This is a genomic window from Bacillus sp. N3378-2at (assembly GCF_033412715.1).
GTDB lineage: Bacteria > Bacillota > Bacilli > Bacillales > Bacillaceae > Bacillus > Bacillus subtilis.
On sequence record NZ_CP117986.1, the window covers coordinates 344138 to 569144 of the forward strand.

258 protein-coding genes, 1 tRNA gene, 6 pseudogenes and 3 riboswitches (1 of these 268 only partly in view) are annotated in these 225007 nt (G+C 43.0%); of the genes and pseudogenes, 207 read left to right on the plus strand and 58 right to left on the minus strand.

Going from position 1 to position 225007, the window contains the following annotated elements; translation table 11 throughout:
- The 5 genes from dnaG to PUN35_RS01850 all read left to right on the plus strand — a co-directional run.
- A protein-coding gene (gene dnaG, locus PUN35_RS01830; protein WP_014480290.1) for a DNA primase crosses the window boundary here: on the plus strand, positions 1 to 936 show its 3' portion. The gene continues 876 nt to the left of window position 1, outside the view; only the last 936 of its 1812 coding nucleotides appear in the window; its start codon lies beyond the left edge, outside the window; its stop codon occupies positions 934 to 936.
- Positions 937 to 1134: 198 nt separating this feature from the next.
- On the plus strand, positions 1135 to 2250 hold the full coding sequence (gene rpoD / locus PUN35_RS01835; protein ID WP_014480289.1) for an RNA polymerase sigma factor RpoD: 1116 nt from the start codon (positions 1135 to 1137) through the stop codon (positions 2248 to 2250).
- 328 nt (positions 2251 to 2578) lie between these two features.
- On the plus strand, positions 2579 to 2941 hold the full coding sequence (gene cccA, locus PUN35_RS01840; RefSeq protein ID WP_014480287.1) for a cytochrome c550: 363 nt from the start codon (positions 2579 to 2581) through the stop codon (positions 2939 to 2941).
- 256 nt (positions 2942 to 3197) lie between these two features.
- The gene (trmK, locus tag PUN35_RS01845) at positions 3198 to 3848 is read left to right on the plus strand and encodes a tRNA (adenine(22)-N(1))-methyltransferase TrmK (RefSeq protein ID WP_014480286.1); all 651 of its coding nucleotides are present in this window, start codon (positions 3198 to 3200) and stop codon (positions 3846 to 3848) included.
- Entirely contained in the window at positions 3841 to 4962 is a 1122-nt protein-coding gene (locus PUN35_RS01850; protein WP_014480285.1) for a Nif3-like dinuclear metal center hexameric protein, read from the plus strand. The genes trmK and PUN35_RS01850 overlap by 8 nt, the downstream gene beginning before the upstream one ends.
- Positions 4963 to 4984: 22 nt before the next feature.
- Here the strand turns inward: PUN35_RS01850 and PUN35_RS01855 are convergent, their stop codons facing one another.
- Together PUN35_RS01855 and PUN35_RS01860 are read right to left on the minus strand one after the other, a co-directional pair.
- A complete protein-coding gene (locus PUN35_RS01855; RefSeq protein ID WP_014477361.1) occupies positions 4985 to 5929 on the minus strand; it encodes a 4-hydroxy-3-methylbut-2-enyl diphosphate reductase in 945 nt (314 codons plus the stop codon).
- Positions 5930 to 6051: 122 nt separating this feature from the next.
- Positions 6052 to 6795, minus strand: a complete 744-nt coding sequence (locus tag PUN35_RS01860) for a YqfQ family protein (protein ID WP_014480284.1) — start codon at positions 6793 to 6795, stop codon at positions 6052 to 6054.
- 168 nt (positions 6796 to 6963) lie between these two features.
- Between PUN35_RS01860 and cshB the strand changes: the two genes are divergently transcribed.
- On the plus strand, positions 6964 to 8280 hold the full coding sequence (gene cshB, locus PUN35_RS01865) for a DEAD-box ATP-dependent RNA helicase CshB (RefSeq protein WP_015483443.1): 1317 nt from the start codon (positions 6964 to 6966) through the stop codon (positions 8278 to 8280).
- Positions 8281 to 8289: 9 nt separating this feature from the next.
- Positions 8290 to 9183, plus strand: a complete 894-nt coding sequence (locus PUN35_RS01870; protein ID WP_009967756.1) for a deoxyribonuclease IV — start codon at positions 8290 to 8292, stop codon at positions 9181 to 9183.
- A 26-nt stretch (positions 9184 to 9209) separates the two neighbouring features.
- On the opposite strand, the gene PUN35_RS01875 is transcribed toward PUN35_RS01870, so the two are convergent.
- A complete protein-coding gene (locus PUN35_RS01875) occupies positions 9210 to 9464 on the minus strand; it encodes a DUF2624 domain-containing protein (protein WP_003230076.1) in 255 nt (84 codons plus the stop codon).
- Between the two features lie 115 nt (positions 9465 to 9579).
- Between PUN35_RS01875 and PUN35_RS01880 the strand changes: the two genes are divergently transcribed.
- On the plus strand, positions 9580 to 10461 hold the full coding sequence (locus PUN35_RS01880; protein ID WP_014480282.1) for a YitT family protein: 882 nt from the start codon (positions 9580 to 9582) through the stop codon (positions 10459 to 10461).
- Between the two features lie 137 nt (positions 10462 to 10598).
- Positions 10599 to 11036, plus strand: a complete 438-nt coding sequence (zur, locus tag PUN35_RS01885) for a zinc uptake transcriptional repressor Zur (RefSeq protein ID WP_004398578.1) — start codon at positions 10599 to 10601, stop codon at positions 11034 to 11036.
- A gap of 42 nt (positions 11037 to 11078) precedes the next feature.
- Here the strand turns inward: zur and PUN35_RS01890 are convergent, their stop codons facing one another.
- A complete protein-coding gene (locus tag PUN35_RS01890) occupies positions 11079 to 11660 on the minus strand; it encodes a nucleotidase (protein ID WP_003246215.1) in 582 nt (193 codons plus the stop codon).
- Between the two features lie 132 nt (positions 11661 to 11792).
- Here PUN35_RS01890 and PUN35_RS01895 point away from each other — a divergent pair, with 132 nt between their 5' ends.
- The gene (locus PUN35_RS01895; RefSeq protein ID WP_072557054.1) at positions 11793 to 12182 is read left to right on the plus strand and encodes a DUF308 domain-containing protein; all 390 of its coding nucleotides are present in this window, start codon (positions 11793 to 11795) and stop codon (positions 12180 to 12182) included.
- 25 nt (positions 12183 to 12207) lie between these two features.
- Here the strand turns inward: PUN35_RS01895 and ispG are convergent, their stop codons facing one another.
- From ispG to PUN35_RS01910, 3 genes are all read right to left on the minus strand, one after another.
- Positions 12208 to 13341 (minus strand): flavodoxin-dependent (E)-4-hydroxy-3-methylbut-2-enyl-diphosphate synthase, encoded by a 1134-nt coding sequence (gene ispG / locus PUN35_RS01900; RefSeq protein WP_010886567.1) that lies wholly within the window; start codon positions 13339 to 13341, stop codon positions 12208 to 12210.
- A 122-nt stretch (positions 13342 to 13463) separates the two neighbouring features.
- Positions 13464 to 13763 carry a LysM peptidoglycan-binding domain-containing protein gene (locus tag PUN35_RS01905; RefSeq protein ID WP_014480280.1) on the minus strand — a complete coding sequence of 100 codons (300 nt, stop codon included), beginning with the start codon at positions 13761 to 13763 and terminating at the stop codon, positions 13464 to 13466.
- 94 nt (positions 13764 to 13857) lie between these two features.
- The gene (locus PUN35_RS01910) at positions 13858 to 14619 is read right to left on the minus strand and encodes a DUF1189 domain-containing protein (RefSeq protein ID WP_014480279.1); all 762 of its coding nucleotides are present in this window, start codon (positions 14617 to 14619) and stop codon (positions 13858 to 13860) included.
- A gap of 109 nt (positions 14620 to 14728) precedes the next feature.
- Between PUN35_RS01910 and PUN35_RS01915 the strand changes: the two genes are divergently transcribed.
- From PUN35_RS01915 to pstB (PUN35_RS01955), 9 genes are all read left to right on the plus strand, one after another.
- A complete protein-coding gene (locus tag PUN35_RS01915) occupies positions 14729 to 15211 on the plus strand; it encodes a DUF456 domain-containing protein (protein WP_004398518.1) in 483 nt (160 codons plus the stop codon).
- A 178-nt stretch (positions 15212 to 15389) separates the two neighbouring features.
- On the plus strand, positions 15390 to 15998 hold the full coding sequence (sodA, locus tag PUN35_RS01920; protein WP_014480278.1) for a superoxide dismutase SodA: 609 nt from the start codon (positions 15390 to 15392) through the stop codon (positions 15996 to 15998).
- A 106-nt stretch (positions 15999 to 16104) separates the two neighbouring features.
- A complete protein-coding gene (locus tag PUN35_RS01925; RefSeq protein ID WP_014480277.1) occupies positions 16105 to 17397 on the plus strand; it encodes an MFS transporter in 1293 nt (430 codons plus the stop codon).
- Positions 17398 to 17510: 113 nt separating this feature from the next.
- A complete protein-coding gene (gene pbpA / locus PUN35_RS01930; protein WP_014480276.1) occupies positions 17511 to 19661 on the plus strand; it encodes a penicillin-binding protein 2A in 2151 nt (716 codons plus the stop codon).
- Between the two features lie 155 nt (positions 19662 to 19816).
- Positions 19817 to 20719, plus strand: coding sequence for a phosphate ABC transporter substrate-binding protein (locus PUN35_RS01935; protein WP_014480275.1), 903 nt, complete (start codon positions 19817 to 19819; stop codon positions 20717 to 20719).
- A 68-nt stretch (positions 20720 to 20787) separates the two neighbouring features.
- Positions 20788 to 21717 carry a phosphate ABC transporter permease subunit PstC gene (gene pstC, locus PUN35_RS01940; RefSeq protein WP_014477352.1) on the plus strand — a complete coding sequence of 310 codons (930 nt, stop codon included), beginning with the start codon at positions 20788 to 20790 and terminating at the stop codon, positions 21715 to 21717.
- Positions 21717 to 22601: a phosphate ABC transporter permease PstA gene (gene pstA, locus PUN35_RS01945; protein ID WP_003230103.1), complete on the plus strand. Its 885-nt coding sequence runs from the start codon at positions 21717 to 21719 to the stop codon at positions 22599 to 22601. Before pstC ends, pstA begins: the two co-directional genes overlap by 1 nt.
- Positions 22602 to 22621: 20 nt before the next feature.
- On the plus strand, positions 22622 to 23431 hold the full coding sequence (gene pstB / locus PUN35_RS01950; protein WP_033881038.1) for a phosphate ABC transporter ATP-binding protein PstB: 810 nt from the start codon (positions 22622 to 22624) through the stop codon (positions 23429 to 23431).
- A gap of 10 nt (positions 23432 to 23441) precedes the next feature.
- Complete coding sequence (gene pstB, locus PUN35_RS01955; protein WP_014480273.1) at positions 23442 to 24224, plus strand: phosphate ABC transporter ATP-binding protein PstB; 783 nt, start codon at positions 23442 to 23444, stop codon at positions 24222 to 24224.
- A gap of 27 nt (positions 24225 to 24251) precedes the next feature.
- Here pstB (PUN35_RS01955) and PUN35_RS01960 read toward each other — a convergent pair whose 3' ends face one another.
- Both PUN35_RS01960 and PUN35_RS01965 read right to left on the minus strand, forming a co-directional pair.
- The gene (locus tag PUN35_RS01960) at positions 24252 to 24716 is read right to left on the minus strand and encodes an endolytic transglycosylase MltG (RefSeq protein WP_014480272.1); all 465 of its coding nucleotides are present in this window, start codon (positions 24714 to 24716) and stop codon (positions 24252 to 24254) included.
- The gene (locus PUN35_RS01965) at positions 24713 to 25066 is read right to left on the minus strand and encodes a hypothetical protein (RefSeq protein WP_014477348.1); all 354 of its coding nucleotides are present in this window, start codon (positions 25064 to 25066) and stop codon (positions 24713 to 24715) included. Before PUN35_RS01965 ends, PUN35_RS01960 begins: the two co-directional genes overlap by 4 nt.
- Before the next feature lie 179 nt (positions 25067 to 25245).
- On the opposite strand from PUN35_RS01965, the gene PUN35_RS01970 reads away from it, so the two are divergent.
- The 12 genes from PUN35_RS01970 to PUN35_RS02025 all read left to right on the plus strand — a co-directional run bounded on the left by PUN35_RS01970 (position 25246) and on the right by PUN35_RS02025 (position 35513).
- A complete protein-coding gene (locus PUN35_RS01970) occupies positions 25246 to 25716 on the plus strand; it encodes a hypothetical protein (RefSeq protein WP_033881036.1) in 471 nt (156 codons plus the stop codon).
- Positions 25713 to 26792: a glycosyltransferase family 4 protein gene (locus PUN35_RS01975; RefSeq protein ID WP_033881035.1), complete on the plus strand. Its 1080-nt coding sequence runs from the start codon at positions 25713 to 25715 to the stop codon at positions 26790 to 26792. The genes PUN35_RS01970 and PUN35_RS01975 overlap by 4 nt, the downstream gene beginning before the upstream one ends.
- 83 nt (positions 26793 to 26875) lie before the next feature.
- Positions 26876 to 27025 (plus strand): 50S ribosomal protein L33, encoded by a 150-nt coding sequence (gene rpmG / locus PUN35_RS01980; protein WP_003153056.1) that lies wholly within the window; start codon positions 26876 to 26878, stop codon positions 27023 to 27025.
- A gap of 84 nt (positions 27026 to 27109) precedes the next feature.
- Positions 27110 to 27673 (plus strand): 5-formyltetrahydrofolate cyclo-ligase, encoded by a 564-nt coding sequence (locus tag PUN35_RS01985; RefSeq protein ID WP_014480269.1) that lies wholly within the window; start codon positions 27110 to 27112, stop codon positions 27671 to 27673.
- Positions 27674 to 27739: 66 nt separating this feature from the next.
- A complete protein-coding gene (locus tag PUN35_RS01990) occupies positions 27740 to 27913 on the plus strand; it encodes a hypothetical protein (protein ID WP_003230126.1) in 174 nt (57 codons plus the stop codon).
- A gap of 89 nt (positions 27914 to 28002) precedes the next feature.
- Entirely contained in the window at positions 28003 to 29526 is a 1524-nt protein-coding gene (gene yqgP / locus PUN35_RS01995; protein ID WP_014480268.1) for a rhomboid protease YqgP, read from the plus strand.
- 109 nt (positions 29527 to 29635) lie between these two features.
- Entirely contained in the window at positions 29636 to 29851 is a 216-nt protein-coding gene (locus PUN35_RS02000; protein WP_004399107.1) for a YqgQ family protein, read from the plus strand.
- Positions 29852 to 29861: 10 nt separating this feature from the next.
- Positions 29862 to 30827: a glucose kinase GlcK gene (glcK, locus tag PUN35_RS02005; RefSeq protein WP_014480267.1), complete on the plus strand. Its 966-nt coding sequence runs from the start codon at positions 29862 to 29864 to the stop codon at positions 30825 to 30827.
- A 116-nt stretch (positions 30828 to 30943) separates the two neighbouring features.
- Positions 30944 to 32860, plus strand: a complete 1917-nt coding sequence (locus tag PUN35_RS02010) for an LTA synthase family protein (RefSeq protein WP_014480266.1) — start codon at positions 30944 to 30946, stop codon at positions 32858 to 32860.
- 82 nt (positions 32861 to 32942) lie between these two features.
- Complete coding sequence (locus PUN35_RS02015; protein ID WP_072592548.1) at positions 32943 to 34073, plus strand: M14 family metallopeptidase; 1131 nt, start codon at positions 32943 to 32945, stop codon at positions 34071 to 34073.
- Between the two features lie 61 nt (positions 34074 to 34134).
- Positions 34135 to 35196 carry a YqgU-like beta propeller domain-containing protein gene (locus tag PUN35_RS02020; protein ID WP_014480264.1) on the plus strand — a complete coding sequence of 354 codons (1062 nt, stop codon included), beginning with the start codon at positions 34135 to 34137 and terminating at the stop codon, positions 35194 to 35196.
- Between the two features lie 2 nt (positions 35197 to 35198).
- On the plus strand, positions 35199 to 35513 hold the full coding sequence (locus tag PUN35_RS02025; RefSeq protein ID WP_003230139.1) for an MTH1187 family thiamine-binding protein: 315 nt from the start codon (positions 35199 to 35201) through the stop codon (positions 35511 to 35513).
- A 31-nt stretch (positions 35514 to 35544) separates the two neighbouring features.
- Here the strand turns inward: PUN35_RS02025 and PUN35_RS02030 are convergent, their stop codons facing one another.
- Positions 35545 to 35718, minus strand: coding sequence for a DUF2759 domain-containing protein (locus PUN35_RS02030; RefSeq protein ID WP_003230141.1), 174 nt, complete (start codon positions 35716 to 35718; stop codon positions 35545 to 35547).
- Between the two features lie 156 nt (positions 35719 to 35874).
- On the opposite strand from PUN35_RS02030, the gene PUN35_RS02035 reads away from it, so the two are divergent.
- Positions 35875 to 36510, plus strand: coding sequence for an MBL fold metallo-hydrolase (locus tag PUN35_RS02035; protein WP_014480263.1), 636 nt, complete (start codon positions 35875 to 35877; stop codon positions 36508 to 36510).
- Between the two features lie 39 nt (positions 36511 to 36549).
- On the opposite strand, the gene PUN35_RS02040 is transcribed toward PUN35_RS02035, so the two are convergent.
- Positions 36550 to 36795, minus strand: coding sequence for a DUF2626 domain-containing protein (locus PUN35_RS02040; RefSeq protein ID WP_003226300.1), 246 nt, complete (start codon positions 36793 to 36795; stop codon positions 36550 to 36552).
- A gap of 231 nt (positions 36796 to 37026) precedes the next feature.
- On the opposite strand from PUN35_RS02040, the gene mgsR reads away from it, so the two are divergent.
- A complete protein-coding gene (gene mgsR, locus PUN35_RS02045; RefSeq protein WP_003230147.1) occupies positions 37027 to 37407 on the plus strand; it encodes a transcriptional regulator MgsR in 381 nt (126 codons plus the stop codon).
- A gap of 66 nt (positions 37408 to 37473) precedes the next feature.
- On the opposite strand, the gene PUN35_RS02050 is transcribed toward mgsR, so the two are convergent.
- Positions 37474 to 37544, minus strand: a tRNA-Gln gene (locus tag PUN35_RS02050).
- 86 nt (positions 37545 to 37630) lie between these two features.
- Here PUN35_RS02050 and rsbRD point away from each other — a divergent pair.
- Positions 37631 to 38467: an RsbT co-antagonist protein RsbRD gene (gene rsbRD, locus PUN35_RS02055; RefSeq protein ID WP_014480262.1), complete on the plus strand. Its 837-nt coding sequence runs from the start codon at positions 37631 to 37633 to the stop codon at positions 38465 to 38467.
- 52 nt (positions 38468 to 38519) lie between these two features.
- On the opposite strand, the gene PUN35_RS02060 is transcribed toward rsbRD, so the two are convergent.
- Complete coding sequence (locus PUN35_RS02060; RefSeq protein ID WP_014480261.1) at positions 38520 to 39848, minus strand: hemolysin family protein; 1329 nt, start codon at positions 39846 to 39848, stop codon at positions 38520 to 38522.
- A gap of 141 nt (positions 39849 to 39989) precedes the next feature.
- Here PUN35_RS02060 and corA point away from each other — a divergent pair, with 141 nt between their 5' ends.
- The 10 genes from corA to PUN35_RS02110 all read left to right on the plus strand — a co-directional run bounded on the left by corA (position 39990) and on the right by PUN35_RS02110 (position 45544).
- Entirely contained in the window at positions 39990 to 40943 is a 954-nt protein-coding gene (corA, locus tag PUN35_RS02065) for a magnesium transporter CorA (protein ID WP_014480260.1), read from the plus strand.
- Position 40944: 1 nt separating this feature from the next.
- Positions 40945 to 41142: a CBS domain-containing protein gene (locus PUN35_RS02070; protein ID WP_014480259.1), complete on the plus strand. Its 198-nt coding sequence runs from the start codon at positions 40945 to 40947 to the stop codon at positions 41140 to 41142.
- Positions 41143 to 41353: 211 nt separating this feature from the next.
- Positions 41354 to 42424 (plus strand): competence protein ComGA, encoded by a 1071-nt coding sequence (comGA, locus tag PUN35_RS02075; protein WP_004399124.1) that lies wholly within the window; start codon positions 41354 to 41356, stop codon positions 42422 to 42424.
- Positions 42411 to 43448, plus strand: coding sequence for a comG operon protein ComGB (comGB, locus tag PUN35_RS02080; protein ID WP_031600685.1), 1038 nt, complete (start codon positions 42411 to 42413; stop codon positions 43446 to 43448). Before comGA ends, comGB begins: the two co-directional genes overlap by 14 nt.
- A 13-nt stretch (positions 43449 to 43461) precedes the next feature.
- Positions 43462 to 43758, plus strand: coding sequence for a comG operon protein ComGC (gene comGC, locus PUN35_RS02085; RefSeq protein WP_003230162.1), 297 nt, complete (start codon positions 43462 to 43464; stop codon positions 43756 to 43758).
- A complete protein-coding gene (comGD, locus tag PUN35_RS02090; protein WP_014480256.1) occupies positions 43748 to 44179 on the plus strand; it encodes a comG operon protein ComGD in 432 nt (143 codons plus the stop codon). The genes comGC and comGD overlap by 11 nt, the downstream gene beginning before the upstream one ends.
- Positions 44163 to 44510 carry a ComG operon protein 5 gene (gene comGE / locus PUN35_RS02095; protein ID WP_014480255.1) on the plus strand — a complete coding sequence of 116 codons (348 nt, stop codon included), beginning with the start codon at positions 44163 to 44165 and terminating at the stop codon, positions 44508 to 44510. The genes comGD and comGE overlap by 17 nt, the downstream gene beginning before the upstream one ends.
- 25 nt (positions 44511 to 44535) lie before the next feature.
- Positions 44536 to 44919 carry a competence type IV pilus minor pilin ComGF gene (gene comGF, locus PUN35_RS02100; RefSeq protein ID WP_014480254.1) on the plus strand — a complete coding sequence of 128 codons (384 nt, stop codon included), beginning with the start codon at positions 44536 to 44538 and terminating at the stop codon, positions 44917 to 44919.
- Positions 44920 to 45294, plus strand: coding sequence for a competence type IV pilus minor pilin ComGG (gene comGG, locus PUN35_RS02105; protein WP_014480253.1), 375 nt, complete (start codon positions 44920 to 44922; stop codon positions 45292 to 45294).
- 70 nt (positions 45295 to 45364) lie between these two features.
- Complete coding sequence (locus PUN35_RS02110) at positions 45365 to 45544, plus strand: YqzE family protein (protein WP_014480252.1); 180 nt, start codon at positions 45365 to 45367, stop codon at positions 45542 to 45544.
- 41 nt (positions 45545 to 45585) lie between these two features.
- On the opposite strand, the gene PUN35_RS02115 is transcribed toward PUN35_RS02110, so the two are convergent.
- A complete protein-coding gene (locus tag PUN35_RS02115) occupies positions 45586 to 45912 on the minus strand; it encodes a YqzG/YhdC family protein (RefSeq protein ID WP_003246051.1) in 327 nt (108 codons plus the stop codon).
- A gap of 271 nt (positions 45913 to 46183) precedes the next feature.
- Here PUN35_RS02115 and tapA point away from each other — a divergent pair, with 271 nt between their 5' ends.
- From tapA to tasA, 3 genes are all read left to right on the plus strand, one after another.
- Positions 46184 to 46945, plus strand: a complete 762-nt coding sequence (gene tapA, locus PUN35_RS02120; RefSeq protein ID WP_014480251.1) for an amyloid fiber anchoring/assembly protein TapA — start codon at positions 46184 to 46186, stop codon at positions 46943 to 46945.
- Positions 46929 to 47501, plus strand: coding sequence for a signal peptidase I SipW (gene sipW, locus PUN35_RS02125; RefSeq protein ID WP_003230181.1), 573 nt, complete (start codon positions 46929 to 46931; stop codon positions 47499 to 47501). Before tapA ends, sipW begins: the two co-directional genes overlap by 17 nt.
- 63 nt (positions 47502 to 47564) lie before the next feature.
- Positions 47565 to 48350, plus strand: a complete 786-nt coding sequence (gene tasA, locus PUN35_RS02130; protein WP_014480250.1) for a biofilm matrix protein TasA — start codon at positions 47565 to 47567, stop codon at positions 48348 to 48350.
- A 92-nt stretch (positions 48351 to 48442) separates the two neighbouring features.
- Here tasA and sinR read toward each other — a convergent pair whose 3' ends face one another.
- The 4 genes from sinR to PUN35_RS02150 all read right to left on the minus strand — a co-directional run bounded on the left by sinR (position 48443) and on the right by PUN35_RS02150 (position 51656).
- Positions 48443 to 48778 (minus strand): transcriptional regulator SinR, encoded by a 336-nt coding sequence (sinR, locus tag PUN35_RS02135; RefSeq protein ID WP_003226345.1) that lies wholly within the window; start codon positions 48776 to 48778, stop codon positions 48443 to 48445.
- Between the two features lie 33 nt (positions 48779 to 48811).
- The gene (sinI, locus tag PUN35_RS02140) at positions 48812 to 48985 is read right to left on the minus strand and encodes an anti-repressor SinI (RefSeq protein ID WP_003230187.1); all 174 of its coding nucleotides are present in this window, start codon (positions 48983 to 48985) and stop codon (positions 48812 to 48814) included.
- A 182-nt stretch (positions 48986 to 49167) separates the two neighbouring features.
- Positions 49168 to 49962 carry a YqhG family protein gene (locus tag PUN35_RS02145; RefSeq protein WP_014480249.1) on the minus strand — a complete coding sequence of 265 codons (795 nt, stop codon included), beginning with the start codon at positions 49960 to 49962 and terminating at the stop codon, positions 49168 to 49170.
- A 20-nt stretch (positions 49963 to 49982) separates the two neighbouring features.
- Positions 49983 to 51656 (minus strand): DEAD/DEAH box helicase, encoded by a 1674-nt coding sequence (locus tag PUN35_RS02150; protein WP_014480248.1) that lies wholly within the window; start codon positions 51654 to 51656, stop codon positions 49983 to 49985.
- A 168-nt stretch (positions 51657 to 51824) separates the two neighbouring features.
- A riboswitch (glycine riboswitch) is annotated at positions 51825 to 51926 on the plus strand.
- Positions 51927 to 52097: 171 nt separating this feature from the next.
- Here PUN35_RS02150 and gcvT point away from each other — a divergent pair.
- From gcvT to gcvPB, 3 genes are read left to right on the plus strand one after another with little or no spacing between them, the layout of a single operon-like run.
- Positions 52098 to 53186 carry a glycine cleavage system aminomethyltransferase GcvT gene (gcvT, locus tag PUN35_RS02155; protein ID WP_014480247.1) on the plus strand — a complete coding sequence of 363 codons (1089 nt, stop codon included), beginning with the start codon at positions 52098 to 52100 and terminating at the stop codon, positions 53184 to 53186.
- Between the two features lie 29 nt (positions 53187 to 53215).
- Positions 53216 to 54562 carry an aminomethyl-transferring glycine dehydrogenase subunit GcvPA gene (gene gcvPA, locus PUN35_RS02160; protein WP_014480246.1) on the plus strand — a complete coding sequence of 449 codons (1347 nt, stop codon included), beginning with the start codon at positions 53216 to 53218 and terminating at the stop codon, positions 54560 to 54562.
- Positions 54555 to 56021, plus strand: coding sequence for an aminomethyl-transferring glycine dehydrogenase subunit GcvPB (gcvPB, locus tag PUN35_RS02165; protein WP_014480245.1), 1467 nt, complete (start codon positions 54555 to 54557; stop codon positions 56019 to 56021). The genes gcvPA and gcvPB overlap by 8 nt, the downstream gene beginning before the upstream one ends.
- A 34-nt stretch (positions 56022 to 56055) precedes the next feature.
- Here gcvPB and PUN35_RS02170 read toward each other — a convergent pair whose 3' ends face one another.
- A complete protein-coding gene (locus tag PUN35_RS02170) occupies positions 56056 to 56436 on the minus strand; it encodes a rhodanese-like domain-containing protein (RefSeq protein WP_004398485.1) in 381 nt (126 codons plus the stop codon).
- Between the two features lie 190 nt (positions 56437 to 56626).
- Between PUN35_RS02170 and lipM the strand changes: the two genes are divergently transcribed.
- The 3 genes from lipM (at position 56627) to PUN35_RS02185 (ending at position 58992) form a co-directional block, all read left to right on the plus strand.
- The gene (gene lipM / locus PUN35_RS02175) at positions 56627 to 57463 is read left to right on the plus strand and encodes an octanoyltransferase LipM (RefSeq protein WP_014480244.1); all 837 of its coding nucleotides are present in this window, start codon (positions 56627 to 56629) and stop codon (positions 57461 to 57463) included.
- A 99-nt stretch (positions 57464 to 57562) separates the two neighbouring features.
- On the plus strand, positions 57563 to 57991 hold the full coding sequence (gene mntR / locus PUN35_RS02180; RefSeq protein ID WP_003236923.1) for a transcriptional regulator MntR: 429 nt from the start codon (positions 57563 to 57565) through the stop codon (positions 57989 to 57991).
- Positions 57992 to 58116: 125 nt separating this feature from the next.
- Positions 58117 to 58992, plus strand: coding sequence for a patatin-like phospholipase family protein (locus PUN35_RS02185; protein WP_014480243.1), 876 nt, complete (start codon positions 58117 to 58119; stop codon positions 58990 to 58992).
- Here PUN35_RS02185 and PUN35_RS02190 read toward each other — a convergent pair.
- Both PUN35_RS02190 and PUN35_RS02195 read right to left on the minus strand, forming a co-directional pair.
- On the minus strand, positions 58989 to 59384 hold the full coding sequence (locus PUN35_RS02190; protein WP_003226367.1) for an SA1362 family protein: 396 nt from the start codon (positions 59382 to 59384) through the stop codon (positions 58989 to 58991). The genes PUN35_RS02185 and PUN35_RS02190 overlap by 4 nt on opposite strands.
- Before the next feature lie 39 nt (positions 59385 to 59423).
- The gene (locus PUN35_RS02195) at positions 59424 to 60380 is read right to left on the minus strand and encodes a DUF1385 domain-containing protein (RefSeq protein ID WP_014480242.1); all 957 of its coding nucleotides are present in this window, start codon (positions 60378 to 60380) and stop codon (positions 59424 to 59426) included.
- Between the two features lie 226 nt (positions 60381 to 60606).
- Between PUN35_RS02195 and PUN35_RS02200 the strand changes: the two genes are divergently transcribed.
- The 28 genes from PUN35_RS02200 to spo0A all read left to right on the plus strand — a co-directional run bounded on the left by PUN35_RS02200 (position 60607) and on the right by spo0A (position 84987).
- Positions 60607 to 61143, plus strand: coding sequence for a YqhR family membrane protein (locus PUN35_RS02200; RefSeq protein ID WP_003230222.1), 537 nt, complete (start codon positions 60607 to 60609; stop codon positions 61141 to 61143).
- 86 nt (positions 61144 to 61229) lie between these two features.
- The gene (gene aroQ / locus PUN35_RS02205) at positions 61230 to 61676 is read left to right on the plus strand and encodes a type II 3-dehydroquinate dehydratase (RefSeq protein ID WP_014480241.1); all 447 of its coding nucleotides are present in this window, start codon (positions 61230 to 61232) and stop codon (positions 61674 to 61676) included.
- Positions 61673 to 62734, plus strand: a complete 1062-nt coding sequence (papA, locus tag PUN35_RS02210) for an aminopeptidase PapA (protein WP_014480240.1) — start codon at positions 61673 to 61675, stop codon at positions 62732 to 62734. Before aroQ ends, papA begins: the two co-directional genes overlap by 4 nt.
- Positions 62735 to 62758: 24 nt before the next feature.
- The gene (gene efp / locus PUN35_RS02215) at positions 62759 to 63316 is read left to right on the plus strand and encodes an elongation factor P (protein ID WP_003226377.1); all 558 of its coding nucleotides are present in this window, start codon (positions 62759 to 62761) and stop codon (positions 63314 to 63316) included.
- A gap of 144 nt (positions 63317 to 63460) precedes the next feature.
- On the plus strand, positions 63461 to 63742 hold the full coding sequence (locus tag PUN35_RS02220) for a YqhV family protein (RefSeq protein WP_004398639.1): 282 nt from the start codon (positions 63461 to 63463) through the stop codon (positions 63740 to 63742).
- A 75-nt stretch (positions 63743 to 63817) separates the two neighbouring features.
- On the plus strand, positions 63818 to 64741 hold the full coding sequence (spoIIIAA, locus tag PUN35_RS02225; RefSeq protein WP_014480239.1) for a stage III sporulation protein AA: 924 nt from the start codon (positions 63818 to 63820) through the stop codon (positions 64739 to 64741).
- Positions 64735 to 65250: a stage III sporulation protein SpoIIIAB gene (spoIIIAB, locus tag PUN35_RS02230; protein ID WP_014480238.1), complete on the plus strand. Its 516-nt coding sequence runs from the start codon at positions 64735 to 64737 to the stop codon at positions 65248 to 65250. Before spoIIIAA ends, spoIIIAB begins: the two co-directional genes overlap by 7 nt.
- A 22-nt stretch (positions 65251 to 65272) precedes the next feature.
- The gene (spoIIIAC, locus tag PUN35_RS02235; protein WP_003153142.1) at positions 65273 to 65479 is read left to right on the plus strand and encodes a stage III sporulation protein AC; all 207 of its coding nucleotides are present in this window, start codon (positions 65273 to 65275) and stop codon (positions 65477 to 65479) included.
- 6 nt (positions 65480 to 65485) lie between these two features.
- Positions 65486 to 65887, plus strand: a complete 402-nt coding sequence (gene spoIIIAD, locus PUN35_RS02240) for a stage III sporulation protein AD (RefSeq protein ID WP_003230228.1) — start codon at positions 65486 to 65488, stop codon at positions 65885 to 65887.
- 18 nt (positions 65888 to 65905) lie between these two features.
- Positions 65906 to 67105: a stage III sporulation protein AE gene (gene spoIIIAE / locus PUN35_RS02245; RefSeq protein ID WP_003230230.1), complete on the plus strand. Its 1200-nt coding sequence runs from the start codon at positions 65906 to 65908 to the stop codon at positions 67103 to 67105.
- Between the two features lie 13 nt (positions 67106 to 67118).
- Positions 67119 to 67739 carry a stage III sporulation protein AF gene (gene spoIIIAF, locus PUN35_RS02250; protein ID WP_003230233.1) on the plus strand — a complete coding sequence of 207 codons (621 nt, stop codon included), beginning with the start codon at positions 67119 to 67121 and terminating at the stop codon, positions 67737 to 67739.
- On the plus strand, positions 67732 to 68421 hold the full coding sequence (spoIIIAG, locus tag PUN35_RS02255; RefSeq protein ID WP_014477307.1) for a stage III sporulation protein AG: 690 nt from the start codon (positions 67732 to 67734) through the stop codon (positions 68419 to 68421). Before spoIIIAF ends, spoIIIAG begins: the two co-directional genes overlap by 8 nt.
- A complete protein-coding gene (gene spoIIIAH / locus PUN35_RS02260; RefSeq protein WP_003230250.1) occupies positions 68422 to 69078 on the plus strand; it encodes a stage III sporulation ratchet engulfment protein SpoIIIAH in 657 nt (218 codons plus the stop codon).
- A 137-nt stretch (positions 69079 to 69215) separates the two neighbouring features.
- Positions 69216 to 70568, plus strand: a complete 1353-nt coding sequence (locus tag PUN35_RS02265) for an IS1182 family transposase (RefSeq protein ID WP_014478984.1) — start codon at positions 69216 to 69218, stop codon at positions 70566 to 70568.
- A 245-nt stretch (positions 70569 to 70813) separates the two neighbouring features.
- Positions 70814 to 71293, plus strand: a complete 480-nt coding sequence (accB, locus tag PUN35_RS02270) for an acetyl-CoA carboxylase biotin carboxyl carrier protein (RefSeq protein ID WP_003230252.1) — start codon at positions 70814 to 70816, stop codon at positions 71291 to 71293.
- Between the two features lie 11 nt (positions 71294 to 71304).
- Entirely contained in the window at positions 71305 to 72657 is a 1353-nt protein-coding gene (gene accC / locus PUN35_RS02275) for an acetyl-CoA carboxylase biotin carboxylase subunit (RefSeq protein ID WP_003230253.1), read from the plus strand.
- Between the two features lie 20 nt (positions 72658 to 72677).
- Positions 72678 to 73085: a fatty acid biosynthesis protein YqhY gene (yqhY, locus tag PUN35_RS02280; RefSeq protein ID WP_014480235.1), complete on the plus strand. Its 408-nt coding sequence runs from the start codon at positions 72678 to 72680 to the stop codon at positions 73083 to 73085.
- A gap of 262 nt (positions 73086 to 73347) precedes the next feature.
- Entirely contained in the window at positions 73348 to 73743 is a 396-nt protein-coding gene (nusB, locus tag PUN35_RS02285; protein WP_003230256.1) for a transcription antitermination factor NusB, read from the plus strand.
- An 11-nt stretch (positions 73744 to 73754) separates the two neighbouring features.
- Positions 73755 to 74606, plus strand: a complete 852-nt coding sequence (gene folD, locus PUN35_RS02290) for a bifunctional methylenetetrahydrofolate dehydrogenase/methenyltetrahydrofolate cyclohydrolase FolD (protein WP_014480234.1) — start codon at positions 73755 to 73757, stop codon at positions 74604 to 74606.
- Between the two features lie 137 nt (positions 74607 to 74743).
- A complete protein-coding gene (xseA, locus tag PUN35_RS02295) occupies positions 74744 to 76090 on the plus strand; it encodes an exodeoxyribonuclease VII large subunit (RefSeq protein ID WP_033881196.1) in 1347 nt (448 codons plus the stop codon).
- Positions 76087 to 76341 (plus strand): exodeoxyribonuclease VII small subunit, encoded by a 255-nt coding sequence (locus PUN35_RS02300; RefSeq protein WP_003226409.1) that lies wholly within the window; start codon positions 76087 to 76089, stop codon positions 76339 to 76341. Before xseA ends, PUN35_RS02300 begins: the two co-directional genes overlap by 4 nt.
- Entirely contained in the window at positions 76331 to 77221 is an 891-nt protein-coding gene (locus tag PUN35_RS02305) for a polyprenyl synthetase family protein (protein WP_003230262.1), read from the plus strand. The genes PUN35_RS02300 and PUN35_RS02305 overlap by 11 nt, the downstream gene beginning before the upstream one ends.
- Before the next feature lie 174 nt (positions 77222 to 77395).
- A complete protein-coding gene (gene dxs, locus PUN35_RS02310; RefSeq protein WP_014480232.1) occupies positions 77396 to 79297 on the plus strand; it encodes a 1-deoxy-D-xylulose-5-phosphate synthase in 1902 nt (633 codons plus the stop codon).
- Positions 79294 to 80139, plus strand: a complete 846-nt coding sequence (locus PUN35_RS02315; RefSeq protein WP_031600677.1) for a TlyA family RNA methyltransferase — start codon at positions 79294 to 79296, stop codon at positions 80137 to 80139. Before dxs ends, PUN35_RS02315 begins: the two co-directional genes overlap by 4 nt.
- Positions 80140 to 80236: 97 nt before the next feature.
- The gene (argR, locus tag PUN35_RS02320; RefSeq protein ID WP_003230265.1) at positions 80237 to 80686 is read left to right on the plus strand and encodes an arginine repressor ArgR; all 450 of its coding nucleotides are present in this window, start codon (positions 80237 to 80239) and stop codon (positions 80684 to 80686) included.
- Positions 80687 to 80722: 36 nt separating this feature from the next.
- Positions 80723 to 82453 carry a DNA repair protein RecN gene (gene recN / locus PUN35_RS02325; protein ID WP_014480229.1) on the plus strand — a complete coding sequence of 577 codons (1731 nt, stop codon included), beginning with the start codon at positions 80723 to 80725 and terminating at the stop codon, positions 82451 to 82453.
- 174 nt (positions 82454 to 82627) lie between these two features.
- On the plus strand, positions 82628 to 83908 hold the full coding sequence (gene spoIVB / locus PUN35_RS02330) for a SpoIVB peptidase (protein ID WP_014480228.1): 1281 nt from the start codon (positions 82628 to 82630) through the stop codon (positions 83906 to 83908).
- 275 nt (positions 83909 to 84183) lie between these two features.
- Positions 84184 to 84987, plus strand: a complete 804-nt coding sequence (spo0A, locus tag PUN35_RS02335; protein ID WP_003226427.1) for a sporulation transcription factor Spo0A — start codon at positions 84184 to 84186, stop codon at positions 84985 to 84987.
- Positions 84988 to 85451: 464 nt separating this feature from the next.
- Here spo0A and PUN35_RS02340 read toward each other — a convergent pair whose 3' ends face one another.
- Positions 85452 to 86570 carry an NADH-dependent flavin oxidoreductase gene (locus PUN35_RS02340; RefSeq protein ID WP_017696437.1) on the minus strand — a complete coding sequence of 373 codons (1119 nt, stop codon included), beginning with the start codon at positions 86568 to 86570 and terminating at the stop codon, positions 85452 to 85454.
- A 72-nt stretch (positions 86571 to 86642) separates the two neighbouring features.
- The gene (locus PUN35_RS02345; protein ID WP_014480226.1) at positions 86643 to 86795 is read right to left on the minus strand and encodes a hypothetical protein; all 153 of its coding nucleotides are present in this window, start codon (positions 86793 to 86795) and stop codon (positions 86643 to 86645) included.
- Between the two features lie 307 nt (positions 86796 to 87102).
- Between PUN35_RS02345 and PUN35_RS02350 the strand changes: the two genes are divergently transcribed.
- The 9 genes from PUN35_RS02350 to prpB all read left to right on the plus strand — a co-directional run bounded on the left by PUN35_RS02350 (position 87103) and on the right by prpB (position 95731).
- Positions 87103 to 87399: a hypothetical protein gene (locus tag PUN35_RS02350; RefSeq protein WP_014480225.1), complete on the plus strand. Its 297-nt coding sequence runs from the start codon at positions 87103 to 87105 to the stop codon at positions 87397 to 87399.
- 19 nt (positions 87400 to 87418) lie between these two features.
- Entirely contained in the window at positions 87419 to 88039 is a 621-nt protein-coding gene (locus PUN35_RS02355) for an N-acetylmuramoyl-L-alanine amidase family protein (protein ID WP_010886565.1), read from the plus strand.
- Positions 88040 to 88117: 78 nt separating this feature from the next.
- Positions 88118 to 88849, plus strand: coding sequence for a glycerophosphodiester phosphodiesterase (locus tag PUN35_RS02360; RefSeq protein ID WP_014480224.1), 732 nt, complete (start codon positions 88118 to 88120; stop codon positions 88847 to 88849).
- 138 nt (positions 88850 to 88987) lie between these two features.
- On the plus strand, positions 88988 to 90169 hold the full coding sequence (locus tag PUN35_RS02365) for an acetyl-CoA C-acetyltransferase (protein WP_014480223.1): 1182 nt from the start codon (positions 88988 to 88990) through the stop codon (positions 90167 to 90169).
- Between the two features lie 24 nt (positions 90170 to 90193).
- On the plus strand, positions 90194 to 91057 hold the full coding sequence (locus tag PUN35_RS02370; protein WP_014480222.1) for a 3-hydroxybutyryl-CoA dehydrogenase: 864 nt from the start codon (positions 90194 to 90196) through the stop codon (positions 91055 to 91057).
- Between the two features lie 27 nt (positions 91058 to 91084).
- Positions 91085 to 92224 carry an acyl-CoA dehydrogenase gene (locus PUN35_RS02375; RefSeq protein WP_014480221.1) on the plus strand — a complete coding sequence of 380 codons (1140 nt, stop codon included), beginning with the start codon at positions 91085 to 91087 and terminating at the stop codon, positions 92222 to 92224.
- Positions 92225 to 92257: 33 nt separating this feature from the next.
- Positions 92258 to 93376, plus strand: coding sequence for a citrate synthase (mmgD, locus tag PUN35_RS02380; protein WP_014480220.1), 1119 nt, complete (start codon positions 92258 to 92260; stop codon positions 93374 to 93376).
- A 14-nt stretch (positions 93377 to 93390) separates the two neighbouring features.
- The gene (locus PUN35_RS02385; protein WP_014480219.1) at positions 93391 to 94809 is read left to right on the plus strand and encodes a bifunctional 2-methylcitrate dehydratase/aconitate hydratase; all 1419 of its coding nucleotides are present in this window, start codon (positions 93391 to 93393) and stop codon (positions 94807 to 94809) included.
- A gap of 16 nt (positions 94810 to 94825) precedes the next feature.
- A complete protein-coding gene (prpB, locus tag PUN35_RS02390) occupies positions 94826 to 95731 on the plus strand; it encodes a methylisocitrate lyase (protein WP_014480218.1) in 906 nt (301 codons plus the stop codon).
- 41 nt (positions 95732 to 95772) lie between these two features.
- Here prpB and PUN35_RS02395 read toward each other — a convergent pair whose 3' ends face one another.
- Positions 95773 to 96009, minus strand: coding sequence for a DUF2627 domain-containing protein (locus tag PUN35_RS02395; RefSeq protein WP_003230304.1), 237 nt, complete (start codon positions 96007 to 96009; stop codon positions 95773 to 95775).
- Positions 96010 to 96161: 152 nt separating this feature from the next.
- Here PUN35_RS02395 and PUN35_RS02400 point away from each other — a divergent pair, with 152 nt between their 5' ends.
- The 8 genes from PUN35_RS02400 (at position 96162) to bfmBB (ending at position 106233) form a co-directional block, all read left to right on the plus strand.
- A complete protein-coding gene (locus PUN35_RS02400) occupies positions 96162 to 98240 on the plus strand; it encodes a sigma-54 interaction domain-containing protein (RefSeq protein WP_014480217.1) in 2079 nt (692 codons plus the stop codon).
- A gap of 124 nt (positions 98241 to 98364) precedes the next feature.
- Positions 98365 to 99264: a phosphate butyryltransferase gene (gene yqiS, locus PUN35_RS02405; protein ID WP_014480216.1), complete on the plus strand. Its 900-nt coding sequence runs from the start codon at positions 98365 to 98367 to the stop codon at positions 99262 to 99264.
- 11 nt (positions 99265 to 99275) lie between these two features.
- On the plus strand, positions 99276 to 100370 hold the full coding sequence (bcd, locus tag PUN35_RS02410) for a branched-chain amino acid dehydrogenase (protein WP_014480215.1): 1095 nt from the start codon (positions 99276 to 99278) through the stop codon (positions 100368 to 100370).
- An 18-nt stretch (positions 100371 to 100388) separates the two neighbouring features.
- Positions 100389 to 101480 (plus strand): butyrate kinase, encoded by a 1092-nt coding sequence (buk, locus tag PUN35_RS02415; RefSeq protein WP_003230311.1) that lies wholly within the window; start codon positions 100389 to 100391, stop codon positions 101478 to 101480.
- A gap of 20 nt (positions 101481 to 101500) precedes the next feature.
- A complete protein-coding gene (gene lpdA, locus PUN35_RS02420; RefSeq protein WP_014480214.1) occupies positions 101501 to 102925 on the plus strand; it encodes a dihydrolipoyl dehydrogenase in 1425 nt (474 codons plus the stop codon).
- 21 nt (positions 102926 to 102946) lie between these two features.
- Complete coding sequence (gene bfmBAA, locus PUN35_RS02425; RefSeq protein WP_014480213.1) at positions 102947 to 103939, plus strand: 3-methyl-2-oxobutanoate dehydrogenase subunit alpha; 993 nt, start codon at positions 102947 to 102949, stop codon at positions 103937 to 103939.
- A 13-nt stretch (positions 103940 to 103952) separates the two neighbouring features.
- The gene (gene bfmBAB / locus PUN35_RS02430; RefSeq protein WP_014480212.1) at positions 103953 to 104936 is read left to right on the plus strand and encodes a 3-methyl-2-oxobutanoate dehydrogenase subunit beta; all 984 of its coding nucleotides are present in this window, start codon (positions 103953 to 103955) and stop codon (positions 104934 to 104936) included.
- 22 nt (positions 104937 to 104958) lie between these two features.
- On the plus strand, positions 104959 to 106233 hold the full coding sequence (gene bfmBB / locus PUN35_RS02435; RefSeq protein ID WP_014480211.1) for a branched-chain alpha-keto dehydrogenase complex dihydrolipoyllysine-residue (2-methylpropanoyl)transferase: 1275 nt from the start codon (positions 104959 to 104961) through the stop codon (positions 106231 to 106233).
- A gap of 54 nt (positions 106234 to 106287) precedes the next feature.
- Here the strand turns inward: bfmBB and bmrR are convergent, their stop codons facing one another.
- The 3 genes and pseudogenes from bmrR to PUN35_RS02450 all read right to left on the minus strand — a co-directional run bounded on the left by bmrR (position 106288) and on the right by PUN35_RS02450 (position 109353).
- On the minus strand, positions 106288 to 107124 hold the full coding sequence (gene bmrR / locus PUN35_RS02440) for a multidrug efflux transcriptional regulator BmrR (RefSeq protein ID WP_003230325.1): 837 nt from the start codon (positions 107122 to 107124) through the stop codon (positions 106288 to 106290).
- Between the two features lie 72 nt (positions 107125 to 107196).
- A pseudogene (bmr, locus tag PUN35_RS02445) lies at positions 107197 to 108359 on the minus strand (multidrug efflux MFS transporter Bmr).
- A 100-nt stretch (positions 108360 to 108459) separates the two neighbouring features.
- Entirely contained in the window at positions 108460 to 109353 is an 894-nt protein-coding gene (locus PUN35_RS02450) for a diacylglycerol kinase family lipid kinase (RefSeq protein ID WP_014480209.1), read from the minus strand.
- A 160-nt stretch (positions 109354 to 109513) separates the two neighbouring features.
- On the opposite strand from PUN35_RS02450, the gene brxB reads away from it, so the two are divergent.
- From brxB to PUN35_RS02480, 6 genes are all read left to right on the plus strand, one after another.
- Entirely contained in the window at positions 109514 to 109951 is a 438-nt protein-coding gene (gene brxB / locus PUN35_RS02455; RefSeq protein ID WP_003226477.1) for a bacilliredoxin BrxB, read from the plus strand.
- Positions 109952 to 110218: 267 nt separating this feature from the next.
- Entirely contained in the window at positions 110219 to 110986 is a 768-nt protein-coding gene (gene artP, locus PUN35_RS02460) for an arginine ABC transporter substrate-binding protein ArtP (RefSeq protein ID WP_003230337.1), read from the plus strand.
- A 79-nt stretch (positions 110987 to 111065) separates the two neighbouring features.
- Positions 111066 to 111725: an arginine ABC transporter permease ArtQ gene (artQ, locus tag PUN35_RS02465; protein ID WP_003230340.1), complete on the plus strand. Its 660-nt coding sequence runs from the start codon at positions 111066 to 111068 to the stop codon at positions 111723 to 111725.
- The gene (gene artR, locus PUN35_RS02470; protein WP_014480208.1) at positions 111718 to 112440 is read left to right on the plus strand and encodes an arginine ABC transporter ATP-binding protein ArtM; all 723 of its coding nucleotides are present in this window, start codon (positions 111718 to 111720) and stop codon (positions 112438 to 112440) included. Before artQ ends, artR begins: the two co-directional genes overlap by 8 nt.
- A 70-nt stretch (positions 112441 to 112510) precedes the next feature.
- Positions 112511 to 113479, plus strand: coding sequence for an aromatic acid exporter family protein (locus PUN35_RS02475; RefSeq protein ID WP_014480207.1), 969 nt, complete (start codon positions 112511 to 112513; stop codon positions 113477 to 113479).
- A 51-nt stretch (positions 113480 to 113530) separates the two neighbouring features.
- Positions 113531 to 114061 carry a L,D-transpeptidase gene (locus PUN35_RS02480; protein ID WP_014480206.1) on the plus strand — a complete coding sequence of 177 codons (531 nt, stop codon included), beginning with the start codon at positions 113531 to 113533 and terminating at the stop codon, positions 114059 to 114061.
- Positions 114062 to 114080: 19 nt separating this feature from the next.
- Here the strand turns inward: PUN35_RS02480 and prli42 are convergent, their stop codons facing one another.
- Complete coding sequence (gene prli42 / locus PUN35_RS02485; RefSeq protein WP_003226489.1) at positions 114081 to 114173, minus strand: stressosome-associated protein Prli42; 93 nt, start codon at positions 114171 to 114173, stop codon at positions 114081 to 114083.
- An 89-nt stretch (positions 114174 to 114262) separates the two neighbouring features.
- On the opposite strand from prli42, the gene mce reads away from it, so the two are divergent.
- The 3 genes and pseudogenes from mce (at position 114263) to PUN35_RS02500 (ending at position 117334) form a co-directional block, all read left to right on the plus strand.
- Entirely contained in the window at positions 114263 to 114685 is a 423-nt protein-coding gene (mce, locus tag PUN35_RS02490; protein WP_014480205.1) for a methylmalonyl-CoA epimerase, read from the plus strand.
- Positions 114678 to 116201, plus strand: a pseudogene (locus PUN35_RS02495) (acyl-CoA carboxylase subunit beta). The gene mce and the pseudogene PUN35_RS02495 overlap by 8 nt, the downstream one beginning before the upstream one ends.
- A 17-nt stretch (positions 116202 to 116218) precedes the next feature.
- Complete coding sequence (locus PUN35_RS02500) at positions 116219 to 117334, plus strand: tripeptidase T (protein WP_014480202.1); 1116 nt, start codon at positions 116219 to 116221, stop codon at positions 117332 to 117334.
- A 41-nt stretch (positions 117335 to 117375) separates the two neighbouring features.
- Here PUN35_RS02500 and PUN35_RS02505 read toward each other — a convergent pair whose 3' ends face one another.
- The 3 genes from PUN35_RS02505 to mifM form a co-directional block, all read right to left on the minus strand.
- Positions 117376 to 118104, minus strand: a complete 729-nt coding sequence (locus PUN35_RS02505) for a YqjF family protein (RefSeq protein WP_014480201.1) — start codon at positions 118102 to 118104, stop codon at positions 117376 to 117378.
- Positions 118105 to 118292: 188 nt separating this feature from the next.
- Entirely contained in the window at positions 118293 to 119120 is an 828-nt protein-coding gene (locus tag PUN35_RS02510; RefSeq protein WP_014480200.1) for a membrane protein insertase YidC, read from the minus strand.
- A gap of 30 nt (positions 119121 to 119150) precedes the next feature.
- A complete protein-coding gene (gene mifM / locus PUN35_RS02515; RefSeq protein ID WP_072592604.1) occupies positions 119151 to 119438 on the minus strand; it encodes a membrane protein insertion/folding monitor MifM in 288 nt (95 codons plus the stop codon).
- A 72-nt stretch (positions 119439 to 119510) separates the two neighbouring features.
- Here mifM and PUN35_RS02520 point away from each other — a divergent pair, with 72 nt between their 5' ends.
- A complete protein-coding gene (locus PUN35_RS02520) occupies positions 119511 to 120755 on the plus strand; it encodes a DNA polymerase IV (protein WP_014480198.1) in 1245 nt (414 codons plus the stop codon).
- 109 nt (positions 120756 to 120864) lie between these two features.
- Positions 120865 to 122274: an NADP-dependent phosphogluconate dehydrogenase gene (gene gndA, locus PUN35_RS02525; protein ID WP_014480197.1), complete on the plus strand. Its 1410-nt coding sequence runs from the start codon at positions 120865 to 120867 to the stop codon at positions 122272 to 122274.
- A gap of 124 nt (positions 122275 to 122398) precedes the next feature.
- Here gndA and zwf read toward each other — a convergent pair whose 3' ends face one another.
- On the minus strand, positions 122399 to 123868 hold the full coding sequence (zwf, locus tag PUN35_RS02530; RefSeq protein WP_014480196.1) for a glucose-6-phosphate dehydrogenase: 1470 nt from the start codon (positions 123866 to 123868) through the stop codon (positions 122399 to 122401).
- Between the two features lie 226 nt (positions 123869 to 124094).
- On the opposite strand from zwf, the gene rnz reads away from it, so the two are divergent.
- Complete coding sequence (gene rnz, locus PUN35_RS02535; protein ID WP_004398681.1) at positions 124095 to 125018, plus strand: ribonuclease Z; 924 nt, start codon at positions 124095 to 124097, stop codon at positions 125016 to 125018.
- 81 nt (positions 125019 to 125099) lie between these two features.
- Positions 125100 to 125249 (plus strand): 50S ribosomal protein L33, encoded by a 150-nt coding sequence (rpmG, locus tag PUN35_RS02540; protein WP_003226511.1) that lies wholly within the window; start codon positions 125100 to 125102, stop codon positions 125247 to 125249.
- 43 nt (positions 125250 to 125292) lie between these two features.
- On the opposite strand, the gene PUN35_RS02545 is transcribed toward rpmG (PUN35_RS02540), so the two are convergent.
- On the minus strand, positions 125293 to 126054 hold the full coding sequence (locus PUN35_RS02545; RefSeq protein WP_014480195.1) for an alpha/beta fold hydrolase: 762 nt from the start codon (positions 126052 to 126054) through the stop codon (positions 125293 to 125295).
- A 201-nt stretch (positions 126055 to 126255) separates the two neighbouring features.
- Here PUN35_RS02545 and PUN35_RS02550 point away from each other — a divergent pair, with 201 nt between their 5' ends.
- Both PUN35_RS02550 and PUN35_RS02555 read left to right on the plus strand, forming a co-directional pair.
- The gene (locus tag PUN35_RS02550) at positions 126256 to 127608 is read left to right on the plus strand and encodes an IS1182 family transposase (protein ID WP_014478984.1); all 1353 of its coding nucleotides are present in this window, start codon (positions 126256 to 126258) and stop codon (positions 127606 to 127608) included.
- A gap of 4 nt (positions 127609 to 127612) precedes the next feature.
- Complete coding sequence (locus PUN35_RS02555) at positions 127613 to 127792, plus strand: hypothetical protein (protein WP_014480194.1); 180 nt, start codon at positions 127613 to 127615, stop codon at positions 127790 to 127792.
- Here PUN35_RS02555 and namA read toward each other — a convergent pair.
- Positions 127746 to 128762 (minus strand): NADPH dehydrogenase NamA, encoded by a 1017-nt coding sequence (gene namA / locus PUN35_RS02560; RefSeq protein ID WP_003230377.1) that lies wholly within the window; start codon positions 128760 to 128762, stop codon positions 127746 to 127748. The genes PUN35_RS02555 and namA overlap by 47 nt on opposite strands.
- Positions 128763 to 128933: 171 nt before the next feature.
- On the opposite strand from namA, the gene PUN35_RS02565 reads away from it, so the two are divergent.
- On the plus strand, positions 128934 to 130577 hold the full coding sequence (locus PUN35_RS02565; RefSeq protein WP_014480193.1) for a M20/M25/M40 family metallo-hydrolase: 1644 nt from the start codon (positions 128934 to 128936) through the stop codon (positions 130575 to 130577).
- A gap of 40 nt (positions 130578 to 130617) precedes the next feature.
- Here the strand turns inward: PUN35_RS02565 and proC are convergent, their stop codons facing one another.
- Complete coding sequence (proC, locus tag PUN35_RS02570; protein ID WP_014477264.1) at positions 130618 to 131454, minus strand: pyrroline-5-carboxylate reductase; 837 nt, start codon at positions 131452 to 131454, stop codon at positions 130618 to 130620.
- Between the two features lie 403 nt (positions 131455 to 131857).
- Here proC and PUN35_RS02575 point away from each other — a divergent pair, with 403 nt between their 5' ends.
- From PUN35_RS02575 to PUN35_RS02595, 5 genes are all read left to right on the plus strand, one after another.
- Positions 131858 to 132817 (plus strand): MBL fold metallo-hydrolase, encoded by a 960-nt coding sequence (locus PUN35_RS02575; protein WP_014480192.1) that lies wholly within the window; start codon positions 131858 to 131860, stop codon positions 132815 to 132817.
- Between the two features lie 5 nt (positions 132818 to 132822).
- Entirely contained in the window at positions 132823 to 133602 is a 780-nt protein-coding gene (locus PUN35_RS02580) for an SDR family oxidoreductase (protein WP_014480191.1), read from the plus strand.
- A 75-nt stretch (positions 133603 to 133677) separates the two neighbouring features.
- Positions 133678 to 135024, plus strand: coding sequence for a D-serine ammonia-lyase (gene dsdA / locus PUN35_RS02585; RefSeq protein WP_014480190.1), 1347 nt, complete (start codon positions 133678 to 133680; stop codon positions 135022 to 135024).
- 71 nt (positions 135025 to 135095) lie between these two features.
- Positions 135096 to 136055 carry a type I pantothenate kinase gene (gene coaA / locus PUN35_RS02590; RefSeq protein ID WP_014480189.1) on the plus strand — a complete coding sequence of 320 codons (960 nt, stop codon included), beginning with the start codon at positions 135096 to 135098 and terminating at the stop codon, positions 136053 to 136055.
- A gap of 4 nt (positions 136056 to 136059) precedes the next feature.
- On the plus strand, positions 136060 to 136446 hold the full coding sequence (locus PUN35_RS02595) for a VOC family protein (protein WP_014480188.1): 387 nt from the start codon (positions 136060 to 136062) through the stop codon (positions 136444 to 136446).
- Here the strand turns inward: PUN35_RS02595 and PUN35_RS02600 are convergent.
- From PUN35_RS02600 to PUN35_RS02610, 3 genes are all read right to left on the minus strand, one after another.
- A complete protein-coding gene (locus tag PUN35_RS02600; protein ID WP_014477259.1) occupies positions 136443 to 136601 on the minus strand; it encodes a hypothetical protein in 159 nt (52 codons plus the stop codon). The genes PUN35_RS02595 and PUN35_RS02600 overlap by 4 nt on opposite strands.
- Positions 136602 to 136651: 50 nt before the next feature.
- Entirely contained in the window at positions 136652 to 137884 is a 1233-nt protein-coding gene (locus PUN35_RS02605; RefSeq protein ID WP_014480187.1) for an MDR family MFS transporter, read from the minus strand.
- 502 nt (positions 137885 to 138386) lie between these two features.
- A complete protein-coding gene (locus PUN35_RS02610; RefSeq protein WP_004398642.1) occupies positions 138387 to 138593 on the minus strand; it encodes a YqzH family protein in 207 nt (68 codons plus the stop codon).
- 165 nt (positions 138594 to 138758) lie between these two features.
- Here PUN35_RS02610 and PUN35_RS02615 point away from each other — a divergent pair, with 165 nt between their 5' ends.
- From PUN35_RS02615 to PUN35_RS02645, 7 genes are all read left to right on the plus strand, one after another.
- Positions 138759 to 139997, plus strand: a complete 1239-nt coding sequence (locus PUN35_RS02615) for a DNA polymerase IV (protein ID WP_010886562.1) — start codon at positions 138759 to 138761, stop codon at positions 139995 to 139997.
- Positions 139994 to 140332 (plus strand): YolD-like family protein, encoded by a 339-nt coding sequence (locus tag PUN35_RS02620; protein WP_014480186.1) that lies wholly within the window; start codon positions 139994 to 139996, stop codon positions 140330 to 140332. Before PUN35_RS02615 ends, PUN35_RS02620 begins: the two co-directional genes overlap by 4 nt.
- 185 nt (positions 140333 to 140517) lie before the next feature.
- Complete coding sequence (locus tag PUN35_RS02625) at positions 140518 to 140988, plus strand: GNAT family N-acetyltransferase (RefSeq protein ID WP_014477254.1); 471 nt, start codon at positions 140518 to 140520, stop codon at positions 140986 to 140988.
- A 9-nt stretch (positions 140989 to 140997) separates the two neighbouring features.
- Positions 140998 to 141342 (plus strand): antibiotic biosynthesis monooxygenase family protein, encoded by a 345-nt coding sequence (locus PUN35_RS02630; RefSeq protein WP_072557091.1) that lies wholly within the window; start codon positions 140998 to 141000, stop codon positions 141340 to 141342.
- Positions 141335 to 142366, plus strand: a complete 1032-nt coding sequence (locus PUN35_RS02635) for a bifunctional GNAT family N-acetyltransferase/GrpB family protein (RefSeq protein ID WP_014480184.1) — start codon at positions 141335 to 141337, stop codon at positions 142364 to 142366. Before PUN35_RS02630 ends, PUN35_RS02635 begins: the two co-directional genes overlap by 8 nt.
- Complete coding sequence (locus PUN35_RS02640) at positions 142363 to 142686, plus strand: iron-sulfur cluster biosynthesis family protein (RefSeq protein WP_003226552.1); 324 nt, start codon at positions 142363 to 142365, stop codon at positions 142684 to 142686. The genes PUN35_RS02635 and PUN35_RS02640 overlap by 4 nt, the downstream gene beginning before the upstream one ends.
- A gap of 12 nt (positions 142687 to 142698) precedes the next feature.
- The gene (locus PUN35_RS02645) at positions 142699 to 142938 is read left to right on the plus strand and encodes a YqkC family protein (protein WP_003230411.1); all 240 of its coding nucleotides are present in this window, start codon (positions 142699 to 142701) and stop codon (positions 142936 to 142938) included.
- Positions 142939 to 142977: 39 nt separating this feature from the next.
- On the opposite strand, the gene PUN35_RS02650 is transcribed toward PUN35_RS02645, so the two are convergent.
- On the minus strand, positions 142978 to 143895 hold the full coding sequence (locus PUN35_RS02650; protein ID WP_014480183.1) for an alpha/beta hydrolase: 918 nt from the start codon (positions 143893 to 143895) through the stop codon (positions 142978 to 142980).
- A gap of 159 nt (positions 143896 to 144054) precedes the next feature.
- Between PUN35_RS02650 and PUN35_RS02655 the strand changes: the two genes are divergently transcribed.
- Positions 144055 to 144279, plus strand: a complete 225-nt coding sequence (locus PUN35_RS02655; RefSeq protein WP_014480182.1) for a YqkE family protein — start codon at positions 144055 to 144057, stop codon at positions 144277 to 144279.
- A 31-nt stretch (positions 144280 to 144310) separates the two neighbouring features.
- On the opposite strand, the gene PUN35_RS02660 is transcribed toward PUN35_RS02655, so the two are convergent.
- Entirely contained in the window at positions 144311 to 145231 is a 921-nt protein-coding gene (locus PUN35_RS02660; RefSeq protein ID WP_014480181.1) for an aldo/keto reductase, read from the minus strand.
- Between the two features lie 62 nt (positions 145232 to 145293).
- Positions 145294 to 145416 (minus strand): Z-ring formation inhibitor MciZ, encoded by a 123-nt coding sequence (mciZ, locus tag PUN35_RS02665; protein WP_003230420.1) that lies wholly within the window; start codon positions 145414 to 145416, stop codon positions 145294 to 145296.
- A 74-nt stretch (positions 145417 to 145490) separates the two neighbouring features.
- Here mciZ and nudF point away from each other — a divergent pair, with 74 nt between their 5' ends.
- Together nudF and PUN35_RS02675 are read left to right on the plus strand one after the other, a co-directional pair.
- Positions 145491 to 146048, plus strand: coding sequence for an ADP-ribose pyrophosphatase (nudF, locus tag PUN35_RS02670; RefSeq protein WP_004398600.1), 558 nt, complete (start codon positions 145491 to 145493; stop codon positions 146046 to 146048).
- Positions 146045 to 147208: a TIGR00375 family protein gene (locus PUN35_RS02675; RefSeq protein ID WP_014480180.1), complete on the plus strand. Its 1164-nt coding sequence runs from the start codon at positions 146045 to 146047 to the stop codon at positions 147206 to 147208. Before nudF ends, PUN35_RS02675 begins: the two co-directional genes overlap by 4 nt.
- 8 nt (positions 147209 to 147216) lie before the next feature.
- Here the strand turns inward: PUN35_RS02675 and ansR are convergent, their stop codons facing one another.
- Complete coding sequence (ansR, locus tag PUN35_RS02680; RefSeq protein WP_004399024.1) at positions 147217 to 147567, minus strand: HTH-type transcriptional regulator AnsR; 351 nt, start codon at positions 147565 to 147567, stop codon at positions 147217 to 147219.
- 181 nt (positions 147568 to 147748) lie between these two features.
- Here ansR and ansA point away from each other — a divergent pair, with 181 nt between their 5' ends.
- From ansA to lysA, 23 genes are all read left to right on the plus strand, one after another.
- A complete protein-coding gene (gene ansA, locus PUN35_RS02685) occupies positions 147749 to 148738 on the plus strand; it encodes an asparaginase (protein WP_004399032.1) in 990 nt (329 codons plus the stop codon).
- Between the two features lie 44 nt (positions 148739 to 148782).
- Positions 148783 to 150210, plus strand: coding sequence for an aspartate ammonia-lyase (gene aspA, locus PUN35_RS02690; protein WP_014480179.1), 1428 nt, complete (start codon positions 148783 to 148785; stop codon positions 150208 to 150210).
- A 140-nt stretch (positions 150211 to 150350) separates the two neighbouring features.
- Positions 150351 to 151757: a malate-H+/Na+-lactate antiporter MleN gene (mleN, locus tag PUN35_RS02695; RefSeq protein WP_014480178.1), complete on the plus strand. Its 1407-nt coding sequence runs from the start codon at positions 150351 to 150353 to the stop codon at positions 151755 to 151757.
- Positions 151758 to 151774: 17 nt separating this feature from the next.
- Complete coding sequence (locus tag PUN35_RS02700; protein WP_004398731.1) at positions 151775 to 153094, plus strand: NAD-dependent malic enzyme; 1320 nt, start codon at positions 151775 to 151777, stop codon at positions 153092 to 153094.
- Positions 153095 to 153190: 96 nt separating this feature from the next.
- Entirely contained in the window at positions 153191 to 153406 is a 216-nt protein-coding gene (locus PUN35_RS02705; protein WP_014480177.1) for a hypothetical protein, read from the plus strand.
- Between the two features lie 100 nt (positions 153407 to 153506).
- On the plus strand, positions 153507 to 154151 hold the full coding sequence (gene spoIIM, locus PUN35_RS02710; RefSeq protein ID WP_004398593.1) for a stage II sporulation protein M: 645 nt from the start codon (positions 153507 to 153509) through the stop codon (positions 154149 to 154151).
- 112 nt (positions 154152 to 154263) lie between these two features.
- A complete protein-coding gene (fur, locus tag PUN35_RS02715; protein ID WP_003223972.1) occupies positions 154264 to 154713 on the plus strand; it encodes a ferric iron uptake transcriptional regulator in 450 nt (149 codons plus the stop codon).
- A 124-nt stretch (positions 154714 to 154837) separates the two neighbouring features.
- A complete protein-coding gene (locus PUN35_RS02720) occupies positions 154838 to 155065 on the plus strand; it encodes a YqzK family protein (RefSeq protein ID WP_003230440.1) in 228 nt (75 codons plus the stop codon).
- A gap of 7 nt (positions 155066 to 155072) precedes the next feature.
- Positions 155073 to 155963, plus strand: coding sequence for a site-specific tyrosine recombinase XerD (gene xerD / locus PUN35_RS02725; protein ID WP_014480176.1), 891 nt, complete (start codon positions 155073 to 155075; stop codon positions 155961 to 155963).
- Between the two features lie 160 nt (positions 155964 to 156123).
- On the plus strand, positions 156124 to 157308 hold the full coding sequence (gene deoB, locus PUN35_RS02730) for a phosphopentomutase (RefSeq protein WP_014480175.1): 1185 nt from the start codon (positions 156124 to 156126) through the stop codon (positions 157306 to 157308).
- Positions 157309 to 157320: 12 nt separating this feature from the next.
- Entirely contained in the window at positions 157321 to 158136 is an 816-nt protein-coding gene (locus PUN35_RS02735) for a purine nucleoside phosphorylase I, inosine and guanosine-specific (protein ID WP_003230447.1), read from the plus strand.
- Positions 158137 to 158289: 153 nt separating this feature from the next.
- Positions 158290 to 159459 (plus strand): D-alanyl-D-alanine carboxypeptidase DacF, encoded by a 1170-nt coding sequence (gene dacF, locus PUN35_RS02740; RefSeq protein WP_014480174.1) that lies wholly within the window; start codon positions 158290 to 158292, stop codon positions 159457 to 159459.
- A gap of 95 nt (positions 159460 to 159554) precedes the next feature.
- Complete coding sequence (gene spoIIAA / locus PUN35_RS02745) at positions 159555 to 159908, plus strand: anti-sigma F factor antagonist (RefSeq protein ID WP_004398633.1); 354 nt, start codon at positions 159555 to 159557, stop codon at positions 159906 to 159908.
- On the plus strand, positions 159905 to 160345 hold the full coding sequence (gene spoIIAB / locus PUN35_RS02750) for an anti-sigma F factor (protein ID WP_003230452.1): 441 nt from the start codon (positions 159905 to 159907) through the stop codon (positions 160343 to 160345). Before spoIIAA ends, spoIIAB begins: the two co-directional genes overlap by 4 nt.
- Positions 160346 to 160356: 11 nt before the next feature.
- Positions 160357 to 161124 (plus strand): RNA polymerase sporulation sigma factor SigF, encoded by a 768-nt coding sequence (sigF, locus tag PUN35_RS02755; protein ID WP_003230458.1) that lies wholly within the window; start codon positions 160357 to 160359, stop codon positions 161122 to 161124.
- 126 nt (positions 161125 to 161250) lie between these two features.
- Positions 161251 to 161871 carry a stage V sporulation protein SpoVAA gene (gene spoVAA, locus PUN35_RS02760; protein ID WP_015714205.1) on the plus strand — a complete coding sequence of 207 codons (621 nt, stop codon included), beginning with the start codon at positions 161251 to 161253 and terminating at the stop codon, positions 161869 to 161871.
- The gene (gene spoVAB / locus PUN35_RS02765; RefSeq protein WP_003230463.1) at positions 161861 to 162286 is read left to right on the plus strand and encodes a stage V sporulation protein SpoVAB; all 426 of its coding nucleotides are present in this window, start codon (positions 161861 to 161863) and stop codon (positions 162284 to 162286) included. The genes spoVAA and spoVAB overlap by 11 nt, the downstream gene beginning before the upstream one ends.
- 12 nt (positions 162287 to 162298) lie before the next feature.
- Complete coding sequence (gene spoVAC / locus PUN35_RS02770; RefSeq protein ID WP_003223947.1) at positions 162299 to 162751, plus strand: stage V sporulation protein AC; 453 nt, start codon at positions 162299 to 162301, stop codon at positions 162749 to 162751.
- A gap of 12 nt (positions 162752 to 162763) precedes the next feature.
- Positions 162764 to 163780 carry a stage V sporulation protein AD gene (spoVAD, locus tag PUN35_RS02775; protein WP_014480172.1) on the plus strand — a complete coding sequence of 339 codons (1017 nt, stop codon included), beginning with the start codon at positions 162764 to 162766 and terminating at the stop codon, positions 163778 to 163780.
- A 1-nt stretch (position 163781) separates the two neighbouring features.
- Positions 163782 to 164132 carry a stage V sporulation protein AE gene (spoVAE, locus tag PUN35_RS02780; RefSeq protein ID WP_003230467.1) on the plus strand — a complete coding sequence of 117 codons (351 nt, stop codon included), beginning with the start codon at positions 163782 to 163784 and terminating at the stop codon, positions 164130 to 164132.
- A 7-nt stretch (positions 164133 to 164139) separates the two neighbouring features.
- On the plus strand, positions 164140 to 164751 hold the full coding sequence (spoVAEA, locus tag PUN35_RS02785) for a stage V sporulation protein SpoVABEA (RefSeq protein ID WP_003230469.1): 612 nt from the start codon (positions 164140 to 164142) through the stop codon (positions 164749 to 164751).
- On the plus strand, positions 164702 to 166183 hold the full coding sequence (gene spoVAF, locus PUN35_RS02790; protein WP_014480171.1) for a spore germination protein SpoVAF: 1482 nt from the start codon (positions 164702 to 164704) through the stop codon (positions 166181 to 166183). The genes spoVAEA and spoVAF overlap by 50 nt, the downstream gene beginning before the upstream one ends.
- 105 nt (positions 166184 to 166288) lie before the next feature.
- Positions 166289 to 167608: a diaminopimelate decarboxylase gene (gene lysA, locus PUN35_RS02795; RefSeq protein WP_033882074.1), complete on the plus strand. Its 1320-nt coding sequence runs from the start codon at positions 166289 to 166291 to the stop codon at positions 167606 to 167608.
- A gap of 29 nt (positions 167609 to 167637) precedes the next feature.
- Here the strand turns inward: lysA and PUN35_RS02800 are convergent, their stop codons facing one another.
- On the minus strand, positions 167638 to 168510 hold the full coding sequence (locus PUN35_RS02800; RefSeq protein WP_014480169.1) for a DUF1002 domain-containing protein: 873 nt from the start codon (positions 168508 to 168510) through the stop codon (positions 167638 to 167640).
- A gap of 256 nt (positions 168511 to 168766) precedes the next feature.
- Here PUN35_RS02800 and PUN35_RS02805 point away from each other — a divergent pair, with 256 nt between their 5' ends.
- From PUN35_RS02805 to PUN35_RS02815, 3 genes are all read left to right on the plus strand, one after another.
- Positions 168767 to 168961, plus strand: a complete 195-nt coding sequence (locus tag PUN35_RS02805) for a peptidylprolyl isomerase (RefSeq protein WP_374755749.1) — start codon at positions 168767 to 168769, stop codon at positions 168959 to 168961.
- A gap of 91 nt (positions 168962 to 169052) precedes the next feature.
- Positions 169053 to 169484, plus strand: coding sequence for a peptidylprolyl isomerase (locus PUN35_RS02810; protein ID WP_014480166.1), 432 nt, complete (start codon positions 169053 to 169055; stop codon positions 169482 to 169484).
- 127 nt (positions 169485 to 169611) lie between these two features.
- Positions 169612 to 169866, plus strand: coding sequence for a hypothetical protein (locus PUN35_RS02815; protein WP_033882071.1), 255 nt, complete (start codon positions 169612 to 169614; stop codon positions 169864 to 169866).
- Positions 169867 to 170571: 705 nt separating this feature from the next.
- Here PUN35_RS02815 and PUN35_RS02820 read toward each other — a convergent pair.
- The 3 genes from PUN35_RS02820 to PUN35_RS02830 all read right to left on the minus strand — a co-directional run bounded on the left by PUN35_RS02820 (position 170572) and on the right by PUN35_RS02830 (position 171732).
- Positions 170572 to 170820 carry a hypothetical protein gene (locus PUN35_RS02820; RefSeq protein ID WP_033882070.1) on the minus strand — a complete coding sequence of 83 codons (249 nt, stop codon included), beginning with the start codon at positions 170818 to 170820 and terminating at the stop codon, positions 170572 to 170574.
- A gap of 193 nt (positions 170821 to 171013) precedes the next feature.
- A complete protein-coding gene (locus PUN35_RS02825; protein WP_033882069.1) occupies positions 171014 to 171406 on the minus strand; it encodes a hypothetical protein in 393 nt (130 codons plus the stop codon).
- A 14-nt stretch (positions 171407 to 171420) separates the two neighbouring features.
- The gene (locus PUN35_RS02830) at positions 171421 to 171732 is read right to left on the minus strand and encodes a hypothetical protein (RefSeq protein WP_041516485.1); all 312 of its coding nucleotides are present in this window, start codon (positions 171730 to 171732) and stop codon (positions 171421 to 171423) included.
- A 191-nt stretch (positions 171733 to 171923) separates the two neighbouring features.
- On the opposite strand from PUN35_RS02830, the gene PUN35_RS02835 reads away from it, so the two are divergent.
- Positions 171924 to 172121 carry a helix-turn-helix domain-containing protein gene (locus PUN35_RS02835; protein ID WP_033882066.1) on the plus strand — a complete coding sequence of 66 codons (198 nt, stop codon included), beginning with the start codon at positions 171924 to 171926 and terminating at the stop codon, positions 172119 to 172121.
- A gap of 122 nt (positions 172122 to 172243) precedes the next feature.
- Positions 172244 to 172483 carry a hypothetical protein gene (locus tag PUN35_RS02840; RefSeq protein ID WP_049832642.1) on the plus strand — a complete coding sequence of 80 codons (240 nt, stop codon included), beginning with the start codon at positions 172244 to 172246 and terminating at the stop codon, positions 172481 to 172483.
- 109 nt (positions 172484 to 172592) lie between these two features.
- On the opposite strand, the gene PUN35_RS02845 is transcribed toward PUN35_RS02840, so the two are convergent.
- Both PUN35_RS02845 and PUN35_RS02850 read right to left on the minus strand, forming a co-directional pair.
- Positions 172593 to 172898, minus strand: coding sequence for a hypothetical protein (locus PUN35_RS02845; RefSeq protein WP_033882064.1), 306 nt, complete (start codon positions 172896 to 172898; stop codon positions 172593 to 172595).
- Between the two features lie 12 nt (positions 172899 to 172910).
- Positions 172911 to 174326: a hypothetical protein gene (locus PUN35_RS02850; protein WP_033882065.1), complete on the minus strand. Its 1416-nt coding sequence runs from the start codon at positions 174324 to 174326 to the stop codon at positions 172911 to 172913.
- Between the two features lie 49 nt (positions 174327 to 174375).
- Here PUN35_RS02850 and PUN35_RS02855 point away from each other — a divergent pair, with 49 nt between their 5' ends.
- On the plus strand, positions 174376 to 174741 hold the full coding sequence (locus PUN35_RS02855) for a DUF1433 domain-containing protein (RefSeq protein ID WP_031600651.1): 366 nt from the start codon (positions 174376 to 174378) through the stop codon (positions 174739 to 174741).
- A 125-nt stretch (positions 174742 to 174866) separates the two neighbouring features.
- Positions 174867 to 176114, plus strand: coding sequence for an IS256-like element ISBsu2 family transposase (locus PUN35_RS02860; RefSeq protein ID WP_031600262.1), 1248 nt, complete (start codon positions 174867 to 174869; stop codon positions 176112 to 176114).
- Positions 176115 to 176335: 221 nt separating this feature from the next.
- Here PUN35_RS02860 and PUN35_RS02865 read toward each other — a convergent pair whose 3' ends face one another.
- Positions 176336 to 177058, minus strand: a complete 723-nt coding sequence (locus tag PUN35_RS02865; protein ID WP_031600650.1) for a hypothetical protein — start codon at positions 177056 to 177058, stop codon at positions 176336 to 176338.
- Between the two features lie 283 nt (positions 177059 to 177341).
- On the opposite strand from PUN35_RS02865, the gene PUN35_RS02870 reads away from it, so the two are divergent.
- The 3 genes from PUN35_RS02870 to PUN35_RS02880 all read left to right on the plus strand — a co-directional run bounded on the left by PUN35_RS02870 (position 177342) and on the right by PUN35_RS02880 (position 179579).
- The gene (locus PUN35_RS02870) at positions 177342 to 178196 is read left to right on the plus strand and encodes a C1 family peptidase (RefSeq protein WP_031600649.1); all 855 of its coding nucleotides are present in this window, start codon (positions 177342 to 177344) and stop codon (positions 178194 to 178196) included.
- Between the two features lie 23 nt (positions 178197 to 178219).
- Positions 178220 to 178540: a protease inhibitor I42 family protein gene (locus tag PUN35_RS02875; RefSeq protein WP_033881339.1), complete on the plus strand. Its 321-nt coding sequence runs from the start codon at positions 178220 to 178222 to the stop codon at positions 178538 to 178540.
- 106 nt (positions 178541 to 178646) lie between these two features.
- On the plus strand, positions 178647 to 179579 hold the full coding sequence (locus PUN35_RS02880) for a DNA/RNA non-specific endonuclease (RefSeq protein WP_033881337.1): 933 nt from the start codon (positions 178647 to 178649) through the stop codon (positions 179577 to 179579).
- A gap of 384 nt (positions 179580 to 179963) precedes the next feature.
- Here PUN35_RS02880 and PUN35_RS02885 read toward each other — a convergent pair whose 3' ends face one another.
- The 3 genes and pseudogenes from PUN35_RS02885 to PUN35_RS22460 all read right to left on the minus strand — a co-directional run.
- Positions 179964 to 180683 carry a hypothetical protein gene (locus PUN35_RS02885; RefSeq protein ID WP_031600647.1) on the minus strand — a complete coding sequence of 240 codons (720 nt, stop codon included), beginning with the start codon at positions 180681 to 180683 and terminating at the stop codon, positions 179964 to 179966.
- A 115-nt stretch (positions 180684 to 180798) separates the two neighbouring features.
- A pseudogene (locus PUN35_RS02890) lies at positions 180799 to 181547 on the minus strand (hypothetical protein); the annotation flags it as partial.
- A gap of 14 nt (positions 181548 to 181561) precedes the next feature.
- Positions 181562 to 181690, minus strand: a pseudogene (locus tag PUN35_RS22460) (M23 family metallopeptidase); the annotation flags it as partial.
- 647 nt (positions 181691 to 182337) lie between these two features.
- Between PUN35_RS22460 and PUN35_RS02895 the strand changes: the two are divergent.
- Positions 182338 to 182598, plus strand: a pseudogene (locus PUN35_RS02895) (peptidylprolyl isomerase); the annotation flags it as partial.
- A gap of 143 nt (positions 182599 to 182741) precedes the next feature.
- On the opposite strand, the gene PUN35_RS02900 reads toward PUN35_RS02895, so the two are convergent.
- Positions 182742 to 182954, minus strand: a complete 213-nt coding sequence (locus PUN35_RS02900) for a spore germination protein (RefSeq protein ID WP_003230479.1) — start codon at positions 182952 to 182954, stop codon at positions 182742 to 182744.
- Between the two features lie 163 nt (positions 182955 to 183117).
- Between PUN35_RS02900 and PUN35_RS02905 the strand changes: the two genes are divergently transcribed.
- On the plus strand, positions 183118 to 183324 hold the full coding sequence (locus tag PUN35_RS02905; RefSeq protein WP_014480165.1) for a zinc ribbon domain-containing protein: 207 nt from the start codon (positions 183118 to 183120) through the stop codon (positions 183322 to 183324).
- Here the strand turns inward: PUN35_RS02905 and PUN35_RS02910 are convergent.
- Positions 183267 to 183501, minus strand: a pseudogene (locus PUN35_RS02910) (hypothetical protein). The gene PUN35_RS02905 and the pseudogene PUN35_RS02910 overlap by 58 nt on opposite strands.
- Positions 183502 to 183766: 265 nt before the next feature.
- On the opposite strand from PUN35_RS02910, the gene sipS reads away from it, so the two are divergent.
- From sipS to ribT, 7 genes are all read left to right on the plus strand, one after another.
- Positions 183767 to 184318, plus strand: a complete 552-nt coding sequence (sipS, locus tag PUN35_RS02915) for a signal peptidase I sipS (protein ID WP_014480163.1) — start codon at positions 183767 to 183769, stop codon at positions 184316 to 184318.
- Positions 184319 to 184552: 234 nt separating this feature from the next.
- Complete coding sequence (locus tag PUN35_RS02920; protein WP_003230488.1) at positions 184553 to 184897, plus strand: hypothetical protein; 345 nt, start codon at positions 184553 to 184555, stop codon at positions 184895 to 184897.
- A gap of 120 nt (positions 184898 to 185017) precedes the next feature.
- Positions 185018 to 185162: riboswitch (FMN riboswitch) on the plus strand.
- A gap of 128 nt (positions 185163 to 185290) precedes the next feature.
- The gene (gene ribD / locus PUN35_RS02925) at positions 185291 to 186376 is read left to right on the plus strand and encodes a bifunctional diaminohydroxyphosphoribosylaminopyrimidine deaminase/5-amino-6-(5-phosphoribosylamino)uracil reductase RibD (protein ID WP_014480162.1); all 1086 of its coding nucleotides are present in this window, start codon (positions 185291 to 185293) and stop codon (positions 186374 to 186376) included.
- Between the two features lie 10 nt (positions 186377 to 186386).
- Entirely contained in the window at positions 186387 to 187034 is a 648-nt protein-coding gene (gene ribE / locus PUN35_RS02930; RefSeq protein WP_014480161.1) for a riboflavin synthase subunit alpha, read from the plus strand.
- Positions 187035 to 187048: 14 nt separating this feature from the next.
- A complete protein-coding gene (locus tag PUN35_RS02935; protein WP_014480160.1) occupies positions 187049 to 188245 on the plus strand; it encodes a bifunctional 3,4-dihydroxy-2-butanone-4-phosphate synthase/GTP cyclohydrolase II in 1197 nt (398 codons plus the stop codon).
- Between the two features lie 32 nt (positions 188246 to 188277).
- Positions 188278 to 188742 (plus strand): 6,7-dimethyl-8-ribityllumazine synthase, encoded by a 465-nt coding sequence (ribH, locus tag PUN35_RS02940; RefSeq protein ID WP_003223915.1) that lies wholly within the window; start codon positions 188278 to 188280, stop codon positions 188740 to 188742.
- A 112-nt stretch (positions 188743 to 188854) separates the two neighbouring features.
- Complete coding sequence (gene ribT, locus PUN35_RS02945; protein ID WP_003223910.1) at positions 188855 to 189229, plus strand: GNAT family N-acetyltransferase RibT; 375 nt, start codon at positions 188855 to 188857, stop codon at positions 189227 to 189229.
- A 13-nt stretch (positions 189230 to 189242) separates the two neighbouring features.
- Here the strand turns inward: ribT and PUN35_RS02950 are convergent, their stop codons facing one another.
- Positions 189243 to 189767: a DUF309 domain-containing protein gene (locus tag PUN35_RS02950; protein WP_014480159.1), complete on the minus strand. Its 525-nt coding sequence runs from the start codon at positions 189765 to 189767 to the stop codon at positions 189243 to 189245.
- Between the two features lie 279 nt (positions 189768 to 190046).
- Between PUN35_RS02950 and scpA the strand changes: the two genes are divergently transcribed.
- The 15 genes from scpA (at position 190047) to aroD (ending at position 203924) form a co-directional block, all read left to right on the plus strand.
- A complete protein-coding gene (scpA, locus tag PUN35_RS02955; RefSeq protein WP_014477220.1) occupies positions 190047 to 190802 on the plus strand; it encodes a segregation/condensation protein A in 756 nt (251 codons plus the stop codon).
- The gene (scpB, locus tag PUN35_RS02960) at positions 190792 to 191385 is read left to right on the plus strand and encodes an SMC-Scp complex subunit ScpB (RefSeq protein ID WP_014480158.1); all 594 of its coding nucleotides are present in this window, start codon (positions 190792 to 190794) and stop codon (positions 191383 to 191385) included. Before scpA ends, scpB begins: the two co-directional genes overlap by 11 nt.
- A gap of 54 nt (positions 191386 to 191439) precedes the next feature.
- Positions 191440 to 191979 carry a YpuI family protein gene (locus PUN35_RS02965; protein ID WP_014477219.1) on the plus strand — a complete coding sequence of 180 codons (540 nt, stop codon included), beginning with the start codon at positions 191440 to 191442 and terminating at the stop codon, positions 191977 to 191979.
- 122 nt (positions 191980 to 192101) lie between these two features.
- The gene (gene dacB / locus PUN35_RS02970; RefSeq protein ID WP_014480157.1) at positions 192102 to 193250 is read left to right on the plus strand and encodes a D-alanyl-D-alanine carboxypeptidase DacB; all 1149 of its coding nucleotides are present in this window, start codon (positions 192102 to 192104) and stop codon (positions 193248 to 193250) included.
- Positions 193238 to 193828: a spore maturation protein SpmA gene (gene spmA / locus PUN35_RS02975; RefSeq protein WP_004398980.1), complete on the plus strand. Its 591-nt coding sequence runs from the start codon at positions 193238 to 193240 to the stop codon at positions 193826 to 193828. The genes dacB and spmA overlap by 13 nt, the downstream gene beginning before the upstream one ends.
- 4 nt (positions 193829 to 193832) lie before the next feature.
- Entirely contained in the window at positions 193833 to 194369 is a 537-nt protein-coding gene (spmB, locus tag PUN35_RS02980; protein WP_003230509.1) for a spore maturation protein SpmB, read from the plus strand.
- A 91-nt stretch (positions 194370 to 194460) separates the two neighbouring features.
- Complete coding sequence (gene rluB / locus PUN35_RS02985) at positions 194461 to 195195, plus strand: 23S rRNA pseudouridine(2605) synthase RluB (protein ID WP_004398815.1); 735 nt, start codon at positions 194461 to 194463, stop codon at positions 195193 to 195195.
- Positions 195196 to 195289: 94 nt separating this feature from the next.
- On the plus strand, positions 195290 to 195829 hold the full coding sequence (gene resA / locus PUN35_RS02990) for a thiol-disulfide oxidoreductase ResA (RefSeq protein WP_014480156.1): 540 nt from the start codon (positions 195290 to 195292) through the stop codon (positions 195827 to 195829).
- The gene (gene resB / locus PUN35_RS02995) at positions 195826 to 197454 is read left to right on the plus strand and encodes a cytochrome c biogenesis protein ResB (RefSeq protein WP_014480155.1); all 1629 of its coding nucleotides are present in this window, start codon (positions 195826 to 195828) and stop codon (positions 197452 to 197454) included. Before resA ends, resB begins: the two co-directional genes overlap by 4 nt.
- A gap of 19 nt (positions 197455 to 197473) precedes the next feature.
- Positions 197474 to 198649, plus strand: coding sequence for a cytochrome c biogenesis protein ResC (resC, locus tag PUN35_RS03000; RefSeq protein WP_014480154.1), 1176 nt, complete (start codon positions 197474 to 197476; stop codon positions 198647 to 198649).
- A gap of 80 nt (positions 198650 to 198729) precedes the next feature.
- The gene (resD, locus tag PUN35_RS03005; protein WP_003246107.1) at positions 198730 to 199452 is read left to right on the plus strand and encodes a DNA-binding response regulator ResD; all 723 of its coding nucleotides are present in this window, start codon (positions 198730 to 198732) and stop codon (positions 199450 to 199452) included.
- Complete coding sequence (resE, locus tag PUN35_RS03010) at positions 199449 to 201218, plus strand: sensor histidine kinase ResE (RefSeq protein ID WP_014480153.1); 1770 nt, start codon at positions 199449 to 199451, stop codon at positions 201216 to 201218. The genes resD and resE overlap by 4 nt, the downstream gene beginning before the upstream one ends.
- Before the next feature lie 203 nt (positions 201219 to 201421).
- Entirely contained in the window at positions 201422 to 202006 is a 585-nt protein-coding gene (sigX, locus tag PUN35_RS03015; RefSeq protein ID WP_003230521.1) for an RNA polymerase sigma factor SigX, read from the plus strand.
- Entirely contained in the window at positions 201942 to 203045 is a 1104-nt protein-coding gene (gene rsiX / locus PUN35_RS03020; protein ID WP_033881334.1) for an anti-sigma-X factor RsiX, read from the plus strand. Before sigX ends, rsiX begins: the two co-directional genes overlap by 65 nt.
- 111 nt (positions 203046 to 203156) lie before the next feature.
- Positions 203157 to 203924 carry a type I 3-dehydroquinate dehydratase gene (gene aroD, locus PUN35_RS03025; protein ID WP_014480151.1) on the plus strand — a complete coding sequence of 256 codons (768 nt, stop codon included), beginning with the start codon at positions 203157 to 203159 and terminating at the stop codon, positions 203922 to 203924.
- Positions 203925 to 203965: 41 nt separating this feature from the next.
- Here the strand turns inward: aroD and serA are convergent, their stop codons facing one another.
- A complete protein-coding gene (serA, locus tag PUN35_RS03030; RefSeq protein ID WP_004398713.1) occupies positions 203966 to 205543 on the minus strand; it encodes a phosphoglycerate dehydrogenase in 1578 nt (525 codons plus the stop codon).
- 208 nt (positions 205544 to 205751) lie between these two features.
- Positions 205752 to 205886, plus strand: a riboswitch (FMN riboswitch).
- 153 nt (positions 205887 to 206039) lie between these two features.
- Between serA and fmnP the strand changes: the two genes are divergently transcribed.
- Positions 206040 to 206612, plus strand: a complete 573-nt coding sequence (gene fmnP / locus PUN35_RS03035) for a riboflavin transporter FmnP (protein WP_014480150.1) — start codon at positions 206040 to 206042, stop codon at positions 206610 to 206612.
- Between the two features lie 39 nt (positions 206613 to 206651).
- On the opposite strand, the gene PUN35_RS03040 is transcribed toward fmnP, so the two are convergent.
- Positions 206652 to 206900 (minus strand): ferredoxin, encoded by a 249-nt coding sequence (locus PUN35_RS03040; protein WP_003225461.1) that lies wholly within the window; start codon positions 206898 to 206900, stop codon positions 206652 to 206654.
- 265 nt (positions 206901 to 207165) lie between these two features.
- On the opposite strand from PUN35_RS03040, the gene PUN35_RS03045 reads away from it, so the two are divergent.
- The 17 genes from PUN35_RS03045 to fni all read left to right on the plus strand — a co-directional run bounded on the left by PUN35_RS03045 (position 207166) and on the right by fni (position 223032).
- Complete coding sequence (locus PUN35_RS03045; protein WP_014480149.1) at positions 207166 to 208224, plus strand: YpbB family protein; 1059 nt, start codon at positions 207166 to 207168, stop codon at positions 208222 to 208224.
- Positions 208217 to 209707, plus strand: a complete 1491-nt coding sequence (locus PUN35_RS03050; protein WP_014480148.1) for a RecQ family ATP-dependent DNA helicase — start codon at positions 208217 to 208219, stop codon at positions 209705 to 209707. The genes PUN35_RS03045 and PUN35_RS03050 overlap by 8 nt, the downstream gene beginning before the upstream one ends.
- A gap of 26 nt (positions 209708 to 209733) precedes the next feature.
- Positions 209734 to 210336, plus strand: a complete 603-nt coding sequence (locus tag PUN35_RS03055; protein ID WP_014477208.1) for a CPBP family intramembrane glutamic endopeptidase — start codon at positions 209734 to 209736, stop codon at positions 210334 to 210336.
- A complete protein-coding gene (locus PUN35_RS03060; RefSeq protein WP_004398603.1) occupies positions 210287 to 211009 on the plus strand; it encodes a LysM peptidoglycan-binding domain-containing protein in 723 nt (240 codons plus the stop codon). Before PUN35_RS03055 ends, PUN35_RS03060 begins: the two co-directional genes overlap by 50 nt.
- Positions 211010 to 211071: 62 nt before the next feature.
- On the plus strand, positions 211072 to 211515 hold the full coding sequence (locus PUN35_RS03065; RefSeq protein WP_014480147.1) for a YpbF family protein: 444 nt from the start codon (positions 211072 to 211074) through the stop codon (positions 211513 to 211515).
- An 85-nt stretch (positions 211516 to 211600) separates the two neighbouring features.
- On the plus strand, positions 211601 to 212380 hold the full coding sequence (locus PUN35_RS03070; protein WP_014480146.1) for a metallophosphoesterase: 780 nt from the start codon (positions 211601 to 211603) through the stop codon (positions 212378 to 212380).
- Positions 212381 to 212538: 158 nt separating this feature from the next.
- On the plus strand, positions 212539 to 213123 hold the full coding sequence (locus tag PUN35_RS03075) for a genetic competence negative regulator (RefSeq protein ID WP_003230533.1): 585 nt from the start codon (positions 212539 to 212541) through the stop codon (positions 213121 to 213123).
- Between the two features lie 155 nt (positions 213124 to 213278).
- On the plus strand, positions 213279 to 214553 hold the full coding sequence (gudB, locus tag PUN35_RS03080) for an NAD-specific glutamate dehydrogenase (RefSeq protein ID WP_003230536.1): 1275 nt from the start codon (positions 213279 to 213281) through the stop codon (positions 214551 to 214553).
- Between the two features lie 107 nt (positions 214554 to 214660).
- The gene (locus PUN35_RS03085) at positions 214661 to 215635 is read left to right on the plus strand and encodes a YpdA family putative bacillithiol disulfide reductase (protein WP_014480145.1); all 975 of its coding nucleotides are present in this window, start codon (positions 214661 to 214663) and stop codon (positions 215633 to 215635) included.
- Between the two features lie 119 nt (positions 215636 to 215754).
- Entirely contained in the window at positions 215755 to 216411 is a 657-nt protein-coding gene (gene prsW / locus PUN35_RS03090; protein WP_014480144.1) for a glutamic-type intramembrane protease PrsW, read from the plus strand.
- Between the two features lie 152 nt (positions 216412 to 216563).
- Positions 216564 to 217481, plus strand: coding sequence for a spore cortex-lytic enzyme (gene sleB / locus PUN35_RS03095; RefSeq protein WP_014480142.1), 918 nt, complete (start codon positions 216564 to 216566; stop codon positions 217479 to 217481).
- Between the two features lie 34 nt (positions 217482 to 217515).
- Positions 217516 to 218868 (plus strand): germination protein YpeB, encoded by a 1353-nt coding sequence (gene ypeB, locus PUN35_RS03100; protein WP_014480141.1) that lies wholly within the window; start codon positions 217516 to 217518, stop codon positions 218866 to 218868.
- A gap of 93 nt (positions 218869 to 218961) precedes the next feature.
- Positions 218962 to 219615 carry a cyclic di-GMP receptor DgrA gene (gene dgrA, locus PUN35_RS03105; RefSeq protein ID WP_014480140.1) on the plus strand — a complete coding sequence of 218 codons (654 nt, stop codon included), beginning with the start codon at positions 218962 to 218964 and terminating at the stop codon, positions 219613 to 219615.
- A gap of 44 nt (positions 219616 to 219659) precedes the next feature.
- A complete protein-coding gene (locus PUN35_RS03110; protein ID WP_014480139.1) occupies positions 219660 to 219836 on the plus strand; it encodes a YpfB family protein in 177 nt (58 codons plus the stop codon).
- A 78-nt stretch (positions 219837 to 219914) separates the two neighbouring features.
- Positions 219915 to 220589, plus strand: coding sequence for a (d)CMP kinase (gene cmk / locus PUN35_RS03115; protein ID WP_014480138.1), 675 nt, complete (start codon positions 219915 to 219917; stop codon positions 220587 to 220589).
- A 232-nt stretch (positions 220590 to 220821) separates the two neighbouring features.
- Complete coding sequence (gene rpsA, locus PUN35_RS03120) at positions 220822 to 221970, plus strand: 30S ribosomal protein S1 (RefSeq protein ID WP_014477197.1); 1149 nt, start codon at positions 220822 to 220824, stop codon at positions 221968 to 221970.
- Positions 221971 to 221982: 12 nt separating this feature from the next.
- Complete coding sequence (fni, locus tag PUN35_RS03125) at positions 221983 to 223032, plus strand: type 2 isopentenyl-diphosphate Delta-isomerase (RefSeq protein ID WP_014480137.1); 1050 nt, start codon at positions 221983 to 221985, stop codon at positions 223030 to 223032.
- A 42-nt stretch (positions 223033 to 223074) separates the two neighbouring features.
- Here the strand turns inward: fni and PUN35_RS03130 are convergent, their stop codons facing one another.
- Positions 223075 to 223206 (minus strand): YpzI family protein, encoded by a 132-nt coding sequence (locus PUN35_RS03130; protein WP_003225499.1) that lies wholly within the window; start codon positions 223204 to 223206, stop codon positions 223075 to 223077.
- 76 nt (positions 223207 to 223282) lie between these two features.
- Between PUN35_RS03130 and PUN35_RS03135 the strand changes: the two genes are divergently transcribed.
- From PUN35_RS03135 to PUN35_RS03145, 3 genes are read left to right on the plus strand one after another with little or no spacing between them, the layout of a single operon-like run.
- Positions 223283 to 223882, plus strand: a complete 600-nt coding sequence (locus PUN35_RS03135; RefSeq protein ID WP_014480136.1) for a YphA family membrane protein — start codon at positions 223283 to 223285, stop codon at positions 223880 to 223882.
- Positions 223879 to 224772 (plus strand): YIEGIA family protein, encoded by an 894-nt coding sequence (locus tag PUN35_RS03140; RefSeq protein ID WP_003230562.1) that lies wholly within the window; start codon positions 223879 to 223881, stop codon positions 224770 to 224772. Before PUN35_RS03135 ends, PUN35_RS03140 begins: the two co-directional genes overlap by 4 nt.
- Positions 224769 to 224963: a capping complex subunit for YIEGIA gene (locus tag PUN35_RS03145; protein WP_014480135.1), complete on the plus strand. Its 195-nt coding sequence runs from the start codon at positions 224769 to 224771 to the stop codon at positions 224961 to 224963. Before PUN35_RS03140 ends, PUN35_RS03145 begins: the two co-directional genes overlap by 4 nt.
- The last annotated feature ends 44 nt before the right edge of the window (positions 224964 to 225007 follow it).

The following is a 225007-nucleotide window of genomic DNA, read 5'->3' on the forward strand; positions in this document are numbered from 1 at the left end:
ACAGATGATCATGTCAAGATCTTGAGAAGAAACGTCGAAGAAATCATTCTTTGCTATGACTCTGATAAAGCCGGTTATGAAGCCACCTTAAAAGCTTCGGAGCTTCTGCAAAAAAAAGGCTGCAAAGTCAGAGTTGCAATGATTCCTGACGGATTGGACCCTGATGATTACATCAAAAAATTCGGCGGGGAAAAATTTAAAAACGACATTATTGACGCCAGTGTCACCGTAATGGCGTTCAAAATGCAATATTTCCGAAAAGGAAAGAACCTGTCCGATGAAGGCGACCGACTAGCTTACATTAAAGACGTACTGAAAGAAATCAGCACGCTTTCAGGGTCTCTAGAGCAGGAAGTCTATGTAAAGCAGCTTGCTTCAGAGTTTTCGCTTTCACAGGAGTCTTTAACTGAGCAGCTGTCTGTTTTCAGCAAGCAAAACAAACCTGCTGACAATAGCGGTGAAACAAAAACGCGGCGAGCGCATCTGACAACAAAAGCAAGGCAAAAACGTTTGCGTCCGGCGTATGAAAATGCAGAAAGGCTGCTACTCGCTCACATGCTTCGAGATCGGAGCGTCATCAAAAAAGTGATTGACCGGGTAGGGTTTCAATTTAATATTGATGAGCACCGGGCATTAGCCGCCTATCTTTATGCTTTTTATGAAGAGGGAGCCGAGCTGACGCCTCAGCATCTGATGGCCAGGGTGACGGATGATCATATAAGCCAGCTCTTGTCTGATATATTAATGCTTCAGGTTAATCAAGAGCTTAGTGAAGCCGAGTTATCAGATTATGTAAAAAAAGTGTTGAATCAAAGAAATTGGTCAATGATAAAAGAAAAAGAGGCGGAAAGAGCCGAAGCCGAAAGGCAAAAAGATTTTTTAAGAGCTGCTTCTCTGGCTCAAGAAATCGTTACATTGAACCGATCTTTAAAATAACTGGAGAAATGATGAGGAGCATTTATTGGCAATGATTCCTTGCGGAGGAGCAAATAGATCGCTTAACCTCATCATGAATTGTCATTTCATTATTCGCACATTGTTAAAGGCAGTTCACATAGAAAACGCCTGAATGGACCGAATAAGAATCATACCGCTTATAGAATTCGTTGCAAGCTTTGGAAGGAGGGATCCATAATGGCTGATAAACAAACCCACGAGACAGAATTAACATTCGACCAAGTAAAAGAGCAATTAACAGAGTCTGGTAAAAAACGTGGCGTTTTGACATATGAAGAAATTGCTGAGCGTATGTCCAGCTTTGAAATTGAATCAGACCAAATGGATGAGTATTATGAATTTTTAGGTGAACAAGGTGTTGAATTAATTAGTGAGAATGAAGAAACAGAAGATCCTAATATTCAGCAGCTTGCCAAAGCCGAAGAAGAATTTGACCTTAATGACCTAAGTGTACCGCCTGGCGTTAAAATCAATGACCCAGTTCGTATGTATTTAAAGGAAATTGGTCGGGTTAACCTTCTTTCTGCAAAAGAAGAAATCGCCTACGCTAAAAAGATTGAAGAAGGTGACGAAGAATCTAAACGCAGATTGGCTGAAGCGAACCTGCGGCTTGTTGTCAGTATCGCAAAACGGTATGTCGGACGCGGTATGCTGTTCCTTGATCTGATCCAGGAAGGAAACATGGGTCTGATGAAAGCCGTTGAAAAATTTGATTATCGCAAAGGTTATAAATTCAGTACGTATGCTACGTGGTGGATCAGACAGGCGATTACACGTGCCATTGCCGATCAGGCGAGAACGATCCGGATTCCCGTTCATATGGTTGAAACCATTAATAAATTAATCCGTGTGCAGCGTCAATTACTGCAAGACTTAGGCAGAGAACCAACACCTGAAGAAATTGCGGAAGATATGGATTTAACGCCTGAAAAAGTACGCGAAATCTTAAAGATTGCTCAAGAGCCGGTATCTCTGGAAACACCGATCGGTGAAGAGGATGACTCGCACCTTGGTGATTTCATTGAAGACCAAGAAGCAACTTCACCTTCTGACCACGCCGCATACGAGCTATTGAAAGAGCAGCTGGAAGATGTGCTTGATACGTTAACTGATCGTGAAGAAAATGTATTGCGTCTTCGATTCGGTCTTGATGACGGCCGTACAAGAACATTAGAAGAGGTCGGCAAAGTATTTGGAGTAACGAGAGAGCGTATTCGACAAATCGAAGCCAAAGCGTTGCGGAAACTAAGACATCCTAGCAGAAGTAAACGTTTGAAAGATTTCCTCGAATAAGATGGAACGGGTCTTGAAGATCCGTTCTTCTTTTTTTAAAAAGATATATGGATAATATGCCTTTATTTTACTGAAAAATGATGTCATTTGCAAATGAACATTGTGGTGAAAAATTTCAAAATCTAATTCCATATTTTTTATTGTAAGCGTATACAATACATTATACAATAGAATAAAAAGGATATTAGAGATTTAGGCATGTTTCTATTCAATTTTGTATAAAGTGTGAATAAAAAACTTTTGTATAGCAATCCATTTACTTTTTGTGAAAATAAGTTAGAATTAGAAGTGTTTACATAGGGGGAAGGATCAAAAAGGGGGAAGGGAAATGAAATGGAACCCGCTTATTCCATTTTTGATGATCGCTGTTTTAGGAATTGGTCTAACTTTCTTTTTATCAGTAAAAGGACTTGATGACTCTCGGGAGATTGCAAGCGGAGGAGAAAGCAAATCTGCTGAAAAGAAAGATGCAAACGCTTCACCAGAAGAAATTTACAAGGCAAACTGCATCGCATGCCACGGTGAAAATTATGAAGGCGTTTCGGGTCCGAGCTTAAAGGGTGTAGGGGATAAGAAAGATGTCGCTGAAATTAAAACAAAGATCGAAAAAGGCGGTAATGGAATGCCTTCCGGTCTTGTTCCGGCCGATAAGCTGGATGATATGGCAGAGTGGGTATCAAAAATTAAATAAAAAAACCATTTTTCTCTTTATACATTCACAGGCCGCCGAGATGTTCTCGACAGCCTTTTATTTTTGACTGCCGCGTGTAGACCCGCATCAAAAGAAATAATCTCAAAATCATTTGCTTCAGCTTGGATTCCGGGCTGATTTTTTATATGATAGTAAAGGAAAAAATGATTGAGAAAAGTTGTGATGACAAGTGAACGAATTAAAATTATCTAAACGATTGCAAACAGTAGCGGAGTACATACCGAATGGAGCGGTGATGGCCGATATCGGCTCTGATCACGCATACCTTCCTTGTTATGCGGTGCTGAATCATAAAGCCAGCGGGGCGATTGCCGGAGAAATAACAGACGGCCCATTTTTGTCTGCAAAGCGGCAGGTTGAAAAATCAGGCTTAAACTCGCACATTTCTGTAAGGCAGGGAGACGGACTGGAAGTGATTAAAAAAGGTGAAGCTGATGCCATTACGATTGCCGGAATGGGCGGGGCTTTGATCGCTCACATTTTAGAAGCGGGCAAAGACAAATTAACGGGGAAGGAACGGCTCATTTTACAGCCGAATATTCATGCTGTTCATATCAGGGAATGGCTTTATAAAGAAGGATATGCGCTGATAGATGAGGTAATCCTTGAAGAGGACGGAAAGTGCTATGAGGTGCTGGTAGCAGAAGCGGGAGACAGGGATGCGGCTTATGACGGTATTTCTTTATCAGCCGGGATGCTCGTCGGCCCTTTCTTGGCAAAAGAAAAAAATGCTGTCTTTTTGAAAAAGTGGACACAAGAGCTTCAGCACACTCAAAGCATTTATGAACAGATCAGCCAAGCGGCGGATACAGAGCAAAACAAACAAAAATTAAAGGAGCTCTCCGATCGAATGGAGCTGTTAAAGGAGGTAATCGATCATGGATAAAAGTGTAAATGGGCAGCAGATCATCCAGCTGTTTGAACAATTTTCTCCGAAAGCCTATGCGGTTGAAGGAGATAAAATCGGCCTGCAAATCGGCACTTTAAACAAACCAATTAAAAATGTGATGGTTACACTTGATGTGTTAGAGAGCGTTATCGATGAAGCGATTGAAAAAGAGGTTGACTTGATTATTGCACACCATCCTCCTATTTTCCGGCCGCTAAAGCATATTTCAACAGATCAGCCTGCCGGAAGGTTAATTGAAAAGTGTTTGAAGCATGATATTGCTGTTTATGCAGCTCATACAAATTTAGACGTTGCGGACGGCGGCGTGAATGATTTGCTTGCTGAAGCATTAGAGCTGAGTGAGACGGAAGTGCTGGCACCTACTTATACGGATCCTCTGAAAAAGCTGGCAGTTTACGTGCCGAAGGAATATGAAGAGCAGGTCAGAGCCGCGGTTGGAAATGCGGGGGCCGGCCATATCGGTGAATACAGCCATTGCGCGTTTTCATCTGAAGGAATCGGCAGCTTTAAGCCATTGGACGGAGCTAAGCCTTTTATCGGTGAAGTGGGAGAGCTTGAGCTTGTTCATGAAGTAAGACTTGAGACTGTATTTCCTAAAAGCATCGAAAAAGCTGTTATCAACGCAATGATAAAAAGCCATCCATATGAAGAAGTCGCTTACGATATCTATCCTGTCGAACAGACTCCCGCCGAAAAAGGGCTCGGCCGTGTCGGAACCCTTAAAACTGAGATGACGCTCAAGGAATTCGCTTTATTTGTGAAAGACAAGCTTGACGTCAATGGTGTCAGAATGGTGGGGGATGCTGACAGCATGGTGAAAAAGGTAGCTGTTCTTGGCGGAGATGGAAACAAGTATATTCATCATGCAAAACGAAAGGGAGCCGATGTTTACGTCACAGGAGATTTATACTTCCATGTGGCCCATGATGCGATGATGCTTGGCCTAAATGTGGTTGATCCGGGCCATTACGCAGAAAAAATCATGAAAGAAGGCGTCACGAGAAAACTGACATCAATGTGTAACGATAAAAAGTTTGACGTGAATATCTTTGTTTCTGAAACAGATACAAATCCATTTACATTTCTATAAAAAAACTGAGGCTTTTACAGCCTCAGTTTTTTGCTTTTACTTTTGGAAGTATTTTTTTGAGCGGTATATTATGTTCAGTTGTCCAAGTTGATGGATCTTCGTGATCAAACTGCTCTAAAAAGCGAATGACTTCTTTTGTGATCGGCGTCGGTGTTGAAGCTCCCGCTGTAACTGCAACGGTATTAACGCCTTTCAGCCATTCGAGCTTCAATTCGCTTAAGTCGCCGATCCGGTATGCTTTTGTCCCGGCTATTTCCTCTGACACTTGAGCAAGCCTATTTGAATTGTTGCTTTTCGGGTCTCCGACAACGATTGTTAAGTCCGCTTTTTTTGCCTGCTCTGATACAGCTTCCTGCCGCACTTGAGTAGCGAGGCAAATCTCTTGGTGATATTCGACATGAGGATATTTTTCTTTGACAAGCTCCATAATGTCGTGAACATCCCATTGAGACATTGTTGTTTGATTCGTCACGATTAACTTCTCTGCTTGGATATCAAGGTTCTTTACATCTTCTTCTGTTTCGACTAAGTGAACGATCTCCGGCGCTACGCCAACGGCTCCCTCAGGCTCTGGATGCCCTTTTTTGCCGATATAGATCACGTGATATCCTTTTTCTTTCATCTCTAAGATTAGATTATGAGTTTTCGTCACATCCGGACATGTAGCATCAATTGCGACTAACCCTTTTTCTTCTGCGATTCTTCTGACTTCGGGAGAAACACCGTGCGCAGTGAAAATGACAGTTCCTTTGTCAACCTGCTTTAAGATGTCCAGACGGTTAGAGCCGTCCAATGTAAAAATCCCTTCCTCTTCAAACGCATCAGTGACGTGTTTATTATGAACAATCATCCCGAGTATATAGATGGGTCTTGGCAAGCTTTTATCTAGTGACGCATTTTTGGCAATGACCATAGCATCAACAACACCATAGCAATAGCCGCGCGGTGAAATTTTAATTACGTCCATTTTCGGTTGTCCTCCAATACTGAAGTGAGTAAAGGCAATATAAAAAGCCGTAATCAAACGGCTCTATTCTTGCATTCTTCTGATCTCATTATAGCCAATCTCACTTCAGATATCAAAGAATGTTAAATATATAATCTCGGTTTTGAACTGCCTGATGTTCTTTTCGGAGCAGGAGAGGCAGCTTCCTTTTTCTTCGGGGCAGATGTTTTTGATTCTTGTTCTTTATTGTCAGTTGTTTTAGATTTATTTGGGAGAGAAGAACGTTTTGGTTTTGATTTTTTGTTCCCATCTGAGGTTTTTGTTTCAGTCTCTTTCTCTTTTTCTGATGATTCTTCTGAAACGGATTGTTTTTCACTTTCCTCATTGGTCTCTGTCTCAGTATCATCACTTTTACTTAATTGGCTGTACAGCTTCATCATTGCTGGCAGATTGCGGACTAATGGGCCGTACTGCTGGATCATAGGGGTGACTTGCTGCGCCATGCCGAGTACTTTTTGCACATTTCCAAGCATACTGGATAATGATGCAGGATTGGCGATATTTTGAATGCCTTGCAGGCCAGCACCTCCGCTCGCTGCTGCACCTGCTCCTGGAATTCCGGGAACTCCGGCGCTGCCAGCGCCTCCTCCGCCGGGTAGGAACCTTGACAGCATTCCTTTTAAGCCTCCGCCTCCGCCTGCGCCATTTCTCGCTCCGGCATTTGCCTGGGGAAGAAATTGTCCGGCTTGCTGAAAACCTTGCTGCTGTGCTCCAAATGAAGGTCCTCGCATATTAGGCGGTCTTCTGCCCATCATTCGCTGATTTGGCATGGGGCGGGGCGGTCCGGGCTGTGGGTAATTTCTCATTGGCTGCTGCGGTGAAAACATACTTGTACCTCCTTTCAGCTCTCTCTGCTATTAGAATATGCATGGGCTGCGGTATTTGCTTTACATAACTGAATAAAACAAACGCCTTGCAAACGTGGTGTTTTTAAGCGAAATCGGGTATAATGTGATGATGGACACATAATGTGCCGCTTTAAGGAGCTGGGAAAAATGAAAGAAACGAAATTTGAACTTTATGAATTGAAACCATTTATTATAGATGCAGTACATCGCCTTGGTTTTTACGAACCAACTGATATCCAGAAAAGGCTGATTCCTGCAGTGTTAAAAAAAGAAAGCGTCATCGGCCAGTCTCAGACGGGTACTGGAAAGACTCACGCTTATTTACTGCCTTTATTAAACAAAATCGATCCTGCTAAGGATGTCGTTCAGGTAGTCATTACGGCTCCGACAAGAGAGCTAGCCAACCAGATTTATCAGGAAGCGCTTAAAATCACGCAGGGTGAGGAAGGCAGTCAGATTCGCTCGAAATGTTTTATCGGAGGCACTGATAAACAAAAATCAATTGATAAATTGAAAATACAGCCGCATCTGGTTGTCGGTACACCCGGACGGATTGCTGACTTAATCAAAGAACAGGCGTTAAGTGTTCATAAAGCGGAATCTCTTGTTATTGATGAAGCGGATCTAATGCTGGACATGGGATTCCTTGCAGATGTAGATTACATCGGTTCCCGCATGCCTGAGGATCTGCAAATGCTTGTGTTCTCAGCGACCATACCGGAAAAGCTGAAACCATTTTTGAAGAAATACATGGAAAATCCGAAATACGCCCATGTGGAGCCAAAACAGGTGACTGCTGCGAAAATCGAGCATATCCTCATTCCTTCGAAACATCGTGACAAGGACAAGCTCCTTTTTGACATCATGTCGCATCTGAATCCATACTTGGGGATTGTGTTTGCCAACACGAAAAATACGGCTGACCATATTGCCCAGTATCTGACTGGCAAAGGCATGAAAATCGGCTTGCTGCACGGCGGATTAACACCACGTGAGCGGAAAAAAGTCATGAAGCAGATCAATGATTTGGAATTCACTTATGTCATTGCAACTGACCTTGCCGCAAGAGGTATTGATATTAAAGGTGTCAGCCATGTTATCAACTATGAGCTGCCGGATGATCTCGATTTCTATGTTCACCGTGTGGGCAGAACGGCTCGTGCCGGCTCATCAGGACAAGCGATGACCATTTATGAGCTTACTGATGAGGATGCATTAGTAAGACTTGAAAAAATGGGCATCGAATTTGATTACTTAGAGCTTGAAAAGGGCGAATGGAAAAAAGGCGATGACCGTCAGCGCCGCAAAAAGCGTAAAAAAACGCCGAATGAAGCGGATGAAATTGCTCATCGTCTCGTGAAAAAGCCGAAGAAGGTTAAGCCTGGGTATAAAAAGAAAATGAGCTATGAGATGGAGAAAATCAAGAAAAAACAGAGAAGAAACCAATCTAAGAAAAGAAAGTAGGGGAACCTGTTGCTGAGAATAGGCTCACACGTCTCTATGAGCGGAAAACATATGCTTCTGGCTGCAAGCCAGGAAGCAGTCTCTTATGGGGCGAATACGTTTATGATCTATACAGGCGCACCGCAAAATACGCGCCGAAAGAAAATTGAAGACTTAAATATAGAAGCAGGCCGGGCACATATGCAAGAAAACGGCATTGACGAGATTATCGTACACGCGCCTTATATTATTAATATTGGCAACACGACAAATCCGTCCACTTTTGAGCTGGGTGTTGATTTTCTTCGTTCAGAAATTGAACGGACAGCGGCCATCGGAGCGAAGCAAATTGTCCTTCATCCTGGTGCTCACGTAGGGGCAGGAGCTGAAGCCGGCATCAAAAAAATTATTGAAGGCTTAAATGAAGTGATTGATCCGAATCAAAATGTCCAGATTGCATTAGAAACAATGGCTGGAAAAGGATCGGAATGCGGCAGAAGCTTTGAGGAGCTTGCACAGATTATCGAAGGCGTTACACACAATGAGCAGCTGTCAGTGTGCTTTGACACGTGCCATACACATGATGCCGGGTATAACATTGTCGAAGACTTTGACGGAGTGCTGAACGAGTTCGATAAAATCATTGGCATTGACCGTATTAAAGTGCTTCATATCAATGACAGCAAAAATGTCAAAGGTGCGAGAAAAGACCGCCATGAAAATATTGGCTTTGGTGAAATAGGTTTTGACGCACTGCAATATGTTGTTCACCATGAGCAGTTAAAAGACATTCCAAAAATTCTTGAAACACCATACGTCGGTGAAGATAAAAAGAACAAAAAACCGCCATACCGTTTTGAGATTGAAATGCTGAAAGAAAAACAATTTGATGATACATTGCTCGAAAAGATTTTACAGCAATAAAAAATGGGGGATAACACCCCCATTTTTTAGCTTGTAAATTGTTTGAATAGTTCATTAACTGTTTGAGCTGTTTCTTTCGATGTAATCGTCTCTACTTGTTTCAGCAGCCGCATTCGTTCACTCTCATTAAAGATGTTTACATTTTTCCCGTATAACAGGTTCGCTACTTCAACTGCCTGCGATCTTGTTAAGCTGATTCCGTATTGTTTTGAGTACTTCAGCAAATCATCAGCAGTAGCCTGATTAAGCCGCTGTAAAATAATTCTTTGAAATAAAATCATCGGTCATTCCACCTCCAGACTTAATGTATGGGCAAATCAGTAAAATGTGTCAGTGTTTAATGGTAAAATAGATTTATAATGTATTTAAAATAGTTATTGCAGGAAAGGAGATTTTATGACCCCAACAAAACAACATAAGAAAGAAACATTTACCCATTTTATTTTCAGGGTCTTTATGATTCTGGTAGGAGCTGCATCTGCGGCTGTAAGTATTGAATTATTTTTAATCCCCAATGATTTTATTGATGGCGGGATTATCGGTGTATCACTTATTTTAGACCACCTCTTTATGTCAAACCCCTTTCTCAATTTCGCTTTATTCGTTGTCATATTAAATATTCCTTTTATGATCTTCGGATATAAATATATCGGTAAGACCTTTCTAGTCTCTACGTTTATAGGGATTGTCGGACTTGCCGTTATTGAATCCTCACTTCACCATGTAGAAGCCATTACAACCCAGCCTATTTTGGCTACTGTGTTCGGAGGTCTTTTACTCGGCTTTGGCGTCGGGCTTGTTATTCGAAACGGAGGTTCAATGGATGGTACAGAAATTCTCGGTATTTTGCTGACCAAAAAACTCCCGTTTTCTGTAGGTGAGTTCGTTATGTTCATCAATGTGTTCATTTTCATTTGGGCAGTTTTTGTGTTCGGTCCTGAGCAAGCGATGTACTCATTCATGACTTATTATATTGCGATGAAAACGATTGATGCTGTGATCCAAGGGCTTGATGAAACAAAAGCTGTCATTATTGTGTCTGAGCAGTATGATGAGATTTCCGACGCGATTTTGCACCGTCTCGGTCGGGGCACAACGAAGCTGAAGGGGAAAGGCGGATATACGGACGAAGAAAAAGACGTAATTTACGCGGTTGTCACAAGGCTGGAAGTGACAAAGCTCAAATCGATCGTGTTTGAAGTTGATCAAAATGCATTCATAACAATTATGAATACTCATGAAACGAGAGGCGGAAAATTCAAAAACGCAATCCACTAGGCTTTCATTTACTTTTATTCATTTTATGGGTATAATTTTATCTGCAGTAAAGAAAATGGCTTGCTGGACAGACAGCTGCCATTTTCTTTTTCATACATGTGATACGTTCTTAAGCAAAGCGAAAAGGGGGACCCTTCATGAACGTACAAGAAGCGCTGAACCTACTAAAAGAAAACGGATATAAATATACAAACAAACGGGAGGATATGCTGCAGCTTTTTGCTGATTCAGACAGATATCTTACCGCTAAAAACGTACTGTCTGCACTGAATGATGATTATCCAGGCTTAAGCTTTGATACAATCTACAGAAATCTTTCTTTATATGAAGAACTTGGGATTTTGGAAACAACTGAGCTGTCCGGTGAAAAGCTCTTCCGATTTAAGTGTTCATTCACCCATCACCACCATCATTTTATTTGTCTTGCCTGCGGCAAAACAAAGGAAATTGAATCATGTCCGATGGACAAGCTTTGTGATGATTTGGATGGCTATCAGGTCAGCGGGCATAAATTTGAGATTTATGGCACATGCCCTGATTGTACAGCGGAAAACCAAGAAAACACTACTGCGTAAAATGCGTATATATGAAAAAGGGGCCCGGTTTGGGCTCCTTTTTCAGTTATTGACGCGTATTAAGTGATGCTTGTTGTTGTTCATCCATTGAACGGCTTCTAGCCAGTTGTTTACTCTGATGATGTTTGAATCAATCGGAAGCTGATTATAAGGGGAATTGAACAAAATCACCGGTATCCCGGCTTCTTTCGCAATCATCATGGCGTTCCCGTGATGATCCTCAAAAAACAGGTCGATGTTATGATTCTTGACCGCTTCAACTTTGTGATGACCGCCAACGAGTTCGATGTGGTCATAATGAATGTTTTGTCTGTCAAACCATTCATAGGTAATATCAGTTAAATGAGTCCGTCTCGCTGTAATATAAATAAGCTTGTGCTCCTCTTTGAGAAGATCAAGTGACTGTTTCGCATGCTGTGCAAGCAATGCTTCCTTATATATGATCGCTTCATTTTGATTCATCCAATCCCAAAATTCTTCCTGGGTAATGTTTAACAGCTTTGTTAAATCATAATCCGTCATATCGTTTAATGAAATGGAAAGATTAAACGAACGGTTCAAATAAGGGACGAATGTATCCTGAGCCGTGATTGTGCCGTCAATATCTATTCCTAAGCGTAACATGCCCACACTCCTTCAGTTTCATCCCTTCAAGTGTAACATAAACAATTGACATTAACAGAAAAGTTTAGCAAACATGAATCAGGCAAAATGGATCAAACTATAAAAGCTCCTTTAATAAAACAGAAGGGGGAATTGAAGGTGGCAAACGATTACGAAAAGCGTGATAACAACAGTTACTATGTTGATCATGGATCTGAAGGGACAAATATTACCCGCGACAATGACGGTTTTTTTGAGGAAACAGCTGCTGAAATCGCAGAGCCTTATCGTGCTGCTGACCGCAGCAATGACCAAGACAATGATCGCAGCGACGGCAATGTCAATGAAGGACGGGGAATAGGATATATCGCTTTAGCCTTGTCCATCATTTCATTGTTTGTACTGCCTGTTTTATTGGGAGCTGCCGGTATTATTGTCGGCTATATCGCAAGAAGAAGAGGTGCTCAAGGCCTTGGAGCCTGGGCAATGGGTATCGGTGTCGTTTCATTAGTGCTTGGAATATTTATTATTCCATTTTTCTAACACAAAAAAGCTTGACGGGTTCCCGTCAAGCTTTTTGTGTTTCTTCTTTTAATTTTGCTTTTTCAGCTTCAAGTTTTGCGTAGTGTTCCTCAGCAAGAATGTCAATTTCTTTTTTGAGTTCTTCTACCATCGTTTCCTCTGGAACCTTACGGACAATTTTCCCTTTCCGGAACAGCAGACCTTCACCGCGTGCACCGGCGATTCCGATATCAGCTTCTCTCGCTTCACCAGGTCCGTTTACAGCGCAGCCGAGAACAGCAACTTTAATCGGCGCTTTTATCTTAGAAATATACTCTTCCACTTCATTGGCAATGCTGATTAGATCAATCTCAATACGGCCGCAAGTCGGACATGAGATGAGCGTGGCAGCATTGGAGGCTAAGCCGAAAGATTTCAGAAGCTCCCTTGCTACTTTTACCTCTTCTACAGGGTCTGCGCTTAGTGAAATGCGCATGGTGTTCCCGATGCCTTTGCTTAAAATGGCGCCGAGTCCTGCTGCGCTCTTTACTGTGCCGGCAAACAGCGTTCCTGACTCGGTGATCCCGAGGTGAAGCGGGTAGTCAAACGCTTTCGCCGCTTTTTCATAAGCCTCGATTGCAAGGTTCACGTCAGAGGCCTTCATGCTGACAATAATATCGTGAAAATCAAGATCCTCAAGAATTTTAATGTGATGAAGTGCGCTTTCTACCATTCCATCGGCAGTCGGATAACCGTATTTTTCTAAAATGCGTTTTTCCAATGAACCGGCGTTTACTCCGATCCTGATCGGAATGCCTTTGTCTTTGGCCGCTTTAACAACCGCTTCAACTTTTTCACGTCGACCGATGTTGCCGGGGTTGATGCGGATTTTATCTGCGCCGCCTTCAATGGCTTTCAACGCAAGTTTATAATCGAAATGTATGTCAACAACAAGAGGAATGGAAATGCGCTTTTTAATATCCGCAATGGCGTTTGCTGCCCGTTCATCCGGACATGCTACCCGAACGATTTGGCAACCGGCTTCAGCCAAACGGTTAATTTCCGCAACCGTTGCTTCTACATCATGTGTTTTTGTTGTTGTCATGCTTTGGATGACAACTTCATTGTTGCCGCCTATTGTTAAAGGTCCCACTTTGACGGGACGCGTTTTTGTACGATGTGTGATTTCACTCACTTGCAATCGCTCCTTAATTGTAGTTGCCGCTTCTAGATATAACAATTCTAGTATGGTTTATGTGAATTTATTTTACAAATTACATTGTAACAGTGTCTTCGCCGAACTGACAAGAAATTAACGTTAAATTAAGGGTAGACCGGGAATTTATACGCTGTTCCCGCTTGAATGGCATTGGCTTTCACATTTGGATTCAGTGCTTCAAAATCCTTTACAATGTCATCCGGAGAACCTGCTGATCCGACTATCGACATAACCGTATCACCCGGCTTTACCTTCACCGTTTTATAAGCCGGTTCTTGTACAGCCGTTTTTGCTGATGCTTCATAGACAGGGAGGTCCTGAATGGGGATGGTTCCAATTTTAAGGTCATAAACAAGAATAAAAAGTATAAAAACAATGCTGCATACTAAGGTGAGACGCTTCATCGCTTTTCCTCCCGCATACGAAATTTTATACCATAGTATGCTTGTCCATTTCGATTCATGACAAAAGAAAAGAGACTGCGAATGCAGCCTCGGTTTATACAGCAGCTTTTTTGGACGGAATCTCTTTTAAAACGAGAAACAGGATGACAAAATTGACAAACCAGTTCAGCAAAAATTCACTTGGTACGGTTGCTTCTAGTGCCCGCATGATTGTAAAGAATACAGTTGAAAGGGTGATGGAATAAGCAGAAAGCTTCCAGAGCTGATGATAGGATAAATGTTTTTTCTGAGAATTCTTAATGATTAACCCGATAAGCGCTAAAAACGATACTTCAATAAATTTTCCCGCTGCTGTTACGAGAAAAATAAGATCTGAGAGAACAGTTACAATCATCGCTTTATTTTGGTTTAAACCTGCAATGACATCTTTTTTCTGTAACTCTGATGGCATCATTGAGTAAGACATTTCTTGGGCTTGTCCGTCAATGGCCAAAACAAATTTGTTCTGAAGGATGCCGATCGCGTTTTGCTTTGCTTCAATTTGTTCAGTGCCATAGGAGTCTGTCGGATCGAACACGATAACGAAACCATTTGCTTGAGATTCCGTGGCTTTTTTCTCATCCGTTTGAAGTTTGCCGTTTGAAATTGTGAAATCAGGGAAATCTTTGTTTAAAACAGTTTTAAAGCCGTTCATTGATTTTACGGTCCCTGTACTTACATAATAAGCGGTAGGGATTGCAAACAGGACAGAGAGCAAAAATACATAAAGAATCGCTTTTCCGATTCCTTGAAATCTTGTTTTTGCAATATCACGGGGAGAGTATGTACTTTTAATGAAAAGCTGAAACACATTCACTATCTTCACTTCCTAGCTAAACTAATATATGTTGCTTATTGTATCGTTGCATGCGTGTGAATACAAGGAAGACATGAAGAAGACAGAGTAAAATGGGAGGATGGAAGCTATGGATATGTTGTATTGGCTGTTGATTGCAGCGGTTTTTATCATTGCCTTTATCGGGCTGGTGTATCCTGTTATTCCGAGCGTAGTATTTATTGTTGCCGGATTTGTATTGTACGGATTTTTATTTTCATTCAGTCCGTATTCTTATATGTTCTGGCTTGTTGAGGCAGTTTTTGCCGCAGTATTATTTGCAGCAGATTACGTGTCGAATCTGCTTGGAGTAAAAAGGTTCGGAGGAAGCAAAGCTGCCATATGGGGAAGCACGATCGGTTTATTAATCGGGCCTTTTGTCATTCCGGTTGCAGGGATCATATTGGGGCCGTTTATCGGGGCTGTTTGCGCAGAACTTATCGTCCATCAGAAGGACTTAAAGTCAGCGTTTAAAATTGGCCTCGGCTCACTCATTGGTTTTTTAACAGGGGTTATTGCAAAGGGCATCATACAGCTTTTGATGATCGGATACTTTTTATGGACGGTCCTATAAGAAATGCTGGCGGCAGGTTTAATGGGGCAGATTATCGGTTAAAGTGAAATATGTCCGCTGAAATGAGCCAAATCGTGAGCTTTTTCATTGATTACAAAGCATTCTTTTGTTACATTGAATGAAGAAAGGCTCGCTGTGAAGCGGCATTTCAGTACATATATACTAAGGAGGAATTATCATGGCTTACGAACTTCCAGAATTACCTTATGCGTACGATGCTTTAGAACCGCATATCGACAAGGAAACTATGACTATTCACCATACGAAACACCACAACACATACGTGACAAATTTAAACAAAGCGGTTGAAGGAAACACTGCTCTTGCCAACAAATCAGTTGAAGAGCTTGTTGCAGATCTTGATTCTGTTCCTGAAAACATCCGCACTGCGGTCCGCAACAACGGCGGCGGACACGCGAACCACAAATTATTCTGGACACTTTTATCTCCAAACGGCGGAGGCGAACCGACTGGCGCGCTTGCTGAAGAGATCAGCAGTGTATTTGGAAGCTTTGACAAATTCAAAGAGCAATTCGCAGCAGCAGCAGCTGGACGCTTCGGTTCTGGCTGGGCATGGCTTGTTGTGAACAACGGGAAACTTGAAATCACAAGCACGCCAAACCAAGATTCTCCGCTTTCAGAAGGCAAAACGCCTATCTTAGGTCTTGACGTTTGGGAGCATGCTTACTACCTTAACTATCAAAACCGCCGTCCTGATTACATTTCAGCTTTCTGGAATGTTGTAAACTGGGACGAAGTGGCTCGTCTATACAGCGAAGCAAAATAATGGCACAAACAAGGTCCTCATTATGGGGCCTTGTTTTTTTATGTCTTCTTTTTACATATCTCGGTTTGAGTGAGACAGACTAAGGGATAGTAAAGGGGAGTCAGTAATGAGCAAACTAAAAAAAGTGATAGGCGATGTAGACGTAAACAAAGGGTTACTCTTTCTGCTGACCATTGGCGGGCTTTACTCGCTGGGAATTGCACTGTCCAATACTTTTGTTAATGTGTATCTTTGGAAGCAGTCAGGGAAATTTATTGATTTGGCGATATATAATTTATCCATTGTGACAATGCAGCCGATAACCTTTTATTTGGCTGGACGGTTAGCCAAAAAAATAGACAGGGTATTCATTTTAAGGTTCGGCGTCATTTTTTTAGCTGCCTTTTATTTAAGTGTGCTTTTAGCCGGAGAAACGGCGGCCAGCCGCCTCGTGCTAATCGGCGCGGTGCTCGGAGTGGGCTATGGCTTTTATTGGCTAGCGTTTAACGTACTGACCTTTGAAATAACAGAGCCGGATACACGAGACTTTTTCAACGGGTTTATGGGCATTCTTTCTTCCTCTGCAGGAATGATCGGCCCGATTGTAGCCGGATTCGTGATCTCAAGGCTTGAAAATAATACGGGTTATACAGTGATTTTCAGTCTCTCCCTCAGTTTATTTGCCCTGGCTGTCGTGATGAGCTTTTTCTTAAAACGGAGAGAATCAAAGGGCCGTTTTATGCTGAGCAAAGTATTTGGAGAGCGCCATAGCAATATGAATTGGCGGAGAATCACGAATGCGCATTTTTTTCAGGGTTTGAGAGAAGGGATTTTTGTCTTTTTAATCAGTGTGTTTGTATTTATTGAGACAAACAGTGAACTTGCTCTCGGTACATTCGGTCTTGTCAATTCAGCTGTTTCCTTCTTTGCCTACTACTTTGCATCCAGGCTGATTAAGAAAAAGGCGAGAAAAAAATCGATTTTGCTGGGCGGACTTATTTTGTATGGCGCGCTGTTTTTGATTCTGTTCCATATGAGCTTTTCGACATTATTAACGTACGGCGTTTTTATTGCCATCGGCTATCCTCTGTTGCTTGTGCCATATGTATCACTTACATATGATGTGATAGGGAACGCGAGGCATGCCAGAAAAGCAAGAATTGAATATATCGTGCTTAGAGAAATGTTCTTGAATGCCGGCAGAATTGTTTCCATTTTGTGCTTTCTCCTGATCATGGCCCTTCTGAAAGAGGATGTGGGAATTCCTTTGTCACTTGCGATATTGGGTATAGGACATCCTTTGATTTATTACTTTGTCAAGGATATCCGTTTTAAGGAGAAAGAAGGGGAAAATGAAACCAAGGAAGAAGACGGCCAAAAACGGGTAACAGAACCGACCCTGTTAAAAGGCGAGAGATAATTTTTTTGCCAAAAAGGGGTTATCTGTAGAAAAAAGTCGAAAAAACCTTTAAAATGAAAACTGGCACTCTTACTTGAGTGTCTTTTCTTTCTGTAAATAGAAAAGGTGATGTTATGAGGAGAAATAAACCAAAAAAGCAAAATCATAAAGAGAAAAAGAAGTCGCTTCCGATCCGGCTGAATATTTTATTTTTAGCTGCCTTTGTTATATTCACCTGGATTATTGTGGAACTGGGCATCAAGCAGATCGTGCAAGGCGATGATTACAAAAACCAAGCGAATAAGCAGGAACAAAGTGAAGTCAGCTCAGCGGTACCACGCGGGAAAATTTATGATCGAAACTTTAATGCCATTGTGACAAATAAGGCTTTAAATGCAATCACATACACGAGATCTAAATCGACCACGCAAGAACAGCGCTTAAAGATCGCAAAAAAGCTGTCTGACATGATCAAAGTCGATACAAAAAAAGTAACAGAACGGGATAAAAAAGATTATTGGATTTTGACTAGACCGAAAGAAGCGAAAAAGCTCATTAGCTCTAAAGAAAGACAGCAGGTTGAAGACAAAAAAATATCCGATGACGATTTATACCAGCTTCAGCTAAAACGGATTACTGATAAGCAGCTGAATGAATTGACGGATAAAGATATGCAGATCCTCGCTATCAAAAGGCGTATGGATTCAGGCTATGCTTTGACCCCTCAATATATTAAAAATGAGGATGTATCAGCGAAGGAAATGGCAGTGGTAAGTGAACATTTAGACGAACTGCCAGGTGTTGATGTCACGTCCGATTGGGAACGTGAATATCCGTATAAAAACCTTCTTCGCTCAGTGCTCGGAAGTGTGTCCAGCTCTAATGAAGGATTGCCGTCCAACTTGCTCGACCATTATCTGTCGCTTGGCTACAGCCGAAATGACAGGGTCGGAAAAAGCTATCTGGAATACCAATATGAAAGCCTTCTGCAGGGCCAAAAAGCAAAAGTCGAAAATATCACAGATTCAAAAGGCAATGTCACGGGAACAAAAACGGTATCTGAAGGCAAAGCCGGGAAAGATCTTGTACTAACAATTGATATTGATTTGCAAAAATCAGTGGAAAAAATTATTGAGAAAAAACTTAAAGCTGCTAAAGCAAGACCTAGTACCGAATTGTTGGATCGTGCATTCGTTGTCATGATGGACCCTAGAAACGGCGAAGTGCTGACAATGGCAGGGAAGCAGATTAAACGAGAAAATGGAGCCTATAAGTTTGATGATTATGCATTAGGAGCCATGACTTCATCCTACGCTATGGGATCAGCTGTAAAAGGTGCAACCGTTTTGACCGGTCTTCAAACTGGAGCGATTAATTTGAATACTGTATTTAAGGATGAACCATTGTATATCGGCCAGGATAAAAGAGGGAAAAAATCTTGGCAAAACTTAGGGCCGGTTGGTATTCAAACTGCATTAGAGAAGTCATCAAACGTTTTTATGTTTAAAACAGCTATTGCAGTTGGTAAAGGTGAATATAAACCTCACCAAGCATTGCCTTTGGATACTTCTGCATTTGATACCTTCAGAAATTATTTCAGTCAATTTGGATTAGGAGTAAAAACAGGAATTGATCTACCAAATGAAATGACGGGATATAAAGGTACAAGCAGATTATCTGGTTTCTTGCTTGATTTCGCCATTGGACAGTATGATACTTATACACCGCTGGAATTGGCTCAATATGTCTCCACCATAGCAAATGGTGGCTACCGCATGAAGCCTCAGCTTGTAAAGGAAGTCAGAGATTCAAATGCGAAAAAAGGGATCGGCGCAGTCGTTGATTCTGTTCAGCCTGAAGTATTGAATAAAGTCGATATGAAGAGTAGCTATATTGAAGAGGTCCAAGCCGGTTTTAGACGGGTTGCCACTAAAGGGACAGCTGCAGGTCAACTGGCTTCAGCATCGTATAAACCAGCTGCAAAAACAGGAACAGCCCAATCATTTTACGACGGACCGGATAAATCAAAAACAGGAACAGACACTTATAATACGACGCTTGTGGCTTATGCACCAGCTGACAATCCTGAGATTGCTATTTCTGTCGTAGTTCCTTGGACTTACATTGATTACAATCAAAGATACTCAATTACAAACGAAATCGGCAGGGAAGTAATGGATAAATATTTTGAGCTGAAATCGAAGCAGGACAAAGAAGATACTCAGCAAAAGAATAAAGACAAAATTGAAGAAAATGCAGAAAACACAACGTCTTCTGATAACTAAAAAGAAACGCTCACATGATGTGGGCGTTTTTTTTTATACAAAAAAACGCACTGATTTACAAAACCTTAACATTCGGTTCAAACCCTTTTTACATAGAACCTTTACTCTATACGTGTAGGACAAATTACACATTATACGCAGGGGGAATTCAGGAAATGAAAAAAAACAAATTGGTGCTTATGCTTCTGATGGCTGCATTTATGATGATTGCAGCTGCATGCGGAAATGCAGGAGAAAGTAAAAAATCGAATAGCGATTCTGCAAAAGGAGAAGAAAAGGCATCAGGTTCTTTAACCATTTCTGGTTCATCGGCAATGCAGCCACTAGTACTTGCAGCCGCGGAAAAATTTATGGAAGAAAACCCTGATGCTGATATACAGGTACAAGCTGGCGGTTCTGGAACAGGGCTTTCTCAAGTCTCTGAAGGAGCTGTTCAGATCGGGAATTCAGACGTTTTTGCAGAAGAAAAAGAAGGCATCGATGCAAAAGCGCTTGTCGATCATCAAGTCGCTGTAGTTGGTATGGCAGCAGCTGTAAACCCTGATGCTGGTGTGAAGGATATTTCAAAAGATGAATTGAAAAAAATCTTCACTGGCAAAATTAAAAACTGGAAAGAGCTCGGCGGCAAAGACCAAAAGATTACACTTGTAAACCGTCCTGATTCTTCTGGCACACGTGCTACATTTGTGAAATATGCGCTTGACGGAGAAGAACCTGCAGAAGGCATTACTGAAGATTCCTCCAACACGGTGAAAAAAATCATTGCTGATACTCCGGGAGCGATTGGATATCTTGCATTCTCATATTTAACAGATGACAAAGTAACTGCTCTATCTATTGACGGTGTTAAACCTGAAGCGAAAAATGTAGCAACTGGCGAGTATCCGATCTGGGCTTATCAGCATTCTTATACAAAAGGTGAAGCGACAGGTTTAGCTAAAGAATTTCTTGATTATCTAAAGAGTGAAGACATTCAAAAAAGCATTGTTACTGACCAAGGCTACATTCCGGTTACTGATATGAAAGTGACACGCGATGCCAACGGGAAGCAAAGCTGATCTTAATAAAAAGAGGAGTGCGGGGACAACCGTTTCTCCTCTTAACACATTCATAGGAGTGTAAAACAATGATAAACAATAGAGAAAATATGTCTGTGAGCGAGCGTTTAATCAGCTCAAGGCAAAATCGGCAATTGGATGAAGTTCGGGGAAGAATGATTGTGACAGCATGTGCGCTGATTATGATTGCGGCATCTGTTGCAATCACCATTTTCCTCGGCGTGAAGGGGCTGCAATCTTTTCTTGTAAATGGTGTAAGCCCAATTGAATTCTTAACGAGCTTAAATTGGAATCCTACAGATAGTGATCCGAAATACGGAGTGCTGCCATTTATTTTTGGCTCATTTGCAGTAACGATTCTTTCTGCTCTAATCGCTGCGCCGCTTGGCATTGCAGGTGCGATTTTTATGACAGAGATTGCCCCGAATTGGGGAAAGAAAGTGCTGCAGCCGGTGATTGAGCTTTTAGTCGGTATTCCATCTGTTGTTTATGGATTCATAGGTCTTACAGTATTGGTGCCGTTTATCGCCCAGTTCAAATCGAGCGGAACAGGGCACAGTTTATTGGCGGGAACGATTGTCCTTTCCGTCATGATTCTCCCGACGATCACATCGATTTCTGCTGATGCAATGGCTTCTCTTCCGAAGAGTTTACGAGAGGGTTCTTACGCGCTTGGTGCGACAAGATGGCAGACGATCAGAAAAGTACTTGTGCCTGCAGCTTTTCCAACATTGATGACAGCTGTTGTGTTAGGCATGGCTCGGGCGTTCGGTGAAGCTTTGGCTGTTCAGATGGTCATTGGAAATACAAGAGTATTGCCGGAAAGCCTGTTTGACACTGCGGGAACGCTGACAACGATCATCACGCTGAATATGGGCCACACCACATACGGAAGTGTTGAAAACAATACGCTGTGGTCAATGGGGCTTGTGCTTCTGGTGATGTCATTCCTGTTCATCCTGCTTATTCGCTACTTGTCATCTAGGAGGAAAGTGTAATGAACCGCAAAATAACAGATAAACTGGCGACCGGAATGTTTGGTTTGTGTGCAGCCATTATCGCTGCCATTTTAGTAGGTTTGTTTTCCTATATTATTATAAACGGTGTTTCTCAGCTCAGTTTTCAATTTATTACAACAAAATCGAGCGCCATTGCAGCTGGAGGAGGCATACGAGATCAGCTGTTTAACTCCTTTTATATTTTGTTTATTACAATGCTGATTACAATCCCGCTCGGTGTGGGCGGCGGAGTCTTCATGGCTGAATACGCGCCTAATAACAAAGTAACTGACTTCATCAGAACATGTATAGAGGTGCTTTCATCTCTTCCGTCTATTGTCATTGGGATGTTTGGATTATTGATGTTTGTCAACTTAACAGGCTGGGGATATACGATCATAGGCGGGGCGCTTGCGTTAACTGTTTTTAACCTTCCTGTCATGGTGCGTGTGACAGAAGACGCGATCCGTTCAGTCCCTAAAGATCTGAAGGAAGCCTCTCTCGCTTTAGGTGTATCACGCTGGCATACCGTAAAAACGGTTTTAATTCCAAGTGCGATTCCTTCTATTATCACAGGAGCAATTTTAGCGTCAGGAAGGGTGTTCGGGGAAGCGGCCGCATTATTATTTACGGCAGGCCTGACAACACCGCGTCTTAATTTTACGGAGTGGAACCCGTTTTCGGAAACATCACCGCTTAATATTTTCAGGCCCGCTGAAACACTTGCGGTCCACATTTGGAACGTCAATACACAAGGAATGATTCCGGATGCTGAAGCGATTGCCAACGGTGGTTCTGCCGTGCTGGTGATTTCTGTTCTTGTGTTTAATCTCGCAGCGAGATGGCTTGGCACGATGATCTACAAGAAGCTTACGGCAAATTAGAACGGAAAGAGGCGAAAAACATGTCTGAACAAATGGTAAAAGAAAAACCTGAGCGAGCTGTTATTGTTCCGAAGCAGAACCACGTGCTTGAGGTCAAAGATCTGTCTATTTTTTACGGAAATAAACAAGCCGTTCATCATGTAAACATGGATATTGAAAAAAATGCGGTGACTGCTTTAATTGGGCCGTCGGGATGCGGAAAATCTACTTTTTTGAGAAATATTAACCGAATGAACGATTTAATTCCATCTGCAAGAGCGGAAGGTGAAATCCTTTATGAAGGATTAAATATATTGGGCGGCAATATTAACGTTGTCAGCTTGAGAAGAGAAATCGGAATGGTTTTCCAAAAACCAAATCCATTTCCGAAATCGATCTATGCGAATATCACACATGCATTGAAATATGCCGGAGAGCGGAATAAAGCTGTTTTAGATGGAATTGTGGAAGAAAGTTTAACAAAAGCGGCTCTCTGGGATGAGGTGAAGGATCGTTTACATTCATCCGCACTCTCGTTATCCGGCGGCCAGCAGCAGCGTTTATGCATCGCGAGAACGCTTGCGATGAAGCCGGCTGTTCTTCTGCTTGATGAACCAGCTTCAGCGCTTGATCCGATTTCAAATGCGAAAATAGAGGAATTAATTACAGGATTGAAAAGAGAATACTCAATTATTATTGTCACGCACAATATGCAGCAGGCTCTGCGGGTTTCTGACCGGACGGCATTCTTTTTAAACGGCGAGCTTGTAGAATACGGACAGACCGAACAGATTTTCACGAGTCCGAAAAAGCAAAAGACAGAGGATTATATTAATGGGAAATTCGGATAGGAGGGCGGCAATGAGTATTGCTACCGAAGCCGTAATGAAACAGGAAGTCTATCAAGTCAATGGAATGAACTTATGGTATGGACAGCATCATGCTTTAAAAAATATCAATTTGAGCATTTATGAAAATGAGGTTACGGCGATTATCGGTCCATCCGGATGCGGGAAATCGACCTTTATCAAGACATTGAATTTAATGATTCAAATGACGCCAAATGTAAAGCTTGCAGGTGAGCTGAACTATAATGGCAGCAACATTTTAAAGGATAAAGTGGACATCGTGGATTTACGGAAAAATATCGGCATGGTATTCCAAAAAGGGAACCCGTTTCCGCAATCTATTTTTGATAATGTGGCTTACGGACCGAGAGTCCACGGCACCAAAAATAAGAAGAAGCTTCAGGAAATTGTGGAAAAGTCATTAAAAGACGTGGCGTTATGGGATGAGGTGAAGGATCGATTGCATACGTCCGCTCTTTCGCTGTCAGGGGGCCAGCAGCAGCGTCTTTGCATCGCCAGAGCACTTGCGACCAATCCTGATATTTTGCTGATGGATGAACCGACATCTGCACTAGATCCAATCTCAACGAGAAAAATTGAAGAACTCATTCTAGAGCTAAAAAATAAATATACAATTGTCATTGTCACGCATAACATGCAGCAGGCAGCAAGGGTTTCTGATCAAACCGCCTTTTTCTACATGGGCGAGCTTGTTGAATGCGACAATACGAATAAAATGTTCTCTAACCCGAAGGACCAAAGAACGCTCGATTACATTTCAGGAAAGTTTGGATGAAAAAAACAGGCTGAGTCAGCCTGTTTTTTATCGTGTTAACGTTTTTACGATCTTTTTGAAACTCATGTCTGATTTTACTTTAAACTCGCCGGCACGAATTTCTTTGTGATAGCCGGCATCAATGACATAGTCATTAAAGTCTTGAGCCGAAGAGATAATGCCCTCTTTTTCAAGAATAGCAGATACATCCGCAGTGCTCATGCCATCTTTAATTTTGAGCTTGTACGTTTTGACTTTGTCTGTTTTCGTGTCTGAGCTGCTGTCATCGGTCAACGATTTCTCTTTTGAATCAAGAAGTTTTTGATATTCATCACGGTTCACAGAAACCATTTTTTTAGAATCAAGGTAATTGTTCACGTCTTGTTCAGTTACTGTTTTATTATCTTTTACAGCAGCGGCCTGGTCTTCGTCAGTCAGATAAAAAACAGCTGCAAGAACGGCTGTCGCTAAAATGATGCCGCCAGCAAATGCCTGAATGCCCCGTTTTGTCATACGAGCACCTTCTCATTATCCTTGATAATCGTATTCACGTCTTCCACTGATACATGCTCAGCTTTAGCAATCGCTTCAGCTGACATACCGTTATTATATTTAGAAAGTATTTGTTTAGCGATTTTTTGATTGATGTCGCTCTGCTTTGATTTGCGAATGACAAGGTTTGTTTCCAGTAATTCTTCCTCAAGCACTGTCATTTTCTTTTTGAGCTTGTAAATTTCCTGCATCGCAGAAAGCTGCAGTGTTTCGAGTTCCTGTTCTACATCTTTCATCGGGTCTCTTTGAGAATATGAGAATGCAATTAGCGCTATACTGACGATAAACAACGCAATAATAGCAATTTCCACGTTTCATCACCTTCTATTCTTTTTTTATCCTTCTTTTTTATACCATAAAACCAATAGTTTCTAAAGGAATTCGCGAAAAAAACGAGATTTTGTCGAGAAATCTTTCTTTGCTTCTTCTTTATGTAATGGTTTAATAGGAACACGAAGTGAACGATTGGAAAGGAGAATGTTAGGAGTCCATGGATAAACACCCATTTCCCTATAATATACGACATAAGCTTTTCTTTTTTAGGGACACATTCGACATGATCATTCAAAACGCTCACACCCTGACCGTAAGCTGGGAAATCTCAGAAGAAACAATGCGGCTGGCTGAAGCGGTCCTTTTCGAAAAGACGCAGGATATGATAAAAGAATTGCGCATTGTCATCAAAAGAAAAGACATTGAAGCTGTCAGTACAAAACGCACAACGTATGATAAAGGCGAATGGACGATTAGACAGGCGGCTGGTGATGCTGTATATCGGGCTGAATACAGAATTGTGAATTCAATGAATGTCTCTCTCAAGCTTGCCGGTACAGATGACATCTATCTTGATGAAAATGGGATTCGTCATATAAACAGCTTTCAGATTGAAGAAGCGCACACCAGGTGGGAAGAGCAATTTTCTGCATACACCTGTTATGGGAGAGGGGAAAAAGAACGGTGAACATTCTCATGCTTTCACCCGAACATCCCGATGAGCCGAAAAGCGGGCTCGGTGACCATTTAAACCGCCTCATTTCCTATTTAAAGCCTCATATCAACATTACGGTTTGTACTCCGAGCGGGCAGTTGTTTTCGTATGCGAAGTTTGAAGATTACATAGCTGATGCTAACTTTACAATGGTTCGCCATGTGTTATCACACAATGAACGCTTTGATCTGATTCATGCTCATGATGACACAACAGCCCCTGCCGCCCAGTATTTGAAACAACGGCTTGGCCTTCCGCTTGCTGCGACAATCCACGGCCTGGAAAGCGAAAGGAAGAAGGTGTGCCGAGAAGCCCCACACCCATACAGGCTCATGACCGAACGGCTCCTTATAGAATCGGCTGATGCTTTGGTCGTATTAAGCACGTTTATGAAGCGGTCTCTTAATAAGGCAGCACATAAAAAAATAACCGTTATCCCAAGCCCTGCATCTATGGAGGAAGAGAAGGGGAAAATCCAAAGAAGCATAAATAGAAGATTCCTCTTTTCATATGGAAGGTTCGTTCCGGAAAAAGGATTTTCGCAGCTGTTAAAGGTATTTGCCATCTTGAAGCAGCGTCAGCCTGACCTCTATCTAGTGCTGGCTGGGGAGGGGCCGTCTCTGTCCTCCTATGAGAAATTGGCTGCGGCATATAACCTGAAGGATCGTGTCATGTTCCTGCCGTTTCTCAATAGGAAAGACATCAGAACGTTACTGTCTCAATGTGAAATGGCTGTTTTCCCTAGTTCTTATGAACCGTTTGGGCTAGCCGCGCAAGAAAGCATGGAACAAGGTGTGCTGACTGTCGTTTCTCAGTCGGGTGGTTTTTGTGATTATGCCGTTCATGACAAAACGGCAATCATCGCTAATTTTACGCTCGTACAGGAAGCGGCTGATCTGCTGGACAGTTTTTTAAAAGACCGGGAAAAAGCCCGCCGGATAAAAGAAGCTGGCAGACAACAAGTGTTCAAGCTCCACCACCCCCGACTCATTACGTCATCATATTTGCAGCTTTATGAGCGTATCTTCAATAATTCAGCAATTCATTGAAAAACAGCCTAGCATTCCGTCCATTATAGTGGTATTATATATAAGTCTGAATAAGTAAATGATTTTAGTTTGGAGGGAAAATAATGCGCGTTAATATTACTTTGGCTTGCACTGAATGTGGTGAGCGTAACTATATTTCTAAAAAGAACAAACGCAACAATCCAGACCGCGTTGAATTTAAAAAATATTGCCCACGTGATAAAAAATCTACGTTACACCGTGAAACAAAATAACAGCCTTGCTGTTTGAGGTGTAAGAAAAAAGCCAGAGCTTTGAAAAAGGTTCTGGCTTTTTTTCTATTCCGAGGGGGATGAGAGATGAAATCACAATTAAGAAAAAAGACGCTGGAGGCACTATCTGCTTTATCAAATGAAGATATTCTTCAAAAAACGGAACGTATGTATAAGTACTTGTTTTCTCTGCCGGAGTGGCAAAATGCCGGCACCATTGCCGTCACTATTTCCAGAGGATTAGAGATACCGACGCGTCCTGTCATTGAGCAGGCTTGGGAAGAAGGGAAACAAGTTTGCATCCCAAAATGCCATCCGGACACGAAGAAAATGCAATTTCGCACATATCAGACTGATGATCAGCTCGAAACCGTGTATGCCGGACTGCTCGAGCCGGTAATTGAAAAAACAAAAGAAGTAAACCCATCACAAATTGACTTGATGATCGTTCCAGGTGTTTGTTTTGATGTTAACGGGTTTAGGGTCGGCTTTGGAGGCGGCTATTATGATCGCTATTTAAGTGAATATGAAGGGAAGACAGTCTCATTGCTTTTGGAGTGCCAGTTGTATGCGCACGTACCCAGTCTGCCGCATGACATCCCGGTACATAAGCTTGTAACAGAGGATCGGATTATTTCTTGTTTTTCATAACTTTCCTGTCCCTTATTCGAGAATAAATAAGGTAGAATAACAAACCCTATTGGCAGGAGGGATATAATGAAAAAACTTTTGATATATGCCATTTTCGCGGTTTCTGCCGTCATGTTTTATCAAAATCGCTACCGTCTTATGAATACTGTACTCAGCCAGCCAGGAATCAGGCGGTCTTTTATCCATTTGTTTTTAAGAATTCCATTTATCCGCAATAAGTTTATACAGCAAGCTTTCTAAAATCCCGTGAAAAACGGGATTTTTTGCTTTCAGTAGGCGTTTCGGAGCGCCAGCTGTTATAATGAAAAAAAACTATTGGAGCGGTAAACATGTTTTTGCTGGAGTATACATATTGGAAAATTGCGGCGCACCTGGTGAATAGCGGGTATGGCGTCATACAAGCCGGTGAGTCAGATGAAATATGGCTGGAAGCGCCGGACAAGTCCTCTCATGATCTAGTTCGTCTTTATAAGCACGATCTTGATTTCCGTCAAGAAATGGTTAGAGACATCGAAGAGCAGGCCGAACGAGTAGAACGAGTCAGACATCAATTGGGCAGACGAAGGATGAAGCTGCTGAATGTGTTTTTTTCAACGGAAGCCCCTGTTGATGACTGGGAAGAGATTGCAAAAAAAATGTTTGAGAAGGGAACTGTGTCAGTTGAGCCGGCGATCGTTAGAGGAACGATGCTTCGAGATGATCTTCAAGCGGTTTTTCCATCATTTCGTCCAGAAGATTGTACAGAGGAACACGCTTCGTTTGAAGACGCGCAAATGGCGCGAGAACGTTTCCTTTCGCTAGTGCTGAAACAAGAAGAACAGAGAAAAACTGAAGCGGCGGTTTTTCAAAACGGAAAACCGTTTTTTGCATATTTATTTATTGCGCTTCAGATCCTGATGTTTTTCTTGCTCGAAATAAACGGGGGCAGCACAAATACGGAGACGCTGGTCGCTTTTGGAGCAAAAGAAAACAGCCTAATTGCACAAGGAGAATGGTGGCGGCTTCTGACACCGATCGTGCTTCACATCGGCATAGCGCATTTAGCTTTTAATACGCTGGCTTTATGGTCGGTTGGTACAGCGGTTGAGCGGATGTATGGATCGGGGAGATTTTTGCTGATTTATCTGGCTGCTGGCATTACGGGTTCGATTGCGAGTTTTGTGTTCAGCCCGTATCCTTCGGCAGGGGCATCAGGAGCCATATTCGGATGCTTAGGTGCATTACTGTATGTTGCTTTGTCTAATCGAAAAATGTTTTTAAGAACCATAGGAACCAATATTATTGTCATTATTATCATCAATCTGGGCTTTGGTTTTGCAGTTTCAAATATTGATAATTCAGGACATATCGGCGGCTTGATTGGCGGCTTTTTCGCTGCAGCAGCATTGGGGTTGCCCAAAGCCGGAGCCTTTGGAAAAAGATTGTTGTCAGCGGTTTTGCTGATTGCTTTGGCTGCCGGATTTTTATATTACGGATTGCATTCGCCTTCACACCAGGAATCAGCGCTGATTCAGCAGGCAAGCGAGCTGTATCAGGAAGGAAAGTATGAAGAAGTAACAGAATTGCTGAACGAAGAAGCAGCGCAAAAAGATGCCTCTGCCGATCTTTTGAAAATTCTTGCTGTTTCTGATATTAAAATCGGCGAATATGATCAGGCGGTTTCCCTTTTGGAACGAGCAGTGAAAAAAGAACCTAAAGACCATGCCTCATATTACTATTTAGCCTTATTGTATGCGGAAAAAAATGAGCTTGCACAAGCAGAAAAGGCCATCAGGTTGGCTGTGAAACTTAAGCCGAAGGAGCAGCGCTACAAGGAGCTTCAGCAACAAATTGAAAACAATAAAGAATCATAAAGGTGGAATATGGAAAGGAGGCTGGCTTTTTTGTCAGCGTTTTCTTCTTGACTGACCGCTTCCTTATGAATACGCTTATGATAGTTAAGTTCAAGAAATGGTGAGGAAAATGAATACATTTTATGATGTGCAGCAGCTGTTAAAAACGTTTGGCCACATTGTTTATTTTGGAGACAGAGAGCTTGAAATTGAGTTTATGCTGGATGAATTAAAGGAATTATACATGAACCACATGATTGAAAAGGAGCAGTGGGCCAGAGCGGCAGCTGTCCTTCGAAAAGAATTGGAACAAACAAAAAACGGAAGAGATTTCTATAAAGGCTAAGGTGATAAAAATGGACGAGATATGGTTTGCGGGCATTGACCTGGGAGGAACGACGATTAAACTCGCTTTTATAAATCAATATGGCGAAATTCAGCATAAGTGGGAAGTTCCGACTGATAAAACCGGCGACACGATTACTGTCACAATTGCAAAAACAATCGACAGCAAGCTGGATGAGCTGCAAAAACCGAAGCACATCATCAAATACATCGGAATGGGTGCGCCAGGCCCTGTAGATATGGCGGCAGGAGTTGTTTATGAAACAGTAAATCTAGGGTGGAAAAATTATGCTTTAAAAAACCATCTGGAGACAGAAACCGGCATCCCAGCTGTTATAGAAAATGACGCGAATATTGCTGCGCTCGGGGAAATGTGGAAGGGAGCGGGTGATGGCGCAAAAGACGTCATTCTCGTGACGCTTGGCACAGGAGTTGGCGGCGGCATCATTGCAAATGGTGAAATTGTACATGGCATAAATGGCGCCGGCGGAGAAATCGGCCATATTTGCAGCATCCCTGAAGGCGGAGCGCCCTGCAACTGCGGAAAAACGGGCTGTATCGAAACAATTGCGTCAGCAACCGGAATTGTAAGAATTGCAAAAGAAAAAATAGCAAATGTTAAAAAGATGACACGTTTAAAAGCAACCGAACAATTGTCAGCGCGGGATGTGTTTGAAGCGGCGGGTGAAAATGATGAAATTGCCCTTGAGGTGGTTGATTATGTAGCCAAGCATCTTGGTTTGGTGCTCGGAAATTTGGCAAGCTCGCTTAATCCGTCCAAAATCGTTCTTGGCGGCGGCGTATCGAGAGCCGGAGAACTGCTGAGATCAAAAGTCGAGAAAACATTCCGCAAATGCGCGTTTCCGCGGGCAGCCCAAGCTGCTGATATTTCAATCGCAGCACTTGGAAATGATGCCGGCGTTATCGGAGGCGCTTGGATCGCTAAAAATGAATGGCTGAAACATCAAAATTGTTAAAATTGTGTAAATGAAATTGATTTTTTGTTGTGCTCAGGTTAAGATTTAGTTTGATGTGTTAATGAGAATGTTGGGAATAGACTGATTTTTTTGAGCGTGCTGCATAGGAGGTTGAAATGCGAAAAACGTTTTTTTCGAAGATTTCATTTATGCTGATTGCCATTTTATTGATGTGGCTGAAAACGTATGCTGTTTACAAAACCAGTTTTCATATTAAAATCGACAATCTAACACAGGAATTTATTCTGTTTATCAACCCATTGAGTTTTTTGTTGCTTATTTTCGGCCTCAGCCTGTTTTTAAAAGGCAAAAACAGAAATCGCTACATTATCGCGATGAGCTGTCTTGTCACGTTTGTATTGCTGGCAAATATGGTTTTTTACCGTTTTTACAATGATTTCTTAACAATCCCTGTTCTTTTTCAAACGAGCAATATGGGTGATCTCGGAAGCAGCATCGGAACACTTCTTGAGCCGACAGACCTCCTATTAGCTGTAGATATTGCGGTTTTAATATGGCTTCACATCCGGCAAAAAGCTTTTCAATCGGACATTCCCTCAACGAAAAATGAACGGGCGGCTTATTTTTTGTTCGTTGCTTCTGTTTATTTCTTCAACCTGGGCTTGTCTGAGGCGGAGAGACCTCAGCTATTGACACGCTCTTTTGACAGAGAAATGCTTGTTAAAAACATTAGCCTGTTTAATTTTCATATTTACGATGGCGTTCTTCAGTCAAAGCAATCCGCACAGAGAGCGTTGGCAGACAGCAACAGCCTGACGGAAATTGAAAACTACGTAACCGCTAATGCGAAGGATGCCAACAAACGCTTATTCGGCGCTGCAAAAAGAAGGAACGTCATTCTCGTATCCTTAGAGTCGACGCAAAGCTTCGTGATTAATGAAAAATTGAATGGAGAAGAAATCACGCCTTTTCTGAATGACTTTATAAAACAGAGCTACAACTTTAATAATGTTTACCACCAAACAGGCCAGGGGAAAACCTCGGATTCTGAATTTATCGTGGACAATTCACTGTATCCGCTTGGACGAGGTGCCGTGTTTTTTACGAATGCGGGCAATCAATATATGGCCGCTCCTGAAATTTTGAAAAACAGCGGATACTATTCAGCGGTGCTCCACGCTAATAATAAGAGCTTTTGGAATCGTGATTTAATGTACGACTCATTTGGATATGATTCGTTTTTTGATATTAACTCGTATGATGTAACTGACGAAAATTCAGTCGGCTGGGGACTGAAGGATAAAGAATTTTTTGAGCAGTCTTCAGAGCTGATGAAAAATCTGCCTCAGCCGTTTTACTCGAGGCTGATTACACTGACGAACCACTTCCCGTTTGATCTTGATGAAGAGGATCAATTGATTGATGAATATGATTCAAGCAGCCAGACGCTAAATAAATATTTTCCGACAGTGCGTTATCAGGATGAGGCGCTGAAACGGTTTATCGAAAAGCTGAAGGAAGACGGGTTATACGACAACTCTGTTATTGTATTATATGGTGACCATTATGGTATATCAGAAAACCATAATGAAGCGATGGGGGAGTTTTTAGGAAAAGAAATAACCCCATTTGAAGAGGTGCAGCTCCAAAAAGTGCCGCTGGTCATTCATATTCCGGGTATTACTGATAAAAAGCCGCAAACCATTGAAACAGTAGGCGGGCAGATTGATATCAGGCCGACGCTGATGAATCTTTTAGGGATTGATACGAAAGATCAAATTCAATTCGGCAACGATCTGCTTTCAGACGAAAAACTGGACTTCACGGTGCTCCGGGACGGGAGCTTTATCACAGATCAGGTTGTTTATACAGACGGTGCGTGTTATGACAAAGAGACGGGAAAACCGTTAGAAGAGACAAAACAATGTGAAGCATTTGCTGATAAAGCAAAACAGGAGCTATCACTTTCTGATGAAATCATTTATGGGGATTTGTTGCGATTTTATGACCAGAAAAGGCTGGACAATTCGTCAAAACGGAAAGAAAAACAAATGCTTGATCAGGCATCATAATTACAATGTCTCCCGCATCAAAGTGAGCGGGAGGCTTTCTTTTTTTAAATACGCTGTCATATAGTAACAAAAAAGGGGGATGATGATGGCGTTTATTACGGTGAAACCTGAGATCAAGAACAATTTGGCCAATGTGGCGAAAGAACTGAAGATAGACGAGGAATTGCTTAAAAGTGCAAATCGCTCCGCACAAAAACATCAATTGTATTGCCCTGGTTATGTGATAGAGGAGCATAGCGGCAAAGAGCTTCAAACCATTCAGGACATAAAGCGCTTTTTACAGCCTCGGCAGCTGAAACTTTCAGATAGCTGGATTGAGCAAGAGAAAATCTATGATGATTCAGCTGTTGAAAAGGAAATAAAGAAGATTATTGATGTTTTTCCGTTTGTCTCATGCCGGGAAATTGGCCGTTCTGTACTCGGCAGGCCTATCTGGGAGCTGAAGGCTGGTGGGGAGCATGCCGTAAAAAAGGTCCATATGAACGCGTCATTTCATGCGAATGAGTGGATTACAACGTCTGTCCTGCTAAAATGGTTGAAGGAATACTGTATGTCATTATGCTGCAATTCGCCTTTCTTTGGCTTTTCTCCCATAAAGCTGTTTAACAGCACATCCTTATCCCTCGTTCCTCTTGTCAATCCGGATGGCGTTGATCTTGTTTTAAACGGATCAGAAGTCATGGGAGCCAGAAGAGATGAGCTCGAAAGGCTAAATGAACATCGTCCGAATTTTAATGAATGGAAGGCGAATATAAACGGGGTTGATTTAAATAAACAATTTCCATCATTATGGGAAATTGAAAAATACCGAAAACCGACAGCACCCAGCTACCGCGATTTTCCGGGAATCTCTCCGCTTACGGAGCCGGAATCTATTGCGATGTACCGGCTGATCACGGAGAATCCGCCTGACAGACTGCTGGCTCTTCATACTCAAGGAGAAGAAATTTATTGGGGCTATAAAGGCCTTGAGCCTGAGGAATCTGCTGCCGTCATAAAGGATTTTGAGGAGTTAAGCGGGAACATTTATAAGGGAGTAAGGGATATAGACAGCTATGCTGGATTTCGTGATTGGTTTATTCACCATTATTTTAAGGAAGGGTATACGGTGGAACTTGGAAAAGGCCAAAATCCTTTGCCGTTTCAGCAGTTTTCACACATATATAACGCCACAAACGGCATCTTGTGGAGGGCGTTATTTTTTCATGAGTAACTGAAACTTTTTCTTTTTTCTGCTGAAGCAAATATGAGAGAATAAAGATGATCGGAGGGGAATGCTGATGAGATCAGTTTGTTTTATTCTGCTGGCGGTATTGCTGTTTAGTTTATCGGCATGCGAACCATCTCATCAGCAGCAAAAACAGGCATCGGCGGCAAAAGATGAGAAAAAAGACATCATACCGCTTTCCTCGGAAAAAGCGGATGGGGCGGAAGGCTGGCTGAATAACAGCACAATATTATATACTGCGTCTAATCCGACGAAAACAGAGCTTTTTGCGTACCGCATCTTTACAGGCAAAGCGAAAAAGCTCTATCAAACGGATGGTCAAATCGTTGATGTTCAAATCAATGCGAGGGAGCAGATGATTCTGCTGCAAATCACACATAGCCAAAAGACAGCAGTGGTTTTGCTTAATGCAGAAGGAGAGACGCTTTACGAAAAAGATTACGAAACGTATGAGCTTGAGGCTGCTTGGAATCAGTATGATCCTTATCAAATGATGGTGACGGAATTCAATGAAAACTGGGATTTCCATACATATCAGGTGAATGCTAAAAAAGACGAATCTTTCTTAAGCCCAGTACAGGTTCCGTTCATTCATTGGACATCCAAAAATACATTTGATTATGTAAAAGAGGGAAGAGACGATAAAACAGGGCCTTTATATACGTTCGATACAGCTTCTAAGACGGAACAGAAGCTTGAGGATGACGTTCTATTCTTCGATTCTTTCCATCAAATGAGTTTTACTGTCAAATCAGCTTCCGGAGGAAAAGGGACGTATCAGTTTAAAACGCCGCAATCAACATCACCTGTTACAGCGAAATGGCCGCTCCAAGCGAAATATACAAATTTGGCTCCAATGGAGTATGACTATGATGAAGCAGGAGGCCTGTTTTATACATTCAAACAAAGCGGCGATGCATATAAGCTCGCAGCAATCAATGTAGCATCGGGAGAGACAAAAGATCTTGTGTCTCTGCGGGAAATGGAGCCGATTCAAATATCTCCGAACGGGAAATATGCGTTATACGGCTTTCATTTTGAGCAAATTATTTTATTGAAATCACATGAAACGAAGCAACTCATCATTGATCAAAAGGAGATGGAATAACGATGGCTATCGCAGATGTAACCATTATCCCAATCGGTACGGAAACACCCAGTGTCAGTGCTTACGTAGCCGATGTGCAAAAGATATTAGAAGGATATCAAGCAGAAGGGAAAATCAAATATCAGCTGACACCGATGAATACGCTGATCGAGGGAGAACTCAGTGACCTTTTTGCAGTCATTCAGGCAATTCACGAAGCGCCATTTCAAAAAGGATTGCACAGAGTGGCAACGAATATCCGTATCGATGACAGGCGTGACAAAAAAACGACGCTTGAGAGCAAAATAGAAAGTGTCAATAAACATTTACAGCCATAAAAATAAACCTGTATCCGATCGGATACAGGTTTTAATGTGCGGTTGGATACCCGCTGTTTATTACGGTCATCACGGTAAACCATCCAAAGACAAATAAGGTGGCACCGGCTAATAAAAACCCGAGTATATTTTTATTTCTAACAGAACGCAAGACTCCCCATAAAGCGAAAAGAGCGACAAGGCCGAAAATCACGACAAGTAACATAACACAGCCCCCTTTACATTGAAAAACCTGCAATTCTTTCCAGTTTTATTCTACCTGTTTTTTATAGGTTTGTCGATAGCGTTTTCATTGCGATTGTTTGAATCTTTTTTAAAAAACCCTCATAATAAGAGCATAAAAAAGAAAGAGGTGATAATAGTGAAATGGAGACGAATGCCAGTAGGGCCGATTCAAGCGAACGCATATTTTCTCATCAGTGATGATCAATGCCTGATTTTTGATCCGGGCGGCGAGGGACATAAAATCAATCAATACATAAAAGAAAAAGGGCTGACGCCTTTAGCCATTTTGCTTACACATGCCCATTTTGACCATATTGGGGCGCTTGATGAAGTGAGAGAAAAATGGGATATCCCTGTTTACCTGCATCAAAATGAAAAAAATTGGCTTACGGACGCTTCTTTAAACGGCTCCGGCATGCTGCGAGGGATAGAAGTCACAGCTAAGCCTGCAGATCATCTAATTGAAGGCGACGGTGAGTTGAATATCGGGCCGTTTCATTTGGAAACATTATTTACGCCGGGACATTCACCAGGCAGTGTATCTTACTACGTGAAAGATGCAGACTTGGTTATCTCCGGAGATGTCTTGTTCCAAGGCGGTATAGGACGTACGGATTTAATAGGCGGCGATCAAGAGACGCTGCTGACGTCCATTCATGAAAAACTGCTTACGCTTCCGGAACACACGCTGGTGTTAAGCGGCCATGGACCTGAAACAGACGTACTGACTGAGCAGGATCAAAATCCGTTTTTAAATGGGTTTTCATTGTAAAAAAAGAGACAAACCGATAAGGTTTGTCTCTTTTTGCATTTAATGGCCTCCGCCGCCGGGCACCATAATAAAAATTGAGTAATATGTAAAGCCGGCGAAGAAAATTGTTAAATAAGCGCCAAAAATATAAATATACATGCGTTCGGTTAAGTTCAAATACGATAGAAACACAAATAAGATCGTCTGTCCAAAAAATAAAAGGGAAGCATCTTTCATATCACCTAAATAAAACATGACTGCAAAAATTCCCGTCCAAAATCCTAACACCCGGAACATGCGATTCATTTTTATCCCCTCCCGAGAGTCCCTCTGACTGTTATTATAATAGATCACACCTAGAAATGTAAACATTTTCATTATTAATATACAAATGGAATTTGTCCCTTTGATTGTGTTTTCTATTGTATGAATGTTTTTTAAAAAATAATCCGAAAAAAGTTCTGTAAATGGTTTAAATGAAAAATGATCCGGGTAGTTATTCTACAAAGAGATGGTTAACTGAGGAGGAAAAAACGAATGGAACAACAATTAACTTTTTACTCATATCCAAGCTGCACGTCATGCCGAAAAACAAAACATTGGCTTAAAGCACATCAAATTGAATTTAACGAACGGCATTTATTCAGAGAAACCCCGACAAGAGAAGAATTAAAGTACATTTTATCGTTAACGACAGAAGGAATTGATGAAATTTTGGCGACAAGAAGCCAGACTTTCAAAAATTTAAATTTAAACATTGAAGAAATGACGGTAAATGAGGTGCTGGAACTTTTAATCGAGAAGCCGAAGCTTTTGCGACGCCCGATTCTAGTAGACAACAAAAAGCTGGTGATTGGTTATAACCCGGGAGAACTGTTGAAGTTATCGAAGAAGAAAACGGTTCATCAATCTGCATGATGAAAAACCGAAGATCCGCTGATTTATTCGAATCAGCTTATCTTCGGTTTTTCACCTGTTCAGAAACTGGGCTAGCTGGATTCGAACCAACGATCACGGAGTCAAAGTCCATTGCCTTACCGCTTGGCTATAGCCCATTGAATCTAAACATAGTATGTGTAAAGGCAGACGCGTTATACATATATAGCGTACATTTTTCAAAAACAGGAGGGAGCTCATTAAGATGATAGCTCTTGATCAGCACTTAACAGAGCACAAAGAAGATATCACGCAACAATGGCTGGAAGTTTGTACGTCAAAAGGCAGCTGGCTGTATTCAGCGAAAGATCAGCAAAAACTAGAACAAAAGTTAAAAGACCAGCATGAATTATTGGTGACCATCGTAGCAAAATCCCTTAGAAAAGAAGACGTAGAGGATGAGCTCAACCGGTGGTCTCTTCAATGCGCCAGAGACCGTGCCGTTCATGAAGTGACGGTTACACAAAGTGTCGGCCATTTTAACACCTTCAGGCACATCATGTTTGAATGGATTCAGAAATTCAGCGAAGCTTCTTCTCAAGACATCAGCATTCAGGAATTTTATGAGTGGAGCCGGATCTTGAATCAAAACATTGATGAGATCATCGAAGTGTTTACGGAAGAATATCACCAGGTGACCATGATACAATTAAACGCGCAAAAAGAAATGATTAATGAATTGAGTGCGCCGATTATGCCGATTACTGATGGAATTGGGATTCTTCCGCTTGTCGGTGAAATTGATACGCACAGAGCGAGGACGATTTTGGAGTCTGTGCTGGAGCAGTGCTCAGCGTTAAAGCTCTCGTATTTATTTTTAGATATTTCGGGCGTTCCTATCGTTGATACCATGGTAGCCTATCAAATTTTTAAAGTGATTGACAGCACCAAATTGCTCGGCATTGAGACGATTATTTCAGGAATCAGGCCGGAAATTGCCCAAACTGTCGTGAAGCTGGGTCTGGATTTTTCGAATGTGAAAACCGAGCAAAGTCTTGCTAAAGCCCTGGCCAATAAAGGGTTTAAAATAAAAGAGTGTTGATGCCTTTGCCATGTTAATCTTGAAAGATAGCAGCTGAACAGCCTTTCACGGGCTATTCAGCTTTTTTAACTTCTATAAATAAAATGTGATGGCTGTTGATGTCTTTTACCTTAAAAGAGTAGCCATCATATTCTATGGTACTTTCAGGCTCAGCATCTATGTTTTGTGTCAAAAACCAGCCGCCCAAGGTGTCTACTTCAGCCTCTGATAAATCGGTTCCAAGCAGGCTGTTAACATCGCTGATTAATAATTTTGCATTTAACAAGTAATGATCCTTTCCAAGTTCGCGGATATGAGGCACTTCATCCGCATCAAATTCATCACGGATTTCTCCTACAATTTCTTCGATAATATCCTCGACAGTGACCAAACCGGACGTCCCGCCATATTCATCTATGAGGATCGCCATATGAGTGCGTTCCTTTTGCATTTTCAGCAGTAGTTTATAAATAGGAATCGTCTCAATGACATGGATAACGGGCTGTACGAAAGGTTCAATTTGATGCTTCTTGATTGAAAAATCTTTCGTCAGCATGGAAAACAGCACTTCTTTCATATTAATCACGCCAATAACGTTATCTTTATCCTCCCTTACAACTGGGTACCGTGTATATTTTGTTTGCTTGACTGTTTCCTGAAGATTTGAAATGGAGTCTTCATCTAGTGACAAACTGACCATTTCATTTCGCGGCACCATAATTTCCTTTGCCATTCGTTTATCAAAGGTAAAGATATTATTCATGTACTTTAATTCACTTTTTCTGATCTCGCCGCTTTTATAGCTTTCAGCCAATAGGACCCGAAGTTCTTCCTCTGTATATGCCAGCTCGTGCTCTGATGCCGGCTTCAGCCCAAACACTCCTGTAATCAATCGGGCAGAGTGGTTCAACAGCCAAATGAATGGAAACATGATCTTATAAAACCAAATAAGCGGTTTAGCGAACAACAAGGTAATGCTTTCTGCTTTTTGAATGGCGAAACTCTTTGGCGCCAGCTCCCCGATAACGACATTTAAATACGTAACCGCTAAAAATGCGATGACGAGTGAAAGCAGGTGGGTAAGCGATTCATTTAAGCCTGCTTTATGAAAAAGCGGTCGAAGCAGAGTTTGCACAGTCGGTTCCCCAAGCCATCCCAGTCCTAAGGCTGCGACTGTGATGCCCAGCTGACAGGCTGATAAATATTCATCAAGGTGAGTGATGACATGCTTTGCCGCTTTAGCACCTTTCTTTCCTTTTGCGACAAGCTGATCAATTTTGGATCGCCGCACTTTTACGATTGAAAATTCTACGGCAACAAAAAATCCTGTTAACAAAATAAGAATAGCGACTGCTAGTAAATTGACAAATTCCAAAACAACTGCCTTCTCCAAGGAAGGCATGCACCTCCCTTTTCCGATGTCTTTCTACATTCCATACCACCTGAAAATGCTCATAAAACATGTGTTGAAGCGCAGACTGGTTTAGTGACGCGGTTATTGGGCAATTAAAGAATAAAGAACAAAAGTTTGGAGGAGCTTGACATGAAGGCACATACGGGAAAGGATTGGTTTTGGTACCAAATGGGGCCTCAAGAAAGAAGTAAGGCAAGGGATCTAATCCATTTTTCTCACTGGCCTCAGTGTGAAAAGTGGTTTGAAAATAACCATCACGTTAATTTTTTGCGAGTAGATACAACTGAAACGGAAAATGAAGCGGTATTTGGGTCGATTGTTTATGATCAGGGGCTTGGTGAAGAAAAAGACCATACTGTTTTTCACTTTTATATCACCAGACAATATTTTTTCACAATCAATTTTGACTTTTCGATTTTGAGAGAGATTAAAGGCAAAGAAGTTGTCCGGCAAATGGAAAGAGCGGACAATGCGATAGAGGGGTTTTTAATTCTTCTCGGCGAACTAATGAATGCGTATTTAATCGGTGTTGATGAATTTGAAGTAAAGCTGAGAAAGCTCAGATGGCAAATTAAAGACGACAATAGCAAAAGCATTCTAAACCGCGTCCATCTCCTGCGCCATGAACTGATGATTTGGAAAAATTTAATATTAAGCGCCAAAAAAATTGAAATGGCGTTGAAAGAAACCTTTTTACCTCAAAATGAAGGGAAAAAGGATTATCAGCGGACACAACTGAAAATTGACAGGGGATTTTCATACATCAGCGAATTTGAAGGGGAGCTTAACAATCTGCTGCATTCAGAGGAAGTCATTACCTCACATAGGGGGAATGAAATTGTAAAAGCGCTGACCATTTTTACGACGCTTTTTACGCCGATAACAGCTCTGGGTGCCTTATGGGGGATGAACTTTTCAGTGATGCCGGAACTGAATTGGAAATACGGATATCTCTTTTCCCTCTTATTGATTGTCACATCTACAGTTCTGATCTATCTCTATTTGAGAAAAAAAGGCTGGACGGGAGATATGCTGCAGGAGCGGAAGAAGAAAAAGAAACCTCGAAAAAGGCGGACTCTATAGGATGTTTCATATTTTGTACAGCGTGCCCCGTTTTTTCACCAGTCATATCAGGGTGACCGGATACGATGTCAAGGCGCTTATGGCAGAGCATCAAATCCGCCGTTTACCGATTCTTGAATATGGCCAAATTGCCGGTATTGTTGCATTAGGCGACCTTTCCGTTGAGAAAGATACTGGTCAAAAAGCGAAAACAGCATAATGAAAATGGAATCTAGCAGGCATGGTGACCATGTCTGCTTTTTTATTTATAGGGAAAATTATAATGACAGGGGTACATTCAGTTGAAAGTCTTTTTCTTGCCAGAAAGAAGGGATTTTTCAGCATATAACGTCTCACAAAATCACGTTTTCCCTGTTTGATTACCGCTCCTTCTTTTTCTACAATACGCATTGAAAGGAGAGGGAATCAAATTGGATTCAATAGAAAAGGTAAGCAAAAACTTGATTGAAGAAGCATATCTAACAAAGGCTTCTGATATTCACATTGTGCCGAGGGAGCGGGACGCTATCATTCATTTTCGGGTCGATCATGCCTTGCTGAAAAAAAGGGACATGAAAAAAGAAGAGTGCGTAAGGCTGATTTCACATTTTAAATTTCTTTCAGCAATGGATATAGGTGAAAGGCGAAAGCCGCAAAACGGTTCGCTTACGTTAAAGCTGAAAGAGGGAAATGTTCATTTAAGAATGTCAACGCTGCCCACAATTAATGAAGAAAGCCTCGTGATCAGAGTGATGCCCCAATACAATATCCCTTCGATTGATAAATTGTCGCTATTTCCGAAGACAGGAGCCACATTACTCTCGTTTTTAAAACATTCCCATGGCATGCTCATTTTTACCGGGCCAACTGGTTCAGGGAAGACTACCACACTATACTCTCTCGTTCAATATGCAAAAAAACACTTTAATCGAAATATTGTCACATTAGAGGACCCTGTTGAAACAAGGGACGAAGATGTTCTTCAGGTTCAGGTGAATGAAAAAGCCGGTGTAACTTATTCCGCAGGTCTGAAAGCAATTTTGCGCCATGACCCCGATATGATTATTTTAGGTGAGATCAGAGACGCGGAAACAGCTGAAATTGCGGTGCGGGCAGCGATGACGGGACATCTGGTACTAACGAGCCTTCATACGAGAGACGCAAAGGGCGCAATTTACAGACTGCTTGAATTCGGTATCAATATGAATGAAATTGAACAGACTGTCATTGCAATAGCGGCTCAGCGCTTGGTTGATTTGGCTTGCCCGTTTTGTGAAAACGGATGTTCATCAGTGTATTGTCGCCAGTCACGAAATACCAGGAGAGCTAGCGTTTATGAGCTTCTTTACGGGAAAAATCTTCAGCAATGTATCCAGGAGGCAAAAGGAAATCATGCAAATTACCAATATCAAACGCTTCGTCAAATTATCAGGAAAGGAATTGCGCTCGGCTATTTAACGACAAACAACTATGACCGGTGGGTTTATCATGAAAAAGATTAGAAAAGTCTGGTCGTTAAAGGATCAAGCGAGGTTATTAAAGAGGCTCGGTGAAATGACTGCGGGCGGATATACGCTTCTGGATGGATTACGCCTGATGGAACTTCAGATGAATAAGAGGCAGGCGGCTGACTTGACTGGTTCGGTCACTTGTTTGAGGGAAGGGGCTCCGTTTTATCAAGTACTAAAGAGTTTGTCATTTCATAAGGAAGCCGTAGGTATTTGTTATTTTGCTGAAACACATGGTGAACTGCCTGCTTCCATGATCCAGAGCGGAGAGCTGCTGGAACGAAAAATTGCACAGGCAGACCAGCTGAAAAGTGTGCTGCGCTATCCGCTTTTCCTCATCTTTACGGTCGCTGTCATGTTTTATATGTTACAGTCCATCATCATTCCTCAGTTTTCCGGTATCTATCAATCGATGAATATGGAAACCTCACGTTCAACCGATATGCTTTTTGCTTTTTTTCAGCATATTGATCTTGTGATCATTTTGCTTGTTCTTTTTACAGCAGGTATCGGGATTTATTATTGGCTTGTGTTTAAGAAAAAATCACCTGCCCGGCAAATGCTGATTTGTATCAGGATTCCTTTGGTTGGAAAGCTTGTAAAGCTGTTTAACAGCTACTTTTTTTCTTTGCAGCTAAGCAGCCTTTTAAAATCAGGCCTCTCAATTTATGACAGCCTTAATGCATTTAAACATCAAACGTTTCTCCCTTTCTACCGCTGCGAGGCTGAACAATTGATTGAACGGCTAAAAGCCGGTGAGTCAATTGAATCCGCTATTTGTGGAAGCCCTTTTTATGAAACTGATTTATCAAAAGTCATATCTCACGGCCAGCTGAGCGGCCGATTGGATCGGGAGCTTTTCACATACAGCCAATTCATATTACAGCGGCTGGAACACAAAGCGCAAAAATGGACAGGCATCCTTCAGCCAATGATTTATGGATTTGTTGCAGCGATGATCTTACTTGTGTATTTATCTATGCTTGTGCCTATGTATCAGATGATGAATCAAATGTGAAAGGAAGAGGCTGATGAATGAGAAAGGATTTACACTTGTTGAAATGTTAATCGTGCTCTTTATTATTTCGATTTTGCTTTTAATTACGATACCGAACGTCACGAAACATAATCAAACCATTCAAAAAAAGGGCTGTGAAGGCTTACAAAACATGGTTAAGGCACAAATGACTGCATTTGAGCTTGATCATGAAGGACAAACTCCGAGCCTTGCCGATTTACAGTCAGAGGGCTATGTGAAAAAGGATGCTGTCTGTCCAAATGGTAAGCGCATTATCATCACCGGCGGAGAAGTTAAGGTTGAACATTAAATTAAACGAGGAGAAGGGGTTTACCCTTTTAGAAAGTTTGCTTGTGTTAAGCCTTGCCTCTATCCTCCTGATTGCCGTCTTCACCACACTTCCTCCTGCTTATGACAATACAGCTGTCCGACAGGCAGCAAGGCAGCTGAAAAATGATATTATGCTCACACAGCAGACTGCTATTTCCCGTCAACAAAGAACAAAAATTCTCTTTCATAAAAAAGAATATCAATTAGTCATTGGTGATACGGTCATTGAACGTCCGTATGCAACGGGACTTTCTATAGAACTGCTGACATTAAAAGACCGTTTGGAATTTAATGAGAAAGGGCACCCGAATGCAGGCGGAAAAATACGAGTAAAAGGCCATGCCGTTTATGACATAACAGTTTATCTAGGGAGCGGGAGAGTCAATGTGGAGAGAAAATAAAGGTTTTTCTACAATAGAAACAATGTCTGCGCTAAGTCTGTGGCTGTTTGTGCTGCTGACAGTCGTCCCCTTGTGGGACAAGCTGATAGCTGATGAAAAAATGGCGGAATCACGAGAAATCGGCTATCAGATGATGAATGAGAGCATTAGCAAATATGTCATGAGTGGTGAAGGAGCCGCGTCAAAAACGATTACAAAGAACAATCATATCTATGCAATGAAGTGGGAGGAGGAGGGCGAATATCAAAACGTATGTATCAAAGCCACAGCTTATAAAGAGAAATCATATTGCCTCAGCATCCTGCAGACAGAATGGCTATACGCTTCTTAACGTATTATTTTCGCTCTCAGTCTTTTTGCTCATATCAGGATCGTTAGCTGCGATTTTCCATCTGTTTTTGTCTCGACAGCAGGAACATGACGGTTTCACACAGCAAGAATGGATGATTTCGATAGAACAGATGATGAATGAATGCAAGGAGTCACAGGCAGTTAAGACAGCCGAGCATGGGAGCGTGTTAATCTGCACCAATCTTTCCGGGCAGGACATCCGTTTCGAAATTTATCATTCAATGATAAGAAAAAGAGTGGATGGCAAAGGGCATGTTCCGATTTTAGATCATATTACTGCCATGAAAGCTGATATTGAAAATGGTGTTGTTTTGCTGAAAATTGAGAGTGAGGACCAAAAAGTGTATCAAACTGCTTTTCCAGTCTATTCGTATTTAGGAGGGGGGTGAATGTATCGTACAAGAGGGTTTATTTATCCAGCTGTTCTTTTTGTGTCAGCGCTTGTGCTGTTAATCGTGAACTTTGCTGCTGCTCAATATATTTCACGCTGCATGTTTGAAAAGGAAACAAAAGAGTTATACATAGGAGAGAATTTGCTTCAAAATGGGGTGCTTCTTTCGATTCGGCATGTTCTAGAGGAACGGAAAGGCCAGGAGGGTACGCAGCAATTTCCATATGGACGGGTTTCTTATTACATTCATGATACATCGATAAAAGAACAAAAAGAAATCAACTTAAGAGTGTCAACGGAGTCGGGAACAGAAAGAACTGCACAGATCGTATTTGATCAAAAACAGAAAAAACTGCTGAGATGGACAGAATAAAACAGTGTAAAGGGTATAAAAAAAGTCATGTGAGACAACACTCATAATAATTGAATGATGAGGTGATCACGTGAAAACGAATGATTATGTTAAATATATGACGCAGCAATTTGTCAAATATATAGATACTCCGAGAGATGAGCGAAAAGAACGAAAAGAGGTGCGGAAAGAAACAAAAACGCCTGCTTCCCAGCAGTGGTTCGGTATTTTACCCTATGGCTTCCGGCTTTGGCTGAAACGGAAAAAATAACCGCAAATAAACGAATAAGGTCCTTCAAAAAATGGAGGACCTTATTGATATTCTTCTAATATGGCAATTTTATTGACCTTTTGGCTATAAGGATCAAATGAAATCGTCACAAAAACGCCGAATTCTTTTGACCCTTCCCTCAGAGTTAAATGGTATTGCTTCACTGCTTCATCTTTTCTTTTACGGTCCCATACTTTTTGTTTGAACAGTACCTGTGCAAGCGGGTACCTTTTTTTTGCTTCTTTTACAGCAATCTCTTCCCATTTGGACATGTGGCGGGCGGTTACAAGCGGTGTTTCTTCTGCGTGAGCGGCTGTGGTGCCAAAGACGAGAAGAGATAGACAAATCACACATTGTTTGATCATCATGCTGTCACCCTTTCTTTGTTTATTATTACCAAATAATAATGGGATATGCATTTAAATTCTCACATAACAATCCCAAAAATTTCAAAAAAATTGAAAAAATGAGCAATACTGAGCAAGACTTTGTAATATGATGAAAACATTCTTTTAAACGAACGAAATGAGCGATTTCGGTGTTTTTAAATCTATAAATCGTTGATTATACTCTATTTGTGAAGTTCTTTAAAGAGAACGGTTGTCATATCAAGTTACAGTGTTTTACAGGAGGTAAGATATGTTTCGATTGTTTTACAATCAGCAAAAGGCGAAGACGAAACTGAAAGTTCTGCTTATCTTTCAGCTTTCAGTCATTTTCAGTCTGACTGCCGCAATATGCTTACAATTTTCCGATGATACAAGCGCTGCTTTTCATGATATTGAAACATTTGATGTCTCACTTCAAACGTGTAAAGACTTTCAGCATACAGATAAAAACTGCCATTATGATAAACGCTGGGATCAAAGTGATTTGCACATATCAGATCAAACGGATACGAAAGGCACTGTATGCTCACCTTTCGCCTTATTTGCTGTGCTCGAAAATACAGGTGAGAAACTTAAGAAATCAAAGTGGAAGTGGGAGCTTCATAAGCTTGAAAATGCCCGCAAACCGTTAAAGGATGGGAACGTGATCGAAAAAGGATTTGTCTCCAATCAAATCGGCGATTCACTTTATAAAATTGAGACCAAGAAAAAAATGAAACCCGGCATTTATGCATTTAAAGTATATAAACCGGCAGGCTACCCGGCAAACGGCAGTACATTTGAGTGGTCGGAGCCTATGACGCTTGCAAAATGCGATGAAAAACCGACTGTCCCTAAAAAAGAAACAAAGTCGGACGTCAAAAAGGAGAATGAAACAACACAAAAGGATATACAGGAAAAAACAATGAAAGAAGAAACATCTCAAGAAGCTGTAACCAAAGAAAATGAAACTCAATCAGACCAGAAGGAAAGCGGGGAAGAGGATGAAAAAAGCAATGAAGCTGATCAGTAATATTTTATACGTGATCATCTTTACTCTTATTATTGTGCTGACACTTGTCGTGATTTCAACACGTTCATCCGGGGGAGAGCCGGCTGTGTTTGGGTATACATTGAAATCAGTTCTGTCAGGTTCGATGGAGCCGGAGTTCAATACAGGTTCCTTAATATTGGTCAAAGAAATCGCTGATGTGAAAGAGCTTCAAAAAGGTGACGTTATTACATTTATGCAGGATGCAAATACGGCGGTCACCCACAGAATTGTTGACATAACAAAGCAAGGAGACCATTTGTTATTTAAAACAAAAGGTGATAATAATGCAGCAGCTGATTCAGCGCCTGTATCGGACGAAAATGTTCGCGCGCAATACACAGGTTTTCAGCTTCCATATGCAGGCTATATGCTTCATTTTGCCAGCCAGCCGATTGGAACGGCTGTATTATTGATTGTTCCCGGCGTGATGCTGTTAGTGTACGCTTTTGTGACGATCAGCAGCGCCATTAGAGAAATTGAAAGAAAGACAAAAGCCTTGGAAACAGATACAAAGGACAGCACCATGTCTACTTAACTTCAGTTGTAAACCTGGCAACAGGTTTCGATATAAAATCATTCAATAAAAGGGGAGTTTACCATGGGTATGAAAAAGAAATTGAGTTTAGGAGTTGCTTCTGCAGCACTAGGATTAGCTTTAGTTGGAGGAGGAACATGGGCAGCATTTAACGACATTAAATCAAAGGATGCTACTTTTGCATCAGGTACGCTTGATTTATCTGCTAAAGAGAATTCAGCGAGTGTGAACTTATCAAATCTAAAGCCGGGAGATAAGTTGACAAAGGATTTCCAATTTGAAAATAACGGATCACTTGCGATCAAAGAAGTTTTAATGGCGCTTAATTATGGAGATTTTAAAGCAAACGGCGGCAGCAATACATCTCCAGAAGATTTCCTCAGCCAGTTTGAAGTGACATTGTTGACAGTTGGAAAAGAGGGCGGCAATGGTTACCCGAAAAACATTATTTTAGATGATGCGAACCTTAAAGACTTGTATTTGATGTCTGCTAAAAATGATGCAGCGGCTACTGAAAAAATCAAAAAACAAATAGACCCTAAATTCTTACATGCAAGCGGTAAAGTCAATGTAGCAACAATTGACGGTAAAACCGCTCCTGAATATGATGGTGTTCCAAAAACACCAACTGACTTCGATCAGGTTCAAATGGAAATCCAATTCAAAGATGATAAAACAAAAGATGAAAACGGGCTTATGGTTCAAAATAAATATCAAGGCAACTCCATTAAGCTTCAATTCTCGTTCGAAGCTACACAGTGGAACGGCTTGACAATCAAAAAGGACCATACTGATAAAGACGGTTATGTGAAAGAAAATGAAAAAGCGCACAGCGAGGATAAAAATTAATAACAGCCATAAAAAGAGACGGCCCAGTATTCATATACTGGGCCGTCTCGATGGTTATTGACAAAAGAGGAGTTAGTGCCTCTGCTCAGGCACTACTCCTCTTTTTGGGATTTTCTCCATTTTTGATAATCTAAAAATTCACGAAATTGTTTTTTCGATACCCCGGATGTCATCGCATCGCGAACCAATTTCTCCCATTCACTATCTAATTGACCATCGTATTCGGTTTCATGTTTCTCATCGAGCAAAGTATGAACCGAGACGTCCAGAACAGCGGAGACTTTTTCGAGAAATTGAATGGAGGGGTTCGTTTGTAGATTTCGTTCTATTGAGCTTAAATAAGACTTCGCTACCCCAGCTTTTTCAGCTAGTTCTGATAGTGAGTAGCCTTTTTCTTTACGGTATTGTTTAATACGCTGGCCAATCAATGTCATCACCTTCCTTGTGATATTATAGCACATTCAGAAAGGATTTACGGTATGACTTCTGGCTGCCGGACCAGGATGAGCAGACTTTTTGTTTAAAAGTAAATATTTTCGTATTTCTTCCGGGCTGATATTTGCCTCTTTGGCTTCCACCATTAATTCAACCCATTCTTGATCCAATTCAAAGTGCTCTTGTTTTGCATTCTTCATGCAGTTTCTCCTCCTAAAATACTTGTTTATGTATTTCAGCCAGTCCGGCCATGACTTATTGTATGCTTCATTAGTCTCTGGAAGTCATTTGCCATTAAATCACCAGAATTTTTTTCCAATATACCTTTATTATAATCGTATTTTCTCAAAAAAAACGAGAATGATGTCGAATGGTAAAAAAGTTAGCTTGAAATATTATTTTGCAGATAAAACAATCCGCCATTTTCAATTTCAACTGATATCTTTGGTTGATACAAGGTTTTCAGCGCCTGTTTTTCTAGATGGTATTCTTCTGGTTTTTCTTCTATATGCTCGTAAAACTTATCAAGCAATGTCATATCATTCTTCCACCTGTTAACCGCCTGTTCCGCCCAGTCGGACGGCTCCTGCATAGCGGATTTGGAAATATAGTTTTCCATACGCTTAAGTCCGCTTTCTGGTTTGATCATAGGTGAAATGGTGAAGCAATAGTCACATATTTGTGATGTCAGTGAAAGCTGAGTCAGCTTGCTTTGAAAATCTTCAATTATCGTTCCAGAGACTAGGTGAAGACCTAGTGATAATAACTTATCCTTTTTCATGTCGGACTGGTATGAAATCGTGACATTTATACCAAGCCAAGGCTGAAGTGGGACTTTGGCTCCGGCTGATTCAATTTTCTCATACATTCTGGTAAATCTCCCATTTTGTTTAACAGCTTTAAATATTTGAAAAAGACGCGGGGCCCCAAAATATATAAATTCACCATCTAGGTCTTTTGGCGCATTTTCTTTATCTGTAATAAAAGTGATTTTCATTGGATTCGGATCACCGCCTGTCTTCTCGCGCCAATGCCAGTAGAAAGGGCGGTTCATGATTTGTTTGTCCATTTCAACTGTAAGCTGCACTGTCATATAGCCTAAGCCTTGATCGACGATTTGGCAGCTGTTTGCTTGAAAAAAACGCAGCAGAAAATCGTGAACCTCTTGCTGTCTCACTAGTAAAACCTCCTTACAGGCTAAGATCCTCTTTTTTCAGCAGGCTGCTGTTTTTTATAAGACAAAAATGAGGTTAAGTTATCCATTTTTATTTTCATTTCTTCTTCTGTTGCTGAGTGATACAAAATGTCATGAAGGTGCTCTTCAAAATTGTTCACTTGAATTTTCGTTAAAATATCATCAAGTTCGCCGACCACTTTTTCAAACAAATGAATTTTTTCATATAAAAGCTTTAGAATATGCTCTTCCACCGTATGTTTTGTTGCCATGTTATAAATGTGCACGTCACGCTCCTGCCCGAGTCTGTGAATTCTTCCGATTCTTTGCTCAAGTCGCATCGGATTCCATGGCAGGTCATAGTTGATCATGTGATTGCAAAATTGCAGGTTAATTCCCTCACCGCCTGCTTCAGTTGCAATAAGGACTTGGATTTTTCCGCGGAAAAGATCCTTCATCCAGTCTTTTTTCCCACGTTTAAATCCGCCTCTAAACGGCACAGAACTGATGCCGTTTTGCTGAAGAAACCACTGCAGATAAATCTGAGTTGCACGGTATTCTGTAAAAATGATGACCTTATCGTCGATCTTTTTGATCAAATCAACAACTTGAAGCGCTTTAGAGTTTTGTGTCACTTGATTAATTCGATCTATTAAAACTGAAATCGTATCCTCATCAATGGCAGGTGCTTGTTTCTCTTTTTGATCAAGCATCTTTTTCAGCGTCATATACACCGCTTCTCTGCTCGAACAGCATTCTCTTTGCAAGGTCATAATCGAGAACATGCTGGCTGGTTTATTGATACTTTCCTTCAAACGAGAAATTTCATCATAAAGCGCCTGCTCTGATGGAGAAAATTCAATCGGCACTGTTTCAACATGGCGCTGTTTCCAATTCAGCCCGGTATCATGCCGCCTGTTACGGATCATGACTTTATTCACAAGATCTTTTAAATGTTCATGCGCTTCTAAACTGGATTTCTTCTTGGCGAACTCCTCCTGAAAGTGATTCTGACTGCCTAAATGGCCGGGTTTTAATAAGGACACCAAATTGAAAATCTCTTCGATACGGTTCTGGATTGGCGTCGCGGTAAGAAGCAGGCAATATTTTTTTACGAGATTCCGGACAAATTCATAGTTCTTCGTTTTGCTATTTTTCAGTTTGTGTGCCTCATCAATAATGACAAGATCATATGGGATAGACAGAACGATTTCTCGATGGGGCGAGCGCTTCGCGGTGTCTATTGATGAGACGACAATATCGCATTGCTCCCACACATAGCTTTTCTTTTGTTCAACAGCCGGAATCAAAAATTTTTCCTGAAGCTCTTTGACCCACTGTGACACAAGTGAAGCGGGCACAAGGATCAAAATTTTTTTTGCTAACCCGCGAATCATATATTCTTTTAGAATCAGTCCAGCTTCAACCGTTTTCCCGAGACCAACCTCATCTGCTAAAATCGCTTTCCCGTTCATTTTTTCAACCACTTTTTGCGCCACTTCAAGCTGGTGGGGGAGCGGCGTAAAGGAAGGCAGATATAAAGGAGCCCGTAAGCCTTCAAAATCTGGAATTGCTAATGTTTTCTGGATTTCTGCAGAGAGCTTGTACAGTTCCCAGTTTGCCCAAGGGCCATCGTTTTTCAGTCTTTCAGCAAATTCTTCAGGCCATTTTGCATCGTAGATCATTTCTGTATTCATTGCTTTGAAACCGCCTTTCTTATTCTTCGATTCTTAAGATGAATAATATAAGAAAAATCTGCCCAAATTGCTGTTGCCCAGCATATAGTGATGATGGTAGGATATGAGTATGTATTTGATGTAAGATATTGCTATAGTATGTCCATAACAGCATGAAAATATGAGCGAATGACAGCAAGGGGAGAGACCTGACCGAAAACCTCGGGATACAGGCGCCGAAGGAGCAAACTGCGGAGTGAATCTCTCAGGCAAAAGAACTCTTGCTCGACGCAACTCTGGAGAGTGTTTGTGCGGATGCGCAAACCACCAAAGGGGACGTCTTTGCGTATGCAAAGTAAACTTTCAGGTGCCAGGACAGAGAACCTTCATTTTACATGAGGTGTTTCTCTGTCCTTTTTTGTATGTTTTTTAGCTGCGCCGTTGATAAAGGGGAGGAATTAGATGCTGAAAAGAACGCCGTTATTTGACCTGTATAAGGAATATGGAGGAAAAACGATTGATTTCGGAGGTTGGGAGCTTCCTGTTCAATTTTCTTCTATAAAAAAAGAACACGAGGCTGTCCGAACTGCAGCCGGTTTGTTTGATGTATCTCATATGGGAGAAGTCGAAGTGTCAGGGAACGACAGTCTGTCTTTTTTGCAAAGATTGATGACAAATGATGTTTCCGCGTTAACGCCAGGCCGTGCTCAATATACAGCGATGTGTTACCCGGATGGCGGAACCGTCGATGATTTGCTTATCTATCAAAAAGAAGAGAACCGCTATCTGCTTGTCATTAATGCTTCTAATATAGATAAAGACTTGGCTTGGATGAAAGAACATGCAGCAGGTGATGTACAGATTGACAACCAGTCAGATCAAATCGCGCTCTTGGCTGTACAGGGACCGAAAGCAGAAGCGGTCTTAAAAAATCTGACAGATGCAGATGTGTCTGCATTAAAGCCGTTTGCGTTTATTGATGAAGCCGATATCAGCGGCCGCAAAGCACTTATTTCACGCACTGGCTATACGGGAGAAGACGGGTATGAAATTTACTGCCGCAGTGATGATGCTATGCATATTTGGAAAAAAATCATCGATGCAGGGGATGCATACGGATTGATTCCATGCGGTCTCGGTGCACGTGATACACTCCGGTTTGAAGCGAAGCTCCCGCTCTACGGTCAGGAGCTGACCCGGGATATTACACCGATTGAAGCAGGTATAGGCTTTGCTGTAAAGCACAAAAAAGAGTCTGACTTTTTCGGTAAGTCAGTATTGAGTGAACAAAAAGAAAACGGAGCGAAGCGCAAACTTGTCGGTCTCGAAATGATTGAAAAAGGGATACCGCGGCACGGATATGAGGTTTTCCAAAATGGCAAGTCTGTCGGAAAGGTGACAACCGGCACGCAGTCACCGACTTTAGGGAAAAACGTCGGCCTTGCCTTAATTGATTCGGAAACAAGTGAGATCGGGACTGTTGTAGATGTAGAGATTCGCAAAAAATTAGTGAAAGCAAAGGTTGTCAAAACACCATTTTATAAACGCTAATATTTTTTCTTGGAGAGAGGAGACAACACATGAAGCACCGTTATTTGCCCGCAACAGAAAAGGATAAACAGGAGATGCTTGCTACTATCGGCGTAAGCAGCATCGATGATTTATTTGCTGATATACCGGAAAACGTCAAATATAAAAAAGAGTATCAAATCAAAAAAGCGAAATCAGAAACAGAATTAACAAGAGAACTGACAAAGCTGGCCTCTAAAAATTGTGATACCGTACAATACGCTTCTTTCTTAGGAGCGGGTGTATATGACCACTATCAGCCTGTCATTGTGGATCATGTCATTTCGCGCTCTGAGTTTTATACCGCATATACGCCTTATCAGCCAGAGATTTCACAAGGAGAGCTCCAGGCTATTTTTGAATTCCAAACGATGATCTGTGAACTGACAGGCATGGATATCGCCAACTCCTCGATGTATGACGGCGGAACAGCCTTGGCGGAAGCAGCAATGCTTGCTTCAGGCCACACGAAAAAGAAAAAAATCGTTGTGTCAAAAACCGTGCATCCTGAATCGCGAGAAGTGCTGAAAACGTACGCAAAAGGTCAGTATATTGATGTTGTTGAAGTACCCGCTGCGGATGGCGTTACGGATCTTGATGCATTGCGCCAAACCGTTTGCGAGAACACAGCCGCAGTGATCGTTCAGTACCCGAATTTTTTCGGCCGGATCGAGCCGCTAAAGGATATTGAGCCTATCGCTCATCAAGGGAAATCCATGTTTATTGTTTCAGCTAACCCGCTTGCGCTAGGTCTTCTCACTCCGCCGGGCAAGTTTCAGTCTGACATCGTCGTCGGTGATGCGCAGCCTTTCGGCATTCCTTCAGCATACGGCGGCCCGCATTGCGGCTTTTTTGCCGTTACTAAAAAATTAATGAGAAAGGTGCCGGGCCGTCTCGTCGGACAAACGGAAGACGAAAACGGAAAAAGAGGCTTTGTGCTTACCCTGCAAGCCAGGGAGCAGCATATCCGCCGAGATAAAGCAACATCAAATATATGCTCGAACCAAGCTTTAAATGCGCTGGCAGCATCAGTGGCCATGACTGCTCTCGGAAAAAACGGCGTAAAAGATATAGCCCGCCAAAATCTCTTAAAAGCCAACTATGCAAAGCAAGAAGCAAAAAAAGCAGGTCTTACCGTTATGTTTGACGGGCCGATATTTAATGAATTTGTCATCAAACTGGATGAGCCGGTGAGAGCTGTGAACAAGCGTTTGCTGGCAAAAGGCATGATTGGCGGATATGATCTTGGGTTGACGTATCCGGAGCTGGACTGCCATATGCTGATTGCTGTAACGGAGCTGAGAACAAAAGAAGAAATTGACGCACTCATTCAGGAATTGGGGGATCGCCATGAGTAATCAGGACCAGGCACTTATTTTTGAACTTTCAAGAGAAGGCCGAATCGGCTATAGTCTGCCGGAGCTCGATGTACCGGAAATCGAATTGGGGGACCTCTTGTCAGACACCTATATTCGTGACGAAGACGCAGCGCTGCCGGAGGTTTCAGAGCTGGACATCATGCGCCATTATACAGCGCTGTCCAAACGCAATCACGGGGTGGATTCCGGTTTTTATCCTCTCGGTTCTTGCACGATGAAATATAATCCGAAAATCAATGAAAAAATCGCACGTATTCCTGGTTTTGCTGCGATTCATCCTCTTCAGGATGAAGACACGGTGCAAGGCGCATTAGAGCTTTTATATGATTTAAGCAAGCACCTTGAAGAAATAACGGGAATGGATGAGGTTACGCTTCAGCCTGCTGCCGGAGCGCACGGCGAATGGACGGGGCTGATGATGATCCGTGCCTATCATGAAGCTCGCGGGGATTTCAAGCGGACGAAGGTCATTGTCCCTGATTCCGCGCACGGGACGAATCCTGCATCAGCGACAGTAGCAGGCTTTGAAACTGTTACGGTGAAATCGAATGAAAATGGGCTTGTTGATTTAGAGGATTTAAAAAGAGCAGTGAATGAAGAAACTGCAGCTCTCATGCTGACGAATCCGAACACGCTCGGCTTGTTTGAGGAGCAGATTACAGAGATGGCGGAAATTGTACACCAAGCGGGGGGGAAACTGTATTATGACGGCGCTAATTTAAATGCCGTTTTAAGCAAGGCGAGACCTGGAGATATGGGATTTGACGTGGTGCACCTCAACCTGCATAAAACATTCACAGGCCCTCATGGCGGCGGAGGCCCCGGCTCAGGCCCTGTCGGCGTAAAAAAAGATCTGATTCCTTATTTGCCAAAGCCAGTTTTAGTTAAAAAAGAAGGGCGCTTTACGTTTGATTATGACCGCCCTCATGCGATCGGCCGTGTGAAGCCGTATTACGGCAACTTTGGCATTAATGTGAGAGCGTATACGTATATTCGCTCCATGGGGCCTGACGGATTAAAGGCTGTTACTGAGAACGCAGTGTTAAACGCCAATTATATGATGAGAAAGCTCGCGCCTTATTACGATCTTCCGTTTGACCGCCATTGCAAGCATGAATTTGTATTATCAGGGAAGCGGCAGAAAAAGCTGGGAGTGCGTACGCTTGATATTGCAAAACGGCTCCTTGATTTCGGCTATCATCCGCCGACTATTTATTTCCCGCTTAATGTTGAAGAATGCATCATGATCGAGCCGACGGAGACCGAATCAAAGGAAACACTGGACGCGTTTATTGATGCTATGATTCAAATCGCAAAAGAAGCGGAGGAGAATCCGGAGCTTGTTCAGGAGGCCCCGCATACAACGATTGTAAAAAGAATGGATGAAACAAAAGCGGCGAGACACCCGGTGCTCAGATACGAGGCGGTAGAAAGATAAATAAAAACAGCTGTCTACCAGACAGCTGTTTGCTTTATTTCTTCGCTTTAATCTTTCCGCCCCATTTTTTAAAGCCGCCTTTTAGGTTGTAAATCTCAGTGCAGCCGTTTTTGCGCAGGGTTTGTGCCGCGCGTCCGCTGCGGACACTGTTTTGGCAGTACAGGTAAACAGGCTTGTCCGTACGGATCTCATTTTTTCTCTGTTTCAGCTGGGAAAGCGGGATGTTGCGGGCGCCTAAAATATGTCCGCCCTCAAACTCATTTGGCTCACGAACATCAATAAGCTGCGCTTTGCGGTAACCCGCGCGGAATTCTTCTTCGGTAAGTGTTTTCATAATTCGCTGCTGATAGACATAGGAAGCAATCATATAGATGATAAACGCAGCAAAAATAATCAAAACGATCATATTAGACAATGTGATTCTACTCCTTTAGCATATAAAATCAAAACCCTGCTTCATAAAACAAGGTCATAGAGCCGTTTTCGACAAATACTATTATAGTAAAGCACAGCGTGATTGTCATCTATAATGGAACTAAAATATTTTTCATTTTCCCGACAGTTTGATAAACTGATTCTATTAAAACGGTAAGGAAGGTCTTAAAATGCAAAAAGAAACTTGGCGGTTTATAGACTCAGGCAATGCAAGTCCTGCATTCAATATGGCGCTTGATGAAGCGCTTTTATATTGGCACAGCGAAAAGAAAATCCCCCCGGTTATCCGTTTTTACGGCTGGAATCCGGCGACACTTTCTGTAGGGTATTTTCAAAATATTAAAAAGGAAATCAATTTTGAAGCAGTACATAAATATAATCTCGGATTCGTCAGACGCCCGACCGGCGGGAGAGGTGTGCTTCACGATCAGGAACTGACATACAGCGTAATTGTTTCGGAAGAGCACCCCGAGATGCCGGCGACTGTTACTGAGGCTTACCGGGTTATTTCAGAAGGCATACTTCAAGGCTTTAGAAATCTCGGTCTGGACGCTTACTTTGCCATCCCGAGAACTGAAAAAGAAAAAGAAAGCTTAAAAAATCCGCGGTCATCTGTTTGTTTTGACGCGCCTTCGTGGTATGAGCTAGTGGTTGAGGGGCGCAAGGTGGCGGGAAGCGCGCAAACGAGACAAAAAGGCGTGATTCTTCAGCATGGCTCCATTCTTCTTGATTTAGATGAGGACAAGCTGTTCGATCTGTTCTTATATCCAAGTGAAAGAGTAAGAGAGCGGATGCAGCGCAATTTCAAAAACAAAGCGGTTGCCATTAATGAACTCACCGAAAAGCGGGTGACGATGGATGAGGCTCGTAAAGCCTTTAAAGAAGGATTTGAAACAGGTCTTAACATTCATTTGGAGCCATATGAACTTTCTCAGGAAGAGCTTGGTTTTGTTCATCACTTGGCTGAAACAAAGTACGCTTCAGATGAATGGAATTATAAGCGGTAAACAGGGCTTTTGACCCGCGGAGCATCCTTGTTTTTTCAAGTTCATTAGTGTAAACTTGTAATGGTTTATAAAGTTAAGGTGCTTTTTGGGAGGGTTTCGATGACAACACCAAGTATGGAAGATTATATTGAACAGATTTATATGCTGATTGAAGAAAAAGGATATGCACGAGTTTCCGATATCGCGGAAGCATTGGCAGTCCATCCCTCCTCTGTAACAAAAATGGTTCAAAAACTAGATAAAGACGAATATTTAATTTATGAAAAATATCGCGGTCTCGTGTTAACGTCTAAAGGGAAAAAAATAGGCAAACGGCTGGTATACAGACATGAATTGCTTGAGCAGTTTTTAAGAATCATTGGTGTTGATGAAGAGAAAATATATAACGATGTCGAAGGAATCGAACATCATTTAAGCTGGAACAGTATTGATCGCATCGGGGATCTTGTTCAATATTTTGAAGAAGATGATGCCCGTAAAAAAGATCTGAAATCAATCCAAAAGAAAACAGAACATCATAATCAGTAAAAAGGCGGTCTCGAAGGAGGCCGTCTTTTTTGATACGCTGACGCCACCCGTCATTCGTTGGTCTATTTCTTCGCGTGTTTTCTTAAAATGGTAATAAACGATCGGATGGAGGGGGAGGGAATGAGATGTATATTGACGGTGTTTTTTCCGGCGGAGGAGTAAAAGGCATTGCGCTCGCAGGCGCTTATGAAGTGCTTGAGGAAAAAGGCTTCCGCTTTAAAAGAGTTGCGGGTACAAGCGCCGGCGCCATTATTGCCGCTTTCATTGCGTCAGGTTACACCAGTAAGGAAATCCACGCTTTAATTGAAGAAGTGGACGGAGAGAAATTGCTGGATCAGAGGTACTCATTTCTCCCCTTAAAGATGCTCCAGTGGGTGTCCATCTACTGGCGTCTTGGCTTATACAAAGGCGATACGATAGAAAAATGGATTGCTGATCTGTTAAGAGCGAAAGGCATAAGGGTTTTCGGCGATTTACAGAAAGGGTCTCTGCGCCTTATTGCTTCTGATCTGACAAACGGCACCATGATTGTTTTGCCGGACGATTTGGCCCGTTACGGGTTAAATCCCGATATGTTCCCGGTTGCCAGAGCGGTCAGAATGAGCTGCAGCATTCCGTATTTTTTTGAACCGATAAAATTAAAAACGGACACAGGCACCGCCACGGTTGTCGACGGAGGTGTGTTAAGCAATTTCCCCATCTGGCTGTTTTCAAAGGAAAGAAAGCGCCCTGTGATCGGTGTGACGCTTGCGCCGCGTGAAAGAGAGCGTCCGAAAAAAAATATCCGCAACGCTTTTGAACTGTTCGGCGCCCTGTTTGAAACGATGAAGGATGCCCATGACGCAAGGCACATTGCATCACGCTATGAACAAAATATCATTTTTCTCCCGGTTGATGGCGTAATGGCAACTGATTTTCATTTAACACAACAAAAAAAACTAGCCCTGATTGAGCTAGGTAAAAGACGGACAGAGCTGTTTTTAAAGCAGTGGACCTATTAAAAAAGCGCCCTGTTTTTCTTTTTATTTTTTTTCCCTTCTATAACAGTCAGCTGAGTCTGGCTTTTTTTCTTGAGAATCATCGGCTTAGGCTTGCTGGCGCTCGGAACGCTTCGCAGGTGGCTGACACGTCCCTTATGTCCGGCGCGGTGTTTTGCTTTTTGTTCTTTCATCCGGCGCCGCGATTGTTTCGCCGCTTTTTTGAAGGCTGCTCCTTCGCTGCCCGCATTTCGATTCATTACATATTTCACAATAAAATAAATAATGATACCTGCCACGATGACGGTTACCGCCATTTTTGCCATTTCTCCGGGATTGGTTACCAGCACATAGAGGAAACCGAACGCTCCCAGCGCAATTAATACAGCAATAATAGGTTGTACACGATGATTCATAACTGTCCACCTCCGAAAGTAATAGCAGGGCAACGGATTTTAGATGACGTTGTGAGAAGGCTTCTGATTTTGCTCAGACAATGCTTCGAGTCTGAGAAGTTCGTTAAAGCTTTCGATGGCAACTTCAACCTGTTCATCCTTAGGTTCCTTTGTGGTTAACAGCTGAAGCCAAAGTCCCGGGTACCCAAGTAATTTCAGACCGGGAATGTCACGCACTTTGTTTGTCAGCTGCAGAACTTCAAAGGATATACCAAGCACGACCGGTATCAGTGCGACACGATCTATAACACGCAGCCAAAGCGGATCTGTCGGAACGAGTAAATAAACAAACATGCCGACAATAATCGTAAATAAAATAAAGCTTGATCCGCAGCGGTAATGAAGCCGAGATTGGTTTTGGACATTCTCCACAGTAATTGGCAAATTCTGTTCATAACAGTTTATGACTTTATGTTCGGCTCCATGATATTGAAACACTCTTTTAATAAGCGGTGTCATGGACAAAAAATAGATGTAACCGAGCAGCAAAATCAACTTAAACAGGCTTTCAACCGCGATTTGCGCCGTGTCCGAGGAAAAAATCGGCCTTGTCAGTTCCGCTAAGAAAACTGGAACCAATGTAAATACGAATTTACTGAACAAAAATGATAGGACGCCTATAACTGCGAGGCTGAGATACATAGACAGCCCGGAGGATTTTTTTTCTTCCTGCTCAAGTGTCTTGTCTTCAGATGGATCGAGCCCGTAACGTTCGCTTGAAAAATTCAGATGCTTTGTGCCGTTTGCACTCGCTTCGATAATGGCCGCGATCCCCCGTAAAAACGGGATCTTTTTCACGATGTTCAGTTTCGGGTTGTGTTTGCGGGGAAGCTTAAAAAAGTCAATGCTTCCATCCGTTCTTCTGATGGCTGTAACGTAATGATGCTTTCCGCCAAACATAACGCCTTCCACAACAGCCTGCCCGCCGTAAGCGGGCGGAACTTTATGTTTTGACATATTATCAACCTGCCTATTTCTTTAGGATTGCTAACCATTTCCTTTCACTCTATTGTACAGGAAACAGCGCTAAACCTCTAGATTGACAGGCTGAAAAAATTGCCATAGCCTTGCTTTTTCTACATGCATTATACCCTTTATTTTCAAATTTTACTCGCAGCTGTCAAAAAGTGTGAGCTTTTTTATTGACATTTCATTTTTTGGGCACACTTTAACTGGAGGTGCCATGATGACTAGCGAAAAAGATACAGAACAAAATGAAGAATTGAATGAGAAGCAAAAGCCGCCTGTTTCAATGGCCGGCAGGGTGGCGGCAACAGGTTTTTGCGGAGGCGTACTTTGGAGTTTCGTTGCTTATATCGCATATTTGTTTCATTTTTCCGAAATCAGCCCGAATATGATATTGCAGCCGTTTGTACTCGGAGAGTGGAAAAAACATGGGCTGGGAACGGTAATCAGCATCATTTTGATTGGAGTAATTTCAATTGGCGCAGCATTTCTTTATTTTCTTCTATTGAAACGTTTAAAAACAATGTGGCCGGGTATTTTATACGGCTTGGTGCTTTGGCTGCTCGTGTTTTTTGTTTTTAATCCGATTTTTCCAGATGTGCGCACGGTGACCGAACTGACATCAGATACAATTATTACGACCATTTGCATTTATTTGCTTTACGGGCTGTTTGTCGGGTATTCCATTTCATTTGAATACAATGAGCTGAATTCGGAAAAGCTTGCACGTGCGCTGGGAATGCATAGAGAATAGTGTATAATCCTTTTCCAGTATGATAAAATGTTCACGAGAAGTGAACATTTTTTACATGAGAAACCCTCGCGAAAAGGAGAGATTATGTGCCTCATTTTTTGATTTTGAACGGACCGAATGTTAACCGGCTTGGGAGTCGTGAGCCTGAAGTATTCGGCCGCCAGACACTGACCGATATTGAAACAGATCTTTTTCAGTTTGCTGAAGCCTTACATATCCAGCTCACTTTCTTCCAGTCTAATCACGAAGGTGATTTGATAGATGCGATACATGAGGCTGAGGAGCAATACAGCGGGATTGTTCTGAACCCCGGCGCCCTGAGTCATTATAGCTATGCGATCAGGGATGCTGTTTCAAGCATCAGTCTTCCTGTGGTAGAGGTGCATTTATCAAACTTATACGCCAGGGAAGAATTCAGGCAACAGTCGGTTATCGCTCCTGTTGCGAAAGGGCAGATTGTCGGTCTTGGAGCTGAAGGCTACAAGCTTGCTGTTCGCTACTTATTAAGCCAGCAAGGGGGAGAATCAAGATGAAGCTAGAGAAATTAAGAAACCTGTTTGGACAGCTGGGAATTGACGGCATGCTGGTTACAAGCAGCACGAATGTACGCTATATGACAGGGTTTACAGGTTCGGCGGGTTTGGCTGTTATATCGGGTGACAAAGCAGCGTTTATTACGGATTTTCGTTATACTGAGCAGGCGAAGGTTCAGGTAAAGGGTTTTGAGATCATTGAACATGGCGGCAGCTTGATTCAGACCACTGCCGACACTGTTGAATCGTTTGGCATCAAGCGTCTCGGTTTTGAACAGAACAGCATGACATATGGCACTTACGCTTCATACAGCGCCGTTATCAGTGATGCCGAATTAGTGCCTGTGGCTGAATCCGTGGAAAAGTTGCGCTTGATTAAGTCTAGTGAAGAGATTAAGATATTAGAGGAAGCTGCGAAGATTGCAGATGATGCCTTCAGACATATCTTGACGTTTATGAAACCCGGCATTTCTGAAATCGCTGTTGCCAATGAGCTGGAGTTTTATATGAGAAGCCAGGGAGCAGACAGCTCTTCTTTTGATATGATTGTCGCCTCAGGCCTTCGTTCAAGCCTTCCGCACGGTGTGGCCAGTGACAAACTGATTGAAAGCGGAGACCTTGTTACGCTTGATTTTGGCGCTTATTATAAAGGATATTGTTCTGATATTACCCGGACGGTCGCTGTAGGTCAGCCCAGTGATCAATTGAAGGAGATCTATCAGGTTGTATTTGATGCTCAGGCGCTTGGCGTCGCACATATTAAGCCGGGAATGACAGGAAAAGAGGCTGACGCCCTCACAAGGGATCATATTGCTGCAAAAGGCTACGGTGACTATTTCGGCCATTCAACCGGGCACGGGCTCGGCATGGAAGTTCATGAATCGCCGGGATTATCCGTCAGATCTTCAGCTATCCTTGAACCGGGTATGGTGGTCACAGTGGAGCCGGGCATTTACATACCAGAAACAGGCGGTGTCCGCATTGAAGATGACATCGTGATTACAGAAAACGGCAACCGGACAATCACCCATTCCCCAAAAGAACTTATTATTTTGTGATTGGAATATAGGAGGACATTAAACATGATTTCAGTTAACGATTTCCGTACAGGATTAACAATTGAAGTAGATGGCGGCATTTGGCGCGTCGTTGACTTCCAGCACGTAAAACCTGGAAAAGGTGCGGCATTTGTCCGCTCTAAACTCCGCAACCTTCGCACTGGCGCGATTCAGGAAAAAACATTCCGCGCTGGTGAAAAAGTAGCGAAAGCGCAAATCGAAACCAAAACAATGCAATATCTATATGCAAACGGAGATCAGCACGTATTTATGGATACTTCTTCTTATGAGCAGCTTGAACTGAGCGCAACTCAAATCGAAGAAGAATTAAAATACCTGCTAGAAAACATGTCTGTGCATATCATGATGTACCAGGATGAAACACTTGGTATCGAACTTCCAAACACAGTTGAGCTGAAAGTTGTTGAAACTGAACCTGGTATTAAAGGTGATACAGCGTCAGGCGGTACAAAACCTGCGAAAACTGAAACCGGGCTTGTTGTAAACGTGCCGTTCTTTGTGAATGAAGGCGACACACTTGTTGTCAATACATCAGACGGTTCTTACGTTTCAAGAGCATAGAAAGAAAAAAAGAAGTCTGTTCCCAAATGGGGGCAGGCTTTTTTTGTGCCCAAAAACAGAATCTTTCTTTTATACGAAAATGACAAGACTACTTCAGCAAGCTAGAGCATATCATATAAAAAAATGGGAGGTTGGGAGAGTGCTATGAAATTTTTACTTGGAAATATCAATTCTACTGTTTTAACAATGGCGGGATTACGAGTTTTATCCTCTATGATTGAGCTGACGGCAGCAATTGTCATGCTTGTGACCAACGATGTCCGGAAGGCGGTTGTGGTTAACAGCATTCTCGCTATTGTCGGTCCGTTGATTTTTATCATTACAATGACTGTCGGAATCTACCAAATTGCCGGGCAGCTTTCGTATGCAAAGCTGATTCTGATTTTTACGGGTGTTGTCTTGATTTTGGCGGGTGTTCATAAATAAAGAGAGGCTTGTCATAAAGTCTGCCTCACATCATACATTTTAAAGAAGCCAATCGGTAGAAAGGAGGAGGCTCTGTTGAATGAAATCGCTGAGGTTCTCCCTGATTCCATGAAAAACGCCCTTTCTGAAATACCGGAACAACAATGGCTGGAAATCGAAGAAGTCAGAATTCGGATCAACCGCCCTGTTGAATTGATTCGAAGAGGACAACCTGTTTATTTGTCCTATGCGGGCACGGCCGAGGATGCCCATCTGATCCTGAGCCGGCTCAGCAACTATAGTATGTATACACTTGAAGAAGAGCTGAAGAAAGGGTATGTCACGATCAGAGGCGGCCACAGAGTCGGACTGGCGGGCAGAGTCATTACGGAAAACGGAGGTGTGAAAGGCCTCCGTGACATCGCATCTTTTAATATACGAATTGCCCGGCAAAAGCTGGGGATTGCGGAGCCGCTGCTTCCATACTTATATCAAAACAGCTGGCTGAATACGCTGATTATCGGACCGCCCCAAACCGGCAAAACAACACTTCTCCGGGACCTTGCGAGGCTCTCAAGCACCGGCAAAAAAAACATGCTGCCCGTAAAGACAGGGATCGTCGATGAACGGTCAGAGATTGCCGGATGTCTTCGCGGTATTCCGCAGCATCAATTTGGTCAGAGAATTGACGTGTTAGACGCCTGTCCAAAAGCTGAAGGGCTGATGATGATGATTCGATCCATGAGCCCTGAGGTGATGATTGTCGATGAAATCGGGCGTATGGAAGATACAGATGCACTTCTGGAGGCGCTGCATGCCGGTGTTTCAGTAATCGTATCGGCGCATGGCTGGAGTATATCCGACCTGATGAAGCGGCCTTCATTGAAGCGTTTGTGGGAAGAAAGAGCCTTTGACCGCTATTTGGAATTATCAAGAGCAAAAGGGCCGGGCACAGTGAGCCAAATTTATGACAAAGACGGAAATGTGCTGTCTAGGACGACGGGCGTGAAAACATGCTGAAGCTGCTGGGCGCTGTATTCATTGTGGTAGCGACAACATGGACAGGTTTTGAGATGGCGAAGATTTATACAGAACGGCCGCGGCAAATCCGCCAGCTGCGTGCGGCGCTTCAATCCCTCGAGGCTGAAATCATGTACGGCCATACACCGCTTCATACTGCTTCACAGCAGATTGCCAAACAGCTCGCACAGCCTGTTTCAGCTCTTTTTTCCGCATTCAGTGATCAGCTGGACAAGGGAAGTGATTCCGCGAAAACGGCGTGGGAGCAAAGCTTAAAGAAGGTATGGGATACCCTGTCTTTGAAAAAAAGCGAATACGAAGTGCTGAAGCAGTTTGGCGAGACGCTCGGGATTCATGATCGAATCTCTCAGCAAAAGCACATCAAGCTGGCGCTGTCACATTTGGAAGCCTCTGAAGCGGATGCTGAGCAGGCGCAAGCGAAAAATGAAAAGATGATAAAAAGTTTGGGCTTTTTAGCGGGCTTGTTACTCATTCTTCTATTGATGTAAACGTGAGGGGAGCAAAAATAAAATGGGAGTAGACGTGAATGTCATATTTCAAATCGCCGGAGTGGGAATCGTGGTCGCTTTTTTACACACGATATTGGATCAGATGGGCAAGAAAGAATATGCTCAGTGGGTGACGCTGTTAGGTTTTATCTATATTTTATTTATGGTCGCCACGATTGTAGATGACCTATTTAAAAAGATAAAAGCTGTGTTTTTATTCCAAGGATAGGGGGGCTTGCAGATTGACATTGTTCAAATTGTAGGTTTAGGGCTGATCGCCACCTTCCTTTCTTTAATTGTAAAAGAACAAAAGCCGACTTTTGCGTTTTTAATCGTCGTTTTTGCCGGATGTGCCATTTTTCTTTATTTGGTAGACCAAATCTACGACATTATTCGAATGATAGAAAAAATTGCGATTAATGCAAATGTCAACATGGTCTATGTTGAAACCATTTTAAAGATTATCGGAATCGCCTATATTGCTGAATTCGGGGCACAGCTCACAAAAGATGCCGGTCAAGGAGCCATCGCCTCGAAAATAGAATTGGCGGGGAAAATTTTAATACTCGTAATGGCTGTGCCTATTTTAACCGTCATTATCGAAACGATTCTCGGACTTATACCTTCTATGTCATAACCGAAAGGAGGCGGCAGATTGAAGCGCTTTCAATGGGTTTTGCTTTTGGCCGTGCTGATCATAGCAGGCCGTGCAGAAATTGTACAAGCAGCTGGTAATGCAGAACAAACGGAAGACCATGCTGAAACAGCCGAGCAATTAGCGGAAAGGACAGCAGCCTCGCTTGAAACAGATAAGATCGGAGAATTTTGGAATGACATTATGACAGAATACGGCGGACTGCTGCCGGAAAGCCAAAAAGGCAGCTTAATGGAGTTTATCAATGGCGATAAATCATTCTCACCGCAAGAATGGCTGAAAGCTCTCTTTTCTTATTTGTTTCATGAAGTGCTTGCCAACGGAAAGCTGCTGGGCACATTGATTTTGCTCACGATTTTTTGCGTCATTCTGCAGCTTTTGCAAAATGCGTTTCAGCAAAGCACCGTCAGTAAGGTCGCTTACTCAATTGTGTACATGGTGCTGATTATCCTTGCGCTTAATAGCTTTCATGTGGCAATTAACTATGCAACTGAGGCGATTCAGACGATGACCAGCTTTATCCTGGCGCTCATTCCGCTCCTCTTGGCGCTTTTGGCTTCCTCAGGCGGAGCTGTATCTGCTGCCTTCTTTCATCCTGTTATCCTCTTCCTGATGAACACGAGCGGTCTCTTGATTCAGAATATCGTCATGCCGCTGATTTTTTTATCAGCGATTCTGAGCATTGTCAGCACGATGACTGAACAATACAAAGTAACGCAGCTGGCTAACCTGCTCAGAAATATCGCCATCGGAGCGCTGGCTGTTTTTCTTACCATCTTTCTCGGCGTCATCTCTGTTCAGGGAGCCTCGGCTGCAGTGACAGACGGCATTACGCTCAGGACGGCTAAATTTATAACCGGAAATTTTATTCCTGTGCTTGGCCGAATGTTTACAGACGCAACAGATACAGTAATCAGCGCCTCTTTACTGCTGAAAAATACGGTAGGGATTCTCGGTGTCGCTATTTTGATCTGTATTGCGGCATTTCCGGCAATCAAAGTGCTTTCCCTCGCTTTTATTTATAAGCTGGCAGCCGCGATTCTTCAGCCACTAGGAGGCGGGCCCGTCATCACCTGCCTCGACGTCATCAGCAAAAGCGTCATTTATATTTTTGCAGCTCTCGCCATTGTGTCTCTCATGTTTTTTTTAAGCCTTACTGTCATAATCACAGCCGGAAACCTCACGATGATGATGAAATGAAGGAGGCAGGCGAATGAGTTTTTTAACGGAATGGCTTACCACCATCGTGTTGTTTATCCTATTTGCAATTGTGATTGATATGCTGCTGCCGAGCTCCAGCATGCAAAAGTACGCAAAAATGGTAGTCAGCCTGCTATTGATTGTCGTCATGCTTACGCCGATTTTTAAACTTTTCAAGACAGACCCCGAAGTCATCTTTGAATACCTCACAAAAAACGGGCAGTCAGAGTCTGCCGACATAAAAAATCAAATCAATTCAAAAAAAATAGAAATACAAGCTTCCCAGCGCGCATATATTCTAGAAGAAATGGCTGTCCAACTAAAAAAGAAAGCGGAGGAGAGATTCAGTCATGATGAATATAAAGTAGGCCGCATCAAACTCACGGCAGGAGAAAAGGTAGATTCAGAAGAGGATATTAAAACAATCAGCGTGTATATGGCCCCGTCTTCTGAAAAAACGGTCCAAACGGTCGCGCCGGTCCACATTGATACAGATCATGCATACGTAACAAAAGAAGCAGCCGAACAAAAAGAAGCCAAACAGATACAAACGCAGCTCGCGGACATTTGGGAAATCGGAAGTGAGAAAATTACGGTTCATATGGAAGGCGGGGAGAGTGTCGGCAATGAATAAAAACGGATTATGGAATGTATTGAAAAAGCAGTTTCTTCCGGGACAAACGAAGGACGGCGAAAAGCCGAAGCTGACCAAATATCATTACTTTCTATTCGTTTTTGTTCTCGGAGTTTCCTTTATGCTTGTCAGCCAGCTGTTTTCTTCACCTGAGAAAACTGAAAACGCCAAAACGATAACGGCCGTATCATCACAACATTCCGCAGACAGCAAAGAGAAAACAGCCGAAGTGTTTAAAGCCTCAAAATCTGATAAACCTAAAGACTCGATCGATGACTATGAAAAAGAATACGAAAATCAGCTGAAAGAAATCCTTGAAACAATCATTGGTGTGGACGATGTCTCGGTTGTCGTGAATGTAGATGCAACGTCGCTGAAAGTATACGAAAAAAACAAATCAAACAAAAATACAACCACTGAAGAAACTGACAAAGAAGGCGGAACAAGAAGCGTTACAGACCAAACATCGGAGGAAGAAATCGTCATGATCAAAAACGGCGATAAAGAAACACCTGTCGTCGTCCAAACGAAAAAACCTGATATACGCGGTGTACTCGTTGTTGCTCAAGGAGTGGACAACGTTCAAATAAAACAAACCATTATCGAAGCGGTGACACGGGTCCTGGATGTTCCAAGCCACCGGGTTGCGGTTGCCCCTAAAAAAATAAAGGAGGATTCATAAATGCTTAAAAAACAAACCGTTTGGCTATTAACAATGCTCAGTCTTGTCGTGGTGTTAAGCGTCTACTATATCATGTCGCCGGAAAGCAAAAACGCCGTGCAGATGCAAAGTGAAAAAAGCGCGTCTGACAGCGGAGAGGTCGCAACTGAAAAAGCGCCTGCCAAGCAAGACACGAAGGAAAAAAGCGGTACAGAAACTGAAAAAGGAAAAGAAGATGGAACAAAGGGAACGAAAGATTCATCAGCAGACAAGGAAACATCCGCTGAAGCCAGTGAAAAAGGAACTGTTGTTACGGAAACAGCCGATGATGATCTGTTTACAACGTACCGTCTTGATTTAGAAGATGCCAGAAGCAAAGAAAGAGAAGAGCTGAATGCCATTGTGTCAAGCGATGATGCAACAGCCAAGGAGAAAAGCGAAGCATACGATAAAATGACGGCTCTCAGTGAAGTGGAAGGAACAGAAAAACAGCTTGAAACGCTGATTAAAACACAAGGTTACGAGGATGCGCTTGTTAATGCTGAAGGAGATAAAATCAATATTACAGTCAAATCAGACAAACACTCCAAATCGAAGGCGACAGCCATTATAGACCTTGTGGCAAAAGAAATCAAAACAATGAAAGATGTCGCTGTCACATTTGAACCATCCAAGTAAGAAAGAGGAAAAAGAAGCCCGCTAAACAAGCGGGCTTCAGGCTGTCGAGAAAATCTCGACAGCCTTTATTTTTCTTTAAAATATCCATTCTTCTGTAATAAAATAAAAGAAAGACTTAAAAGGACGGTGTCTTTCTCATGTTCCACACAAGAAACTCTTCTCAAAACACAGCCGAATTTGTTCTGCTTGACCAACTCGTTGAAGAGGATCACCTGCTTCGGAAAATTGATAAACACATAGACTTCTCTTTCATCATTGAAAAGGTGAAACCTTACTACAGTGAAAACAAAGGCCGCCCCTCACTTGATCCGCTTATTTTATTTAAAATGATGTTTATCGGATACCTCTATGGTATCCGTTCAGAAAGACAGCTTGAAAAAGAAATTTACTACAATATGGCGTACAGATGGTTTCTCGGATTGAACATAAACGACCCGGTTCCACACCACTCCACCATCAGCTGGAACAGACGCACACGCTTTAAAGATACAACCATCTTCCAAGACATTTTTGATGAGATCGTTCTTCAGGCCATCAATCATGACATGGTGGGCGGACGAGTCCTATTCACCGACTCCACACACCTTAAAGCCAATGCCAACAAGCATAAATACACAAGAAAAACAATTGCGCAGGATACCCAAAACTATATCAAGGATTTAAATGAAGCCATTCAAGAGGATCGGGAGGAACACGGAAAAAAACCATTAACAGCCAAAGAGGAGGTGAAAGCTGAAAAAGAGATCCGCCACAGTACAACCGATCCGGAAAGTGGCTATCTGTATCGTGAAAACAAACCAGAAGGTTTTTTCTATTTAGATCACCGCACAACAGATATGAAATACAACATTATCACCGATGCCTACGTCACACCTGGAAATGTCCATGATTCTGTGCCTTATCTTGACCGATTAGACCACCAAATCGCACGATTTGGTTTTCAAGTAGAAGCCGTCGCCCTTGATTCCGGATATTTAACGACTCCGATCTGTAAAGGATTATCTGACCGCCAAATCTTTGGTGTCATCGCACATAGACGTTATCACCCTATCCGAGGCTTGTTTCCAAAATGGAAATTTCATTATGACAGTGAACAAGACAGATACATTTGTCCAAATCACCAAACACTTACATACTCAACAACTGACCGAAAAGGCTACCGGTCATATAAATCAAATCCTGAAATATGTTCCTCATGCCCACTGCTTGAAAACTGTACAAAATCAAAGAATCGGCAGAAAGTGATTACTCGACATGTATGGGAAGATCATAAAGAAAAGGTCAGACAAAATCGCTTGTCTGTTTCAGGAAAAAACCTCTACAAAAAAAGAAAAGAAAAAATAGAGCGAAGCTTTGCAGATTCAAAACAGCTGCATGGGCTTCGCTATTGCAGGTTGAGGGGAAAACGAAATGTGAGTGAACAAGTTCTCCTCACAGCCGCATGCCAGAACATGAAGAAGATTGCCACATACCTAGCCAAGCAGGGCTAGGCATGTGGGAGCGCTTTTTCTGCATCTGAAACCTGATGAATATCTAAAGAAACTGTATAAAACAAAAAAGCTTGTAGAAAAAACGTCGTTTTCTCTACAAGCTGAAGCCCGCTAAACAAGCGGGCTTTTTGCGTTGCTGTCATATTAGAGTTGAATTCAAAAGTCCGCTCCTGTAAGATGAACATAGTATGTACTTTTAGTAGTAACCTATAAAAAAGAAATTTCATACATAGGAGTGCGATTGAATGTTAAATATCAAAGAAATCCACGAGCTGATTAAAGCAATTGACGAGTCTACAATTGACGAATTCGTATATGAAAATGAAGGTGTATCCTTAAAACTGAAAAAACACGAAGCAGGCACGGTTCAAGTCATGCAGCAGGCACCGGCAGCACCTGTACAAGCACAGGCTCCGCAGGCAGTTCAGCCGCAAGCGCAGCAAGCAGCGGCACCTGCCCAAGAAGCACCAAAGCAAGATGAGAATCTGCATAAAATCACTTCACCAATGGTAGGAACATTTTATGCTTCTTCATCACCGGAAGCTGGCCCGTATGTAACAGCCGGTTCAAAAGTAAATGAAAACACAGTTGTCTGCATTGTAGAAGCGATGAAGCTTTTCAACGAAATCGAAGCAGAAGTGAAAGGCGAAATCGTTGAAGTATTAGTAGAAAACGGCCAGCTGGTCGAATACGGACAACCTCTATTTCTTGTAAAAGCGGAGTAAGGAGACTGAACATGATTAAAAAGCTATTGATCGCCAACAGAGGAGAAATTGCTGTCAGAATCATCAGAGCCTGCAGAGAGCTCGGAATTGAGACTGTCGCTGTTTATTCAGAAGCTGATAAAGATGCCCTTCATGTTCAAATGGCCGATGAAGCTTTTTGTATCGGACCGAAAGCATCAAAAGACAGCTATTTAAACGTTACAAATATTGTGAGTGTTGCAAAGCTGACTGGCACGGACGCCATTCATCCGGGATACGGATTTTTAGCTGAAAATGCTGATTTCGCTGAATTATGTGAAGAAGTGAATGTCACGTTTGTCGGCCCGAGCGCTGACGCCATTTCAAAAATGGGAACAAAAGACGTTGCGCGGGAAACGATGAAACAGGCCGGCGTGCCAATCGTACCGGGTTCACAGGGAATTATAGAAAATGTGGAAGAAGCGGTTTCGCTTGCTAATGAAATTGGGTATCCTGTAATTATAAAAGCCACCGCAGGCGGAGGCGGAAAAGGAATTAGGGTTGCTCGCACTGAAGAGGAACTGATTAATGGCATTAAGATTACACAGCAGGAAGCGGCAACTGCATTCGGAAATCCAGGTGTATACATCGAAAAATACATAGAAGATTTTCGCCACGTTGAGATCCAAGTGCTTGCTGATAACTACGGAAATACGATCCATTTGGGCGAACGCGACTGCTCGATCCAAAGACGCCTGCAAAAGCTTTTGGAAGAATCACCATCTCCTGCCCTTGATTCAGAAATCAGGGAGCAAATGGGAGATGCAGCGGTAAAGGCTGCAAAAGCGGTTGGCTATACAGGTGCTGGAACAGTTGAATTTATCTATGACTACAATGAACAGCGCTATTACTTCATGGAAATGAACACGAGAATTCAGGTAGAGCACCCAGTCACAGAAATGGTGACGGGAACTGACCTGATCAAGGAACAAATCAAAGTGGCATCAGGAATGGAACTGAGCCTCAAGCAAGAGGATGTTGAATTTGAAGGCTGGGCCATCGAATGCCGAATCAACGCAGAAAACCCAAGTAAAAATTTCATGCCGTCACCTGGTGAAATTAAAATGTACCTGCCTCCTGGCGGTCTTGGTGTCCGTGTCGATTCAGCTGCGTACCCTGGCTATTCCATCCCACCGTACTATGACAGCATGATTGCAAAGGTCATCACATACGGAAAAACGAGGGATGAAGCGATTGCCCGCATGAAGCGCGCATTGAGCGAATTCGTCATCGAAGGCATTGAGACAACAATCCCTTTCCATTTAAAACTGCTTGAACACGAAACATTTGTGAGCGGAGAGTTTAATACGAAATTTTTAGAAACATATGATGTAATGGGCTCATAATTTTTACGGAGGTGAATTGAATGAAAGACAACAGCTTGCTTAAAATGGATCACGAAGATACGCATTTGGGTAAGGTTGAGATTGCACCGGAGGTCATTGAGGTCATTGCCGGCATTGCAGCATCAGAAGTTGATGGGGTTGCCGAAATGCGCGGAAACTTTGCGACAGGCGTCGTTGAGCGCTTTGGCAAAGTGAATCATGGCAAAGGTGTCAAAGTCGACCTGGCGGAAGACGGAATTACGATCGATGTATACTGTGTCGTTACATTTGGCGTTTCGATTCCGAAAGTTGCAGCATCCGTTCAGGAAAACATTCGTCAAACCTTATTAAATATGACGTCTCTTTCGATTAACGAGATCAATATTCACATCGTCGGCATTCAATTTGACACAAAAGCCCAAGAAGTCCAAATCGACGAAGAAATGTAAATGGCTTAACACGAAACCAAGGGGAGGGCGGCCCTTTGGTTTTTTTACACGTTACCCTTTATTTCAAAGCATGAAGAAAGCCGGCTTACATAGCCGAGTTTCTTCATGAACGTGAAATCCGAATAATCATATTAAGGTGTGTGAAAATATTCGGTAATAGGGTAAAAAACCTTGATTTCAATATGCGGATACGAAAAAAATATGTTATGATCTCTTTGTGGCTTAACGACAAGCGGATAAAGAGGATCAAAGGAGAAAGAAAATGAAAAGAAGAACAGCAAGAGAAAAAGCTTTGCAGGCACTATTTCAAATTGATGTCAGCGATATTGCAGTGAATGAAGCCATAGAACACGCACTGGATGAAGAAAAAACAGATCCTTTCTTTGAACAGCTTGTACACGGGGTATTGGAACACCAAGACCAGCTGGATGAAATGATCTCCAAGCATCTGGTGAATTGGAAGCTCGATCGGATTGCCAATGTTGACCGTGCGATTTTGCGCCTGGCAGCATATGAAATGGCATATGCCGAAGACATTCCGGTGAATGTCTCCATGAACGAAGCGATTGAGCTGGCAAAACGGTTTGGTGATGACAAAGCGACAAAGTTTGTAAACGGGGTTCTTTCTAACATTAAATCTGATATTGAACAATCATAGGAGGAAAGAAAATGACTGCAACAATCATCGACGGAAAAGAAACGGCTAGAGAAAAACGCGAACAATTGGCAAAAGAGGTAGAAGAGCTTAAAAAGCAAGGCGTCACTCCCGGACTGGCGGTTATTTTGATTGGAGATGATCCTGCTTCTCACTCTTACGTGCGAGGAAAGAAAAAAGCGGCAGAAACAATGGGAATGAATTTCAAGCTCGATCAATTTGACAGCAGCCTCACAGAAGCTGAACTGCTTTCCATTATTGATCAATATAACCAAGACCCTGAGTTTCATGGCATTCTCGTTCAGCTTCCGCTCCCAGACCATATTTCTGAAAAAGCGGTGATCGAACGTATCTCCCCTGATAAAGATGTAGACGGTTTTCATCCGTTAAACGTAGGGAAAATGCTGCTTGGCGAAGATACGTTTCTTCCTTGCACGCCTCATGGAATTGTTGAGCTTTTGAAGAAAATCAATATTGACCTTTCCGGTAAAGAGGTTGTTGTAGTCGGCCGAAGCAACATTGTCGGCAAACCTGTCGGCCAGCTTTTATTAAATGAAAACGCGACGGTTACTTACTGTCATTCAAGAACAGAAAATATTACTGAACATACGAAAAAAGCGGACATCCTGGTGGTGGCAGTCGGCAGAGCCAACTTCATCAGTGCAGACCAGATCAAAGAGGGCGCTGTTGTCATTGACGTCGGCGTTAACCGTCTGGAAAACGGAAAGCTTTGCGGAGACGTTGAATTTGAAGGGGCAAAGGAAAAAGCGTCCTTCATCACGCCGGTTCCGGGCGGAGTAGGTCCGATGACCATCACGATGCTTGCGCATAATACTGTTAAATCTGCGAAACGTACGTTATCATAGATAATTGGAGATATTCACAGGCGAAATGTTTACCCGCCTTGAATATGAGCACGATACCCGCTTCTTCAGGCTCCTAAAGCCAGGGCGGGTTTTCTTTAGTTATGGTGCAGGAATGCTTAGGAGAGGAGTTTTTAGACATGGGTGAAGCAGCGTATGTGACCGTCTCAGCGCTGACAAAGTATATAAAACGAAAATTCGATGTAGATCCTCACCTTGAAAATATTTGGATTAAAGGCGAATTGTCGAATGTAAAGATACACACACGAGGGCATATTTATTTCACTTTAAAAGACGAAAACGCAAGAATGCAGTCGGTGATGTTCGCGAGACAAAGCGAGCGTCTGCCTTTTAAACCTGAAAACGGAATGAAAGTGCTGGTCAGAGGCGGAATTTCCGTATATGAACCGAGCGGAAACTATCAATTATATGCCAAAGAAATGCAGCCTGACGGGGTTGGAGCGCTTTATTTAGCGTACGAAGAATTAAAAAAGAAGCTTGCCGGAGAAGGTTTATTTGACGACCGCTACAAAAAACAAATCCCCGCATTTCCAGCCACAATCGGGGTTGTGACATCTCCAACGGGTGCCGCTGTCAGAGACGTTATTACAACTCTAAAAAGAAGATATCCCCTTGTAAAAGTCATTGTTCTTCCAGCGCTCGTACAAGGTGAAAATGCGAGCAGATCCATCGTTACGCGCATTGAAGAGGCAAATGAAAAAGAGATTTGCGACGTATTAATTGTCGGGAGAGGCGGCGGTTCGATAGAAGAACTGTGGGCATTCAATGAAGAAATTGTAGCACGCGCCATCTTTGCTTCCAATATTCCGATTATATCGGCAGTCGGACATGAGACGGATTTTACGATCAGTGATTTTGTCGCCGATATCAGAGCCGCGACGCCGACAGGAGCAGCTGAGATTGCTGTGCCTCATACCACTGATTTAATCGAACGGGCAAAAACAGCGGAAGTCAGAATGACAAGAGCAATGCAGCAGCACCTCGGCCAGAAAAAAGAACGGATTCAAACGCTGCAATCGTCCTATGCCTTTCGTTTTCCAAAGCGTTTGTATGCGCAAAAAGAGCAGCAGTTTGACCTCGCGTACCAGCAGTTTCAAGCACAGCTGACCGCTCTTTTAGATCGGAAAAGCAGACAGCTGGAGCGTGAAACGTACAGATTAGAGGCACTGCATCCTCATGAACAGCTGAAACAAGCGAGAACACGATACCAGGAACAAACAAATCAGCTGAGAAAAAATATGAATATCCAAATGAAGCAGCTGCATTCCCAATTTCAAACCGTTCTTGGCAAGCTGAATGCACTAAGTCCTCTTCAAGTGATGGAAAGAGGATACAGCTTGGCTTATAAAGAAGATAAACTCATTAAAAGTGTCAGTCAAATAGAAGAGCAGGACCGGCTTGAAGTCAAGCTGAAGGATGGCGTGCTGACCTGTGAAGTATTAGAAAAGAGAGGGGAAGAAAAATGACAGACGTGAAAAAAAATGAAAACATGACATTTGAAGAAGCGATGAAAGGGCTTGAGAGCATTGTATCAAAGCTTGAAGAGGGAGATGTGCCTCTAGAGCAAGCCATTAACTATTTCCAAGAAGGCATGGCTCTGTCAAAAATGTGCCATGAAAAGCTGCAAAAAGTCGAAAAGCAAATGGACTTCATTTTAAAAGAAGACGGCGAACTGGCACCTTTCAGTGTTCAGGAGGAAGACGAAGGTGACAAATAAATTAACGAGCTTTCTGGCGGACCGGAAAAAAACAATTGAAAATCAGCTTTCTGTCTATACAGAAAAGCTTGATATGCCGGACTCATTAAAGAAATCTATGCTATATTCTCTACAGGCCGGCGGAAAGCGGTTGCGGCCTCTGATTGTACTGGCTGTTTTAAATGCATATGGAAAAAGCGAAAAAGACGGCATTCCGGTGGGCTGTGCTGTCGAAATGATTCACACGTATTCGTTAATTCATGATGATCTTCCATGCATGGATGATGACGATTTGCGCCGCGGGAAGCCGACAAACCATAAAGTGTTTGGTGAAGCGACGGCAGTATTAGCGGGTGACGGGCTGCTCACAGAAAGCTTTAAGCTGATTACCTCCCACGTGTCAGACGAGGTGTCAGCAGAAAAGCGCCTGCGGCTTGTGAATGAACTGATTTCAGCGGCAGGCACCGAAGGCATGGTCGGTGGGCAAGTAGCTGATATGGAAGCGGAAAACCGACAAGTCACGCTTGAAGAGCTCGAATCCATTCATGAACGGAAAACTGCCAAGCTCCTTGGCTTTTGTGTAATCGCCGGTGCTATTTTGGCTGATGCGCCTGAGGAAGACATTGAAACACTGCGTACCTTCAGCAGCCACATTGGAATCGGATTTCAAATCAGAGACGATATTTTAGATTTAGAAGGCAGTGAAGAGAAAATCGGCAAACGTGTCGGCTCGGATACCACAAATGACAAATCGACATACCCGTCGCTTCTTTCATTGGAAGGGGCCAAACATAAATTGGATGTTCATATAAAAGAGGCGAAGCGATTGATCGGCGGACTCTCTCTTCAAAAAGACCTTTTATATGAGCTTTGTGATTTAATTGCGGCAAGAGATCACTAAAACGATCCTAATTTGAAGCGGCTGCACGAGGTATGGTAAAATGTAAGCAGTTTATATGAAAAATGAAAAGGAAAAGCGCGTTTGTCTTTTTTTATGTCTGAGATTATTGTCAGCTCGGCATGCAAAAGACATGTATCATTGCAGAAATTCATGCTGAAAGTGAGTTGATCCGCTTTGGATCTTTTATCAATACAGGACCCGTCGTTTTTAAAAAACATGTCCATTGATGAATTAGAGAAATTAAGTGATGAAATCCGTCAGTTTTTAATTACAAGTTTATCCGCTTCCGGCGGCCACATCGGCCCAAACTTAGGTGTCGTAGAGCTTACTGTTGCCCTGCATAAGGAATTTAACAGCCCGAAAGACAAATTTTTATGGGATGTAGGCCATCAGTCGTATGTCCATAAGCTGCTGACAGGACGCGGAAAAGAATTTGCGACGCTTCGCCAGTACAAAGGGCTTTGCGGATTTCCAAAGCGGAGTGAAAGCGAGCACGATGTTTGGGAAACCGGGCACAGCTCGACTTCTCTGTCAGGCGCGATGGGAATGGCAGCTGCCCGTGATATTAAAGGAACGGATGAATATATTATTCCGATCATTGGTGACGGCGCGCTGACCGGCGGTATGGCGCTCGAAGCCCTTAACCACATCGGCGACGAGAAAAAAGACATGATTGTCATCCTTAATGATAATGAAATGAGTATTGCGCCAAACGTCGGTGCCATTCACTCTATGCTCGGACGGCTCCGCACTGCGGGGAAATACCAGTGGGTCAAAGATGAGCTTGAATACTTATTTAAAAAGATTCCGGCAGTTGGGGGCAAGCTTGCCGCCACGGCGGAACGGGTCAAAGACAGCCTGAAATACATGCTCGTCTCCGGAATGTTTTTCGAGGAGCTCGGTTTTACGTATTTGGGCCCAGTGGACGGACATTCTTATCATGAGCTGATTGAGAATCTTCAATACGCCAAAAAAACGAAAGGCCCTGTTCTTCTGCACGTCATTACGAAAAAAGGGAAGGGGTACAAACCGGCTGAGACCGATACGATTGGGACATGGCATGGTACCGGACCATATAAAATTAATACCGGTGACTTTGTAAAGCCGAAAGCCGCAGCTCCTTCGTGGAGCGGTCTTGTCAGCGGAACTGTGCAGCGAATGGCGCGCGAGGACGGACGCATTGTAGCCATTACGCCGGCTATGCCTGTCGGTTCAAAGCTTGAAGGCTTCGCAAAGGAATTCCCTGACCGGATGTTCGACGTAGGAATCGCAGAACAGCATGCCGCAACAATGGCTGCAGCTATGGCAATGCAGGGTATGAAGCCGTTTTTGGCGATTTACTCAACCTTCCTGCAAAGGGCATATGACCAAGTTGTTCATGACATCTGCCGCCAAAACGCTAATGTGTTTATTGGAATTGACCGTGCAGGACTCGTTGGCGCTGATGGAGAGACACATCAAGGCGTGTTTGATATTGCGTTTATGCGCCACATTCCAAACATGGTCTTAATGATGCCGAAAGACGAAAATGAAGGCCAGCACATGGTTCATACAGCACTTAGCTATGACGAAGGCCCGATAGCAATGCGTTTTCCGCGCGGAAACGGACTCGGCGTAAAAATGGATGAACAGTTGAAAACGATTCCGATCGGTACGTGGGAGGTGTTGCGTCCAGGGAACGATGCTGTCATCTTAACATTCGGCACAACAATCGAAATGGCGATTGAAGCAGCCGAAGAGCTGCAGAAAGAAGGCCTTTCCGTGCGCGTTGTGAATGCGCGTTTTATTAAGCCGATTGATGAAAAGATGATGAAGAGTATCCTAAAAGAAGGCTTGCCAATTTTAACAATTGAAGAAGCGGTCTTAGAAGGCGGTTTCGGAAGCTCGATTTTAGAATTCGCTCATGATCAAGGTGAATATCATACTCCGATCGACAGAATGGGTATACCTGATCGGTTTATTGAACACGGAAGCGTAACGGCGCTTCTTAAGGAAATTGGACTGACAAAACAGCAGGTGGCAAATCGTATTAGATTACTGATGCCGTCAAAGACACACAAAGGAATTGGATCATGACGTCAAAGAAAGAACGATTAGATGTATTATTAGTGGAAAGAGGGCTGGCGGAAACGCGTGAAAAAGCCAAAAGAGCCATTATGGCGGGGATCGTCTATTCAAACGAAAACCGCTTGGACAAGCCTGGAGAAAAAATTGACCGCGACCTTCCGTTAACCGTTAAAGGAAACCCGCTGAGGTATGTGAGCAGGGGCGGCTTAAAGCTCGAAAAAGCGTTGAAGGAATTTCCCGTCTCTGTCAAGGATAAAATTATGATTGATATTGGCTCCTCCACCGGCGGTTTTACGGACTGCGCTTTGCAAAATGGAGCTAAACAGTCATACGCTGTGGATGTAGGCTATAATCAGCTTGCGTGGAAGCTCAGACAGGATGAACGGGTCGTCGTGATGGAACGGACGAACTTTCGTTATGCAACACCGGCAGACTTTACAAAGGGCATGCCGGAGTTTGCCACAATTGATGTGTCCTTTATTTCACTGCGGCTCATCCTGCCTGTCCTAAGGACTTTGCTCGTACCGGGCAGCGACTGCATGGCTCTAGTTAAGCCTCAGTTTGAAGCGGGACGGGAATCCGTCGGCAAAAAAGGGATTGTCAGAGATCCTAAAGTGCATGCTGATGTGCTCAAGCGAATGATCAGTTTTTCTGCCGCTGAAGGCTATATATGTAAAGGCTTGTCATTTTCTCCAATCACTGGAGGAGACGGAAATATTGAGTTTCTCCTTCATTTGCATTGGCCGGGAGAGGGACAGGATGGCCAGGAGCTGCCGGAAGAAGAGATCATGCGCGTTGTAGAAGAAGCACATAAGACGTTAAAAGAAAAAAAAGCAGATGTACCGGAATAATAGGGCGCTATTATTCCTTTTTTCTGCATTCATGTACAATGTGCAGAGAATCATATAACATAAAAGAACAGATAAGCTTGGAAATAGAGGTGCTTACATGAACAAAGGCCAGAGGCATATTAAAATCAGAGAGATCATTACAAGCAATGAAATCGAAACGCAGGATGAATTGGTCGACATGCTGAAGCAGGATGGATACAAAGTAACGCAGGCCACGGTATCACGGGATATTAAAGAACTTCACCTTGTAAAAGTGCCTACAAATAATGGTTCTTACAAATACAGTCTTCCGGCGGACCAGCGTTTCAATCCGCTGTCAAAGCTAAAGCGGGCATTGATGGACGCATTTGTGAAAATAGACTCAGCAAGCCATATGATTGTGCTGAAAACGATGCCGGGCAATGCCCAGGCAATCGGGGCGCTGATGGACAATTTGGACTGGGATGAAATGATGGGGACCATTTGCGGAGATGATACGATTTTAATTATTTGCCGGACTCCTGAAGATACAGAAGGCGTAAAAAACAGGCTCCTTGAACTGCTGTAACAGAAAATCTAACAAAGATAAGAGGTGTAATGCTGTTTGTTAGCTGAACTATCGATTAAAAACTTTGCCATTATTGAGGAACTGACGGTTTCTTTTGAACGCGGGCTTACGGTTTTAACAGGAGAAACCGGAGCCGGCAAATCCATCATCATAGATGCCATTTCTCTTTTAGTCGGAGGCCGCGGATCATCTGAATTTGTTAGATATGGGGAAGCAAAAGCCGAACTTGAAGGGCTGTTTCTGTTGGAGAGCGGCCATCCTGTTTTAGGCGTATGCGCTGAGCAGGGAATCGACGTTTCAGACGAAATGATCGTCATGAGAAGGGATATCAGCACGAGCGGGAAAAGCGTTTGCCGTGTCAATGGCAAGCTTGTCACGATTGCTTCGCTAAGAGAGATCGGCAGGCTTTTATTAGATATTCACGGACAGCACGATAACCAGCTGTTAATGGAAGACGAAAATCATCTCGAGCTTTTGGACAAGTTTGCCGGGGCCGAAGTGGAAAGCGCGCTCAAAACGTATCAGGAAGGATACCAGCGGTATATGAAGCTGCTCAAAAAGCTTAAGCAGCTTTCTGAAAGCGAACAGGAAATGGCCCATCGTCTTGATCTTATTCAATTTCAGCTCGAAGAAATCGAATCGGCAAAGCTTGAGCTTAACGAAGATGAACAGCTCCAAGAAGAGCGCCAGCAAATTTCAAACTTTGAGAAGATATATGAGTCGCTGCAAAATGCATATAACGCGCTTCGCAGTGAGCAGGGCGGATTGGACTGGGTTGGAATGGCATCAGCGCAGCTTGAAGATATATCTGATATAAACGAACCGCTGAAAAAAATGTCTGAAAGTGTTTCGAACTCCTACTATTTGCTTGAGGATGCCACATTTCAGATGAGAAATATGCTGGATGAGCTTGAATTTGATCCGGAACGCCTGAACTATATTGAGACGCGACTTAATGAAATCAAACAGCTGAAACGAAAATACGGTGCCACTGTTGAAGACATTTTGGAATATGCTTCTAAAATTGAAGAAGAGATTGACCAAATTGAAAACAGGGACAGCCACCTTCAAAGCTTGAAAAAGGAGCTTGACTCCGTCGGCAAAGATGTCGCAGTGGAAGCGGCAAATGTGTCACAAATCCGAAAAACATGGGCGAAAAAGCTGGCTGATGAGATTCATCGGGAATTAAAAAGCCTGTACATGGAAAAATCAACTTTTGATACGGAATTTAAGGTCAGAACAGCGTCACGCAATGAAGAGGCTCCGCTTGTAAACGGCCAGCCCGTTCAGCTGACTGAACAAGGGATTGACCTGGTGAAGTTTTTAATTTCGACCAATACAGGCGAGCCGCTGAAATCCCTTTCGAAAGTCGCTTCAGGTGGAGAGCTGTCACGGGTGATGCTTGCCATAAAAAGCATTTTTTCTTCACAACAGGATGTGACATCGATCATTTTTGATGAGGTTGATACCGGTGTAAGCGGCAGGGTCGCACAGGCAATCGCAGAGAAGATCCATAAGGTGTCAATAGGATCACAAGTGCTGTGCATTACACACCTGCCTCAGGTGGCTGCCATGGCCGATACGCATCTTTATATTGCGAAGGAGCTAAAAGACGGCAGAACGACGACACGTGTCAAGCCGCTCTCTAAGCAGGAAAAGGTAGCGGAAATCGGGCGCATGATTGCAGGTGTCGAAGTAACCGACTTAACGAAACGCCATGCGAAAGAACTTTTAAAACAAGCGGATCAAGTCAAAACAACTGGGTAAGCTGCGCGAGAAGCGCAGCTTATTTTTTTCGTGCACATCCATTCGTTCATCAGTATATCCAATGTTTTTCTTCATATGACAGTTATAAATAAGCCGTCAGAAGGCAAAATTAAATGATGTAGCAGCAAGTCATAAAGAAGGTGTGGGATAGGAGCGAGGAGAGTGAAGTAGTGAATGCCCGATAACATCAGAAAAGCAGTAGGTTTAATTCTCCTTGTTTCGTTATTAAGTGTAGGTTTATGCAAACCGCTAAAAGAATATTTATTGATTCCAACGCAAATGAGAGTATTTGAAACCCAAACACAAGCGATTGAAACAAGTTTATCGGTAAACGCTCAGACACCAGAATCCTCAGAAGCGTTTACAGTAAAGAAAGATCCGCATGAAATCAAGGTGACGGGCAAAAAATCAGGTGAGTCAGAATTGGTATATGATCTTGCCGGATTTCCAATTAAAAAAACAAAAGTGCATGTTCTTCCTGATTTAAAGGTTATACCTGGCGGACAATCAATCGGTGTAAAACTTCATTCCGTCGGTGTTCTTGTCGTCGGATTTCATCAAATCAATACAAGTGAAGGCAAAAAATCTCCGGGAGAAACGGCCGGAATTGAAGCGGGCGACATCATTATTGAGATGAATGGACAGAAAATTGAAAAAATGAATGATGTAGCCCCATTTATTCAAAAGGCTGGGAAAACTGGTGAATCTTTAGATTTACTGATCAAACGTGATAAACAGAAAATCAAAACGAAGCTGATCCCAGAAAAGGATGAAGGAGAAGGCAAATACAGAATCGGGTTATATATCAGAGATTCTGCTGCCGGCATCGGCACTATGACCTTTTATGAACCGAAAACAAAAAAATACGGAGCACTTGGCCACGTGATTTCCGATATGGACACAAAGAAACCAATTGTAGTGGAGAATGGAGAAATCGTTAAATCCACTGTAACATCAATTGAAAAAGGGACAGGCGGTAATCCGGGAGAAAAACTGGCGCGATTTTCCTCAGAACGCAAAACGATCGGGGATATTAACAGAAACAGCCCGTTTGGGATTTTCGGCACACTGCATCAGCCGATTCAAAACAACATATCAGATCAAGCATTGCCGGTTGCGTTTTCTACCGAAGTCAAAAAAGGGCCGGCTGAAATTTTAACCGTTATTGATGATGACAAAGTAGAAAAATTCGATATTGAAATCGTTAGCACAACGCCGCAAAAATTCCCTGCGACAAAAGGAATGGTGTTGAAAATTACCGATCCAAGGCTGTTGAAAGAAACAGGAGGCATCGTACAGGGGATGAGCGGAAGTCCGATTATTCAAAATGGAAAAGTGATCGGTGCTGTCACCCATGTATTTGTAAATGACCCGACAAGCGGCTACGGTGTTCATATTGAATGGATGCTGTCAGAAGCAGGAATCGATATTTACGGAAAAGAAAAAGCAAGCTGACTGCCGGAGTTTCCGGCAGTTTTTTTATTTTGATCCATCTTCACTTCTCAGAATACATAAGGTAAAATATACAAAAGAAGATTTTTCGACAAATTCACGTTTCCTTGTTTGTCAAATTTCATTTTTAGTCGAAAAACAGAGAAAAACATAGAATAACAAAGATATGCCACTAATATTGGTGATTATGATTTTTTTAGAGGGTATATAGCGGTTTTGTCGAATGTAAACATGTAGCAAGGGTGAATCCTGTTAACTACATTTGGGGAGGAAGAAACGTGGAGAAAATTAAAGTTTGTGTTGCTGATGATAATCGAGAGCTGGTAAGCCTGTTAAGTGAATATATAGAAGGACAGGAAGACATGGAAGTGATCGGCGTTGCTTATAACGGACAGGAATGCCTGTCGCTGTTTAAAGAAAAAGATCCCGATGTGCTCGTATTAGATATTATTATGCCGCATTTAGACGGACTTGCGGTTTTAGAGAGGCTGAGGGAATCAGATCTGAAAAAACAGCCGAATGTCATTATGCTGACAGCCTTTGGGCAGGAAGATGTCACGAAAAAGGCCGTCGATTTAGGCGCGTCCTACTTTATTCTCAAACCGTTTGATATGGAAAACCTTGTCGGTCATATCCGCCAGGTCAGCGGAAATGCCAGCAGTGTGACGCATCGTGCGCCATCATCGCAAAGCAGTATTATACGCAGCAGCCAGCCTGAACCAAAGAAGAAAAATCTCGACGCGAGCATCACAAGCATTATCCATGAAATCGGCGTCCCAGCCCATATTAAAGGCTATCTCTATCTGCGCGAAGCAATCTCAATGGTATACAATGACATCGAATTGCTCGGCAGCATTACAAAAGTCCTCTATCCGGACATCGCCAAAAAATTTAACACAACCGCAAGCCGTGTAGAAAGAGCGATCCGTCATGCAATTGAAGTGGCATGGAGCAGAGGAAACATTGATTCCATTTCCTCGTTGTTTGGTTATACTGTCAGCATGACAAAAGCTAAACCTACCAACAGTGAATTCATTGCAATGGTTGCGGATAAGCTGAGGTTAGAGCATAAGGCTTCTTAAACATGAGCTTATTAAGTGGTCATTAAATCAAACGTCTTTTATTTATTAGTTTGCGCTGATAAATAGGAGGCGTTTTGTTTTGGGTACATTTGTAGTATGGGAGAAGAATATTAAGTATCCGCATATAGTAAAGGATAGGTTTGAAAAGTAAGGAAAGCAAATGGCGGTATTAGCTGCACTCTTGGTCCATTCATACATCTTATAGGATCACGAAGCATGATCGACCCTAGATGTGTCCGTTATAAAATGAAACCTTTCTCCTGCAAAATCGTAAGTAAGGCGTATTCATGTAAAAAGGAGACGTACGAATGAAAAAGAAAAAAGCAAGAAAGCGTGAGGGGTTTTTCCTGGATTTTCTTTTCGAAGTTGGTGGGGAGCTCTTTCTTTTGCTGTTTAGATGTGTACACAAACTATTTATATAAAGGGAAAAAAGACTGCCGAATCGTTTCGGCAGTCTTTGCACATTAATCTTTATAAGGCACCCAGCCTGGCGTGTTCACAATTGCTTGCCATAGCGGTTCAGGCAAATGATATTTTTCTTTATCTGTGCCTTTGATCACTGTTTCGATTTGCTTTTCACGGCCTTCTTTTACTTTTACCGTCCAGTCAGGGTCAACTAGAATTTCGCGTCCCATAGCGACTAGCGGAATACCGTTTTCGATGACGGCAAGCGCGTCATCAGCGGAATGGATGGAACCGACGGCGATCAGCGGCACTTTGTTTCCGACACGTTCATTCAATAAGTCCATGCGTGTGCGAGTCGGATCTGCACCGCGGCGCGCTTTTGAGTTCACGTCCATCAGTGAGATATGAAGATAATCCAATTCTTTATCCCCTAAAGCATCAACAAGCGTATAAGTTTCAGTCATTGTCAATCCCGGTGTCTCAGGTTCTTCCGGAGACAGACGGTAGCCGACTAAGAACGCACCCTTCGCATGTTCTGAAGCGGCTTTTTTCACTTCATCGACAATAGCGAGCGGGAAGGCTAATCGTTTTTCATCGCTTCCTCCCCAGCGATCCGTGCGCTGATTGGTTTTCGGAGAATAAAACTGCTGAATTAAGTAGCCGTTTGCACCGTGAATTTCGACACCGTCAAAGCCGGCTTCAATGGCGCGTCTTGTCGCTTCTCCAAAAGCCTTCACAATGTTTTCCACTTCTTCTTCTTTTAATGCGCGAGCAATTTGTTTGCCGTTATCAAACACGTCACTTGGCCCCACAACATCCTGTTGAGGAACGAGCTCAGACGGGCACTCAATACCGCCGTGATGAATTTGTACAACAGCTTTAGCGCCTTGTGCCTGAATGGCTTGTGCTAACTTTTTTAAACCTGGAATGTTGGAATCGTCATGGATGGCCGGCTGCCCGGGGAATGCTTTTCCGTCCGGTGTAACATTTGCGCAGGCTGTAATCACCATTCCCATCTCTTTTGAACGGGGGATGATGTAGTCGAGCTCCGCTTCAGATATTGTACCGTCTTCATTAGAAGCGTAATGAGTCATCGGTGCTACTGCGATCCGGTTGTCGATTGTAACGCCGCTTTTAAACGTAAATGGTTCAAAAAGTGGCTTATACTTAGGATTCATTTGATCATCTTCTTTCGTTTGGATTCGCACATATTCTAGCCTATATGTAAAAATTAATGCAATTGATCTGCTTTACCGACTGAATATCTTGAGTGCAGAGTGATGTTTTCGCCGCTCTTTTTCGGGGCCTTTGTAGCCGCCGCTGATTTGGTGGCCGATGGAGCATGTGATGACAGCTGCCGCCAGCAGCAGAACGAATTTTTTCATGGCTTTAACTTCTTTCAATAAAGTAAATATCCTTTAAAAGGTTACGCTTGGCTGACCCACCCGTCAAACGATTTGCTCACCCTATTCTCAAATTTTTTAAAATGAATAAAAAGTTGCTTCTTTCCGCTAATTTTTTCTAATTGGCGCCTCAATTAGAGCCATCCTCATAGACAAATCTGCTCGTTATCTTTCTAACAACAGGAAATGATCGGGTCGTATAGCCCTTTTGAAAATCATGGAACTTGCTCGCCTGCATTCGCGTTGTCTTTACAAATTTGCCATTCTGGTCAAAGATAAAAGCCAAACATCAGGAAGAGGTGGTCATGTGAAACAAACGGTTCTTTTGCTGTTTACTGCGCTCTTTCTTTCGGGGTGCAGTGTTGCAAGTGCGGATGACTCAGTGCCAAGGTTTACCGAAGAGGGAAAATACATTGGCTCGGCTGATCCTCATACGATTGCGGTTTCTCTTAATGGAGAAGAAACCATGATACAAGTTCCGAAGGATAAACGTGATGAATGTGAATCACTGCCAGATCAGACACATGTCCTGGTGAAATATACAAAGAAGGATAATGGAACTTTACAGCTGGAAGATATTCAGCTGCGAAAGAACTCGTCATAAAAAGACCGGAGGGAGTAAGTTGAGAATGTTATGGAGGAGCTTGGCGCTGTGCGGATTGGCTTTGACGCTCGCGCCTTGTGCACAGGCAGCAGAGCCGATAGAAGGGAAAACAGTGTATATTGATGCCGGACACGGCGGTGAAGATAGTGGAGCGGTCGGAAACGGGCTCTTTGAAAAGGATATTAATTTGGCTGTCTCAGAGCATGTGACAGACAAACTAAAAGAGGAGGGAGCCAATCCTGTTGCATCCCGGTCTGACGATCATTTTCTGACCTTGGAGGAAAGAGTGGCTAAGGCAAGTGCCAATCAGGCTGACCTTTTTGTCAGCATTCATGTGAATTCAGGGGTTGCTTCAGCTTCAGGAACAGAAACGTATTTTCAATCTGATTATGAAGGGGAGAACAGCCGGCGTCTGGCATCCGATATTCAGTCACAGCTCGTTTCTTCCTTACAAACGAGAGACAGGGGCGTGAAAGAATCAGACTTTTACGTCATTACATATTCACAAATGCCAAGTGTGTTGGCGGAGCTTGGGTTTATCACTAACAGTTCTGATGCGGACAAGCTGGGAAGTGAAGAATACCAGCAAAAGGCCGCAGATGCGATTGTCAACGGCATTGATTCTTATTATGATCAGTAGATTGATACAGCCTTAATCCTAGAGTGGAGCCGACAAAATAAGTATAATGGAGAAAACTTTAGGGTTTGAGGTGAAACGATGACAAAGATTTTTGCCCACCGGGGGGCATCAGGTCAATTTCCCGAAAATACAATGCTTGCATTTGAAAAAGGAATTGAAGCCGGAGCGGATGGGATAGAGCTTGATGTACAGCTGACGAAAGACGGACGCATTGTTGTGATTCATGATGAAAGACTTAATCGCACGACATCACTTAAAGGATTCGTGAAGGATACAACCTATGATGAGGTAAAGACTGCGAATGCGGCCGCTGGTCACGATCAAGCGTACAGCGATATAAAAGTGCCGCTGCTAGAAGATGTGCTCTCGTGGGCGGTAAAAAAGGATTTTCTCATCAACATTGAATTAAAAAACAGCGTGATCCGCTATGAGGGAATGGAAGAAAAAGTGCTGGAGGCAGTGAAGCGATTCAATGTAGAGGACAGAGTCATCCTATCCACCTTTAATCATGACAGCTTGGCGCTATGCGCCCGGCTTGCGCCGCATATCGAACGGGCAGTATTAACTTCAGATGTGCTTTATCAGGCAGATCGATATATCGCGTCTATTCCGGCTTCCGGCTATCACCCGAAGCTAAACAGCCCAGGGGTCACAGATGAAGTACTGAAGAAAATGAGGAACGGTTTGATTAAGGTAAGGCCGTATACAGTCAATCGTCCGGAAGATATGAAGCGTCTCATTGAAGCGGGAGCAGACGGCATGTTTACCGACTTTCCAGAAAAGGCTTCGGCATTGCTGAAAAATGAATAGTTGTTAGAAGGAGGCTGTTTGACGCAGCCTTCTTTTTTCATTCATTCATTCATTCATTCATGCCCGTTTCAAAGCATACATTCATAGAAGACAACTAGAAATTGTAAGCGCTGTCTATCTTCTGAATGAGGTGAAACCATGAGGAAAACAGTCATTGTAAGTGCTGCAAGAACGCCATTTGGCAAATTCGGCGGAGTATTGAAAGAGGTGAAAGCTGCTGAGCTTGGGGGCATGGTGATGAAGGAGGCGCTGCAACGGGCTGGAGTCTCTGGAGATGATGTAGAAGGAAACGTCATGGGCATGGTTGTCCAGGCCGGCTCAGGGCAGATACCTTCCCGTCAAGCTGCCCGTCTGGCGGGAATGCCTTGGAGTGTGCCGTCAGAAACACTGAATAAAGTCTGTGCTTCCGGCCTTCGCGCTGTCACTTTATGTGATCAAATGATTCGGGCGCAGGATGCGGACATACTTGTTGCGGGGGGGATGGAAAGCATGAGCAATATTCCGTATGCCGTTCCCGCCGGGCGCTGGGGAGCACGGATGGGGGACGGCGAGCTTAGGGACTTAATGGTGTATGACGGATTAACGTGCGCATTTGACGAGGTGCACATGGCTGTTCACGGAAATACAGCTGCCAAGGAATATGCAATCTCACGAAGAGAGCAGGACGAATGGGCGTTGAGAAGTCATGCAAGGGCAGCTAAGGCCGCCGATGAAGGGAAGTTTCAGGATGAAATTGTTCCCGTCAACTGGATCGGTCGAAAAGGAAAACCAAACGTTGTTGATAAAGATGAAGCGATTCGCCGTGACACAAGTCTGGATCAGCTCGCGAAACTTGCTCCGATTTATGCAAGTGACGGTTCTATCACAGCCGGCAATGCTCCTGGAGTCAATGACGGAGCCGGCGCGTTCGTGCTGATGTCTGAGGAAAAAGCTGCTGAGCTTGGCAAACGGCCTCTGGCTACAATTCTTGGTTTTTCAACTACGGGAATGCCAGCGCACGAGCTGGCGGCAGCGCCGGGGTTTGCCATTAACAAGCTCCTGAAAAAGAACGGTTTAACTGTCCAAGATATTGACTTGTTTGAAGTAAATGAAGCTTTTGCTTCAGTTGTTTTGACATGTGAAAAAATCGTAGGTTTCGATCTTGAAAAAGTAAATGTAAATGGCGGTGCGATCGCGCTCGGACACCCGATCGGCGCGAGCGGTGCGAGAATTCTCATGACGCTTGTTTATGAATTAAAGCGACGAGGAGGGGGTCTGGGCGTTGCCGCTATTTGCAGCGGGGCAGCACAGGGAGACGCCGTCTTAGTGCAGGTTCATTAAAACATGATGAAAAAGGGGATTTGAATGGAAATCAAACAAATCATGGTAGCTGGCGCAGGTCAGATGGGAAGCGGAATTGCTCAAACAGCTGCCGACGCAGGCTTTTATGTGCGGATGTATGATGTGAATCCAGAGGCCGCGGAGGCAGGATTGAAACGGCTGAAGAAACAGCTGGCCCGTGATGCTGAGAAAGGAAAAAGGACCGAGACGGAAGTGAAGAGCGTAATCAGCCGCATTTCGATTTCTCAAACGCTTGAGGAGGCAGAGCATGCGGACATTGTGATTGAGGCTATCGCAGAAAACATGGCGGCAAAAACTGAGATGTTTAAAACACTTGATCGCATTTGCCCGCCTCATACGATTTTGGCCAGCAATACATCTTCCTTGCCTATTACAGAAATCGCTGCTGTAACAAACCGGCCTCAACGGGTTATTGGCATGCATTTTATGAATCCCGTCCCTGTAATGAAGCTGGTTGAAGTGATTCGCGGCTTGGCTACATCAGAAGAAACGGCCTTAGATGTTATGGCATTAGCGGAAAAGATGGGGAAAACAGCGGTAGAAGTCAATGATTTTCCTGGGTTTGTTTCCAACCGTGTGCTTCTTCCAATGATTAATGAAGCCATCTATTGCGTGTATGAGGGAGTGGCGAAGCCGGAGGCAATAGATGAAGTGATGAAGCTGGGCATGAATCATCCGATGGGTCCGCTTGCATTAGCGGATTTTATCGGACTGGATACGTGTTTATCAATTATGGAAGTCCTTCACTCAGGCCTTGGCGATTCCAAATACCGTCCTTGCCCGCTGCTCCGCAAGTATGTCAAAGCAGGCTGGCTTGGCAAAAAGAGCGGACGCGGTTTTTATGACTATGAGGAGAAGACTTCCTGAAGTCTATTCCATCCGGGGGTGGCCGAGTTGCATGTAACCCAAGAGCAAGTCATGATGCGAAAAATGGTGCGTGATTTTGCACGAAAAGAAATTGCTCCCGCTGCGGAAATCATGGAGAAAACGGACGAATTTCCCTTTCAGCTGATCAAAAAAATGGGTAAACACGGACTGATGGGAATACCGGTGCCGGAACAATACGGCGGTGCTGGAGCGGACGTTGTTTCTTATATTTTGGCAATTCATGAGATTTCTAGAATCAGCGCGGCTGTCGGCGTGATTCTCTCCGTTCATACCTCAGTCGGCACGAATCCGATTCTGTATTTCGGCAACGAAGAACAGAAGATGAAATATATACCAAATCTCGCGTCAGGAGACCATTTGGGCGCATTTGCACTAACGGAGCCTCACTCGGGGTCGGATGCCGGGAGCCTCCGCACAACAGCAATCAAAAAGAACGGCAAATACCTATTAAACGGATCGAAAATATTCATAACGAATGGCGGAGCAGCTGATATCTATATCACATTTGCTTTAACAGCTCCAGATCAAGGCAGGCACGGGATTTCGGCTTTTATTGTTGAAAAAAACACACCCGGTTTTACCGTTGGAAAAAAAGAAAGAAAGCTGGGGCTTTATGGCTCCAATACTACGGAACTGATTTTTGATAATGCAGAAGTGCCTGAAGCCAATTTGCTTGGCAAAGAGGGGGATGGCTTTCACATTGCCATGGCGAATTTAAATGTCGGCCGGATCGGCATTGCGGCACAGTCCCTCGGAATTGCAGAGGCGGCTCTTGAGCATGCCGTTGATTATGCGAAGCAGCGAGTGCAATTTGGAAGGCCGATCGCAGCCAATCAAGGCATATCATTTAAGCTGGCTGACATGGCGACTAGGGCAGAGGCGGCAAGACATCTTGTCTACCACGCCGCAGACCTTCATAACCGCGGCCTAAATTGTGGAAAAGAAGCGTCTATGGCTAAACAATTTGCTTCCGATGCAGCCGTGAAGGCAGCGTTAGACGCCGTTCAAATTTATGGAGGATATGGCTATATGAAGGATTATCCGGTTGAGCGCTTGCTTCGCGATGCAAAGGTGACGCAAATTTATGAAGGGACGAACGAGATTCAAAGACTGATTATTTCCAAGTATTTGCTTGGCGGAACCTGATAGACAAAAAACGCAAAAACGGAGGTTGAGGATATGGAGGAGAAACAGCATTATTCTCCAGGGTTGGACGGTGTGATTGCGGCAGAAACTCATATTTCTTATCTTGACACCCAGTCCAGCCAGATTTTGATACGGGGCTATGATTTAATAGAACTTTCTGAAACAAAAAGCTATCTGGAGCTTGTCCATTTATTGCTGGAGGGCAGGCTGCCAGAAGAAAGTGAAATGGAAACGCTGGAACGTAAAATAAACAGTGCCTCAAGCCTGCCTGCTGATCATCTCCGTCTGCTTGAGCTGCTCCCTAAGGACACTCATCCAATGGATAGTCTGCGTACCGGCCTGTCGGCACTTGCTGGCTATGATCGGCAAATTGATGATCGGTCTCCTTCCGCAAACAAAGAACGCGCCTATCAGCTTCTTGGGAAAATGCCTGCCCTCACTGCTGCCAGCTACAGGATCATTAATAAGAAAGAACCGATTCTTCCGCTTCAAACCCTATCCTACAGTGCGAATTTTCTCTACATGATGACAGGGAAATTGCCGTCTTCATTGGAAGAACAGATTTTTGACCGGTCGCTCGTCCTGTACAGTGAGCATGAGATGCCGAATTCAACCTTTGCGGCCAGGGTCATTGCATCTACACATTCAGATCTTTATGGGGCTTTGACTGGGGCTGTCGCTTCCCTGAAAGGGAATCTTCACGGAGGAGCAAACGAAGCTGTGATGTATTTGCTTTTGGAGGCAAAAACGACATCTGATTTTGAGCAGCTTTTGCAAACAAAACTGAAAAGAAAAGAAAAAATCATGGGCTTCGGCCACCGGGTGTATATGAAAAAAATGGACCCGAGAGCACTCATGATGAAAGAGGCGCTGCAGCAATTATGCGATAAAGCCGGTGACCATCGTTTATATGAGATGTGCGAAGCGGGTGAGCGGCTGATGGAGAAGGAAAAAGGGCTTTACCCGAATTTGGATTACTATGCTGCCCCAGTGTATTGGATGCTCGGCATACCGATTCCTTTATATACGCCGATCTTTTTCAGCGCGAGAACGTCCGGTTTATGCGCCCATGTGATCGAACAGCATACCAATAATCGGCTCTTCCGTCCCCGTGTCAGTTACATGGGCCCGCGATATCAAACAAAACCATGAAAGGAACTGGTAGAATGCCGAAAACGGATCGTGTTATCGAAGAAATCACAGACTATGTGCTTGAGAAAGAGATTACTAGTGCCGAAGCGTATACAACAGCGGGGCATGTATTGCTGGATACCCTGGGCTGCGGGATCTTGGCGCTACGGTATCCGGAATGCACAAAGCTGCTTGGCCCGATTGTTCCAGGAACGACTGTGCCGAATGGAAGCAAAGTGCCGGGAACGTCATATGTTCTCGATCCTGTGAGGGCAGCGTTTAATATCGGCTGCATGATTCGCTGGCTCGATTACAACGATACGTGGCTGGCGGCGGAGTGGGGGCATCCATCCGATAACTTGGGAGGAATCCTTGCCGCTGCTGATTATGTATCAAGAGTGAGGCTGTCTGAAGGAAAAGAGCCGTTAACAGTAAGCGACGTACTTGAGATGATGATCAAAGCACACGAGATCCAAGGTGTGCTGGCGTTAGAAAACAGCTTAAATCGAGTTGGCCTTGACCATGTGCTGTTTGTCAAAGTTGCGACAACCGCTGTTGCGGCAAAGCTTTTGGGCGGCGGAAGAGAAGAAATCAAAAATGCGCTTTCGAATGCATGGATTGACAATGCAGCATTGAGGACATACCGCCATTCACCAAATACAGGCTCGCGTAAATCATGGGCGGCAGGAGATGCAACGAGCAGAGGTGTTCATTTGGCGCTGATGTCGTTAAAAGGGGAAATGGGTTATCCGACAGCCTTGAGTGCACCGGGTTGGGGGTTCCAAGACGTTTTATTCAATAAGAAAGAGATCAAGCTTGCCTGTCCGCTCGACGCTTATGTCATGGAAAATGTGTTATTTAAAGTGTCTTATCCTGCGGAATTTCACGCCCAGACAGCGGCGGAGTGCGCCGTCATTCTTCACCCGCAGGTAAAGAACCGGATTGACGAGATTGACCGTGTTGTCATCAGAACGCATGAATCCGCTATCCGAATCATTGATAAAAAAGGCCCGCTCCACAATCCGGCAGACCGTGATCACTGCCTCCAATACATTACAGCAATCGGTTTGCTTTTTGGTGATATCACGGCACAGCATTATGAAGCTGAAACAGCGAGTGATCCGAGAATAGATAAACTTCGTGATAAAATGGAGGTGACTGAAAATAAAACATATACCGAGGATTATTTGAAACCTGATAAACGTTCCATCTCAAATGCCGTTCAGGTTCATTTTAAAGACGGAACGAGCACGGAAATGGTGGAATGTGAGTTTCCCCTCGGCCATCGTTTTCGAAGAGAGGAAGCAGTGCCGAAACTGTTGGAAAAGTTTTCTGACAATCTCAAAACCCATTATCCTGATAAACAGCACAAACACATTTATGAGCGCTGTACCAGCTATGAGACATTACAAACGATGCGCGTAAATGAATTCGTAGACATGTTCTGCATGTAAAAGGGGGATTTGTTTCATGTCGTGGATCGTCAATAAGCAATCGTCACAAGAGGAGCTTGCCGGGCGTTTCCGCAAGCTGATGTCAGCACCGGACATTCTTCAAATTCCCGGCGCCCATGACGGGATGGCCGCTTTGCTTGCGAAAGAAGCCGGTTTTTCTGCTATTTATTTGTCCGGTGCTGCCTATACAGCCAGCAGGGGGCTGCCTGATTTAGGGATCATCACATCGGCAGAGATAGCTGAACGGGCCAAAGATCTTGTACGTGCAGCTGATCTGCCTCTGCTTGTGGATATCGATACGGGATTTGGCGGTGTCTTAAATGCCGCCCGAACAGCCCGGGAGATGCTTGAAGCAAGGGTAGCAGCCGTTCAAATAGAAGACCAGCAGCTTCCAAAAAAATGCGGACATTTAAATGGCAAACAGCTAGTTCCGATCAAGGAAATGGCGCAAAAAATAAAAGCCATTAAACAAGCGGCACCCTCCCTTATTGTTGTTGCCCGTACTGATGCCAGGGCGCAGGAAGGGCTTGATGCCGCAATAAAACGTTCAGAGGCTTACATTGAGGCGGGAGCGGACGCAATTTTCCCGGAAGCGCTGCAGGCGGAGAATGAATTCCGCCAGTTTGCTGAGCGTATCTCCGTTCCGCTCCTTGCGAATATGACTGAATTTGGGAAAACGCCGTATTATCGTGCCGATGAATTCGAAGATATGGGGTTTCACATGGTGATATATCCTGTCACCTCGCTTCGAGCGGCGGCAAAAGCTTGTGAGCGGATGTTTGGTTTGATGAAGGAGCACGGCTCACAAAAAGAAGGACTTCATGATATGCAGACACGAAAAGAACTGTACGATACGATTTCTTATTATGACTATGAAGCGTTAGACAAAACGATTGCCAAGACCGTTTTGCCTGACGAATAATGCAACAAAAAAAGCCGGAGCATTCTCCGGCTTTTTTTCAGCTATCGTTTTCTGAATCGCGGGCTGACTTGATTGCGTTTTCTGTCTCTGTATAAAATGAACCCGGCCAGCACATAGAGGCCGATCGCAAAAAAGATGAATCCTGACAACCCTTGGAGCCAAAGAGCTGAAAATGGCTTGATTGTATGGCCGAAAAGTGTATCTCTCATCAGTTTAATGCCTAAAGCAGAAATAGCCCCGGGGATGACTAATATTAAAAGCGCAAGAAGTCGGCTCATCTTCAGAAAACCCCTTTATCTTTTCATTTCCTTTATTGTCCAGCGGAAAAAATATTTTGTCAAGAGAAGAAAACGTGGTAACATAGGGTTGTGCAAATTATTGCAACGGAATAAATAGGTGTGCAAATTTTTTCATACAAAGGGGTATCGGGATGCAAAAGGTACTGATAGTAGGTGCCGGCAAAAGGGGAACGGCGTTATTACATATTCTGATTAAAACAGCCATCATAGATATCATTGCCGTAGTTGACAAAGACCCCGAGGCGCCGGGATTGAAAGAAGCAGAACAGTATGGGATTGCCGTATCATCTGATTGGAAACCTTACATACAACAAAAACCGGATATCGTCATTCATACTACCGGCGATCAAGCCGTGTTTGACGAGCTCCTTCAAAGAAAGCATGAAGATACCATTGTCATGCCGGGAAAAATGGCATACATCGTTTTTCAGCTGATGGAAGAAAAGCAGCACCTGATTCAAATGCTAAAAGAGCAAACCTATAAATATGACAGAATTTTTAATTCCACCCATGATGGAATGATTTTTATTGATATCAATGAAGAAATCATTCTCTTTAACCATATGGCCGAAAAAATGGTCGGGAAAAAACGTGAGGAAGTCATTGGGCGCCCAATAAAAGAAGTGATTCCGAGCACGAAGATGCCGCGGATTTTAAAAACAAGAGTGCCTGAATACAACCAGAAGCAGCTGTTAGGCGATCATTTGCAAATTGTGACCACAAGGCTGCCGATTATTGATGAAGGCGGACGTCTGCTCGGGGCTCTTTGTGTTTTTAAAGATATCACTGATGCGGTCGAGCTGGCAGAGGAAGTGACCAACTTAAAGCAGGTCCGTACGATGCTGGAGGCAATTATTCAATCCTCCGATGAGGCGATTTCTGTCGTTGATGAAAACGGCATCGGCCTGCTAATCAATAAAGCGTATACGAAAATGACGGGGCTTTCTGAAAAAGAAGTCATCGGCAAGCCTGCAAACACTGATATTTCCGAAGGCGAAAGCATGCATTTAAAGGTGCTTGAAACAAGACGTCCTGTCCGCGGTGTCAGAATGAAGGTCGGCCCGAATGAAAAAGAAGTGATCGTTAATGTAGCACCGGTGATTGTGGACGGGATTTTGAAAGGCAGCGTCGGCGTGATTCACGATGTTTCCGAAATTAAAATGCTGACAGCGGAGCTTAATCGCGCCAGACAAATTATTCGCACGCTTGAAGCGAAATACACGTTTGACGACATTATCGGCAAAAGCGAGCAAATGCTGGTTGCGCTTGAGCAGGCGAAGCTCGGTGCGAAAACACCGGCAACCATCTTGCTGCGCGGGGAATCAGGAACAGGAAAAGAACTGTTCGCCCATGCCATCCATAACGAAAGTGACCGGAAATACAATAAATTTATTCGCGTGAATTGTGCAGCCCTTTCTGAAAACCTGCTCGAATCAGAATTGTTCGGCTATGAGGATGGCGCGTTTTCAGGAGCGAAGCGCGGCGGTAAAAAGGGTTTATTTGAGGAAGCAAATAACGGCAGTATTTTCTTAGATGAAATCGGTGAGCTGACACAAAATATGCAGGCCAAATTGCTACGCGTCCTTCAAGAAAAGGAAATCGTCAGAGTGGGCGGCACGAAAGCGATCCCTGTCAATGTCAGAGTGATCGCGGCGACAAATGTAAATATTGAAAAGGCGATGGCGGACGGAACATTCCGGGAAGACCTGTATTACCGGATCAACCGCTATCCGATCTCCATCCCGCCTTTGCGGCAGCGGTTGGAGGACATTGAAGCATTGAGCGTCAGACTTATCCAAAAGATCAACCGGGATTACGGCAGGAATGTAAAAGGGCTCTCACAGCAAGCCTTGCGCGCCTTATCTGCCTACCATTGGCCTGGGAATGTCCGGGAGCTTGAAAATGTCCTTGGACGAGCCATGATTTTTCTGAATCCGCATATGGAATGGATTGAAAAAGATCACTTGCCTGTATTCGAACTTGAGCAAAAAGAAAATGACACAGATCAGGGAACAGGTTTTAATTTTCCGGATATTGAAGGCGAAAAGCTGTCTGTCGCAGTAGAAAAATTTGAAGCGCATTTGATCCAGCAAACGCTTGAAAAGCATCATTTTAACCGGACAAAAACAGCAAAAGCTCTCGGTGTCAGCATTCGGAACTTATATTACAAAATGGATAAATATGGCCTTGCAAATGAAGGCATGCAATAATTTGCAGAATAAACGCAAACATCTGCACGAATGTTTCAATATATCTGGTATGACAGCACCCTTAAGAGCTGGCACGGAACTTGCATCATAAAAAGCGGAGTCGAAACAAGAAAGGTGGTAGCAGATGAAGCTGAAAGATTTAATCGGCAAAGCGTCGATGCACAAAAATAAGACCATTGCGGTTGCTCATGCTGAGGATGAGGAAGTGATCCGGGCTGTAAAGCTGGCTGCCGAGCACCTATCCGCCCGTTTCTTGTTAACGGGCGACAGCACAAAACTGAACGAGCTGACATCATCCATGCAAGGGCATCAAGTGGAAATCGTCCATGCCGATACTCCTGAGGAATCGGCAAAATTAGCGGTTCGTGCTGTGCATCATAAAACAGCGGACGTTTTAATGAAAGGCAATGTGCCGACTTCTGTTTTGCTTAAAGCGGTATTGAACAGACAGGAGGGGCTTCGGTCATCAAGTGTCCTTTCCCACGTGGCTGTCTTTGATATACCGGATTTTGACCGGCTGATGTTTGTGACAGATTCGGCAATGAATATTGCTCCTTCGCTGGAAGAGCTTCGGCAGATTTTGCAAAATGCCGTTCATGTGGCCCATGCAGTGGGGAACAATATGCCAAAAGCAGCTGCTCTGGCAGCGGTCGAAACGGTGAACCCTAAAATGGAAGCGACCGTGAATGCAGCTGCTCTAGCTCAAATGTACAAAAGGGGCCAGATCAAAGGCTGCATTGTTGATGGACCACTTGCTTTGGATAACGCAGTTTCACAAATTGCCGCGGCCCAGAAAAAAATTTCGGGAGACGTAGCGGGCAACGCAGATATCCTTCTCGTCCCAACAATTGAGGCCGGCAATATTTTATATAAATCTCTGATTTATTTTGCCAAGGCCAGCGTGGCGGCTGTCATTACAGGAGCCAAAGCACCGATTGCCTTAACAAGCAGAGCGGACTCTGCTGAAAATAAACTGTATTCCATTGCGCTGGCAATATGCGCATCTGAAGAATACACACATTAGGAGGAACGAACATGGAACTTTTTAAATATATGGAGAAATACGATTACGAACAATTGGTATTCTGCCAGGATGAACAATCTGGCTTAAAAGCGATTATCGCGATTCATGATACAACGCTTGGTCCGGCGCTTGGCGGAACGAGAATGTGGACATATGAAAATGAAGAAGCGGCTATTGAAGATGCGCTCAGATTGGCTAGAGGCATGACCTATAAGAACGCGGCGGCAGGCTTAAACCTTGGCGGCGGAAAAACAGTCATTATCGGCGATCCGCGCAAAGACAAAAATGAGGAAATGTTCCGCGCGTTTGGCCGCTATATTCAAGGGCTGAACGGCAGATACATCACGGCTGAAGATGTGGGCACAACGGTCGAGGACATGGATATCATTCATGATGAAACAGACTACGTTACAGGGATTTCTCCTGCTTTCGGCTCTTCTGGAAATCCTTCTCCAGTCACGGCGTACGGGGTGTATAGAGGAATGAAGGCAGCAGCTAAAGCTGCTTTCGGAACCGACTCTCTTGAAGGAAAAAACATTGCTGTACAGGGTGTTGGGAACGTAGCCTATAACCTTTGCCGCCACTTGCATGAAGAAGGAGCAAACTTAATCGTTACAGATATCAACAAACAATCTGTACAGCGTGCAGTTGAAGATTTTGGCGCCCGTGCGGTAGATCCTGATGATATTTATTCACAAGACTGCGATATTTATGCGCCGTGTGCCCTTGGTGCGACTATTAACGACGACACCATTAAACAGCTGAAGGCGAAAGTGATCGCAGGTGCGGCTAACAACCAATTAAAAGAGACACGCCATGGTGATCAAATTCACGAAATGGGCATCGTTTATGCACCGGATTACGTGATTAACGCGGGCGGTGTCATCAACGTGGCAGATGAGCTTTACGGCTATAATGCAGAACGTGCATTGAAAAAAGTTGAAGGCATTTACGGCAATATCGAGCGTGTACTTGAGATTTCTCAGCGTGACGGCATTCCTGCATATTTAGCGGCTGACCGCTTAGCAGAGGAACGGATTGAACGCATGCGCCGCTCAAGAAGCCAGTTTTTGCAAAACGGCCACAGTGTATTAAGCAGACGTTAAGAAATTGATCTGGAGGTTATGAAAGTGCTACATGACGAAAAACGCATTCTCACAATTAATCCAGGCTCAACTTCAACGAAAATCGGTGTTTTTCATAACGAAAGAAGCATTTTTGAAAAAACATTGAGACACAACATAGAAGAGCTGCAGCGATTTGACCGAATTATTGATCAGTATGAATTTCGTAAAAACCATATTCTCGAAACGCTTCATGAGCAGGGAATCAATATCTCAAAGTTTGATGCAGTCTGCGCAAGAGGCGGCCTTCTCCGGCCGATTGAAGGCGGGACCTACGTAGTGAATGATGAAATGATTGAGGACTTGAAAAGCGGTTACGCCGGTCAGCATGCTTCTAATCTCGGCGGCATTATCGCGCGGGAAATCGCTGACGGCCTGAATATCCCTTCGTATATCGTCGACCCTGTTGTCGTAGACGAAATGTCAGTGCTTGCGAAAGTTTCGGGCATGCCTGAAATTGAACGGAAAAGCATTTTCCATGCGTTAAACCAAAAAGCTGTCGCTCGTAAAGCGGCAGCCTCTCTTGGCAAACGATATGAGAACATGAAAATGATTATTACCCATATGGGCGGAGGTATTACAATTGGCGTCCATGACCGCGGGCGAGTGGTAGATGTCAATAACGGCCTGCACGGCGAGGGACCATTCAGTCCTGAACGAGCAGGAACAGTGCCTGCGGGAGATCTTGTTGATCTATGTTTTTCAGGGGAATATACAAAAGAAGAAATCATGAAAAAGCTTGTTGGCACCGGCGGACTTTTAGGCTATCTCGGTACAAATGATGCAGTAAAAGTGGAACAGATGATTCAAGGGGGCGATGAAAAAGCCCGCTTCATTTATGATGCCATGGCATATCAGGTAGCAAAGGAAATCGGGGCAGCCAGCGCGGCGTTAAAAGGCGAAGTTGAAGCGATTGTGCTGACGGGAGGCCTTGCGTACGGCAAAAGCTTTGTTTCTGCTATCAGATCATACATAGATTGGATTTCAGACGTTTTAGTCTATCCGGGTGAAAATGAACTGCAGTCTCTTGCCCAAGGGGCGCTCAGAGTATTGCAGGGCGAAGAGCAATCCAAACAATATCGTATTGAATAGACAGACAGGAGTGAGTCACCATGGCAACTGAGTATGACGTAGTCATTCTGGGCGGCGGTACCGGCGGTTATGTTGCGGCCATCAGAGCCGCTCAGCTCGGCTTAAAAACAGCCGTTGTGGAAAAGGAAAAACTCGGAGGAACATGTCTGCATAAAGGCTGTATCCCGAGTAAAGCGCTGCTTAGAAGCGCAGAGGTATACCGGACAGCTCGTGAAGCCGATCAATTCGGGGTGGAAACGGCTGGCGTGTCCCTCAACTTTGAAAAAGTGCAGCAGCGTAAGCAAGCCGTTGTTGATAAGCTTGCAGCGGGTGTAAATCATTTAATGAAAAAAGGAAAAATTGACGTGTACACCGGATATGGACGTATCCTTGGACCGTCAATCTTCTCTCCGCTGCCGGGAACAATTTCTGTTGAGCGGGGAAATGGCGAAGAAAATGACATGCTGATACCGAAACAAGTGATCATTGCAACAGGATCAAGACCGAGAATGCTTCCGGGTCTTGAAGCGGACGGTAAGTCTGTACTGACTTCAGATGAGGCGCTCCAAATGGAGGAGCTGCCACAATCAATCATCATTGTCGGCGGAGGGGTTATCGGTATCGAATGGGCGTCTATGCTTCATGATTTTGGTGTGAAGGTAACGGTTATTGAATACGCGGATCGCATATTGCCGACTGAAGATCTAGAGATTTCAAAAGAAATGGAAAGTCTTCTTAAGAAAAAAGGCATCCAGTTCATAACAGGGGCAAAAGTGCTGCCTGACACAATGACAAAAACATCAGATGATATCAGCATACAAGCGGAAAAAGACGGAGAAACCGTTACCTACTCTGCTGAGAAAATGCTAGTTTCCATCGGCAGACAGGCAAATATCGAAGGCATTGGCCTAGAGAACACCGATATTGTTACTGAAAATGGCATGATTTCAGTCAATGAAAGCTGCCAGACGAAGGAATCTCATATTTATGCAATTGGAGACGTAATCGGTGGTCTGCAGTTAGCTCACGTTGCTTCACATGAGGGAATTATTGCTGTTGAGCATTTTGCAGGTCTCAATCCGCATCCGCTTGATCCGACGCTTGTGCCGAAGTGCATTTACTCAAGCCCTGAAGCTGCCAGTGTTGGCTTAACCGAAGACGAAGCAAAGGCGAACGGGCATAATGTCAAAATCGGCAAGTTCCCATTTATGGCGATTGGAAAAGCGCTTGTATACGGTGAAAGCGACGGTTTTGTCAAAATCGTGGCGGACCGAGATACAGATGATATTCTCGGCGTTCATATGATCGGCCCGCATGTCACCGACATGATTTCTGAAGCGGGTCTTGCCAAAGTGCTGGACGCAACGCCGTGGGAGATCGGGCAAACGATTCACCCGCATCCAACGCTTTCTGAAGCAATTGGGGAAGCAGCGCTTGCCGCAGATGGCAAAGCCATTCATTTTTAAAAGCATAAAGGAGGGGCTTGAATGAGTACAAACCGACATCAAGCACTAGGGCTGACTGATCAGGAAGCCGTTGATATGTATAGAACCATGCTGTTAGCAAGAAAAATCGATGAAAGAATGTGGCTGTTAAACCGTTCTGGCAAAATTCCATTTGTAATTTCTTGTCAAGGACAGGAAGCAGCACAGGTAGGAGCGGCTTTCGCACTTGACCGTGAAATGGATTATGTATTGCCGTACTACAGAGACATGGGTGTCGTGCTCGCGTTTGGCATGACAGCAAAGGACTTAATGATGTCCGGGTTTGCAAAAGCAGCAGATCCGAACTCAGGAGGCCGCCAGATGCCGGGACATTTCGGACAAAAGAAAAACCGCATTGTGACGGGATCATCTCCGGTTACAACGCAAGTGCCGCACGCAGTCGGTATTGCGCTTGCGGGACGTATGGAGAAAAAGGATATCGCAGCCTTTGTTACATTTGGGGAAGGGTCTTCAAACCAAGGCGATTTCCACGAAGGGGCAAACTTTGCCGCTGTCCATAAGCTGCCGGTTATTTTCATGTGTGAAAACAACAAATACGCAATCTCGGTGCCTTACGATAAGCAAGTCGCATGTGAGAACATTTCCGACCGTGCCGTTGGCTATGGGATGCCTGGCGTAACTGTGAATGGAAATGATCCGCTGGAAGTTTATCAAGCGGTCAAAGAAGCACGCGAAAGGGCACGCAGAGGAGAAGGCCCGACATTAATTGAAACGATTTCTTACCGCCTTACACCACATTCCAGTGATGACGATGACAGCAGCTACAGAGGCCGTGAAGAAGTAGAGGAAGCGAAAAAAAGTGATCCCCTGCTTACTTATCAAGCTTACTTAAAGGAAACAGGCCTGCTGTCCGATGAGATGGAACAAACCATGCTGGATGAAATTATGGCAATCGTAAATGAAGCGACGGATGAAGCGGAGAACGCCCCTTATGCAGCTCCTGAGTCAGCGCTTGATTATGTGTATGCGAAGTAGGGAGGAAGAACAAATGTCAGTAATGTCATATATTGATGCAATCAATTTGGCGATGAAAGAAGAAATGGAACGAGATTCTCGCGTTTTCGTCCTTGGGGAAGATGTAGGAAGAAAAGGCGGTGTGTTTAAAGCGACAGCGGGACTCTATGAACAATTCGGGGAAGAGCGCGTTATGGATACGCCGCTTGCTGAATCTGCGATCGCAGGAGTCGGTATCGGAGCGGCAATGTACGGAATGAGACCGATTGCTGAAATGCAGTTTGCTGATTTCATTATGCCGGCAGTCAACCAAATTATTTCTGAAGCGGCTAAAATCCGCTACCGCAGCAACAATGACTGGAGCTGTCCGATTGTCGTCAGAGCGCCATACGGCGGAGGCGTGCACGGAGCCCTGTATCATTCTCAATCAGTCGAAGCAATTTTCGCCAACCAGCCCGGACTGAAAATTGTCATGCCATCAACACCATATGACGCCAAGGGTCTATTAAAAGCTGCAGTTCGTGACGAAGACCCAGTGCTGTTTTTTGAGCACAAGCGGGCGTACCGTCTGATAAAGGGAGAGGTTCCGGCTGATGATTATGTCCTGCCAATCGGCAAGGCGGACGTAAAACGGGAAGGCGACGACATCACAGTGATCACATACGGTCTGTGTGTCCACTTCGCCTTACAAGCTGCAGAACGTCTCGAAAAAGATGGCATTTCAGCGCATGTGGTGGATTTAAGAACAGTTTACCCGCCTGATAAAGAAGCCATCATCGAAGCTGCGTCCAAAACTGGAAAGGTTCTTTTGGTCACAGAAGATACAAAAGAAGGCAGCATCATGAGCGAAGTAGCCGCAATTATATCCGAGCATTGTCTGTTCGACTTAGACGCGCCAATCAAACGGCTTGCAGGTCCTGATATTCCGGCTATGCCTTATGCGCCGACAATGGAAAAATACTTTATGGTCAACCCTGATAAAGTGGAAGCGGCGATGAGAGAATTAGCGGAGTTTTAAAGACGTAAGGGAGGATAAAATCATGGCAATTGAACAAATGACGATGCCGCAGCTTGGAGAAAGCGTAACAGAGGGGACGATCAGCAAATGGCTTGTCGCCCCCGGTGATAAAGTGAACAAATACGATCCAATCGCGGAAGTCATGACAGATAAGGTAAATGCAGAGGTTCCGTCTTCTTTTACTGGTACGATAACAGAGCTTGTGGGAGAAGAAGGCCAAACCTTGCAAGTCGGAGAAGTGATTTGCAAAATTGAAACAGAAGGCGCGAATCCGGCTGAACAAAAACAAGAACAGCCAGCTGCTTCAAAAGCCGCTGAGACGCCTGCTGCAAAAAGTGCCGAAGCAGCTGATCAGCCCAATAAAAAGCGCTACTCGCCAGCTGTACTCCGTTTGGCCGGAGAGCACGGCATTGACCTCGATCAAGTAACAGGAACAGGTGCCGGCGGGCGCATCACACGAAAAGATATTCAGCGCTTAATTGAAACAGGCGGCGTACAAGAACAGAAGGCTGAGGAGCCGAAAACAGCAGCTCCTGCACCGAAGTCTGCATCAAAACCTGAGCCAAAAGAAGAGACGTCATATCCTGCGTCTGCAGCCGGTGATAAAGAAATCCCTGTCACAGGTGTAAGAAAAGCAATTGCTTCCAATATGAAGCGAAGCAAAACAGAAATTCCGCATGCTTGGACGATGATGGAAGTCGACGTCACAAATATGGTTGCATATCGCAACAGTATAAAAGATTCCTTTAAGAAGACAGAGGGCTTTAATTTAACGTTCTTCGCCTTTTTTGTAAAAGCGGTCGCTCAGGCGTTAAAAGAATTCCCACAAATGAATAGCATGTGGGCGGGGGACAAAATTATTCAGAAAAAGGATATCAATATTTCAATTGCAGTTGCCACAGAGGATTCTTTATTTGTTCCGGTGATTAAAAACGCTGATGAAAAAACAATTAAAGGCATTGCGAAAGACATTACCGGCCTAGCTAAAAAAGTAAGAGACGGAAAACTCACTGCAGATGACATGCAGGGAGGCACGTTTACCGTCAACAACACAGGTTCGTTCGGCTCTGTTCAGTCAATGGGCATTATCAACTACCCTCAGGCTGCGATTCTTCAAGTAGAATCCATCGTCAAACGCCCGGTTGTCATGGACAATGGCATGATTGCTGTCAGAGACATGGTTAATCTGTGTCTGTCCTTAGATCACAGAGTGCTTGACGGTCTCGTGTGCGGACGATTCTTGGGACGTGTGAAACAAATTTTAGAATCGATTGACGAGAAGACATCTGTTTACTAAATAAGCAAAAAGAGCATTTTTTGAAGTTTTGTTTCAAAAAATGCTCTTTTTCTATTATTCAGCGATTCGTATTTTCATTTCGACACGATATTCTTCTTGTTTTTTCGGGGAGTAATGAATCGGTATGATTAACTCGTAAACATCACTGACAACTGTTAATTGGCGGTCTGCGATATACTTGATAAGCTTCTGTAAGTTGAGAAAATAATGTTCAGGCGAAAAATTATACGCGATACACGCATACCTCCCTTTAGGGATCGTTGTGATTTCCATATCCGGCGTAATTGATGAAATCTGTTTATTCGTCAATACAGGCGTGAAAATATGACGGTAAGTCATTTCATCAATGCTGGTGTAGGGCTGAAAAGAGAAAGTAGCGCCGTAGCTATTGTTCGTAAATCCATCTGCTGACTCGATAAATTTTTTTAATTTGCTGTAGGAGGCATTGAGCACGTTTTCAGGCCCGATTCCTTCTGCCTCTGTCTGAATGATCCGTATTTCTTCTTCATCTAAAACAAACACCTCACCGAGCGCGGGATATTCCATCTGCCGTTTCATCCGCTTTTTCACCAATGAAATGGTTTGCTCCAGTGCTGATAAAAAGTCTAATTTCTCCCTGATTTGCCTCTCCTGCTCTGTATAAAAAGCAAACAGTTCTTCCATCTCTAAGTCCTGTGCTTTTTTCATCTCCTCTAAAGGTGTGCCGATATATTTCAATGATTTGATCAAATCCAGATGAATGAGCTGAGAATCTGTATAATAGCGGTAGCTGGTATCCGGGTCGACGTAGGCGGGTTTAAATAAATCAATTTTATCGTAATAACGGAGCGCTTTTATCGACACGTTTGCCAGTTTTGATACTTCCCCAATTGAGTAATACGATTCCTTCATGTCATCACTCCTTCTATCATCAGTATAAAGAAGAAGCGCATTCTTTGCAGTACACAAAGAATGCGCTTCTTATCACGTGCTGGCTTTAAGATGTGCAGGCGCTTTCCAAGCAATGGTCAGTGCAATCCCTATGGCCAAGGTGACCGTTGCAAAGTAGAAAGGATAGTTTACATCAATATCGAACAGCATTCCGCCGATAATAGGCCCGAATACATTGCCGATACTTGTAAACATTGGAATTCGGCAAACCCCTGTTCATTTCCCGCAATCTTTGACAGGTAAGTCGTTACCGCAGGCCGCATGAGATCAAATCCGACAAATACGGTGACTGTAACCAGCAGAATCGCAACATATGAATGGACTGTTGTCAGCAAGAATACCAGACTCGTAGAGAGAATTAAGCTGTACCGAATTAAATGGATTTCGCCAAACCATCTTGTGAAGCGGTCGAATAAGACGACTTGCGTAATGGCGCCAACAATCGCTCCTCCTGTAATCATAATGGCAATGTCGCTGGCCGTAAATCCGAATTTATGATCCACGAATAATGCAAATAAAGATTCAAATGATGCTAAACCAAAAGACGAAATTAAGATAATGAGAAAAGCTATGAAATACATGGGGGCAAAAATCCGTTTAAAGCCTGTCTTCTGTCCTTTTATTTCCTGATTTTCAGGGTTTCGTTCCGGCTCGCGCAGCGTGAGGATTGATAAAATGGCTGCTAACAGTGCAAAAGCTGCCGCAAAGAAAAAAGGCAGCCGGGAATGGACTTCTGCTAAAAATCCCCCGATGCCGGGGCCGATAATAAATCCTGTTGAAATAGCGGCTGACATATAACCGAGCGCTTTTGGCCTCGTTTTAATGGTCGTGATATCTGCGATAAAAGCCGTGACCCCGGGCATAATGAAGGCTGCGCTGATACCGCCCAGCATACGGGAGATAAATAACATCTCAACTGTTTTTCCAATGCCGAACAAAAACTCCGACACACTAAAGAACAACAGGCCGATTACGATCATGATCTTGCGCCCGAAGCGATCAACCCATCGTCCGGCTATTGGTGAGACAATGAGCTGTGTAATAGCGAAGCAGGCAACCATATAGCCGACCGCGGTCCCCGATAAATGCAATTCATTCATAATGGCCGGCGTTACTGGAATCACAAGCCCGATCCCCAAAAAAGCAATAAATAAATTGGTTAATAATATCGTTAAGGTAATATTTTTCTTCTCCATATGACTTCCCCTTTTTCAAGTGTGTATCCCTTATACTGTAAGACCTCCTCCTAGGGGAGAGTCAACGGATTTGCAAAATCTTTCTAAAGCTTTATGACAGTTATCCATTTGCGGGAACAAGCATGTCGATATGCTGCGGCAGGACCTGAATGACTGCGGGTGTATGTGTATAAACTTCTCCATCCATATCCGCCTTTTTGGCAGTGTCTGTTTCAATTTCGATACGGGAGGCCTGGACATAGGACAGCTCTCCGGTAAAACGATCAATTGAGCCCTGTTCCATGCTCATCAGCTCCCGCAGCGCGGTGAGGTTGGTGTTGCGGCATATGAGAACATCAAGTAAGCCGTCTTCAATACTGGCATCGGGCAGAGGAATTCGATTCGTTCCAATGTATTGGCCATTCATCACAAGCAGCATAACGGCTTCTTCTTTAATTTCTTTTCCGTCAATTTTTAATGTCATCGGAAACGATGCAGCGGATGAGACGGTTCGCAACGCACTTGTAAAATAGCTGATTTTTCCCAATAATGCTTTTTCCGTTTCGTTGATTTGATTCGACGTTTCTGCAATTAAGCCGATCCCCCAGAAATTTAAAAAATAACGGTCATTCATCTGACATACGTCTACGCTGGTTTTATTTCCTGCCATAAGTGCTTCCGCGGCCTTTGCAAGATTTTGAGGGATGCCAAGCACTCTTGAAAAGTCATTGCACGTGCCTCCGGGCAAAATTCCGACCGCGGGTTTTCTTTCTAGAGCGCTGATAGCATTTATGCATTGATGGATCGTGCCGTCGCCGCCGAGAATGAAGACGGTGTCGACAGAATCATCAATGGATCGGCAAAAATGATACGCATCATCCTTTTTCTTTGTCTGTTTAATAATCACCTCATCTAAATGGTGAGATAAAACCGGCACGACAGCACCAAGTGCTTTTTCTATATTTTTGTTGCCGGCATTTCCGTTATGAATCAGTAACGCTTTCCGGTGGCTCATATACAACTGCTCCTTTATTTTACTTCTGGTTATATAATCCCCTTTTTCTGTAAGCAGTAAACGAAGAGCAAAAAAAGTGCACGGCGAAGCAAAGTCATTTGCCGATATGGACGTTTCCTTGCTATCATAAGAACAGATGATGAAAAAGGAGAGGTCTTCATTGAATATGGACTTTAATTTATTTATGAATGATATTGTCCGCCAAGCGAGACAGGAAATTACAGCTGCTGGATACACTGAGCTGAAAACAGCTGAAGAGGTGGATGAGGCACTTACGAAAAAAGGAACGACGCTTGTCATGGTAAACTCTGTTTGCGGATGCGCCGGAGGAATTGCAAGACCGGCAGCCTACCATTCCGTTCACTATGATAAAAGACCTGATCAGCTCGTCACCGTTTTTGCCGGACAGGATAAAGAAGCGACAGCGCGTGCGCGAGACTATTTTGAAGGTTATCCGCCATCTTCTCCGTCCTTTGCGATTTTGAAAGACGGAAAGATCATGAAAATGGTAGAGCGTCATGAAATTGAAGGCCACGAGCCGATGGCCGTAGTGGCAAAGCTGCAGGAAGCCTTTGAAGAATATTGTGAAGAAGTATAAGACGAACAACCCGGATGCCCAAGCGGCCCGGGTTTTTTTGTGCATAAATTTCCAAGGGTATATGAATAAATATTAAAGGATTATTCAATCGGATTGTACAGTGATTTTATTTTTATCTAGTAATATCAAAAAGAGATCACTGGAAAGATAAGCTTGAAGATAATTTTTAAAAATAGTATTGCATAAAAATAAGAAACTGTTTAAAATACAAATTAACGAATAAATATTCAAATACAACAAAAGTAATGAATACGGGGGAAATGGATCATGAAAAAATGGCTCTTATTACTTGTAGCTGCCTGCATTACCTTTGCATTATCTGCTTGCGGCTCAAGCAATTCAGGTTCAGAAGGCGGCAAGAAAAAATTAATTATGGGTACTTCGGCGGATTACAAACCGTTTGAATATAAAGAAGGCGATAATATTGTCGGCTTTGATGTAGAGTTGGCAAAAGCTCTGGCAAAGAAGGCAGGCTATGAAATTGAAGTGCAGGATATGGACTTCAACAGCTTAATTACAGCGCTTAAATCAAAACAGGTGGATCTCGTTCTGTCAGGAATGACACCAACGCCTGAGCGTAAAAAACAAGTTGATTTTTCAGATGTGTATTACACAGCGAACCATATGATTGTCAGCAAAAAAGACAGCGGCATTCAATCTTTGAAAGACCTGAAAGGAAAAACAGTTGGCGTTCAGCTTGGCTCTATTCAGGAAGAGAAGGGGAAAGAGCTTTCTCCGGAATATGGTTTTAAAACAGAAGACCGCAACAGAATTTCTGATTTGGTGCAGGAAATCAAATCTGACCGCTTCGATGCCGCGATTATTGAAGACATTGTTGCAGAAGGGTATTTCAAATCAAATGATGACCTGCAAGGCTTTGTGATTCCTGATGCGAAAGCGGAAGAAGCCGGTTCAGCAATTGCTTTCAGAAAGGACAGTGAACTGACAGACAAATTCAATAAAGCGCTCAAGGAAATGGAAGATAACGGAGAGCTTGAGAAATTGAAGAAAAAATGGTTCACTGGCGAGAAGTAAAAAAAGCGGCTCAACTTTTTCGTTGAGCCTTTTTATTGAATAGGAAACTTTTTTCCTGTAAGAAAAGGAGACAAAGGCTATGAATTTGGATTTTTCAGCAACGATCCCCCAAATTCCTTTTATATTAGAAGGCTTGGCAATTACATTAAAAATTGTTGTTGTATCTGCTATTATCGGACTTATACTCGGTATTGTGCTAAGCTTATGCAAGATCAGCACATTCCGCCCGTTTATCTGGATCGCTGATTTTTATACATCAGTGTTCCGAGGCACGCCTTTAGTGCTGCAGCTTATGATTGTCTATTTTGGCCTTCCTCAGCTGCTCGGATTTCAAATTGACCAGTTTTGGGCTGCGGTTGTCGCATTGTCTTTGAATTCCGCCGCTTATGTATCGGAAATTATCAGAGCCGGAATCAATGCCATTGATAAAGGGCAAAAAGAAGCTGCTGTTGCACTCGGTGTCCCGTATGGAAAAATGATGAAGGATCTGCTGCTGCCGCAGGCCTTCAAAAATATATCACCTGCAATTGTGAATGAATTAATTACGTTAACAAAAGAATCGGCGATCGTTACCGTCATCGGGCTTGGTGATGTCATGAGACGCGCATATCAAGCTGGCGCCGCCACTTACAATTACCTTGAGCCGCTCATTATCGCGGGATTGATTTATTATGTGCTTGTCCTGATTTTAACGTTTATCGGCAAGGCTGTAGAAAGGAAGCTGAAATCCAATGATTAAGGTTGAAAAGCTGTCAAAATCATTTGGGAAACACGAAGTATTAAAAAACATTTCAACAACAATCGCTGAGGGTGAGGTTGTTGCCGTGATCGGTCCTTCAGGCTCAGGCAAATCAACGTTCTTACGCTGTTTAAACCTGTTGGAAAAGCCTAACGGCGGAACCATTACAATAAAAGACACAGAGATTACGAAGCCAAAAACCAACACATTAAAGGTCCGGGAAAACATCGGGATGGTTTTTCAGCATTTTCATCTCTTTCCGCACAAAACGGTTCTCGAAAACATCATGTACGCGCCTGTCAATGTAAAAAAAGAATCAAAACAGGCTGCAAAGGAGAAAGCTGAGGACCTGCTCCGCAAAGTCGGTTTGTTTGAAAAGCGAAATGACTATCCAAACCGTTTGTCTGGCGGACAAAAACAGCGTGTCGCGATTGCCAGGGCTCTTGCGATGAATCCGGACATTATGCTGTTTGACGAGCCGACCTCCGCCCTTGATCCGGAGATGGTCAAAGAAGTGCTACAGGTGATGAAAGAGCTGGTCGAAACCGGCATGACCATGGTGATTGTCACACATGAAATGGGCTTCGCAAAAGAAGTGGCAGACCGCGTGCTGTTTATGGACCAAGGAATGATTGTCGAGGACGGCAATCCGAAGGAATTTTTTATGTCGCCAAAATCCAAAAGAGCGCAGGACTTTTTAGAGAAAATATTATAGAATATAAAAAAGAAGAAGGCTGGCCGCCTCTTCTTTTTTATTGAAGAAACAAATAGAAATGGAGTCCGACATGTTTAAAATTGGTTATCGCACAATAAAGACCGCGCTAGGAACAGCTTTGGCTATTTATATAAGCCAGTTATTGCATTTGCAAAACTTCGCATCAGCAGGAATCATCACCATTTTGTGCATACAAATCACACAAAAACGGTCGCTTCAGGCCTCATGGGCCCGCTTTGCGGCATGTTGTCTGGCAATTGTTTTTTCTTATCTCTTTTTCGAGCTTATTGGCTACCACCCGTTTGTTATCGGAGCGCTTCTTTTGATATTCATTCCGATAACGGTTCTGTTAAAAATTAACGAAGGTATCGTCACCAGTTCCGTTATTATCCTTCATTTATACATGTCCGGCGGCATTACGCTTGCTTTCATCTGGAATGAAGTTCAGCTGATTACGGTTGGCATCGGCGTCGCTCTATTGATGAACTTGTATATGCCTAGTCTTGACCGGAAACTGATTGCCTACCGCAAAAAGATAGAGGATAACTTTGCTGTCATTTTTGCAGAAATCGAACGGTATTTGTTAACTGGTGAGCAAGATTGGTCAGGAAAAGAAATTCCGGAAACGCACCAGCTCATTACGGAGGCTAAAAACCTGGCATATCGAGATGTGCAAAACCACATTTTGCGTTATGAAAATCTGCATTATCATTATTTTAAAATGAGAGAAAAGCAATTTGAAATTATCGAACGCCTTCTCCCTAAAGTGACATCGATCTCCATTACGGTAGATCAGGGAAAAATGATCGCTGAATTTATTCATGATTTGCGGGAGGCGATACACCCTGGGAATACAGCGTACAAATTTCTGAAAAGACTTGCTGACATGAGAAAAGAATTTGAGGAGATGCCGCTTCCGGCGACTAGAGAGGAATTTGAAGCAAGGGCCGCTCTCTTCCATCTTCTCGGCGAAATGGAACAATATTTAGTGATTAAAAGTTATTTTAAAGGAATAAAAGCGCAAAAATCACTCGGATGATTCGCATGAGCTCTTCCTTCATTGGTCAACCTAATGAAAAAGGAGGAGCTTATGCGTTTTTTCTTATGTTCGATTTTTATGATGATTTCACCGATTTGGCCGCTCGGCGAAAATCCGCTGCCGGGTGATCCATATGTTATTGTCAACAAGCGAACAAATGAACTTGCTGTTATCCTCGACAACAGAGTAGAAGGCGTGTATAGTGTGGCGACTGGAAAAACAGATGATTTGACGCCTGAAGGAGAGTTTTCGGTAACGGTAAAAGCGGAAAATCCTTACTACAGAAAGAAAAATATTGAAGGGGGATCTCCTGACAACCCGCTTGGGGCCAGATGGATCGGATTTGACGCGAAAGGAACGGACGGGCGGATTTATGGAATTCATGGGACAAACCGAGAGGAATCAGTAGGGAAATTTGTGTCTAACGGCTGTATACGTATGCATAACGATGAGGTCGTTCATTTGTTTCAAACGATACCAGTAGGAACGAGAGTGCTGATCACGGACGACAACCGCTCTTTTGAGGAGATTGCCATCGAGCATAAAGCTCTGATAAAAAAGCAGGATATTCCCATTGAATAAGGCGCCTGCTTTTTTATCGTTATAGAAACATGACGATTCCTGAGAGTACAGTTGAAAGAATAAAAACTCCCAAAATCACGATCAAAACGCTTTTCATCAGTTTTTGAGACATGATTTTCACTCCTTAAACAATCTGTCTATATTTTAGCGTGTTTTGAATGGGCGGACAAGCGATATCTATTAGCGAAAGCAGGGATGAAAATGAACAGGCTTGACCATATCGGGATAGCCGTTTTTTCGATAAAAGATGCAAGAAGCTTTTATGAAAATGTATTGGGGCTTGCATTTCTTCATCAAGAAACGGTTGAAGAGCAAAAGGTGAATGTTGCTTTTTTTCAAGCTGGTAGCGTCAAACTTGAGCTGATAGAGCCGTTGACAGCTGACAGCCCCGTCCGTTTATTTTTGGAGAAGAAAGGGCAGGGACTGCATCATATTGCGTTTTTGTGCAACGGCCTATCTGAACAGCTTCAAGCATTGTCTGACCGGCATGTTCAATTGATTGACAGGTTTCCAAGACAGGGGGCGAACGGGAAAAAGATCGCGTTTATTTCCCCTCGGGAAACAAACGGTGTTCTTGTAGAGCTTTGTGAACCGAAAGGAGATCAACAGAATGAACATGAATGAGCACATGGATCATTTATACACGAAACGCAAGCAGGCAGAAGAAGGCGGAGGACGGGAAAAGCTGGCTCAGCAGCGGCAAAAGGGCAAGCTCACTGCTCGGGAAAGGATCATATTTCTTCTAGATCAGGACAGCTTTATCGAATTACACCCCTTCATGGAAAGTCAAGTGTTAACCAAGAGAACAGCGCATGTTAGGGGATGGGGTCGTGACAGGGTACGGCACAATTGACGGCCGCTCAGTTTATGTATTTGGGCAAGACTTCACAGTGTTCGGAGGGGCGCTTGGCGAAACCCATGCCAGGAAAATCTGCGCTTTGATGGATCTGGCAGCAAAAAATAAGGCGCCGATTATGGGCTGAATGACTCAGGTGGTGCGAGAATTCAAGAGGGTGTGGTATCATTAGATGGATACGGTCACATATTTTACCGAAACGTCTTATATTCCGGAGTCATTCCGCAAATATCGGTTATTTTAGGGCCGTGCGCTGGAGGCGCTGTATATTCTCCGGCACTCACAGATTTTATATTTATGGCTGAACAGACCGGCCGGATGTTTATTACCGGCCCGAAGGTGATTGAAAAAGTGACAGGGGAACAGGTTGATGCGGAGAGCTTAGGCGGAGCGGGGATACATAATGCCGTCAGCGGAAACGCGCACTTTTCCGGACATACGGAGAAGGAGGTTCTGACAGGGGTGAGAAAACTGCTGTCTTATTTGCCGCTGAATGGCCGGACAACAGAGCCGAAGCCAGAGAAAGAGGCGTCCAGACCGTTATTAAACCGTCTTGTCCCTGCTGATACGACAAAGCCTTATGATGTTCGGAAGGTGATCAGGGAGCTGGCCGACCCGCAGACTTTTTTTGAGCTTCAGCCATTTTTTGCGAAGAACATTGTCATTGGGTTTGCAAGGCTGGGTGAAAAAGCAATCGGCATCGTGGCGAGCCAGCCGAAGCATCTGGCGGGAAGCCTGACGATTGACGCTGCTGATAAAGCAGCAAGGTTCATCCGTTTTTGTGACGCATTTGATATCCCGTTGTTGACTGTCGAAGATGTCCCGGGGTTTCTGCCGGGTATTCAGCAAGAGCACAACGGAATCATCAGGCATGGAGCAAAATTATTGTTTGCTTATGCTGAAGCGACTGTCCCAAAAGTCACACTCATCATTAGAAAAGCGTACGGCGGCGCCTATGTGGCCATGAACAGCAAAGCGATCGGAGCGGACCTTGTGTTTGCATGGCCGAATGCTGAAATCGCAGTGATGGGTCCAGAAGGTGCGGCATCGATTTTGTATGAAAAGGAAATCAAAGCTTCAGCTGACCCGCAAAAGACGAAACGCGAAAAAACAGCTGAATACAAAAAGCAAAACGCCGGCCCATACAAAGCGGCCGCTTGTGGAATGGTCGATGACATCATTTTGCCGGAAGAATCAAGGGGAAAACTGATTCAAGCTTTTCATATGCTTGCACATAAGACAGAAGAGAGACCGAAAAAAAAGCACGGTAACATACCGCTTTAATATGGAGGGACTTACAAATGGTGAATGAAAAACGCCTGCTGGAAGAATTTTTAGAGCTTGTCCAAATTGACTCAGAAACAAAGCACGAAGCTGAAATCTGCAAAGTGCTGAAACGAAAATTTTCTGATTTAGGTGTGGACGTTAAAGAAGACAATACAATGGATATCACGGGCCACGGAGCCGGTAACCTGATTTGCACGCTAAAAGGGACAAAACAAACAGATACGATCTATTTTACATCTCATATGGACACAGTTGTACCCGGAAACGGCGTAAAACCAGTTGTAGAGAACGGTTACGTCAAAACTGACGGCACGACGATTTTAGGCGCTGATGATAAAGCGGGATTGGCTGCAATGTTTGAGGCGATTAAGGTGCTGAAAGAAGAAAACATTGAACACGGCACGATTGAATTCATCATCACAGTAGGGGAAGAATCGGGTCTGATCGGAGCGAAGGCTCTTGACCGTTCTATGATCACTGCATCCTACGGCTATGCTCTTGATTCAGACGGAAAAGTCGGAAATATTATTGTGGCCGCGCCGACACAGGCGAAGGTAAGAGCGGCAATTTTCGGGAAAACCGCGCACGCCGGGGTTGAACCTGAAAAAGGGATTTCAGCGATTACAATCGCTAGCAAAGCCATCTCAAAAATGCCATTGGGCCGTATCGATGAAGAAACAACAGCTAATATCGGCCGGTTTGAAGGCGGCACACAAACAAACATTGTGTGCGATGAAGTTCATATTCTTGCTGAAGCGCGCTCTTTAGTTCCTGAGAAAATGGAAGCTCAGGTTCAAAAAATGAAAGCTGCTTTTGAAGAGGCAGCTGCTGATATGGGCGGACGCGCAGAAGTCGAAATTGAGGTTATGTATCCGGGCTTTAAATATCAAGACGGCGACCAAGTTGTTGAAATCGCGAAAAAAGCGGCTGCTAAAATCGGACGTCCAAGCGAGCTGCAAACGAGCGGCGGCGGAAGCGATGCGAACGTAATCGCTGGTCATGGCATCCCGACGGTCAATCTTGCTGTCGGTTATGAGCAAATCCATACAAAAAATGAAAAAATGCCGATCGAAGAGCTCGTTAAAACGGCAGAAATGGTTGTTGCCATTATTGAAGAGGCGGCAAAATAAAAAAAAGAAAACCCGAGTGCGATTTCCCGCATCGGGTTTTTTTAGCTCCATTTCCTAAGCGGCCAAAATAACACATCCTGTTTTTTAGCGTAATGAAGCAAGGGGTCTGACTCTGGCAATGTAATGCCGTGAGCATCAGTCACCGTATTGACTGAAATTTCCGCTTCAGCGTTTTGCAGCAGCCATGGATGATGATGGATGTCTTCGTAATAGAGTTTGTTTTGATTGGTAGTATAGAGTCTATACCGTTCTGTCAGCCAGTAATCGAGCGAATCCTTTTCTGCTGTAAAAGGAGCTGAAATGGGCCGGTATGCGGCGTGGAATGCTGCTTCTTTGTCATCTTTCCGTTTGCTGACATAGTCAATGCCATCACCGTTTTTTTCGGCTTTCATATCCGCGTAAAAATAAGGCAGATGAAAGAATGTGCGAGCGCCAAGGGCGGCCAGCCGATGATCGGCATCTAAGCTAAAAAAATAAATGCCGGGCTTGCCTTTATACGTGACATAGGTGCGGAGGTTAAGCTCAGGAAATGCACGCGCACCGGGAATGGCAGGAAGATAACGCGCCCTCAGGTTCGTGAGCATAAAGGGAAGCATACTGATCCAAGCTTGCCCGTTATATGTATCTAATTCTAAAACAGACGGTACCAAAGCGCGAAGGATAGAAACATCAACAGGCCAGTGAGCAAATAAGACATCATTCCAGGTTTGTCTCATGATCCAGATTCCTTCAGGTATAGAAATGTTTTTTTGCTGAAAGTGTTCCGTCAACGTATATGCTCCTTTCATATGGAGGTGAGTAAAGGTATTCCCGATTTCCTTCTTTTTAAACGATACGGCTGTTTTTTAGGATGGCCATTTCTGCTTCAGCCATGATAAAAAAGACTGTTTGGCGCGGTATGCTTTGCAAATAACAAAAAACAAAAAACAACCCCGGCTTTTCGCGCGGGGTTGCTTTTTTATTTCACCGACTCAGTAAGAGCGGCTGTTTTTTTACTTTTATGATGCGTCATCTGAAGGACGATGTTTTGCACTGTCAAAAACAGTCCGCTTGTAAACCAGTACAGGGGAAGGGCTGCCGGAACATTAAGCGAGAAAATCGTCATCATTACAGGGAAGATGAACACCATCAATTTTGCGGATTGCTGTGCCGCTGGGTTTTGCGGGACAGCGGAATATTTCGCGCTCAGTTTTTGAGCGATATAGGCTTGGACAAAATACATAATCCCTGCACTAAGGGACATGAGAATATCAGATTGCCCTAAACTGAACCATAGAAACGAGTGTGACGCAATTTCAGGTGTTGAGCGAATCGCGTAATAAAGCCCAATCATAATCGGAGACTGAATCAGCATTGGAAGACAGCCCATCGCAAGCGGATTGATGTTGTTCTCTTGATACAGCTTCATCATTTCCATTTGCAGCTCTTTTTGTTTTTCAGGGTCCTTCGTCTTTTTCAATTTAACCTGGATACTGTCAACCTGAGGTTTAATAACGGCCATTTTCTCTTGGAAGATGCGCTGTTTTTTGAACTGATTGACAAACAAAGGCAATACAACTATACGCACAATAATGGTTACGAGGATAATAGAGAGTCCGTATTCTCCGTGAAACAGCCCGGCAACACCCTTAAGCAGAGCGGAAAACGGTTCGATTAAATAATCGTGGAAAAAACCTACGTTGCTGAGGCCTCCCACCTGATTAGTCGCTGCAAATGCAGCATTGCCCGAGCATAATACGATCAAAAAGATACCCATAGCCAAAAGTTTTTGATATGTTTTTAACAATTTTGTTCTCCTCCTTTTTATAAATGCGGTTTATAAAAGAAGAGAACCGGCGTCTTCCTCATCGTTCACAGGCGAATTCATGCGGAAGACTTTACGTATCCAAGTTGTAATGCGATGATATATAATAATAAGAAAGTCTGTTCGGTTAATGTGAAAGACCGTCTGATGTTCATCTGTTCGTTTTGATTTCCATTGCTCGCCCACACGGCACTCCCGTAAGAGAAATGCAATCCCGATTGCCGTTAGAGCAGGAAGAATAATTGTGAAAAAATCGACTAAGAATAAAACGTCATTTATCGATTCCACAAACATTGTCATCACATCCATTCAATAGCTTCATTTTACTATATGTACAAGCTGTTGTCTAATGACCGAAAAGGAGATTTGTTTATGCCGGGAAAGAGCCGAATTATTTTCCATATTGATATGAATAGCTTTTATGCGTCGGTTGAAATGGCATATGATCCGGCTCTCCGGGGAAAGCCGGTCGCAGTTGCCGGAAACGTAAAAGAGCGAAAGGGCATTGTGGTAACATGCAGCTATGAAGCAAGAGCGCGCGGCGTCAAAACAACGATGCCGGTTTGGCAAGCGAAGCGCCATTGTCCTGAGCTCATCGTTCTTCCGCCGAACTTTGACCGCTATAGAAACTCTTCACGAGCGATGTTTACCATTCTTCGTGAATATACTGACCTGGTGGAGCCTGTCTCTATCGACGAAGGCTATATGGACATGACCGATACACCATACAATAGCCGCGCTCTAGAGACGGCAAAAGAAATCCAAAGCAGGCTGCAAAAAGAGCTGCTGCTCCCGTCAAGCATAGGGATTGCGCCGAATAAATTTCTCGCTAAGATGGCGTCTGATATGAAAAAACCGCTTGGAATTACGATTTTAAGAAAGAGGCAAGTGCCTGATATCCTGTGGCCGCTTCCTGTTGGAGAGATGCACGGAGTCGGCAAAAAGACAGCGGAAAAACTGAAGGGACTCGGCATCCATACAATCGGAGAGCTAGCTGCAGCTGATGAACACTCCCTGAAACGCCTGCTTGGCATAAACGGTCCGCGCCTTAAAAATAAAGCAAATGGCATTCACCATGCGCCGGTTGACCCGGAGCGCATTTACGAATTTAAAAGCGTCGGCAACTCATCGACACTTTCCCATGATTCCAGTGATGAAGAAGAGCTGTTAGGCGTCTTTAGAAAGCTTGCCGCTTCTGTGAGTGCCCGTTTACAGCGCAAGGAAGTCATGGCTTCGAAGCTTTTTATTATGATTAGATATGCGGATTGGAAAACCATCACAAGAAGCACCACGCTGAGAAACCCGATTGATCAAAAAAACGACATTTTGAAAGAAGCGGAGCACCTCTTTTTTAAACATTGGAATAAAAATCCTGTCAGGCTGCTTGGCATTACCGGAACGGATTTAGTAGAAAAAGAGCAGGCCTATAAACAGCTCGATTTGTTCAGCTTTAATGAAGATGCGAAGGATGAGCCTATTCAGCAGATGATGGAAAAGCTGAATAAAAAGTACGGTACCAAACTGATCAGAAAAGGGGCAACGTTAAAAAAAGAGGAGAGCAAAACAAAGGGAACAAGCTTTAATAAAGATTTTTTTCATGATGAAAAGAAAAGCTGAATCGCTTGAAAAAAAGGGTGAATGTATGGTAATTTCTTTATTATAAATATCATTTTATTTTAATTTAAATTTTAAAATGATTAAACGTTTGCAGAAGGGACGTTAGAATATGTCAAAACAACAAATCGGCGTTATCGGACTTGCGGTCATGGGTAAAAATCTGGCTTTAAATATCGAAAGCCGGGGATTTTCTGTTTCTGTCTACAACAGATCAAGCAGTAAAACTGAGAAGTTTTTACAGGAGGCAAAAGGAAAAAATGTTGTTGGCACATACAGCATTGAAGAATTTGTCCAATCCTTGGAAACACCGCGCAAAATCTTATTAATGGTTAAAGCGGGAACTGCAACAGATGCGACAATTCAATCTCTTCTTCCTCATCTAGAGAAGGATGATATTTTAATTGACGGCGGTAATACATACTATAAAGATACACAGCGCCGTAACAAAGAACTCGCTGAAAGCGGCATTCATTTTATCGGAACAGGTGTTTCCGGCGGAGAAGAAGGGGCACTTAAAGGGCCTTCTATTATGCCTGGCGGACAAAAAGAAGCACATGAGCTTGTAAAACCGATTCTTGAAGCCATTTCTGCAAAAGTTGACGGAGAACCTTGTACGACATATATCGGTCCGGACGGCGCCGGCCATTACGTAAAAATGGTGCACAACGGAATTGAATACGGAGATATGCAGCTGATCTCTGAATCATATTTCATTCTGAAACAGGTGCTGGGCCTTTCTGCTGATGAGCTTCATGAAGTTTTCGCTGAATGGAATAAAGGTGAGCTTGATAGCTACCTGATTGAGATTACGGCTGACATCTTCACAAAAAAAGACGAAGAGACAGGCAAGCCGCTTGTTGATGTGATTCTTGATAAAGCAGGGCAAAAAGGAACAGGAAAATGGACAAGCCAAAGCGCACTTGACTTAGGCGTTCCGCTTCCGATTATTACTGAATCTGTATTCGCACGCTTTATCTCAGCTATGAAGGAAGAGCGTGTGAAAGCGAGCGGACTTCTTTCAGGACCAGAAGTGAAGCCTGTTACAGAAAATAAAGAAGAGCTGATTGAAGCGGTCAGAAAAGCGTTGTTCATGAGTAAAATCTGTTCATACGCGCAAGGATTTGCCCAAATGAAAGCTGCTTCTGAAGAATACAACTGGGATCTGAAATATGGTGAAATCGCTATGATCTTCCGCGGTGGTTGCATCATTCGCGCGGCATTCCTTCAGAAGATCAAAGAAGCTTACGATCGCGAGCCTGAGCTTGACAACCTGCTTCTTGACAGCTATTTCAAGAATATTGTAGAAAGCTATCAAGGAGCGCTTCGCCAAGTGATTTCACTTGCAGTTGCCCAAGGTGTGCCGGTGCCATCATTCTCAAGCGCATTAGCCTACTATGACAGCTACCGCACAGCCGTACTGCCTGCAAACTTAATCCAAGCACAGCGCGACTACTTTGGCGCTCATACGTATGAGCGTACTGACAAAGAAGGCATCTTCCATACTGAATGGATGAAGTAATCAATAGAAACCCCCAAAGCTATAGAGCTTCGGGGGTTTTGTTATTAATGAGAGTGCTATACCTCTGTGACAGCTGCAAAAAAGCCGAAAATGCTTGTAAACATTTTCGGCTTTTTTCTTCTTATTATATATTCCACCAGTGTAAGCCGTCTTTCGCCAAAAGATCATCAGATACTTTCGGTCCCATTGAGCCTGATTCGTAGTTAGGAGATAAGGTTTTGTTTGCTGCCCATGTTTCAGAAATAGAGTCGACAAAGCTCCAAGAAAGGGCAACTTCATCCCAGTGTGCAAAGTTTGTTGCATCGCCAAGAAGACAGTCGTGAATGAGTTTTTCATATGCTTCAGGGGTGTTCAACTCGTCATTGCAATTGCTGCAATAATCGAGTTTGATTGGCTGTGCGTGTGCTGCTCCGCCAAGCTTTTTAGCATTTAAGTAAAGCGTAATGCCTTCGTCAGGCTGAATATGAATGACAAGCAAGTTCGGATTCATGTTGTTTTCATTACCGTAGTACAGGTTCATCGGAATGTCCTTAAATTGAACGACAATTTTTGTGGACTTTTCTTTCATTCGTTTTCCGGTTCTGATGTAGAATGGAACACCAGCCCATCTGAAGTTGTCGATCAGGAGCTTGCCGGCAACAAAGGTTTCTGTATTGGAGTCAGGAGCGACATTATCTTCATCTGTATAAGCAGGAACCGGTACACCGTCAATTTCACCAGCTTGATATTGTCCGCGCACAAAGTATTCATCCACTTCGTCTTTTGCAATAGGACGCAGTGCTCTCAGCACCTTCACTTTTTCGCTGCGGATTTCTTCTGTGTTCAATTTGATAGGCGGCTCCATTGCAAGAAGGGCAACCATCTGCATAATATGGTTTTGCACCATGTCGCGAAGGGCGCCTGATTTTTCGTAATATCTTGCGCGGTCTTCAACGCCTAGTGATTCGCTAGATGTGATTTGAATGTTTGAAATGTAGCGGTTTGTCCAAAGCGGTTCGAAAATCGCATTGGCAAATCGAATCACTTCAATGTTCTGAACCATTTGTTTGCCTAGATAATGGTCGATTCTGTAAATTTGATCTTCCGTAAATGCTTCGCGGATTTCTTTATTTAATGCCTGTGCGCTTGGCAGATCATGGCCGAATGGTTTTTCGATGACAAGGCGGGACCAGCCGGTTGTAGCTGTTACACCCTCTGATTTTAATGTTTTTGCAATCGTTCCGAAGAATTCAGGAGCCATTGCCAAGTAGAACATTCTGTTGTTAGGAATTTGATATGTATCTTCCAGCTGGTTAAGCAATACGTTTAGCTCTTGATAAGAACCAGGGTTTGTCACGTCAAACGGGTGATAGTAAAAATGAGACGTGAAATCATCTATATGCTTATCTGCAGATGAGGAAATGGATGTTTTAACAGTTTGGCGAAGATCCTCATTAGACCAAGGTCTTCTTCCAACTCCTACCACTGCAAACTCTTCTCCGATTTGTCCGTTTTGATATAAACGGTGAATAGACGGATACAATTTTCGTTTTGCTAAATCTCCAGTTGCACCGAATATGACAATTACTGCTTTTGGTTGTTGGTTTGTTTTCACTAAAAGTACCTCACTTTATTCGAAGCTTTATTTTAGTACACCCCGTATATTTCCTTCATTTTAAATCTAAAATTCAACGAAAGCAAACATTTAAGCCCTTTTTTAAGCAGAATGCTGAAAAAATGTTTCTAGCACGAAAGGATTGTTCTTTTCAGAGGCAAGATTCACATTTTGAGCTTGATCCTGTATTCTTGTAGGTATCTGGTTCTAGTAGGAGGAAGGAAACGTGGAATTACTTTTTTTAGGGACGGGAGCCGGCATCCCCGCCAAGGCGAGAAACGTCACCTCTGTAGCATTGAAATTGCTTGAAGAAAGGCGTTCGGTATGGCTTTTTGACTGCGGGGAAGCCACACAGCATCAAATTTTACATACAACGATTAAACCTCGTAAAATAGAGAAAATCTTTATTACACACATGCACGGCGATCATGTATACGGACTTCCGGGGCTTCTGGGGAGCCGTTCCTTTCAAGGCGGAGAGGACGAGCTGACAGTGTACGGACCTAAAGGGATCAAGGCGTTTATTGAAACAAGCCTTGCCGTCACGAAAACCCATTTGACATATCCGCTTGCGATCCAGGAAATTGAAGAAGGAATCGTGTTTGAGGACGATCAGTTTATTGTCACAGCGGTATCTGTTATTCATGGAGTGGAAGCCTTCGGGTACCGTGTGCAGGAAAAAGACGTACCGGGTTCCTTGAAGGCTGACGTATTAAAAGAAATGAACATCCCGCCCGGACCTGTATATCAGAAAATCAAAAAAGGCGAAACGGTAACGCTTGAAGACGGACGAATCATCAATGGGAATGATTTTCTGGAGCCTCCTAAAAAGGGAAGATCTGTTGTGTTCTCCGGTGATACGAGAGTAAGTGACAAACTAAAAGAGCTTGCGAGGGATTGTGATGTGCTTGTTCATGAAGCAACCTTTGCTAAGGAAGACCGTAAACTTGCTTATGATTATTATCACAGTACAACGGAACAAGCGGCTGTAACAGCGAAAGAAGCAAGAGCGAAGCAGCTCATTTTAACCCATATCAGCGCAAGATATCAGGGAGATGCTTCTTTGGAGCTTCAAAAAGAAGCGGTTGACGTTTTCCCCAATAGCGTGGCGGCATATGATTTCTTAGAGGTAAACGTCCCGCGAGGCTGAAGGCGGAGCTCTTATTTGACAATTTGTGATGACGTTGTATAATAAAACGTAATCATTACGCTTTATAAGGAGATGTTAATTATGAGAGTAAATGTTACTTTAGCCTGCACTGAAACGGGAGACCGAAATTACATCACAACAAAAAATAAACGCACCAATCCAGACCGTTTGGAGCTGAAAAAATATTCACCGCGTTTAAAGAAATATACCCTTCACCGTGAAACAAAATAATATAAAAGACCGGGAATCCCTTACGGCCCGGTCTTTTTTTACGTTAATTGACTGCCTGGTAAAGAGGAGCGGCCTGCTGGCACGCTGCGCACCATACGTCATAAATAGCCAAGTGAACGATATGAGGTTCATCATGATGGATGTTGTGGGAGCTGTTTTTAGCTTGAATCCAGCCGCTTTGGTTAGATAGAGACAATATGCTGCTGTGCAAGTTTTGCCACTCCTGTTCAGCAGCGAATTTCTCAGTCCGTTCTCCTGATGACAACACAAGAAGAGGCATGTTTCCTAAGTGGACTTGCCGCTTTTTGAGCTCCTGCAGACTTTTTGAAAACTCTGCATGTGTGCCCTCAAGCATCATCTTTCTCGTATGTGATCTGTGCATTTCTTCGGGTATAAAGGTAAAGCTGGCGCAATCGCCTAAAGCTGGGTCAAGAAGGACCATGCCGATAATATCATACTTGTTTTTGCAGGCCCATAAACCGGTGATGACAGCTCCGTATGAGTGTGAAACAGCCAAATAAGGAGGTTTTACATCAGCTGCTTTAAGCAAACTCTCCAATTCTTTCACTTGTTGATCAGCTGTTCGTTTAGCTCTGCTTTGCCCGCTTTTTCCTATGCCTGCCCGATCATATGTGAAAATGCCAAATTCATCATCAATGTCCGCCATTAATGGTTTCCACGTCTCAGAAGAAGTACCATAGCCGGCCTCAAAGACAATCGTTACACCGCTTGATCCTTTCCGGTGCTGTGTATGAAACGCACATCCGTCAATTGTATATGTCTTTTCCATCCAAGCTGATTTCATTGGAGTCATCTCCTCTAATTGGTTCTACTAGGGAGACGGAGAACCTTAGCCGATCGTTTCTCTAAAAATAAAAAAAGAGATATCCTCTACAGGATATCTCTCAGGCTGTCGAGAAAATCTCGACAGCCTTTATTTTTCTTTAAAATATCCATTCTTCTGTAATAAAATAAAAGAAAGACTTAAAAGGACGGTGTCTTTCTCATGTTCCACACAAGAAACTCTTCTCAAAACACAGCCGAATTTGTTCTGCTTGACCAACTCGTTGAAGAGGATCACCTGCTTCGGAAAATTGATAAACACATAGACTTCTCTTTCATCATTGAAAAGGTGAAACCTTACTACAGTGAAAACAAAGGCCGCCCCTCACTTGATCCGCTTATTTTATTTAAAATGATGTTTATCGGATACCTCTATGGTATCCGTTCAGAAAGACAGCTTGAAAAAGAAATTTACTACAATATGGCGTACAGATGGTTTCTCGGATTGAACATAAACGACCCGGTTCCACACCACTCCACCATCAGCTGGAACAGACGCACACGCTTTAAAGATACAACCATCTTCCAAGACATTTTTGATGAGATCGTTCTTCAGGCCATCAATCATGACATGGTGGGCGGACGAGTCCTATTCACCGACTCCACACACCTTAAAGCCAATGCCAACAAGCATAAATACACAAGAAAAACAATTGCGCAGGATACCCAAAACTATATCAAGGATTTAAATGAAGCCATTCAAGAGGATCGGGAGGAACACGGAAAAAAACCATTAACAGCCAAAGAGGAGGTGAAAGCTGAAAAAGAGATCCGCCACAGTACAACCGATCCGGAAAGTGGCTATCTGTATCGTGAAAACAAACCAGAAGGTTTTTTCTATTTAGATCACCGCACAACAGATATGAAATACAACATTATCACCGATGCCTACGTCACACCTGGAAATGTCCATGATTCTGTGCCTTATCTTGACCGATTAGACCACCAAATCGCACGATTTGGTTTTCAAGTAGAAGCCGTCGCCCTTGATTCCGGATATTTAACGACTCCGATCTGTAAAGGATTATCTGACCGCCAAATCTTTGGTGTCATCGCACATAGACGTTATCACCCTATCCGAGGCTTGTTTCCAAAATGGAAATTTCATTATGACAGTGAACAAGACAGATACATTTGTCCAAATCACCAAACACTTACATACTCAACAACTGACCGAAAAGGCTACCGGTCATATAAATCAAATCCTGAAATATGTTCCTCATGCCCACTGCTTGAAAACTGTACAAAATCAAAGAATCGGCAGAAAGTGATTACTCGACATGTATGGGAAGATCATAAAGAAAAGGTCAGACAAAATCGCTTGTCTGTTTCAGGAAAAAACCTCTACAAAAAAAGAAAAGAAAAAATAGAGCGAAGCTTTGCAGATTCAAAACAGCTGCATGGGCTTCGCTATTGCAGGTTGAGGGGAAAACGAAATGTGAGTGAACAAGTTCTCCTCACAGCCGCATGCCAGAACATGAAGAAGATTGCCACATACCTAGCCAAGCAGGGCTAGGCATGTGGGAGCGCTTTTTCTGCATCTGAAACCTGATGAATATCTAAAGAAACTGTATAAAACAAAAAAGCTTGTAGAAAAAACGTCGTTTTCTCTACAAGCTGAGAGATATCCTCTACAGGATATCTCTTATGGCATTACCAGCCTCTTTCGTATTGAACAGGGGCCGGAATCTCTGTATTGAGCTGTTTCGCAGCAGTTCTTGCAAAGAATGGATCCCGCAAAAGCTCTCTGCCGATAAAGATGAGGTCGGCACGTCCGTTTTGCAGAATTTCTTCAGCCATTGAACCGTCTGTAATCATGCCGACGGCACCAGTAGCCATGTCCGCCTGTTCACGGATTTTCTCAGCGAAGCTGACCTGATAGCCAGGGAATACGTTAATGTCTGCGTGAACAAGGGCGCCTGAGCTGCAGTCAATTAAGTCAACTCCCTGCTCCTTCATCCATTTTGCAAAACCGATGTGATCGGCAATGTCTAAGCCTTTGTCAGTGTAGTCAGAAGCAGATACACGGACAAATAAAGGACCGTCCCATACTTGTTTGACTTCATCAATGATCTCTCTCAAGAAACGATAGCGGTTTTCAGGTGAGCCGCCGTATTCATCTGTGCGATGGTTGGAAAGCGGAGACAAAAATTCATGAATTAAATATCCGTGCGCCGCATGAATTTCAATCACATCAAAGCCGGCTTCTTTTGCGCGGGCAGCCGCTTGCTTGAACTCCTGAACTGTTTCTTTTACTTTTTCTGCTGACATTTCTACAGGTGTTGCTGATTGTTCGTCAAACGCAATCGCCGATGGAGCGAAGATATCTCCTTCAAGCTCAGCTTTACGTCCGGCATGGGCAAGCTGAATGCCGATTTTTGAACCTTGTTCTTTGACCTGCTCAGTCAGTTTTGCAAAGCCTTCAATATGCTCGTCGCTCCAAATGCCTAAGTCTTGGTCAGTGATTCGTCCTTGAGGGTTAACCGCTGACGCCTCTACAATAATCAGTCCGACCTGGCCGATTGCGCGCGATATGTAATGTGCCATGTGGAACGGTGTTAATTTTCCGTCCTTTTCATGAGAAGAATACATGCACATTGGCGACATGACAATGCGGTTTTTTAACGTCATATCTTTAATTGTAATAGGTGTAAATAATTTTCTGGCCATTTCTTTCGCCTCCCGTAAGGTTTTTAGAGATTGATTATATCAAGTCATTTCTTTCCCGTCATATAAACTGCTCAAAAGAACCGCTTTTGTCAAACATTTCTGTATAATAGACGAGAAATCAGTTTATTTTTCAGTATAGAAGCATTTTTATTCATAGGAGGGGCGGAATCAATGAATTGGCAGACGAAGGACGAATTGCTGGCACTTTTAACTTCTCTTGTGCAATACGAAAGCATCACCGGTTCAAAGGGCGAGGCAGCACTTGCAGAGTATCTTTATTTTATTTTGAAGGACAAGCCCTATTTTCAAAATCACCCTGATGATGTAACACTTCATCCGATGGACGATGGCAGATCTTTTCTTACGGCTCTAGTCAAAAAGAAGAATGTCAAAAAGACAGTGCTTCTGCTGAGTCATTTTGATGTCGTTGACATAGAAGATTACGGCGAATTTAAACATATGGCTTGCAAGCCTGCTGAGCTTTTGAGCTCCTTTTTAGAGAAAAAAGAGCTGCTCCCGGAACGGGTGAGAAGAGATGCCGAAAGCGGAGACTGGCTGTTCGGAAGAGGGACGATGGATATGAAAGCGGGGCTTTGTGTTCAACTGTCGATGCTGGAGAGGGCAATGAACGGACATTTTGAGGGCAATCTGCTGTTGATAACGGTTCCGGACGAGGAAGTGAATTCAAGAGGCATGATTGAAGCGGTTCCTGCATTGAAGGAAATGGAGAAAAAGCATGATATCACATTAACTGCTTGCCTGAATGCCGAACCGATGTTTGAAAAATTTCCCGGCGATCAGCAGCAATATTTTTATACTGGAAGCATTGGCAAGGTGCTTGCGGGTTTTTTCTGCAAGGGGATTGAGACACATGTTGGAGAGCCGTTTTCAGGCCTAAACGCAAATTTAATGGTATCTGAGATTAACCGTTTGCTTGAACTGAATGCTGATTATTGCGAAAAGGTTGATGGCGAGGTCACTCCGCCGCCGGTAAACTTAATGCAAAAGGACTTGAAAGAGGCATATTCAGTCCAGACACCGCATACAGCTGTCACATTATTTAATGTGCTGTCAATGAAACGCTCAGCTAGTGAGCTGCATCAGATGCTGCTTAAAACAGCAGAACAGGCGGCGGAGGAAATCATGTCGAACGTTCGGAAGAAAACACAGGATTTTCAACAATTTGAGCCATTTCAGCCGATTGAGCGGGACGTCACTGTTTTGACATTTGATGAGCTGGTCTCGCGTGCAAAAAAGCGTGCGGGGATCTCGGAAACAGAGCGGGCTCTAAATTATGCCTTTGCTAACAGGGGGGAGCTTGGAGACAGGGATTTTTCGACGAAAATTGTTTCTGAGCTTGCTTCGCTTTGTAAGGAGGATGCGCCGCTCATCGTTCTGTTTTATAGTCCGCCGCTTTATCCAGCTGTTTCTTCAAAGGATGATCAATTGATCAGAAATACAGCAGATCAGTTAAAGCATTATGCGGCTGAGCGATACGGCATTGCATTACGGGAAGTTCAGTACTTCCCTGGACTTTCGGACTTGAGTTATCTTCAGCTGGAAAAGCAGGAGGTTGATGCATACACAAGCAATATGCCGCTCTTTAACAGAGGATATTCATTGCCAAGCGGTAAAAATCAGGCTTTATATGTCCCGGTTTTAAATGTCGGTCCGGCTGGTAAAGACCCGCATAAATGGACGGAAAGATTGTATATGCCTTATTCCTTTGAAGTGCTTCCCGATTTGCTTTCATTTACGATCTCCGCGCTATTAAAGCAATCAGAATCTGCCGGCCAGCTGCTGCGGGAAAAATAAAAAACAGAAGGCACTGTACCTTCTGTTTTTGTCCTTACATCTAAGAATGTCTCTCTAAGGCGGCACCGGCAAACTGTTCTTTGATTTCTGCGCTCCGTTTAGCTGTTTCTTCAATACAGTGAATAATTGCTTCTTCAAAGCGGGAGTCCTGTAAAGCGCGAAGACCTGCCTCTGTAGTGCCCCCAGGACTGGTGATTTCTTTACGCAGCTTTTCCGGCTGTTTGCCGCTTTGGAGGAGCATATCTGTTGCCCCTGCCATTGTCTGCAAAATGAGTGCTTTTGCCGTTTCTTTATCTAATCCTACTTTTTGTGCTGCTTTTTCCATCGCCTCAATATAACGATACACATAGGCCGGGCCGCTGCCTGCGATTGCAGTGACAGCGTCAAGATGCCGCTCCTCAACCAGTGTTGCATCACCGATTGTTTCCAATAGAGCTTTTGCGGCAATAATATCATTCTTGCTTGCTTCCGTGCTTACGGAAAATCCGGTTGCTGATTTTCTGATTGCCGCTGATGTATTAGGCATGACGCGAATGACCGCGAGCTTTCTGCCAAAATAATGCTGAATGGTTTCGATGGTAAGGCCTGCAAGTACTGAAATTACAAGCTGATCCTTGATATACGGCCGGATGCTGTCGATGCTTTCCGCCGCGTCTTTCGGTTTGAAAGCGAGGATAATGATATCGGTGTGAGTGAAAAACTCATTTTTATCTCTGCATGGACGCACGCCGTACGTTTCCTTTAATTCAATCAGACGCTCGTCATTTGAGCGATTTGTAATATAGATGTGTTCTGGTTTTGTGATGCCGCTTTGCAAAATGCCGTTGATCATTGCTTCTGCCATTGACCCGGCGCCGACAAATCCTATCTTTTTCATTGATATCCTCCTTCTATCAGAACAACAAAAAACCTTTTCATCACGTAAAGGACGAAAAGGTTCGCGGTACCACCCTCATTAGCACAAATTGTGCTCAGCTCAAATCCCGTAACGCGGGAAACGTTTAGGTTTTCCTAACCGCGACTTGAGGGCAGGTTCTACAAACAAGCGGGCCGCAACACCTTTCAGCCGGGGGTATCGCTCTCTTAGGCCATTGCCTTGTATACTATTCCTCGTCATAGCGTTCTAATGGTTCTCGTTTTAGTTTGTTGTTCATTATGCAATGGCGGACAAGCTGATGTCAATAGCTTTTTCAAAAAGGTTTGTTCTCATTCAGCAATAATGACACAAGACCGAGAAAAAGCTAAAATATGAATAATGAATGAAGACAAGGAGCGAATGGATGACAACTGAAGATGTAATTGCGATCCGCGTCCCGACGCCGTTTGCTGTCGGTGATGTTATCGTTTACCTCGTAAAAGGTGATGCACTGACACTTATTGATGCAGGGCCGAATACAAAAGAGGCTGCCAGAGCCTTACAAGAGCAGCTTGCCGCTGTAAATGTGAAATTGTCAGATATCGAGCAGGTTGTACTGACTCACCATCATGCTGATCATGCAGGCTTGCTTGATGTCTTTTCAGATGAAATCGAAGTGATTGGGCATGCATTCAACGAACCTTATATCAGCCGAAATCAAGCCTTTATGGATTGGCAAAAACGTTTTTTTCAAAAGCTGCTGCCTGAATTAGGCGTTCCATTTGATACGGGGAAGGCGGAAAAGCTGATGCGATCAGCGTACGCATTTTCCTGTACGAGATCTCTGACAAAATCAATCAGAGAAGGTATGGGCATAGATGGGCTTGAGGGCTGGTCTGTGTTGGAGATGCCTGGACATGCTGAATCGCATATCGTTCTGTTCCATGAAAAAAGCGGAAGGATGCTTGGCGGCGATCTACTGCTGGCCAACAGCTCGTCTAATCCGATTTTGGAAGCGCCGAAAGCGGGAGACGTCAGGTCAAAGCCTTTAGTGGATTATCAGCGGTCATTGCGAAGGCTGTCTCAACTTGATCCAACAATCGTATTTCCTGGTCACGGCGAGCCTATCACCAGTGTACAAGCGCTGATTGAGAAGCGTTTTGACAAGCAGAGGAACAGGACGGAGGATGTGCGTCGCATGCTGGATGAAAAGCCGATGACCGCTTTTCAGGTCTGTCAGCAGCTTTTTCCTGCTGTATATGAAAAGGAATTGTTTTTAACGATGTCAGAAACGGCAGGTCACCTTGATGTGTTGGAGGCTGAAGAAGCCATCACGTCATATTGGGAAGGAAATACCGCATACTTTAAAACAATGAAGAGGTGAAATGGGTGAAACATATAGCGGGAAAAAGGATTTGGATAACCGGCGCTTCAGGAGGGCTTGGTGAAAGAATCGCATACTTATGCGCGGCTGAAGGAGCCCATGTCCTGCTGTCGGCTAGACGCGAGGATCGTTTGATAGAAATCAAAAGGAAAATAACCGAGGAATGGAGCGGACAGTGTGAGATTTTTCCTCTGGATGTCGGCCGCCTAGAGGATATTGCCCGGGTCCGCGATCAGATCGGCTCGGTTGATGTACTGATTAACAATGCGGGCTTCGGTATATTTGAAACGGTTTTAGACTCTACATTGGATGACATGAAAGCGATGTTTGATGTGAATGTCTTCGGCCTGATCGCCTGTACAAAAGCGGTGCTTCCGCAAATGCTTGAGCAAAAAAAGGGACATATCATCAATATCGCCTCTCAAGCGGGGAAAATCGCAACACCGAAGTCTAGCCTGTATTCCGCTACCAAACATGCCGTGTTAGGTTACTCAAACGCTTTGCGGATGGAGCTTTCGGGAACCGGCATTTATGTGACAACAGTCAACCCGGGACCGATTCAGACGGACTTTTTTTCCATTGCTGATAAAGGCGGGGACTACGCCAAAAATGTCGGCCGCTGGATGCTTGATCCTGATGACGTAGCAGCTCAAATTACAGCTGCAATTTTTACGAAAAAGCGGGAGATCAATCTTCCGCGTTTAATGAATGCCGGCACTAAGCTGTATCAGCTGTTTCCAGCTCTTGTAGAAAAGCTGGCAGGACGCGCGTTCATGAAAAAATAATGATGGAACTGCCTGTGGTGGAGTGGCTTGTTTCTCACGAGGCAGTTTTTGATAGTGGAAGGGAGAGATTGTTGAATGTCAGTTCATTCAGAAGTCCTTCATGCTCTGCTTAAAGATCCGTTTATACAGAAACTGATTGATGCAGAGCCTGTATTCTGGGCAAATTCAGGCAAGAAAGAGGGGCCATTACCCCGTGCAGATGAGTGGGCAACCGAGATAGCGGAAGCGGAAAAAAGAATGCGGCGGTTTGCACCTTACATTGCCGAGGTGTTTCCTGAGACGAAAGGCGCTAAAGGAATCATCGAATCTCCGCTTTTTGAGGTTCAGCATATGAAGGAAAAGCTGGAAGCGGCATATCAGCAGCCATTTCCGGGAAGATGGCTTTTAAAGTGCGACCATGAGCTTCCGATTTCAGGATCGATTAAAGCGAGGGGCGGGATTTATGAAGTGTTAAAGCATGCTGAAAATCTCGCGCTTCAAGAAGGAATGCTTCGGGAAACCGATGATTACCGCATCTTACAGGAAGAGCGGTTTACCGGGTTTTTCTCCCGCTATTCGATTGCTGTCGGTTCGACAGGAAATCTGGGTTTAAGCATCGGCATCATCGGCGCGGCACTCGGCTTTCGCGTGACAGTGCATATGTCCGCCGATGCTAAGCAGTGGAAAAAGGATCTCCTCCGCCAAAAGGGAGTCACTGTTATGGAGTACGAAACAGATTACAGCGAAGCGGTGAACGAGGGGAGACGGCAGGCGGAACAAGATCCATTCTGTTATTTTATTGATGATGAACATTCTCGTCAGCTGTTCTTAGGATATGCTGTTGCCGCAAGCCGATTAAAAACACAGCTTGACTGTATGAATATACAGCCAAGTCTTGAGACGCCCTTGTTTGTGTATCTGCCGTGCGGAGTCGGCGGAGGACCGGGCGGTGTAGCATTTGGGCTGAAGCTTCTATACGGAGATGATGTTCATGTGTTTTTCGCAGAACCAACTCATTCACCTTGTATGCTGTTAGGGCTTTATTCAGGACTTCACGAGAAGATCTCCGTCCAGGATATCGGCCTGGATAATCAGACTGCTGCTGACGGACTTGCCGTAGGGAGGCCGTCAGGATTTGTCGGCAAGCTGATTGAACCGCTTCTGAGCGGCTGTTATACGGTAGAGGACAATACGCTTTATACTTTGCTTCATATGCTGGCTGTATCTGAAGATAAATATTTAGAGCCCTCTGCTCTTGCCGGCATGTTCGGGCCGGTTCAGCTTTTTTCGACAGAAGAGGGAAGGCGCTATGGTCAGAAATATAAGATGGAACATGCCGTACATGTCGTCTGGGGAACGGGAGGAAGCATGGTTCCAAAAGATGAAATGGCTGCGTATAACCGAATTGGTGCTGATTTGCTAAAAAAACGAAATGAAAAATAAGCAGACAGTGAAAAGGTTTTCCGTTACAATCTTTGTAAGGGTTTTAACCTACAGAGAGTCAGGTGTAAACAGTGAAAAATAAAGAACTTAACCTACATACTTTATATACACAGCACAATCGGGCGTCTTGGTCTGGTTTTGGGGGGCATTTGTCGATTGCTGTATCTGAAGAAGAGGCAAAAGCTGTGGAAGGATTGAATGATTATCTATCTGTTGAAGAAGTGGAAACGATCTATATTCCGCTTGTTCGCTTGCTTCATTTACATGTCAAGTCTGCGGCTGAACGCAATAAGCATGTCAATGTTTTTTTGAAGCACCCACATTCAGCCAAAATTCCGTTTATTATCGGCATTGCCGGCAGTGTCGCAGTCGGAAAAAGCACGACGGCGCGGATCTTGCAGAAGCTGCTTTCGCGTTTGCCTGACCGTCCAAAAGTGAGCCTTATCACGACAGATGGTTTTTTATTTCCTACTGCCGAGCTGAAAAAGAAAAATATGATGTCTAGAAAAGGGTTTCCTGAAAGCTATGATGTAAAGGCGCTGCTCGAATTTTTGAATGACTTAAAATCAGGAAAGGACAGCGTAAAGGCCCCGGTGTATTCCCATCTAACCTATGACCGCGAGGAAGGTGTGTTCGAGGTTGTAGAACAGGCGGATATTGTGATTATTGAAGGCATTAATGTGCTTCAGTCGCCCACCTTGGAGGATGACCGGGAAAACCCGCGTATTTTTGTTTCCGATTTCTTTGATTTTTCGATTTATGTGGATGCGGAGGAAAGCCGGATTTTCACTTGGTATTTAGAGCGTTTTCGCCTGCTTCGGGAAACTGCTTTTCAAAATCCTGATTCATATTTTCATAAATTTAAAGACTTGTCCGATCAGGAGGCTGACGAGATGGCAGCCTCGATTTGGGAGAGTGTCAACCGGCCGAATTTATATGAAAATATTTTGCCGACTAAATTCAGGTCAGATCTCATTTTGCGTAAGGGAGACGGGCATAAGGTCGAGGAAGTGCTGGTAAGGAGGGTATGAAATTGTGCATCATATCGAACTGTATGTCTCTGATTTGGAGGCGTCTAGGCGGTTTTGGGGATGGTTCTTAAAAGAACTTGGCTATAAAGAGTATCAAAAATGGAGCTCAGGCATCAGCTGGAAGAAAGATCGTTTTTACCTAGTGATTGTGCAGGCGAAAGAGCCATTTCTAGAGCCGGAATACCATAGATGCCGAGTCGGTCTGAACCATCTCGCATTTCATGCTGAATCCAAGCTTCAAGTCGATCAGATGACTGAAAAATTGACGGCAAAAGGTTATCGTGTGTTGTACCGAGAGAGGCATCCTTTTGCCGGAGGAGACGGGCATTATGCAGTCTATTGTGAGGATCCGGACCGGATTAAGGTAGAGCTCGTTGCCCCAAGCTGTTAATCGTGATCTTCGGACAGGCTGTTCAGCTTTTTCTCAATGCGATCCAGCTGCGCTTTTCGGTTTTTCGCATACTTGAAGCCTGTAACAGCCGCAAAGATGACAGCGGCAAATATAATAAATACAAACAGCTGAAACATCACATCACCTATATTCATGTTCTTCACCTCATGTTTGCGGGAGAGTTTCATTCTCTTCCGTTTTTTATTTAAAGCGGCTTTTCCAGACGGGAACGGTGTTTTGTGGTCTCCATTTTCATTTGCCGATAGGCGAACGCTAAAAATGGCAGGCCGAGCAGGGTAATGCCGCTCAGGACAGAAAAAATATAAATCGGCCGGCCAGCGCTAAACAGGTCTATACATATCCCCCCGATCCAAGGGCCGATGACGTTTCCGAGCTGTGAAAAACCGATTGCCCCGAAATAAGTGCCTTTTAATCCTGGTTTTGCAATCTGGTCTACATACAAATCCATCATAGAGAATAAAAGAACTTCGCCGATTGTAAATGTGATGACAATCATCACAATTGATGGAACACCGTGCGATACGGTGAAAATGGCCATGCTGATGCTAACCATCACATTACCGAGCATCAGAGAACAAAGCGGCGAAAACCGTTTTGCAAAATGGACAATGGGAAATTGCGTCGCCAACACTACGATTGCGTTTAATGTCAGCATCAGCCCGTACAGCTTCGTTCCATTGCCGATCAAGGGGTTCTGCGCCATATACTGAGGGAATGTGGAACTAAATTGTGAGTAGCCGAAGGTGCATAGCGTAATGCCGACCAAAGCAATGGTAAAAAGATAATCCTTTTGCGTGACCATAAACGCTTCCCGCACGCTCATATTTCGGGACTGGGCTGGTGCTGATAAGGATGGATGTTTTTTAAATTGGAGGGCAAGCACAATTCCGTATAGGCCGTAAATGACTGCAGGCACCAAAAAGGGCGTAGTCGATTGCGATGAGCCGAAATATAGGCCAAGCACAGGTCCGAAGACAACACCGATATTAATAGCTGCATAGCGTAAATTAAAAACTAGCAGTCTCGTTTTTTCTTCTGTCATATCAGACAGCAAGGCCTTTGAAGCGGGCTCAAACAGTGATTTGCAAAGACCGTTTAATGCGTTAACTACAAAAAACACCCAGAGATGAGATGCCGCCGCAAAGCCTGCAAATACCAGCATCCATCCGAAAATCGATACAAGCATCATGTTTTTTCTGCCGAATTTATCTGAGATATATCCGCCGTAAAAGCTTGCGAGGATGCCGACTGATGAGCTCGCGGCAATGACCAGCCCTGCATAGGAAGCTGATGCGCCTTGGACGGCTGTCAAATAAATCGCTAAAAAAGGAATGCTCATCGATGTTGCCATTCTGCCGAAAATGGTTCCGATTATAATTGTCCAGCTGATCGGGTGGATATCTTTCCATTTCTTCATGAATTATATTCTCTCCTGTATGTATGATCTTTCTCTATCATATATGAAAAAATTTCCTTCTCCAATAGATCGTTCAAAATATTTCGTTATTGACATGTAGTATGCCTGATTGTATGGATGGCAATATACTATGCGTTGAGGATGCGTGTGGCTGACGGAGTTTACATCTTGAAAGAAGGAAAATGACTGGATGTCCGATGAAAAGCAAAGCGATTGGTCAGTGAGAGTGTCTGTTTGAAACAATAAAGGAGTTTAAGCCGCCAGGATGCGGATCATATCGGCAGCAAAACCGGATATGAGATCGCTGAAAACCGTCATGCCGCATGACAGAAGAGAGAGCGCATCTCTTCGGTTGAATCAAGGATGGTAATCGCGTAATCGTGGACAGCTTATTCCATTTTGCGGGAGCGCTGTCGTATGACTTTGAGACTGTTTATTTGTTTCAGGCGGTGTTTTCAAAGGGAAGCCGCATCAGCGGCTGAAAGAACTGACAGTCATGCGTTTAAGAGAACAGGCCTTGGTTTGTGACATAGTCATAAATGATATCTTCTATATGCGCATGCAGATCCTCATCCGGTTCTTCATTCCGTCTCTCTTGTAGAGCCGCTTTCAGGCTTTGTTTTTCATACGGGCTTAACGGATCTATAGCAACGTTTCTGCCGTATTGACGCAATGCCTGTCCCAGCATTTTTTCGACAAATTTCTCCATCATGACTCTCCTATCCTTATGCTTCGCTTTTATTCTACTAAATGTTTTTCTTCTCTCAAACCCTTGGATCATATTTTCTGTCAGACAAGAATCATTTACCAGTATAAAACGAACATACTTTCGCATATAATGAAAAACGAACATAAGTTCTTTTTAGAGGTGTGTATGATGAAAGAAAAAGTGATTTTTCTCGTTGACATGCAATCGTTTTATGCATCTGTAGAGAAAGCGGAAAATCCACATTTGAAAAATAGGCCCGTCATTGTTTCGGGTGACCCTGAAAAAAGGGGCGGAGTGGTATTGGCTGCCTGCCCGCTGGCGAAACAAAAAGGTGTGGTGAATGCTTCACGGCTGTGGGAGGCGCAGGAAAAGTGTCCTGAGGCTGTTGTGCTCCGGCCGCGTATGCAGCGGTATATTGATGTATCACTGCAAATTACGGCCATTCTCGAGGAGTATACAGACCTTGTGGAGCCTTATTCCATCGATGAACAGTTCATGGACATTACAGGCAGCCAGAAGCTGTTTGGGACGCCGATGGAGATCGCGAAAAGCATTCAGGGCAGAATCATGCGGGAGATCGGCGTTTATGCGCGGGTCGGAATCGGCCCTAACAAAGCGCTGGCCAAAATTGCGTGTGACAATTTTGCCAAAAAGAATAAAAACGGTATTTTTACCTTAACGAAAGAAAATATGAAAACCGAAATGTGGCCGCTCCCGGTGGGCAGCATGTTTGGCGTCGGGAGCCGCATGAAGCATCATTTAAATCGAATGGGCATCAGCACGATCGGCGGGCTCGCGGCTTTTCCGCTCGATCTTTTAAAAAAGAAATGGGGCATTAACGGCCACGTGCTGTGGATGACGGCAAACGGAATCGACTATTCCCCTGTGTCAACTTCGTCTCTGGACGGGCAAAAGGCGATAGGCCATGGAATGACTCTCCCGAGAGACTACGAACACTTTGACAAAGAAATCAAGGTCGTATTGCTTGAGCTGAGTGAAGAGGTGTGCAGGCGAAGCCGAAACGCCGGGGTCATGGGGCAGACAGTGTCAGTGAGCTGCCGGGGTGCTGATTTTGATTGGCCGACGGGCTTCAACCGGCAAGTGAAGCTGGCAGAGCCGACTAATTCTACGCAGGATGTATATGAGGCTGTACGCCGGCTGTTTCTTACATTTTGGGACGGGAAACCTGTCCGCCGTCTCGGTGTCAATCTGTCTCAGCTCTCATCTGATGACATATGGCAGCTCAATTTATTTCAGGATTATGCAAAGAAAATGAGCCTAGGCTATGTGATGGACGGCATTAAAAATCGATTCGGCGACACAGCAATCATCAGGGCGGCGTCACTGACAGCGGCAGGCCAGGCATTTGAACGCGCGGCTAAAATAGGGGGGCACTATAAATGAACGACCATTTAAAAAGGGGCAACCTGCTGTGGGAAGGGAGCAGGATGTTTCTGCCGGAACATAAGCAAAGCCTGCTGGAGAGAAAGCGCCTTAAACAGAAGCTGCAAAAGCCGATCCTTGACCCCGATAAGCTGGAAGAGATGAATCAAACGCTTTGCGCCGCGATGGAGTTCGCTCAGGATATCACTGTCAGCTGCTTTCAGGACGGTGAGATTGTCCGCTGCACCGGGAAGATCTGCCGGTATGAAGAGTTTGAAAAAGCAGTATGGATAAAAGGAGACGAGGATCATCTTTATAAGCTGAAACTTGATCAAGTGCTTGATATTGTGCTGTAAAGTCTCTCCTCCTGCTTGGGGGAGAAATAGGCGTAAAATGATCAAACATTGTTCCCTCGGCAGTCTGGAAACGTATGATAAAGGAAAGAAGGCATTTACAATTCCAGCCAGGCAAAATATAATTTTTATATTGTGAGAAAAAGAGCTGACATTCGTTTTGCCAGACGGAGGGAGATCAAATCGTAATGGATATTCGAACAATCACGTCTTCAGATTATGAAATGGTAACGTCTGTACTGAATGAATGGTGGGGCGGCAGACAGCTGAAAGAAAAATTGCCGAGACTATTTTTTGAGCATTTTCAGGACACAAGCTTTATTACATCCGAACATAACAGCATGACCGGATTTTTAATCGGATTTCAATCGCAATCGGATCCTGAAACGGCGTACATTCATTTTTCCGGTGTGCATCCAGATTTCAGAAAAATGCAAATTGGGAAACAATTGTATGATGTATTTATCGAAACAGTAAAACAAAGAGGCTGCACCCGGGTGAAGTGCGTCACTTCACCTGCGAATAAGGTATCAATCGCATATCACACAAAATTGGGGTTTGATATTGAAAAGGGCACCAAGACGGTAAATGGCATCTCAGTGTTTGCAAACTATGATGGCCCGGGCCAAGACAGGGTACTGTTTGTCAAAAACATATGAGGGGGAAATATAATGGATTTTTTATCAAAAACACCTGAGCCTCCTTACTATGCAGTCATTTTTTCTTCTGTCAAAAGCGAAAATGACACAGGATATGGAGAAACAGCGGAGCGGATGGTATCGCTTGCGGCGGATCAGCCTGGATTTTTAGGCGTGGAAAGCGTACGTGAAGCGGATGGAAGGGGCATCACAGTTTCCTATTGGGACAGTATGGACGCAATTAACCATTGGAAGCATCACACTGAACATCAAGCAGCAAAAGAAAAAGGAAAAAGCGTTTGGTACGAGTCGTATGCAGTCCGCGTCGCAAAAATCGAAAGACAGCGGCTGTTTCAGGAGAACACGAATGATTGAATTTCTCCAGCATAAGGAAGACACTATAGCGCGTGAGATTTTAGCCGTACAGATCCCCGCCTACATAAAGGAAACAGAGATTATCGGTTTTGACGGTATTCCCGCTTTACAAGAGAAGGTGAAGGATATTCAAGCATCCCATGAGCGGTTTGCGGGATATCGGAAAAACGGCAAGCTGATCGGTGTCATTTCATATGAGAAAAACATGCATCATCTCACCATTTGCAGGCTTGTTGTGCATCCTGACGGTTTCAGAAAAGGAATTGGACGAGCGCTTCTGCAATTTGTCATTGATCATAATGAAGACGCTGAGAAAATCGAAGTAGTCACAGCCGAGAACAATACCCCGGCTGTGTCACTCTATACACAGGCCGGATTCCAAAAGGCAGAAACCGTCAAAGCAGCGCAGGGTCTATTGCTGTCGGTCTTTCATTTGTATCCGAAAAGAAAAGTTGAGATCATTCTCTACAACGAAAAATGGGCAGAATGTTTCGATGAAGAAAAAGAACGGCTGAAACTTGTGTTCGGGCCGGAGATTATCGCTGTTCATCACATCGGAAGCACATCAATACCGAACATGGCAGCGAAGCCAATCATTGATATGTTAATTGAAGTCAGAAGCATTGAAGCCGTGAGCCAATTTGATGAACAAATGAAGGCCAACGGCTATACACCAAAAGGTGAGAACGGTATAGCGGGCAGGCGTTATTTCCAAAAGGGCGGAAATAAACGCACTCATCATGTCCATATGTACGAACAGGGAAACCCTGCTATTGAAAGGCATCTGTTATTCAGAGATTATCTCAGAGCTCATCCAAACATAGCGAAAGAATACGCCGTTCTCAAAAAACAGCTGGCGGCCCAGCACCCTGACAGCATCAATCAGTATATACAAGGGAAAGATGAGTGGATCAAGACTGCAGAAGAAAATGCGAAGCGGTGGAAAAAAGGCAGAAACAATGCGAATGGCAGTATTGTATGCTACAATAGCGAAAATGATGAAAACGGGGGTTTCACCTTATGAACATACATGTGACAGATGCAGCAAAACAGGCACTGCAGCAGGCGTTTGACGCCAACCCGGGAAAAAAAGCCCAGCTTCGTTACGATGCAGAAGGATGCGGCTGCGCGGTAAGCGGTGTCCCGACAATCTGGCTGGCAGAAGAATTAACGGGACAGTGCGAGCAGCTGGAAACGAACGGCATTCCGCTGTATATCCAATCGTCGCAAAAAGTGTTTTTTGACGATCAAATGACGATCGATTACAATGAAAAAGCCAAAACATTGGCGCTGAAAAGCCCGGCTGAAATGCTCAGCCCCAGAATGAGCATATTAGTAAAGTAGGAGACGCGAAACGTGGAACAAAAGCTGAAGGCAATGAAGAACACAGCACAAAATAAAACGTGGGTATCCTTCCTGAATCAAAACCATCCTTATACCTTGCTTCACTGGTCAATCGGAGGAGCAGAGTCCATCAAGAAAGATGTCTGGCTATTGCAGGATGAAATGACCTTCGAGACGCAGGAGTTTACAACGATAGATCTTGCGATTGAATGGATCAGAGAAAATATGGATGGCATTACCGACGTTCTGTAACATAAAAAAGCGAAAGAGCCGAAGAGGCCTTTCGCTTTTTTATTCTGTTGAATCATTCATGTTGTCTAAAAACTCCTGCACTGTTTTTCGGTACGTATCCCGATTTTTGGTATATGACATGGCGTGTTCACCGTTCTCGGCAATGTACAGCGCTTTCGGCCCGCGTTTCTTTTCATAAAGCCGCTCGGTTGAAGAAACAGGAATGTAGTCATCATCCTTACTGTGAATAAAGAGGATCGGCTTTTCGATTTTATCAATGACAGCAAGCGGAGATACTTCACGTGCGCGATAGCCGCCCCTCAGCTTCAAAAAGAAGTCGGCGATAGGGAGCAGGGGCCAAGACGGGAGCCTGTAATCCGCTCTCAGCCGGTAGGCAAGCTGCTCATCAAAACATGCGAACGGACAATCGGCAATATAAAAATCAGCGCCATCGCTGCAGTGTGCACCAGCGTAAAGCAGGGCGGTCACAGCTCCCATCGACTCACCGTGAATTCCGATCAATCCGCAATGATTTGTTTTGTTTTTGAGCCAGCTGACAACCTTATTGAGATCATCCTTTTCGTAAAATCCGTAGCTGGTCGTCTTTCCGCCGCTTTGGCCATGCCGGCGGTGGTCATAAATGAGCACATTCCAGCCGAGATCAAGAAATAAATGCATATACTTAAGAGAATTCAGCACATTCATCGTCACCCCGTGGCAGATGATGATAGTGTTTGGTGTGTCATGCGGTGCGACATGGTATCCTTTTATGTCATACCCGTAAGCGGAGGGTATCACAAAAGCGGTTTTCTCCATTTGCTCAAATGATTCAAACACATCATGTCCGTTGTCTGTCTCTCTTTTGATAATGTCTTCATCCGTTTTTTTCTTGATGAATAGAATCATATTTGAAAAAACAATTCCGATTGCGATGACAGCTGTTACGAGAGCGCCAATGGCCAAAAGGATTTTCTTCAAAAGTCACAGCACCTTTCAACTAAATATAGGTAATTCGTGTTTAAAATCATTATACCTAAACACTGCTCCGCTGAGAAAGTGATCAGAAGAGAGTCTGCTTGTTCAGTGTATATGCTCCGTGATAAACTGTCTTCAAAACAAAACATGGGGGAAGTCTGAATGAAAAAACAAAAACCCGCTGACAAACACCAGCTAAAAGACGGCCTTCAATCCGATATCAAAGCAAAGCTTATGGAGATGAAGAGCCAATTGAAGGAAGAGGATGAAAAGAGGCAGGAAAGAGAAAAAGCAGAACAGATCAGAAAGAAAAGAGAGATCGAAAAAAATAAGAGCTTTGAAGAACTCCTAAATGAAAGCCAAATGGATTGGCATCAATATAAATAAACCAGCACCTGTACAGGTGCTGGTTTTTCTGCTATGAGCGATGAGTTTTGTAAATGTCTTGTTTCGTATGAGATTGGAGCGCTTTGATTTCCTCTTCGGTTAAACGCCGTGCATTTGCTGCCTGAATATTTTCCCGTAACTGCTCAATCTTACTGGCGCCTGTAATCACTGAAGCGACAGCCGGCTGTGCTAGCAGATACTGCAGCGACTTTTCTGTCATGGAAAGATCGGGAGCCACTTCCTCCATTGCCTTGCGTGCATTTGTCAGTTCCTCGAATGAATAGGACAAGTACCCGTTTTGTTTCATGCTGTCTGAAGCTTGATCAAGCGGTTTTTCAGTTAAGAGTCCTTTGGCAACAGGACCTCTGGCGACTACGCTGATTTGATGTTCCTCTAAAAGCGGGAGCCATTCCTCAGGGCGTCTGTCAAACAGGCTGAATTGCATCATAATGCTGACGATGTTTGATTTTTTCACATATTCTTTAATCACATTCGGGCGGATGGAAGAAATGCCGTAGTAGCGGATGACACCTTCTTGTTTTAATTCCTCAAACGCTTCGATCGTTTCATCAATGTTGTCCTCTATCGTGCCGCCGTGAAGCTGATAAAGGTCGATATAATCTGTTTTCAGACGTGTAAGGCTCTTTTTTACCGCCTCTTTTATGTAAGCTTTTGAAGGGTCCCAATACCAGCCCTCGCTTCCGTCATCCCAACGGTTTCCCGCTTTTGTTGCCAGAATAATATCCTGGCGTCTGTTTTGGATCGCATCACCGACCATTTCTTCGTTGCGTCCCCGGTCATACAAATCCGCTGTGTCCAAATAGTTGATGCCGAGCTCGATCGCTTCATCCAGAATGGACAATGCTTTGTTTTTTTCAGTTCCAAGAGACATACAGCCGAGTCCGACTTCACTAATGTCTAAATCAGATGTACCCAATTTGCGCTTTCTCATGTGCACACTCCTTTTTTAGGCTTTGTATTGACCGTAATATAAAGGAGCTAAAGTTTCAACTTTTATGGCTTTGAGATCCAATCTTTAACATATTGAAATGTGCGTCCATACTCTTTTAACTTCGCCCGAATTTCCCATGCTTTTCCGACTAAGACAACACCTTTTGGCATGCGGTGCACTTTCACGAAGAAGCCCCCTTTTGCTCTAGTATGATAAAATGTATGGGGCATCATATAGAGACAGAACGGGAGATGAAGAAATGAAATCATTAGAAGAAAAAACAATTGCCAAAGAACAGATCTTTTCGGGTAAAGTCATTGATCTTTATGTCGAGGATGTAGAGCTGCCAAACGGCAAAGCCAGTAAACGTGAAATTGTGAAACACCCTGGAGCTGTAGCGGTACTAGCCGTCACAGATGAAGGGAAAATCATCATGGTCAAACAATTCCGTAAGCCGCTTGAGCGGACGATCGTTGAAATTCCGGCCGGTAAGCTTGAAAAAGGTGAGGAGCCGGAGTATACGGCACTTCGGGAACTTGAAGAGGAAACCGGTTATACAGCAAAAAAACTGACAAAAATAACTGCGTTTTATACATCACCCGGATTTGCAGATGAGATCGTTCACGTTTTTCTTGCTGAGGAGCTTTCTGTGCTTGAAGAAAAACGGGAGCTTGATGAGGACGAGTTTGTTGAAGTGATGGAGGTGACGCTTGAAGATGCGCTAAAGCTGGTTGAATCGCGTGAAGTATATGATGCTAAAACAGCCTACGCGATTCAGTATCTTCAACTGAAAGAAGCGCTCCAAGCACAAAAATGAAAAAGATTTACGCGGATTTGCACATTCATATCGGCCGGACCTTTACAGGAAGGGCTGTCAAAATAACAGGCGCCAAAACATTAACGCTGGACAGAATTTTGGTTGAAGCCAGTGAACATAAAGGAATTGAACTCCTCGGCATTATCGACTGTCATTCTCCGGAAGTCATTCTGGAGCTTGAGGAAGGCATTTCATCTGGAAAATATCGCGAGCTTGACGGGGGAGGAATCCGTTATCGCAGCACGACTCTTTTATTGGGGAGCGAGCTGGAGATTTATGATGAAGCTTGTAGCGGACCGATCCATGTGCTCGTATTTATGCCGACGTTGGCTGATATGAAACAGTTTTCAAACTGGCTGTCAGCCCGGCTGAAAAATATTCATTTAAGCTCGCAGCGGATTTATGAAACGGGCTTAAACCTGCAAAAAAAAGTGCAGGATATGGGCGGCTTGTTTATCCCCGCCCATATCTTTACGCCGCATAAAAGCTTATATGGAAAAGGGGTTAAATCAAGCTTAACTGAGGTTTTTGATCCATCTATGATAGACGCGGTGGAGCTTGGATTAAGCTGTGATACAGACATGGCATCACACGTATCGCAATTGAATCCGTATCCTTTTTTAACAAATTCTGATGCGCATTCGTTGGGGAAAATCGGCAGAGAATATAATGAACTATATGTGCAGTCAGCTGATTTTACTGAATTTGCTCTTGCATTAAAGGGACAAGATGACAGGAAAATTATCGCAAATTATGGCTTGGACCCGTTATTGGGGAAATATTATCAGACCGCTTGCGAAGCGTGCGGAGAGCCTGCTGTAAGCGGGGAAACAGCGTGCGCGAATTGCGGAAATGCCAGATTTACCAAGGGAGTCAGCGAAAGATTGCGTGAATTGAGTGATCAGCTTGAAGTTCGCGTCCCGCGTCCGCGATATGTACATCAGATCCCGCTGCAATTTGTTCCGGGTGTAGGCCCGAAAACGCTGGACAAACTAAAAAAAGCCTTCGCAACAGAAATGGCTGTTCTTCATGAGGCTGCAGAAGAAGATTTGGCTCGCGTTGTCCCGCCGAAAACCGCGGCGCTTATCGTAAAAGCGAGATCCGGAAAACTGGAATTGAAAGCCGGAGGAGGAGGAACCTACGGTAAAATTAAACCGTGAGCTAAAGATTAACTCAGTTCCTCCTGTACTTTTCTTTTTGTGCGTATAAAGGTAATCAGCTGGATGATTTCATCTTCACTCAGCGGCTGGCCATCAACAGAAATGGTAAAGTCAAGGCTGCTCCACGTGGCCAATTCTATGGCCTGAGGAGCAGTCTGCTTTTGTTTCTCGCGGCCTAAAAGTTCATCGCAGGTTGTGTCAAAGAGGTCAGCCAGCATGGCAAGCGCTTCAAGTGAAGGCCGTCGGTAGCCTGACTCGTAGCCGGCATATGTGCTTTTTGCGATACCGAGAAGGTCAGCTGTATATTGAAGCGACCAATTTTTCTTTTTTCTCAATTCAGTTAAACGATCTAGATTCATGAACTTCCGCTCCTTTTTCACCTTGAGCTGATTATATCATATAGGTATTAGGAAGTGTACGCGAATTGAATAATAATGTCTTGCGTATTTTATTTTCCGTGTCTATAATTGCATTAAAAGTATGCGAAAAGCGAATACCTTCTCGCAACCCATCTTTAGATACAGTGAAGAGGTGCATGGTATGAAAAAATTATTGATGTTGACAACTGGGGGAACGATTGCTTCAGTTGAAGGGGAAAATGGGCTGGCTCCCGGAGTCAAGGCTGATGAATTATTAAGTTACGTATCAAAACTTGATAACGATTACACAATGGAAACTCAGTCGCTTATGAATATAGACAGCACCAATATGCAGCCTGAATACTGGGTGGAAATAGCGGAAGCCGTTAAGGAAAATTATGATGCCTATGACGGGTTTGTTATTACTCACGGTACAGATACAATGGCCTATACATCTGCCGCACTATCGTATATGCTGCAGCATGCCAAAAAGCCGATTGTCATCACCGGATCGCAGATTCCGATCACGTTCCAAAAAACCGATGCTAAAAAAAATATTACAGATGCCATTCGATTTGCCTGTGAAGGCGTGGGCGGCGTTTATGTTGTATTTGACGGCAGAGTCATTCAGGGAACGCGTGCGATCAAATTAAGAACGAAAAGCTACGACGCATTTGAAAGCATCAATTACCCATATATCGCTTTTATCAATGAAGACGGGATCGAATACAACAAACAAGTAACGGAACCTGAGAACGACACCTTCACAGTTGACACCTCACTATGCACAGATGTATGTCTGCTGAAGCTGCATCCAGGCTTAAAGCCCGAAATGTTTGATGCCCTGAAAAGCATGTACAAAGGAATTGTCATTGAGAGTTATGGCAGCGGAGGGGTGCCGTTTGAAGGCAGAGACATTTTGTCAAAAGTGAATGAGCTGATCGAAAGCGGCATTGTCGTGGTCATTACGACTCAATGTCTTGAAGAAGGCGAAGACATGAGCATTTACGAGGTTGGCCGCAGAGTCAACCAAGACTTAATTATCCGATCAAGAAATATGAACACAGAAGCAATTGTGCCAAAATTGATGTGGGCGCTAGGTCAGTCTTCGGATCTTCCTGTCGTCAAGAGAATTATGGAAACGCCGATAGCTGATGACGTTGTCCTGTAAAATGTAAAAACGATAACCAGCAAAGAGAAAGAAGGTTAAAGATTATGTTAAACGGCCAAAAAGAATATCGCGTGGAAAAAGACTTCCTTGGGGAAAAACAAATTGAAGCAGATGTTTATTACGGAATTCAGACGCTCCGTGCTTCTGAAAATTTCCCGATCACAGGATACAAAATCCATGAGGAAATGATTAACGCACTGGCGATTGTGAAAAAAGCTGCGGCTCTTGCCAACATGGACGTGAAACGGCTGTATGAAGGAATTGGCCAAGCTATCGTACAAGCCGCTGACGAGATTCTGGAAGGCAAGTGGCACGATCAGTTTATCGTCGATCCGATTCAGGGCGGTGCCGGAACTTCTATGAACATGAACGCGAATGAGGTTATCGGAAACCGGGCGCTTGAAATCATGGGACATAAAAAGGGAGATTATATCCATTTAAGTCCAAACACACATGTGAACATGTCACAGTCTACGAACGATGTGTTCCCGACTGCTATCCATATTTCCACATTGAAGCTCTTAGAAAAACTGCTGAAAACAATGGAAGATATGCATAGTGTGTTTAAGCAAAAAGCACAGGAGTTTGACTCTGTTATTAAAATGGGCCGGACACACCTTCAAGATGCGGTTCCCATCCGTCTTGGCCAGGAATTCGAAGCTTACAGCCGTGTTCTCGAGCGTGATATCAAACGAATCAAGCAATCGCGCCAGCACCTATATGAAGTCAACATGGGCGCAACTGCTGTTGGTACAGGGCTGAACGCTGATCCTGAATATATCAAACAGGTAGTAAAGCACCTTGCTGATATTAGCGGGCTTCCTCTTGTCGGCGCTGATCATCTTGTTGATGCGACACAAAATACAGATGCCTATACAGAGGTATCAGCTTCATTAAAAGTCTGCATGATGAACATGTCGAAGATCGCAAACGACCTGCGCTTAATGGCGTCGGGACCGCGCGCCGGACTTGCGGAAATTTCTCTGCCTGCACGTCAGCCGGGCTCATCTATTATGCCGGGGAAAGTCAATCCGGTTATGGCGGAGCTGATCAACCAAATTGCGTTCCAGGTTATCGGAAACGACAATACAATCTGCCTTGCTTCAGAAGCCGGCCAGCTTGAGTTGAACGTCATGGAGCCCGTGCTTGTCTTTAATTTGCTTCAATCCATCAGCATCATGAACAACGGCTTCCGTTCGTTCACTGATCATTGCTTAAAAGGCATCGAAGCCAACGAAAAGCGGTTGAAGCAATATGTAGAAAAAAGCGCTGGAGTGATCACTGCAGTCAATCCGCATCTTGGGTATGAAGCGGCAGCTAGAATTGCCAGGGAAGCAATTATGACAGGGCAATCTGTCCGGGATCTTTGTCTGCAGCATGATGTGCTGACTGAAGAAGAATTGGATATTATTTTAAACCCATATGAGATGACCAAACCAGGTATCGCAGGGAAAGAACTATTAGAAAAATAAAATTTGTACAAAATACAGCTTATTCATCTCCGAATAGTCGGATGAATAAGCTGTTTACAACATAGGGATGAGGAAGTATAGTATACGTGTTGCACTATATATTGAAAGCGTTTTAGCTTTTACATGAAGGGGGACTTCTTTTGAAGGATGTAAGATTGCCAACACTATTTGAAATTATTATTGTACTAGGAGTATTTTTAGCACTTGTTCTATCGTTTACAGTCTTTCTCGACTTGCCGATACAGCTGGCGCTTTTTGTTTCATGGTTTATTGCAATGCTTTTAGGTATAAGACTCGGTTATTCTTATAAAGATTTACAAAATGCGATTGTACATGGAATATCAAATGGCCTTGAAGCCGTACTGATTCTCGTTTCAGTTGGGGCGCTCATCGGAACATGGATTGCCGGAGGCGTTGTGCCGACTTTGATTTATTACGGACTGGAATTTATTCACCCAAGTATCTTTTTACTGGCAACGTTAATTATTTGTTCCATTATGTCTGTGGCAACAGGAACGTCATGGGGAACAGTCGGAACTGCCGGCATTGCCATGATCGCAATTGGAGAGGGTTTAGGCATTCCGCTTCCTCTAGTAGCGGGAGCTATTCTTTCAGGTGCTTATTTCGGGGACAAGCTGTCTCCGCTGTCTGACAGTACAGTTCTAGCTTCTTCACTATCAAAAGTCGATGTATTGGCTCACGTGAGAGCAATGCTTTATTTATCAATACCTGCTTATGTCATTACAGCTATACTCTTTACAGTTGTTGGATTTATGTACGGCGGGAAAAATATTGATCTTGATAAAGTTGAATTCTTAAAATCATCTTTGCAAAACACGTTTGACATTCATATTTGGATGCTGATCCCGGCAGTTGTCGTCATAGTCTTATTGGCGATGAAAAAGCCATCTATGCCGGTTATCGTAATTGGCGCTTTACTCGGTGCAATCTGGGCTGTTGTTTTCCAAGGAATGGATATTGCCCATGCGATTGCAACTGCTTACAACGGTTTCTCTATTAAAACTGATGTTGAATTTTTGAACGGCTTGTTAAACCGCGGTGGAATTGTCGGTATGCTTGATTCTCTCGTCGTCATCATCTTTGGCCTTGGTTTTGGCGGTCTGCTTGAGAAACTCGGCGTGTTAAAAGTCATTGTTTCAACGTTTGAAAAGAAATTAACTTCAGCCGGCAATGTCACATTGTCTACACTGATCGTAGCGTTTTTAGCGAACATCTTCGGCTGTGCGATGTATGTATCTCTTATTTTGACTCCGAAAATTATGGAAGACAGCTATGATCGCTTGCATCTGGACAGAAGAGTGTTATCACGTAACTCAGAGGTCGGGGGAACATTGACTTCGGGGATGGTACCTTGGTCTGATAATGGGATTTACATGGCTGGTATTTTAGGTGTTTCTACCTTCTCTTATCTGCCGTTTATGTGGCTCAGTTTTGTAGCAATAGGTCTTGCAATTATCTATGGTTATACAGGAAAATTTATATGGTATACGAAAAACAATACAGTTAAAGCCGAAAAACTAGGCTAATAGGGGAGGATCACTGAATGATAGCGAAACACATGATTCGGACACTGATGATCGAAACGCCTTCGGTTCCCGGAAATCTTGGAAGGGTGGCTACGGCAATCGGCCTTCTGGGCGGAGATATTGGTGAAGTGGAGACGGTAAAGGTCGGACCCAATTACACAATGCGGAATATTACCGTTCAAGTGGAGAATGAAGAACAGCTTCAGGAAGTGATCGCGGCTGTACAGGCCCTCGGAGAAGGGATCAGGCTTCACACCGTATCTGATGAAGTCCTGTCCGCACATGAAGGCGGAAAAATCCAAATGAAAAGCAAAATGCCGATCCGTTCACTGGCAGAGCTGGGACGTGTCTACACACCAGGTGTTGCGGACGTGTGCCGACTGATCGAAAAAGAACCTGAAAAAGCTTCTATTTATACAACGATCAGCAATTCTGTTGCAATTGTAACGGATGGAACTGCAATTTTAGGCCTTGGGAATATCGGCTCTGTGGCTGGCATGCCTGTCATGGAAGGAAAGGCTGCTTTATTTGATCAGCTGGCGGGCATTAGCGGCATTCCGATACTGCTTGATACGAGTGATCCTGAAGAAATCATCAAAACAGTAAAACATATTTCTCCGGGCTTTAGCGGCATCCTTCTTGAGGATATCGGTTCGCCGCATTGTTTTGAAATCGAGGATCGCCTAAAAGAGGAGCTGAACATCCCTGTTATGCACGATGACCAGCATGGTACAGCTGTAGTGACGCTGGCAGCTGCCATTTCGGCATGCAGGAGTGCGGGAGTTGACCTGAAAGAAGCGAAAGTGGGGCAAATCGGCCTTGGCGCAGCAGGCGTGGCCATCTGCCGGATGTTCATGGCTTATGGTGTGAATGCTGTGTACGGCACAGACAAATCAGAGTCAGCAATGAACCGTCTCGAACAATACGGCGGACAGGCAGTTTCCAGTATTGAGGAGCTTATGGAAACATGTGATATTGTCATTGCTACAACGGGCGTTCCGGGTTTAATAAAACCGGCATTTGTACGTTCTGGTCAAGTGATTCTGGCTTTATCGAATCCGAAGCCGGAAATTGAGCCGGAGGCCGCACTGCAGGCTGGCGCCGCATATGCAGCTGACGGGCGTTCTGTTAATAATGTACTCGGTTTTCCGGGGATTTTTAGAGGAGCGCTTAACGCAAAAAGCACGGAGATTAATCATGATATGCTTGTCGCAGCAGCAGAGGCCATCGCAGCTTGCACTAAACAAGGTGATGTTGTCCCTCAGCCGCTTGATTCAAAAGTCCATCATGCGGTAGCAGCAGCTGTCGAGCATGCAGCTCTTACAGCAGTGAAATAAATGTAGCTAAACAGCACCTGTCGTAGCAGGTGCTGTTTTTTTCTTATTATTGTTCAATTTTGTTATCATTACTATGAAAAAAAAGGGAGTGATCACATGGCAAAAAGCCAAGCGAAAAAGAAGCGGGAGCATCGATTGAGAAACGGCGGACGTGACGTCTTATTATCAAGAGGCAGCACACCATCTTTCAGCACACATGAAAGATTAACAAAAAGCAAAAAAGAGATTTTGAATAAACGGAAGCATAAGAATCCTTATGATCATACAGCAGTTGATGATAAGGATTTTTTTGTGCCCCAAAAAGCCGCCTAGCATTCGTCTCTATCGTTTCTTTTTGAAAAAGGGCATGTTTTTCCGTTTCTTTCATACAATCTATTAAATCAAATCACTAGAACGGGCGGGAGGAAACGGTATGCGAAAAATCTCTTATAAGGACATGTTTCTCAGGCATGTCAAAGATCATCTCTCTCTTTATATATTTGTGTCAGTGCTGTTTTTCATGGGTGTCATCTTTGGCGCGATTATTGTCAACAGTATGACCATCAGCCAGAAAGAAGATTTATACTACTACTTAAGTCAATTTTTTGGACAGCTTTCGGATGGAAAACAGGCAAGTTCAGCTGATATGTTTGGGCAAAGTATCTTTCATAATGCAAAGTATTTAGGCCTGATGTGGATACTGGGAATTTCCGTCATTGGAATGCCGATTATTTTCATCATGATCTTTCTGAAAGGGATCGTCGTCGGCTTTACTGTCGGGTTCCTAGTCAATCAGATGGGAGTAAGCGGGTTTTTCCTATCTTTTGTCTCCGTTTTGCCGCAAAATGTGCTGCTGATTCCGGCTTATCTCATTATGGGCACATGTGCAATTGCGTTTTCTTTAAAGTTAATCAGACAGCTGTTCGTGAAACGAAGCCTGCATGACGCGCCGATTCAATGGTTCGGGCGGTATGCCTTTGTGCTGCTGGTCATTCTGTTTTTAGCGCTGATCTCATCTCTCTTTGAAGCATACTTATCTCCTGTTTTAATGGAAAAGCTTACATCTAGACTTTTTTAAAATTATTATTAAAAGAAAACCGTTTTATTTATCAGTTTATAATAATTATAGTTGGAACTCTGCGCGTATTTTGTTATAATGAGTCATGGAATGCGGCGTAGGAGGGAAAGACATGGAAAACCGTATTGATCGAATTAAGAAACAACTGCACTCATCCAGCTATAAACTTACGCCACAGCGTGAAGCGACAGTAAGAGTGCTGCTTGAAAACGAAGAAGACCATTTAAGCGCAGAAGATGTATACCTCCTCGTAAAAGAGAAATCTCCTGAGATCGGTCTCGCTACAGTATACCGTACGCTTGAATTATTAACTGAATTAAAAGTCGTAGATAAAATTAACTTTGGAGACGGTGTGTCCCGTTACGACCTTCGGAAAGAGGGCGCAGCTCACTTTCATCACCACTTGGTGTGTATGGAGTGCGGAGCCGTTGATGAAATTGAAGAAGATTTGCTTGAAGACGTGGAAGAAATCATTGAACGTGATTGGAAATTTAAGATTAAAGATCATAGATTGACGTTTCACGGCATTTGCCACCGCTGTAACGGAAAAGAAACTGAATAGACGGTGCCGAGCGCGAACCTTTTCTCATGGGGAAAGGGTTTTTTGCTGTTTCTATGTATAAAACCTTTCTGATTTGGCATATGGTTTATATAACTGGAACCATAGGGAAAGGATCGATTAGGACATGGGAAGATTCCTGAAAACAGCTGTCGATGCATTGAAAGTTTTCATCCTGTTTACCGGTTTTACCGCTTTGTTCTATTATGCTATGATATGGGTGAATCAAGAGTATGAAAACTATCATCGGTATGATAAACCGGAAGGCTCCGCTGTAAAAGTTGTTGAAATGGATCAGGATGAAAAAGGCGGATGGTTCGACCGGTTGATCTTTTTTTACCAAAACGGGGAGTAGATCAAGAGTGAAAGATCAAATAAAGGATTTCATCCACTACGTCATGGTAGAGAGAGGGCTCTCTCAAAATACGATCGTATCCTATGAACGTGACTTGAAAAGCTATTCTCTCTACTTAACAGAAACCCTTCATGTTACAGATTGGAATCACGTTACCCGCATACATATTATCCAATACTTAAAGCATTTGAAGGACTCGGGGAAATCCGGCAAGACATCGGCGCGGCATTTGGCATCCATTCGCTCTTTTCATCAATTTCTGCTCAGGGAAAAAGTAACGGATAAGGACCCTTCCGTTCATATCGAAACACAAAAGACGGAACGGGCGCTTCCGAAGGTGCTCGCACTCAATGAAGTCGAGCGATTATTGGACACGCCTAAGCTGACGAGCCCTTTCGGATATCGGGATAAAGCAATGCTGGAGCTGCTTTATGCGACAGGCATACGAGTCAGTGAAATGATTGAGTTGAAAACGACAGATGTTCATTTATCTATGGGGTTTGTCCGATGCTTCGGCAAAGGAAGAAAAGAACGGATTGTGCCAATTGGTGAAGCCGCCGCTTCCGCCATTGAGGAATATATGACAAAAGCCAGGGGAAAACTGTTAAAAAATAATGTATCTGACGCCCTCTTTTTAAATCATCACGGCAAACAGATCAGCCGCCAGGGATTTTGGAAGAACCTGAAAAAAATCGCGTTGGAAGCCGGCATTAAGAAAGAGCTGACTCCGCATACACTCAGGCATTCCTTTGCGACGCATCTGCTTGAGAACGGGGCAGATTTAAGAGCGGTGCAGGAAATGCTCGGTCATGCGGATATATCCACAACGCAAATTTATACGCATGTGACGAAAACAAGGCTGAAGGATGTGTACAAGCAGTTTCATCCGCGAGCATAGCCGCAGGTGGCTGCGGCTTTTTTGTTTAGAGCGACAGAAAATATTGAAGTTTCTCATTATTTCCAAATGCATTGTCAAGGGGAATGAAAACGGTTTATACTTGAGTTGTCAGACCTCTTAGCGATACAATAGACGTATAGAAAAAAAGGAGGCTTTCAAGATGCCTGCATACAAATATAATCGTGTGTTTTTAATTGTGATGGACTCAGTCGGAATCGGCGAAGCGCCGGATGCCGCTGACTTTAATGATGAAGGCGCTCATACGCTCGGTCATATTGCCGAGCATATGAGCGGATTACATATGCCGAATATGGCAAAGCTCGGCCTTGGTCTTATCGAAGATATCAAAGGTGTAGAAAAAACAGAACATCCGCTTGCCTACTATGGAAAAATACAAGAAGCGTCAAACGGAAAAGATACGATGACCGGCCATTGGGAGATTATGGGTTTATACATTGATAAACCATTTAAAGTGTTCCCGGAAGGCTTTCCTGATGAATTGCTTCAAGAGCTGGAAAAGAGATCTGGCCGCAAAATTATTGGAAACAAGCCGGCTTCCGGCACAGCGATTTTGGATGAGCTTGGTCAGGAGCACATGGAGACAGGGGCTTTAATTGTTTACACGTCTGCTGACTCTGTTCTGCAAATTGCCGCTCACGAAGAGGTTGTGCCGCTTGAGGAGCTGTATCGCATTTGCGAAACGGCGAGAGAGCTGACGCTTGATCCGAAATATATGGTTGGCCGCATTATTGCACGGCCGTTCGTCGGAGAGCCGGGTCAATTCAAACGGACGCCAAACCGCCATGACTATGCCCTTAAACCGTTTGATCGCACTGTCATGAATGAATTGAAAGACAGCGGCTTAGATGTGATTTCAATCGGTAAAATCTCTGATATTTACGACGGAGAAGGCATTACTTCTTCACGCAGAACGGTTTCTAATATGGACGGAATGGACAAGGTGATCGATACGCTGGGAGAAGACTTTACGGGTCTGAGCTTTGCGAACCTTGTTGATTTTGACGCGTTATTCGGACACCGCCGTGACCCTGAAGGCTACGGACGCGCGCTTGAAGAATTTGATGCGCGGCTTCCGGAAGTGTTTGAAAAAATGAGAGAAGACGATCTGTTAATTATTACAGCCGACCACGGCAATGATCCGATTCATCATGGGACTGACCATACACGCGAGTATGTGCCGATTCTCGCTTACAGCAAAAAACATAAGAAAGCGCAAATGCTGCCGCTTGCAGATACATTTGCCGATATTGGCGCAACGATCGCTGATAATTTCCAAACAAATAAACCGAAATACGGGAAAAGCTTTTTATCTTTATTACAATAGGGGGACTGTTTCTTGAAGGACAGAATTGAACGCGCAGCCGCTTTTATTAAACAAAACCTGCCGGAATCTCCGAAGATCGGCCTTATTTTAGGCTCAGGTCTTGGCATTTTGGCGGACGAAATCGAAAATCCGGTCAAGCTGAAATATGAAGATATACCTGAATTCCCGGTATCTACTGTTGAAGGGCATGCCGGACAGCTTGTGCTTGGCACTCTTGAAGGAGTTTCCGTCATTGCAATGCAGGGCCGCTTTCATTTTTATGAAGGCTACTCAATGGAGAAAGTCACATTCCCTGTACGCGTGATGAAAGCGCTCGGTGTGGAAGCGTTGATCGTGACAAATGCCGCAGGCGGTGTCAACACTGAATTCCGTGCGGGAGACTTAATGATTATTACCGATCATATCAACTTTATGGGAACAAACCCGTTAATCGGGCCAAACGAAGCAGATTTCGGCGCCAGATTTCCAGATATGTCTTCAGCCTATGACAAAGATCTGTCCAGCCTGGCTGAAAAGATTGCGAAAGACCTTAATATCCCAATTCAAAAAGGCGTGTACACTGCTGTGACAGGACCTTCTTACGAAACACCGGCAGAAGTCCGTTTCTTAAGAACGATGGGCTCTGATGCAGTCGGCATGTCTACTGTTCCGGAAGTCATTGTAGCGAATCATGCGGGAATGCGGGTTCTTGGCATTTCCTGCATCTCTAACGCGGCAGCCGGAATTCTGGATCAGCCTTTAAGTCACGATGAAGTGATGGAAGTGACCGAAAAAGTAAAAGCTGGATTCTTAAAGCTTGTTAAAGCGATCGTCGCTCAGTACGAATAAAAATGAATCAATGCAGGACCAAAAGACAGCTGTGTCTGATATCACACAGCTGTCTTTTTTATGCCCAAAATTCGAAACATTTTCCATCAGTGGCGTATAAAACCATCCCGCTTGGAAAAAATAAAAAGGATTATGAAATGGAGGGCTTTTGAGATGAAACGTCTTTTATCCACTTTGTTGATTGGTATAATGCTGCTTACATTTGCACCGTCTGCATTTGCAAAACAAGACGGAAAACGTACATCGGAGCTTGCTCATGAAGCGAAGTCTGCGGTGCTGATAGAACGTGACACAGGAAAAGTGCTTTACAACAAGAACAGCAATGAGAGACTGGCGCCTGCAAGCATGACGAAAATTATGACGATGCTTTTGATTATGGAAGCTTTAGATAAAGGCAAAATCAAAATGAGTGATAAAGTCCGTACAAGCGAGCATGCGGCGTCAATGGGCGGCTCACAGATATTCCTTGAGCCCGGCGAAGAAATGACTGTCAAAGAAATGCTGAAAGGCATCGCAATCGCTTCGGGAAATGACGCTTCCGTCGCCATGGCTGAATTTATTTCCGGCTCTGAAGAAGAATTTGTGAAGAAAATGAATAAAAAAGCAAAAGAGCTGGGATTGAAAAATACATCCTTTAAAAACCCAACAGGACTGACCGAGGAAGGACACTACAGCTCTGCTTATGACATGGCAATCATGGCTAAGGAATTATTGAAATACGAATCAATTACGAAGTTTACCGGCACGTATGAAGATTATCTGCGTGAAAATACAGATAAAAAGTTTTGGCTTGTAAATACAAATCGCCTTATCAAATTTTATCCTGGTGTAGACGGCGTAAAAACAGGCTATACAGGCGAAGCGAAATATTGTCTGACTGCTTCGGCTAAAAAAGGAAACATGCGGGCCATAGCGGTTGTATTCGGAGCGAGCACGCCTAAAGAAAGAAACGCGCAAGTGACAAAAATGCTTGACTTCGCCTTTAGCCAATATGAAACGCATCCTTTATATAAACGAAATCAAACAGTAGCAAAAGTAAAGGTCAAAAAAGGGAAACAAAAATTGATCGAACTCACTACATCTGAGCCGATTTCAATATTGACGAAAAAAGGCGAGGATATGAACGATGTGAAAAAAGAAATCAAGATGAAGGACAATATTAGTGCTCCGATTCAAAAAGGCCAAGAGCTTGGCACTCTTGTTCTGAAAAAGGATGGAGAAGTACTCGCTGAAAGTCCTGTTGCTGCAAAAGAAGATATGAAGAAAGCCGGGTTTATCACATTCTTAAAGCGGACGATGGGAGACTGGACAAAATTTAAGTAATTATGCCGAATGACCACTAGTTTTGTCACGGTGAAGGAATTCATTCCGTCGAAATCGAAACACTCATTATCCGATCATATCAAGGAGGAATGAGCATGAGCCTTGGAATTGACATGAATGTCAAAGAATCTGTGCTTTGTATTCGATTAACAGGCGAACTCGATCACCATACGGCTGAAACCCTGAAGCAAAAAGTGACTCAATCATTGGAGAAGGATGATATTCGCCATATCGTGCTGAACTTGGAGGACCTTTCCTTTATGGACAGCTCGGGGCTTGGCGTTATTTTAGGAAGATACAAGCAAATTAAGCAAATTGGCGGGGAAATGGTCGTTTGCGCTATCTCTCCTGCGGTGAAGCGATTGTTTGATATGTCGGGTCTGTTTAAAATTATCCGATTTGAACAATCTGAACAGCAGGCGCTCCTGACACTGGGGGTGGCATCATGAAAAATGAAATGCACCTTGAGTTTTCTGCCCTCAGTCAGAATGAATCGTTCGCCCGTGTGACAGTTGCATCATTTATAGCTCAGCTGGACCCGACAATGGATGAACTGACTGAAATCAAAACAGTCGTGTCAGAGGCTGTCACGAATGCGATTATCCATGGATATGAAGAGAACTGTGAAGGAAAAGTTTACATTTCAGTGACGCTGGAAGATCATGTCGTATATATGACCATTCGTGATGAAGGCTTAGGCATTACAGATCTTGAAGAAGCCCGTCAGCCTCTATTTACGACTAAGCCTGAGCTTGAGCGCTCTGGAATGGGCTTTACCATTATGGAAAATTTCATGGATGATGTCAGTATCGATTCATCGCCTGAAATGGGAACAACGATTCGCTTAACAAAGCACTTATCAAAAAGCAAAGCGCTTTGTAATTAAGGAGATTTGTTATGGATGTGGAGGTTAAGAAAAACGGCAAAAACGCTCAGCTGAAGGATCATGAAGTAAAGGAATTAATCAAACAAAGCCAAAATGGCGACCAGCAGGCAAGAGACCTCCTCATAGAAAAAAACATGCGTCTTGTTTGGTCTGTCGTACAGCGGTTTTTAAACAGAGGATATGAGCCTGACGATCTCTTCCAGATCGGCTGCATCGGGCTGTTAAAATCTGTTGACAAATTTGATTTAACCTATGATGTGCGTTTTTCAACGTATGCAGTGCCGATGATTATCGGAGAAATCCAACGATTTATCCGTGATGACGGAACCGTAAAGGTATCACGGTCATTAAAAGAGCTTGGAAACAAAATCCGGCGCGCGAAGGATGAGCTTTCGAAAACACTGGGCAGAGTGCCGACGGTGCAGGAGATCGCTGACCATTTGGAGATTGAAGCTGAGGATGTTGTACTGGCCCAAGAGGCGGTAAGGGCTCCATCTTCGATTCACGAAACCGTTTATGAAAATGACGGAGATCCGATTACCCTGCTTGATCAAATCGCTGACAACTCAGAAGAAAAATGGTTTGACAAAATTGCGCTGAAAGAAGCAATCAGCGATTTGGAGGAAAGGGAAAAACTAATCGTCTATCTCAGATATTATAAAGACCAGACACAGTCCGAGGTGGCTGAGCGGCTCGGGATCTCTCAGGTGCAGGTTTCCAGGCTTGAAAAGAAAATATTAAAACAGATCAAGGTTCAAATGGATCATACGGATGGCTAGTCTGCAGTGCAGGCTAGCTTTTTTGTGTGCAAAAGCGTGGTAATTTATGGTCTTTTCGAGCGGATGAATGAGAACAAAATCGAACCACATACTACATATATAACCACCGAAAGATGGTGATCAATGATGGAACGACGAATATTTATCCGGCTTCGCCACCGGGTGCTGGCACATCCAGGGGATATTATTACCGTTGGAGATGCCGCGCAAATAGAAGGGCAGCTTCAGCTGAAAAAGAAACTTTCGGCTATGCCGCTTTATCAGGTGAGCGAAAAAGATAAAAATATCGTAATTCTGGATATCATACAAGTCCTCAGAGCCATTCATTTACAAGATCCGACACTTGATGTTCAAACCGTAGGCGGAGCAGAAACCATTGTTGAAATTCAATATCGAAAGCGAAATTTATCAACGGTTCTATTTATCGGTGTCTGGCTGCTTCTGTTTATTGGATCGTGTCTTGCCATCATGAACTTTCATGAGGATGTAAGCATGAGAGATGTTCATATCGCACTATATGAAATCATAACCGGAGAGAGGAATGACTATCCATATTTGCTTCAAATCCCATACAGCATCGGTTTGGGACTGGGGATGATCGTGTTTTTTAACCACATATTTAAAAAGCGCCTAAATGAAGAGCCCAGCCCGCTGGAGGTTGAGATGTTTAACTATCAGCTTGATCTCGATCAATATGTGGCCATGCATGAGAATCAAGAAACCATAAAGGATCTGCATGATCGTTAGTGTATTGTTCATTATTTTTGTCGGGCTCGGCGGAGGCATAACGGTGGGGGCGGGTTTCGTTGCTTTTTTAACCGTAATGGGAATCATTCCGCGGCTGATGCAGCTCACCAAAACAATGAGATTTGTTCAGGCTTATGAAGCGGCTGTCATTCTTGGCGCGGTTTGCGGGGGATGGGAGACGCTTCATATGAATCATCTTTATCTAACAAAATGGATAGCTGTGCCGGTCGGGCTTCTGGCAGGTTTGTTCGTCGGGATGCTAGCGGCTGCTCTTACAGAAGTTTTAAATGTCCTGCCGATTTTGGCGAAACGAATCGGGCTCAGAAGTAAAATCATTATTTTATTAATGGCCATCGTGATTGGGAAAATCGCGGGATCTTTATTTCACTGGCTGTACTTTATTGACCATTCATAAGGAGGTTTCAAGATGACAAACATAAAAGAAAATTACAAATCAAAAGTGAAAACATATCAGCCTAAGCCGCCTTACGTCTGGAACTGTGTAAAAGCCTTTTTAGTGGGCGGACTGATTTGTGCAATCGGGCAAGGTCTGCAAAATTTTTATATCCATTTTTTTGATTTCAATGAAAAAACTGCGGGGAATCCAACAGCTGCAACGCTGATATTAATTTCTGCCCTGCTTACAGGGTTTGGCATCTATGACAGAATCGGACAATTCGCAGGCGCAGGTTCAGCCGTACCTGTCACAGGTTTTGCCAACAGTATGGCAAGCGCGGCTCTTGAATATAAAAGCGAAGGATTAGTGCTTGGAGTAGCGACAAATATGTTTAAACTGGCAGGAAATGTTATTGTTTTCGGAGTTGTAGCTGCATACATCGTTGGAATGATTCGGTTTGCTTTTGAGAAACTGATGTCATAGGAGGAGAAGAAAATGAAATTAACAGGAAAGCAAACCTGGGTATTTGAACATCCCATATTTGTCAACTCAGCGGGAACGGCAGCAGGACCAAAGGAAAAAGACGGACCGCTCGGCTCTTTATTTGATAAAACCTATGACGAAATGCATTGTAATCAAAAAAGCTGGGAAATGGCGGAACGGCAGCTGATGGAAGACGCTGTTAATGTTGCGCTTCAAAAAAACAATCTGACAAAAGATGATATTGACCTATTGCTGGCAGGCGACTTGCTGAACCAAAACGTGACGGCTAACTATGTGGCAAGACACTTGAAAATCCCATTTCTTTGTATGTTTGGTGCCTGTTCAACATCAATGGAAACAGTTGCTGTCGCATCAGCCTTAGTTGATGGCGGGTTTGCCAAAAGGGCACTCGCTGCCACTAGCAGTCACAATGCAACTGCGGAAAGACAGTTTCGCTATCCGACAGAATACGGAGGCCAAAAACCGGACACTGCTACCTCCACTGTAACCGGAAGCGGTGCAGTTGTCATCAGTCAGACACCGGGTGATATCCAAATCACAAGTGCGACTGTCGGAAAGGTTTCTGATTTAGGAATTACAGACCCTTTTGATATGGGATCGGCTATGGCTCCGGCTGCAGCTGATACAATTAAGCAGCACTTTAAAGATCTCAACCGGACAGCGGATGATTATGATCTAATCCTGACAGGTGACCTGTCAGGCGTCGGTTCTCCAATCGTAAAAGACATCTTAAAAGAAGATGGATATCCAGTCGGCACAAAGCATGATGATTGCGGGCTTCTGATTTACACTCCGGATCAGCAGGTCTTTGCCGGGGGGAGCGGCTGTGCTTGTTCAGCGGTTGTCACCTACTCTCATATTTTTAAGCAGCTGAGAGAAGGAAATTTAAACCGTGTATTTGTCGTAGCGACCGGGGCACTATTAAGCCCGACGATGATCCAGCAAAAAGAAACCATCCCGACTATCGCCCACGGGGTTGTATTTGAGCGTGCAGGAGGTGCATCTTAACATGGACTACCTTTTGGCTTTTGTCTGCGGCGGGGCCATTTGTATCGTCGGCCAGCTGCTCTTGGATATTTTTAAATTGACGCCAGCTCATGTCATGACATCATTTGTTGTAATCGGTGCAATATTAGATGGTTTCGGCATTTACGATAAATTTATTGAATTTGCCGGAGGAGGCGCCACCGTTCCGATCGTCAGCTTCGGTCACAGTCTTCTGCACGGCGCCATGCATCAGGCGCATATACACGGATTTATCGGAATCGGCATGGGGATTTTTGAGCTGACCTCGGCCGGTATCTCAGCCGCTATTCTTTTCGCCTTTATCGTAGCTGTTATTTTCAAACCGAAAGGATAATGCCGACATGACGACAAAACGCAAGGTCATACTGGTAACAGACGGGGATGTTTATGCCGCTAAAACAATTGAATACGCCGCAAGCAAAGTGGGAGGCCGATGCATTTCACAATCAAAAGGGAATCCTTCCACCCGCAGCGGCGCCGAGCTTGTCAAGCTGATCGCCTCAGCACCGTATGATCCTGTATTTGTCATGTTTGACGACTCCGGCCTTCAAGGAGAGGGTCCGGGAGAAGCCGCTCTAACCTATGTCGCAACCCATCCGTCTATTGAAGTGCTCGGTGTGATTGCGGTCGCGTCAAAAACACATCAGGCTGAATGGACCAGGGTCGATGTAAGCATTGACCGCAATGGAGAAATAACTGAATACGGCGTCGATAAAGTCGGGGAAAGGGAATTTGATGACCACAGAATGAGTGGAGATACAGTCTATTGCCTTGATAAACTTGATCTCCCACTTATTGTCGGTATCGGGGATATCGGCAAAATGGGCAGAAAAGACGATATCTCAAAAGGGTCGCCAATCACCATGAAAGCGGTCGAGTTTATTTTAGAAAGGAGCGGGTATCATGCCGGACCACAAGGAAGAGAAAATTCGGGTTTATCGGAATCCAGCTAAAAATGAAGAGTATTTCAAAAACCGTGTTGGGATGGGGACGAGCTATGATGTAGGTGTTCGCAAGCTCACGATTTTAGATAAAGAGATCCAGCTTTACTATCTAAATGGATTATGCGATACAGTTTATATTATTCATTTAATGAGAGAGCTTGTTGCCATTAACAATCGGAAAGAAGACCCTGATGAGCTGGTCGACATCGTCGAAAACAGGCTGCTTAACGCCCAGGTCGAAAAAGTAAAAACCTTGGATGAAACCACCGACCAAGTGCTGTCCGGGCTCGTCGCTGTCATTGTTGAAGGTGCAGGTTTCGCATTTATAATTGACGTCAGAAGCTATCCGGGCAGAAACCCGGAAGAACCTGATACGGAAAAGGTAGTCAGAGGAGCCAGAGACGGATTTGTTGAAAATATCGTCGTCAATACGGCCCTTCTCAGAAGGCGGATCAGAGACGAGCGCCTTCGAGTCAAGATGACTAAAGTTGGTGAGCGGTCAAAGACGGATTTAAGCATTTGTTATATAGAAGATATAGCTGATCCGGATCTGGTTGAGATCGTAGAAAAAGAAGTTGCATCCATTGATGTCGATGGATTAACAATGGCAGACAAAACTGTCGAGGAATTCATTGTTAATCAAAGCTATAATCCTTTTCCGCTCGTGCGCTATACAGAAAGACCGGATGTGGCCGCAAATCATGTTCTAGAAGGCCATGTTATCATTATAGTGGACACATCGCCGAGTGTGATCATTACCCCGACGACTTTATTTCACCATGTGCAGCATGCTGAAGAATATAGGCAGGCGCCTTCAGTCGGGACCTTTTTAAGATGGGTAAGATTTTTCGGTATTCTTGCTTCTACTTTATTTCTTCCGATCTGGTTTCTCTTTGTGCTTCAGCCTGACCTGCTCTCGGACAATATGAAATTTATCGGTTTAAATAAAGATACGCATATCCCGATCATCCTGCAGATATTTTTAGCTGACTTAGGAATCGAGTTTCTCAGAATGGCTGCCATTCACACCCCGACGGCTTTATCAACAGCAATGGGTTTAATTGCCGCTGTTCTGATCGGGGAGATTGCGATTGAGGTCGGCCTTTTTTCTCCTGAGGTGATTCTGTACGTCTCACTTGCGGCGATTGGAACCTTTACGACGCCCAGTTATGAATTAAGCTTGGCAAACAAAATGAGCCGTCTTGTCCTCATGATACTCGTTGCCTTATTTCATATAAAAGGGCTCGTCATCGGATTTACAGTGCTAATTATTGCCATGGCAAGCATCAAATCCCTTCAGACACCGTACTTATGGCCGCTGATTCCCTTTAACGGAAAGGCGCTGTGGCAGGTTCTTGTCCGCACAGCGAAACCTGGCGCAAAAGTAAGACCCAGTATCGTTCACCCCAAAAATCGCTTAAGGCAGCCTACCAATTCATAATCGCATTGAAACTGACTGAAGAGTATGATAATGTATGTCTTAATTATGAAGGGACAGTCCATAAAACTGTCCTTTCATCCATAAGCGGAGAAAGAGGGAATGACATTGTTCTTACACGGCACAAGCAGACAAAATCAACATGGTCATTTAGAAATCGGAGGTGTGGATGCTCTCTATTTAGCGGAGAAATATGGTACACCTCTTTACGTATATGATGTGGCTTTAATACGTGAGCGTGCTAAAAGCTTTAAGCAGGCGTTTATTTTCGCAGGGCTGAAAGCACAGGTGGCATATGCGAGCAAAGCATTCTCATCAGTTGCAATGATTCAGCTCGCTGAGGAAGAGGGACTTTCTTTAGATGTTGTATCCGGAGGAGAGCTATATACGGCTGTTGCGGCAGGCTTTCCGGCAGAACGCATCCACTTTCATGGAAACAATAAGAGCAGGGAAGAACTGCGCATGGCGCTTGAGCACCGCATCGGCTGCATTGTGGTGGATAATTTCTATGAAATTGCGCTTCTTGAAGACCTATGTAAAGAAACGGGTCACTCCATCGATGTTCTTCTTCGGATCACGCCCGGAGTAGAAGCGCATACGCATGACTACATTACAACGGGCCAGGAAGATTCAAAGTTTGGTTTCGACCTTCATAACGGACAAACTGAACGGGCCATCGAACAAGTATTACAATCGGAACACATTCAGCTGCTGGGTGTCCATTGCCATATCGGATCGCAAATCTTTGATACGGCCGGTTTTGTGTTAGCAGCGGAAAAAATCTTCAAAAAACTAGACGAGTGGAGAGATTCATATTCATTTGTATCCAAGGTGCTGAATCTTGGAGGAGGTTTCGGCATTCGTTATACGGAAGATGATGAACCGCTTCATGCCACTGAATACGTTGAAAAAATTATCGAAGCTGTGAAAGAAAATGCTTCCCGTTACGGTTTTGACATCCCGGAAATTTGGATCGAACCGGGCCGTTCTCTCGTGGGAGACGCAGGCACAACTCTTTATACGGTTGGCTCTCAAAAAGAAGTGCCGGGTGTCCGCCAGTATGTGGCAGTAGACGGAGGCATGAACGACAATATTCGTCCTGCGCTTTACCAAGCTAAATATGAAGCTGCGGCAGCCAACAGGATCGGAGAAGCGCATGACAAAACGGTATCAATTGCCGGAAAGTGCTGTGAAAGCGGAGATATGCTGATTTGGGATATTGACCTGCCGGAAGTAAAAGAAGGCGATCTTCTTGCCGTTTTTTGTACAGGCGCTTATGGATACAGCATGGCCAACAATTATAACCGTATTCCGAGACCCGCCGTTGTATTTGTCGAAAACGGTGAGGCTCATTTAGTCGTGAAGCGAGAAACATACGAGGATATTGTAAAACTTGATCTGCCATTTAAAACAGGTGTAAAGCAATAAAAGAAAGCGCCGATTTTTCGGCGCTTTTCTTATTTGAATATAGATACAATCGCATTCCAGATAGATACGAAGAAATCAATGACTTTCTGGATGAAGTTTTTGCCTTCATCTGATTCTATGAATTTCGTAATCTTATCTTTCGCTTTATCTAGCTGGTCACTGACCTGTCCCCAGTCAATGTCAGCGTTTTTCATCTTATTGAATAGGGAGACAAGCTGGTTCTTTTGGCTGTCAGTAAGTGTGACGTTTAAATCAGAAGCTGCGTCGTCCACTTGTTTTTCGATGTCAGCTTTATTATCAGGCACCCCGTTTTTAGCAAACTCTTCTTTGATTTTTGCAATCAGGGCTGCCGCATTTTCGTTACCGATTTTGTCTCCAAGCTCTGATGTCGTGACAAGCTCTTGGTTGGCGACCTGCTTAACATCCTCCGAGATCGCTTCGTCAGAAGAAACTTCATACGCCTTAATCAATCCAGTTAAAGCCGCAGTCCCGGATACTTCAAACGGTGCTGTAACATACACCTTCGCATCTTTCACACCGGCTGTCATCAGTGCATTCAGGTACATTTCATCCGTGATGCCGCTGATATTATGGGTCTCAACATTCAATCCGGAGCCTTTTTTGGCAATGGTGATTGACGATGAAGAAATCGCTCTCGATCCGATTTGCGCGTTTGATATATATTTTCCTAAATATTCATGTTCTTCCTTATTGGTCACGGTTACCGTTGTGGCATTATCAGGGACATTCATTTCATCAAGCACTTTTTGTTTGTCGGATTCTGACAAATCAGCACCTAGTGTTACAATGACATCTCCAACTGCGGCATCCGCGAGACTGACCTTCGGAACCGTCAGCAGCAAAACGGCCGCTGCCAGCATTCCAATCCAAATTTTCTTCAAAGCAGTTTGACCTCCTTCAATTTCACAAGCAGCTGGATAGTGCTGCTTTGTGAGGACCTGAATCATGAAAAATACAGTTCCGTTAGGTTAGACGGAGATAAAGAGATTCAGGTTTCATTTTTATTTTTTAGTAAAGCTCGGGAGATTCGTTTTCCCCCGAAAGGTGTGGTATAATAGCCGCGACAAGGAGAGGCAGGCTATAACCTATCATACATAATCTCCTTTGAAAATTAAAATAAAGAAAGTAGGCATACAATTGAAAACAGGTTACTTTTTATTAGAAGACGGGAACAAAATTGAATTTGAACTTTATCCTGAAGCTGCACCTGGAACTGTTGCAAACTTTGAAAAGCTTGCAAACGAAGGCTTTTATGACGGGCTTACATTCCATCGAGTGATCCCTGGCTTCGTCAGCCAAGGCGGATGCCCGCACGGAACTGGTACTGAGTAAGAAACTAACAACAAAATTTATTGTCTTCTAAGTAACAACTTATCAATTATATGCCCTCTTTTGAAAATTTAACAAGGAAGTAGGAAGAAAAATGAAAACAGGTTACATTTTAATGGAAAATGGCAACAAACTTGAATTTGAACTTTACGATGAAGCAGCTCCGGGTACAGTAGCTAACTTTGAAAAGCTTGCGAATGAAGGCTTTTATGATGGTGTAACTTTCCACCGAGTAATTCCAGGTTTCGTAAGCCAAGGGGGAGATCCTACTGGAACAGGGATGGGTGGCCCAGGTTACACAATCAAATGTGAAACAGAAGGAAATCCGCATACACATGAAGCGGGCTCTCTTTCTATGGCACATGCCGGAAAAGACACTGGCGGCAGCCAATTTTTCATCGTACATGAGCCACAGCCGCATTTGAACGGTGTTCACACTGTGTTCGGTAAAGTGACAAGCGGATTAGAATTCGCAAAAAATATGTCTAACGGTGACGTCATGAAAGAAGTTCGTGTAGAAGGCTAATTGGCAGATGGTAAGCTTCCTCGATTGGGGGAGCTTTTTTTATTGCAACTAATTGAATAATGTACTAAATATTCATTATTAATATGTTTATTGATTTTAGGGCGAGTATTTTAGAGGAGGAAGTAAAGTGAATAATGAAATATACGAAATTGTAGAGAAGATCAATAATCTCAATAATAAAGAGCAAGTGGCATTGCTCGATTTAATGGTGGGATTCCTTCAACAAACAGTACTGGATAAAGAAAGTTTGGATTCGGCTAGGATAATTCAGATGTTTAATGTTTTGCTTAAGGAAATCAATCGTGAGTATACTCCTGAAGAAGTTGAAAAAATGTATTTGCTACGAGATATGTTGGATTTGAAAGCAAGCATTGATAAATAGCGTTAAACCTGCGTAAAGGGGGCTTACAATGGTTTTAATTGCTGAGCAATATAAAAGAATACAATAGAGCATACAGCGCTCAGATTGCAATAAAATTATGATTTTATTTAAATAGGGGAGGGGAGTGAAGGTGATTTTTTTAAATTCTAATATAAAAACACGCAAAAATTAAAAATTTAAAAAACAAATGTATTCTTAAAATTATATAGGATTTGTAATGCATTTCATTGGAGATATGTTATAATCTGTTTATAACAGATGCTATACACATCGTATAGCATACAATATAATAAAATTAAAAAACCAGGGTGTTGGTAGCACCCCGGTAAAAAGTTGCCCATGAGTGGTATGCTCAGAAGCAAATCATTGTAGACCTAACCCTTCAGGTTTCCAGGCTCAAGGGAGGTCTATTTTTCGTTTCCAATCAATACAAATAAACCTACTGCATTTAACATAAGCGTACAAAAATTAATCATGACCATCATTGATTCGTAAATTGACATATGCTGCATCACCTCATTATTAAAATCAAAGATAAAATTAAATAGGGTGAGCATTAACTTATAGGCAACTTTTGTTATTTTGATTCTATCATAGATTCTGAAAAAACAGAATAAGATATTTATCAGTATGTAATAAAATAAAAAAAGAGGCCTGTAAACTACAGATCCCGACCTCATCGTCGCAAAACACGATACCGTCTATTTAATTAGTGACTAATACTTCATCATCTGCTTTCCATAAGATTAAAATGTCTACATACTCTTTTCTAAAGGAATCTTCATCATTCTTGATTACAATGCATTCAACTACATCAACATCTGGATATTTCTCTTTAACATTTGCAACAAAGTAAGGTAGAGTTTTTTTATAATCACAAGATAAACCAGAAATTAAACATTTGTTCTTTCTATCATAAGACTTTAATAAGTAAGAATAATAAAATGATTCCATTCAATTCATCCCCTTGATTAAATTGTTTTGTTTCAATACAATGGGAAGGAATCAACCCTTTTACGATTAGGAGAGTGTGCCCGCACATCCTAATCACCCAAACCAAGCTACAAACTGGATACATATAGCCGGTACAGCTACAAGTAATACTCCAAAAGCCAATTTACAGAACCGTTCGTTATGTACCTCAGTTTTATTCATTAGCGTCAGCTTCCTCTACGTCATACTCACCAATCTCACATAAATTGTCGCTAACTCTAGGGATAACCGTTTGTCCTCCGCCCATTTCAAACATCACATGTATATGATCAATTGCCATTTGCAACATTGACTCTAAATTGTCTCTTGCGTCCTCTTCACTTTCACCATCTATATTGAAGGAAACTGGAATTGTGACATCGGTATGTATGTTGAAGCGCTTTGTAGGCGCTCCATTATTATTTGTTTCAATGAAATTAACTTCTTCTGATTTGTTATTCAGGATGAAATGGTGAAAGTGATTAGCTATATCCTCAAAGCGTTCCTCGTTAGTGATTGTCTCTAAGCTCGATACGTTAGTTCCTACAGTGTGTCGGTTAATTTGCATTGTCAGTATCCCCTTTAGTATGTTTTGGTTTTGTCTAACAATTGAAAGCCTTCTAATGTAATTAGCTCTCGATTATCAATAAGTGCATCCCATAAGGTTGTGTGAAGCAGTTTATCAACTACCGCATTAGTCAGAGTGACAAGGCTTTTGTATTGAATATCTTCGGCCAAGAAATCTGAATGAAGCCTATCATACAGCCCATCTCCTCTTTTTAAGACTTGATATAGATGAACTTGACCATCTTCACCAGCTATTGCGAACTGCTTATAAAAGAGTATTGCGGGTAAATCACCTAAGTCACTTCTGCGGATGATTATGTGTTTCAATTTTACGCCCCCTCGTAATACAAGTTCGACTTATTGTACTTAATATACTACTTAACCACATCGCAAGTCAATCCTTTTTAACAAAATTTATTTGATATGTCGTTCATGTTGTATGAAATGTGATACAATAGGTATACCTAGTCGAACTTGAGGTGTTATAAGTGAGTAAATTGAAAATAAGCTATAAACCAATGGAAATAACATTAATAAAGCGTGATAAAACACGAAGTGACTTGAAAAAGGATTTGGGGATTTCGCCTTCAACACTGGCTAAAATGTCAAGAGGCGAAGTAGTGGCGTTAACTGTTATCCTTAAGATCTGTGAGTATTTAGATTGCCCTATTCAGGAAGTTGTAGAGTTTATAGAAGATAAATCTGAATACTCTTAAGCAAAAGTATTGCTTTTATTTTTTAATTCGTTAAACAAAACCATTGAAATATTCAATTGTCCAAATTTCAGACAATCAAAAGTATTGCAATAGCTGTTATACTGTAAGGAGAGGTGAACGGGATGGAGAAACAAATATTAGAAGCTATTCAGCAGTTATCAAAAGATATTGCTGAAGTTAAGCAGGATGTAAAGGAAATCAAGAATACAGTTACTCGTATAGAGGAAAACGAACCTGAAGAAGTTATGTCCATGCTTAAATTGATCAATAAGAACATTGAGCGTGATCATAGTTATAACGATAAGAAGTTCTCAAGCTTAGAAAGACGTATTCATGAATTAGAAGAAAGATTGAATAACTGAGTATTTTCGCAGACGTCTGCGAATTTGATAAACAGTATACGTATACCGATTTGCAACAACATAAGTTAAAAAGACCCCTTCACATCTAAAAGTGAAGGGGTTATTTTAATTATTTAGTCTTAATACTTCTCAGAAAAACACTTCTGTTCTCAGTTGCATTTGTAAGCATTGTTGCATTTTCATTGAGTCTTTGTACTAATGCTTCTTTAGCTTTACCTTCAAATGAAGAGAGTAATGCAACATACACTTCAGCTATAACCTGTTGAGCTGAGGAAAAATCTGATGCGTTTTTTGTGTCTTCTTTTAGGCTCTGACAATGAGTTTTTAAACTTGAACCCACAATTTTTTTTAATTCCTCATTCTGTTGTAACCGTCTGTAAAACTCATCTGCATCCATATTAACTCCATATGGCAATTCAAATCCCCCTTATAACCGTAACCAGCTTGCTAATTCATTATCCTTATCTTTTAAATCCTCAGCCATTTTAACAATAAACTCACTAATATCCTCTAAATCTCTAATCAAATAATGAAGAGAAGCCTCAGTTTGATACTGTTCTTCTGAGTCATAAAATGCTGCCCCATCTTTCACATAAGGTGCGTGAAACAATACAGCTTTATCAACATCGCTTGGATCTAGATCCTTGAATTCTCCTAATCTCTTCCCGCAAATAGATTTTACGTCATAAACCATTTTGCTGTGATCATGAGGGAATCGTTCAATTGCTTGTTTCTTTGTTTTTAAGTCTTCGATAGCTGCCTGTAATCGTTTAGCTAATTCTTTTGCATACTTTGCATCCACTTTAATTGTCTGGCCATTCATGCCTGAGAAAGATGAGAATGATTCGATATTCTGGTTATAGACACCTTTGCTGCCATCAACACTCTTGATGTTACCATTCTTATCAAACGTAAAGTTCGAATCATTTAAACTATGAGTATCGGGATTTTTTGCAAATGCTTGGCCATAGAAGGAAGTAATAAGACTCCCTAAAACACCAGGAATACCTAGAGACGTATTAAGCCGGTTAGCACGATCTTGACGTGCGATGCTTGGGTCTTTAGTGAATATGGTAGTTCCGTTGTGTCTGTCGTATTCTAAAAACCAACCTGAACCCACCATATCATCAGGATTAATGATTGCTTTGTGATACAGATCAAATTCGCCATTTCTGATTTTCTTCTGTGTTTCTTCATCGTGCAGCTTAACAATGGAAGGGTTATTAAAAGCTACACTGTAAACGTTATTGTTTACACCAGCGTATTCTGCATCTGCCCCTCCAAGCGAGTGACCTGTTGTCGAAATCACTGTGTTAGCGCCAGCATACTTTTTCACTTCATTGGCAACAATCTTATCACCTTGATCAAATTGAGATGTCTTTGTGACAATTTTGTATTCTCCGCTCTTAATCATTATCGCTTGTTCCATACTGCCGTTATACTTGGCAATGGCTTTAGAGTTTTCAGATGCATCTTTTTTCATTATGTATTGGACTTTCTTTTTCGGATCTTTACCCATTACCACGTTTCCGCCATCTGCACTTATAACGTCAGCTTTAATTTGTTCCTGGTTTGTTCCTTGAAAACCTACGACAACATTCTCAGGCTCTTTTGGTTTAACCCATTTGCCATCTTTTTTCTTTGCTTGGACAAATACGTAAACATCTAGGCCTGTATCTGGGTCTTTTTTGATTTTATCTATGAAATATTGTTTTCCTGAATTAATCTTTACGGGTATGTTTTTCGAGAAATGTTTTTTCAAATACTCATCTCGATAAGTTAGTTGACTAATACTATAATAATCTTGGTCAGATATATTAGGAACCTTAGCCTTCTTGCTCATGTACATTGACACGCTCCTCATGTAAAATAAGCACTGAAAGGATGGTTTTATGAAAAAATACATTATTATCCTGTTGTCAGCAATCATCATTATAACACTTGGAGGAATATACATGAAACACCAATATGATGAAAAGCAAGAAAAAGTTAAGACTGCAGAACTAGAGCTATTTGATAAAGCTAAAAAACGAATGACTGATTACATAAATGCTAACTATGAAGGTATAAATAAAATTGAGTTCTCGGACAAATATGAAATAGACCCAATGGGTGGTATTAATGCAGAGGGGTATTTGAACGGTAACAAAGAAAAAGAGTTTTGGGGGATTTATGACAAGTCAAATGACACTATAACATCGTCTTATGTTGATGCTAAAGAAAAGCCAGAATGCGAAGATAAGCCATGTGAATATTAAGTGAAAATCCCCTCACAATAATGTGAAGGGGGAGTGTAATATTAACTGTGTAAGTAAGGAATGCGTACGGTTCCTTACTCACACAGTTTTTTATTTGATAGAATAATAAGTATAAAGCTAAAGGAGTGGTTTCAGTGGGGAAATTGAAAAGAGATCCGAACTCCGTAGAATTAGCTAACAAGATTATCGAACAGTATCAGCCTAAATCAGTAGAAGATATGCAAGAAGCATTAAAAGACATATTTGGTCCCATGTTTGAGTCAATGCTAAAAGGTGAAATGAATCACCATTTGGGCTATGAATCCAATGACAAGGGAGAAAAAGAAACAAGAAATAGAAGAAATGGATATGGCAAAAAGATCGTGAAAACAACGGCAGGAGAAGTTGAAATTGCAGTCCCCCGTGATCGTGATGGTTCATTTGAACCGCAGTTGATTCCAAAGCGTAAAAGAGATGTATCCTCTATAGAGGATAAGGTCATTTCGATGTATGCCAGAGGAATGTCACAACGAGACATTTCTTCCACGATAGAAGACATCTATGGCTTTTCTGTATCTCATGAAATGGTATCCGACATTACGGATACTGTACTTCCTAATTTAGAAGAGTGGCAAAATCGTCCCTTAAGTAACTGTTACCCTTTTGTGTTTGTCGATTGTCTTTACACAACCATTCGTAATGACTATGAAACGAAGAAGTATGCCGTTTACACAATACTAGGATATACCATAGAAGGTAAAAAGGACATTCTAGGTTTGTGGTTGAATGAAACGGAAAGTAAACATAAATGGATGCAAATTTTTGATGAAATCAAATCTCGTGGTGTAGAAGATATCTTCTTTCTCTCAATGGATGGCGTTAGTGGTCTGGAAGAAGGAGCACGTGCGATTTTTCCTGATGTGACCGTACAGAGATGTATTGTTCATTTAATTCGAAATTCGATTAAGTATATACCAAGTAAAGACTACAAGCCTTTTACTGCTGCCTTAAAGAAAGTGTATGGAGCTCCAAGCCTTAAGGCTTGTCACAGTGCATTTGAATCTTTTGAAAAGCAGTGGTCTACGTACCCTGGAGCTGTAGACGTATGGAAACGAAACTTTTCTCATGTGGAACAACTTTTCGATTATGGTGGTAATATTCGTAAAATCATGTACACTACAAATGCCGTTGAAAGTATCCACTCTAGCTTTCGAAAAGTCACGAAAAAAGGAGCATTCCCCCATGAGAATGCCCTATTAAAAATATTGTTTTTACGAACAAAAGAATTAGAAAAGAAATGGGATGGTGGACGCATCCAGCAATGGGCTATGGTCATGAATCAACTATTAGTTCATGACCACCTAAAGGAACGTGTGAAGAAATATCTAGAATAACTTACACACTTTTCTTGACAAGCCCGATGTTATTAAACTTAGTGACTCTATTTGTTCTAATCAAACTAGAGAGAAAATATTTGAAGCAATCAAACCCTTAGAGAACTAATTTTAAAACGAATCTAGAATCGTTAAAGGATATGTTCTTTATTCTCAGACTTTCGACTACACCAATAAAAAAATATTTGAAAAGCTCTATCCAGTTAAGGATAGAGCTTTATTTATTCCTGAATTGCTGTTAACTCACCATTTTCGAAATACAAATATCTGCTTGTACTGTAAACCCATTGTTCAGTAGTTCCATAAGAAGTCGTTGTTTTATTGACATCCTTCGGTTTTCCCCATTTATTAAGGTTAAGAACGTCTTGTTTAGACATACCAATTGCAATAGGTGTTTCAGAACTATTCTCCTCGTTGAACGAAGCATCGGCACTTTCATTGTATGTTACTTCTCTTGATTCAAATGTATTTGTTTTGGGATCATCATTTTTATATGTGTACACCATTAGCGTATTTTCCTCTGGATTGTTCAATGGGTCATATTGAATTGAATAGCTGGCAACCTTATCATTTTTGTTTGGGAGGATTAAAATCTGTTTTATTGAGCAAATCTTATCTTTCCCACAGTTAATCTTATTTAGGTTTGAGTTTCTTTGAGCAATCTCCATTGCTTTACCTATGGTAAGCAATTTTTCTTCATCAGATAATGACGTGAAAGATGGTTTAGCTGATAAGTTTAAATCAAATTGTTGGTCATTTGATTTATCAGTTTGTTTCATCCATACATTATCAAAATTTTTTCTGACTTCCTTATCATTGCTTACAATTTCAGCAATCTTATCTAACTTACTTGTGTCTAACCTGTTTATGTACATAGGGATTACTATAACTAAACCAATAACAATAAGTAGAGACACAAGCCCAATAATTCTCTCTTTAGTCATATAGATGTCCTCTTCTCATAAGTTTATCTTACATACCAACAAAGGGTCATTCTGGTATTTCTTCAATTTTTACTCTCCATATTTATTATATAACAGAATTGAAATTAATAAGTGCCTTCACTAATTATTATCGTATGACATGGGCAAATGTTTAAAAGAGGGGAGAGCATGGAATAAGTGTTATTCTTAAATTCTTGTAATGAGAAGTAATGAAAAGAATTGAATAAATTCCTTTCCATGAGAGCAGATTAACAATCGAAAACTTAGGAAAGGAGTTTGTGTTATGTCAGAAATAAAAGGATTAGGCTTTATTCCATCTCCTGAAGATAGACGTGATATCCTTATGTCAACGATTTTGCCGGTGTTTTCTGCTCCTCGTAAAGTTGATTATACGGAACAAATGACTGCTGTTAGGGATCAAGGAGAGGAAGGAACTTGTGTTGGATTTGCTTGTGCAGTTGGATTAAAGGAGTACCAAGAAAAAAAAGAACGCACAATTAACGTTGGCCTTTCACCAAGATTTTTATATCAAAAGTGTAAAGAGAGGGATGGAATTCCTGATCAAGAAGGTACTTATATTAAGACTGCATTAGAAGTTTTAATAGAACTTGGAGTTTGTGAAGAAACTTATTGGCCTTATGTAGCACATAATACAGGTTCGCCGAAACCTGGGGCAGAAGAAAATGCAAGTCGCTATAAAATTAAAGCGTACGCACGATTGGATTCTTTAGAGACAATGAAAAGAAGTCTAGTAGTCAACGGTCCATGTGTTGCTGGTGTTGCCGTATATAATAATTGGAGTACACAAGAAGTCTGGTCTTCCGGAAAAATACCAATGCCGGGAAATTCTCCTTTGAGGGGAGGACATGCGATCTGCATCGTCGGTTATGATGATGAAACGGAAATGTTCAAATTCAAAAATTCTTGGAACACAGGATGGGGAGACAAAGGATACGGCTATTTACCTTACGAATACATGGAATTAGCTGACTCAGAAGCTTGGAGTGCAACTGATCTTATTGGAGATCCTGCTTCTTTAGTCAGAGCAAAAGAAAAAGCACTCGAGATCTTAGAAATGGACTATAAAGGTGAAACAAGGGACTTTAAGGGCAGCGATCAAACTGTAGAATATCATTAAAAACTAAGTGAGCTGACTCAATTATGCAGGTTGTTAATGAAAATGAAAATGGGAAAGTGGTCATTCTTAAGGTTGAAGAAACTTTAGAAATTAATTTGACCGAAAATGCATCAACTGGATATACCTGGGTAGAAGAGTTTATACATAATAATCAAATCTTATCTTTAGATAAGGAAGAATTTGTTCAAAATTCTAATACGCATGGGGGAAACACAATACACCGATGGCGTTTTAAAGGGGAAAAAACTGGTCAAAAAAAAATAAGATTTATATATCAGCGCCCCTGGGTGAAAGATCAGCACGGAGATAAAGAGTTTGAAATAACTGTTCATGTTTCAGATTAGTGTTTAGTTAACCATCTGTTCTTGCGAAAAATTAAATCATTTTAGGGCAGATGGTTTAATTTGTTTAACCTAAATGTCTTTCAGCAATCATGAGGGAGGGCTAACAGTGAGTTTAGATAAAGGTTTTGAGGTAACATTTCTGGGTCAAGACTACCCTATACCGTTCCCGGTTTTAGAAGAGGGAACTCAAAGAACTGCATTAAATGAAGGAGAGTTTTTTCCGTTTACACACTTCTCCATTGTTATGAATAAAGAGCGGAAATTTGCTATATATTGTGCTCATAATATTGACTTAAATAAGAGAAGGAAAATCGAGAGGCATGATCGTTGGCATTATGATTCTCGAATTGGAGAAGAAAACCAAGTGGGGAATTGGCTGTATAAAGGTGGTAATCAGGATATGTGGGATAGAGGCCATATGGTTACTAGAGATGATGTGGGCTGGGGTGAAGAGGAAGATCAAGAAAATAAAGAGGCTGTAGATGCAGACTTTGACTCATTTTGCTGGGCCAATATTGTACCACAGCATAAAATATTTCATGCGAGTGACTGGGGTAAATTGGAAAGGTGGATTGTTGAGCGAACCGGTAGTAGAAATAAAAAGCTATCTGTTTTTACTGGTCCCATCTACACGAAAGATGACAGAGAGTATTGTGGTTATAGGAAGCCGTTAGGTTGTGGGGTCAAAATACCTGCAGGTTTTTGGAAAGTAGTATTTTACATTGGCGATGATAATAAATTACATTCAGCAGCTTTTATAATGATGCAAGATGACTATTGGAAGCATGAAATTAGAGAAGAACTCCGTACACTGGATAAGTATAGAATTTTAGAGAACTTTAATGTTTTAGAGAAATTTCAAGTCCCTTTAAAAACAATCAGTGAAGTTACTGGAATCATATTTAAAGAACAACTTTACAATACGAATCCTTTATATTTTTGGGCAAATACTGTTACGGAGAGAAAAAATATTATGACCCCTGAAGTTTACACCATCCACCAGGCCTCAGACTTATTATTAGAAAGAGATCTAATTTAGTGAAGCTATGCTAAATTGATTTTTAAAAGTCCGCTCAAGTGCTAAGCCGGTACCATTTTTGGATATGATTATAAATGGCGATACAATGGGGGCAGGGTATAACCTGCCTTTTTTGTTACAGTGTAATTTAAATAAAAGAAGAATTTTATTTAAAAGTTATCTATCTAGTGGTTAAAAAGTCCATGAAATAATAAAATTATATGTTTTTTAGAAGGGAATATCTGTCTTGTGTCGAATAGGAAGATTAGTCCTGTTAGTTAAATTAAAAAGAGGTGTTCGATATGACAACCAAGCTATCTATTCCCTTAAATGAATCTGGTAAAAGAACAATTGTACAAGCCCCAAAAGTTCAAAAGGGTAGTGAGACCAGATCGGGAGAAAGATCTACTGTTTCTGCACCACGGCCTCAAAAGTAATATTTAATTCATTCACTACTAGTCCTGATTTGGAATCGACATATGTTTTTTTAACAGGATAATTGTAAGTTTGATATGCTTGTTTCCATTCATCAGGCTCTTGTAGGATTAAAGCACGTTCCGCCTCAAAAGGGCGGGACATATTCGATACAGCGCCGTACATTTTGTTGTCTGGGTTATTCAAATAATAAATTTCGACAACGAGAGGAGGCGTTTCTTCTTTTTTCTTTTTTTCATCTTTTCTTTTAATTTTTTTGTCTACATCAAAAGCAAGGAAAAAGGTATCCCAAATAGATGTAGTTTCATTTAGAGGAACAATATTTCTAAACAATCTAATTTTGTTAATTAGTGATAAAAAAACACCGTATAAAAAAACAGCCCAAATTGCCGAAACAAGTAAACTTGAGAATAATGTTATAATTGTGAAAAAAGTTAAAAAGTGTATATCCTCAGCATTACTTTTAATATCTCCTACTGTCTTCATATAAGACCACCAATGAAAATGACTAGAAATAATATTCATGATCAACACGTTTATCAACGAAACAGGTATCCATAATAAAGCAGATAGTCCAACAAGCTCACCAGCGTTATGTTTAACTGCTGGGTTTATACCCAAAATTTGAATCCAAAAATATGCTAGTAAACCAGGTAAAGAAAATACAAGTACTGAGATTAATTGCTCCATTTATTTTACCCTCTCCTAATTGTTAATTTAGTTTATTATAACCCATATTAGGAGGGGCTTCTTTATATTTCCATTATAAAATCAAAAAAGGACGCACCCATAAAATACGTCCAGTTTATTCAATATATTTATAAGCCTCCCAGATATATTTGACGTTTAATTTATTTCCTCTGAAGTTATCATCTGAGCCTGTAACCATTCCTTCATCAGTTAAGCTGCCATATCTTAAATCACCGCCTACAAGAGAGACCCCTTTTTCATTAAGTTGATAAGTATAACCCCCTGTATCATCAATCAATAGCATTGAATCATCAGAAGCCACTGGCCATATCTTCACATGTGTTGGCATAAAAGGCAATACTATTTGTTTACTAATTGTTCCATCTCCTATATATGTTCCTTTTGCCATTTGAGGAATATCGGCTGATAGGGCATAGTCAGAAGCTACTCGTCCACCTAACATCTCTGCATTTCCATCTATTGAGCCACTAATGACTCCTGATTGATCGCGTACTGGTATAGAGTTTGGAGAAGTCGTTGTTGAAGCTGTAAAACCATTCAAAGAGTCTGCTGAACCAGCAGATGAAACAATCCATTCCTCTCCGTTAAACAGTTCCTGTTTATTAGTCTTTGGGTCAATCCAATTGTCCCTGTCTCTGGATCTTCTGGCTTGGACTCTGTTGATATTGTATAGAGACCATTAACTTTTCCGCTAAGGCTTCCTTTTACTTCAACAGAAGGAGAAGGGAGGTAGGGGTTTTCAGACTTAATGTTTGAAAAAATAATATCTGATTTAATGTATCAATCAGTAGCGATGTTGGGGTCAACACTTCTATACGCTTGTACACCAAATGTATAATATTTTTTAGGGGATAAGCAATACCTTGCATGTACTTTTCAGGATCGATTGTTTTTCCATTTTGCTCAATTTGTAGGTGAAGATGGTTCCCAGTTGAGTTCCCTGTGCTACCAACTTTACTAATAGTTTGACCGGCTTTAACTGATTGACAAATCTGATTGGTCTGAAAAAAAGTATGTTCGTAAAACAGACGGAAAAGTTACAAAGAGTAAGCAATACAGATACTCATGTCATAATGCGAAAAACACTCCTCATCCTAAAAGGCACTATGGAGCAAAGCTATATGAAAAGCAATTTGAGGAATGTGTTATAGATTTTATGTCTAACTTAGATTTTAACCAATTCAAGAAGGAAGCGGATAATTTTAAGCATAAGCACATTGACGAAAAGCAAGAAAAGATAAATCGAATTGAAAAGGAAATAGACAAAAAGCAAATACAGTTAGATAAACTAAATGATGAAGTGGCCAAATCCTTAATGGGAGAAAGTAAATTTACACCTGAACAATTAAGTGGAGCAATCAGCAAAACAGAGAATGACATTGAGGAACTAAAAGGAAGTATAAAATTAATCAAGAAGGATATGTCCGGCTCGCTTGCTAAGATGTCAGATATTGAAGAGTTTAAAAAAGATAATGAGAACTGGATTGATCGCTACAAGCAAGCTGACATTGATGCAAAGAAAATGATGATATCCAAACTGGTGAAAAATGTGATCTTTAAGGATGGAGAGCTACAAATTGATTTCCACTATACTGTAGAGAAATCAATGATAATTTCAAGGTGGTTAAATACCCCTTTTCCGACTGCTACAGGCGGTCCGGGATACACAATCAAATGTGAAACAGAAGGAAACCCGCATACACATGAGGCGGGCGCACTTTCTATGGCACATGCCGGAAAAGACACTGGCGGCAGCCAATTTTTCATCGTTCATGAGCCACAGCCTCATTTGAACGGTGTTCACACTGTATTCGGTAAAGTAACAAGCGGATTAGAATTCGCGAAAAACATGTCTAACGGCGATGTCATGAAAGAAGTTCGCGTAGAAGGCTAATTGGCAGGCAAAAGGCTTCCTCATATAGAGGGAGCTTTTTTATTGGGTAAAAATGTTCAATAAAAAACCGCCGAGTGCTGATGGCGGTTGGCAAAACCAGGTGTTTAGTTAGTGAGACATCGCAAGCCCCCGTAATGAATAGATTAAAAAGTTTTGGTGACGTTCTGATCAGTAAATTGATGATTAATCATTTTAGCCTTGCTTACAAAGTTATTTTCAAAGACAATTCCTGTGTTTAAACCTCCGGAGCCAAACACAGATTTGGACAAAGTTAAAGGCCTGATCATAAAAGCGCCGCCTACGTTAATTACACTGTTCCCGGAAACGTTGTTTATATTAATAGGATAATCAATCATACTATCAAGTCTCCTTTCATATCATTCTATTTTTTATATGTATTAGTGCTAGAGTTGATTAGCGTAAACTTATCGGCAAAAATATTTAGGAGATGCCTGTTCATTGGTATTTTGTGGTAAAATAAATCGAATAAACGTGATGTAATGAAAAGGAGATCGCGATATGGACAACAAAGGCTGTAGAAAATGCGGCAGTACTGAAGCCGGACAAAAAGAAATAGCCACAACCGGCACGGGATTATCAAAGCTGTTTGACGTGCAGCATAACCGATTTCTAGTGGTTTACTGTAAGAACTGCGGATATTCAGAGTTTTATAATAAAGAGTCTTCAACTGCCGGGAATATATTGGATTTATTTTTTGGAGGCTGATCCATGCTTTCGAGCTTGAATGATTTTAAACATATCATGAAAGCAAAAACGGGATGCGGTTACACCTGTGAAATAGGTTGCCGCAAACATTCCAGTAACCTTCATGACGTGAATTGTTTTGTCAAATGCCATGGGTATCATGGACTGGGACATCAATGGAATGCAGTAAATGAACAAACTGTTCCTAACCTCATGCCTTATATACGATCTAAAGATTTAGCATATGAGAACTCTCTTTCTTCTGAGTCCATCGCTTCTGAATTATGCGATCATTTCTTTCAATATTTGCAGGCTTAGTTATGATCGACAAGAAAAAATAGGCATGATGTGGGTAGAAGATGAAGATTAACAGTTTGTAAAATCACTTCAATGGTCCTAATGGGATTTTTTTTCGATTCGTGATAACATAAATTGAAGACCGTTGTTTATTGGAGGAAATCAGTTGAAATCAGAAAATGTTTCGAAGAAAAAATCAATATTAGAATGGGTTAAAGCAATTGTGATTGCTGTCGTTCTTGCTTTGCTCATCCGCAACTTTATTTTTGCGCCGTATGTCGTTGACGGTGAATCCATGGAACCTACACTTCACGATCGTGAAAGGGTCTTTGTCAATATGACAGTCAAATACATCGGCGAGTTTGATAGAGGAGACATTGTCGTGTTAAACGGAGATGATGTTCACTATGTCAAACGTATTATCGGCCTTCCCGGCGATACGGTTGAGATGAAAAATGACCAGCTCTATATCAACGGGAAAAAGGTGGACGAACCTTATTTGGCGGCTAATAAAAAGAGAGCGAAACAGGACGGTAAACCTTTGACCGATGATTTCGGCCCGGTTAAAGTGCCTGATAACAAGTATTTTGTGATGGGTGACAATCGTCGGAATTCCATGGACAGCCGTAACGGACTTGGCCTCTTCACGAAAAAACAAATTGCGGGTACGTCAAAGTTTGTTTTCTACCCGTTTAACGAAATGCGCAAAACAAATTAGGATCAAGCAGTTTCCCATTGGGGCTGCTTTTTTTATATCTTTTTTACGGTCATCCCCCAAAAACAGAACATAAATTCGTATATCTATAGAAAAGAAATTTTTGCAGAAATGTGAAACATATTCCCGTTATGCATCGTTATATTAATAATTTACGAGAATTTACTGTTTTTTATTCATGAAAAAAAGGAATAACTCATATGAATGAATAGATTCATATTGGCTGGAGGTTTAGAAATGGGAAGAATAAAAACCAAGATTACCATTCTGTTAGTGCTTTTGCTTTTACTTGCAGGCGGTTATATGTACATAAATGATGTTGAGCTGAAGGATGTTCCGACAGCAATTGGACAAACCTTGTCCTCGGAAGAAGAGGAATACACCATCCAGGAATATAAAGTGACGAAAATTGACGGCTCAGAGTATCATGGAGTAGCAGAAAACGGAACGAAAATCATCTTTAACGGAAAAAAATTAAATCAGGATTTATCTGATATAAAAGAAGGTGACAAGATTAAGGCATACTTCAGCAAATCAAAGCGGATCGACGGATTAATCAAGGTTGCAAAAGTGAATGATTAACAAAACATCACCTTTCGGATCGAAGGGTGATGTTTTGTTTTTCTCAAATTGTAAGTTTATTTCATTGCGTACTTTAAAAAGGATCGCTATAATAGCCAATAAGGACAAATGAATAAAGATTGTATCCTTCGGGGCAGGGTGGAAATCCCGACCGGCGGTAGTAAAGCACATTTGCTTTAGAGCCCGTGACCCGTGTGCATAAGCACGCGGTGGATTCAGTTTAAGCTGAAGCCGACAGTGAAAGTCTGGATGGGAGAAGGATGATGAACCACTATGCAAATGGTCAGAAATGCATAGTGTTATTTCCTATTGCGTAAAATACCTAAAGCCCCGAATTTTTTATAAATTCGGGGCTTTTTTGACGGTAAATAGCAAAAGAGGGGAGGGAAACAAATGGAAGAGTATTATATGAAGCTGGCCTTAGATCTTGCGAAGCAGGGCGAAGGACAGACCGAATCCAATCCGCTCGTCGGCGCTGTTGTCGTAAAGGACGGACAAATTGTCGGAATGGGCGCCCATTTAAAATATGGTGAAGCTCATGCAGAAGTTCATGCCATCCATATGGCTGGAGCACATGCAGAGGGTGCCGACATTTACGTTACACTCGAACCGTGCAGCCATTACGGAAAAACACCGCCATGTGCAGAATTGATTATCAACTCTGGCATCAAAAGAGTGTTCGTGGCGATGAGAGATCCTAATCCGCTTGTGGCTGGAAGAGGGATCAGCATGATCAAAGAAGCCGGCATTGAGGTAAGGGAAGGCATCCTGGCAGACCAGGCGGAGAGCCTGAATGAAAAATTTCTGCACTTTATGAGGACAGGCCTTCCGTACGTCACGCTAAAAGCGGCTGCCAGCCTTGACGGCAAGATAGCTACCAGCACGGGTGACAGCAAATGGATCACGTCAGAGGCTGCAAGACAGGATGCTCAGCAATACAGGAAAACACACCAAAGCATTTTAGTCGGAGTTGGCACAGTGAAAGCCGACAATCCGAGCTTAACCTGCAGACTGCCGAATGTAACAAAACAGCCGGTTCGGGTCATACTTGATACCGTACTCTCGATTCCTGAGGACGCTAAAGTGATTTGCGATCAAATAGCGCCGACATGGATTTTTACGACGGCACGCGCAGACGAGGAAAAGAAAAAACGGCTTTCAGCTTTCGGAGTGAACATATTTACACTTGAAACCGAGCGCATTCAAATTCCCGATGTTTTGAAGATCCTAGCGGAAGAAGGTATCATGTCGGTGTATGTGGAAGGCGGTTCAGCTGTTCACGGAAGCTTTGTCAAAGAAGGCTGTTTTCAAGAAATCATCTTCTATTTTGCCCCTAAACTAATCGGAGGAACGCATGCTCCCAGCTTAATCTCCGGTGAAGGTTTTCAATCAATGAAAGATGTCCCCTTATTACAATTCACTGATATAACCCAAATCGGCCGTGATATCAAACTGACGGCAAAACCGACAAAGGAATAGGATGGTGACCATGTTTACAGGAATTATCGAAGAAACAGGCACAATCGAATCCATGAAAAAAGCAGGGCATTCAATGGCCTTAACAATTAAATGCTCAAAGATTTTAGAGGATGTTCATCTTGGCGACAGCATTGCAGTGAACGGCATTTGTTTGACGGTCACTGATTTTACAAAAAATCAATTCACAGTGGATGTTATGCCTGAAACAGTCAAAGCTACGTCACTGAATGATTTAACAAAAGGAAGCAAAGTAAATCTGGAAAGAGCGATGGCGGCAAACGGCCGTTTCGGAGGCCATTTCGTCTCAGGCCATGTCGACGGAACTGCGGAAATCACACGAATTGAAGAGAAAAGCAACGCAGTTTACTATGATTTAAAAATGGACCCGTCATTAACAAAAACATTGGTTTTAAAGGGATCAATTACTGTGGATGGCGTGAGCTTAACCATATTCGGCCTGACAGAAGACACAGTGACGATCTCCTTAATACCGCATACGATCAGCGAAACGATCTTTTCAGAAAAAACGATCGGCTCTAAAGTGAATATCGAATGCGATATGATCGGAAAATATATGTATCGATTTTTGCATAAAGCCAATGAAAATAAGACCCAACAAACCATTACAAAAGCCTTCTTAAGCGAAAACGGCTTTTAGAGAGGAAGATTTGCGTGTTTCATCCGATAGAAGAAGCACTGGACGCTTTAAAAAAAGGCGAAGTCATCATCGTTGTAGATGATGAAGACAGAGAAAATGAAGGAGACTTTGTGGCTCTTGCCGAGCATGCAACGCCGGAAGTCATTAACTTTATGGCGACACATGGGAGAGGACTGATCTGCACGCCGCTCAGTGAGGAAATCGCAGACAGGCTTGATCTTCACCCTATGGTGGAGCATAATACAGATTCTCACCACACTGCATTTACCGTAAGCATAGACCATCGTGAAACGAAGACAGGTATCAGCGCTCAAGAAAGATCTTTTACCGTTCAAGCATTGCTGGACAGCACATCCGTGCCATCTGATTTTCAGCGTCCGGGGCACATTTTTCCACTGATTGCGAAAAAAGGAGGTGTCCTGAAAAGAGCGGGCCATACAGAAGCTGCTGTTGATCTTGCTGAAGCTTGCGGATCTCCAGGAGCCGGCGTCATTTGTGAAATTATGAATGAAGACGGAACGATGGCGAGAGTGCCTGAGCTCATTGAAATTGCGAAAAAGCATCAATTAAAAATGATCACCATTAAGGATTTGATTCAATACCGTTACAATCTGACAACACTTGTCGAGCGTGAAGTTGACATTACGCTGCCTACTGATTTTGGGACATTTAAGGTTTATGGATACACAAATGAGGTAGATGGAAAAGAGCATGTCGCATTTGTGATGGGAGAGGTGCCGTTCGGAGAAGAACCGGTATTGGTCCGGGTGCATTCAGAATGTCTCACAGGTGACGTGTTTGGGTCTCATCGCTGTGACTGCGGACCGCAGCTGCACGCCGCGCTGAACCAAATTGCCGCAGAAGGCCGTGGAGTGCTTCTGTACTTGCGCCAAGAAGGACGAGGCATCGGTTTAATCAATAAATTAAAAGCTTATAAGCTTCAGGAACAAGGTTATGACACCGTAGAAGCCAATGAGGCGCTTGGATTCTTGCCGGATCTTCGCAACTATGGCATCGGAGCACAAATTTTACGCGACCTCGGTGTCCGGAATATGAAGCTTTTGACGAATAATCCGCGAAAAATCGCAGGCCTTGAAGGCTACGGACTCAGTATTTCAGAAAGAGTGCCGCTTCAAATGGAGGCGAAAGAACACAATAAAAAATATTTGCAAACCAAAATGAACAAGCTAGGTCATTTACTTCATTTCTAATCACAAATATCACAAAAAAGGATGGGAATCATATGAATATCATACAAGGAAATTTAGTTGGTACAGGTCTTAAAATCGGAATCGTAGTAGGAAGATTTAATGATTTTATTACGAGCAAGCTGCTGAGCGGAGCAGAAGATGCGCTGCTCAGACATGGCGTAGACACAAATGACATTGATGTGGCTTGGGTTCCAGGCGCATTTGAAATACCGTTTGCTGCGAAAAAAATGGCGGAAACAAAAAAATATGATGCTATTATCACATTGGGCACTGTCATCAGAGGCGCAACGACACATTACGATTATGTCTGCAATGAAGCTGCAAAAGGCATCGCGCAAGCAGCAAACACTACTGGTGTACCTGTCATCTTTGGAATTGTAACAACTGAAAACATCGAACAGGCTATCGAGCGTGCCGGCACAAAAGCGGGCAATAAAGGTGTAGATTGTGCTGTTTCTGCCATTGAAATGGCAAATTTAAACCGCTCATTTGAATAATTTGCTGAAAACAGTTTAAAAATATGGCGAAAATGATATAATGTGAGAAAACGGATCACCTATTCGTATCCGTTAATAGCAGACTGGACATTTTGGATATAGAGGGGTTTTTATGTTAATTCGTTATAAAAAATCGTTTGAAAAGATTGCGATGGGGCTTCTTTCGTTTATGCCGAATGAAAAAGACCTTAAGCAGCTTCAGCAGACAATTAAGGACTACGAAACGGATACAGACCGCCAGCTCTTTCTTTGGAAAGAGGACGAGGATATCGTCGGAGCAATCGGAGTCGAAAAAAAGGATTCTGAGGTTGAGATCCGGCATATCAGTGTGAATCCTTCTCATCGCCATCAAGGAATCGGAAAACAGATGATGGATGCTTTAAAGCATTTATTCAAAACGCAAGTACTGGTTCCAAATGAATTAACGCAGAGCTTTTTCGAACGTTGTCAAGGTCAGCAGGATCAAGACATTTCATACAATAATTAAGCAGAGGCTGTCATCAGCCTCTGCTTTTTTTTCTGCGTTCTATTTCTTTTTCACGTTCACGGATGACGTCAGTCCGATCCCGCAAACGGTGTTTGTCGATCAGAAATATGTTCCTGAGTGCACTGGACTGCCCCCATGTATACTTTTTTTTCCTGCATTCGATCCTGCATGCTTCCTCCAGTTTCTCATCTTTGATTGGCAGCATAATGCTTTTATAGGCAGAGCCCGTTTCGATTTGTTCGTAAACCGATTGCATAAGCTCGAGCAAACGGCCATGATCAAGCCCTAAGTCTTCGACTGCCCGGTGTTCTGCTTTGAGAATTCGGATGCTGTTTGCCATCAGTCTTTTTGCCCCGGCTGTATTCTGCCTTCTGTGATGATATAAAGCAACTGCAAGCTGAATAAAGCCGACCCAATAGCGTTTTCGTTTCTTTGGCGGATCTTCCTTCCAATATTCTTCTAATATTTCATGGCATTCAAAATAATCCCGTGTCGCGTGAAACTCAACGAGATAATCTATATAAGCTTTCGGATACAAGGTGTTTCCTCCTTTAATGTGCTTTTAGTGTACCATAGAAGGGATAAAAGGAAAAAAGAACGCTCGGCCTCTATTGCTTCTTAGAAGGAAAACCAGAAGCTAAGGCTTTTTCTCCCGCTTCTGCGCTCCGAGCAAACACCTCTCGTGTTTTGAATATTCTGTACAAACTTGTTCAAAACAGGAAATGAAATAGTATTGGACGAGAGCTTTTTGGTGGCTTATACTATAGGGTAGCCAGTTTTTCCGGCAATGAGAGTGATACTTGAAAATGGTGAGATGATGGAAGAATATCAAGTGAAAATTGATACGTTTGAGGGCCCATTGGACCTGCTGCTTCATTTAATCAATCGTCTTGAAATTGACATATATGATATACCTGTGGCGAAGATCACTGAACAATATTTATTATATGTACATACGATGCGTGTGCTTGAGCTCGATATGGCCAGCGAGTATTTGGTTATGGCTGCCACGCTGCTCAGCATTAAAAGCAGAATGCTGCTCCCGAAGCAAGAGGAGGAGCTTTTTGAAGATGAATTACTTGAAGAAGAAGATCCGCGGGAGGAACTGATTGAAAAGCTGATTGAGTATCGAAAATATAAAGATGCGGCGAAGGATTTAAAAGAACGGGAAGAAGAAAGACAAAAATCGTTCACGAAACCGCCGAGTGATTTGAGTGAATATGCAAAAGAAGTAAAACAGTCTGAGCAAAAGCTCTCTGTCACGGTCTATGATATGATCGGAGCTTTTCAAAAAGTGCTGAAACGCAAAAAAATAAACAGGCCGATGGAAACAACAATTACAAGACAGGACATACCAATCGAAGCCAGAATGAACGAAATCGTGCACAGCTTGAAATCTAGAGGAACGAGAATCAACTTTATGGATCTGTTTCCATATGAGCAAAAAGAACATTTAGTAGTGACCTTTCTAGCTGTTCTCGAGCTGATGAAAAATCAGCTGGTCCTCATTGAACAGGAGCACAATTTTTCAGATATTTACATTACGGGGAGTGAATCCATTCATGGGGCTTGATATCGTGAATTGGAAAGCTATTGTGGAAGCCCTTCTTTATGCGGCAGGCGATGAAGGGCTTACAAAAAAGCAGCTGTTAACAGTGCTTGAAATCGAAGAGCCTGAACTGAACACGATCATGGCGGATGTGGCGGACGAATACCGCGAAGATACACGAGGGATTGAACTTATTGAGTATGCAGATACGTACATGCTCTCTACCAAAAAAGACTTTGCGCCTTACTTGAAAAAACTGATTGAAGTGCCGTCAAAGGGCCTTTCTCAAGCATCTTTAGAAGTACTGGCCATTGTTTCATACAAACAGCCAATTACGAGAGCAGAAATTGAAGAAATCAGAGGAGTAAAATCAGAGCGGATTTTACACAGTCTTGTCGCGAAGGCGCTATTGTGTGAAGTAGGGCGTGCCGATGGTCCGGGGCGGGCCATTTTATACGGTACTACGCCGACTTTTCTTGAACAATTCGGTCTGAAAACGCTGGACGAGCTTCCGCCGCTGCCTGAAAATGCGGAAGAAGACGTTCTTCAAGAAGAAGCAGATTTATTTTTTGAAAACTTTAACCAAACCTTCGAAGATATAAAATAGAAGTTTAATGAATCGCGCTTTTTCATCATCATAAGATATAAGGAAGAAGCTATCATGAAAGAAGCAAAATGTGAGAGACAAAGACATGAGGGGAAGATACCAAACGAAATGGGACATTCGATTGTGCGAGCGCAGACTCAAAAAACAGGCGAATTCTTATCAATGGTTGTCAATACCGTGAACGATTACCTAAATCAAACGACGCTTGAGTCCTTACAGGCTGAATTGCCTATTGAAAAAGGATACTGCTGTGATGTGCTGAGCACTCTGAGAAGAATGGCAGTATTTTGTGAAGGAGGCGCAGAAGCGTGCCGCCGTCTCCTGATGCAGGAGCCTTTTCAGGAAGCCAGAGCGGAAAAAACACTTTATAATGTGTATCACCAATGCATTGAAGAGTTCTTTATGCCGAAAAAAGACACGTGGTGTGAAAATAGCCGGGCGTCTTATACCGGGGTCAGCGCAATTGAGTTTTATCATGCTGTTCCTGCGTCGCTTGAGCAATTATTATTGCCGTTGAGCGCGGCCTTTCTGAAGATGAGGGAAGAGCTGGCTCATTACGAAGCGTCCGGATCAAGCATGGCGCCAATCAGATAACGTTTACTCTCCCTTTTTCAGGGAGAGTTTTTTTATGTTTGCTTCCAGAAATATAATTGTTATTCATAACTGATGGACATGCGCATAAACTTGTACAAACCACCACAAGGACGTGAGCAAACATGCGCATTTTCAAAAAAGCAGTATTCGTGATCATGATTTCTTTTCTTATTGCAACCGTAAATGTGAATACAGCACATGCTGCTATAGATGTCAGTGCAAAAAGCGCGATCATTATTGACGGTGCGTCAGGCAGAGTGTTATATGCCAAGGATGAGCATCAAAAAAGGCGGATCGCGAGCATCACAAAAATTATGACCGCCGTCCTCGCCATCGAATCCGGCAAAATGGATCAAACGGTGACGGTTTCGGCAAATGCTGTCAGAACAGAAGGCTCCGCCATTTATTTAACAGAAGGTCAAAAAGTGAAGCTAAAAGATCTTGTGTATGGCCTGATGCTAAGATCAGGAAACGACGCCGCTGTCGCGATTGCTGAGCATGTCGGTGGGAGCCTCGATGGGTTTGTTTATATGATGAATCAAAAAGCCGAGCAGCTTGGTATGAAAAACACCCGTTTTCAAAACCCGCACGGATTGGACGACCATGAAAATCATTATTCAACAGCCTATGACATGGCCATTTTAACTAAGTATGCTATGAAGCTGAAAGACTATCAAAAGATTTCAGGCACAAAAATATACAAAGCGGAAACGATGGAAAGCGTATGGAAAAACAAAAATAAACTGCTGACCATGCTATATCCGTACAGCACAGGAGGAAAAACAGGCTATACAAAACTTGCAAAACGGACACTGGTCTCTACGGCTTCAAAGGACGGCATTGACCTGATAGCCGTCACCATTAATGACCCTAATGATTGGGATGACCATATGAAGATGTTTAACTATGTGTTTGAGCATTATCAAACCTATTTAATTGCAAAAAAAGGGGATATTCCAAAGCTGAAAGGCACATTTTATGAATCGAAGGCTTTTATCAAACGTGATATCACCTATTTGCTGACTGAAGAGGAAAAAGAAGATGTGAAAATTAATACCACACTGCTCAAGCCGAAAAAAGCATGGGAAAAAGATGCCTCGAAAATCCCTGACATCGTAGGGCACATGGAGATCATGTTCAACGATGCAACCATCGCAAAAGTGCCGATCTATTATGAAAATGAGCGGCATCAAAAACCGAAGAAACAATTTTTTGAAACGTTTAAATCAATCTTTCTGAATGCGGCAGGCGGAGCAAAATGGTCAATATAATTTGGGTCAGTTTAACCGTGATCGGACTCGTTTTTGCGATGTGCAACGGAACTCTGCAAGATGTAAATGAAGCCGTGTTTAAGGGTGCGAAAGAAGCGATTACGATTTCATTTGGATTGATGAGCGTGCTTGTTTTCTGGCTTGGCTTAATGAAAATCGCCGAGCAGTCAGGTCTTTTGGATATTTTCAGCCGGATGTGCAGGCCTTTTATATCTAAACTGTTCCCTGATATACCGCCGGATCACCCGGCGATGGGCTATATTTTATCTAATCTTATGGCGAATTTCTTCGGCCTCGGAAATGCAGCAACTCCGCTTGGCATTAAAGCAATGGAACAAATGAAAAAGCTGAACGGAAACCGATCGGAAGCAAGCCGGTCAATGATTACTTTTTTAGCTGTTAATACGTCCTGCATCACACTCATCCCGACAACGGTGATCGCTGTCCGAATGGCTTATTCCTCCAAAACGCCGACAGATATCGTCGGGCCAAGCATTTTGGCAACGCTTATTTCCGGAATCGGTGCCATTATCATTGATCGGTATTTTTATTACCGCCGCAAAAAGAAGGGAAGGTGAGCGGATGGAAATCATCAACTGGCTGTCTTTAGCCATGATTCCAATCATTATTGCCGGAATTCTTCTTTATGGAACGATCAAAAAGGTTCCGACATATGAATCGTTTGTCGAAGGTGGGAAAGAGGGGATAGAAATTGCCTTTTCCATTATCCCCTATTTAGTCGGAATGCTTGTCGCTATAACTGTTTTCAGATCATCAGGCGCGCTTGATTTTATAATGGATCTTTTAAAACCGGCTTTCTCCGCTATCGGCATTCCTGCTGAAGTAGTGCCGCTTGCTCTGATCCGCCCGATCTCCGGTACGGCCGCTCTCGGAATGACGACCGATTTAATTGCAGTATACGGGCCCGATTCCTTTATCGGCAGGCTGGCTTCCGTCATGCAGGGATCTACAGATACAACGCTTTACGTACTGACTGTGTATTTCGGAGCAGTCGGCATTAAAAAAATGGGTGATGCATTAAAGGTGGGACTTCTTGCAGATTTAATCGGCGTAGTTGCATCTATCATCATCGTTACGTTATTATTTGGGAGCGCCTGAAAACGGCGTTTTTTTTAGATTTGGCATAGGAATTTGAAAAAGCTTGTTTGTTAAGGTTGAAAAAAGTAAGATAATACTTGAGGTGAAAGACATGGAAAGACTGCAAAAAGTGATTGCTCATGCCGGAGTTGCGTCGCGCAGAAAGGCAGAAGAGCTGATTAAAGAAGGAAAAGTAAAGGTGAATGGCAAAGTAGTAACAGAGCTAGGTGTTAAGGTCACCGGTTCTGATCAGATTGAGGTAAACGGGTTAAAGGTTGAACGCGAAGAGCCGGTTTACTTTCTCTTATATAAACCAAGAGGCGTTATTTCCGCAGCGCAAGATGATAAAGGACGCAAAGTGGTGACGGACTTTTTTAAAAATATTCCGCAGCGCATTTATCCGATTGGGCGTCTGGACTATGATACGAGCGGTCTTTTGCTTTTAACCAATGACGGCGAATTCGCCAATAAGCTGATGCACCCTAAGTATGAAATAGACAAAACATACGTGGCGAAGGTGAAAGGAATCCCGCCTAAAGAGCTGCTCAGAAAGCTGGAGCGCGGAATTAGGCTGGAAGAAGGCAAAACAGCGCCTGCTAAAGCGAAGCTGCTGTCCTTGGATAAGAAAAAGCAGACAAGCATTATTCAGCTGACGATCCATGAGGGACGCAACAGACAGGTGCGCCGCATGTTTGAAGCGATCGGACATGAGGTAATCAAGCTGAAGCGTGAGGAATACGCGTTTTTAAACCTGCGAGGCCTGCACACGGGCGATGCCAGAGAGCTTACGCCTCACGAAGTAAAAAGGCTCAGAGCACTGGCGGATCACGGTAAAAACGCTTTCTAAATTTCACATAACCTTCAAAAAGTAAGAAATGTGAAATGAACGTGCAATGATATAATTGAATGGATCTGCAATAGGGGGAAGGGGGCAGTGGACAATGAAGAAAAAAAGGCGTTTATTCATTCGGACCGGCATCCTTCTCGTTTTAATCTGCGCACTCGGCTATACCATTTACAACGCTGTATTTGCCGGCAAAGAGAGTATATCCGAAGGGTCCGACGCACCGAATTTTGTCCTTGAGGATACGAATGGGAAACGTATCGAGCTCAGTGACTTAAAAGGGAAAGGTGTTTTTTTGAATTTCTGGGGTACATGGTGTGAACCGTGCAAAAAAGAGTTTCCTTATATGGCAAACCAATATAAGCATTTTAAAAGCCAAGGTGTTGAAATTGTCGCTGTAAATGTTGGGGAGTCAAAGATAGCAGTACATAATTTTATGAAATCCTACGGAGTCAATTTCCCGGTTGTTCTGGATACAGATCGCCAAGTGCTTGATGCCTATGACGTATCTCCGCTTCCGACAACCTTTTTGATCAATCCGGAAGGAAAAGTTGTCAAGGTGGTGACCGGCACTATGACAGAAAGCATGATACACGAATATATGAATCTCATAAAACCCGGAGAGACTTCGGGATGAAGCAAGTCAAATGTGAATGCGGACATATAAACCCGGTCGGAACCGTTTTATGCGAATCGTGCGGAAGAGCTCTTCAGGAAACTCAACCTCCGCTCGCTGATATGAGATATGACGGAAGCGCAAGACGTTCGCAAACCTATAACAAAACGATCATCGATAAAATTTGGAATTTCTTTTCCTCGGTTAAGGTGGGAATATGGCTTATCGTCATAACCCTTGCCGCATCAGCGTTCGGCACCATTTTTCCCCAGGAAGCCTATCTGCCTCCGGGCGCACAGGCTGATACTTATTACAAGGAGCAGTACGGCACGTTCGGCCAGCTTTATTATTTGCTCGGGTTTCATCATTTATATGGTTCTTGGTGGTATTTGCTGCTCATTGCCTCGATCGGCATTTCACTCGTGATTTGCAGCCTTGATCGGGTCATTCCGTTGTACAGAGCGTTAAAAAACCAAGGCGTCAGAAGGAGCCCAGCTTTTTTAAGAAGGCAGCGCTTGTTCAGTGAAACAGTTACTGTACTGAACGGGGAATCGAAAGAAAAGATAGTTGCTCTATTAAAGAAAAAACATTATAGAATCAGAGAAAAAGAGGGCAGCATTCTTGCTGAAAAAGGACGCTTTTCCCGCTGGGGCCCGTATGTCAACCATATTGGATTGATCATCTTTTTGATTGGTGCGATGCTGAGATTTGTGCCTGGCATGTACGTCGATGAGACGCTTTGGGTCAGAGAAGGCGAAACCGCCGCAATTCCGGGTACAGACGGAAAATATTATTTGAAAAACAATCAATTCAGCGTAGAGACCTATAACAGCAAAACAGAAAAAAAGGTATTTGCAGATGCCATTGACAGAGTCGGGGACGGTAGAGTGGCAAAGAACTTTCAAACCGATGCCGTACTCTACAAGAGAGAAGGAAAAATTGTTTATGGCGAGAAGCCGAAGCTGAAAAAAGTAACAGAAGAAGACATCCGTGTCAATCAGCCGCTGCGTTTTGATTCTTTTTCCGTTTACCAGGTGGATTACAAAGAGAATCAGCTTGACCAAATGGTGTTCCAGCTGATTGATAAAAAAACAAAAAAATCCTTTGGGAGCCTGAAGATCAACCTTCTGGATCCAGATTCGGTCTATGATCTTGGCAACGGTTACAAGGTGGAAATCGCCAGCTACCTGCCTGACTTCTATTTTAATCAGGACGGAGAGCCGAGCACAAAAACAAAGATCCCTAACAATCCGGCTTTTGTCTTTAATATTATAACGCCGGACAAACCGAAAGGCGAAAAGAGCTTTGTCGCCATCCAAGAAACCATCGAAGGATCAGACAATAATAAATACAAGCTGAAATTTGACCATGTCGAAACGAAAAACATTACTGGACTTACAGTCAGAAAGGATCTGACACTCTGGGTGCTTGCTGTCGGCGGAGCCATTTTTATGATCGGTGTTATTCAAGGTATGTACTGGCAGCATCGAAGAATTTGGCTGCACTCACAGGACGGTGCAGTTATGGTAGCGGGGCATACCAATAAAAACTGGTTTGGCCTGAAGAAGGATTTAGCATTTATATTGGCTGATTCCGGACTGACTGAACCGGTGGACCAAAAAGAATTAATCAAAACACAGAAATAGGCGAAAAGGGAGTGATGTCATGGCAGAGCTGAGCGGAAATTTTCTTTATGCGGCCTTTCTTGTGTATTTAATCGCTGTCCCGATCTTCGGCGGGGCCATACGCGGGAATAAAGATAAAAAGGGCAGGCCAAACCGATGGGCCAACATTGGAATCACTCTTTCTATTGTCGGTTTTTTCTGCCACCTTGGATATTTCATCACAAGGTGGGCTGCCAGCGGCCATGCGCCGGTCAGCAATATGTTTGAATTCACCACCGCTTTTGGCATGATGCTTGTTTTGGCGTTTATCATTCTTTATTTTCTCTATAGATTGCCTTCATTAGGCCTGTTTACGCTGTCAATTGCTTTATTGCTGATTGCCTACGCCAGCATGTTTCCGACAGATATCTCGCCTTTAATTCCTTCGCTCCAAAGCAACTGGCTGTATATTCATGTAACAACGGCCGCGCTTGGGCAAGCTATACTTGCCATCAGCTTTGTCGCTGGTGTCATCTTTCTTTTGAAGCATGTAGACCAGACAAAGCCAAGCAAAAAGACCTTCTGGCTTGAAGCGATTATGTTTATCCTGGTCACAACCGTCGCCTTTATTGCAATCACATCAGCATTTCGTCTTGCAGGCTATGAAGCGGAGTTTAACTGGGTGGACAAAAGTAAAGAAAAAGGCGTGATGGTGTACGAAATGCCCGCGCTTGTCGGTCCGCATCAGGGAGAGCTTTTGACCGAAGGAAGAATGAAACCGCTTGTTGATCTTCCCGCGCTTTTCTCAGGCAGAAAAGTGAACACTGTCATTTGGTCATTTGGAGCAGGTCTTGTGTTGTATGGGGCTCTCCGTCTGATCATCAGAAAAAGAATCAGCGCTCTATTACATCCGCTGGTGAAAAACGTCAATCTTGATCTGGTGGATGAGGTTGGGTACAGGGCCGTATCAATCGGATTTCCGATCTTTACACTCGGCGCGCTGATCTTTGCAATGATTTGGGCTCAGCTTGCGTGGACCAGGTTTTGGGGCTGGGACCCTAAGGAAGTATGGGCGCTGATCACATTTTTGTTCTATGCCGCTTACTTGCATTTAAGACTGTCAAGAGGCTGGCACGGTGAGAAGTCAGCATGGCTGGCCGTAATCGGTTTTGCTATTATTATGTTTAATTTAATATTCGTAAATCTTGTGCTTGCCGGACTTCATTCTTATGCATAGTCCTTTGAAAGCGACACAGTTCTCAAACTTTCTCGCGATTTGATAAAATGAAAGTAACAGAAGGAAAGCAGGGGGAAAACATGGACCAAACGAACGAAACAAAAATATTAGTAGTTGATGACGAAGCCAGAATTCGCCGCCTTTTAAGAATGTATCTTGAACGTGAAAATTATGCTATAGATGAAGCTGAAAATGGTGATGAAGCCATTGCCAAAGGGCTTGAAGCCAATTATGACTTAATTTTGCTTGATCTGATGATGCCGGGGACTGATGGAATTGAAGTGTGCCGGCAAATTCGTGAAAAAAAAGCGACACCCATTATTATGCTGACCGCAAAAGGAGAAGAAGCAAATCGGGTGCAGGGGTTTGAAGCGGGAACAGATGATTATATTGTTAAGCCGTTCAGCCCGAGAGAAGTCGTGCTGCGTGTAAAGGCCCTTTTGAGAAGAGCATCCCAAACCTCTTATTTCAATGCCAATACACCGACGAAAAATGTGCTCGTGTTTTCACATCTGTCAATAGACCATGATGCTCACCGCGTAACAGCTGATGGAACAGAAGTGAGCCTGACGCCAAAAGAGTATGAGCTTCTATATTTCTTAGCGAAAACGCCTGACAAGGTGTATGATCGGGAAAAGCTTCTGAAAGAAGTGTGGCAATATGAGTTTTTTGGTGATTTACGGACAGTGGACACTCACGTCAAACGTTTGAGAGAGAAGCTGAACAAGGTATCTCCGGAAGCTGCGAAAAAAATTGTCACAGTATGGGGTGTAGGTTATAAATTTGAGGTCGGCGCTGAATGAAATTTTGGAAAAGCGTAGTAGGCAAGCTGTGGTTTACGATCCTTTCACTCGTCTTGATCGTATTGTTCATTTTAACGGTTCTTTTGCTGGAGTTTATTGAAAACTACCATGTGGAAGAAGCTGAGAATGATTTAACACAGCTTGCGAATAAAGTTGCTGTCATCCTAGAAAATCACGAGGACCAGGCACTGGCAAGGTCAATCACTTGGGAGCTCGCTGATAACTTAACAAGCATTGCCATCATCCAGGATGAGAAGAACCACTGGTATTCTCCGAATGATAAAAATCGCCTGTCGTCTATAACGGTTGAGCAAATACAGCATGACAAAGACTTAAATAAAGCTCTCCAAGACCATAAAAAAGTAAGCAAACGGACGGGACTGAGCGATACAGACACGGATAATGAACGCCTGATTGTAGGTGTCCCGTATGAAAAAGACGGAAAGAAAGGCATGGTCTTTTTATCCCAGTCTTTGCTTGCCGTTAAAGATACAACAAAACATACGACCCGCTATATTTTTCTTGCCGCTGGAATTGCGATTGTGCTGACCACATTTTTCGCATTCTTTTTATCAAGCAGGGTCACGTACCCTCTCCGAAAAATGAGAGAAGGTGCGCAGGATTTGGCGAAGGGCAAGTTCGATACAAAAATCCCGATTTTAACTCAGGATGAAATCGGTGAACTGGCGACCGCTTTTAATCAAATGGGCCGGCAGCTTAACTTTCATATCAATGCGCTCAATCAAGAAAAAGAGCAGCTTTCTAACATTTTGAGCAGTATGGCTGACGGGGTTATTACCATTAATATTGACGGTACGATTCTTGTGACCAACCCGCCGGCTGAACGTTTTCTTCAGGCTTGGTATTATGAACAGAACATGAATATCAAAGAAGGCGACAACCTTCCGCCTGAAGCAAAAGAGCTGTTTCAAAACGCTGTTAGCACTGAAAAAGAACAAATGATTGAGATGACGCTTCAAGGCAGATCATGGGTGCTTTTGATGTCGCCGCTTTATGCGGAATCGCACGTCAGAGGAGCGGTTGCCGTACTGCGTGACATGACAGAAGAACGCCGCCTTGATAAGCTGCGGGAGGACTTTATCGCAAATGTCAGTCATGAGCTGAGAACACCGATTTCCATGCTTCAGGGATACAGTGAAGCAATTGTCGATGACATTGCAAGCTCTGAAGAAGACCGGAAAGAAATTGCCCAAATCATTTATGACGAATCACTCCGAATGGGCCGTTTAGTTAATGATTTGCTTGATTTAGCCCGAATGGAATCAGGCCATACAGGCTTACATTATGAAAAAATCAATGTGAATGAGTTTTTAGAAAAGATCATTCGGAAGTTTTCCGGTGTTGCGAAAGAAAAAAATATTGCTTTACAAAATGACATTTCTCTCACAGAAGAGGAATTTATGCTTGATGAAGACAAGATGGAGCAGGTATTTACCAATTTGATTGATAACGCGCTGCGGCATACTTCATCCGGTGGCAGTGTCTCCATTTCAGTCCATTCTGTGAAGGATGGATTGAAAATTGATATCAAAGACTCCGGGTCCGGCATACCGGAAGAAGATCTGCCATTTATCTTTGAGCGGTTTTATAAGGCAGATAAAGCGCGGACAAGGGGCAGAGCAGGAACCGGGTTAGGGCTGGCTATCGTTAAAAATATCGTGGAAGCCCACAACGGCTCAATCACTGTGCACAGCCGAATAGATAAAGGAACAACATTTACTTTTTATATTCCGACAAAACGGTAAAATCGAGTCTGAATTTGCCGAAGAATCTTGTTCCATAAGAAACACCCGCTGACTGAGCGGGTGTTTTTTTAATAGCCAACATTAATAAAATTTAAGGATATGTTAATATAAATTCCCTTCCAAATTCCAGTTACTCGTAATATAGTTGTAATGTAACTTTTCAAGCTATTCATACGACAAAAAAGTGAACGGAGGGGTTTCAAATGGAAGAAACCTTTCAATTATTATATGATACATATCATCAAGATTTGTACCAATTTTTATTTTATATGGTAAAGGATAAAAACCAGACAGAAGACCTTCTTCAAGAGGTTTATATCCGGGTATTAAATTCTTATCATACGTTTGAAGGAAGAAGCAGTGAAAAAACATGGCTATTGTCTATCGCACGCCATGTTGCGATAGACTGGTTCCGTAAACAGCAAACAATCAGACAGCGTATACTCGGTACATTTGACTGGGATACACAGGATGTCAGGGATCAGCAATTGCTACCGGACGAACTTGCCGTTCAACATGAAAATGTCCGGGAAATTTATGCTGCGCTTGATCAATGTACAATCGATCAAAGAGCTGTGATTATCTTGCGGTTTATTCAGGGATATTCAATACAGGAAACAGCCAAGGCTCTGCGCTTCTCGGAAAGCAAAGTAAAAACGACCCAACACAGAGGGCTCAAAGTACTTCGGAAACATATGGAGCTTTTGAGGGAGGAGCTAATGGATGATGAAGTCAGAATGGAACGAAGAACAGATAAAGGAGTTGTTAAGTCAACTTCCGGCAGTTAAAGACCATCGTTCGCCTCAGGATATTTACAAGCGGCTGACGATGGCAAAGCGTAAAAATAAGCCCGCTGTCAGGTGGATTGGCCCCGCGTGTGCCGCTGCAATTGCGGTTTATATCGCCTTCATTATTTCTCCTCATTTCTTTGATCAGGCACAGCCTCAACAAAAAGAAGCGTCCCAAGAGAACGCAGTAACGAAAACTGAGACAGAAGACAGCCCAAAAGCTGCATCGTCCTTGGATCATACATCGTTTGTTGTACCTGAAAAGGAACAAGACAATTACATCACTGTAGCAGTTGCTGATGCCGATACATCCGCAATCATACCCGTCAGCATCCAAAAAACAAATGCAGACCAAACGATCCAGGATATGCTGTTTGAAAGTAGTGAATTGGGCATCCTTGATCATGCCATTACAATTCCAACCTTCATAGATGAAGTAGAAATAAAGGAAAAACCAAAGCAGAAGGAATTAAGTATACGAGTCCATCAGCCAGCTACGGCATTTTCTGTAAAAGATGATACACTGTTAAAAAAATTGCTTAAAGAATCCTTAAAATGGAGTCCTTATGAAAAAGTCAAATTTTTATCGGATCAAAATGAGACTGGGGTTCGGATTGGCTCATATGGCACTTTTACGGAAATTTCGATTCCCAAACAGTCAAAAAGAGCTTACTACTTGTATAAAAATAAACAAGGGAACTTTCTCATTCCGTCAGAAAAAACATTTGATACGGTAAAAGAAGCGATTAATGAAATGGAATCGAGCAGCCAAGAAGATACAACACCGCTTATTCAAGCGGGTACTGTCCAATCTGTAACGAAGAAACAGAAGCACTTATATATCCGTTTCTCAAAGGACTCAGAAGTTGAGGATTCTATTGCCGGTATTTTAATGATTGAGGGACTTCTTTTAACCGCAAAAGAGTTTGGCTTCACAGAAGTGACCTTTACCGAAACCAGAACAAACAAAATCGGCAAATATGACGTATCAGATGCAATTCCGGTACCGGCTGCTCCAAATCCGATTTTCTTAAACTAAAATGGGCCCTTTGAGGCTCTTTTTTAGTTGCTATTCATATAATAGAAATTTTCAAAAAAAAGTTGTACGTGTATAATAAAACAAGGTAACGATTGAAAGGATTTGAGATGAGTGAACGTGTTAACGATTAAAGGAGTTTCCATCGGGGAAGGAATGCCGAAAATCATCGTTCCGCTGATGGGAAAGACGGAAAAACAAATTCTGAATGAAGCAGAGGCAGTAAAATTACTGAATCCGGACATTGTTGAATGGAGAGTCGACGTATTTGAAAAAGCGAATGACAGAGAAGCGGTCACAAAGCTCATTTCTAAGCTTCGTAAATCTTTAGAAGACAAGCTATTTCTATTTACATTCAGAACCCACAAAGAGGGCGGGAGCATGGAGATGGACGAAAGCTCCTATCTTGCTTTGCTGGAATCGGCAATCCAAACAAAAGACATCGATCTGATAGATATCGAATTATTTTCAGGAGATGCAAATGTAAAGGCGTTAGTATCGCTGGCGGAAGAAAACAACGTCTATGTGGTGATGTCAAATCACGACTTTGAAAAAACGCCTTCGAAAGATGAGATTCTTTCAAGGCTTCGAAAAATGCAGGAATTAGGCGCGCATATTCCAAAAATGGCTGTCATGCCAAATGATACTGGAGATCTCCTAACGCTGCTTGATGCGACGTATACAATGAAAACAAAATATGCAGACCGTCCCATTATTACAATGTCAATGGCTGCAACAGGGCTTATCAGCAGGCTGAGCGGTGAGGTTTTTGGATCGGCTTGTACTTTTGGAGCTGGAGAAGAGGCGTCTGCACCAGGCCAAATTCCTGTTTCTGAGCTAAGGAGTGTCTTAGATATTTTGCATAAAAACACACGGGGGTAGAACAATAAAAAACTCAAGCTTTATGGCTTGAGTTTTTTTGATTATGGCAGATCAATGAGCTTCACGGACACAATATCAGGGACATTTGTTAGTTCTTTCACAATTTTATCTTCCAGATGTCTGTCAAAGGAAAGCATCATGATGGCTTCTCCGCCTTTTTCCTTACGGCCAACCTGCATGGTTGCAATGTTAATATCATTATCTCCGAGAATACGTCCTACTCGGCCGATGACACCTGTTGTATCTTGATGCTGGATATACACCAAGTGACCTGTCGGATAAAAATCAATATTAAATCCATTGATCTCGACAATTCGTTCTCCGAAATGAGGAATATACGTAGCCGTTACAGTAAAGGTGCTGCGGTCTCCTGTCACTTTTACGCTGATGCAGTTATCGTATCCAGATTCAGAAGAGGAAATTTTTTCACTGAAGCTGATGCCGCGTTCTTTTGCGACACCCCCGGCATTGACCTCGTTAACAGTAGAGTCAACGCGCGGTTTTAAAAAGCCTGACAGAAGGGCTTTTGTAATGAACGATGTTTCAAGTTTAGCAATTGTGCCTTCATATTGAATGGCAACATCCTGTACTGGTTCTTTCATGCACTGTGATACAAGGCTGCCAATTTTTCCTGCAATTTGATGGTAGGGTTTAATTTTAGCAAATTCATCCTTTGTCATGGCAGGCAGGTTGATAGCTGACATGACAGGCAGGCCTTTTGCGAACTGCAGAACTTCTTCTGACACTTGGGCGGCGACATTGAGCTGTGCTTCTTTCGTTGATGCTCCCAAGTGAGGAGTGGCAATGACTAATGGATGATCAACAAGTTTATTGTCAACTGGCGGTTCAACTTCGAAAACGTCAAGCGCCGCTCCCGCAACATGCCCGTTTTCCAAAGCTTCGAGAAGTGCTGCTTCATCGATAATTCCGCCTCGCGCACAGTTAATTAAGCGAACGCCTTTTTTCGTTTTTGCAATCGTTTCTTTATTCAATAAGCCTTTTGTTTCTTTTGTTAAAGGCGTGTGAACGGTAATGATATCCGCACTTTCAAGCACTTCTTCAAATGTACGGCTGTTTACGCCGATTTTTTTCGCTCTTTCTTCCGTTAAGAAAGGATCAAAAACGTGCACAGTCATACCGAATGCTCTCGCACGCTGTGCAATTTCACTTCCGATTCGGCCTAATCCTACAATACCAAGCGTTTTTCCATAAAGCTCTGAACCGACATAAGCTGTGCGGTTCCACTCTCTGGATTTCACTGAGATATTAGCCTGCGGAATGTGTCTCATTAAAGAAGATATCATTGCAAATGTATGCTCAGCTGTCGAAATGGTGTTGCCGTTCGGAGCATTGATCACGATTACCCCGTGTTTCGTAGCCTCATCAATATCGATATTATCGACACCGACACCGGCTCTTCCGACAATTTTTAAAGAAGTCATTTTGTTGAAAAGGTCTTCTGTTACTTTTGTCGCACTTCGCACCAAAAGAGCATCAAAAGTATGTAATTCATCTTCTGCATCTGCTACGTTTTTTTGAACGATTTCAATAAAGTCTGATTCAATAAGTGGCTGTAAACCGTCGTTGCTCATTTTGTCTGAGACCAATACTCGAAACATCGTTAGATTTCCTCCTAAATTGACAAACTAAATATCTGATAATTTAACATATTCTCAAAAGAGTGTCAACGTGTATTGACGCAGTAAAGGATAAAAGTAAAGCCTAATAAATCAATGATTTGACAGCTTGCAGGTAATATATATAATTTGAAGCAATTCTCTATACAGCCAACCAGTTATCGTTTATAATGTAATTAAATTTCATATGATCAATCTTCGGGGCAGGGTGAAATTCCCTACCGGCGGTGATGAGCCAATGGCTCTAAGCCCGCGAGCTGTCTTTACAGCAGGATTCGGTGAGATTCCGGAGCCGACAGTACAGTCTGGATGGGAGAAGATGGAGGTTCATAAGCGTTTTGAAATTGAATTTTTCAAACGTTTCTTTGCCTAGCCTAATTTTCGAAACCCCGCTTTTATATATGAAGCGGTTTTTTTATTGGCTGGAAAAGAACCTTTCTGTTTTCGAGTAAGATGTGATCGAAAAGGAGAGAATGAAGTGAAAGTAAAAAAATTAGTTGTGGTCAGCATGCTGAGCAGCATTGCATTTGTTTTGATGCTGTTAAATTTCCCGTTTCCGGGTCTTCCGGATTATTTAAAAATCGATTTTAGCGACGTTCCCGCTATTATTGCCATTCTGATTTACGGACCTTTGGCGGGTATTGCCGTAGAAGCGATAAAAAATGTTCCTCAGTATATCATTCAGGGAAGCATGGCCGGAGTTCCTGTAGGGCAAGTTGCGAATTTTATTGCAGGAACACTCTTTATATTGCCGACTGCTTTCTTATTTAAAAAACTCAACTCAGCAAAGGGCTTGGCTGTCAGCCTGCTTTTGGGAACTGCAGCGATGACCATTTTAATGAGTATTTTAAATTATGTTCTGATTCTTCCGGCATACACGTGGTTTTTACATTCACCGGCATTATCCGACAGCGCGCTAAAAACAGCAGTCGTCGCAGGTATCCTCCCGTTTAACATGATAAAAGGTATTGTAATTACGGTTGTATTCTCACTAATTTTTATCAAGCTTAAGCCATGGATTGAGCAGCAGCGAAGTGCACATATCCATTAAATAAAAAAGCTCCCGTTCGGGAGCTTTTTTTAGTTACTTCTATTCAAATTTAAGCGGGTCGCCTTCAAATGGCTCATCCGCCACTTTGATGGAATCAGTAGGGCATCCTTCAAATGCGTCAATCATATCTTCTTCCAGTACCTCAGGAACTTCGACAACACCTTTGTTTTCATCAAGCGTTACGAACGCGATGCCTTCATCATCGTAATCGTAAATGTCTGGTGCAGCAGCTCCGCAAGCGCCGCATGCAATACATGTATCTTTGTCTACGATTGTGTACTTTGCCATGAATAAAACCTCCCAGATTGTTCTTGGTGGAACAAATGGATCAATCTTTATATTTAATCAATTTAACACCTATTCCTCTTACTTATTGTAATGATGTTGCTGCCACATTTCAACAGAAAAATGATTGAGAATGCTTATCACATAAGGGGTTATCTACATAACATCCCCCTTAATGATGACTTTAAACGTCGATTTCTGTTTGAAATCTGTTAAAATAAAAAGAGCAAATCAACGATTTTTGTCAGGAAGAATGTAGGTGGATAGGTTGTCATTAAATTACTTCGATATTATGGTTCTCGATTGCCTTTGCAAAATAAACGGGGAACGGTCGGGAAGCGCTGTTTTTCACCTATTCAAAGGCAAGAGATCGTCACAAACCATTCAAGATGCCGGCTTATTTCAGACTGCAAAATACTTTGGAATGGCGGCGCAATGTTCGAGAAGCGATGTTTCTGAGTCGCTTGACAAGCTTGAAAAGCATTCATATCTCTCGCCAATGTCTGAAACAGATACATACAAAGTGACAGCCAGCGGCGCAGCAGTTTTAAGGCATGCCCTTAGCGAGCGGCCTTGGCCCGTTCATTGTCACGGCGCTCATTATCAGCAGGCTGCCGGTGTGCTTTGGAAAAGGCTTTCGCTGCTTGTGCAGGTCCTATCCCATAAACAGCAAGGGAGCAGGCAGTATATCCCTGTCACAAAGGATCATAAGACACTTCACTGGGTAAAGAAATACCTGTCCCGGCATACGGATCATATAGAGATGGCAAAAAGCCTTTTTGCCATGCTTGAGGCGCATTTGAAAAAGATTGAAAACAAAGCAGCGCAAATTTTTGTCTACTCCTTAACCTCGCACCATCGGATCGGTTATACTAGCAGGCAGCTTGCTGATACGCTGAAAGAAGACGAATGGTATGTCTATATCATGTTTTGGGCTTCGGTACATTATTTTATTCATTCTCTTCCGGAGTGTGAAGATGCTTTGTTAAAGGATCTCCTTTCTGATGTGCACTTAGATAATGCCCTGACAGAGTCGACGAGGAAAACATGGCAGATGGTCAAACAAGGGTTTCCGATACATCGAATTGCTGAAATCAGAAAGCTGAAAACAGCGACGATTGAAGACCACATTGTCGAGATTTCTCTCCATGAGCCTGCGTTTATGATTAATGATTATGTATCAGCAGAAGACCAGCTCCAAATCGCAGAGTTTGCCAAACGGATGCGGACGAATAAAATCAAACAAATTCGCGACGGGCTGGAACAGCGGTTCAGCTACTTTCAAATCAGACTGGCATTGACAAAGCAGGTGCAGCAATATGACTAAATTACAGCAAACGTTATATCAGTTTTTTGGTTTTACTTCCTTTAAAAAAGGGCAGCAGGACATTATTGAAAGCATACTCAGCGGGAAGGATACCATTGCAATGCTCCCGACTGGGGGAGGGAAATCGCTTTGCTACCAGCTGCCTGGTTATATGCTTGACGGCATGGTATTAATCGTTTCTCCACTGCTTTCTTTAATGGAGGATCAGGTGCAGCAGCTCAAAGCCCGGGGGGAAAAGCGTGCTGCAGCTTTGAACAGCATGCTTAACAGGCAGGAAAGACAATTTGTTTTAGAACATATTCATCGATATAAATTTTTGTACTTGTCTCCTGAAGCTTTACAGTCTCCATATGTATTGGAAAAATTGAAAAGCGTCCCGATCAGCCTATTTGTTATTGACGAAGCGCATTGTATTTCTGAATGGGGACACGACTTCAGGCCTGATTATTCAAAGCTCGGACAGCTGAGAAAAAAACTTGGTCACCCGCCCGTTCTGGCATTGACCGCCACGGCTACAAAGGAAACGCTGCAAGATGTCATGAACCTGCTGGAGCTGCAGCATGCTGTACGCCATCTCAACTCAGTCAACCGCCCAAACATCGCACTGAGGGTTGAAAATGCGGTGGATACTGCCGAAAAAATAGATAGGGTCATTCAGCTGGTTGAAAACCTGCAAGGTCCGGGAATTGTTTATTGTCCGACACGGAAATGGGCCGAGGAATTAGCGGGTGAAATTAAAAGCAAAACGAGCAGCAGAGCCGACTTTTACCATGGCGGTTTGGAGTCAGGGGACCGGATTTTAATTCAGCAGCAGTTTATTCATAACCAGCTTGATGTGATATGTTGTACGAATGCGTTTGGAATGGGTGTCGATAAACCCGATATCAGATATGTGATTCATTTTCACCTCCCGCAGACGGCAGAAGCTTTTATGCAGGAAATCGGCAGAGCGGGCCGTGATGGAAAGCCGAGTGTCAGCATTTTGCTGCGGGCGCCAGGGGATTTTGAATTGCAGGAACAGATTATCCAGATGGAGAGTGTCACAGCTGAAGAAATCGCCGACGTAATCCGTGTCCTAGAAAAGACGGAGGAGCGGGATGAGAGAAGGCTGCGTGACGTATTACTTCAGTATGGCGTCGGAGAGACACAGGCCCGTATGATGATTCATCTCTTTATGCAGGGGAAAACATCAGTTGAACTGATGAAGAAAGAAATTTCATATCGCATGGAGCTGAAGCTGGAAAAAATGCACCGTGTATCATTTTTGCTTCAGCGTGACGGCTGTTTAAGGCAGGCACTGTTAACCTACTTCGATGAATCATACGAGCCTGATGACGGAAACCTCCCGTGCTGTTCACATTGCGGTTTTGATTTATCCTTGTATGAACTAAAAGGGGCACGGAGTAAAATGGCGCCATTAGACAGCTGGAGTTCGGAATTGCACCGGATATTCAGCTTGCAGACTGTAGGTGAGCTGAACTGAAACAGCAAAAAGATTATATTCAGCATATGACTGACCGTGATATGCTGAAGCAGTTATATTTGACGCAGCTACTCATCATCTTTGCCGCTGCTGCAGCAGGACTGTTCTTTTTTGAGGATGTACGGGACGTATTAAAGCTCTGGGACATTCGCGATATGCGAATCATCTGGTATGGTGTTTCTATAGCTGTTATTGTTATTTTAGCCGATATGGCAGTAATGAAATGGTTTCCGTCTCATTTATATGATGACGGCGGAATCAATAAAAAAATATTCAGTAAGAGGTCAATCCCTCATATTATATTTTTAACGCTTCTGATTGCTTTCGCGGAAGAAATGTTATTCAGAGGAGTGCTGCAGACTCATATCGGTTTATGGGCGGCCAGCCTTATATTTGCCGCTCTGCACTTTCGGTATTTGTCAAAATGGCTGTTATTTATTATGGTGACAGCAATCAGCTTTTTGCTCGGTCTGATGTATGAATGGACCGGCAACTTATTTGTTCCGATGACGGCGCATTTTATCATTGATGCCGTGTTTGCCTGTCAGATTCGTTTTGAACATGTGAGGAGGGATAAACATGACGAACATGTCGAGAGTAGAGAGAAGAAAAGCCCAGAATCTTTATGAAGATCAAAACGCCGCATTGGCGGACGATTATGTCGATGATGGAGAAAGCCTTCCGACAAGACAATCTGTAAAAAATCAAAGAGAACAGAAAAAAAAGCAAGGCAAAACAAAAACGCCATTATTCACAGTACTCGCAGTAATATTTGTATTTGTGCCGGTTATCGTTTTAGTCACCTTATTTTATCTAAAGAGCCACCCGGATAATCATGACGATTATGAAGATGTTTTTATTGACAGCAGCCAAAGCAAATATGAGGTTGTCCCGAAATCAGAGGATAAAAACGATACCGCAGACACTAAAGAAACCGCACTGCAGAAGGAGTCAAAAAAAGAGCCAGAAGATTCCAAGCCAAAAGAGCAAACAGCTGCTGATAAGAAACAGACTGCTGTAGCGGAAAAAGAAGACTCGCCAAATAAGGAGGAAGCAACCGCCGCGGCTGCTTCCTCTTCCCAATCAACAGTACAACAGCAAGAACAGCCAGCTGAGCCAGTTCAAAATGTGCCGAATCGCGTTGTCAAGCACACCGTCCAAAAGAAAGAAACGCTATACCGCATTTCCATGAAGTATTATAAAAGCCGGACAGGAGAAGAAAAAATTCGAGCATATAATCATCTGAATGGAAATGATGTTTACACCGGACAAGTTTTGGACATCCCTTTAATGGATGAATAGGGTATTATTTTTATTTTACGTTCATATATTGTAGCAATGAAAATGGACAAGGTGTGAAGCGTATGGAATCCTTATGGAATCAGCTGGATCAGTTTACAGACGCGCCGACCAAACAGATGCTCCAAGCGCTTGTAAAACGAAAACAAAAATTCGAAAATTATGCAGCACAATGCCGCAGATGGCGATGGGCTTCACTTATCTGCCTAGGCTTATTATGTGTTATGATCATGAGCAAAAGCCCGGAGCCTCAGCTTATACTTCAAGAAATACTCAGCCATACCTTTTATTTATTTTGGATGCTGGCAACCGCTTTTGCCTACTGCACTTCATATTATTTCAAGAAAAAGGAAGAAAAATCCGAGACCGATTTCCATAAACTGAGATGTGAAATTATTCAGAAAAGCACTGATCTCTGGCCGCAGCCCGATAAATGGAAGGCGAGAGAGTCTGTTTTTCATATGATGAAGCACAAATATGACATTAATCTATATTTTGAAAGTAAATAAAATGGGGCGTTTTCTCAAACGATAGAAACGTCTTTTTTTATTGTCCGTCTTATTGATAAGTTCTAAAAAGAATGGAGAGTTTTTTATGAAGCTATCAGTGAAAATTGCCGGTGTACTAACTGTTGCGGCAGCGGCAATGACGGCAAAAATGTATGCAACAGCAAAAGGCAATCATTTGAAGACACATACGTTTCCTTTATCAAAGATGAAGGGCAAGCCGCCTCTGACAATCTTTTTTATTTCAGACATTCACAAACGTCTCATCGATCAAGACCTTTTAGAAAAAGCGCGAAGCCATGCCCCCCACTTGGTTATAATCGGCGGTGATTTAGCTGAGGGCGGGGTGCCCAGTGCGAGAATCGAGGAAAACATCAAAAGGCTCGTACATTTCGGGGTCCCTATCGTGTTTGTGTGGGGGAATAATGATTATGAAGTCAGGCAGCATAAGCTGTATTCCATATTTAAAGCGCACGGCATCATCACTCTGAGAAATGAGTCAGTCCCGTTTTCATACAATGGGCATACGATTGCGATTGCGGGGGTTGATGATATCAGGATGGAGATGGATCATTATGAGGAAGCCATCAAAGAACTTGATGAAAGCCAGCTGAATATTCTGGTTTGCCATAATCCGGAGATTCATGAACAAATCAATGAAGATGACGGTATTGATGTGATACTCAGCGGACATACCCATGGAGGCCAGATCAGGTTTGGAAAATTCGGCCCTTATGAACTGGGGAAAACAGGTATTGTTAAAAACGCGGCATATCTAATCAGCAACGGCTACGGCACGACAAAAGTGCCTCTTCGTTTAGGTGCTGAGCCTGAAACTCACATTGTGACTCTTTGCGGGCCAGAATAACTTCTAAAAAGCAAAAATCCGTATGGCAATAAAAACTGCATTGTGCTTGTCTTACTAGTGAACTCAGTGTAAACTGATAACAATTAAGAACCTATGACTCATCATCTCATATAATGTGTTATATGATTTGTGTGCAAGTAGAGGCAGGAGGGAACGTTATGCGGCTTGAGCGTCTGAATTATAATAAGATCAAAATCTTTTTAACCCTCGATGATTTGACAGACCGGGGATTGACAAAAGAAGACCTCTGGAAGGACTCATTTAAAGTCCACCAGTTATTTAAAGATATGATGAATGAAGCAAATACAGAGCTCGGCTTTGAAGCGAATGGACCGATTGCAGTGGAAGTGTATTCTCTCCAAGCACAAGGGATGGTCGTGATTGTAACAAAGAACCAAGACGCCGATTCAGAAGACGATGAGTATGATGATGATTACATCGAAATGCAAGTCAAGCTTGATGAAAGCGCGGACATCATATATCAATTCCATTCCTTTGAAGATATCATTCAGCTTTCAGAAAGCTTACAGCGAATCGGTATCACAGGGGGAACTGTCTACCACTATGACGGGCAGTACTTTTTAAGCCTTGAAGATCTAGGGTCACATACGGCTGAAGGGGTTGTGGCGGTTCTGGCTGAATACGGCAATCCGACAACTTTAACGATTTATCGCCTGCAAGAGTATGGTAAGCTCATTATGGACGGTAATGCCGTAGAAACGATACAAACTCATTTTTCATAAGAATGCAACGGAAAACTGCTGATTTCAGCAGTTTTTTTTCGTTAAAAAACATGGAAAAACATAACGTTTATTCTATGCACAGATCATATGAAGGTGTATACTATTCTCTGAAAGGGAGCATGTGAGAAACAGAAGATTCTAGGAGGTTAACTCAAATGGCAGCCGATCGAAACACCGGTCATACAGAAGAGGACAAACTTGATGTATTAAAATCAACCCAAACCGTAATACATAAGGCTCTGGAAAAATTGGGATATCCCGAAGAGGTATACGAATTGTTAAAAGAGCCGATGAGATTATTAACGGTAAAAATACCTGTTCGTATGGACGACGGTTCAGTTAAGATTTTCACAGGATATCGTGCGCAGCACAATGACTCTGTCGGTCCAACGAAAGGCGGGATACGTTTTCACCCGAATGTAACAGAAAAAGAGGTGAAGGCGCTTTCAATTTGGATGAGTTTAAAATGCGGCATAATTGATCTTCCATATGGCGGTGGTAAAGGCGGAATTGTTTGTGATCCAAGGGATATGTCGTTTAGAGAGCTGGAGCGTCTGAGCAGAGGGTATGTCAGAGCGATCAGCCAAATTGTCGGCCCGACAAAAGACGTGCCGGCACCGGATGTATTTACAAACTCACAAATCATGGCTTGGATGATGGATGAGTATTCAAGAATTGATGAATTTAATTCGCCTGGATTTATTACAGGCAAACCGCTTGTGCTTGGCGGATCTCACGGGAGAGAATCTGCGACAGCAAAAGGTGTTACCATCTGTATTAAAGAAGCGGCTAAGAAGAGAGGCATCGATATTAAAGGTGCGCGTGTCGTTGTCCAAGGCTTCGGAAACGCGGGAAGCTATTTGGCAAAATTTATGCATGATGCGGGGGCAAAAGTTGTCGGCATCTCAGATGCGTATGGCGGACTTTATGATCCGGAAGGCCTTGATATCGATTATTTACTCGACCGACGCGACAGCTTCGGTACCGTAACAAAGCTTTTCAACGATACCATTACCAACCAAGAGCTGCTGGAGCTGGATTGTGATATTCTCGTTCCTGCTGCGATTGAAAATCAAATTACAGAAGAAAATGCCCATAATATTCGGGCTAAAATTGTCGTTGAAGCAGCGAACGGACCAACAACGCTTGAAGGAACAAAGATTCTTTCAGACCGGGACATTCTGCTTGTACCAGACGTGCTGGCAAGTGCCGGTGGCGTAACAGTTTCTTATTTTGAATGGGTTCAGAATAACCAAGGCTTCTACTGGAGTGAAGAAGAGGTAGAAGAAAAATTAGAAAAAATGATGGTCAAATCATTTAACAATATTTATGAAATGGCTAACAACCGAAGAATTGACATGAGGCTCGCTGCATATATGGTCGGCGTTCGCAAAATGGCTGAAGCTTCGCGTTTTAGAGGCTGGATATAAGTTGATGATTTGCATAAAAATAAAAAATCTCCTATGATAAAATAGGAGATTTTTTTATTCGGAAATAGAAATATAAAGTGAAATGCCAATCGCAGGAGTTGACAGAAATGATTCAAGAAAAAGCAATTATTATAGGCGGAGGGCCTTGCGGACTATCCGCTGCCATTCACCTAAAAGAAATTGGCATTGATGCCCTCGTCATCGAAAAAGGCAATGTCGTTAACAGTATTTACAATTATCCGACGCATCAAACCTTTTTCAGCTCAAGTGAAAAGCTCGAAATCGGAGATGTGGCATTTATTACGGAAAACAGGAAGCCTGTCAGAATTCAGGCTTTATCGTATTACCGAGAAGTCGTCAAACGGAAAAACATCCGTGTTAACGCATTTGAAATGGTGCATAAAGTGACGAAAACGGAAAATAATACATTTGTTATTGAGACGTCAAAAGAGACCTACAAGACGCCATATTGTATCATCGCCACAGGCTATTATGATCATCCAAACTATATGAATGTACCCGGTGAGAATTTGCCGAAAGTATTTCATTATTTTAAAGAAGGCCACCCGTATTTTGATAAAGATGTTGTTGTCATCGGCGGGAAAAATTCAAGCGTGGATGCTGCCCTTGAACTCGTGAAATCTGGGGCGCGTGTCACAGTTTTATATAGGGGCAATGAGTATTCTCCAAGCATTAAGCCGTGGATTCTGCCGGAATTTGAAGCCCTCGTCAGAAACGGTACAATCCGTATGGAATTTGGCGCGTGTGTCGAAAAAATCACTGAGGATGAAGTTGTGTATCGCTCCGGAGAGAAAGAACTCATTACCATTAAAAATGATTTTGTATTTGCCATGACAGGCTATCATCCCGATCATCAATTTCTTGAAAAAATTGGTGTTGAAATTGATAAAGAAACAGGGCGTCCATATTTCAACGAAGAAACGATGGAAACGAACGTTGAAGGTGTCTTTATTGCCGGGGTTATTGCTGCGGGAAACAATGCAAATGAAATATTTATTGAAAACGGCAGGTTTCACGGGGGGCATATCGCAGCGGAAATCGCCAAAAGAGAAAACCATTAAAGATGAGGAGCATATGATGCATTCGTATGCTCTTTTTGTTTTTTTAAGTGCAGACAGATGTAAAATTTTAAACAACATGGTAGGATAGACGTAGGAATATAAAGGAAAGAGGTTGCCTGATGTTTGCAATCATCTCTGCAGGAATTGCCCCCGGCATCGCGTTATTAAGTTATTTTTATTTAAAAGATCAGTATGATAATGAACCTGTACATATGGTGCTTCGGTCGTTTTTTCTCGGGGTTGTTCTTGTATTTCCCATCATGTTTATCCAGTATGTACTTGAAAAAGAGAATGTAGGAGGCGGAAGTTTTTTCGTTTCTTTTTTATCCTCGGGGTTTTTGGAGGAATCATTAAAATGGTTTATACTGATGATCAGTGTTTACCCGCACGCCCACTTTGATGAGCATTATGACGGGATTGTGTACGGTACAAGTGTATCACTCGGTTTTGCAACCCTCGAAAATATTCTTTATTTAATTGGCCACGGCGTAGAGCATGCGTTTGTCAGGGCGCTGCTGCCTGTTTCATGCCATGCCTTGATTGGCGTTATAATGGGATTTTACCTTGGAAAAGCCCGTTTTTCCGCTGATAAGGCGCGTGTAAAGTGGCTTACTCTTTCTTTAGTTGTCCCATCCCTTTTGCATGGATCATATGATTTTATCCTAACAGCGCTTAGCAATTGGATTTATTATATGCTTCCATTTATGGTATTTTTATGGTGGTTTGGTTTGCGTAAAGCGAAAAAAGCCCGTTCCGTTAATATGATGCAAGTATAGAAGCCGCACAGCAACCGTGCGGCTTTTTTGCGTGCAGTTTTTACAAAAGAGTTTTGATGTTCTGAGGGATAACAAGGAAAGAGTGTATAAAAATAACCTCGTTACAGAAAATACGATTACACTTAAAAATTTGCAGTAGGAGGCTTGAAAAGATGAAGTCCAAAGGATCGATTATGGCATGTCTCATCCTTTTTTCCTTTACAATAACGACGTTTTTCAATACTGAAACCATCTCTGCCTTTTCGAATCAGGTCATTCAAAGAGGGGCAACCGGGGACGATGTGGTCGAACTTCAGGCGCGTCTTCAATACAACGGATATTATAACGGAAAAATTGACGGGGTTTATGGATGGGGGACGTACTGGGCAGTTCGGAATTTTCAGGATCAATTCGGGTTAAAAGAGGTTGACGGCCTTGTAGGAGCTAAAACAAAGCAAACCTTAATATGTAAATCAAAATACTATCGTGAATATGTCATGGAACAACTCAATAAAGGGAATACATTCACGCATTACGGAAAAATTCCGCTAAAGTATCAGACGAAACCATCAAAAGCAGCAACACAAAAGGCAAGACAACAAGCAGAAGCACGGCAGAAACAGCCTGCGGAAAAAACAACGCAGCAGCCTAAAGCGAATGCGAATAAACAGCAAAACAATACACCAGCAAAAGCAAGAAAACAGGATGCGGTAGCAGCGAACATGCCTGGTGGATTTTCCAACAACGATATCAGGCTGCTTGCTCAAGCGGTTTATGGCGAAGCCCGGGGCGAGCCGTACGAGGGACAGGTTGCTATTGCAGCAGTCATTTTAAACCGTTTGAACAGCCCGTTATTTCCAAATTCAGTAGCGGGGGTTATTTTTGAGCCGCTTGCCTTCACAGCAGTAGCCGACGGACAAATTTACATGCAGCCGAATGAAACGGCACGAGAAGCAGTGCTGGATGCCATCAATGGCTGGGACCCATCAGAGGAAGCACTTTACTACTTTAATCCGGATACGGCTACAAGTCCGTGGATTTGGGGGCGTCCGCAGATTAAAAGAATCGGTAAACACATTTTCTGTGAGTAGCAGATATGAGAAAGCATAAAAAGAGGTGTGATAAATGATCAGAGGAATTTTAATCGCCGTGCTTGGTATTGCAATAGTCGGTACAGGCTACTGGGGATACAAAGAACACCAGGAAAAAGACGCAGTTCTTCTTCATGCTGAAAATAACTATCAGCGGGCGTTTCATGAGCTTACCTATCAGGTGGATCAGCTTCATGATAAAATCGGAACAACACTTGCCATGAACAGCCAAAAATCACTGTCGCCTGCATTGATCGATGTGTGGAGGATTACATCAGAAGCTCATAACAGCGTCAGTCAGCTGCCGCTTACATTAATGCCGTTTAATAAAACTGAAGAGCTATTATCAAAGATCGGCGATTTCAGCTATAAAACGTCAGTCAGAGATTTGGACCAAAAGCCGCTTGATAAAAACGAGTATACATCACTAAATAAGCTATATCAGCAGTCCGAAGATATACAAAATGAATTGCGTCATGTTCAGCACCTTGTCATGAGCAAAAACCTTCGCTGGATGGACGTAGAAATGGCCCTGGCTTCTGACGAAAAACAAAGTGATAATACGATTATCAACAGCTTTAAAACAGTCGAAAAAAATGTTGGTGCATTCTCCACTGGCACTGATCTTGGCCCGAGTTTCACCAGTACGAAAAAAGAAGAGAAAGGCTTCAGCCATCTGAAGGGAAAACAAATTTCCGAACAGGAAGCAAAACAAATTGCTGAGCGCTTTGCCCCAGATGACAATTATTCAATTAAAGTGGTAAAGAGCGGAAAAAAAACAAATCGCGATGTATATAGCATCAGCATGAAAGACCCAGACCATAAAGCAGTGATTTATATGGATATTACGAAGAAGGGCGGGCATCCGGTATACTTGATCCAAAACAGGGAAGTGAAAGATCAGAAAATCAGTTTAAATGACGGATCGAACCGAGCGCTTGCATTTTTAAAGAAAAACGGATTTGAAACAGATGATTTGCAAATTGATGAAAGTGCCCAATATGATAAAATCGGTGTATTTTCATATGTTCCTGTTGAAAATAAAGTCCGGATGTACCCGGAGGCAATTCGTATGAAAGTGGCCTTGGATGACGGTGAGGTTGTCGGCTTTTCAGCAAGAGACTTCCTCACATCTCACAGAAAAAGAACCATACCTAAGCCTGCAATTACTGAAGCAGAGGCAAAGTCTAAATTAAATAAAAATGTACAAGTGAGAGAAACAAGGCTCGCTTTGATTACAAATGAACTAGGTCAAGAAGTGTTATGTTACGAAATGCTTGGAACAATTGAAAATGACACATTCAGAATGTATATCAATGCCAAAGACGGATCGGAAGAAAAGGTTGAAAAACTAAAAAATGCAGAACCTATATATAAAGACCTATAAAAAATAGGAGGAAAGGACTAAATGTCTTTTCCTTTTTTTCATTACGTGCTTTAATAAAAACGTGAGTATATTGAATGCGAAAGAGTGAAGTCAATGATAGAGATTGGAGAAACTGTACTTTTAGAATATATAGAAGAAAATGAATTGAAAAAGGCAAAAAGCAAGGCGGTCAGCATCGAAAACAATGAACTTTTGATCGCGTATCCTGTTGATGTAGTTACAGGGCGAACTGTGATTTTACATAACGATATGGAAGTAATGGTAGAGTTTGTGGGAAAAGACGAAGTTCCTTATCGCTTTATAAGCCGTATAAAAGGTAAAGTGAAGGACAAACTTCAAATGATCTGTCTTGAAGTGCCTCCACGTGAAAAAATGAAAAGAATCCAGCGCCGCCAATATGTAAGAACTGATGCCGTATTAGATGTGCAAATTCAGCCGGGAAATGAAGAAGAGATCCGCACACTATCTTATAACATCAGTGCAGGCGGCATCGCCGTGGTTTTAGCTGATGGCCTTTCTTTTCAATCGGGGGAATCATTGCGCCTGATCATCCGTCTTCCTGAAGAGGAGCACACACGTCAAATAGAAACAGAAGCAGTTGTCAGACGAATCTTTAATGACCCCAAGTCAGGAAAACGCAAAATGACTTTAGAGTATTCAGAAATTGCAGCAGGTGACCAGCAGGCTTTGCTTCAATACTGCATCCGGCGCCAGTTAAATAAGAGAAGAAAGGCCCGAATGGAATAAACATCGGCAAACACTTCCATACTATTTGTAATGGAGGTGCTCCAATGAAAACATTTGAACGGCTGCTGATCAAATTATTGTTCATTCAGGCCATCATTTTACTTGGTGTCCAATTTCTTTTTCACTATCAGCATATTGAACCATACGTATCAAAAGTGATTCAATATGAAGGGGTGGATAACATGGAGGGGGACAATAAGATTGAAACCTTCAAACATTAATTATTCATCAATTTTTCACCCTTTTTCATATAGTTCGTGATACAATCCATAGAGGAGAAAAGAGCAAGGAGAGGAATTATGGAAAAGAAATTATCGATTGCAATTGACGGCCCGGCAGCTGCGGGGAAAAGCACCGTTGCCAAAATTGTGGCTGAGAAAAAATCGTACATATATATTGATACAGGAGCAATGTATCGGGCGATTACGTACGCGGCTTTACAGGAAAACGTTGATCTGACAGATGAAGAAAAACTGGCTGAGCTGCTAAAGCGGACAGACATTGAGCTAATTACAACAAAAGATGGACAAAAAGTGCTTGTAAACGGCACAGATGTAACTGAGGCGATCAGAACAGATGAAGTCAGCAACCAAGTTTCAATTGCGGCCAAGCACAGAAGTGTCAGAGAAGAAATGGTGAAACGCCAGCAGCAGCTTGGGGAAAAAGGCGGCGTCGTCATGGATGGTCGTGACATCGGGACGCATGTGCTGCCAAATGCAGAAGTAAAAATCTTTCTTTTGGCATCTGTTGAAGAGAGAGCGAAACGCCGTTATGAAGAAAATGTGAAAAAAGGCTTTGATGTCAACTACGAAACATTAATTGAGGAAATTGCAAGAAGAGACAAGCTTGATTCAGAGCGCGAAGTATCTCCGCTGCGTAAAGCAGAAGACGCTCTTGAAATCGACACGACATCGCTTTCCATTCAAGAGGTAGCTGATAAAATCCTCGAGGCTGTGGAGCAAAAGTCCCGCTGAGGATGGCAAATGCCACTTTTTTTGAATTTTTCAACGAAGATAGAATGTTATTGCTTGACAAACCTGTCCTTTTATTAGAAGTTAATACTAATAAAACTTTTTATTGATCATTCAAAAAACTTTTTTGGATGAATCTTTAATACATATTCGGCTAAAAGCGGGCATGTTATATGTTCAGCTTTCAAACCGTTTTAATTAAGCTGTGTAGGTTTGGACCAAGGAGGTTATTCAAATGACAGAGGAAATGAATCAAATTGATGTTCAAGTGCCAGAGGTTGGAGATGTAGTTAAAGGGATTGTGACAAAGGTAGAAGACAAACATGTAGATGTAGAAATTATCAATGTCAAACAATCCGGTATTATTCCAATCAGTGAATTATCAAGTCTTCATGTAGAGAAAGCATCGGATGTTGTTAAAGTAGACGACGAGCTTGACCTGAAAGTAACAAAAGTGGAAGACGATGCTTTGATTTTATCTAAACGTGCTGTTGATGCAGACCGCGCTTGGGAAGACCTTGAGAAAAAATTTGAAACAAAAGAAGTGTTTGAAGCTGAAGTGAAAGATGTCGTGAAAGGCGGCCTTGTCGTTGATATCGGCGTTCGCGGTTTTATTCCGGCATCGCTTGTTGAAGCACATTTCGTTGAAGACTTCACTGACTATAAAGGAAAAACACTGTCACTGCTCGTTGTAGAGCTTGACCGTGATAAAAACCGCGTGATCCTTTCACACCGTGCTGTTGTTGAAAGTGAACAAGCGAATAAAAAACAAGAACTTCTTCAGTCTCTTGAAGTTGGGAGTGTACTTGATGGCAAAGTACAGCGCCTGACTGATTTTGGCGCGTTTGTTGATATCGGCGGCATCGACGGACTTGTACACATTTCACAGCTTTCCCACTCTCATGTAGAGAAACCGTCTGACGTTGTTGAAGAGGGACAAGAAGTAAAAGTGAAAGTGTTATCGGTTGACCGTGACAATGAACGTATTTCTTTATCAATCAAAGATACACTGCCTGGACCTTGGAGCCAAATCGGCGAAAAAGTGAAGCCTGGCGATGTGCTTGAAGGAACTGTACAGCGTCTTGTAAGCTTCGGTGCCTTTGTTGAAATCCTTCCAGGTGTTGAAGGTCTCGTTCATATTTCTCAAATTTCCAATAAACACATCGGCACGCCGCATGAAGTCCTTGAAGAAGGACAGACTGTAAAAGTGAAGGTTCTTGATGTGAATGAAAATGAGGAGCGCATTTCATTAAGCATGCGTGAACTTGAAGAAACGCCTAAAGCTGATCAGGAAGATTACCGTCAATATCAAGCGAAGGAAGAAACAAGCACTGGCTTCCAGCTTGGAGATCTGATCGGAGATAAGCTGAATAAACTAAAATAATTGGTGATAAACGTGACTCGAGCAGAACGAAAAAGACAACACATCAATCATGCCTTGTCCACCGGCCAGAAGCGGGAAACAGGTCTTGATGATATTACGTTTGTTCACGTCAGTCTGCCCGATCTTGCATTAGAACAAGTAGATATTTCCACGAAAATCGGCGAACTTTCAAGCAGTTCGCCGATTTTTATCAATGCAATGACTGGCGGCGGCGGAAAACTTACATATGAGATTAATAAATCGCTTGCGCGAGCGGCTTATCAGGCTGGAATTCCCCTTGCTGTGGGATCGCAAATGTCAGCATTAAAAGATCCATCAGAGCGTCTATCCTATGAAATTGTTCGAAAGGAAAACCCAAACGGGCTGATTTTTGCCAACCTGGGAAGCGAGGCAACGGCTGCTCAGGCAAAGGAAGCTGTTGAGATGATTGGAGCAAACGCACTGCAGATCCACCTCAATGTGATTCAGGAAATTGTGATGCCTGAAGGAGACAGAAGCTTTAGCGGCGCACTGGAACGTATTGAACAAATTTGCAGTCATGTCAGTGTACCAGTCATTGTGAAAGAAGTCGGATTCGGTATGAGCAAAGAATCAGCAGGAAAGCTGTATGAAGCTGGTGCTGCAGCTGTTGACATTGGCGGTTACGGAGGGACAAATTTCTCGAAAATCGAAAATCTCCGAAGACAGCGGAAAATCTCCTTTTTTAACTCGTGGGGCATTTCGACAGCTGCCAGTTTGGCGGAAATCCGCTCTGAGTTTCCTGCAAGCACCATGATCGCCTCTGGCGGTCTGCAAGATGCACTTGACGTGGCAAAGGCAATTGCGCTTGGGGCCTCTTGCACCGGAATGGCAGGGCATTTTTTAAAAGCGCTGACTGACAGTGGTGAGGAAGGACTGCTTGAGGAGATTCAGCTGATCCTTGAGGAATTAAAGATGATTATGACCGTGCTGGGCGCCAGAACGATTGACGATTTACAAAAGGCGCCCCTTGTGATCAAAGGTGAAACCCATCATTGGCTCACAGAGAGAGGGATCAATACATCAAGCTATAGTGTGCGATAAATGATAAAAGCCCAAAACCATATGTGGTTTGGGCTTTTTGTATTATGATTTTCGCTTTTTGAATCTTCCGTTTTGTTCAAGGCTTGTCGCTCCGTCATAGTGAATGGACTGGTCGCGGTCTGATTCGACTCTGCCTGAAGCTTTGAGTTTTTTCTCTTGTCTGTCTTTTCCCATGATCATACTCCTTAATGTGAGATCGATTGTTTAAAAAATGTGCTTGAACTCCATACTGGGAATATGGAGGAGTAAAATGGAACAATTTTATTACTATTGGTCAATGTGGTTTCTGTGGGTTCTGACAACATTTATTTTTGAAAAGACGAAAAGACGAATTGCCGTCTCTGTCTTTATTTTAACTAATATTATTCTAAGCATACATGACATCGCTTTATATTTTTCCCTGAATGTTGCATATTTGATGTTTTTCGTTTGCGGATGTGTCTATGCCGGGTATTTGGGAATGTATCGTTTTCGTTACATCATGGTCTATCTGACGCTCGTTGCCGCGTATGCGTTTGTTTATCTTTTTGCATTATATGACCCGGTTTGGTTCATCATAAAACCTGAGTGGGCTGCTGTTATATTAATAGTGCTTTTAACAGCTTCTGTTGAAAGGAATTTTGAGAAGCAGCTTGTCTTATTTGTCCTAGGGATGTGCCAAGGCGAACTGGTGTATTCATTTGTGATCCAGAAGTTGGCCGGGGCTATGGCTGTCGGCGGCTTTCAATGGCTGAATGCGTGTTCTGCGGGAATGATATTGCTGTTTGGCATATCTAAATACGAACACCTCGCAAGCCAGATTGGTCAGAAAAGCAAAAGATCAAACAAAGGAGCTACCAAAATGTCATGAGTGATTACATCTATCCGATTATTGCTGGGGTCATTGCCGGAATTGCGACAAGGCTTTATATGCTGAAAACGGATTACCGCCAGTATCCGACCTATGTTCATGGGAAAGTGATTCACATCGCACTGGGGTTGATAGCGGCTGGTTTAGGTGCAATTATTATGCCGGCGCTTTTGCAGGAGGAATTTACGGCCATCACATTTTTAACATTGGCAGCGACGCAATTTAGAGATGTCCGAAACATGGAGCGGAACACATTGACGCAAATGGATTCGTATGAACTTGTCTCAAGGGGAAGCACATATATTGAGGGGATTGCCATTGCGTTTGAAAGCAGAAATTATATTGTGATCTTTACAGCGCTTTTGACAACCTCTGCGTATGTGTTTTTATCCATCTGGGCTGCTGTCATAGCGGCTGTCGTTTGTTTTTTACTGGCTATGAAGTTTATGTCGGGCAGTGTGTTGAAGGATATTGTAGATATCGAGTACATAAAGCCGCGCTTTGACGGTCCGGGACTGTTTGTTGATAATATTTATATGATGAATATCGGGCTTCCAGAGAAACAGGAACTGATTTTAAAGCATGGCATGGGCTTTATTTTGACGCCGAAAAACTTTAATTCAGCAGCGACGATAGCAAATTTAGGGCAGCGTCAGGCCATTTTATTTGATGTTTCCAATGTGCTCGGGGTTTATCGGGATTCAGGAGAACCATCTTTGACACCAATTGCAAAACGGGATTTAAATGATGGGAGAGTGGCAGTATTTGTTCTTCCGCAAATTCACCATCCCGAAACGGCTGTTCAAATTATTAGCAATGTTCCAACCCTGGAAAATGCGATTAGAATGCCGACTGAATTTATCAAGAATCAGGATAAGGTGATAGGATGAGTGAATCTCTTACGAAAGTGATTTTGTCTGTAATCACGACAAATCCAAACAGGGTTGCAGGGGGAGCACCTGTCTTTTTTTGCAATGACCAAAAGGAGATGGAGCTTTTCGCTAAAAATCTTGAGGCGATCCTTGATGGAATAGCTCACAGAATCGGAGATGACGTGTATTTGATCGTGAAACATTTTTAAGAATAGTTGTGATCCCAGTAAAAACTGATATAATAAATGAGTTA

Excerpts from the sequence above, each read along its gene's own strand:
- mce (WP_014480205.1), top strand. The coding sequence starts at position 114,263 with ATGAACAGGCTTGACCATATCGGGATAGCCGTTTTTTCGATAAAAGAT.
- PUN35_RS02655 (WP_014480182.1), top strand. The coding sequence starts at position 144,055 with ATGAAAAAACAAAAACCCGCTGACAAACACCAGCTAAAAGACGGCCTT.
- spoIIM (WP_004398593.1), top strand. The coding sequence starts at position 153,507 with ATGCGAAAAATCTCTTATAAGGACATGTTTCTCAGGCATGTCAAAGAT.
- PUN35_RS02200 (WP_003230222.1), top strand. The coding sequence starts at position 60,607 with ATGATGACTAGCGAAAAAGATACAGAACAAAATGAAGAATTGAATGAG.
- PUN35_RS02360 (WP_014480224.1), top strand. The coding sequence starts at position 88,118 with ATGACAAAGATTTTTGCCCACCGGGGGGCATCAGGTCAATTTCCCGAA.
- resE (WP_014480153.1), top strand. The coding sequence starts at position 199,449 with ATGAAATTTTGGAAAAGCGTAGTAGGCAAGCTGTGGTTTACGATCCTT.
- PUN35_RS03110 (WP_014480139.1), top strand. The coding sequence starts at position 219,660 with ATGAAAACATTTGAACGGCTGCTGATCAAATTATTGTTCATTCAGGCC.
- PUN35_RS03070 (WP_014480146.1), top strand. The coding sequence starts at position 211,601 with ATGAAGCTATCAGTGAAAATTGCCGGTGTACTAACTGTTGCGGCAGCG.
- PUN35_RS02020 (WP_014480264.1), top strand. The coding sequence starts at position 34,135 with ATGCTGATGAGATCAGTTTGTTTTATTCTGCTGGCGGTATTGCTGTTT.
- rsiX (WP_033881334.1), top strand. The coding sequence starts at position 201,942 with ATGATGAAGTCAGAATGGAACGAAGAACAGATAAAGGAGTTGTTAAGT.
- PUN35_RS02370 (WP_014480222.1), top strand. The coding sequence starts at position 90,194 with ATGGAAATCAAACAAATCATGGTAGCTGGCGCAGGTCAGATGGGAAGC.
- PUN35_RS02705 (WP_014480177.1), top strand. The coding sequence starts at position 153,191 with ATGGCAAAAAGCCAAGCGAAAAAGAAGCGGGAGCATCGATTGAGAAAC.
- nudF (WP_004398600.1), top strand. The coding sequence starts at position 145,491 with ATGAAATCATTAGAAGAAAAAACAATTGCCAAAGAACAGATCTTTTCG.
- rpmG (WP_003153056.1), top strand. The coding sequence starts at position 26,876 with ATGCGCGTTAATATTACTTTGGCTTGCACTGAATGTGGTGAGCGTAAC.
- PUN35_RS03065 (WP_014480147.1), top strand. The coding sequence starts at position 211,072 with ATGGAATCCTTATGGAATCAGCTGGATCAGTTTACAGACGCGCCGACC.
- mifM (WP_072592604.1), bottom strand. The coding sequence starts at position 119,438 with ATGACAATGTTTGTGGAATCGATAAATGACGTTTTATTCTTAGTCGAT.
- PUN35_RS02675 (WP_014480180.1), top strand. The coding sequence starts at position 146,045 with ATGAAAAAGATTTACGCGGATTTGCACATTCATATCGGCCGGACCTTT.
- spoVAEA (WP_003230469.1), top strand. The coding sequence starts at position 164,140 with ATGACGACAAAACGCAAGGTCATACTGGTAACAGACGGGGATGTTTAT.
- artR (WP_014480208.1), top strand. The coding sequence starts at position 111,718 with ATGATTAAGGTTGAAAAGCTGTCAAAATCATTTGGGAAACACGAAGTA.
- ansR (WP_004399024.1), bottom strand. The coding sequence starts at position 147,567 with ATGAATCTAGATCGTTTAACTGAATTGAGAAAAAAGAAAAATTGGTCG.
- accB (WP_003230252.1), top strand. The coding sequence starts at position 70,814 with ATGTTAAATATCAAAGAAATCCACGAGCTGATTAAAGCAATTGACGAG.
- spoVAA (WP_015714205.1), top strand. The coding sequence starts at position 161,251 with ATGGAACGACGAATATTTATCCGGCTTCGCCACCGGGTGCTGGCACAT.
- pstA (WP_003230103.1), top strand. The coding sequence starts at position 21,717 with ATGAACCGCAAAATAACAGATAAACTGGCGACCGGAATGTTTGGTTTG.
- yqgP (WP_014480268.1), top strand. The coding sequence starts at position 28,003 with ATGTTTTTGCTGGAGTATACATATTGGAAAATTGCGGCGCACCTGGTG.
- resD (WP_003246107.1), top strand. The coding sequence starts at position 198,730 with ATGGACCAAACGAACGAAACAAAAATATTAGTAGTTGATGACGAAGCC.
- PUN35_RS02700 (WP_004398731.1), top strand. The coding sequence starts at position 151,775 with ATGATAGCGAAACACATGATTCGGACACTGATGATCGAAACGCCTTCG.
- xseA (WP_033881196.1), top strand. The coding sequence starts at position 74,744 with ATGGGTGAAGCAGCGTATGTGACCGTCTCAGCGCTGACAAAGTATATA.
- sipW (WP_003230181.1), top strand. The coding sequence starts at position 46,929 with ATGAAGCTGATCAGTAATATTTTATACGTGATCATCTTTACTCTTATT.
- PUN35_RS02875 (WP_033881339.1), top strand. The coding sequence starts at position 178,220 with ATGCAGGTTGTTAATGAAAATGAAAATGGGAAAGTGGTCATTCTTAAG.
- comGB (WP_031600685.1), top strand. The coding sequence starts at position 42,411 with ATGAAAAAGATTAGAAAAGTCTGGTCGTTAAAGGATCAAGCGAGGTTA.
- glcK (WP_014480267.1), top strand. The coding sequence starts at position 29,862 with ATGGACGAGATATGGTTTGCGGGCATTGACCTGGGAGGAACGACGATT.
- aspA (WP_014480179.1), top strand. The coding sequence starts at position 148,783 with ATGTTAAACGGCCAAAAAGAATATCGCGTGGAAAAAGACTTCCTTGGG.
- deoB (WP_014480175.1), top strand. The coding sequence starts at position 156,124 with ATGCCTGCATACAAATATAATCGTGTGTTTTTAATTGTGATGGACTCA.
- PUN35_RS01990 (WP_003230126.1), top strand. The coding sequence starts at position 27,740 with ATGAAAAAACTTTTGATATATGCCATTTTCGCGGTTTCTGCCGTCATG.
- artQ (WP_003230340.1), top strand. The coding sequence starts at position 111,066 with ATGAATTTGGATTTTTCAGCAACGATCCCCCAAATTCCTTTTATATTA.
- PUN35_RS02605 (WP_014480187.1), bottom strand. The coding sequence starts at position 137,884 with ATGAAGAAATGGAAAGATATCCACCCGATCAGCTGGACAATTATAATC.
- PUN35_RS01855 (WP_014477361.1), bottom strand. The coding sequence starts at position 5,929 with ATGGACGTAATTAAAATTTCACCGCGCGGCTATTGCTATGGTGTTGTT.
- PUN35_RS02635 (WP_014480184.1), top strand. The coding sequence starts at position 141,335 with ATGATTGAATTTCTCCAGCATAAGGAAGACACTATAGCGCGTGAGATT.
- spoIIAB (WP_003230452.1), top strand. The coding sequence starts at position 159,905 with ATGAAAAATGAAATGCACCTTGAGTTTTCTGCCCTCAGTCAGAATGAA.
- PUN35_RS02850 (WP_033882065.1), bottom strand. The coding sequence starts at position 174,326 with ATGAGCAAGAAGGCTAAGGTTCCTAATATATCTGACCAAGATTATTAT.
- PUN35_RS02265 (WP_014478984.1), top strand. The coding sequence starts at position 69,216 with ATGTTCCACACAAGAAACTCTTCTCAAAACACAGCCGAATTTGTTCTG.
- PUN35_RS02550 (WP_014478984.1), top strand. The coding sequence starts at position 126,256 with ATGTTCCACACAAGAAACTCTTCTCAAAACACAGCCGAATTTGTTCTG.
- PUN35_RS02195 (WP_014480242.1), bottom strand. The coding sequence starts at position 60,380 with ATGTCAAAACATAAAGTTCCGCCCGCTTACGGCGGGCAGGCTGTTGTG.
- lpdA (WP_014480214.1), top strand. The coding sequence starts at position 101,501 with ATGGCAACTGAGTATGACGTAGTCATTCTGGGCGGCGGTACCGGCGGT.
- PUN35_RS02900 (WP_003230479.1), bottom strand. The coding sequence starts at position 182,954 with ATGATTGATTATCCTATTAATATAAACAACGTTTCCGGGAACAGTGTA.
- PUN35_RS02340 (WP_017696437.1), bottom strand. The coding sequence starts at position 86,570 with ATGAATCCTAAGTATAAGCCACTTTTTGAACCATTTACGTTTAAAAGC.
- PUN35_RS03055 (WP_014477208.1), top strand. The coding sequence starts at position 209,734 with ATGACTGACCGTGATATGCTGAAGCAGTTATATTTGACGCAGCTACTC.
- PUN35_RS01925 (WP_014480277.1), top strand. The coding sequence starts at position 16,105 with ATGAGCAAACTAAAAAAAGTGATAGGCGATGTAGACGTAAACAAAGGG.
- pstB (WP_014480273.1), top strand. The coding sequence starts at position 23,442 with ATGAGTATTGCTACCGAAGCCGTAATGAAACAGGAAGTCTATCAAGTC.
- spoVAB (WP_003230463.1), top strand. The coding sequence starts at position 161,861 with ATGATCGTTAGTGTATTGTTCATTATTTTTGTCGGGCTCGGCGGAGGC.
- scpA (WP_014477220.1), top strand. The coding sequence starts at position 190,047 with ATGGAAGAATATCAAGTGAAAATTGATACGTTTGAGGGCCCATTGGAC.
- ribE (WP_014480161.1), top strand. The coding sequence starts at position 186,387 with ATGTTTACAGGAATTATCGAAGAAACAGGCACAATCGAATCCATGAAA.
- dsdA (WP_014480190.1), top strand. The coding sequence starts at position 133,678 with ATGTCAGTTCATTCAGAAGTCCTTCATGCTCTGCTTAAAGATCCGTTT.
- PUN35_RS01905 (WP_014480280.1), bottom strand. The coding sequence starts at position 13,763 with ATGAAGCGTCTCACCTTAGTATGCAGCATTGTTTTTATACTTTTTATT.
- PUN35_RS02835 (WP_033882066.1), top strand. The coding sequence starts at position 171,924 with ATGGAAATAACATTAATAAAGCGTGATAAAACACGAAGTGACTTGAAA.
- PUN35_RS02600 (WP_014477259.1), bottom strand. The coding sequence starts at position 136,601 with ATGAATATAGGTGATGTGATGTTTCAGCTGTTTGTATTTATTATATTT.
- spoVAF (WP_014480171.1), top strand. The coding sequence starts at position 164,702 with ATGCCGGACCACAAGGAAGAGAAAATTCGGGTTTATCGGAATCCAGCT.
- PUN35_RS02855 (WP_031600651.1), top strand. The coding sequence starts at position 174,376 with ATGAAAAAATACATTATTATCCTGTTGTCAGCAATCATCATTATAACA.
- sinI (WP_003230187.1), bottom strand. The coding sequence starts at position 48,985 with ATGAAGAATGCAAAACAAGAGCACTTTGAATTGGATCAAGAATGGGTT.
- nusB (WP_003230256.1), top strand. The coding sequence starts at position 73,348 with ATGAAAAGAAGAACAGCAAGAGAAAAAGCTTTGCAGGCACTATTTCAA.
- PUN35_RS02965 (WP_014477219.1), top strand. The coding sequence starts at position 191,440 with ATGAAAGAAGCAAAATGTGAGAGACAAAGACATGAGGGGAAGATACCA.
- gudB (WP_003230536.1), top strand. The coding sequence starts at position 213,279 with ATGGCAGCCGATCGAAACACCGGTCATACAGAAGAGGACAAACTTGAT.
- spoIIIAC (WP_003153142.1), top strand. The coding sequence starts at position 65,273 with ATGGGAGTAGACGTGAATGTCATATTTCAAATCGCCGGAGTGGGAATC.
- PUN35_RS02475 (WP_014480207.1), top strand. The coding sequence starts at position 112,511 with ATGTTTAAAATTGGTTATCGCACAATAAAGACCGCGCTAGGAACAGCT.
- PUN35_RS02615 (WP_010886562.1), top strand. The coding sequence starts at position 138,759 with ATGATGAAAGAAAAAGTGATTTTTCTCGTTGACATGCAATCGTTTTAT.
- comGC (WP_003230162.1), top strand. The coding sequence starts at position 43,462 with ATGAATGAGAAAGGATTTACACTTGTTGAAATGTTAATCGTGCTCTTT.
- PUN35_RS02150 (WP_014480248.1), bottom strand. The coding sequence starts at position 51,656 with ATGAATACAGAAATGATCTACGATGCAAAATGGCCTGAAGAATTTGCT.
- resC (WP_014480154.1), top strand. The coding sequence starts at position 197,474 with ATGGCAGAGCTGAGCGGAAATTTTCTTTATGCGGCCTTTCTTGTGTAT.
- spoVAE (WP_003230467.1), top strand. The coding sequence starts at position 163,782 with ATGGACTACCTTTTGGCTTTTGTCTGCGGCGGGGCCATTTGTATCGTC.
- PUN35_RS01850 (WP_014480285.1), top strand. The coding sequence starts at position 3,841 with ATGGATAAAAGTGTAAATGGGCAGCAGATCATCCAGCTGTTTGAACAA.
- lipM (WP_014480244.1), top strand. The coding sequence starts at position 56,627 with ATGCAAAAAGAAACTTGGCGGTTTATAGACTCAGGCAATGCAAGTCCT.
- spoIIIAH (WP_003230250.1), top strand. The coding sequence starts at position 68,422 with ATGCTTAAAAAACAAACCGTTTGGCTATTAACAATGCTCAGTCTTGTC.
- PUN35_RS02865 (WP_031600650.1), bottom strand. The coding sequence starts at position 177,058 with ATGACTAAAGAGAGAATTATTGGGCTTGTGTCTCTACTTATTGTTATT.
- scpB (WP_014480158.1), top strand. The coding sequence starts at position 190,792 with ATGGGGCTTGATATCGTGAATTGGAAAGCTATTGTGGAAGCCCTTCTT.
- PUN35_RS02025 (WP_003230139.1), top strand. The coding sequence starts at position 35,199 with ATGGCTATCGCAGATGTAACCATTATCCCAATCGGTACGGAAACACCC.
- folD (WP_014480234.1), top strand. The coding sequence starts at position 73,755 with ATGACTGCAACAATCATCGACGGAAAAGAAACGGCTAGAGAAAAACGC.
- PUN35_RS01960 (WP_014480272.1), bottom strand. The coding sequence starts at position 24,716 with ATGACAAAACGGGGCATTCAGGCATTTGCTGGCGGCATCATTTTAGCG.
- PUN35_RS01860 (WP_014480284.1), bottom strand. The coding sequence starts at position 6,795 with ATGTTTTCACCGCAGCAGCCAATGAGAAATTACCCACAGCCCGGACCG.
- rsbRD (WP_014480262.1), top strand. The coding sequence starts at position 37,631 with ATGATAGCTCTTGATCAGCACTTAACAGAGCACAAAGAAGATATCACG.
- PUN35_RS01875 (WP_003230076.1), bottom strand. The coding sequence starts at position 9,464 with ATGATTTTATTTCAAAGAATTATTTTACAGCGGCTTAATCAGGCTACT.
- PUN35_RS02575 (WP_014480192.1), top strand. The coding sequence starts at position 131,858 with ATGACAACTGAAGATGTAATTGCGATCCGCGTCCCGACGCCGTTTGCT.
- PUN35_RS02400 (WP_014480217.1), top strand. The coding sequence starts at position 96,162 with ATGCAAAAGGTACTGATAGTAGGTGCCGGCAAAAGGGGAACGGCGTTA.
- PUN35_RS02885 (WP_031600647.1), bottom strand. The coding sequence starts at position 180,683 with ATGGAGCAATTAATCTCAGTACTTGTATTTTCTTTACCTGGTTTACTA.
- PUN35_RS02625 (WP_014477254.1), top strand. The coding sequence starts at position 140,518 with ATGGATATTCGAACAATCACGTCTTCAGATTATGAAATGGTAACGTCT.
- bfmBAB (WP_014480212.1), top strand. The coding sequence starts at position 103,953 with ATGTCAGTAATGTCATATATTGATGCAATCAATTTGGCGATGAAAGAA.
- spoVAD (WP_014480172.1), top strand. The coding sequence starts at position 162,764 with ATGAAATTAACAGGAAAGCAAACCTGGGTATTTGAACATCCCATATTT.
- PUN35_RS02480 (WP_014480206.1), top strand. The coding sequence starts at position 113,531 with ATGCGTTTTTTCTTATGTTCGATTTTTATGATGATTTCACCGATTTGG.
- yqhY (WP_014480235.1), top strand. The coding sequence starts at position 72,678 with ATGAAAGACAACAGCTTGCTTAAAATGGATCACGAAGATACGCATTTG.
- PUN35_RS03130 (WP_003225499.1), bottom strand. The coding sequence starts at position 223,206 with ATGGGAAAAGACAGACAAGAGAAAAAACTCAAAGCTTCAGGCAGAGTC.
- bcd (WP_014480215.1), top strand. The coding sequence starts at position 99,276 with ATGGAACTTTTTAAATATATGGAGAAATACGATTACGAACAATTGGTA.
- efp (WP_003226377.1), top strand. The coding sequence starts at position 62,759 with ATGATTTCAGTTAACGATTTCCGTACAGGATTAACAATTGAAGTAGAT.
- PUN35_RS02000 (WP_004399107.1), top strand. The coding sequence starts at position 29,636 with ATGAATACATTTTATGATGTGCAGCAGCTGTTAAAAACGTTTGGCCAC.
- spmB (WP_003230509.1), top strand. The coding sequence starts at position 193,833 with ATGGAAATCATCAACTGGCTGTCTTTAGCCATGATTCCAATCATTATT.
- PUN35_RS02565 (WP_014480193.1), top strand. The coding sequence starts at position 128,934 with ATGAATTGGCAGACGAAGGACGAATTGCTGGCACTTTTAACTTCTCTT.
- pstC (WP_014477352.1), top strand. The coding sequence starts at position 20,788 with ATGATAAACAATAGAGAAAATATGTCTGTGAGCGAGCGTTTAATCAGC.
- accC (WP_003230253.1), top strand. The coding sequence starts at position 71,305 with ATGATTAAAAAGCTATTGATCGCCAACAGAGGAGAAATTGCTGTCAGA.
- tasA (WP_014480250.1), top strand. The coding sequence starts at position 47,565 with ATGGGTATGAAAAAGAAATTGAGTTTAGGAGTTGCTTCTGCAGCACTA.
- rpoD (WP_014480289.1), top strand. The coding sequence starts at position 1,135 with ATGGCTGATAAACAAACCCACGAGACAGAATTAACATTCGACCAAGTA.
- proC (WP_014477264.1), bottom strand. The coding sequence starts at position 131,454 with ATGAAAAAGATAGGATTTGTCGGCGCCGGGTCAATGGCAGAAGCAATG.
- ansA (WP_004399032.1), top strand. The coding sequence starts at position 147,749 with ATGAAAAAATTATTGATGTTGACAACTGGGGGAACGATTGCTTCAGTT.
- PUN35_RS02015 (WP_072592548.1), top strand. The coding sequence starts at position 32,943 with ATGATGGCGTTTATTACGGTGAAACCTGAGATCAAGAACAATTTGGCC.
- PUN35_RS02810 (WP_014480166.1), top strand. The coding sequence starts at position 169,053 with ATGAAAACAGGTTACATTTTAATGGAAAATGGCAACAAACTTGAATTT.
- sigX (WP_003230521.1), top strand. The coding sequence starts at position 201,422 with ATGGAAGAAACCTTTCAATTATTATATGATACATATCATCAAGATTTG.
- spoIVB (WP_014480228.1), top strand. The coding sequence starts at position 82,628 with ATGCCCGATAACATCAGAAAAGCAGTAGGTTTAATTCTCCTTGTTTCG.
- PUN35_RS02870 (WP_031600649.1), top strand. The coding sequence starts at position 177,342 with ATGTCAGAAATAAAAGGATTAGGCTTTATTCCATCTCCTGAAGATAGA.
- PUN35_RS02640 (WP_003226552.1), top strand. The coding sequence starts at position 142,363 with ATGAACATACATGTGACAGATGCAGCAAAACAGGCACTGCAGCAGGCG.
- dacF (WP_014480174.1), top strand. The coding sequence starts at position 158,290 with ATGAAACGTCTTTTATCCACTTTGTTGATTGGTATAATGCTGCTTACA.
- mgsR (WP_003230147.1), top strand. The coding sequence starts at position 37,027 with ATGGAACAACAATTAACTTTTTACTCATATCCAAGCTGCACGTCATGC.
- PUN35_RS02825 (WP_033882069.1), bottom strand. The coding sequence starts at position 171,406 with ATGCAAATTAACCGACACACTGTAGGAACTAACGTATCGAGCTTAGAG.
- pbpA (WP_014480276.1), top strand. The coding sequence starts at position 17,511 with ATGAGGAGAAATAAACCAAAAAAGCAAAATCATAAAGAGAAAAAGAAG.
- papA (WP_014480240.1), top strand. The coding sequence starts at position 61,673 with ATGAAGCTAGAGAAATTAAGAAACCTGTTTGGACAGCTGGGAATTGAC.
- PUN35_RS01915 (WP_004398518.1), top strand. The coding sequence starts at position 14,729 with ATGGATATGTTGTATTGGCTGTTGATTGCAGCGGTTTTTATCATTGCC.
- rpmG (WP_003226511.1), top strand. The coding sequence starts at position 125,100 with ATGAGAGTAAATGTTACTTTAGCCTGCACTGAAACGGGAGACCGAAAT.
- PUN35_RS03075 (WP_003230533.1), top strand. The coding sequence starts at position 212,539 with ATGCGGCTTGAGCGTCTGAATTATAATAAGATCAAAATCTTTTTAACC.
- PUN35_RS03060 (WP_004398603.1), top strand. The coding sequence starts at position 210,287 with ATGACGAACATGTCGAGAGTAGAGAGAAGAAAAGCCCAGAATCTTTAT.
- PUN35_RS02030 (WP_003230141.1), bottom strand. The coding sequence starts at position 35,718 with ATGTTACTTGTCGTGATTTTCGGCCTTGTCGCTCTTTTCGCTTTATGG.
- trmK (WP_014480286.1), top strand. The coding sequence starts at position 3,198 with ATGGCCGATATCGGCTCTGATCACGCATACCTTCCTTGTTATGCGGTG.
- PUN35_RS01970 (WP_033881036.1), top strand. The coding sequence starts at position 25,246 with ATGGATAAACACCCATTTCCCTATAATATACGACATAAGCTTTTCTTT.
- PUN35_RS02060 (WP_014480261.1), bottom strand. The coding sequence starts at position 39,848 with ATGCCTTCCTTGGAGAAGGCAGTTGTTTTGGAATTTGTCAATTTACTA.
- PUN35_RS02395 (WP_003230304.1), bottom strand. The coding sequence starts at position 96,009 with ATGAGCCGACTTCTTGCGCTTTTAATATTAGTCATCCCCGGGGCTATT.
- PUN35_RS03135 (WP_014480136.1), top strand. The coding sequence starts at position 223,283 with ATGGAACAATTTTATTACTATTGGTCAATGTGGTTTCTGTGGGTTCTG.
- PUN35_RS02545 (WP_014480195.1), bottom strand. The coding sequence starts at position 126,054 with ATGAAATCAGCTTGGATGGAAAAGACATATACAATTGACGGATGTGCG.
- spoIIIAB (WP_014480238.1), top strand. The coding sequence starts at position 64,735 with ATGCTGAAGCTGCTGGGCGCTGTATTCATTGTGGTAGCGACAACATGG.
- PUN35_RS02010 (WP_014480266.1), top strand. The coding sequence starts at position 30,944 with ATGCGAAAAACGTTTTTTTCGAAGATTTCATTTATGCTGATTGCCATT.
- PUN35_RS02190 (WP_003226367.1), bottom strand. The coding sequence starts at position 59,384 with ATGAATCATCGTGTACAACCTATTATTGCTGTATTAATTGCGCTGGGA.
- spmA (WP_004398980.1), top strand. The coding sequence starts at position 193,238 with ATGGTCAATATAATTTGGGTCAGTTTAACCGTGATCGGACTCGTTTTT.
- PUN35_RS02620 (WP_014480186.1), top strand. The coding sequence starts at position 139,994 with ATGAACGACCATTTAAAAAGGGGCAACCTGCTGTGGGAAGGGAGCAGG.
- PUN35_RS02905 (WP_014480165.1), top strand. The coding sequence starts at position 183,118 with ATGGACAACAAAGGCTGTAGAAAATGCGGCAGTACTGAAGCCGGACAA.
- sodA (WP_014480278.1), top strand. The coding sequence starts at position 15,390 with ATGGCTTACGAACTTCCAGAATTACCTTATGCGTACGATGCTTTAGAA.
- spoIIIAG (WP_014477307.1), top strand. The coding sequence starts at position 67,732 with ATGAATAAAAACGGATTATGGAATGTATTGAAAAAGCAGTTTCTTCCG.
- gndA (WP_014480197.1), top strand. The coding sequence starts at position 120,865 with ATGTCAAAACAACAAATCGGCGTTATCGGACTTGCGGTCATGGGTAAA.
- PUN35_RS02300 (WP_003226409.1), top strand. The coding sequence starts at position 76,087 with ATGACAGACGTGAAAAAAAATGAAAACATGACATTTGAAGAAGCGATG.
- PUN35_RS02315 (WP_031600677.1), top strand. The coding sequence starts at position 79,294 with ATGACGTCAAAGAAAGAACGATTAGATGTATTATTAGTGGAAAGAGGG.
- bfmBAA (WP_014480213.1), top strand. The coding sequence starts at position 102,947 with ATGAGTACAAACCGACATCAAGCACTAGGGCTGACTGATCAGGAAGCC.
- comGG (WP_014480253.1), top strand. The coding sequence starts at position 44,920 with ATGTATCGTACAAGAGGGTTTATTTATCCAGCTGTTCTTTTTGTGTCA.
- resB (WP_014480155.1), top strand. The coding sequence starts at position 195,826 with ATGAAGCAAGTCAAATGTGAATGCGGACATATAAACCCGGTCGGAACC.
- PUN35_RS02070 (WP_014480259.1), top strand. The coding sequence starts at position 40,945 with ATGTTTCATATTTTGTACAGCGTGCCCCGTTTTTTCACCAGTCATATC.
- PUN35_RS02520 (WP_014480198.1), top strand. The coding sequence starts at position 119,511 with ATGCCGGGAAAGAGCCGAATTATTTTCCATATTGATATGAATAGCTTT.
- dgrA (WP_014480140.1), top strand. The coding sequence starts at position 218,962 with ATGATAGAGATTGGAGAAACTGTACTTTTAGAATATATAGAAGAAAAT.
- PUN35_RS02660 (WP_014480181.1), bottom strand. The coding sequence starts at position 145,231 with ATGAGAAAGCGCAAATTGGGTACATCTGATTTAGACATTAGTGAAGTC.
- fur (WP_003223972.1), top strand. The coding sequence starts at position 154,264 with ATGGAAAACCGTATTGATCGAATTAAGAAACAACTGCACTCATCCAGC.
- PUN35_RS03040 (WP_003225461.1), bottom strand. The coding sequence starts at position 206,900 with ATGGCAAAGTACACAATCGTAGACAAAGATACATGTATTGCATGCGGC.
- PUN35_RS01935 (WP_014480275.1), top strand. The coding sequence starts at position 19,817 with ATGAAAAAAAACAAATTGGTGCTTATGCTTCTGATGGCTGCATTTATG.
- corA (WP_014480260.1), top strand. The coding sequence starts at position 39,990 with ATGAAGGCACATACGGGAAAGGATTGGTTTTGGTACCAAATGGGGCCT.
- spoIIAA (WP_004398633.1), top strand. The coding sequence starts at position 159,555 with ATGAGCCTTGGAATTGACATGAATGTCAAAGAATCTGTGCTTTGTATT.
- yqiS (WP_014480216.1), top strand. The coding sequence starts at position 98,365 with ATGAAGCTGAAAGATTTAATCGGCAAAGCGTCGATGCACAAAAATAAG.
- PUN35_RS02840 (WP_049832642.1), top strand. The coding sequence starts at position 172,244 with ATGGAGAAACAAATATTAGAAGCTATTCAGCAGTTATCAAAAGATATT.
- gcvPB (WP_014480245.1), top strand. The coding sequence starts at position 54,555 with ATGAGTAATCAGGACCAGGCACTTATTTTTGAACTTTCAAGAGAAGGC.
- PUN35_RS02820 (WP_033882070.1), bottom strand. The coding sequence starts at position 170,820 with ATGGAATCATTTTATTATTCTTACTTATTAAAGTCTTATGATAGAAAG.
- pstB (WP_033881038.1), top strand. The coding sequence starts at position 22,622 with ATGTCTGAACAAATGGTAAAAGAAAAACCTGAGCGAGCTGTTATTGTT.
- PUN35_RS02365 (WP_014480223.1), top strand. The coding sequence starts at position 88,988 with ATGAGGAAAACAGTCATTGTAAGTGCTGCAAGAACGCCATTTGGCAAA.
- PUN35_RS01880 (WP_014480282.1), top strand. The coding sequence starts at position 9,580 with ATGACCCCAACAAAACAACATAAGAAAGAAACATTTACCCATTTTATT.
- spoIIIAF (WP_003230233.1), top strand. The coding sequence starts at position 67,119 with ATGAGTTTTTTAACGGAATGGCTTACCACCATCGTGTTGTTTATCCTA.
- resA (WP_014480156.1), top strand. The coding sequence starts at position 195,290 with ATGAAGAAAAAAAGGCGTTTATTCATTCGGACCGGCATCCTTCTCGTT.
- rpsA (WP_014477197.1), top strand. The coding sequence starts at position 220,822 with ATGACAGAGGAAATGAATCAAATTGATGTTCAAGTGCCAGAGGTTGGA.
- PUN35_RS03050 (WP_014480148.1), top strand. The coding sequence starts at position 208,217 with ATGACTAAATTACAGCAAACGTTATATCAGTTTTTTGGTTTTACTTCC.
- cccA (WP_014480287.1), top strand. The coding sequence starts at position 2,579 with ATGAAATGGAACCCGCTTATTCCATTTTTGATGATCGCTGTTTTAGGA.
- ribD (WP_014480162.1), top strand. The coding sequence starts at position 185,291 with ATGGAAGAGTATTATATGAAGCTGGCCTTAGATCTTGCGAAGCAGGGC.
- serA (WP_004398713.1), bottom strand. The coding sequence starts at position 205,543 with ATGTTTCGAGTATTGGTCTCAGACAAAATGAGCAACGACGGTTTACAG.
- argR (WP_003230265.1), top strand. The coding sequence starts at position 80,237 with ATGAACAAAGGCCAGAGGCATATTAAAATCAGAGAGATCATTACAAGC.
- cshB (WP_015483443.1), top strand. The coding sequence starts at position 6,964 with ATGAAAGAAACGAAATTTGAACTTTATGAATTGAAACCATTTATTATA.
- artP (WP_003230337.1), top strand. The coding sequence starts at position 110,219 with ATGAAAAAATGGCTCTTATTACTTGTAGCTGCCTGCATTACCTTTGCA.
- prsW (WP_014480144.1), top strand. The coding sequence starts at position 215,755 with ATGTTTGCAATCATCTCTGCAGGAATTGCCCCCGGCATCGCGTTATTA.
- buk (WP_003230311.1), top strand. The coding sequence starts at position 100,389 with ATGAAAGTGCTACATGACGAAAAACGCATTCTCACAATTAATCCAGGC.
- comGE (WP_014480255.1), top strand. The coding sequence starts at position 44,163 with ATGTGGAGAGAAAATAAAGGTTTTTCTACAATAGAAACAATGTCTGCG.
- spoVAC (WP_003223947.1), top strand. The coding sequence starts at position 162,299 with ATGACAAACATAAAAGAAAATTACAAATCAAAAGTGAAAACATATCAG.
- cmk (WP_014480138.1), top strand. The coding sequence starts at position 219,915 with ATGGAAAAGAAATTATCGATTGCAATTGACGGCCCGGCAGCTGCGGGG.
- PUN35_RS01985 (WP_014480269.1), top strand. The coding sequence starts at position 27,110 with ATGAAATCACAATTAAGAAAAAAGACGCTGGAGGCACTATCTGCTTTA.
- rluB (WP_004398815.1), top strand. The coding sequence starts at position 194,461 with ATGGAAAGACTGCAAAAAGTGATTGCTCATGCCGGAGTTGCGTCGCGC.
- tapA (WP_014480251.1), top strand. The coding sequence starts at position 46,184 with ATGTTTCGATTGTTTTACAATCAGCAAAAGGCGAAGACGAAACTGAAA.
- namA (WP_003230377.1), bottom strand. The coding sequence starts at position 128,762 with ATGGCCAGAAAATTATTTACACCTATTACAATTAAAGATATGACGTTA.
- prli42 (WP_003226489.1), bottom strand. The coding sequence starts at position 114,173 with ATGTCTCAAAAACTGATGAAAAGCGTTTTGATCGTGATTTTGGGAGTT.
- PUN35_RS02385 (WP_014480219.1), top strand. The coding sequence starts at position 93,391 with ATGCCGAAAACGGATCGTGTTATCGAAGAAATCACAGACTATGTGCTT.
- mntR (WP_003236923.1), top strand. The coding sequence starts at position 57,563 with ATGACAACACCAAGTATGGAAGATTATATTGAACAGATTTATATGCTG.
- PUN35_RS02115 (WP_003246051.1), bottom strand. The coding sequence starts at position 45,912 with ATGATGATCAAACAATGTGTGATTTGTCTATCTCTTCTCGTCTTTGGC.
- PUN35_RS03085 (WP_014480145.1), top strand. The coding sequence starts at position 214,661 with ATGATTCAAGAAAAAGCAATTATTATAGGCGGAGGGCCTTGCGGACTA.
- ribT (WP_003223910.1), top strand. The coding sequence starts at position 188,855 with ATGTTAATTCGTTATAAAAAATCGTTTGAAAAGATTGCGATGGGGCTT.
- PUN35_RS02500 (WP_014480202.1), top strand. The coding sequence starts at position 116,219 with ATGGTGAATGAAAAACGCCTGCTGGAAGAATTTTTAGAGCTTGTCCAA.
- ypeB (WP_014480141.1), top strand. The coding sequence starts at position 217,516 with ATGATCAGAGGAATTTTAATCGCCGTGCTTGGTATTGCAATAGTCGGT.
- PUN35_RS03140 (WP_003230562.1), top strand. The coding sequence starts at position 223,879 with ATGAGTGATTACATCTATCCGATTATTGCTGGGGTCATTGCCGGAATT.
- ribH (WP_003223915.1), top strand. The coding sequence starts at position 188,278 with ATGAATATCATACAAGGAAATTTAGTTGGTACAGGTCTTAAAATCGGA.
- bmrR (WP_003230325.1), bottom strand. The coding sequence starts at position 107,124 with ATGAAGGAATCGTATTACTCAATTGGGGAAGTATCAAAACTGGCAAAC.
- sigF (WP_003230458.1), top strand. The coding sequence starts at position 160,357 with ATGGATGTGGAGGTTAAGAAAAACGGCAAAAACGCTCAGCTGAAGGAT.
- bfmBB (WP_014480211.1), top strand. The coding sequence starts at position 104,959 with ATGGCAATTGAACAAATGACGATGCCGCAGCTTGGAGAAAGCGTAACA.
- sleB (WP_014480142.1), top strand. The coding sequence starts at position 216,564 with ATGAAGTCCAAAGGATCGATTATGGCATGTCTCATCCTTTTTTCCTTT.
- PUN35_RS02610 (WP_004398642.1), bottom strand. The coding sequence starts at position 138,593 with ATGGAGAAATTTGTCGAAAAAATGCTGGGACAGGCATTGCGTCAATAC.
- PUN35_RS02040 (WP_003226300.1), bottom strand. The coding sequence starts at position 36,795 with ATGAATCGCATGTTCCGGGTGTTAGGATTTTGGACGGGAATTTTTGCA.
- dacB (WP_014480157.1), top strand. The coding sequence starts at position 192,102 with ATGCGCATTTTCAAAAAAGCAGTATTCGTGATCATGATTTCTTTTCTT.
- PUN35_RS02920 (WP_003230488.1), top strand. The coding sequence starts at position 184,553 with ATGGGAAGAATAAAAACCAAGATTACCATTCTGTTAGTGCTTTTGCTT.
- PUN35_RS02185 (WP_014480243.1), top strand. The coding sequence starts at position 58,117 with ATGTATATTGACGGTGTTTTTTCCGGCGGAGGAGTAAAAGGCATTGCG.
- PUN35_RS02220 (WP_004398639.1), top strand. The coding sequence starts at position 63,461 with ATGAAATTTTTACTTGGAAATATCAATTCTACTGTTTTAACAATGGCG.
- PUN35_RS02720 (WP_003230440.1), top strand. The coding sequence starts at position 154,838 with ATGGGAAGATTCCTGAAAACAGCTGTCGATGCATTGAAAGTTTTCATC.
- gcvT (WP_014480247.1), top strand. The coding sequence starts at position 52,098 with ATGCTGAAAAGAACGCCGTTATTTGACCTGTATAAGGAATATGGAGGA.
- PUN35_RS01890 (WP_003246215.1), bottom strand. The coding sequence starts at position 11,660 with ATGTTACGCTTAGGAATAGATATTGACGGCACAATCACGGCTCAGGAT.
- mmgD (WP_014480220.1), top strand. The coding sequence starts at position 92,258 with ATGGAGGAGAAACAGCATTATTCTCCAGGGTTGGACGGTGTGATTGCG.
- prpB (WP_014480218.1), top strand. The coding sequence starts at position 94,826 with ATGTCGTGGATCGTCAATAAGCAATCGTCACAAGAGGAGCTTGCCGGG.
- PUN35_RS02450 (WP_014480209.1), bottom strand. The coding sequence starts at position 109,353 with ATGAGCCACCGGAAAGCGTTACTGATTCATAACGGAAATGCCGGCAAC.
- zur (WP_004398578.1), top strand. The coding sequence starts at position 10,599 with ATGAACGTACAAGAAGCGCTGAACCTACTAAAAGAAAACGGATATAAA.
- PUN35_RS03145 (WP_014480135.1), top strand. The coding sequence starts at position 224,769 with ATGAGTGAATCTCTTACGAAAGTGATTTTGTCTGTAATCACGACAAAT.
- gcvPA (WP_014480246.1), top strand. The coding sequence starts at position 53,216 with ATGAAGCACCGTTATTTGCCCGCAACAGAAAAGGATAAACAGGAGATG.